General features: G+C 62.0%; 206 protein-coding genes, 4 tRNA genes and 1 riboswitch (2 of these 211 cut by a window edge). Of the genes, 87 read left to right on the top strand and 123 right to left on the bottom strand.

Annotated features, from left to right (window positions below):
* On the top strand, positions 1–812 hold the final stretch of the coding sequence (locus BV071_RS21965; protein WP_035611811.1) for a molybdopterin cofactor-binding domain-containing protein. 1,450 nt of this gene lie to the left of the window's left edge; 812 of the gene's 2,262 nt are visible here — the last part of the coding sequence; its start codon lies off the left edge, out of view; it ends in the stop codon at positions 810–812.
* Between the two features lie 53 nt (positions 813–865).
* Complete coding sequence (locus BV071_RS21960; protein ID WP_035611809.1) at positions 866–1,327, top strand: nuclear transport factor 2 family protein; 462 nt, start codon at positions 866–868, stop codon at positions 1,325–1,327.
* An 881-nt stretch (positions 1,328–2,208) separates the two neighbouring features.
* Here BV071_RS21960 and BV071_RS21955 read toward each other — a convergent pair.
* From BV071_RS21955 to BV071_RS21945, 4 genes are all read right to left on the bottom strand, one after another.
* Entirely contained in the window at positions 2,209–6,228 is a 4,020-nt protein-coding gene (locus BV071_RS21955) for an autotransporter-associated beta strand repeat-containing protein (protein WP_035611807.1), read from the bottom strand.
* 222 nt (positions 6,229–6,450) lie between these two features.
* Positions 6,451–7,920, bottom strand: coding sequence for a discoidin domain-containing protein (locus tag BV071_RS33455; RefSeq protein WP_052573723.1), 1,470 nt, complete (start codon positions 7,918–7,920; stop codon positions 6,451–6,453).
* Between the two features lie 54 nt (positions 7,921–7,974).
* The gene (locus BV071_RS33450) at positions 7,975–8,994 is read right to left on the bottom strand and encodes a hypothetical protein (RefSeq protein WP_052573722.1); all 1,020 of its coding nucleotides are present in this window, start codon (positions 8,992–8,994) and stop codon (positions 7,975–7,977) included.
* Positions 8,995–9,272: 278 nt separating this feature from the next.
* Complete coding sequence (locus tag BV071_RS21945; RefSeq protein ID WP_035611805.1) at positions 9,273–9,704, bottom strand: septal ring lytic transglycosylase RlpA family protein; 432 nt, start codon at positions 9,702–9,704, stop codon at positions 9,273–9,275.
* A gap of 199 nt (positions 9,705–9,903) precedes the next feature.
* Between BV071_RS21945 and BV071_RS21940 the strand changes: the two genes are divergently transcribed.
* Positions 9,904–10,575 carry a hypothetical protein gene (locus BV071_RS21940; protein WP_035611803.1) on the top strand — a complete coding sequence of 224 codons (672 nt, stop codon included), beginning with the start codon at positions 9,904–9,906 and terminating at the stop codon, positions 10,573–10,575.
* A gap of 47 nt (positions 10,576–10,622) precedes the next feature.
* On the top strand, positions 10,623–10,976 hold the full coding sequence (locus tag BV071_RS21935; RefSeq protein ID WP_035611801.1) for a cupin domain-containing protein: 354 nt from the start codon (positions 10,623–10,625) through the stop codon (positions 10,974–10,976).
* A gap of 352 nt (positions 10,977–11,328) precedes the next feature.
* On the opposite strand, the gene BV071_RS21930 is transcribed toward BV071_RS21935, so the two are convergent.
* The 4 genes from BV071_RS21930 to BV071_RS21915 form a co-directional block, all read right to left on the bottom strand.
* Positions 11,329–11,967, bottom strand: a complete 639-nt coding sequence (locus BV071_RS21930) for a hypothetical protein (RefSeq protein WP_265594736.1) — start codon at positions 11,965–11,967, stop codon at positions 11,329–11,331.
* Between the two features lie 415 nt (positions 11,968–12,382).
* Positions 12,383–13,741: a sigma-54 dependent transcriptional regulator gene (locus tag BV071_RS21925; RefSeq protein WP_035611797.1), complete on the bottom strand. Its 1,359-nt coding sequence runs from the start codon at positions 13,739–13,741 to the stop codon at positions 12,383–12,385.
* A 104-nt stretch (positions 13,742–13,845) separates the two neighbouring features.
* Positions 13,846–18,972: a PAS domain S-box protein gene (locus BV071_RS33445; RefSeq protein WP_081886154.1), complete on the bottom strand. Its 5,127-nt coding sequence runs from the start codon at positions 18,970–18,972 to the stop codon at positions 13,846–13,848.
* Positions 18,973–19,024: 52 nt separating this feature from the next.
* Entirely contained in the window at positions 19,025–20,629 is a 1,605-nt protein-coding gene (locus BV071_RS21915) for a hypothetical protein (protein WP_265594735.1), read from the bottom strand.
* A 213-nt stretch (positions 20,630–20,842) separates the two neighbouring features.
* Here BV071_RS21915 and cecR point away from each other — a divergent pair, with 213 nt between their 5' ends.
* The 7 genes from cecR (at position 20,843) to BV071_RS21880 (ending at position 28,985) form a co-directional block, all read left to right on the top strand.
* Positions 20,843–21,532 carry a transcriptional regulator CecR gene (gene cecR, locus BV071_RS21910; RefSeq protein WP_265594734.1) on the top strand — a complete coding sequence of 230 codons (690 nt, stop codon included), beginning with the start codon at positions 20,843–20,845 and terminating at the stop codon, positions 21,530–21,532.
* Complete coding sequence (locus BV071_RS21905; RefSeq protein ID WP_035611792.1) at positions 21,529–22,602, top strand: efflux RND transporter periplasmic adaptor subunit; 1,074 nt, start codon at positions 21,529–21,531, stop codon at positions 22,600–22,602. The genes cecR and BV071_RS21905 overlap by 4 nt, the downstream gene beginning before the upstream one ends.
* A gap of 16 nt (positions 22,603–22,618) precedes the next feature.
* On the top strand, positions 22,619–24,358 hold the full coding sequence (locus tag BV071_RS21900; protein WP_035611790.1) for an ATP-binding cassette domain-containing protein: 1,740 nt from the start codon (positions 22,619–22,621) through the stop codon (positions 24,356–24,358).
* Positions 24,355–25,518, top strand: coding sequence for an ABC transporter permease (locus BV071_RS21895; RefSeq protein WP_052573719.1), 1,164 nt, complete (start codon positions 24,355–24,357; stop codon positions 25,516–25,518). Before BV071_RS21900 ends, BV071_RS21895 begins: the two co-directional genes overlap by 4 nt.
* Positions 25,519–25,521: 3 nt before the next feature.
* Entirely contained in the window at positions 25,522–26,634 is a 1,113-nt protein-coding gene (locus tag BV071_RS21890) for an ABC transporter permease (RefSeq protein ID WP_035611788.1), read from the top strand.
* Positions 26,635–26,739: 105 nt separating this feature from the next.
* Entirely contained in the window at positions 26,740–27,840 is a 1,101-nt protein-coding gene (locus tag BV071_RS21885; RefSeq protein WP_035611786.1) for a hypothetical protein, read from the top strand.
* A gap of 20 nt (positions 27,841–27,860) precedes the next feature.
* Complete coding sequence (locus tag BV071_RS21880; RefSeq protein ID WP_035611784.1) at positions 27,861–28,985, top strand: hypothetical protein; 1,125 nt, start codon at positions 27,861–27,863, stop codon at positions 28,983–28,985.
* 39 nt (positions 28,986–29,024) lie between these two features.
* On the opposite strand, the gene BV071_RS21875 is transcribed toward BV071_RS21880, so the two are convergent.
* The gene (locus tag BV071_RS21875; protein ID WP_035611782.1) at positions 29,025–29,960 is read right to left on the bottom strand and encodes a helix-turn-helix domain-containing protein; all 936 of its coding nucleotides are present in this window, start codon (positions 29,958–29,960) and stop codon (positions 29,025–29,027) included.
* A 152-nt stretch (positions 29,961–30,112) separates the two neighbouring features.
* On the opposite strand from BV071_RS21875, the gene BV071_RS21870 reads away from it, so the two are divergent.
* Both BV071_RS21870 and BV071_RS33440 read left to right on the top strand, forming a co-directional pair.
* Complete coding sequence (locus tag BV071_RS21870) at positions 30,113–31,129, top strand: nuclear transport factor 2 family protein (protein WP_035611780.1); 1,017 nt, start codon at positions 30,113–30,115, stop codon at positions 31,127–31,129.
* Positions 31,130–31,151: 22 nt separating this feature from the next.
* Entirely contained in the window at positions 31,152–33,446 is a 2,295-nt protein-coding gene (locus BV071_RS33440) for a hypothetical protein (RefSeq protein ID WP_052573718.1), read from the top strand.
* 78 nt (positions 33,447–33,524) lie between these two features.
* Here BV071_RS33440 and BV071_RS21855 read toward each other — a convergent pair whose 3' ends face one another.
* Positions 33,525–34,115 carry a YSC84-related protein gene (locus BV071_RS21855; protein WP_035611775.1) on the bottom strand — a complete coding sequence of 197 codons (591 nt, stop codon included), beginning with the start codon at positions 34,113–34,115 and terminating at the stop codon, positions 33,525–33,527.
* A gap of 177 nt (positions 34,116–34,292) precedes the next feature.
* On the opposite strand from BV071_RS21855, the gene BV071_RS21850 reads away from it, so the two are divergent.
* Positions 34,293–35,498: a hypothetical protein gene (locus tag BV071_RS21850; RefSeq protein ID WP_035611773.1), complete on the top strand. Its 1,206-nt coding sequence runs from the start codon at positions 34,293–34,295 to the stop codon at positions 35,496–35,498.
* A 21-nt stretch (positions 35,499–35,519) separates the two neighbouring features.
* Entirely contained in the window at positions 35,520–37,139 is a 1,620-nt protein-coding gene (locus BV071_RS21845) for an alpha/beta fold hydrolase (RefSeq protein WP_265594733.1), read from the top strand.
* 356 nt (positions 37,140–37,495) lie between these two features.
* Here BV071_RS21845 and BV071_RS21840 read toward each other — a convergent pair whose 3' ends face one another.
* From BV071_RS21840 to BV071_RS21825, 3 genes are all read right to left on the bottom strand, one after another.
* Positions 37,496–38,143, bottom strand: a complete 648-nt coding sequence (locus BV071_RS21840) for a terminase small subunit (protein ID WP_265594732.1) — start codon at positions 38,141–38,143, stop codon at positions 37,496–37,498.
* Between the two features lie 1,534 nt (positions 38,144–39,677).
* Positions 39,678–39,977, bottom strand: a complete 300-nt coding sequence (locus BV071_RS34410; protein WP_075090976.1) for a hypothetical protein — start codon at positions 39,975–39,977, stop codon at positions 39,678–39,680.
* An 832-nt stretch (positions 39,978–40,809) separates the two neighbouring features.
* Positions 40,810–41,802, bottom strand: a complete 993-nt coding sequence (locus tag BV071_RS21825) for a hypothetical protein (RefSeq protein WP_265594731.1) — start codon at positions 41,800–41,802, stop codon at positions 40,810–40,812.
* Positions 41,803–42,149: 347 nt separating this feature from the next.
* Here BV071_RS21825 and ppdK point away from each other — a divergent pair, with 347 nt between their 5' ends.
* Positions 42,150–44,996 (top strand): pyruvate, phosphate dikinase, encoded by a 2,847-nt coding sequence (gene ppdK / locus BV071_RS21820; protein WP_035611763.1) that lies wholly within the window; start codon positions 42,150–42,152, stop codon positions 44,994–44,996.
* A gap of 182 nt (positions 44,997–45,178) precedes the next feature.
* Here ppdK and BV071_RS21815 read toward each other — a convergent pair whose 3' ends face one another.
* Complete coding sequence (locus BV071_RS21815; protein ID WP_052573716.1) at positions 45,179–47,332, bottom strand: FUSC family protein; 2,154 nt, start codon at positions 47,330–47,332, stop codon at positions 45,179–45,181.
* Positions 47,333–47,389: 57 nt separating this feature from the next.
* Entirely contained in the window at positions 47,390–48,928 is a 1,539-nt protein-coding gene (locus tag BV071_RS21810) for an arylsulfatase (protein ID WP_081886148.1), read from the bottom strand.
* Between the two features lie 290 nt (positions 48,929–49,218).
* Here BV071_RS21810 and BV071_RS21805 point away from each other — a divergent pair, with 290 nt between their 5' ends.
* Positions 49,219–50,124, top strand: coding sequence for a hypothetical protein (locus tag BV071_RS21805; protein WP_035611759.1), 906 nt, complete (start codon positions 49,219–49,221; stop codon positions 50,122–50,124).
* A 1-nt stretch (position 50,125) separates the two neighbouring features.
* On the opposite strand, the gene BV071_RS21800 is transcribed toward BV071_RS21805, so the two are convergent.
* A complete protein-coding gene (locus tag BV071_RS21800; protein ID WP_035611757.1) occupies positions 50,126–50,842 on the bottom strand; it encodes a hypothetical protein in 717 nt (238 codons plus the stop codon).
* A 404-nt stretch (positions 50,843–51,246) separates the two neighbouring features.
* Here BV071_RS21800 and BV071_RS21795 point away from each other — a divergent pair, with 404 nt between their 5' ends.
* The 4 genes from BV071_RS21795 (at position 51,247) to BV071_RS21780 (ending at position 53,365) form a co-directional block, all read left to right on the top strand.
* On the top strand, positions 51,247–51,822 hold the full coding sequence (locus BV071_RS21795) for an NUDIX hydrolase (RefSeq protein WP_052573715.1): 576 nt from the start codon (positions 51,247–51,249) through the stop codon (positions 51,820–51,822).
* A gap of 312 nt (positions 51,823–52,134) precedes the next feature.
* Positions 52,135–52,455 carry a metalloregulator ArsR/SmtB family transcription factor gene (locus BV071_RS21790; RefSeq protein ID WP_035611755.1) on the top strand — a complete coding sequence of 107 codons (321 nt, stop codon included), beginning with the start codon at positions 52,135–52,137 and terminating at the stop codon, positions 52,453–52,455.
* Positions 52,452–52,904, top strand: a complete 453-nt coding sequence (locus BV071_RS21785; RefSeq protein WP_052573714.1) for an SRPBCC domain-containing protein — start codon at positions 52,452–52,454, stop codon at positions 52,902–52,904. Before BV071_RS21790 ends, BV071_RS21785 begins: the two co-directional genes overlap by 4 nt.
* Positions 52,901–53,365, top strand: coding sequence for an SRPBCC family protein (locus tag BV071_RS21780; RefSeq protein WP_035611753.1), 465 nt, complete (start codon positions 52,901–52,903; stop codon positions 53,363–53,365). Before BV071_RS21785 ends, BV071_RS21780 begins: the two co-directional genes overlap by 4 nt.
* Before the next feature lie 59 nt (positions 53,366–53,424).
* Here BV071_RS21780 and BV071_RS21775 read toward each other — a convergent pair whose 3' ends face one another.
* On the bottom strand, positions 53,425–54,738 hold the full coding sequence (locus BV071_RS21775) for a PcfJ domain-containing protein (RefSeq protein ID WP_035611751.1): 1,314 nt from the start codon (positions 54,736–54,738) through the stop codon (positions 53,425–53,427).
* A gap of 250 nt (positions 54,739–54,988) precedes the next feature.
* Between BV071_RS21775 and BV071_RS21770 the strand changes: the two genes are divergently transcribed.
* Positions 54,989–55,339, top strand: a complete 351-nt coding sequence (locus tag BV071_RS21770; RefSeq protein ID WP_035611912.1) for a ferredoxin — start codon at positions 54,989–54,991, stop codon at positions 55,337–55,339.
* A 287-nt stretch (positions 55,340–55,626) separates the two neighbouring features.
* On the opposite strand, the gene BV071_RS21765 is transcribed toward BV071_RS21770, so the two are convergent.
* From BV071_RS21765 to BV071_RS21745, 5 genes are all read right to left on the bottom strand, one after another.
* Entirely contained in the window at positions 55,627–57,288 is a 1,662-nt protein-coding gene (locus tag BV071_RS21765) for a beta-xylosidase (RefSeq protein ID WP_081886157.1), read from the bottom strand.
* A 76-nt stretch (positions 57,289–57,364) separates the two neighbouring features.
* The gene (locus BV071_RS21760; RefSeq protein ID WP_265594729.1) at positions 57,365–58,342 is read right to left on the bottom strand and encodes a hypothetical protein; all 978 of its coding nucleotides are present in this window, start codon (positions 58,340–58,342) and stop codon (positions 57,365–57,367) included.
* A gap of 79 nt (positions 58,343–58,421) precedes the next feature.
* Positions 58,422–59,870 carry a DUF1501 domain-containing protein gene (locus tag BV071_RS21755; RefSeq protein ID WP_035611745.1) on the bottom strand — a complete coding sequence of 483 codons (1,449 nt, stop codon included), beginning with the start codon at positions 59,868–59,870 and terminating at the stop codon, positions 58,422–58,424.
* 5 nt (positions 59,871–59,875) lie between these two features.
* Positions 59,876–62,998: a DUF1553 domain-containing protein gene (locus tag BV071_RS21750; RefSeq protein ID WP_075090975.1), complete on the bottom strand. Its 3,123-nt coding sequence runs from the start codon at positions 62,996–62,998 to the stop codon at positions 59,876–59,878.
* 69 nt (positions 62,999–63,067) lie between these two features.
* Positions 63,068–63,916 carry an SMP-30/gluconolactonase/LRE family protein gene (locus BV071_RS21745; RefSeq protein WP_035611743.1) on the bottom strand — a complete coding sequence of 283 codons (849 nt, stop codon included), beginning with the start codon at positions 63,914–63,916 and terminating at the stop codon, positions 63,068–63,070.
* A gap of 59 nt (positions 63,917–63,975) precedes the next feature.
* On the opposite strand from BV071_RS21745, the gene BV071_RS21740 reads away from it, so the two are divergent.
* Complete coding sequence (locus BV071_RS21740; protein ID WP_265594728.1) at positions 63,976–64,779, top strand: hypothetical protein; 804 nt, start codon at positions 63,976–63,978, stop codon at positions 64,777–64,779.
* A complete protein-coding gene (locus BV071_RS21735; protein WP_035611739.1) occupies positions 64,779–65,945 on the top strand; it encodes an XRE family transcriptional regulator in 1,167 nt (388 codons plus the stop codon). The genes BV071_RS21740 and BV071_RS21735 overlap by 1 nt, the downstream gene beginning before the upstream one ends.
* 84 nt (positions 65,946–66,029) lie before the next feature.
* Here BV071_RS21735 and BV071_RS21730 read toward each other — a convergent pair whose 3' ends face one another.
* Positions 66,030–67,697, bottom strand: coding sequence for an aspartate aminotransferase family protein (locus BV071_RS21730; RefSeq protein ID WP_035611908.1), 1,668 nt, complete (start codon positions 67,695–67,697; stop codon positions 66,030–66,032).
* Between the two features lie 223 nt (positions 67,698–67,920).
* On the opposite strand from BV071_RS21730, the gene BV071_RS33435 reads away from it, so the two are divergent.
* Together BV071_RS33435 and BV071_RS21720 are read left to right on the top strand one after the other, a co-directional pair.
* Positions 67,921–68,925: an N-acetylmuramoyl-L-alanine amidase gene (locus BV071_RS33435; RefSeq protein WP_052573712.1), complete on the top strand. Its 1,005-nt coding sequence runs from the start codon at positions 67,921–67,923 to the stop codon at positions 68,923–68,925.
* Positions 68,926–68,944: 19 nt separating this feature from the next.
* The gene (locus tag BV071_RS21720) at positions 68,945–69,511 is read left to right on the top strand and encodes a hypothetical protein (protein WP_265594726.1); all 567 of its coding nucleotides are present in this window, start codon (positions 68,945–68,947) and stop codon (positions 69,509–69,511) included.
* 14 nt (positions 69,512–69,525) lie between these two features.
* Here the strand turns inward: BV071_RS21720 and map are convergent, their stop codons facing one another.
* The 28 genes from map to BV071_RS21580 all read right to left on the bottom strand — a co-directional run bounded on the left by map (position 69,526) and on the right by BV071_RS21580 (position 87,739).
* Positions 69,526–70,308 (bottom strand): type I methionyl aminopeptidase, encoded by a 783-nt coding sequence (map, locus tag BV071_RS21715; protein ID WP_035611735.1) that lies wholly within the window; start codon positions 70,306–70,308, stop codon positions 69,526–69,528.
* The gene (locus BV071_RS21710; protein ID WP_075090974.1) at positions 70,292–70,954 is read right to left on the bottom strand and encodes a nucleoside monophosphate kinase; all 663 of its coding nucleotides are present in this window, start codon (positions 70,952–70,954) and stop codon (positions 70,292–70,294) included. Before BV071_RS21710 ends, map begins: the two co-directional genes overlap by 17 nt.
* 30 nt (positions 70,955–70,984) lie before the next feature.
* Positions 70,985–72,478, bottom strand: coding sequence for a preprotein translocase subunit SecY (secY, locus tag BV071_RS21705; RefSeq protein WP_035611733.1), 1,494 nt, complete (start codon positions 72,476–72,478; stop codon positions 70,985–70,987).
* Positions 72,479–72,579: 101 nt separating this feature from the next.
* Positions 72,580–73,023 (bottom strand): 50S ribosomal protein L15, encoded by a 444-nt coding sequence (gene rplO, locus BV071_RS21700; protein ID WP_035611732.1) that lies wholly within the window; start codon positions 73,021–73,023, stop codon positions 72,580–72,582.
* A 44-nt stretch (positions 73,024–73,067) separates the two neighbouring features.
* Positions 73,068–73,763, bottom strand: coding sequence for a 30S ribosomal protein S5 (gene rpsE, locus BV071_RS21695; RefSeq protein ID WP_035611730.1), 696 nt, complete (start codon positions 73,761–73,763; stop codon positions 73,068–73,070).
* 21 nt (positions 73,764–73,784) lie between these two features.
* A complete protein-coding gene (rplR, locus tag BV071_RS21690) occupies positions 73,785–74,141 on the bottom strand; it encodes a 50S ribosomal protein L18 (protein WP_035611728.1) in 357 nt (118 codons plus the stop codon).
* A 20-nt stretch (positions 74,142–74,161) separates the two neighbouring features.
* Positions 74,162–74,701 carry a 50S ribosomal protein L6 gene (rplF, locus tag BV071_RS21685; RefSeq protein WP_035611726.1) on the bottom strand — a complete coding sequence of 180 codons (540 nt, stop codon included), beginning with the start codon at positions 74,699–74,701 and terminating at the stop codon, positions 74,162–74,164.
* A gap of 32 nt (positions 74,702–74,733) precedes the next feature.
* Positions 74,734–75,135, bottom strand: coding sequence for a 30S ribosomal protein S8 (gene rpsH / locus BV071_RS21680; RefSeq protein ID WP_035611724.1), 402 nt, complete (start codon positions 75,133–75,135; stop codon positions 74,734–74,736).
* A gap of 30 nt (positions 75,136–75,165) precedes the next feature.
* A complete protein-coding gene (rplE, locus tag BV071_RS21675; protein ID WP_035611723.1) occupies positions 75,166–75,762 on the bottom strand; it encodes a 50S ribosomal protein L5 in 597 nt (198 codons plus the stop codon).
* Between the two features lie 60 nt (positions 75,763–75,822).
* Complete coding sequence (gene rplX / locus BV071_RS21670) at positions 75,823–76,050, bottom strand: 50S ribosomal protein L24 (protein ID WP_035611721.1); 228 nt, start codon at positions 76,048–76,050, stop codon at positions 75,823–75,825.
* Positions 76,051–76,077: 27 nt separating this feature from the next.
* Positions 76,078–76,443, bottom strand: a complete 366-nt coding sequence (gene rplN / locus BV071_RS21665) for a 50S ribosomal protein L14 (protein WP_035611719.1) — start codon at positions 76,441–76,443, stop codon at positions 76,078–76,080.
* A gap of 87 nt (positions 76,444–76,530) precedes the next feature.
* Complete coding sequence (rpsQ, locus tag BV071_RS21660; protein ID WP_035611717.1) at positions 76,531–76,803, bottom strand: 30S ribosomal protein S17; 273 nt, start codon at positions 76,801–76,803, stop codon at positions 76,531–76,533.
* A gap of 41 nt (positions 76,804–76,844) precedes the next feature.
* Complete coding sequence (gene rpmC, locus BV071_RS21655) at positions 76,845–77,087, bottom strand: 50S ribosomal protein L29 (protein ID WP_052573710.1); 243 nt, start codon at positions 77,085–77,087, stop codon at positions 76,845–76,847.
* A gap of 49 nt (positions 77,088–77,136) precedes the next feature.
* A complete protein-coding gene (gene rplP / locus BV071_RS21650; protein ID WP_035611715.1) occupies positions 77,137–77,556 on the bottom strand; it encodes a 50S ribosomal protein L16 in 420 nt (139 codons plus the stop codon).
* Positions 77,557–77,599: 43 nt separating this feature from the next.
* The gene (gene rpsC / locus BV071_RS21645; RefSeq protein WP_035611713.1) at positions 77,600–78,322 is read right to left on the bottom strand and encodes a 30S ribosomal protein S3; all 723 of its coding nucleotides are present in this window, start codon (positions 78,320–78,322) and stop codon (positions 77,600–77,602) included.
* A gap of 24 nt (positions 78,323–78,346) precedes the next feature.
* Entirely contained in the window at positions 78,347–78,742 is a 396-nt protein-coding gene (gene rplV / locus BV071_RS21640) for a 50S ribosomal protein L22 (protein WP_035611711.1), read from the bottom strand.
* A gap of 39 nt (positions 78,743–78,781) precedes the next feature.
* Positions 78,782–79,501, bottom strand: coding sequence for a hypothetical protein (locus BV071_RS21635; protein ID WP_035611709.1), 720 nt, complete (start codon positions 79,499–79,501; stop codon positions 78,782–78,784).
* A gap of 40 nt (positions 79,502–79,541) precedes the next feature.
* Positions 79,542–79,811 (bottom strand): 30S ribosomal protein S19, encoded by a 270-nt coding sequence (gene rpsS / locus BV071_RS21630; RefSeq protein WP_035611707.1) that lies wholly within the window; start codon positions 79,809–79,811, stop codon positions 79,542–79,544.
* Positions 79,812–79,845: 34 nt separating this feature from the next.
* A complete protein-coding gene (gene rplB, locus BV071_RS21625) occupies positions 79,846–80,688 on the bottom strand; it encodes a 50S ribosomal protein L2 (RefSeq protein ID WP_052573709.1) in 843 nt (280 codons plus the stop codon).
* A 39-nt stretch (positions 80,689–80,727) separates the two neighbouring features.
* On the bottom strand, positions 80,728–81,012 hold the full coding sequence (gene rplW, locus BV071_RS21620) for a 50S ribosomal protein L23 (protein WP_035611706.1): 285 nt from the start codon (positions 81,010–81,012) through the stop codon (positions 80,728–80,730).
* 22 nt (positions 81,013–81,034) lie between these two features.
* The gene (gene rplD, locus BV071_RS21615; RefSeq protein WP_035611704.1) at positions 81,035–81,643 is read right to left on the bottom strand and encodes a 50S ribosomal protein L4; all 609 of its coding nucleotides are present in this window, start codon (positions 81,641–81,643) and stop codon (positions 81,035–81,037) included.
* 52 nt (positions 81,644–81,695) lie between these two features.
* Entirely contained in the window at positions 81,696–82,379 is a 684-nt protein-coding gene (gene rplC, locus BV071_RS21610; protein ID WP_035611702.1) for a 50S ribosomal protein L3, read from the bottom strand.
* 51 nt (positions 82,380–82,430) lie between these two features.
* Complete coding sequence (rpsJ, locus tag BV071_RS21605; protein ID WP_035611700.1) at positions 82,431–82,739, bottom strand: 30S ribosomal protein S10; 309 nt, start codon at positions 82,737–82,739, stop codon at positions 82,431–82,433.
* A gap of 35 nt (positions 82,740–82,774) precedes the next feature.
* Positions 82,775–84,922: an elongation factor G gene (fusA, locus tag BV071_RS21600; protein WP_035611698.1), complete on the bottom strand. Its 2,148-nt coding sequence runs from the start codon at positions 84,920–84,922 to the stop codon at positions 82,775–82,777.
* 34 nt (positions 84,923–84,956) lie between these two features.
* Positions 84,957–85,430, bottom strand: coding sequence for a 30S ribosomal protein S7 (gene rpsG / locus BV071_RS21595; RefSeq protein WP_035611696.1), 474 nt, complete (start codon positions 85,428–85,430; stop codon positions 84,957–84,959).
* A 43-nt stretch (positions 85,431–85,473) separates the two neighbouring features.
* Positions 85,474–85,887, bottom strand: coding sequence for a 30S ribosomal protein S12 (gene rpsL, locus BV071_RS21590; protein WP_035611694.1), 414 nt, complete (start codon positions 85,885–85,887; stop codon positions 85,474–85,476).
* 565 nt (positions 85,888–86,452) lie between these two features.
* Entirely contained in the window at positions 86,453–87,448 is a 996-nt protein-coding gene (locus tag BV071_RS33430) for a DUF937 domain-containing protein (RefSeq protein WP_052573708.1), read from the bottom strand.
* Between the two features lie 216 nt (positions 87,449–87,664).
* Positions 87,665–87,739: transfer RNA gene (locus tag BV071_RS21580), tRNA-Met, on the bottom strand.
* Between the two features lie 174 nt (positions 87,740–87,913).
* Between BV071_RS21580 and BV071_RS21575 the strand changes: the two genes are divergently transcribed.
* The 4 genes from BV071_RS21575 to BV071_RS33425 all read left to right on the top strand — a co-directional run bounded on the left by BV071_RS21575 (position 87,914) and on the right by BV071_RS33425 (position 91,105).
* Positions 87,914–88,375, top strand: a complete 462-nt coding sequence (locus tag BV071_RS21575; RefSeq protein ID WP_052573731.1) for a peroxiredoxin — start codon at positions 87,914–87,916, stop codon at positions 88,373–88,375.
* A 166-nt stretch (positions 88,376–88,541) separates the two neighbouring features.
* Positions 88,542–88,688: a hypothetical protein gene (locus BV071_RS35620; RefSeq protein ID WP_265594725.1), complete on the top strand. Its 147-nt coding sequence runs from the start codon at positions 88,542–88,544 to the stop codon at positions 88,686–88,688.
* Between the two features lie 178 nt (positions 88,689–88,866).
* Entirely contained in the window at positions 88,867–90,231 is a 1,365-nt protein-coding gene (locus BV071_RS21570; protein ID WP_035611690.1) for an MBL fold metallo-hydrolase, read from the top strand.
* 307 nt (positions 90,232–90,538) lie between these two features.
* Complete coding sequence (locus BV071_RS33425) at positions 90,539–91,105, top strand: hypothetical protein (RefSeq protein ID WP_052573707.1); 567 nt, start codon at positions 90,539–90,541, stop codon at positions 91,103–91,105.
* On the opposite strand, the gene uraD is transcribed toward BV071_RS33425, so the two are convergent.
* A complete protein-coding gene (gene uraD / locus BV071_RS21560) occupies positions 91,063–91,578 on the bottom strand; it encodes a 2-oxo-4-hydroxy-4-carboxy-5-ureidoimidazoline decarboxylase (RefSeq protein ID WP_035611688.1) in 516 nt (171 codons plus the stop codon). The genes BV071_RS33425 and uraD overlap by 43 nt on opposite strands.
* A gap of 30 nt (positions 91,579–91,608) precedes the next feature.
* Here uraD and pucL point away from each other — a divergent pair, with 30 nt between their 5' ends.
* Positions 91,609–92,454 (top strand): factor-independent urate hydroxylase, encoded by an 846-nt coding sequence (pucL, locus tag BV071_RS21555; RefSeq protein WP_035611685.1) that lies wholly within the window; start codon positions 91,609–91,611, stop codon positions 92,452–92,454.
* Between the two features lie 85 nt (positions 92,455–92,539).
* A complete protein-coding gene (gene xdhC, locus BV071_RS21550; protein WP_035611683.1) occupies positions 92,540–93,328 on the top strand; it encodes a xanthine dehydrogenase accessory protein XdhC in 789 nt (262 codons plus the stop codon).
* A gap of 608 nt (positions 93,329–93,936) precedes the next feature.
* Here the strand turns inward: xdhC and BV071_RS21540 are convergent.
* Entirely contained in the window at positions 93,937–94,587 is a 651-nt protein-coding gene (locus tag BV071_RS21540; RefSeq protein ID WP_035611679.1) for a DUF4013 domain-containing protein, read from the bottom strand.
* Positions 94,588–94,644: 57 nt separating this feature from the next.
* Here BV071_RS21540 and BV071_RS21535 point away from each other — a divergent pair, with 57 nt between their 5' ends.
* Positions 94,645–95,241, top strand: a complete 597-nt coding sequence (locus BV071_RS21535) for an arsinothricin resistance N-acetyltransferase ArsN1 family B (protein ID WP_035611677.1) — start codon at positions 94,645–94,647, stop codon at positions 95,239–95,241.
* Here the strand turns inward: BV071_RS21535 and BV071_RS21530 are convergent.
* The 10 genes from BV071_RS21530 to BV071_RS21490 all read right to left on the bottom strand — a co-directional run bounded on the left by BV071_RS21530 (position 95,238) and on the right by BV071_RS21490 (position 109,234).
* Positions 95,238–96,077, bottom strand: a complete 840-nt coding sequence (locus tag BV071_RS21530) for a TIGR02452 family protein (protein WP_035611675.1) — start codon at positions 96,075–96,077, stop codon at positions 95,238–95,240. The two genes, BV071_RS21535 and BV071_RS21530, sit on opposite strands and share 4 nt — an antisense overlap.
* 50 nt (positions 96,078–96,127) lie before the next feature.
* Positions 96,128–96,409 (bottom strand): hypothetical protein, encoded by a 282-nt coding sequence (locus BV071_RS21525; RefSeq protein ID WP_035611673.1) that lies wholly within the window; start codon positions 96,407–96,409, stop codon positions 96,128–96,130.
* Positions 96,410–96,418: 9 nt separating this feature from the next.
* Positions 96,419–96,943, bottom strand: a complete 525-nt coding sequence (locus BV071_RS21520; protein ID WP_035611671.1) for a hypothetical protein — start codon at positions 96,941–96,943, stop codon at positions 96,419–96,421.
* A gap of 18 nt (positions 96,944–96,961) precedes the next feature.
* On the bottom strand, positions 96,962–100,660 hold the full coding sequence (gene xdhB, locus BV071_RS33420) for a xanthine dehydrogenase molybdopterin binding subunit (RefSeq protein ID WP_265594724.1): 3,699 nt from the start codon (positions 100,658–100,660) through the stop codon (positions 96,962–96,964).
* 46 nt (positions 100,661–100,706) lie between these two features.
* Positions 100,707–101,939, bottom strand: a complete 1,233-nt coding sequence (locus BV071_RS21510) for a M20 family metallo-hydrolase (protein ID WP_035611669.1) — start codon at positions 101,937–101,939, stop codon at positions 100,707–100,709.
* 117 nt (positions 101,940–102,056) lie between these two features.
* Positions 102,057–102,797, bottom strand: coding sequence for a (S)-ureidoglycine aminohydrolase (gene allE / locus BV071_RS21505; protein ID WP_035611668.1), 741 nt, complete (start codon positions 102,795–102,797; stop codon positions 102,057–102,059).
* A 4-nt stretch (positions 102,798–102,801) separates the two neighbouring features.
* Positions 102,802–104,175: an allantoinase AllB gene (gene allB, locus BV071_RS21500; protein ID WP_035611666.1), complete on the bottom strand. Its 1,374-nt coding sequence runs from the start codon at positions 104,173–104,175 to the stop codon at positions 102,802–102,804.
* 351 nt (positions 104,176–104,526) lie between these two features.
* Positions 104,527–105,918: a M20 family metallo-hydrolase gene (locus BV071_RS21495; protein WP_035611665.1), complete on the bottom strand. Its 1,392-nt coding sequence runs from the start codon at positions 105,916–105,918 to the stop codon at positions 104,527–104,529.
* Positions 105,919–106,028: 110 nt separating this feature from the next.
* The gene (gene uraH / locus BV071_RS34405) at positions 106,029–106,358 is read right to left on the bottom strand and encodes a hydroxyisourate hydrolase (RefSeq protein ID WP_075090973.1); all 330 of its coding nucleotides are present in this window, start codon (positions 106,356–106,358) and stop codon (positions 106,029–106,031) included.
* Positions 106,359–106,498: 140 nt separating this feature from the next.
* On the bottom strand, positions 106,499–109,234 hold the full coding sequence (locus BV071_RS21490) for an NACHT domain-containing protein (protein WP_081886145.1): 2,736 nt from the start codon (positions 109,232–109,234) through the stop codon (positions 106,499–106,501).
* A gap of 158 nt (positions 109,235–109,392) precedes the next feature.
* On the opposite strand from BV071_RS21490, the gene BV071_RS21485 reads away from it, so the two are divergent.
* Positions 109,393–111,225, top strand: a complete 1,833-nt coding sequence (locus BV071_RS21485; protein ID WP_052573704.1) for an Hsp70 family protein — start codon at positions 109,393–109,395, stop codon at positions 111,223–111,225.
* 210 nt (positions 111,226–111,435) lie between these two features.
* Here BV071_RS21485 and BV071_RS21480 read toward each other — a convergent pair whose 3' ends face one another.
* Positions 111,436–111,783, bottom strand: a complete 348-nt coding sequence (locus BV071_RS21480) for a hypothetical protein (protein ID WP_265594723.1) — start codon at positions 111,781–111,783, stop codon at positions 111,436–111,438.
* Positions 111,784–112,177: 394 nt separating this feature from the next.
* Positions 112,178–112,252: transfer RNA gene (locus BV071_RS21475), tRNA-Val, on the bottom strand.
* 236 nt (positions 112,253–112,488) lie between these two features.
* Here BV071_RS21475 and BV071_RS21470 point away from each other — a divergent pair.
* The 5 genes from BV071_RS21470 (at position 112,489) to BV071_RS21450 (ending at position 117,453) form a co-directional block, all read left to right on the top strand.
* A complete protein-coding gene (locus tag BV071_RS21470; protein ID WP_035611659.1) occupies positions 112,489–112,953 on the top strand; it encodes a hypothetical protein in 465 nt (154 codons plus the stop codon).
* Positions 112,954–113,269: 316 nt separating this feature from the next.
* On the top strand, positions 113,270–113,812 hold the full coding sequence (locus tag BV071_RS21465; RefSeq protein ID WP_035611657.1) for a hypothetical protein: 543 nt from the start codon (positions 113,270–113,272) through the stop codon (positions 113,810–113,812).
* A 158-nt stretch (positions 113,813–113,970) separates the two neighbouring features.
* The gene (gene katG / locus BV071_RS21460) at positions 113,971–116,232 is read left to right on the top strand and encodes a catalase/peroxidase HPI (RefSeq protein WP_035611655.1); all 2,262 of its coding nucleotides are present in this window, start codon (positions 113,971–113,973) and stop codon (positions 116,230–116,232) included.
* A 63-nt stretch (positions 116,233–116,295) separates the two neighbouring features.
* Positions 116,296–116,850, top strand: a complete 555-nt coding sequence (locus BV071_RS21455) for a hypothetical protein (protein WP_035611653.1) — start codon at positions 116,296–116,298, stop codon at positions 116,848–116,850.
* Positions 116,851–116,880: 30 nt separating this feature from the next.
* Positions 116,881–117,453 carry a hypothetical protein gene (locus tag BV071_RS21450; protein ID WP_035611651.1) on the top strand — a complete coding sequence of 191 codons (573 nt, stop codon included), beginning with the start codon at positions 116,881–116,883 and terminating at the stop codon, positions 117,451–117,453.
* Positions 117,454–117,544: 91 nt separating this feature from the next.
* Here BV071_RS21450 and BV071_RS21445 read toward each other — a convergent pair whose 3' ends face one another.
* Positions 117,545–119,188, bottom strand: a complete 1,644-nt coding sequence (locus BV071_RS21445) for an MFS transporter (RefSeq protein ID WP_035611649.1) — start codon at positions 119,186–119,188, stop codon at positions 117,545–117,547.
* A 206-nt stretch (positions 119,189–119,394) separates the two neighbouring features.
* Here BV071_RS21445 and BV071_RS21440 point away from each other — a divergent pair, with 206 nt between their 5' ends.
* Together BV071_RS21440 and BV071_RS21435 are read left to right on the top strand one after the other, a co-directional pair.
* Positions 119,395–119,622, top strand: coding sequence for a hypothetical protein (locus tag BV071_RS21440; protein WP_035611647.1), 228 nt, complete (start codon positions 119,395–119,397; stop codon positions 119,620–119,622).
* Positions 119,619–119,921 carry a type II toxin-antitoxin system RelE/ParE family toxin gene (locus BV071_RS21435; protein ID WP_035611645.1) on the top strand — a complete coding sequence of 101 codons (303 nt, stop codon included), beginning with the start codon at positions 119,619–119,621 and terminating at the stop codon, positions 119,919–119,921. The genes BV071_RS21440 and BV071_RS21435 overlap by 4 nt, the downstream gene beginning before the upstream one ends.
* 84 nt (positions 119,922–120,005) lie before the next feature.
* On the opposite strand, the gene ilvC is transcribed toward BV071_RS21435, so the two are convergent.
* Complete coding sequence (gene ilvC, locus BV071_RS21430; protein ID WP_035611643.1) at positions 120,006–121,055, bottom strand: ketol-acid reductoisomerase; 1,050 nt, start codon at positions 121,053–121,055, stop codon at positions 120,006–120,008.
* Between the two features lie 466 nt (positions 121,056–121,521).
* Between ilvC and BV071_RS21425 the strand changes: the two genes are divergently transcribed.
* From BV071_RS21425 to BV071_RS21380, 10 genes are all read left to right on the top strand, one after another.
* Entirely contained in the window at positions 121,522–123,744 is a 2,223-nt protein-coding gene (locus BV071_RS21425; protein WP_265594722.1) for a hypothetical protein, read from the top strand.
* Positions 123,745–123,962: 218 nt separating this feature from the next.
* Complete coding sequence (locus BV071_RS33415) at positions 123,963–124,919, top strand: thioredoxin family protein (protein ID WP_052573703.1); 957 nt, start codon at positions 123,963–123,965, stop codon at positions 124,917–124,919.
* A gap of 206 nt (positions 124,920–125,125) precedes the next feature.
* The gene (locus BV071_RS21415) at positions 125,126–125,740 is read left to right on the top strand and encodes a TetR/AcrR family transcriptional regulator (protein ID WP_035611639.1); all 615 of its coding nucleotides are present in this window, start codon (positions 125,126–125,128) and stop codon (positions 125,738–125,740) included.
* Positions 125,741–126,028: 288 nt separating this feature from the next.
* Complete coding sequence (locus tag BV071_RS21410) at positions 126,029–126,784, top strand: glucose 1-dehydrogenase (protein WP_035611637.1); 756 nt, start codon at positions 126,029–126,031, stop codon at positions 126,782–126,784.
* A gap of 83 nt (positions 126,785–126,867) precedes the next feature.
* A complete protein-coding gene (locus tag BV071_RS21405; protein WP_052573702.1) occupies positions 126,868–128,085 on the top strand; it encodes an efflux RND transporter periplasmic adaptor subunit in 1,218 nt (405 codons plus the stop codon).
* Between the two features lie 107 nt (positions 128,086–128,192).
* On the top strand, positions 128,193–131,357 hold the full coding sequence (locus tag BV071_RS21400) for an efflux RND transporter permease subunit (RefSeq protein ID WP_035611635.1): 3,165 nt from the start codon (positions 128,193–128,195) through the stop codon (positions 131,355–131,357).
* 102 nt (positions 131,358–131,459) lie between these two features.
* Complete coding sequence (locus BV071_RS21395) at positions 131,460–132,839, top strand: efflux transporter outer membrane subunit (RefSeq protein ID WP_035611633.1); 1,380 nt, start codon at positions 131,460–131,462, stop codon at positions 132,837–132,839.
* A gap of 18 nt (positions 132,840–132,857) precedes the next feature.
* On the top strand, positions 132,858–133,304 hold the full coding sequence (locus tag BV071_RS21390; protein WP_035611631.1) for a DUF5069 domain-containing protein: 447 nt from the start codon (positions 132,858–132,860) through the stop codon (positions 133,302–133,304).
* A gap of 155 nt (positions 133,305–133,459) precedes the next feature.
* Entirely contained in the window at positions 133,460–134,590 is a 1,131-nt protein-coding gene (locus BV071_RS21385) for an efflux RND transporter periplasmic adaptor subunit (protein WP_265594721.1), read from the top strand.
* A 3-nt stretch (positions 134,591–134,593) separates the two neighbouring features.
* The gene (locus BV071_RS21380) at positions 134,594–137,746 is read left to right on the top strand and encodes a multidrug efflux RND transporter permease subunit (RefSeq protein WP_035611628.1); all 3,153 of its coding nucleotides are present in this window, start codon (positions 134,594–134,596) and stop codon (positions 137,744–137,746) included.
* A gap of 1 nt (position 137,747) precedes the next feature.
* Here BV071_RS21380 and BV071_RS21375 read toward each other — a convergent pair whose 3' ends face one another.
* Positions 137,748–138,170: an organic hydroperoxide resistance protein gene (locus tag BV071_RS21375; RefSeq protein ID WP_035611886.1), complete on the bottom strand. Its 423-nt coding sequence runs from the start codon at positions 138,168–138,170 to the stop codon at positions 137,748–137,750.
* A 126-nt stretch (positions 138,171–138,296) separates the two neighbouring features.
* On the opposite strand from BV071_RS21375, the gene BV071_RS21370 reads away from it, so the two are divergent.
* From BV071_RS21370 to BV071_RS21330, 9 genes are all read left to right on the top strand, one after another.
* A complete protein-coding gene (locus tag BV071_RS21370; protein WP_035611626.1) occupies positions 138,297–139,256 on the top strand; it encodes a ring-cleaving dioxygenase in 960 nt (319 codons plus the stop codon).
* Between the two features lie 7 nt (positions 139,257–139,263).
* A complete protein-coding gene (locus BV071_RS21365; RefSeq protein ID WP_035611624.1) occupies positions 139,264–139,893 on the top strand; it encodes a dienelactone hydrolase family protein in 630 nt (209 codons plus the stop codon).
* 42 nt (positions 139,894–139,935) lie between these two features.
* Positions 139,936–140,631, top strand: coding sequence for a histidine phosphatase family protein (locus tag BV071_RS21360; RefSeq protein ID WP_035611621.1), 696 nt, complete (start codon positions 139,936–139,938; stop codon positions 140,629–140,631).
* Positions 140,628–141,059: a ribose 5-phosphate isomerase B gene (gene rpiB, locus BV071_RS21355; RefSeq protein ID WP_035611619.1), complete on the top strand. Its 432-nt coding sequence runs from the start codon at positions 140,628–140,630 to the stop codon at positions 141,057–141,059. The genes BV071_RS21360 and rpiB overlap by 4 nt, the downstream gene beginning before the upstream one ends.
* A gap of 4 nt (positions 141,060–141,063) precedes the next feature.
* Positions 141,064–141,510, top strand: a complete 447-nt coding sequence (locus BV071_RS21350; protein ID WP_035611617.1) for a YiiD C-terminal domain-containing protein — start codon at positions 141,064–141,066, stop codon at positions 141,508–141,510.
* Positions 141,511–142,794: a leucine-rich repeat-containing protein kinase family protein gene (locus BV071_RS21345; protein WP_035611615.1), complete on the top strand. Its 1,284-nt coding sequence runs from the start codon at positions 141,511–141,513 to the stop codon at positions 142,792–142,794. It begins immediately after the preceding gene.
* Positions 142,795–142,865: 71 nt separating this feature from the next.
* On the top strand, positions 142,866–143,942 hold the full coding sequence (locus BV071_RS21340) for a sensor histidine kinase (protein WP_052573700.1): 1,077 nt from the start codon (positions 142,866–142,868) through the stop codon (positions 143,940–143,942).
* On the top strand, positions 143,917–144,609 hold the full coding sequence (locus BV071_RS21335; protein ID WP_265594720.1) for a response regulator transcription factor: 693 nt from the start codon (positions 143,917–143,919) through the stop codon (positions 144,607–144,609). The genes BV071_RS21340 and BV071_RS21335 overlap by 26 nt, the downstream gene beginning before the upstream one ends.
* Positions 144,610–144,840: 231 nt before the next feature.
* Positions 144,841–145,284, top strand: coding sequence for a DUF5069 domain-containing protein (locus BV071_RS21330; RefSeq protein ID WP_035611882.1), 444 nt, complete (start codon positions 144,841–144,843; stop codon positions 145,282–145,284).
* A gap of 5 nt (positions 145,285–145,289) precedes the next feature.
* On the opposite strand, the gene BV071_RS21325 is transcribed toward BV071_RS21330, so the two are convergent.
* The 4 genes from BV071_RS21325 to trxA all read right to left on the bottom strand — a co-directional run bounded on the left by BV071_RS21325 (position 145,290) and on the right by trxA (position 148,572).
* Positions 145,290–146,096 (bottom strand): class I SAM-dependent methyltransferase, encoded by an 807-nt coding sequence (locus BV071_RS21325; RefSeq protein WP_035611611.1) that lies wholly within the window; start codon positions 146,094–146,096, stop codon positions 145,290–145,292.
* A gap of 21 nt (positions 146,097–146,117) precedes the next feature.
* On the bottom strand, positions 146,118–147,350 hold the full coding sequence (locus BV071_RS21320; protein ID WP_035611609.1) for an MFS transporter: 1,233 nt from the start codon (positions 147,348–147,350) through the stop codon (positions 146,118–146,120).
* 87 nt (positions 147,351–147,437) lie between these two features.
* On the bottom strand, positions 147,438–148,187 hold the full coding sequence (locus BV071_RS21315; protein ID WP_035611607.1) for an SDR family oxidoreductase: 750 nt from the start codon (positions 148,185–148,187) through the stop codon (positions 147,438–147,440).
* A 67-nt stretch (positions 148,188–148,254) separates the two neighbouring features.
* Positions 148,255–148,572 (bottom strand): thioredoxin, encoded by a 318-nt coding sequence (trxA, locus tag BV071_RS21310; RefSeq protein ID WP_035611605.1) that lies wholly within the window; start codon positions 148,570–148,572, stop codon positions 148,255–148,257.
* Positions 148,573–148,649: 77 nt separating this feature from the next.
* On the opposite strand from trxA, the gene BV071_RS21305 reads away from it, so the two are divergent.
* On the top strand, positions 148,650–149,261 hold the full coding sequence (locus BV071_RS21305; RefSeq protein WP_035611604.1) for a TetR/AcrR family transcriptional regulator: 612 nt from the start codon (positions 148,650–148,652) through the stop codon (positions 149,259–149,261).
* 10 nt (positions 149,262–149,271) lie between these two features.
* Here BV071_RS21305 and BV071_RS21300 read toward each other — a convergent pair whose 3' ends face one another.
* Entirely contained in the window at positions 149,272–149,502 is a 231-nt protein-coding gene (locus tag BV071_RS21300) for a YtxH domain-containing protein (RefSeq protein ID WP_035611601.1), read from the bottom strand.
* 201 nt (positions 149,503–149,703) lie between these two features.
* On the opposite strand from BV071_RS21300, the gene typA reads away from it, so the two are divergent.
* Entirely contained in the window at positions 149,704–151,548 is a 1,845-nt protein-coding gene (gene typA, locus BV071_RS21295) for a translational GTPase TypA (RefSeq protein ID WP_035611599.1), read from the top strand.
* A gap of 203 nt (positions 151,549–151,751) precedes the next feature.
* Positions 151,752–152,015 carry a hypothetical protein gene (locus BV071_RS21290; protein WP_265594719.1) on the top strand — a complete coding sequence of 88 codons (264 nt, stop codon included), beginning with the start codon at positions 151,752–151,754 and terminating at the stop codon, positions 152,013–152,015.
* A gap of 28 nt (positions 152,016–152,043) precedes the next feature.
* Here BV071_RS21290 and BV071_RS21285 read toward each other — a convergent pair whose 3' ends face one another.
* The 3 genes from BV071_RS21285 to BV071_RS21275 all read right to left on the bottom strand — a co-directional run bounded on the left by BV071_RS21285 (position 152,044) and on the right by BV071_RS21275 (position 154,707).
* Complete coding sequence (locus BV071_RS21285) at positions 152,044–152,745, bottom strand: hypothetical protein (protein WP_035611595.1); 702 nt, start codon at positions 152,743–152,745, stop codon at positions 152,044–152,046.
* A gap of 401 nt (positions 152,746–153,146) precedes the next feature.
* A complete protein-coding gene (locus BV071_RS21280) occupies positions 153,147–154,163 on the bottom strand; it encodes a hypothetical protein (RefSeq protein ID WP_035611593.1) in 1,017 nt (338 codons plus the stop codon).
* Positions 154,156–154,707 (bottom strand): RNA polymerase sigma factor, encoded by a 552-nt coding sequence (locus tag BV071_RS21275; RefSeq protein WP_035611591.1) that lies wholly within the window; start codon positions 154,705–154,707, stop codon positions 154,156–154,158. Before BV071_RS21275 ends, BV071_RS21280 begins: the two co-directional genes overlap by 8 nt.
* Positions 154,708–154,788: 81 nt before the next feature.
* Between BV071_RS21275 and BV071_RS21270 the strand changes: the two genes are divergently transcribed.
* A complete protein-coding gene (locus BV071_RS21270; RefSeq protein WP_035611589.1) occupies positions 154,789–155,733 on the top strand; it encodes a PmoA family protein in 945 nt (314 codons plus the stop codon).
* A gap of 52 nt (positions 155,734–155,785) precedes the next feature.
* Positions 155,786–157,216 (top strand): Gfo/Idh/MocA family oxidoreductase, encoded by a 1,431-nt coding sequence (locus tag BV071_RS21265; protein WP_035611587.1) that lies wholly within the window; start codon positions 155,786–155,788, stop codon positions 157,214–157,216.
* 266 nt (positions 157,217–157,482) lie between these two features.
* On the opposite strand, the gene BV071_RS21260 is transcribed toward BV071_RS21265, so the two are convergent.
* From BV071_RS21260 to BV071_RS21245, 4 genes are all read right to left on the bottom strand, one after another.
* The gene (locus BV071_RS21260; RefSeq protein WP_035611585.1) at positions 157,483–158,145 is read right to left on the bottom strand and encodes an HAD family phosphatase; all 663 of its coding nucleotides are present in this window, start codon (positions 158,143–158,145) and stop codon (positions 157,483–157,485) included.
* Between the two features lie 80 nt (positions 158,146–158,225).
* Positions 158,226–158,630 carry a GxxExxY protein gene (locus tag BV071_RS21255; protein WP_052573699.1) on the bottom strand — a complete coding sequence of 135 codons (405 nt, stop codon included), beginning with the start codon at positions 158,628–158,630 and terminating at the stop codon, positions 158,226–158,228.
* Positions 158,631–159,008: 378 nt separating this feature from the next.
* Positions 159,009–159,605, bottom strand: a complete 597-nt coding sequence (locus BV071_RS21250; protein ID WP_035611584.1) for a YdcF family protein — start codon at positions 159,603–159,605, stop codon at positions 159,009–159,011.
* On the bottom strand, positions 159,606–160,334 hold the full coding sequence (locus tag BV071_RS21245; protein ID WP_052573698.1) for a DUF1003 domain-containing protein: 729 nt from the start codon (positions 160,332–160,334) through the stop codon (positions 159,606–159,608).
* Positions 160,335–160,443: 109 nt separating this feature from the next.
* Between BV071_RS21245 and BV071_RS21240 the strand changes: the two genes are divergently transcribed.
* Both BV071_RS21240 and BV071_RS21235 read left to right on the top strand, forming a co-directional pair.
* Positions 160,444–161,763 carry a glutamate--tRNA ligase family protein gene (locus BV071_RS21240; protein WP_035611580.1) on the top strand — a complete coding sequence of 440 codons (1,320 nt, stop codon included), beginning with the start codon at positions 160,444–160,446 and terminating at the stop codon, positions 161,761–161,763.
* 565 nt (positions 161,764–162,328) lie between these two features.
* Positions 162,329–165,562 carry a LamG-like jellyroll fold domain-containing protein gene (locus BV071_RS21235; RefSeq protein ID WP_265594718.1) on the top strand — a complete coding sequence of 1,078 codons (3,234 nt, stop codon included), beginning with the start codon at positions 162,329–162,331 and terminating at the stop codon, positions 165,560–165,562.
* Positions 165,563–165,629: 67 nt separating this feature from the next.
* Here the strand turns inward: BV071_RS21235 and BV071_RS21230 are convergent, their stop codons facing one another.
* Positions 165,630–167,003, bottom strand: coding sequence for a hypothetical protein (locus BV071_RS21230; protein WP_035611578.1), 1,374 nt, complete (start codon positions 167,001–167,003; stop codon positions 165,630–165,632).
* Between the two features lie 157 nt (positions 167,004–167,160).
* On the opposite strand from BV071_RS21230, the gene aroE reads away from it, so the two are divergent.
* A complete protein-coding gene (aroE, locus tag BV071_RS21225) occupies positions 167,161–168,063 on the top strand; it encodes a shikimate dehydrogenase (RefSeq protein ID WP_052573697.1) in 903 nt (300 codons plus the stop codon).
* A gap of 19 nt (positions 168,064–168,082) precedes the next feature.
* Here the strand turns inward: aroE and BV071_RS21220 are convergent, their stop codons facing one another.
* Together BV071_RS21220 and BV071_RS21215 are read right to left on the bottom strand one after the other, a co-directional pair.
* Positions 168,083–169,219, bottom strand: a complete 1,137-nt coding sequence (locus BV071_RS21220) for a hypothetical protein (protein ID WP_265594717.1) — start codon at positions 169,217–169,219, stop codon at positions 168,083–168,085.
* A gap of 9 nt (positions 169,220–169,228) precedes the next feature.
* Entirely contained in the window at positions 169,229–170,356 is a 1,128-nt protein-coding gene (locus BV071_RS21215; RefSeq protein WP_035611576.1) for a hypothetical protein, read from the bottom strand.
* Between the two features lie 129 nt (positions 170,357–170,485).
* Here BV071_RS21215 and BV071_RS21210 point away from each other — a divergent pair, with 129 nt between their 5' ends.
* On the top strand, positions 170,486–171,307 hold the full coding sequence (locus tag BV071_RS21210; protein ID WP_081886142.1) for a TIGR00730 family Rossman fold protein: 822 nt from the start codon (positions 170,486–170,488) through the stop codon (positions 171,305–171,307).
* A gap of 42 nt (positions 171,308–171,349) precedes the next feature.
* A complete protein-coding gene (locus BV071_RS21205; protein ID WP_035611570.1) occupies positions 171,350–171,790 on the top strand; it encodes a hypothetical protein in 441 nt (146 codons plus the stop codon).
* A 7-nt stretch (positions 171,791–171,797) separates the two neighbouring features.
* Here the strand turns inward: BV071_RS21205 and BV071_RS21200 are convergent, their stop codons facing one another.
* Positions 171,798–172,439 (bottom strand): GNAT family N-acetyltransferase, encoded by a 642-nt coding sequence (locus tag BV071_RS21200; protein ID WP_265594716.1) that lies wholly within the window; start codon positions 172,437–172,439, stop codon positions 171,798–171,800.
* Positions 172,440–172,473: 34 nt separating this feature from the next.
* On the opposite strand from BV071_RS21200, the gene BV071_RS21195 reads away from it, so the two are divergent.
* Complete coding sequence (locus tag BV071_RS21195) at positions 172,474–173,217, top strand: copper homeostasis protein CutC (RefSeq protein WP_035611872.1); 744 nt, start codon at positions 172,474–172,476, stop codon at positions 173,215–173,217.
* 3 nt (positions 173,218–173,220) lie between these two features.
* On the opposite strand, the gene BV071_RS21190 is transcribed toward BV071_RS21195, so the two are convergent.
* Genes BV071_RS21190 through BV071_RS21180 form a run of 3 tightly spaced genes read right to left on the bottom strand, consistent with a single transcriptional unit; the run spans position 173,221 to position 174,843 of the window.
* Positions 173,221–173,526 (bottom strand): type II toxin-antitoxin system RelE/ParE family toxin, encoded by a 306-nt coding sequence (locus BV071_RS21190; protein ID WP_035611568.1) that lies wholly within the window; start codon positions 173,524–173,526, stop codon positions 173,221–173,223.
* On the bottom strand, positions 173,519–173,737 hold the full coding sequence (locus BV071_RS36155) for an addiction module protein (protein ID WP_035611566.1): 219 nt from the start codon (positions 173,735–173,737) through the stop codon (positions 173,519–173,521). The genes BV071_RS21190 and BV071_RS36155 overlap by 8 nt, the downstream gene beginning before the upstream one ends.
* A gap of 53 nt (positions 173,738–173,790) precedes the next feature.
* Positions 173,791–174,843: a PA0069 family radical SAM protein gene (locus BV071_RS21180; RefSeq protein WP_265594715.1), complete on the bottom strand. Its 1,053-nt coding sequence runs from the start codon at positions 174,841–174,843 to the stop codon at positions 173,791–173,793.
* 121 nt (positions 174,844–174,964) lie between these two features.
* On the opposite strand from BV071_RS21180, the gene BV071_RS21175 reads away from it, so the two are divergent.
* Both BV071_RS21175 and BV071_RS21170 read left to right on the top strand, forming a co-directional pair.
* Positions 174,965–176,263, top strand: a complete 1,299-nt coding sequence (locus tag BV071_RS21175) for an amino acid permease (protein WP_052573695.1) — start codon at positions 174,965–174,967, stop codon at positions 176,261–176,263.
* Positions 176,260–177,357 (top strand): hypothetical protein, encoded by a 1,098-nt coding sequence (locus tag BV071_RS21170; protein ID WP_035611560.1) that lies wholly within the window; start codon positions 176,260–176,262, stop codon positions 177,355–177,357. Before BV071_RS21175 ends, BV071_RS21170 begins: the two co-directional genes overlap by 4 nt.
* 46 nt (positions 177,358–177,403) lie before the next feature.
* Here BV071_RS21170 and BV071_RS21165 read toward each other — a convergent pair whose 3' ends face one another.
* On the bottom strand, positions 177,404–178,438 hold the full coding sequence (locus BV071_RS21165) for a serine hydrolase domain-containing protein (RefSeq protein WP_035611559.1): 1,035 nt from the start codon (positions 178,436–178,438) through the stop codon (positions 177,404–177,406).
* Between the two features lie 88 nt (positions 178,439–178,526).
* Here BV071_RS21165 and BV071_RS21160 point away from each other — a divergent pair, with 88 nt between their 5' ends.
* Complete coding sequence (locus BV071_RS21160; RefSeq protein WP_265594714.1) at positions 178,527–179,786, top strand: hypothetical protein; 1,260 nt, start codon at positions 178,527–178,529, stop codon at positions 179,784–179,786.
* Positions 179,787–179,847: 61 nt separating this feature from the next.
* On the top strand, positions 179,848–181,458 hold the full coding sequence (locus BV071_RS21155) for an ABC-F family ATP-binding cassette domain-containing protein (RefSeq protein WP_035611549.1): 1,611 nt from the start codon (positions 179,848–179,850) through the stop codon (positions 181,456–181,458).
* A gap of 91 nt (positions 181,459–181,549) precedes the next feature.
* On the opposite strand, the gene BV071_RS21150 is transcribed toward BV071_RS21155, so the two are convergent.
* The 10 genes from BV071_RS21150 to BV071_RS21105 form a co-directional block, all read right to left on the bottom strand.
* On the bottom strand, positions 181,550–181,933 hold the full coding sequence (locus BV071_RS21150; protein ID WP_035611543.1) for a hypothetical protein: 384 nt from the start codon (positions 181,931–181,933) through the stop codon (positions 181,550–181,552).
* Between the two features lie 13 nt (positions 181,934–181,946).
* Positions 181,947–182,249 carry a DUF971 domain-containing protein gene (locus BV071_RS21145; RefSeq protein ID WP_035611541.1) on the bottom strand — a complete coding sequence of 101 codons (303 nt, stop codon included), beginning with the start codon at positions 182,247–182,249 and terminating at the stop codon, positions 181,947–181,949.
* Positions 182,250–182,251: 2 nt separating this feature from the next.
* Positions 182,252–182,932 carry a YggS family pyridoxal phosphate-dependent enzyme gene (locus BV071_RS21140; RefSeq protein ID WP_265594713.1) on the bottom strand — a complete coding sequence of 227 codons (681 nt, stop codon included), beginning with the start codon at positions 182,930–182,932 and terminating at the stop codon, positions 182,252–182,254.
* Positions 182,932–185,175 carry a carboxy terminal-processing peptidase gene (locus BV071_RS21135; RefSeq protein ID WP_035611540.1) on the bottom strand — a complete coding sequence of 748 codons (2,244 nt, stop codon included), beginning with the start codon at positions 185,173–185,175 and terminating at the stop codon, positions 182,932–182,934. Before BV071_RS21135 ends, BV071_RS21140 begins: the two co-directional genes overlap by 1 nt.
* A 164-nt stretch (positions 185,176–185,339) precedes the next feature.
* Positions 185,340–186,083 carry a PDZ domain-containing protein gene (locus tag BV071_RS21130; protein WP_035611539.1) on the bottom strand — a complete coding sequence of 248 codons (744 nt, stop codon included), beginning with the start codon at positions 186,081–186,083 and terminating at the stop codon, positions 185,340–185,342.
* An 8-nt stretch (positions 186,084–186,091) separates the two neighbouring features.
* Positions 186,092–186,655: a polysaccharide biosynthesis/export family protein gene (locus BV071_RS33410; RefSeq protein ID WP_081886140.1), complete on the bottom strand. Its 564-nt coding sequence runs from the start codon at positions 186,653–186,655 to the stop codon at positions 186,092–186,094.
* A gap of 30 nt (positions 186,656–186,685) precedes the next feature.
* Positions 186,686–188,863 (bottom strand): polysaccharide biosynthesis tyrosine autokinase, encoded by a 2,178-nt coding sequence (locus BV071_RS21120; protein WP_035611537.1) that lies wholly within the window; start codon positions 188,861–188,863, stop codon positions 186,686–186,688.
* Between the two features lie 151 nt (positions 188,864–189,014).
* Entirely contained in the window at positions 189,015–190,256 is a 1,242-nt protein-coding gene (locus tag BV071_RS21115; protein WP_035611536.1) for a hypothetical protein, read from the bottom strand.
* A gap of 46 nt (positions 190,257–190,302) precedes the next feature.
* On the bottom strand, positions 190,303–190,899 hold the full coding sequence (locus BV071_RS21110; protein ID WP_265594712.1) for a hypothetical protein: 597 nt from the start codon (positions 190,897–190,899) through the stop codon (positions 190,303–190,305).
* Between the two features lie 38 nt (positions 190,900–190,937).
* Positions 190,938–191,011 (bottom strand) — tRNA-Gly (locus BV071_RS21105).
* 167 nt (positions 191,012–191,178) lie between these two features.
* Here BV071_RS21105 and BV071_RS21100 point away from each other — a divergent pair.
* Positions 191,179–191,252, top strand: a tRNA-Gly gene (locus tag BV071_RS21100).
* 24 nt (positions 191,253–191,276) lie between these two features.
* Here the strand turns inward: BV071_RS21100 and BV071_RS21095 are convergent.
* The 4 genes from BV071_RS21095 to BV071_RS21080 form a co-directional block, all read right to left on the bottom strand.
* Complete coding sequence (locus BV071_RS21095; RefSeq protein ID WP_035611532.1) at positions 191,277–191,834, bottom strand: DNA-3-methyladenine glycosylase; 558 nt, start codon at positions 191,832–191,834, stop codon at positions 191,277–191,279.
* A gap of 3 nt (positions 191,835–191,837) precedes the next feature.
* Positions 191,838–192,593 carry a Nif3-like dinuclear metal center hexameric protein gene (locus tag BV071_RS21090; protein ID WP_035611530.1) on the bottom strand — a complete coding sequence of 252 codons (756 nt, stop codon included), beginning with the start codon at positions 192,591–192,593 and terminating at the stop codon, positions 191,838–191,840.
* A 61-nt stretch (positions 192,594–192,654) separates the two neighbouring features.
* Positions 192,655–193,416 carry an RNA pseudouridine synthase gene (locus tag BV071_RS21085; RefSeq protein WP_052573693.1) on the bottom strand — a complete coding sequence of 254 codons (762 nt, stop codon included), beginning with the start codon at positions 193,414–193,416 and terminating at the stop codon, positions 192,655–192,657.
* Between the two features lie 88 nt (positions 193,417–193,504).
* Entirely contained in the window at positions 193,505–195,739 is a 2,235-nt protein-coding gene (locus BV071_RS21080; protein WP_035611528.1) for an autotransporter-associated beta strand repeat-containing protein, read from the bottom strand.
* A gap of 337 nt (positions 195,740–196,076) precedes the next feature.
* Here BV071_RS21080 and BV071_RS21075 point away from each other — a divergent pair, with 337 nt between their 5' ends.
* The 5 genes from BV071_RS21075 (at position 196,077) to BV071_RS21055 (ending at position 200,134) form a co-directional block, all read left to right on the top strand.
* Positions 196,077–197,390, top strand: coding sequence for a bifunctional UDP-3-O-[3-hydroxymyristoyl] N-acetylglucosamine deacetylase/3-hydroxyacyl-ACP dehydratase (locus BV071_RS21075; RefSeq protein ID WP_035611526.1), 1,314 nt, complete (start codon positions 196,077–196,079; stop codon positions 197,388–197,390).
* Positions 197,391–197,516: 126 nt separating this feature from the next.
* Positions 197,517–197,804 (top strand): DnaJ domain-containing protein, encoded by a 288-nt coding sequence (locus BV071_RS21070; RefSeq protein ID WP_035611524.1) that lies wholly within the window; start codon positions 197,517–197,519, stop codon positions 197,802–197,804.
* Positions 197,801–198,223, top strand: coding sequence for a hypothetical protein (locus tag BV071_RS21065; protein WP_035611522.1), 423 nt, complete (start codon positions 197,801–197,803; stop codon positions 198,221–198,223). The genes BV071_RS21070 and BV071_RS21065 overlap by 4 nt, the downstream gene beginning before the upstream one ends.
* Before the next feature lie 2 nt (positions 198,224–198,225).
* Positions 198,226–198,951, top strand: coding sequence for a hypothetical protein (locus BV071_RS21060; protein WP_035611520.1), 726 nt, complete (start codon positions 198,226–198,228; stop codon positions 198,949–198,951).
* A gap of 70 nt (positions 198,952–199,021) precedes the next feature.
* Positions 199,022–200,134, top strand: a complete 1,113-nt coding sequence (locus BV071_RS21055; RefSeq protein ID WP_265594711.1) for a hypothetical protein — start codon at positions 199,022–199,024, stop codon at positions 200,132–200,134.
* A gap of 4 nt (positions 200,135–200,138) precedes the next feature.
* Here BV071_RS21055 and BV071_RS21050 read toward each other — a convergent pair whose 3' ends face one another.
* The 6 genes from BV071_RS21050 to BV071_RS21020 form a co-directional block, all read right to left on the bottom strand.
* Complete coding sequence (locus BV071_RS21050; RefSeq protein ID WP_035611516.1) at positions 200,139–201,188, bottom strand: hypothetical protein; 1,050 nt, start codon at positions 201,186–201,188, stop codon at positions 200,139–200,141.
* A 52-nt stretch (positions 201,189–201,240) separates the two neighbouring features.
* The gene (locus tag BV071_RS21045; protein WP_035611514.1) at positions 201,241–202,017 is read right to left on the bottom strand and encodes a hypothetical protein; all 777 of its coding nucleotides are present in this window, start codon (positions 202,015–202,017) and stop codon (positions 201,241–201,243) included.
* Between the two features lie 20 nt (positions 202,018–202,037).
* A complete protein-coding gene (locus BV071_RS21040; RefSeq protein ID WP_035611513.1) occupies positions 202,038–202,841 on the bottom strand; it encodes a hypothetical protein in 804 nt (267 codons plus the stop codon).
* Positions 202,842–203,520: 679 nt separating this feature from the next.
* The gene (locus BV071_RS21030; RefSeq protein ID WP_035611511.1) at positions 203,521–204,594 is read right to left on the bottom strand and encodes a hypothetical protein; all 1,074 of its coding nucleotides are present in this window, start codon (positions 204,592–204,594) and stop codon (positions 203,521–203,523) included.
* Positions 204,591–205,379 (bottom strand): hypothetical protein, encoded by a 789-nt coding sequence (locus BV071_RS21025; RefSeq protein WP_035611509.1) that lies wholly within the window; start codon positions 205,377–205,379, stop codon positions 204,591–204,593. The genes BV071_RS21030 and BV071_RS21025 overlap by 4 nt, the downstream gene beginning before the upstream one ends.
* Before the next feature lie 55 nt (positions 205,380–205,434).
* Positions 205,435–206,040: a class I SAM-dependent methyltransferase gene (locus BV071_RS21020; protein ID WP_035611507.1), complete on the bottom strand. Its 606-nt coding sequence runs from the start codon at positions 206,038–206,040 to the stop codon at positions 205,435–205,437.
* A 98-nt stretch (positions 206,041–206,138) separates the two neighbouring features.
* On the opposite strand from BV071_RS21020, the gene BV071_RS21015 reads away from it, so the two are divergent.
* Positions 206,139–207,293, top strand: coding sequence for an aminoglycoside phosphotransferase family protein (locus BV071_RS21015; protein WP_052573692.1), 1,155 nt, complete (start codon positions 206,139–206,141; stop codon positions 207,291–207,293).
* A gap of 74 nt (positions 207,294–207,367) precedes the next feature.
* Here the strand turns inward: BV071_RS21015 and BV071_RS21010 are convergent, their stop codons facing one another.
* From BV071_RS21010 to BV071_RS20975, 7 genes are all read right to left on the bottom strand, one after another.
* On the bottom strand, positions 207,368–207,757 hold the full coding sequence (locus BV071_RS21010) for a hypothetical protein (RefSeq protein WP_035611506.1): 390 nt from the start codon (positions 207,755–207,757) through the stop codon (positions 207,368–207,370).
* A gap of 550 nt (positions 207,758–208,307) precedes the next feature.
* Positions 208,308–209,765 (bottom strand): ATP-binding protein, encoded by a 1,458-nt coding sequence (locus tag BV071_RS21000; protein ID WP_035611499.1) that lies wholly within the window; start codon positions 209,763–209,765, stop codon positions 208,308–208,310.
* Positions 209,762–210,442, bottom strand: a complete 681-nt coding sequence (locus BV071_RS20995; RefSeq protein ID WP_035611497.1) for a response regulator transcription factor — start codon at positions 210,440–210,442, stop codon at positions 209,762–209,764. Before BV071_RS20995 ends, BV071_RS21000 begins: the two co-directional genes overlap by 4 nt.
* 113 nt (positions 210,443–210,555) lie before the next feature.
* Positions 210,556–210,882 (bottom strand): SMR family transporter, encoded by a 327-nt coding sequence (locus BV071_RS20990; RefSeq protein WP_035611495.1) that lies wholly within the window; start codon positions 210,880–210,882, stop codon positions 210,556–210,558.
* 24 nt (positions 210,883–210,906) lie between these two features.
* Positions 210,907–210,973, bottom strand: a riboswitch (guanidine-III (ykkC-III) riboswitch).
* 367 nt (positions 210,974–211,340) lie between these two features.
* On the bottom strand, positions 211,341–211,760 hold the full coding sequence (locus tag BV071_RS36150) for a type II toxin-antitoxin system VapC family toxin (protein WP_035611494.1): 420 nt from the start codon (positions 211,758–211,760) through the stop codon (positions 211,341–211,343).
* Positions 211,760–212,005, bottom strand: coding sequence for a hypothetical protein (locus tag BV071_RS20980; protein WP_035611492.1), 246 nt, complete (start codon positions 212,003–212,005; stop codon positions 211,760–211,762). Before BV071_RS20980 ends, BV071_RS36150 begins: the two co-directional genes overlap by 1 nt.
* A gap of 61 nt (positions 212,006–212,066) precedes the next feature.
* Positions 212,067–213,284, bottom strand: coding sequence for a class I SAM-dependent RNA methyltransferase (locus BV071_RS20975; protein WP_035611490.1), 1,218 nt, complete (start codon positions 213,282–213,284; stop codon positions 212,067–212,069).
* Between the two features lie 75 nt (positions 213,285–213,359).
* Between BV071_RS20975 and BV071_RS20970 the strand changes: the two genes are divergently transcribed.
* Entirely contained in the window at positions 213,360–213,725 is a 366-nt protein-coding gene (locus tag BV071_RS20970; RefSeq protein ID WP_265594710.1) for a hypothetical protein, read from the top strand.
* Here BV071_RS20970 and BV071_RS20965 read toward each other — a convergent pair.
* Positions 213,715–214,023 carry a hypothetical protein gene (locus BV071_RS20965; RefSeq protein ID WP_035611487.1) on the bottom strand — a complete coding sequence of 103 codons (309 nt, stop codon included), beginning with the start codon at positions 214,021–214,023 and terminating at the stop codon, positions 213,715–213,717. The genes BV071_RS20970 and BV071_RS20965 overlap by 11 nt on opposite strands.
* Positions 214,024–214,256: 233 nt before the next feature.
* Here BV071_RS20965 and BV071_RS33405 point away from each other — a divergent pair, with 233 nt between their 5' ends.
* On the top strand, positions 214,257–214,790 hold the full coding sequence (locus tag BV071_RS33405) for a TlpA disulfide reductase family protein (RefSeq protein ID WP_052573691.1): 534 nt from the start codon (positions 214,257–214,259) through the stop codon (positions 214,788–214,790).
* A 77-nt stretch (positions 214,791–214,867) separates the two neighbouring features.
* Here BV071_RS33405 and BV071_RS20955 read toward each other — a convergent pair whose 3' ends face one another.
* A complete protein-coding gene (locus BV071_RS20955; protein WP_265594709.1) occupies positions 214,868–215,971 on the bottom strand; it encodes a Gfo/Idh/MocA family oxidoreductase in 1,104 nt (367 codons plus the stop codon).
* 69 nt (positions 215,972–216,040) lie between these two features.
* Here BV071_RS20955 and BV071_RS20950 point away from each other — a divergent pair, with 69 nt between their 5' ends.
* The 3 genes from BV071_RS20950 (at position 216,041) to BV071_RS35615 (ending at position 217,289) form a co-directional block, all read left to right on the top strand.
* Positions 216,041–216,625 carry a hypothetical protein gene (locus BV071_RS20950; RefSeq protein ID WP_265594708.1) on the top strand — a complete coding sequence of 195 codons (585 nt, stop codon included), beginning with the start codon at positions 216,041–216,043 and terminating at the stop codon, positions 216,623–216,625.
* 166 nt (positions 216,626–216,791) lie between these two features.
* Positions 216,792–217,109 (top strand): DnaJ family domain-containing protein, encoded by a 318-nt coding sequence (locus BV071_RS33400; RefSeq protein ID WP_052573690.1) that lies wholly within the window; start codon positions 216,792–216,794, stop codon positions 217,107–217,109.
* Between the two features lie 36 nt (positions 217,110–217,145).
* Positions 217,146–217,289: a hypothetical protein gene (locus tag BV071_RS35615; protein ID WP_265594707.1), complete on the top strand. Its 144-nt coding sequence runs from the start codon at positions 217,146–217,148 to the stop codon at positions 217,287–217,289.
* Between the two features lie 66 nt (positions 217,290–217,355).
* Here the strand turns inward: BV071_RS35615 and BV071_RS20940 are convergent, their stop codons facing one another.
* The 6 genes from BV071_RS20940 to BV071_RS33395 all read right to left on the bottom strand — a co-directional run.
* Entirely contained in the window at positions 217,356–218,048 is a 693-nt protein-coding gene (locus BV071_RS20940; RefSeq protein WP_035611484.1) for a hypothetical protein, read from the bottom strand.
* Positions 218,005–224,232, bottom strand: a complete 6,228-nt coding sequence (locus BV071_RS20935) for a hypothetical protein (RefSeq protein WP_052573689.1) — start codon at positions 224,230–224,232, stop codon at positions 218,005–218,007. The genes BV071_RS20940 and BV071_RS20935 overlap by 44 nt, the downstream gene beginning before the upstream one ends.
* 290 nt (positions 224,233–224,522) lie before the next feature.
* Entirely contained in the window at positions 224,523–226,685 is a 2,163-nt protein-coding gene (locus tag BV071_RS20930) for a PAS domain-containing protein (RefSeq protein WP_035611483.1), read from the bottom strand.
* Positions 226,686–226,842: 157 nt separating this feature from the next.
* Positions 226,843–227,661 (bottom strand): hypothetical protein, encoded by an 819-nt coding sequence (locus BV071_RS20925; RefSeq protein ID WP_035611481.1) that lies wholly within the window; start codon positions 227,659–227,661, stop codon positions 226,843–226,845.
* Between the two features lie 208 nt (positions 227,662–227,869).
* Positions 227,870–228,619 carry a PEP-CTERM sorting domain-containing protein gene (locus BV071_RS20920; protein ID WP_035611479.1) on the bottom strand — a complete coding sequence of 250 codons (750 nt, stop codon included), beginning with the start codon at positions 228,617–228,619 and terminating at the stop codon, positions 227,870–227,872.
* 138 nt (positions 228,620–228,757) lie between these two features.
* Positions 228,758–229,451, bottom strand: the 3' end of a protein-coding gene (locus BV071_RS33395) for a lamin tail domain-containing protein (RefSeq protein ID WP_265594706.1). It continues 4,109 nt past the right edge of the window; the window shows 694 of its 4,803 coding nt (coding positions 4,110–4,803); the start codon falls outside the window, past its right edge — the gene reads right to left on this strand; the stop codon is at positions 228,758–228,760.

Here is a 229,451-nt window from a genome sequence, read left to right as displayed (position 1 = left end):
GCGGAGAGTCTCTGCAAGCGGGGATTGGCGCCGGTCTTGATGGCGGGCAATTCCCGGCGCGCTTCGTGCCGAACTTCCGAACCGTGCAGAGCTTGCTCGACTGCCGCATTCCGATGGGCCCGTGGCGCTGCCCGGGTAACAATGCCTTCGGCTTTGCCATCCAAGGCTTCATCGACGAACTGGCGAATGCCGCGGGGAAAGACCCCTTGCTGTTCCGCCTCGACCTGCTGAACACGCCGCCGCTTCCCAACGCGGGTGGCGGCCGGGGCGGCGGATTTGGAGGAGGCTTCAGTGCCGAACGGGCGCGCGGCGTCTTACAATTGGCCGCGGAAAAGGCTGGCTGGGGCAAGCGCTTCGAACGCGGGCAGGGTGCTGGCATCGCCTTCCATTTCAGCCACCAAGGTTATGTGGCCTACGTCGCCGAAGTAAGCGTGTCAAAAGCCGGTGCCTTGAAGGTTGACCGGGTGGTCGCCGCGGTGGATGTGGGTCGCCAGATCGTGAACCTCAGCGGCGCGGAAGGCCAGATCGAAGGCTCGATCATCGACGCTCTCAGCGCGGCGAAGTATCAGGAAGTGGTGCTTGAGCGAGGGCGCATGGTGAAGGGCAACTTTGCCGAGTATCCGATGCTTCGGATCAACGAGGCACCGACCAAGATCAAAGTTCACTTTCTGCGCTCGGACAACAGTCCGACCGGACTTGGCGAGCCGGGGATTCCACCGCTCGCTCCGGCGGTTGCAAATGCGGTTTTCGCGGCGATCGGCAAACGGATCCGCGAGTTCCCCTTCAGCAAAACCGATCTCAGCTGGAGCTGAGGTCGGCCCAAAACCCCCAATCGGGCTAACAACCCTCAATCTTGAGAACGTCCATGAAAGCATCCCTAATCGCATTGTTTTTGATCACCATTCCTTTCCACGGAGCTGTCGCTCAAGCAGAAGAATCCAAACCTGCTGCCGCTGCCACCAGCGCTGAAAAGGAAATCATCGAACTCTCGAAGCAGAAATGGGACTGGATGGCCGAAAAGAAGGTGGAGCCCTTGGCCGATCTCTTTCACGAAAAGGCGGTCTTTGTCCACATGGGCGGATCGTGGGGAACCAAGCAAGAACTGGATACGATCAATGGTGGAGGCATCCACTACAAGCACGCGGAGATCCAGGAAACGTCCGTGCAAATCATCGGCGATACCGCGATCCTGTTGAGTAAAATCCGGCTGGATGCTGTCGTGGGAGGCAACGAAGTCACGAACCCGTTCACGGTCACCGAGGTATTCGTGAAGGTAGAAGGCAAGTGGAAGTTGGGCTCCCTTTCGTTCACGAAGATGGGGCGTTAGCGACATCGCCACCACGCGAGCCACCGGCACTGGAAGGTGACGCATGTGTTTTCCGACCCAGCTGGCACAGGTGATCCACTCTCTTTCATTCGCGAGGTCCGGGTGGTGCCGCGCAGCAGTTCGACGGAACTGGGAGGGGACGCCGAGCTAGCGGCATTTTGTTTCTCGCTGCGAGGCTTCTCATCCGGTACGGGAAACATCGTAGAACTCGCAAGACGCCAGCGTGAGCCCGGATCTTGGGAAGACGATAGCCTGGAAGCCGGGGCAAGGTTCAATCCTTGCTAAATGGAAAAAGGGAACGAGGGTGACAGGTGGATGTCAGAAATCGATGGAAGTGAACCACAAGAACGACCAAGCCGGCGGGAGTGCCGGCCCGGCGACTGGGTGGGGGCAGCCCGGGTCACGGATTGGTCCAGGCGTTTGAGCAGGCATCTGTATCTACCGCCAGCAGGCGTTGCAGGTGGCAGGGTCTTGTGGTCATTCGCCCGCGGGGAGCGGCAAGGAGGAACCGTATGGATCCGCCTGGACGCCATGAGCAGATGCCAAGCAGTCGAACCGAGCTGAGGCAACGCTGCGGATGGATTCCCGCTGATCCCGCAAGAGGAGGAGTGTTGTTCTCCGGGTGCTGTTTCTCGTTAGCCGCTCTTGAGCGGGAGTGGAGTATGACCGGATGCCAGTGATCTTGCATCTTTGTGTCAGGAGCCCTCGCATCGGGCGTACAGAGTCCTCCCGCCCGCGAAATGACGCTCGCGGAGCGACAACTCCGTGAAGACGACGGCTTGCAAAAACCCGGATCACAATAAGCGGAAACGGGCCGGGATTTGCATCCCGGCCCATCAACCCATCGCTATGGATTACCCAACAAGACCGACCAAGTTTGTTCAGGGGGCCTCGGCCGCGGTGGCCCGCAGGAAACCCTTCGGGCCACGCGTCGCGGCACCGCCGATCGCACCATTCAGGCGGAAGCTGCGGTAGGACCAGTCGCTGCTGCTAAGGGCGGGCAGTCCGGTGGCACTGGCGGAGATCTCGCTCACCACTTGAGTGAAGGTGGCGAGGTCATTGCTACCGGAGATGGTGTAGAGCACCTTGTCCACGGTGGCGCTCTTGGAGGTGGTGCCGGTGAAGGCAGCACCGGCGCGTACCGGCAGGGTGATGACAAGCGCTTGCTCGCCACCCACGGCTTCGACGCCGGCGCGGAACTTGCCGCTCGCGTTAGCCGAGGCCGGATTGCCGTCGAGCGCGAACTCCTCAAGGTTGCTGAGACCATCGTGATCCGGGTCGTCGTTCTTGCCATCGAGGCCGCCGACGGCGAAGCCACCGATCCAAAGCGTGAAGGGATCGCCCGCCCCGACCTTGATCGAGCCGGTGCCGGTGATACGGCCGTTGGTATTCGCCGCGGTGTAAGTGCCCAAGCCCTGCGAAACGCCATCGATCTGAAAGTCCGCCACGGTATCGACCTGGCCGTGCGGCAGGTTCAGGACGCCGGTCGAAGCGACATTCACGGTGGAAGCATCGTCCAGGGTGGCAGTTCCCAGCACCAGGGTGCCGGCCTGCACATTGGTGATACCGGCGTAGGTGCTAGAAGCGCTAATTGTGAGCGTTCCCGCGCCGGTCTTCACGAAGCCACCGGTGCCGCCGAGTGCGCCGGTGAAGGTGATGTCGAAAGGCGAGCCGGAGCCATCGGAGGCCTTGATCGTGGTGAGCGAGTTCAAGGTCATCGCGACCGCCGAAGTCCATGCCGCCTTGGCACCGAGGGTGCCGCTGCCCAGCTGCACATCGAGCACGCTGGTGCCACCGTTCGGGTTCGCGATAATGCCGCCGGAGCCGACATAGAGTTCACCGCCATTCAAGCGCAGGCGGCTGGTCTCGGTGGAAGCCGCGACCTGCTGGAGGGCGATGCGCTCGACCGTGGCCGTGCCGTTGCGAACCAGGAAGAGCGAGTCACCGGCGAAGCCATTGCCGACGACCACACCATTTACCGTATCGGTCGAGGTGAAGGTGGCGCCATTGATATCGAGGACCGACCAGCGGCCACCGTTGTTCAGGCCGATACTGGTAGCGCCATCGACGGTGAGGCTACCGCCATCGAGCAGAGCCGAGGCGGAGGAATTCACCGCGCTGTTGCTCTGACCGACGGTGAAGGCGCCGGTGATGTGGCCGATGCCACCGCTCATGTGGAAGCCCACCGTGGCGGAGGCCGCGGCGGGTTCATTGCCAAAGACCAGGGCGCTGCGACCGAGGGTCAGCGCAGTGGCATTGAAGGAGCCACCACTTACCGCGATCAGGTGACCTGCGTTCGAGTTGTTGGTCGCCGTCAGTCCGGCATTGAAGTTCACCGTGCCGCCGCTGACGAGCAGACCGGCAGCACCATTGCTAACCGAGGATGCGGCGGAGGCAGTAAGCGTGCCGCCGCTCACCACCAGTTGCGCGCCGCCGACCGCAGAGACATTCGCCGCTGCGCCGCTGACCGAGCTACCGGCGGCGAACTCAAGCACGCCACCGCCCGCGGTGGTGGTGCCGGTGTAGGCTTGGGCCGCGGAAAGCGAGAGGATGCCCGCTCCGGACTTCGTGAGGCCGCCGGTCGCACCGCTGAGCGGAGTGATCGCCCCGGCGTAGCCGAAGTCGTTGCCATTGGTATCGATCAAGGCGTTGTTCGCCCCGCTGATCTGATAGGTACGGACGATGCCGGCCACGGGAGAGCCAAGGCGCAGGCTGCCACCCGAGAAGGTCACCGGACCCGCGACATTGCCGAGGCTGGTCGAGCTGTTGATCGTGACCGAGCCCGCGCCGAGGGTCACGCCACCGTCGAAGGTATTCGTGCCAGCCAGCACGAGGTTGCCGGTCCCGCTCTTGACCAAGGCGGCGCCGGTACCGGCAATGCTGCCATTCAAGGTCAGCGAGGAGGTGCCCGCGACGTCAACAGAGATGTCATCCGCATCAACGCTTACGGGCGCATTGACGATGTGATCGCCCGAAGCATTCGAGAGGATCGAAGCCACCGCACCATTGTCGAAGAGGAGCGTGCCCGGAGTGACCAGCCCGGGATCAATGCTGATCGCGGTGCCAAAGGAGTCATCGAGTGCGAGGGTGCCAACCGTGCGGTTGCCATCAAGTGTGATGGTGAAGGCAAGATCGGTGAAGGCACCGCCGAAGCCGGAGGGACCAGGGCCAATCTTGGCGACCGCGGCGCTGGCATTCGGAGCCGCATTCTTGGTCCAGTTGGCCGCGGCATTCCAGGTACCGCCGCCATCCGTCTTCCAGAAGTTGGTGGGATCCGAGCTGGTGATGGTGAGCCGGATGGCCGTGCCAGTATCGGAGAAGAGATAGGCCTTCGAGCCGTTGCCATTCACCACGCTGAGGGCAGTGGCCGCGGAACCGGAAACGGTGGCACCGGCGGTATTGATCAGCGTGTAGGTGCCATTGGTGTCGAAGCCATTGACGTCCACGGTGGCTCCGGCATTCAGCGTGAGCGTGCCGCCCGCGGAGACGGTGGCGGTGTCATTGCCGCTACCGAACTGCACGGCCAAGGCGCTACCGGAGCCGAGGGTCAGGTTCGCAAAGGTGATATTGCCAATGCCATTGTCGCCCGGGGCGAGGACACCGCCGCTGTTCACGGTGGTAGTGCCGGCCAGACTGCCAGTGCCGGTGAGGGTGCCGCCAAGGTTCACGGCAGTGTTGCCTGCGCCGCTCTTGATCCCGTTCACCTTGAGGGTGCCGAGATTCACCGTGGTGATCCCGGTGTAGGTGAGATTGGTGGCGTTGGTGAGAGTGAGGGTGCCGGTGCCGTTCTTGGTCAGCGCGGCGGTGCCGGTAATGCCGCCGTCATAGGAAGTATCCAGGTTGAGACCGCCGACCGCATAGGTCGGGGTACCTGCGGAACCACCGTTGAGGGTGGCCGTGGCCGAGGCACCGCTGAGCTTGCCGATGTTGATGGTATTACCGTTGGTATTCGTTTGCGGCGAAAGGCCGACGGTGCCGGCAAGGTCCACAATGCTGTTCGTGAAGCCCGCGCCGACCTTGCCACCATTAATGAAAAGGCGGATGGGACCAGTTCCGCCGAAATTGATGGTGCCGGTGAAGGCGGTCATGTCCGCGGAGATGTCATCACGGGTGACGGTGGTGTTGGCGTTGATGTTGAGTGTGCCAGCACCGGTTAGAGTTTCGACGGTGGCGTCGTTGTTACCCCACGCCATGCGGTTGCCCATGTTGATCGTGCCAGATTGGCCGGCGGCAACGACGAGGCTCGAGATGATCGACGTGGTATTTCCCGCGGCCTGGGCGTTGGCGAGGATCGCACCGTTTTCGAAGGTGATGGGGCCTCCGACCACGTTGACGAAGCTGCCGGCGTTGGCATTGGTAGTGCCTCCGGAAAGAACTGCGCCGCCACTGGTCGCCAGTGCGGTATTGAGTTGAAGGGTGCCCGTGCCGGACTTGGTGATGGCGCCAGTGGAGCCGGTGCTAGCTCCCGCGATCGTGAGCGTGCGGCCGCTGGCGACATTCCATGCTTGGGCACTATTCAGAAGCAGAGGGCTGCTGACCGAGAGATTCTGGGTGGCAGCGCTCAGGTTGATGCCGGAAGTTCCGATCGTCAGGGTATTGCCTGCGACGATGCTCACGGCACCCGCCGGATCCACAACCGTGAGACCGAGGACCGAGCGGTCCGCACCAAGGGTGGTGGCCAGATTCGCGGTGGAGCTGGCATTGAAGATGGCGACGTCGGCCGATCCCGGAGAAGCGGAGTTCCAGTTGCCGGCAGTGGTCCAGAGCGCGTCGGCAGCACCGGTCCAAGTCTGGTCGGTCTGGGCCGCACCGGCGACGGCGCAGAAGGCGGCACTGGCGATGAGCGAGGTCCTGCAAAGCGGGATCGAGGAGATGGAGAAAAGGCGACGAGTGGGCTTCATTGTCTTCAAACGGGATTTAGATAGGGTTCTACCCGCGGATGCCGCTTCTCGGGTTGAAGCGTGGCGAAGGTCGCCATCCGAAGGCGGCTCAGTGGTAGCAGCCCGCAAGGAACGTTTCCTATAACCCATTGGGGGGTGCTGAAGCATCACCCGGATGGAGCAATCTAACAGCAGTAGGCATTTGCCCGTGCAGCCCGCGCAACTGGCCGCGCGAGAGATGCATCAAGAGCTCATGTGAAGGAGCTGCAGTTCGTGGATGCTCCAGTAATTGCTCTCCGCGATGGCGGTGCGGCTGATGCGCACGAAGCGGCCCGCGATCACTTCAGGAAAGTGGATCTCGTTGCGGGCGCGGGCACAGCTTGTCTCGACGACGGGAGTCCATGTCTCACCGTCCGTGGAGACTTCGACACGCACTCTGCCCGGAAAGTCACGCGGGGATTTTTCGTGCTCGAGGATCAGCCCGGCGAGCTTCTCAGCCGCGGGGAGTTCGATCCGGATCCATGCGGCGGGGTCCGCTTCGGCACCGGTGCTCCAGCGCGTGGCGGGATCATTGTCGATGGCGAGGGCCACCCTGTCGGCGTTCTTGCTGGCAAGGAGCTTCCAAGCGCTGCGATCGGCGATGACCTGCGGATAGGCCGCGCGCAATTCCGCGATGCTCCATGGCTTGCCGCGATCAAGGCTGGCGGCACGCAGGCGTGCGACTTCCTCCGTGGTGACCGGTGCACCTTTGTTCCCAAAGCTAACACGAACGTAGCTCGCGATATCGGCGATCCATGAATCCGGATTGGCACCCATCGAGATCATCTCGGACTCGTAGGCCTTGCCATCCACCGGACCTGTTAGACCGTGGAGGAGCACGCGCAGCAGCGAGTCCCCTTGCACGGCCGTTAGAGAACCCTTGAGCGGCGGAGCCAAGCGCAGATCCTGGCTGCCGGACAGCGGCGCGCCTTCGCCATCGGAGCCGTGGCAGGCGAAGCAAACCGAGGAAAAGATTTGATGCCCACGCTCGATGCTGGAGCGCTGCTGAGGAGTGAAGTTGCTGGCGGCGAGGCTCGGGGCCTCGGTGAGAAGCTTTTCACCGATCTCGCGAACACCGGAGGAGTTGCTGGTGGCGACGATCTTCCGCGCCTCCTGCTTCCAGTTGGGGAGATTCAGGATCTTGGAAGTCATGACCACCTGGAGGACGACATTGGGATCGCGGTCCGTGGCCAAGGCGTGAATGGCATTAAGCAGTTCGCGATGATCGCCTGGCGTCTTCAGGATCGTTTCGCTGGCGCGGATGGCTTGGACGCGGACTTGCGGCAGCGGATTCTGGAGGCGTTCGAGCGCGAGCTTCTCATCCAGCGCCCCGAGGCCTTCGATCGTCCACAGGGCATGAATGCGGGCGAGTGGATCGGCATGCGAAGTGGCCATCTCGCGTAGCGCCGGCAGCACCGACTTGTCGCCCTTCAAAACCAACAGGCGCTGGGCGGTATCGCGCCACCAGCCGTTCGGGTGGGCGAGGTGCTCGACCCACTGGGCGGGCGTCTCGCCGAGCATGTGGGGTTGCGGTCCCGGCTGGAAATCCTTGTGGACGAGCCGCCAGATGCGGCCGTGGCCGGTGACTTGATCGAGCCCATGCTCGAGGATGCGATCGCGCAGAAAGGCGCCGCGCTTGGTCCAGTTCCGCTCTTGGACGATGCCACGATACATATCCACGATGTAGAGGCAGCCATCCGGTCCGGTGGTCGCATTGATCGGGCGGAATTAGGGATCCGAGCTGCGGATGAACTCCCCTTGCTCACAAGGGTTCGCGACCCTGGTGATGCCATCGTCGACTCTAACAGTCGCACGACGGATCAAGCGGCCGACCGGCTCGGGCAGGAAGACATTGCCCCTCATTTCTTCCGGCAGACGGTCGCCGCGGAAGACGGTCTGGCCGCAGCAGGCGGTGAAGACATTCAGGGCCTTGAACTCCGGAGACTGGAAGCGCACCGGCCCGCCCTGGAAATCCCCGAGCGAGACGAGGGGCCAGATTTTGTTGAAGTCCGGGCTCATCTGGCTGGGGACGTTGATCGCGCCGTAGAGGACCGGCGTCTGGTAGTTCCAGATCCCTTTCTCGCCGCCGGCGTTCGACCACCAGAGCTTGCCATAGTCATCCTGCGCGATGCCCCACTGGCCGCCATTCGCGGCAGTGGTTTCCTCCAGGGGATCGCCGCTGCCATTCCAGCGCAGTCGGTAGCTGTTGTAGGTGGTGTAGATCCAGTTGTCCAAGGCCCAGACGAGACCACTGGGCTGATGCTCCATGTTACCCGCGCGCGGGCCACCCTTGAACCAGAGCTTCGATTCATCGGCGCTGCCATCGCCATTGGCATCGCGATAGAGCGTGAAGTCATTGGAATTGGTAAGGCCGACGAGGACGCGGTCGTCCATCGGCAGCACCATGCGAGGCAGGAGGATCTGATCGAGGAAGACCTCGCTCTTGTCGAAGACGCCATCGCCCTTGCTGCTGGAGTGGCGCGAGATGCGGCTGATCGGATCAAACTCTCCACTGCCGTCGATGTCCTTCATGTAGCTGCGCATCTCCGCGACGTACATGCGGCCATTGCCATCGAAGGTGCAAAGCACCGGTTCCGCGATCTGCGGCTCACTGAGCACAAGCTCCAGCCGGTAGCCATCCGGAAGCTCGATGGCCTTCAACTCGTCCTCGGGCGATAGCGCGGGTGGTGAGGCTGCCGCAAAGGGAGCCACAAGGAGCGGCAGGAGAAAGAGGGCACGCTTCATCATCGAATGCTTGAATTCTCAACGCATCGTCCGATCAGGAGTTAGCAAGCAATCGCTACCCCATGCGGGTGAGCCACCGGAGTCGGTGGCATCGGGGCCCACGGCACAACAACGGTCGTTAGAACGGCAACACCGTTCTGAGAAAAGTCTACCGCCTGCCCTCAAGCTCATGACGGAGCCACCTAACGCCCCCCAAAAAAACAAATCGCCCTCTTCCAGAGGGGCCGGAAGAGGGCGATCTTTTAGGAGGACGACTTGCACCGGGACAATTGATCCGAAGATCAATCCTCCGCGGCTTTCTTCAGCACCTCGACCTTCACCGATACGGTTCCACGGGAGTAGAATCCCAAGCGCTGCGCGACCCCTTCGGTCACATCGATGACACGACCCTTGGTGTAAGGGCCGCGGTCGGTGATGCGGACAATCTCGGACTTGCCATTGGCAAGGTTGGTCACGCGCACATTGGTCCCCAGTGGCAGGGTCTTGTGAGCGGCGGTCGCAGCACCATTGCTGAGACGCTCACCACTCGCGGTGCGTGTCCCGCCATTGCAGCGGGTTCCATACCATGAGGCTTCACCATGCTGGATGGTGGATACTTCCCACTCCGTCTGGCCGCCGCTGAGGCTGCTAGACGCTGTGGCCTGCGTGGTGCAGGATGGTAGCAATAAGGCTCCGGCTATGGCCAGGGCCACGGATCTTTGGGTCCGGGTCATGGTTGATGTCGGTGTTTTCTCCTACGCACGGCGCAGGAACCCGGGGGTTTAGAGACTGGGGATGTTAGGGGCAAGCCCAATCCACAAGTTTCTGTCAAGAGGTATTTGCAGTAAAATCAAGGGTTTCCGGGCATCTATTTAACCATTGTCAAATTTCTATCGCCATTTCGGCCCCGGATTTGCTATTGGGAACGACAGGATGAGCACTTGGATTCCCTCAAGTCGCGACCGTTTCACCCCGGCCGACTTCGCGTTCCTGAGCCATGTCCTGGCGCCCGGGGGTGAGCGGCGCCACCTGTGGACCCTCTGGGAGGACCCGGAGGCCCTCAGGGAGATGTTGGATCTCAAGGAGGTCCTACGCGGGCTTCTCGCTTCCACCGCCGCGCTGAGCGTGTCGCCCGCCTTCTATTTCTATGTGCTGGTGCGGCATTCCTTCCTGGACGTGGGCATCACGGATCCCGGGATGGCCGACTACGTGGCGGGCGTGATGGTCCAGCGGCTGGCCAGCGATACCGGAGATCCGCTGCGCAGCCTGCCCGCCGGCCTGACCCATGCGGCGGACTTCGTGGCGATCTTGGAATCCGCCCATGGCCGGATGCGCTTCCACCTGCAGTTGGAGGCTGGGAACCAATTTCTGGTGCTCACCGGACTCTTTCCGGGATTCCTCAGCCGGCGCTGCCAGCGTCGCGGAGCTCCGGGGGTGGCGTTTTACGAGGACTTCGCCCGCCGGGCGTATCGCGATGCGGCGGACAATCGCAGCGCTCCCCAGGATGCGCCGCGGCGGCTGTTCGGGGATCTCTCGGACGCACTACCGGTGGCAAGGCTCTCGCTGAACAAGCTGGCGGAGGAGTTGGTGTTTCTAGGCGAGTAGCCTTCCGCCTGCTTCCAATTTCTGAGGCAGCCCGCCTAGGATGCGGCATGGAAGTCCGCGCCCTCGATTCCCAAGCCCCCTTCACCACCAAGGACGGCTCGACCATCCGCAGCATCCTCGATCTCTCGAATGCCCCTGTGAAGATGCAGAGCCTGGCGGAGGCGACGATTCCCGCCGGCGGGGCGACCCAGCGGCACTGGCACCAGGACAGCGAGGAGTTCTACTTCCTGCTGGAGGGTTGCGGAATCATGGAGATCAACGGCGTGGAGCGCGAGGTGGGACCAGGCGACGGGATCCTGATCCCGGCCGGGGCTTGGCACCAAATCCGCAGCGAGGGCGGAGTGCGGATGCTTTGCTGCTGCGCACCGCCATACCGGCACGAGGATACCTTCTTCGAGTAGAAGAGGAGAGACTCCCTTGGCGGAGCCGGATGCGGAAAAACCCGGGTTCCAATACAACTCCCGCCGGGGGGACCTCCGAAGAGATCGCACACCCGGCGGGTTGGTTGTATTGGATAGCGGGGTTTCTCAGGCCCCATTTTTTTGTTCTCCCCCCAGAGAACATCATTCTAATGGCATCGCCCGTGCCAATCTGAGCACCTAAATTCCGACCTCTCAGGATCAATCGCTTGCAGGAAGGCTTCGCAAAAATGCGTAATTCAGATTGAATATAAATCCTGCAAGGATTTCAGGGGTCTTGAAAATCATTCAACTGGATTCACCGGTTGGCAGCGAAGGCCAGCCCAACTCTGCCTCAGCGGCCGGCCACAAGAAGGCCGTAGGCGAGGATGTGGACACCCAAGACCAGAAAGGACGCCAAGAGCATTTTCCGGAGGGTCTCCTTGGCCCGTAAATGGGGAGCACCCTTGATCGTCAGGTAATTCAGCCCCAAAAAGAGCAGGTGGACAGTCAGGTAGGCCAGCACGAGTTCCAAACCGAGCGGAACACCGGCGAAGCGGCTGGCGAGACTCCCGCCCAGCATTCCGGACGCAGCGATCAGACCGGTGGAAATACTGACCTCGGGCAGATAAACCCGAATCATCCCGAAAAAGGAATGAACCGCCCAGGGATCACCTTGGCCGACAAAGACATCCGGCGAAAGGGGCACAAAGCGGGGCAACTCCCGGGATCTCGTATCCGGATCGATTTGCCGCGGCGGCAGAAAACCCTCCTCGAAGAAGTCATCTACTTCCAACTCAGGCTCGGGTTCCGGAATCGGCAGTCCCACCAAAGGCATCGGACCACTCAGGGAGTCCCAGTGCGGAACCGCGGAGCGCGGCTTGGCGGCGGCGGCTGAAGCCCGATACCCATTCTCCAACAGCTTCAATCCAGGTGCCGCCAGATTGCGGTCATGCGAAGTGGGCGCGGTGGGGCAGGGACGAAGCCTTTGCATCAGAGATTACGGGGAGTTCTGCACTCCGGGAGGAAAGCCCGGTGGAACACCCCACCCTCCCCGCCGGGGATGGTCGAAAAACCTTCCCCGGCGGATTGGTTGTAAGTGGATGGCGGAGCTTTGTGACTCCTGTTCTCCCCCCAGAGAACAGAAGCCGCTCGGCATCCGCCATGCCAACTATAACGACAGTGCGTGAATTGCTTACGTTCAAGGAAATGTCGGCAATTTAGCAATTTCCCGATCACGTAACTTGGCCATCAATTCTGCAAATTATTCAAGTTCTCCTGAACATCATGCAGGGCCAAAAACGGTCATGTCCGGTTTTACCCCGCGCGCAGCATCGGGTTCGCCGGGCAGTCGGCAAGCGACGCGTCGAACGGCGGAGGATGAGCCTCCACGGGCTCAAGGATGAACCCTACTTCAGGCCGTGGCGTTCCAAGAGATTGTAGACCGAGCGCTCGGAGATGCCGAGGGCGCGGGCGGTCTTGGCCTTGTTTCCCCCGCTGAGCTGGTAGGTCTGGATGAAGGCATCGCGCTCCAGCTCCTGAAGCGTCATCTGGCGGCTCTTGCCGGCAGCGCCAGTCTCGCGATTGGACTCGAGCAGCGGCAGGACCTCCTTTTCCTCCAGCAAGGCATGATCCGTGAAGGCAGTGGCCCTCTCGAGGACATTCTCAAGCTGGCGCACGTTGCCAGGCCAGTCGTAGCCAAGGATTGCGGCACTGGCCCCCGCGGACAAACGCCACTCGTCGCTACCGCGGCGTTTTGCGATGCGGCGCAGGATTTCTTCCGTCAGAGCTGGCAAGTCCTCCCTGCGCTCGCGCAGCGGCGGGATGTGGAGCTCGATGATATTCAGCCGGTAGTAAAGATCCTCGCGGAAGCTGCCAGCTTGCACCCGGGAACGCAGGTCGACATTGGTGGCGGCAATGACGCGGGTGCCCGTCTTGAGCAATTTGTTGCCCCCAACGCGGAAGAACTCGCGGTCCTGTAGGACGTTCAGAAGCTTCGGCTGCAATTCCTGGGGCAAGTCGCCAATCTCATCCAGAAACAGTGTGCCCTTCGAGGCCGCCTCGAAGCGACCGGCGCGCGACGCAGTGGCTCCGGTGAAGGAGCCCTTCTCATGACCGAACAGTTCAGACTCCAGCAGTTCCCGAGGCAGGGCGGGACAACTCACGGTGATGAAATCCTCCGCTGCCCGCGGGCTCATGCGGTGGATCTCGCGCGCGAAGTAAGTCTTGCCGGTGCCGCTTTCGCCGGTGAGCAGGATCGTACTGTCGAGAACGGCAGCCCTTTCCATCCGGCGCAGCAGTTCCTGCACCTTCGGGCTGCTGCTGGTCATTCCCTCGCTTCTGCGACCGAGGGCCGAAGTCTTTTGAGGTGCCGGGGGCTCTTCTTTCCGCGGTTCGCGGCGCAGTTCCCGCAGAAGGTCGAAGAGTCGCTTCAGTTCGAAGGGCTTGGTCAGATAATCCGCCGCACCGGCCCGCAGTGCCTTGACCGCAGTCTCGGCATCGTTGAACCCGGTCAGCATGATGACCGGTAGATCCGGATGCAGCTCGCGCAGCCGCGTAAGCGTGGTGATGCCGTCCATGTCCGGCAAGCCGTGGTCGAGCACCACCGCTTCGGTGGCATGGCTTACTTCATCCAAGGCTTCTTGGCCGCTGCCCGCTGCCTGCGGGCGCCAGCCATGGTCCTTCGCGGCCATGACCAGCAAGCGCTGGATCGTGGCATCGTCATCCACGATCAAAAGGTTCGGGGTGGCGGCGGGGTGGCGGGACATCAGGAGTGAATCAGCACAAGGAAAGGTCAACGGTCTGGATTGGCTGTCCAGTTTGAAGATTCGCGGCGCTGCGCGCGATCGCGTTTATTGAACAGATCCACCTATCAATCGCTTTGTGCCAGAGTGGATTGCAGAGTCGTGAGCAAGATTTCAGCAGTACACGGTTTGGTGATAAAATGTCGGACGCTACGTCCGGCGTCCTTGGCGGCTTTCTCCTGATTGCTGATCCCGCTCGAGGCGATGATCTTCACGGCGGGGTCAAATTCAGTCAGCTCACGAATTGTCGCGAGTCCATCCATGGACGGCATCATCATATCCGTAATCACCGCCGCGATCGAATCGCCCTGTTCGCGATAGATTCTCACTGCCTCAACTCCATCCGCGGCAAGCAGCACCTTGTAACCGAAGGCCACCAAGGTCTGTTCTATGATCCTGCGGATCGAAGCTTCGTCATCCGCCACCAGGATGGTTTCGCCTTGGCCACGGGGCAGATCGGCCTCGTTGATTTCCATGGCATTCAGGCCGACCTCGCCCGATGCCGGCAGCACGATGAGGAAACAGGTGCCCTTGCCCGCGCTGCTGGCGGCGCGGATGAAGCCGCCGTGGCTGCGGACAATCGCCAGCGAGGTGGAAAGCCCCAACCCGGTGCCCTTGCCCGCAGCCTTGGTGGTGAAGAAGGGCTCGAAGATCTTGTCGAGCAAGCTTCGCGGGATCCCGTGGCCGGTGTCCTCCACACGAATCAAGACATGCGGCCCCGGCGTGACCGATGACTCGGTGGCCGCGAAGCGCTCATCCAAGTTGACATTCTCCGCAGTGACGGTGATCTCGCCACCGCCGGGCATGGCATCCCGCGCGTTCACGCACAAGTTGAGCAAGACCTGATGGAGTTGTGTCGGATCGCCCTGCAAGGTCCAGAGCGTGCGCGGCACCTTGCTCTTGAAGGTGATGCTCTTGGGGAAGGTATCGCGCACGATCTTCTCAATATCCTCCACCAGCCGCCGCGCGTGAAGCTCGACACGGCGACCTTCCATGCCGCGGGCGAAGGACAGGACCTGATTGACCATCTCTGCGCCGCGCTTGGCGCTGGTTGCCAAGGTGGACAGGAGTTCCTCACCGCGCTCGCCCCTCACCTCGGAACGCAAGAGCTCGATCGACATGCTGATCGGTGCCAGCACGTTGTTCAAATCGTGTGCGATCCCGCCGGCGAGAGTGCCGATGCTCTCCAGCCGCTGCGCTCTCAAGAACTGCTGCTCCAGCTTCTTGTGCTCGGTGATGTCGGTATTGATCGAAAGGATGCTCGCGGGCTTGTCTTCCCCGGCAGGCAGCAAAGTCCAGCGGGCTTCGATCATCAGTTCGCGGCCCTGACGATCGATCTGATGCAACTCCCCCACCCATTCGCCGGTCGTTAGAACGGCCCGGAAAGCTTCACCGAAGGCGGTGGTATCACGGTACAGCAGATCCTCCACCGAATGGCCCAAGATCTCCTCCTTGGTCCAGCCATAGAGCCGTTCGGCGCTCTTGTTCCAATAGCTGATCCGGTGCTCCGGGTCTTGGACCATGATGGCGTCGCGCGCGCGGTCCAGCAGTGAGGCTTGTTCGCGAATGCGCTCGTCCGCCTGCTGACGGTCCAACTCGGCGGCGGCACGAGCGGCGAAAATTTGCAGTGTCGATTGCACCAGCGAGCCCTCCTCCAAGGCCCGGTTGAACAAGACCACCATGAGGCCGGCGACATTCCCGTCGCGGTCCAATAGGGGGATTCCCGCATAGGCTTCGATGCCCAGCACGACCAGGAAATGATCCTCGGGAAACAAGTCCTGCACCCCGCGGGGGAAGACGCAGACCCGGCCCTCAGTGACGTTCTCACAGGGAGTCCCGACCAGACTATAGGTCAAATTCTCCTCCACCTTGCCGTCCAAGACCCACGACAGCGAGGTCACGGAAAGATCCTCACGGTTGAGACGGCCAATCATGCCACCGTAGCCACCCAAGGCCTCCACCATATTGCAGGTCAGCAGATCGAAGAATTCCGATCCGGTGCCGCTCGATACCGCCTGGGCCACTTTCAGCACCACCTCGCCGGTGCGGCGGCGCTCCTCGCGGGCGCGCAAGGTGCCGATGCCGAAGGCCACGTCATCCGCCAGTTCCTGAAGCAACTTCACCTCGTCGTCCCGGACATCGAAGATCTCGGGCGAGTATAGGCCGAGCATGCCGAAGACCTGTTCGCCATCGCGGAGCGGAAGGCAAATCACGCCGCGATAGCCACGCTGCTGCATCTGGGGCAACCAGGCTATCATCGCTGATTCTTCCTCGATGTTGCGACAGACCACCGCTTCCCCGCCGCGGATCGTGCGCCCCGCGGGACCTTGGCCGGTCGGACAATTTCCATCCCAACTCAGGTGAATCTCGTCCAGATAGCCGTCCACCATGCCGGCGGAAGCCATTGGCTCAATGGAACGGTTGGCATCGCGGCGGGCATAACCGACCCAAGCCATCTGGTAACCACCGGTCTCCACCGCCATGCGGCAGATTTCGTTGAGCAAGTCGCTTTCGTGGTCCGCGCGGGTGACCGCCTCGTTGCAGGCGCTGAGCATCTTGAGCGCGCGGTTCAGTCGTGCGAGGTCGAGTTCGGATTGCTTGCGGGCGCTCAAGTCGCTCATCCCACCGACCATCCGGATACCGCGACCGTGGTCGTCCCGCATCACCATCCCGCGGTCGAGGACGTAGGCATAGGTGCCGTCCGCCTTGCGGAAGCGGTACTCACCGCTCCATTGGTTCTCAGGCCCCTCGATCGTCTTGCGAATGACCTCAAGCACCCGGTCAACATCATCGACATGGATGCGGCTGGTCCATGAACGTGAACTGCGCTCAATCTCCTCGCGGCGGTAGCCGAAGAGCTTCTGGAAGCCCTCATTCCACCAGATCTCGTCCTTGACCAAGTCCCAGTCCCAGACCGCGTCGTTGGTCGCGCCGGCAACGATCTCGAAACGTTGCTGGATCTCGCGCACCGCACTCTCCGCGCGGTGGCGCTCGCCCCCTTCCAGCGCCAAGGAGACGAGATTTGCCACGGAAGCGGCGAAGGTCTTCTCATCTCCCGTCCACAGACGGGGCGGGCCGGTCTGCTCGCTGCACATCACGCCCACGATGTTGCCCGCCACGGTGATCGGCGCATCGAGCATCGAGCTGATACCTAGCGGCCTCAGATAAGTCTCCGAGAAGTCACTGGTGCGGGGGTCGGCATGGGCATCGTCCGCGGCGATCACGTCCAGCTCGTCCAGAGCGCGGATGTAGGCCGGGCAATTCGCCGCCAAAAGCTCCATGCCGGAGCTGTGGCGGTGCTCGTCCATTTCGTAGAGATCCGCGCAGCGCAGCGAGGTGCGAGCTTCATCGTACAACCAGATTCCCACCCGGGCGACGCCCAAGGCTCGGGCATGGGCCTCGGTAATGCGGCGGAAAGCTGCAACCGTATCCTGCATCTGCAAGGGCTGGATGCCAGCCAAGGCGATCAGCGAGTTGCGCTGCCTCACGTAGCGTTCCTCGCGCAAGCGGGCCTCGTCCTCCGTGCGCCTGCGCTCGCTAATGTCCCGCAGAGCCGCCACCAGGTAGGTGATATCGCCACCGGCGTCCTTGACCGGCACGGTATCCACCTCCACCCAGATCTCACGGCCATCCTTGGTGTAATTGACCAGCTCGGCGCGGACCGGCTCACCCTTCTTGACGGCCAGAAGGATGCGGTCCAGCTCGGCAGGCTGGGTTTTCGGCCCGTGCAGGAAGCGCGGTGAGCGGCCCAGCGCCTCCTCCGCGGAATAGCCGGTGCCTTCCGTGAAGGCATCATTCACAAAGAGGATGCGCGGCCCCGGTTCCTCCACCGGGAAAGCCTCGGTGATGATCACCATGTCGGTGATGCGCGCAACGCACTCCGCCAGCAGCTTCACCTGTTCCCGCGACTTCCGCAGTGCGGTGACGTCCCGGAAATAAAGCGCCAGACCCTCGGCGGTCGGCAGCCCGCGAATCTCAAACCAGGCATGGAGCGGCGGGTAGTAGTTCTCGAACTCGACCGGTTGCCCGCTCTCCATGGCGCGGTGCAATTCGCGATCCAAGATGGTGCCGCAGGCTTCAGGGAATTCTTCCCAGATCGTGCCACCAAGCAAGCTGTCCCGCGAGCGCTGGAGCAGGCGCTCGGCCTCCGCATTGAGGTAACTGTAACGCCAGTCGCGGGTCAACAGACAGAAGCCCTCGGTAACGCTTTCCAAGGTGGTGGTCAGACGCTCGGTCAATCGACGTTCCGACTCCTCCGCCTCCCGGCGCGCCGTCAGATCCTGAAGCGCGCCCTGGATCCGCACAATCTTCCCTTCTGCATCGCGTACCGCTTCGCCGATCGCCCGGACCCAAGTCGACTTGCCAGTGGCGGTGAGCAGCGGTAATTCCAGATCGAAGGACGTTCCTTCCGTCGCGCAGCGCTGGAAAGCCTGCTGCACGAGTCCCCGCGACTCCGGCGGATAGTAATCGAAGGCTTCTTGGAAATCCGGCACATAGCCCGGCGGCCGTTCGTGCATGGCGCAGACTTCGGCGGACCAGGTGATGCGGCTCGCCATGAGATCCACGGTCCAGCCTCCCAAACGGGCACTCTGTCCGGCGATCCGCAGCAGCGTCTGATCAACCCGCATCTTCTCCGCCGCGCGACTGCGCTCGATAACGAGGCCGATCAGCTTGGCTGCGGATTCCACCCGCCCGCGTTCCTCATCCCCCGGCGAGCGGTGCTCGCGGTAGTAAATGCCCATGGTGCCGAGCAAATCCCCACTGCCCGAGAAGACCGGGACCGACCAGCAGGCCCGCAGCCCGTGGCGGAGCACCAATTCGCGCGCCGTGACCCAATCGGGATGAGTGGTCACATCCTCGACCACCACCATCCTGCCCAAGGCCGCCGCAGTGCCGCAGGAGCCGATCCCCTCACGGATCGGCAGTTCCGTGGCGGACTGACGGAAACCCGCCGGCAAGCCCGGGGCAGCGGCCAGGGTCAGCCGTGTCCGCTCCGCATCCGCCAAAAAGATCGAACAAAGGGCGCCATCCGACGAGGCCTCGTCGATGCGGCGTGCCACCCGCTCCAGCACTTGCGCGATGGGTTCCCCGCTCAGGATCAAATCAAGCGCCTCCGCCTGGCCAGCCCAGTAGGCCTCCTCCCAGCTTTGTTTGCGTTGTTCCCGGCCCTCCCCCACCATTGTCTCGTTCGTCATGCTGCGGATGATCCTCTTGGGGGGAAGAGGAACTCCGTTTTCTTCCGGACTTTTAATACGGATTGCCCAGACGAGTAACGTTCATTCGTGCGAAACGTTTAGTGGCTGTGGAATCTTGGAGGGTGGCCGTGAAGATCCGGCGCTGGTTCACGCCGCTTCCACCATTCGCAACGAAGGTGTAGGTCGCTCCAGCACTGCTGTTGATCTTGGCCCAATTCACCATATCGGCGGAGGTTTCAATTTCATACCGATAGCGATCATCCACGTTGATCTGGCCGCTATCGCTACTTTCGCTGGAAACGACGCCGTTGGTGGCCGTAGCTTGTCTCATCGTGGGGAACTGCACCTTGAAAGTCCCCGTGCCGGGGCCCGCCGAGAGCAATGCAAAACCGGCCGTGTCGGAGTTGAAGGCATTGTCGAGGAGATCCTTTCGTCCATTCCCGTTGTAGTCGAAGTCGTCCTTGGGAAACGAGATGTAGCCTTCCGTCAAAGTCCTGCGCGAGAGGATGTAAGGCCTGCCGTCAGCGCCGAATTGCAGGCCGAGCACATCGGCGTCGGGGAGCGCGCCTGCCGCAAACTGGACCGGCTGCCCCGAATTGTAGGCGTCGCCGGTCGGGAGTTTTGGCTTCACGTAGTGAATCTCGCGCGCCCGGGCTTCATACCAAGCAATCCGCTGGCGCCCATCCGGGGCCGTCGCCACAGCGATGCTCCTTGGTGCGGGGGGTAAACCGTTTACCGCAGGGATGTTCGCAATGATGGTATCTCCGCTACGCTTCAGGCTGCGCGTCGTCGCCGTGGGGGTAGCCATGGAAAAATAGTAGATCCGATCAGCTAAATTCACCCTCATCACCGTCAGTGGATTGTCGCAGATCACGCCTGGATCCACTTCCTGTTGTGGAAAGGTCGTATGAATGATGAACAAAACGCTGCCGAAGTACTTCGGCGTTGCTTTCAGGAGGCTCACCGAGGTGGTCGTCGCCAAGGTGAAGTAAAGCCGCACGTCGGTGAGGGAAGAAGCAATGATGCCCGTGCCCCGGACTTCGGCGGGAGCCGCGGAATTCAATTGCTGGGCGATGCCCTTCCATTGTCCGGATTCCGTCCGCGCGTAGCAGAGGCGTTCAGGACCATTGGTCACAGGATTCCCGCCATCCCGGACCCATGTGACATGCAGATTGTGGGCGGTGGAGTCATCCACACATGCGCTGATCTTGTCGATGCTGGCGGAAGGAGTTCCATCGATGGTGGTCACCACGGAAGTGCCATTGTCGAATGCGACGCACTTCAGGGTAAAGCTGCTGCCGCTCGCATGAGGAGCAATGTAGTAGCCTGTCTGGGCCCCCGTTCTGACGAAGACTCCATCTTTGTTAATCCCGCCGAGAGGACTGCTTTCGCCCTCCGTCCAAGCGGGAAGCCCCCCTTCGATCGGCCCCCCGGTGATAAAAGCAGTCGGCGTGCTGTTGTTCCCGCTAATGCCTTTGTTGAAGATGCGCAGGGAATTCGCTGCCTCAGGCCAAAAGAACCAGGCGTTCCCCGAGGGCGCGCTCATCACATTGGCGAGCCGCTCATTCTGCCAATCTGCCGGCAAGAGGCTCGCGCCAGACGGCAGGATCCCAAGGAAAAGGAATAGGAATGCGAGGGCTGCTGCCGCCGGTTTCATGGCCCCGGCCATCGCATGCCGGGACCGATGATGCAAGGCCCGGGAGAGGGCATTTTTCTAACAGTGAAGCGGAAAAGCGCCGATTTTGCTACCCCTCCGTTTGATCCGCCGACGCGCGCAGGAGGGTTTCAAAAATCGCCGAATCTGGCTCTCTAGGATGATGAATTACACAATCGTTTGACTTTATTGGACGATTGTACAATTTTCTCCGCCGTGGAGCGGGAGTTGTTTCCAGTCAGCCCGAACAAGGGCGAGCAGGCGCGCCGGAAGCTATTGCTGGCGGCCCTGAAGAAGATTGGCGAGAAGGGCTACGAAAACGCCTCGGTGCGGGAGATCGCCGATGAGGCGGGGCAGAATGTGGCGGCGATCGCCTATTACTTCGGGAACAAGGAGAAGCTCTACGCGGCGGTGCTGGAGGGGATCGGCGGGTATCTCCGCGGCGTCTTCGGGCGGGTGGCGGAGGACTCGCGGGCGAAATTGATCGCCGACCAGCTCGATCCGGAAAGCGCGCGCGAGATCATCAAGCGGATGATGCGGACCCTGCTCGGCGAGCAGCTCGAGGGCAGCGAGTTCGAGAAGATCCGCCTGGTGATGCTGCGCGAGCAAGCGGCACCGAGCGAAAATTTCGAGCTGCTCTATCAGGCGGCGCTCAAGCCGCTGCATGAGCTATTTGCGAAAGCGGTGAGCATCGCGACCGGCGAGGATCCCGCTTCGACCGAAGTGGTATTCCGGACGCATGCGATGTTTGGTCAGGTGCTGGCCTTCACCTTGGCGAGGGCAACGCTCCTGCGCCGCTTGGGTGCCAAGCGGCTGGAGCATTCGCACGTCGAAACGATTGCCGGCGTGCTCGACCAGCACGTGGACCTGATTTGCGGAGGACTGAACGCGACAAGACAATCATGAAAAAGGCGATACCGATCATCCTGCTGGCTGCCATTCTCGGCGGCGGCGGCTGGTACTTTTACAAGAAGCAGCATCCTTCGGAAGATCCACTGGTGCTTCACGGGAACGTGGACATCCGCGGAGTCGACCTTGGCTTCCGTGTCGCCGGACGCATCGCCGAGGTCCTCAAGGACGAGGGCGACACCGTCAAGGCAGGCGAGTTGCTGGCGAGGATCGATGGCGAGCCTTATCAACGCGAGGCAGACCAAGCGCGCGCCGCTCTTGTCCAAGCCAAGGCAGCCTCGGAACAGGCGAAGGCAAAGCTCGGCCAGGCAAAGGCTGATGCCGACCTCAAGCGTGCGGGCTACCGCAAGGAAGAGATCCAGCAGGCAGAGGCGAGTCTATCGGAAGCGAAGGTCACCATGGACAACGCCGAGCGTGCCCACTCCCGCCAAGAGTCGCTGGTAAAGAGCAACGCCGTATCGCGCCAAGCCTACGAAAATGTAGAAGCAGGCTACCGCGAAGCGGAGCAGCGCATGAAGTTGGCACAGGCGAACCTCGACCGGCTGCAAGCGGGATTCCGCAGCGAGGAGATCGCAGCAGCGGAAGCGACCGTGGGCGCAGCCCAAGCAGCAGTGGGCGCCTCGGAGGCGGATGTGGTAAAGGCGGAAGCAGCGGTGAAGACCGTGGAGATCAAGCTGGCAGATACAGAGCTGAAGAGCCCATCGGACGGGGTGGTGATCACCCGGGCTCTGGAGCCGGGCGCGATCGTCCAAGCGGGGCCGACGGTGCTGTCACTCTCGCTGGAGAAGCCGGTGTGGGTGCGGGCCTATGTGCACGAGCCGGAGCTGGGCAAGTTTCCGCCGGGCACCAGGGTGAAGGTCTTCTCGGACAGCGATCCCAAGAAGGGTTTCAGCGGCACCGTCGGCTTCGTTTCACCGAGGGCGGAGTTCACGCCGAAGAGTGTGGAGACGAAGGAGCTGCGGACCTCGCTGGTCTACCGCATGCGGGTCGTGGTGGACGACTCGGATGGCTCGCTGCGGCAAGGCATGCCGGTGCGGGTGACACTGGGCGCGCACACGGACGAGTGATCAGTTTTAGAAGCCGATGCCGGACGCAGCAACAGGCGAGGTGGTGATCCGCTTCGAGGGGGTGACCAAGACCTTCAAGGGCATGGAGTCGCCGGCGCTCGAATCGGTGACGGGTGAGATGCGTACCGGTGTGATCACCGGCCTCGTGGGTCCGGACGGCGCGGGCAAGACCACGCTGCTGCGCTTGATCGCGGGACTGATGGAGCCGGATTCCGGGAAGATCGAAACGCTGGGTTACGATCCGATCGTGAATGCGGGCGCGATCCGCGGCGAGGTCGGCTACATGCCGCAGAAGTTCGGCCTCTACGAGGACCTCACGGTCATGGAAAACCTCACGCTGCAGGCGGACCTCCGGCACGTGACCGGCAAGGAGCGCGAGGAGTCCTTTGAGCGGCTGCTGACCTTCACGGACTTGAAGCGTTTTACCGGGCGCTTCGCGGGTAAGCTCTCGGGCGGCATGAAGCAGAAGCTCGGGCTGGCCTGCGCGCTCCTCGGCAAGCCGAAGCTGCTGCTGCTCGATGAGCCGGGCGTCGGCGTGGATCCGATCTCGCGGCGCGAGCTCTGGGGCATGGTCGAGGACTTGGTGAACCAAGGCATCGGCGTGGTGTGGAGCACGGCCTATCTGGATGAGGCGGAGCTGTGCGGAACCACGGTGGTGCTGAACGAGGGCAAGCTGCTCTTCACCGGCACGCCCCGGGAAATCGCGGAGCCTCTGGTCGGGCGCTGCCTCCAATTGCGGGAGCCCGGTGAGAAGAAACGCCGTTTGCTGACGAAAGCGCTCTCCCGGCCCGAAGTCAGCGATGGCACCATCCAAGGGCATAGCTTGCGGCTGACATTCCGGAAGGGCTGTGAACGCTTCGATCCGAAGGAGATCGGCGCGGCAGACGGCGCGGAGTGGGTGGAGGTCAAGCCGCGCTTCGAGGACGCTTTCATCGATCTGTTAGGCGGCGGCCCCTCAGGCGAGTCGGTCCTGGCGGCGCACACGCACCAGATCGATCAGGACGGCGCGACGGTGATCGAGGCGACGCACCTGACAAAGCAGTTCGGCGACTTCAAGGCCACCGACGACGTCACCTTCCAGGTCACACGCGGAGAGATCTACGGCCTGCTCGGCCCAAATGGCGCCGGTAAATCGACGACCTTCAAGATGATGTGTGGCCTGCTCGTGCCCACCGGCGGCACGGCCAAGGTCGTAGGCTTGGACCTGCGCCACAGTGGCAGCCAAGCGCGGCAGAAGCTTGGCTACATGGCGCAGAAATTCTCGCTCTACGGAAACCTGAGCGTGATGGAGAATCTCGAATTCTTCTCCGGCATCTATGGTCTCACAGGCAAGCGGCAGCGCGAGAAGACCACGGAGATGGCGGAGATCTTCCACCTCAAGCCCTTCCTCAATGCGAAGACGGATTCGCTCTCGCTCGGCTACAAGCAGCGCCTCGCGCTGGCTTGCTCGGTGATGCACGAGCCGGACATTCTCTTCCTGGACGAGCCGACCTCGGGAGTGGACCCGGTGACGCGGCGCGAGTTTTGGACTCACATCAATGGCTTGGTGGAGCGCGGCGTGACTGTAATGGTGACCACCCACTTCATGGACGAAGCGGAGTATTGCGACCGCATCGGCCTGGTCTTCCGCGGGCAACTGATTGCGAATGGCACACCGGATGAACTGAAGGAAAGTGTCGCCACGCAGGAAAATCCGGATCCCACGATGGAAGATGCCTTCATTGAATTGGTGACCGGCAAGGAGGAACCCAAGTGAAAGGCGAACACCGGACTTCGAATGAACGGGCTTCGGTCGGCTTCTCGCTGCGCAGATTGAAGGCGCTGTGCTGGAAGGAGACCCTGCAGATCTTCCGCGATCCGAGCAGCAACCTGATCGCCTTCGTGCTGCCGCTGGTGCTGATCTTTGTCTTCGGCTACGGCATCAATCTGGACACTCCGGTCTTGCGGATCGGTCTTTTGAATGAAGCCAGCGGGACCGAGGCGGATGGCTTTGCCAAGGCCTTGCAGGGCACACCCTCGATGGAGATCCGGCATTACGAGGACCGGAAGTCGCTGGAGACGGACATCACGCACTCTCAGATCCGTGGCTTCGTGATCATTCCGGAGGATTTTTCGAGACTGATGAAGCAGCAGTCGGACACGGCTCCGCTGCAAGTGGTGGCCGACGGTTCGGAGCCGAACACCGCCCAGTTCGTGGGTGCCTACATCAACGGCGTGTGGCAGACTTGGATGATGCAGCGGGCGCAAGACCGCGGCGAGGAGTTGAAACGCGAGTTCAGCTTGGAGGCGCGCTACTGGTACAATCCCTCCGCCAATAGCCGGAACTTCCTGATCCCGGGATCGATCACCGTGATCATGACGGTGATCGGTGCGCTGCTCACCTCGCTGGTGGTGGCGCGCGAGTGGGAGCGCGGCACGATGGAGGCGCTGCTGGCCTCACCGATCACCCGCACGGAGTTCCTGCTGAGCAAGATCATCCCCTACTACATCCTGGGCATGGTCTCGCTGGCGATGTGCGTGGCGGCGGCACGCTTTATCATGGGCGTGCCCTTCCGCGGCGGACCTCCCGCGCTCTTTGTCACCGGCAGCTTCTTTTTACTGAGTGTGTTGGGCATCGGCTTGGCGATCTCGACCGCGACCAAGAATCAATTCAACGCGGCGCAGGCGGCGCTGAATGCCGCCTTCCTGCCGGCCATGATGCTCTCGGGCTTCATCTACGAGATTTCCAGCATGCCGGCCTTTCTGCGTGGCGTCACCCACCTGATCCCCGCGCGCTACTTCGTCTCCTCCATCCAGACGATCTTCCAGGTCGGCAGCCCCTGGAAGGTGCTGATGCCGGACATCCTCTTCCTGATGGGCTCTGCCGCATTCTTCCTGGGCCTGACCGCGAGGCTGACCAAACGCCGCATGGAATAACACATGAACTTCTTCCACCGCATCCGCGCCTTGGTCGTCAAGGAACTCCAATCGGTAGTCGGCAGTCCCTCCAGCCGGACCCTGCTGATCATGCCGGTGATCCTGCAGACCCTGCTTTTTCCAAATGCCGCCACCTTGGAGGTGAAGAATGCCTCGATCGCCATCTACAATCGCGACACTGGTGAGACGGCAAACGAGCTGGTCCAGCGTTTCGCCCAGTGCGATGCCTTCACCGAAGTAATCCCGATCCACTCGCAGGCGGCGCTGGACGATTCAATCGAATCGCAACAAGCCATGCTCGCGGTGAGCATCCCGGAGGATTTCTCCCGCCAAGTGGCCAATGGCGAAACCGGCGCGGTGCAGGTTCTGCTCGACGGACGGCGCTCAAACGGCGCGCAGATCGCGATGAGCTATTTGCAGCAGATCACCGAGAATTTCATGAAGGAGCGTGCCGCGGAGAAAGGCCACGCAATGCCTTCAGAGACTATCACGCGCTACTGGTTCAACCCGAACCTCGACTTCAAGAACTTCCTCCTGCCGAACCTGGTTGCGATCATCACCACCATCGGCGCGCTCATTCTAACGGCCCTGTCAGTGGCACGCGAGCGCGAGCAAGGCACCTTCGACCAGTTGCTGGTCTCGCCCCTGACTCCGGAGATGGTGATGATCGGCAAGGGGGTGCCTGCGATGCTGGTAGCCTTCTTCCAAGCGACGCTGATCCTCTGCGCCGCGGTCTTCATCTACCACGTCCCCTTCCGCGGCAGCCTCTTCCTGCTCTACAGCGGGATGTTCTTCTACTCGCTCTCGCTGGTGGGCGTGGGACTGCTGATCTCATCGGTTTGCAATACCCAGCAGCAGGCCTTCCTCGGCGCCTTCTCCTTCATGATGCCGGCGATGATGCTCTCGGGCTTCGCCTCGCCGGTGGAGAACATGCCGAAGTGGCTGCAGAACCTCACCTGGCCGAATCCGGTCCGGCACTTCGTGGAAATCGTGAAGGAGGTCTTCCTGAAAGACGCCTCCGCGGAGCGGGTGTTTCACCTGATCCTGCCACTGGCCCTGATCAGCGCCTGCACCATCGGCTGCGCCTCGATCATGTTCCGGAAGAAGACGGCGTAGCGGACCCGAATTCTCCGGCGCGATCGCCCGATCGCCATTTTATTTCATTCGGGTGTCACCAAGTTTTCATCGGCGGCGGATCACATCTGTCAGGCCGGACTCCCGATGAAAGCCCTCACCTTCTCCTGCCATTTCCCGCTGGGGAAGCTTGTCACGCTCTTCCTCGCTCTCTTCGTCGCGCCTCCCGTGCTCGCGGCGGAGACCCTGCGCTACGCGGTGGTGTCTTGCGATAATCTCGCCCTGCTCCGCGACGATCTCAGCGATGCCCCGGCCGACTTCTTCGTCGCAGGCCAGAAGCCCGTCGCCAGCGATGGATCTCCACGCAAAGTCCACTTTGTCGGCACCGTTTCCTTGGAAGGCAAACCACAGGTCGAACTCGGCGGGCGCCTGTTTGCTCCGGATCTCGGGGTGAGTGAGCGAGCCCCCTATGTCCACCTCACCGTCAAGAAGCTCACAGGGATATCCCCGCCAGCCTTCACCGTGAATGTCGACCTGATGCTGATGCACCAGCGCTACTCCAGCAAGGCCGGTGCCCGCTACACCGGCAGCTCCCGGGTTCCCGCACGGGCCAACGCCTGGCAGGAAGTGATCAGCTGGAGCGACGGATTCCACTCGATCTGGCAATACTACACGCCCGCGGAAGCCCAGACTCCGACCGAACCTAACACGGACGACAAGATGGTGCCCATCTATCGTCTCGATGTCAGGCTGGGCCAGCTTTCGGATGAAGCACTGGACAAGCTGCCGCGCTACGATCCGGAACACCGCCGCTTGATTGCCGAGTTGGGAAGGTGGCGGGAGAGCTTCTCCACCCACGTGAGTCCCGATGTTCCCTTTCAATTCGCGAACTCCTTCTTCGACCTGAAGAAAATCGCCTCCGACGAGGGCCACGAGATGAGCGGCCTCAACCGGATCACCGGCAGCATCGAGGAGGATCCCTCCCACTTCATCCTGAAGCTGCAATACCAGCCGCCCGCGCCCAGAAAGCAGGATCTCCAGGTCAGGACACTGGGTATCGAGATGGGAACAGACGGATGGTTCTACCAACGGATCGAGAATCCGCCGCGGGCTGAGAATTTCGTGGAAGGCACCTGGTGCGACACCACTTGGGGGGAGAAGTCCCTTGGCGTCCACTGCATGAACGTCGCCGCCTATCGCCTCACCAAGGTGAGCCCTGCACCCGAAGGCAATCCCCCACGGCCCTGATTGGACTCAAGCATGCACCCATGAGACCGACCCTCCACCTTCTCGCCTTCGCGCTTCTCCTCGTCTTGTTTCTCGTCCCCTCCCGAGGCCAGGCCCAGGACACGCTCTGCTACGTCCTGATGACCGTCCCGAAGCTGGAGGCTCCCATCGTCCGCTACGAGATGGCCACCGCGCCGGCCAAATACTTTGCGGACGGAGAGGACTTCTTCACCAGTACCCGCGGTGTGCGTCGCCTCATCTATCTCGGCAAGGCGACCATGAGCGGCAAGGAGCAGGTCGACCTGAAGGGCTACTTGCCACCATCTTTGAGCTACCGTGGTCCTTGGGAAAGGTACGACACCAACATTTCCATCACCACCGCGAGATTGGGCGAGGGCAGCGAGACCACCCTGAGCGTGGATGCCAAGATCCTTCTCCAAGGCAACCAGGTCATCGACCCTCAGCCGGGAATGGCCCATTTCATTCACTATGCCGCCACCAGCCAAGTGCCTCTGCGCCCGAATGCCTGGCAGGAAGTCGCTTATTGGTCGGTGGATCATTACTGCCAGATGCTCTGGCTCTATGCCTTCACGAAAGGCGCTCCGAAAGCAGCGCCCCTCATCGGCAAGGCCCAAGTCGATCCGGAGCTCCCGCCGCTCTATCGGCTTGAAGTGATCATCGGTAGGCTTCCCGAGGATAGCTTTGCCCTCCTTCCTTCAGCGGATGCTGCGAGACGGGCGATACTCGCGGAGTCCAGTGCGGTCCACGCTAACAAATGGACTGCCTTCTCCGTGCACTGCCTGCCCGGGCAACCCTTCGCCAGCCGCACTGCGCTCGGCCTCACCACCAAACGGAAGAAGGACACGGATTACGAAGCCTCCTGCAGCACCACCTTGTCCGGCAGCCTGCAGAGCAAACTCGGCAGCGTCGCCCTCCAGTCCGAATTCCGGACCGCAGCCCCGAAGAAGGAAGACCGGATCACCATCTCCCTCGCCGCCAACCTCGTTCCCGGCGAGTGGCACATCCAGCAGATCGCAGAGCAGCCCGTCATCTACGAATCCGGGCACACGCCCCGCCGCCAATACCAGATGATCGACGGCCAGGAACGGCAGACACCCGTCCGGGCAAATGCCGCGTTCTACCGCGTCGTAGAGGTGACGCGCTGATAGACCTACCCTTCAGCGTCGTCTTCATAAGCTCGATGTCTATTCGTTGCAGAGAGTCTGTGAAGGCAGCTCCCCGAAGAGCGTGACGTAGTCCCGCGAGAAATGCCCGAGATGGTTGAACCCATGCTCGATCGCGATCTGCTTCACCGACTCGCTGCCACGGCGTGCGCCGCGCAGGCGGCTACGGACGCGGTTGAGCCGCAGTTCACGGACAAAGCGGTTGGGCCCCACACCGGTCTGACGTAGGAAACTTGTCTGCAAGGTCCGGGGACAAACATCCGCATGTTGGCAGAGCTCGCGCAGACTCCACGCACGGCCGGGATGTTTCTCCATCAAGGCCAGCGCCGCCGCGACATGGCAGGCCTCGGGGCTGGAGTGAGCAGGCGGACGTGAACCGACCTCAGGCATTGTGAGCAGGACCGCGAGCGTGCGGATCAGCGAGCCGGCGAGGACCCGGCAAGAGTTCTCGCCCTCGACCGTCGCAGTCGTGGCCTCTGAGACTATCGCGCGCAACAAGCGGCGCAGCGGGGCGAGGTATTCCGGAGAGATTCCCAGCACGGCGGTATGCGGCAGGCACTTGGCCAGGCTATCCCCGCTCAATTCCTGGATCGCTTGATCGAGAATGGCAGCCTCGATCATCACCGTGTCCGCTGCGTGATCGGCTGGAGTTTGCCAAAAGGCCGGATCACCCGGCACGATGTAACACAGGGCGCCATTGCCCAGCGTTCGACCGCGAAAGCACGCGCCGCCGTCCGCCATGGCTAGCGCCCGCCAGCCATCCGGCACCTTCGCGTGAATGCGCAGCGCCGGGGAGAAATTGCCGAGGCAGATCCGCAAACCGGGTAGCAGGGCAATGTCACAGACACCGCGGAATTCACCCGGCTCGATCTGGATGCAGTGCATTTCCCATCCGGACCTGGCGGCAAGTTCCGCAAGGCGTCCGCACTCATCGGTCTGGAAGTGAAGCGACTCCATGACTCGCGCTGATACAGGCCCGATCGCATAAACGGATTTGCGCATTTCGGATAGCACAATCGCTAGCCGATACCGACACTTCGATCTAACTCCTTATCCTGCCTCACAAGCCGGATACTCCAATCCCCCTTCACCATCAACTGACCCTGATCATGAGAACACGATCGCTCGCGCGACGGCTCCAGCCACTCGCACTACTTCTCCTTCTCCCCTTCTCCCAGCCCTCCTTCGCCCAGGAAAAGACCCCGGCCAAGGATGCCGGGGCGGCGGCCGCCGCGGCCGACGATGGCCCGTCCGACACCGAGGTCGAATCCCTTGCCAAGTCGGCCGAGCGCTTTGTTGAAAGTTATAACAAGAAGGATGCCGCCGGCGTGGCCGCGCTCTTCCTGCCAAACGCCGAAATGATGACGCGGGATGGCGAGACCGTCCGCGGCCGAGCGGCGATCGAGGCGCGCTACAAGGACCTCTTTGAGGATGACGACGTTCCGCAGGTGGCCTTGGAGGCCTCGTCAGTGCGGCTGGTTGCCCCGGGCGTGGCGATCGAAGACGGCGTGCTCCACTTCACCTATCCGGACGCGAGCGAGCCGGTGAAATCGATCAGCTACTCCGCCACCCAGATCAAGCAGGCGGACGGCGGCTGGCTGATCGCCAGCACGCGCGACCAATTGGAGGTCACGCCGCCCTCGGAGCATCTCAAGCCTCTCGGCGGTCTGACCGGCGATTGGTCCTTTGAGAGCGACGACCTGCGCATGGCACTGTCGATGGATCTCGACGCCAGCGGGAACTTCCTGATCGGCGAAGCGGTGACCACCGACGGCGATGGCGACGTCCAGACCACCAGCATCCGCATCGGCTGGAATCCTGCCTGCTCCTCCATCTTCTGGTGGACCTTCGATAGTGAGGGCGGGAATGCCTCCGGCCAATGGACGCGGGTGGGCAACGAGTGGCTGATCCGCAGCAGCGGCGTGACTGCGGACGCTGAGACCAATTCCGCCACGCAGCGGATGAGCTTCGATGGCGAGGACACCATCGTCTGGAAATCCACAGACCGGGTGATGGCCGGAGAGGCCCAGCCCGACATCGAATTGAAATTCGTGCGCCGCGCGCCGGATCCAGAAAACGGCCCCGTAGCCGCCAAGCCGGAGGCGGAAAGCCCTGAAAAACAATGATCACCTCAACTTCTCCAAGATCATGAAAAACTTCGTACCTGTGATCGTCCCGATCCTGATGTGCTCGATGCTCACCGTCGAACTGGAGGCCCGCGGCGGTGCCGGGGGCGGAGGAGGCGGTGGTGGTGGCCACGGCCTCGGCCATGCCGGCGGCGGTGGCGGAGGTGGTGGTGCCCCCCGCGGCGGTGGGGGAGGAGGAGGAGGAGGTGGCGGTGGCGGCGCTGCCCGCCAAGCGAACCGCAGCCCGATGACCGGCTCCAAGATGAATCGCCCTCAACAGCAACCTCAAGCCCGCCCGGCACCACGACCCGGCGGCGGTGGTGCGGGCGTGCAACGCCCGGGTGGCGGAGGAGGAGGTGGTGGTGGCGGCGGCGCAGCCGTGCGGCCTGGTGCCGGCGGCGGTGGCGTCCAACGTCCCGGCGGCGGTGGCAACAATGTCCGCCCCGGTGGTGGCGGTGGCGGCACTCAACTTCCCGGGGCCGGTGGCAACAACCGCCCGGGAGGCGGCGGCGACAATCGTCCTGGTGGAGGGGGCAATCGCCCCGGAGGTGGCGGCGACAATCGGCCCGGTGGAGGTGGTGGCAACAACATCCTGCCCGGGGGCGGCGGCAACAACCGTCCCGGCGGAGGCGGAGACAATCGTCCCGGAGGTGGCGGCGACAACCGGCCTGGCGGGGGCGGCGGTAACAACATCCTGCCCGGTGGCGGCGGGAATAACCGGCCTGGCGGAGGTGGCGGTAACAACCGTCCGGGGGGCGGCGGTAACAACAACTTCCTTCCCGGTGCCGGTGGCGGCGGAAACGTCCGGCCCATGCCCTTGCCCGACCGGCCCAATACCAGACCGGGCAACGTCAACTACCCGCGTCCCGGCCAGCGGCCGAATTGGAACAGTGGCAACAACAGCGGGAACAATAACAACATCATCCGGCCCGGCGGCGGCAACACGAACATCAACAACCGCCCGGTGATCAACCGGCCGACGGTCAACATCGACAACCGCCACGTCAACAAGGGCAACTGGGGCAACAACTGGGGTAATTGGGGCAACTGGAACCGGCCGGGCCGTGGCAACGTGAACATCGCCGGCAACAACAACAACGTCACGATCAACAACAACTTCCAGAAGAACGTCAACTGGGGCTACAAGCCGAACTACTGGGGCAACCGTCCCTGGTGGAACGCCAACAACTGCCACGGCTGGCACCATGGGAGCTGGAACTACGGTTGGAACAGCGGTTGGTACGGCCACAACAACTACTACCGCCCGCACCCTTACCCGGGCTACGTGGTGGTGGACGACCACCACGACTTCGGCGAGGGCATGGCTTGGGGGCTCGCGGCCTGGGGCCTCGGCAGCCTGATCTACAACACCGGCTACCAGAGCTACCAGAACCCCTACCCCGCCCCGCCGGTCCAGAGTGGCAACACGACGGTCATCAACTATACCGAGCCGCTCTCCGTATCCGCGGGCAAGATGCCGCCGGGCGATGAGGTGGCTGAGCAAAGCGCCGAGGAAAAATCCTCCGTTGCGCTGGATGCGTCGCGGGACGCCTTCAAGCAGGGCGACTACCTGAGCGCCATGAAGTCGGTGGACCAATCCATCGCCGCGATGCCGGGCGACACTGCGATCCACGAGTACCGCGCGCTGATTCTCTTTGCGCTCGGCAAGTATGGTGAAGCCGCCGGCGTGCTCAATCCGGTACTGGCTTCCGGTCCGGGCTGGGACTGGACCACGATGACCGGCCTTTACTCCTCGCAGAGCGTCTACACCGACCAACTGCGGAAACTGGAGGATTACTCGCGCTCCAAGCCCGACGATGCCGCCTCGCACTTCCTGCTCGGATACCACTATCTGGTGTGTGCCCACTTGGATCAGGCCTACGGGGAATTCGATCAGACCGTGAAGTTGCAGCCGGCCGACCGGGTCGCCGCGCAGCTCCGCGACCTGTGCAAGTCCTCGATCTCCCCGGATACCGGCGATACCAGCGCCCCGGTACCGGCGGTGGAGAAAGAAGCGCCAGCCCCGGTTCCAGCGGAGAAACTGCCCGGCACCTGGGTGAATGACCGTGGTGCCGATGGAAAGGTGACGCTGACCCTAGGCGAAGACGGGAAGTTTAGTTGGGTCTTCAACAAGGGCGATCAGAAGAGCGATCTGATCGGCACATTCAGCATCGATGAGAAGGGCCTGCTGGTCTTGGCATCCGATGACTCGCAGATGGTCGGTGAGATCAAGCTGCCGGAGGACAAGAAGCTGAACTTCGTGCTCGCGGGCGGTCCGCAAGGAGATCCGGGGCTGACCTTCGACAAGACGCTCTGAGGCATCCATCAAAGGAGACGGGCTCCCCTGCGGGAGCCCGTCTTATTTCCAATCGTAAAAGGAAACGTGAATATCAGCTCAGGGGCCGGGGTGGATCCTGGTGATCTTGGTACCCTTCAGGCCGAGGCCGCCCATCAGGCCCTTCTGGTCGAAGATGAAGGCGTAGGTTCCCTTGGAAATGTTCTTGGTGGTAAGTTCGGAGGCCACGCCTTTATCCACGACGACGAGGCTCGGGCTGCTGCCAACCGACCATCCCGCTGCTTGATCGAGATTGGCCACCTCCTGCTTGTTCATGAGGAAGAGAGCATAGCCAAACTTCTGGACGCCCGCCTGCAGGCCCCAGGAAGCACCGGCCGTCTGATAGTAGCCGCGGGTTCCGCCATCCGAGCCGAAGAGCGCGCCATTGCCGCCTTCAGCACCGACGACGAAGCCGCCCTTCATGACATGCGGGAAGACGAGGATGCCGGAGGCATGTTTGCCCAAGTGGCGGGCGGAAGGATTGCTCGCATAAAGATCCCTGAGGGCGGCACGGGAGTCCGCGGAGATCTGCTTGCGGCTGGAGTTCGCAGCGTTTGCCTGCGTGACGGGTTCATGTGCGCACTGGCTCAGCAGCGCCCCGGACAGGGCGAGGAGAGCGAAGCGGCCGATGAGGTGGAGTAGTGTTTTCATAGCAACCCCTGACCCTAGAATCGCAATGACCGAAAAGCAAGATGAGGAGTTTTGTAACAACCCGCCAAGCCCTGCAGCCCGCATGGATGGCGGCTCCGCGGGCCCGGCCATTGAACTAAAGTGGTATCTGCCGCTTCCTTAATTCTTGCTACACGATTCCCGTTTCTTCGATTTGGCATGTCCGCGAACCTTCCGATAACATCAGAGAGCGACCTTGGACCCGAAAGCGAAGCCTTGCGCTTCACACTGGTGGAGGGAGATGCATGGACCCGGGCGCAACGTGCCGTGCGGCTCTATCCGCGCAGTGGCAAGGACGGCATTGCACGGCGCACGATCGTCTTCACCCTGCTGGCCTGGCTACCGCTGATGCTCTGGGCGCTGGTGAACAAGCGCGCCTTCGCGGACACGACAAGCGAGCCCCTGATGCGGCATTTGGAAATCCATGTGCGCTTCCTGATCGCGCTGCCGGTGCTGATCTACGGCGAGCGGGTGGCGAAATCGGTAATGAAGCGCCTGTTGCCGCGCTTCATCTCCTCCGGTGTGGTGCCGAGGGAAAAGGTGCCGGCCTTCCGCGAGGTGATCGCCGGCGTCGAGCGCCTACGGGACTCGACCTTGCCGTGGGTGACGATCGGGACGGTGATCCTGGCCAGCATGCTGATCCCGGAGGCAAGCCAGCGCCTGCGTGAACTCGACTGGGCGCGGGAGGGCAATGGCCTGGGCATCGGCGGCTGGTGGTATCTCTGTGTCTCGCGCCCCCTGCTGCAGATCTTCCTGCTTTCTTGGATGTGGCGGATCATCCTGATCACCATCTTTTTCCGGCGGGTCGTGAAGCTCGGGCTGGAGCCGGTGCCGAGCCATCCTGATGGCTTGGGCGGGCTGGGCTTCCTCGAGTTGCTGCCGCGGGCCTTCGTGCCGCTGGTGTTTGCGATGTCCTGCGTGCAGGCGGCCTACGCTGCCCATGATGTGAAGTGGCATGGCACCCGCATCGCCAGCCTGCAATTGCAGGCTGGGATCTTCGGGGTCGTTGCCCTGGCGCTCTGCCTGGTGCCGCTGACGGTTTTCATTCCGCTGCTGAAAAGAGCGCGCCGCAAGGGGCTGGCGGATTACAGCGACTTCACCTGCCACCAGGAGCGGCAGATCCACCGGCGCTGGATCGAAACCAAGAATCCTGCCATAGCTCCGGCGGGCGGGACTCCCGAGCCAAGTGCCGCGGCGCCTTCCACCGCTCTCTACAATGCCGTGAAGGCCATGCGGATCATCCCATGTTCGCGCCGGACGCTCATGGAAGTCGCGGCTCTGGTCGCACTTCCCATCCTCGCGGTCGCGGCCCTTGAGATCCCGGTCGGCGAACTGCTCGGCAAGGTCCTGAAAACGGTTTTCTAAATCATCCTCATGTCCCACACCATGCCCCGAAGAATTCTCTGCACCATCTCGATCCTGCTGTTCGCAGGCTGTGCCGCGCCGGTTTCCTACACCCACACCCACAGCCCCACACCCAAGGGTGACTATGTGGTTTCCCCGCTCTCGGACGCGCTGAGGGAGCTGGAAGCCGGCAAGGCAGACAAGAATCCGATCCTCGCCAGCGGTCACTTCTTCGACTGCGCGCGGCTCGCCGGCGCCAAGGCGCTGGAGGGAGAAACCGGGGCGGTGGCACTCTACAACCACGCCGTAGCCCGCTTGGTGGAAAGCCTGGAACAGGCGAAGTCGCTGCCATGGGACCGGGCGATCACGGTGGGCTCCGGAGAGGGTGCCCGCACGCTGCGCGGGAAGTTGGAACCCGGGGCGCCCCGGGTGGAGCGCCAATACCTCGCCGCCGACAACCTCAGCTTCAAGGGCAAGTATGCCAAGCAGGCCATCCGCCCGGGAGTGGGGGCCTGCCTGGTCGCGCTCTCCCCGGCGAACAAGGATTTCCGGAAGACCTACGATCTCCCGAAGAGTCACGCGGCGCTCACCGCGGTGCTGCGCTTCCAGAACGAGAAGGACGGCACTCTAGAACTGCACGATCCCTTCGAGGAAGAGCGGATTGCCATCGCTGGCCGGAATCCCTCACTGGCTGCGGATTTCGGTGCGCCGGTTTCCATGTCCATCGCCGTGGACCGCCCGGACAAGTTGGGGCTGATCCGCCTGCTCAACCCGCAAAAGTATTCCGACACCGCCCGGCTGATGCGGCTGCAGAAGTACGACAAGAACCGCATCCCAGTGCTCCTCGTCCACGGCTTGCAGGACACGCCGGTGACTTGGGCACCGATGTATCTCGCGCTGATCAATGATCCCGAGATCCGCGAGCGCTACCAGTTCTGGGTCTTCAGCTACCCGAGCGGCTACCCTTATCCCTACTCGGCCTCACTGCTGAGGAAGGAATTGGACGGCATCGACAAGGAATTCCCCGATCACAAGGACATCGTGATCGTGGGGCACAGCATGGGCAGCCTGATCAGCCGCCTGATGGTGACGGATGCGGGCGACAAGCTGTGGCTGAATCTCTTCGGCCATCCCCCTGAGCAAACGAAAGTCAGCGGTCCCAGCCGGCAGCTCTTGGTCGACTCCCTGATCTTCACCCATCGCAAGAATATCCACCGAGCAATCTTCATCTCCGCGCCGCACAAGGGTTCTGGCTATGCCTCGAACTGGATCGGACGCCTCGGCTCGCGGCTGGTGCGAGTCCCGAGCTTCCTGGCCGATGCCCGCGACGCGGTGTCCTCCGTCATGGTGGCAGACAGTGCCTCGATGGTGCTGGAGCGCGCGCCGAACAGCATCGATACCCTCTCACCGAACAACCGCTTCGTGAAGGCGATCAGCGCGATGCCGATCGCGCCGGGGGTGACCTACCACTCGATCATGGGCGATCGCGGCAAGGGCGACACGCCGAACTCCAGTGATGGGGTGGTGCCTTACTGGAGCTCACACCTCGAGGGTGCGGCCTCGGAAAAGATCGTCCCTTCGAACCACAGCGCCCACCAGAATCCGGAGGGGATCGAGGAGGTGCGCCGTATTCTGAAGCTCAACGCGAAGGTGGAGCACTGATATGGGGTCCGATCTGTGGAGGGACTTTGCAGCAAAGGCGGGGGAACCACGGATGGACACGGATTTCCACGGATGAAGATTCAGTGGCGGAGGCTTTTTCTGCCTTTCATCCGTGGTTGGCGGATCCGCTGCGTTTCAGGCGAGGCGGTCAAAGGCGGGGATTTGAACAGGAGAAAGGCATGAGAAAGGCAGGAGGTGGAGGAGTGAGGTGAGAAGCTCACTTCTCCGGCAGTGGAGCCGATATCGTCGGCTGCGGGGACGGCTGGGCGGTTGACGGGGGCCGGCTCCCAAAGCCGCGACATGTCGCAGCACTCGATAGGACGGGTTCGTTTGCGGAAGCGGCCCCCATCGACGGGTCACTGGACGCTCGGCGGGACTGAAGGATGCTGCAGTCCCATGAGAAGGGGCGAGACGATCCTCACTCTCTCGGCAATCTCCCGGATCGTCTCGAGGTCAAAGATCGCGAGGTCTTCCTCGTCGTCGTCCAAGCCTGCCGCGGCCTTGGGGAAGTGTCCGGCCAGCTTCGAGTCCAGGTCGATGGCCCGCAATTTATCGGGCATCTTGATCCGGCGCCACAGGATTACGGTATCCGCTTCGGTTGTGGGGTCGGTTACGGTCTCCGCTGCGTTGTCGTCGCTTGGAGTGCCGCCCGCCTGCGTTGTCGCTGTGGTTCTCTTTTTTGTTTTCTCGTAGAACTCTTGGCAGAGCCGTGAGTCGGGGCCGATGCTGCCGACCGGGGTGTGGACCACCTCGGCGAGGAAGCGGCGCTTCTCGACGATGGTGAGCAGGGTGGTGTCGAGGCTTGCCGCGAGGTTCTGGATCTCTGCGACGCGGGCGGCCACGCGCGGGGTTTTCAGGAGGAGGCAGCCGTTGGCGGTGGCATCGGGTTGCTGTTTGGAGTAGCCGGCTTCGACGTAGGCCTGGGAGGCGGGGAGGCCTTGGGCGACGAGTTGGGCGAACTTTTCCTGTCTGGGGTTGAGGGGCCTTGGCCTTGGCTTTTTCATGTGGTGCATCGCTGGTTTGGTTTGGGGGCACTTCGTGCCTCTCAAGGTGGAAAACTAGCGAGCGCTGGAGACGGGCGACACGGGCGCTTTTTTGAGCGTCTCCGTCAGATCTGCTGGTGGGTTCCGGAACAGCCATTCAACCGCAGATGAACGGGATGCACGTAGATGAAGAAGATTGAGACCGGGATGGATCCGATGGATGGGTTAGGAAAGAGGAATGAAGCGGTGGTCGGCGAGGAAGGTGCCGAAGGTAGAAAATGAGACTCTTGTCTTTATCTTCGTGAGTCCGATTCGGCTGCGGTTGGAATCCATCAGCAAACCTGACGGAGAACCGTTTTTAGGTGAGCGTGGCTGTCGGGTTTTGAGAGATAGTTTGGATGGAGGTGGGCTCCGGAACTTATCGAAGGCCCTGCGGCCGCGATGTTAAAATGCGAGAACCAAGCCCATTCAGATGGAGCGGAGTTTCGGTGAAGCGGCAAAGAGGATGGCGGCTGGCACGAGATTGCCGAAGCGCGATCCGAGGGCGGCGATTTCTCGGATTAGCTCGCCCTTTCAGGGCTCGAAAATCGTCGACGCATGACCTCCCCGGGCGATGCCCGGGCTACGATAGGATGCCCCTTTGTGGCGGGAGAAGGCAGCTAGTTTTGATACGAGGCCGGGTCTTGAATTGGCACGATTTCCCGTGGCTCGCAGGGCAAAGGAGATAGCGTGAGCAAGAGGGCTGGAGGCTCCGCGTTCCCGGGAGGCAGGGTTTGCTTCGGCATCGCTCCCGATCTGGAAACGAGGTTCTCCTGCTGCTTCACGGCAACTGGGTTGCCTGCCGAAAGCGGCAGCAGGCTGCACGCAGTCCAAGGCCGCTACGCGGCGGGATCCACTTGATAAGGAGGCGAGCTTTGGTGGTGGGTTCGCCCGACCGGTGAGGCGAGGCGGGAGACCTCGCGGTCCCAGGAGGCCTGATGCGGGAACGCGGGGTGGTTGGCTCGAGCGGTGAAGCGAGGCGCTGCCACGCTGTCCCGGTGGGGCTGCAAATGCGGTGTGCACGGAAGATGGCGGCAGACGCACAGCTAGGCGAATCCCGGGAACCAATGGAAGCGAAGCTTGGTCCGGGAACCGCGCTGATAATGGGAATCGTTCCGGGGGACCGGCACTTCCTCGCCAGTATTTCCGACGAGGCGTTCAAGGGTGCGGCGGGAGGCGTGGTTGGCAGGGTCGCAGGTCAAGATCCACTCCGGAGCAAGCCGCCGCGCAAAGGGGGCGAGAGCCCGACACGCAGAAAGAGCAAGATGGTGGCCACGGAATCTGCGGCGGATTCCGTAGCCGATGTGGCCGACCACGCTGCGGAGGTGTTCGCTGTCGCCCAACCGCAGATTGAGGTGCCCGACGTCGAGGGAAGCCACCCTGATCCGGAAATGGCAGTAGGGGGCAAGTCCAAGAGCGGTGGGAGCGATCAATCTCACAAATCGGAGCGTGACCCCGGCATCAGTGAGGCAATGGCCGAGCGAGGGAATGGAAGAGCCGGGCGACATGGTTCGGTTCAGACAGAGGAGTTTTCGCAGTGGTCTGCGTCTTCGCCTTTGTAGGGCGGGAGACCCAAATTGTCGCGGAGATCGATTTCAAGATGACCACGGGCATCGTGACCGTCGAGGGGTGCCACGGTACCCGTGAGGATGACGGGCTGGTCTTCCGGAATCTCAACAGCAAGCACGCAGCGGCTGGACGAGCTTTCGATCCATTCAATGCTGACCGGATTACCGGGCGGCCATTCGCTGGCAAAGGCCGCGGCTTGAGCGTGCTGCGGGCCGACGATCGTGCGTGAGTTGAGGACGATCTTCATGGGGATGTCTTCGCACGAGGGATGCCAAGCCGCGCGCTGGCACGCCGGGTGGATGGCGGAGTGAAGCGTAGCAGTTGGGGAGATTAGAGCCGACGCGGGGACTCCGGGCGGGGATGAATGGGCATCCTCTGCCGTGGTGAGTGTGTTCCATCTGCAAATGGCAAGGCCAGGCTTTGCACGATGCGCGAGCTCTTCCCGGGAGCTGCGAGCTTTTACAATGACGGGAGGGCGTGGGTTTGGTTCAGCGTCGCTCCCGATCTGGAAACTAGGTTCTCCTGCTGCTTCACGGCAACAGGGTTGCCTGCCGAAAGCGGTAGCAGGCTGCACTCAGTCCAAGGCCGCTGCGCGGCGGGATCCACTTGCTAGCGGGGCGGGCTTTGGTGGTGGGTTCGCTCGAACGGTGAGGCGAGGCGGTGCCGCGGCGCTCCCGGTGGGGCAGGCACTGTGGTGGGCACGAGGGATGGGGTGGAGGCCCTGTGTCCGGGGAAGCAGGGTTAGCTTCGGCATCGCTCCCGATCTGGAGACGAAGTTCTCCTGCTGCTTCACGGCAACAGGGTTGCCTGCCGAAAGCGGCAGCAGGCTGCACGCAGTCCAAGGCCGCTACGCGGCGGAATTCACTTAACAAGGGGGCGGGCTTTGGTGGTGGGTTCGCTCGGCCGGTGAGGCGAGGCCGGAGACCTCGCGGTCCCAAGGGGCCTGAGGCGGGAGCGCGGGGTGGGAGTGGCAGGTAGCCGCTTCGCGATGGGCAGAAACGCCCGTCCCCGGGGCCGATAGGTCGGCGCCGGGGACGGGTTGAGGGAAGAAGGTCGGGCCTGAGGCCGTCCCGTTGGGCTTACTTGTCCTTCTTGGCCTCGGGGTCGTTTTCCTGCAGCCACTTTTCGCGGGCGGCGAGGTTTTCGCGGAGGTCGCGGATGTTTTCGCGTTCTACCACGGCTTCGCGGTAGAGGGTGAGGGTTTTCCGGACGTCGCTGCCGATGTCGCTGCGGGCTTCGGCGAGAAGGCTCTTCAGGTCGTCGGCCTCATTCTTGGAGGCGGATTCTTCCGGGGTGAGAGCGGGGCGCGAGACCTCGACGAGCTGGGCCTTGCGCTGCTGGAGCATGCCCTCGACGTTGGCGAGTTCTTGCTGGCGGATCTCCTTTTCCGCATCGCTGAGGCCAGCGGCGTTCACCGCGTTCTTGGCGGTATCGCGGCGACCGCTGAGGTCGGCGATGGCCTTTTCAAGGGCTTGCTGGGCTTCGCGGCGGGCCTTTTCGGTCTCCACCTTGTCGCGGCGATTCTGGCGCCAAGCCTCGCTGATGCGGCTGTTTTCGTAGTAGGTACCGTTGTCGTAGTAGGTGTCGCCGTCGTTTTCGTACTTCTGGACGTCGGTGCCGCCGGGCATTGATTTCACCAATTCCACGATGTCGGCGATGCGCTTCTCGGCCAGTTTGTCCATGGCGGCGAGATCGGTGGAGAGGGCTTCTTTCTCTGCGGCGGGATCCTTGGCGAGGCGCGCCAAGGTGTTGCGGCGCTCGGTGCGGTAGATTTCGACGAGGCGCTTGAGCCCGGCGGCGGCCTCGCCCTTCACGTCGGAAATGCGGCGCTTGGAGTCCTGCGAATCCTTCAGGCCAGAGAGCATTTTCACGAGGTCCTCGATCTTCTTGTCGGTCTTGGCCGAGCGGTCGCGGATCTCGCCGGCGACTTCGTCGAGACGCTTCTGGCGGGCATCAATGCGCTGCTTGAGCGTGACCACGGACTCACGGCGGGCGGCAAGATCGACGGTGGCGGACTCTTGGGCAAAGCCGAGGCAGGTCCCCACGAGGAGCAGACAGAGACAGTTTTTCATGGTCTGCCGGTCTATCACCCCGTTCAGGCGGCCGCTATTGCACCAAAGGTTACTATCCTTTGGTTCCGAGAAGATTAGCATCCCGCCGGGATTGCCTTCGCCGCGCTGCAGTTTTGGGTGAGAGCAGCGATCGCGGAGGTCTTTTGAGATCTGGATCGAGATGCGTGATTTGCCGCTGTGATGGCATGTGGGAAACGGTCTCCTGCAACGCGTTCCACAGACGGAACTGGTTCATTGACACAAGCTTCTTGGTCGCTAGCCTCGCGCGTCCGCGCCCGGGGGTACGGCGGCTTTTTCGCCGTCTCCACGCGCCTTTCCCAAGACCAACCCCACTCCAACAACAAGAGATGGCTACCGTGAAGAAGTCCGCCAAGAAGGCGGCCAAGAAAGCGCCCGCTGCCAAGGGCACCAAGTACGTTTACACCTGGGGCAACGGCAAAGCCGATGGCAACGGGTCGATGAAGGCTCTCCTGGGCGGAAAAGGCGCGAACCTCGCGGAAATGACCCGCATCGGTCTGCCAGTGCCTCCGGGATTCACCATCACCACGGAGGTCTGCACCTACTTCTACGGCCACAAGAAGACCTACCCGTCCGTGCTTCAGGCACAGATGGAAGCCGGTGTGAAGAACATGGAGAAGATCATGGGCTGCAAGTTCGGCGATGCGAAGGGCATGCCGCTGCTGGTGGCCGTGCGCTCCGGTGCCCGTGACTCCATGCCGGGCATGATGGACACCATTCTCAACCTGGGCCTCAACGATGAGACCGTGCTGGCCCTCGTCGCCGCCACCCAGAACGAGCGCTTCGCTTGGGACTGCTACCGCCGCTTCGTGCAGATGTACGGCGACGTGGTGCTCGGCGTGCAAAAGACCGAAGGCGAAGACCACGAGCCCTTCGAGGTCGTGATCGAAGAGTTCAAGCACGAGAAGTATGGCAAGGATCTCGTCGATTCCGACCTGACCGCCGAAGACCAGAAGGAACTGGTGAAGCGCTTCAAGGCGCTGGTGAAGGACCGCACCGGCAAGGGCTTCCCTGCCGATCCGTGGGAGCAGCTGCGCGGTGCCGCTGGTGCCGTGTTCGGTTCCTGGATGAACGACCGCGCGATCGTGTATCGCCGCAAGTACAACATCCCGGCCGAGTGGGGCACGGCGGTGAACGTGCAGGCGATGGTCTACGGCAACACCGGTGACACCTCCGGTTCCGGCGTGGCCTTCACCCGTAACCCGGCCAACGGCGTGAACGAATTCTACGGCGAGTTCCTGGTGAACGCCCAGGGCGAAGACGTCGTCGCCGGCGTCCGCACCCCGGAGCCGGTCGCGCTGATGAAGAAGGCGATGCCGAAGCCCTTCGCGGAACTGATGAAGGTGCGCCAGATCCTGGAGAAGCACTTCAAGGACGTGCAGGACGTCGAGTTCACCGTGCAGGAAGGCAAGCTGTTCATGCTGCAGACCCGCAACGGCAAGCGCACGGCTGCTGCCGCGCTGAAGTTCTCCATGGACATGGTGAAGGAAGGCCTGATCGACTGGAAGACCGCGGTGCTCCGCAACCCGGCCGACCAGCTCGACCAACTGCTGGCCCCGATCTTCGACCTCGCCGAGGTGAAGAAGGCCAAGGAACTGGCCAAGGGTCTCCCGGCCGGTCCGGGTGCCGCCTCCGGCAAGATCTACCTCAACGCCGACCGCGCCGCGGCCGCCGCTGAAAAGGGTGAGCGCGTCCTCCTCGTGCGTAACGAGACCTCTCCGGAAGACCTTCGCGGCATGATCGCTGCGGAAGGCATCCTCACCGCCAAGGGCGGTGTGTCTTCCCACGCGGCTCTCGTGGCCCGCCAGATGGGCAAGGTCTGTATCTGTGGTGCCGCCGCCATCGAGATCGACTACGACAAGAAGACCGTGAAGGTGGCCGGTGAAACCTTCAAGGAAGGTGACTACCTCTCCATCGATGGCACCAGCGGCACCGTCTACGGCGGTGAGCTGAAGACCGCTCCTTCGGAAATCATCACCGGCATCGTCGATGGCGACAAGGCCGCGAAGAAGACCGAGAAGTTCAAGAGCTTCCTGAAGCTGATGGAATGGTGCGAGCAGGCGACCAAGATGTCCGTCCGCACGAACGCCGACACCCCGGAGCAGACCCGTATCGCAGTGGCCTTCGGCGCTGTGGGCATCGGCCTGACCCGCACGGAGCACATGTTCTTCGAAGGTGACCGGATCGACGCGATGCGCGAGATGATCCTGGCGACCACGCTGGAAGCCCGCAAGGCCGCCCTGGCCAAGCTGCTTCCTTACCAGCGCGAAGACTTCACCGGCATCTTCAAGACCCTCAAGGGTCTGCCGGCCACGATCCGCCTGCTGGACCCGCCGCTCCACGAATTCCTTCCTCACACGAAGGAGCAGCAGCTCGACCTCTCCAAGAAGATCGGCGTGCCGGTGGAGAAGATCATCCAGCGCGTGCACGACCTGCACGAGTTCAACCCGATGCTGGGTCACCGCGGCTGCCGTCTCGGCATCGCCTACCCGGAAATCACCGAGATGCAGGCCCGCGCCATCTTCGAAGCCGCCGCTGACGTGGCGAAGAAGAAGATCGCCGTGAAGCCTGAGGTGATGATCCCGCTGGTCGGCTTCGGCAAGGAGTTCGAACTCCAGGCCGCAATCGTCCACAGCGTGGCGAAGGAAGTGATGGCCGAGAAGAAGGTCAGCTTCGAATACCAGGTCGGCACGATGATCGAAGTGCCGCGTGGTGCTTTGACCGCCGATGAGATCGCGAAGGGCGCTGAGTTCTTCAGCTTCGGCACGAACGACCTGACCCAGACCGCGCTCGGCATCAGCCGTGACGACATGGGTGCCTTCCTGATGCCGTACATCGAAAGCGAAGTGTTCTCCAAGAACCCCTTCGCCACCCTCGATGCGACCGGCGTGGGCCAACTCATGGAGACCGCCGTCACCAAGGGCCGCAGCACCCGCCCGAACATCAAGCTCGGCATCTGCGGTGAGCACGGTGGTGATCCGGACTCGGTGAAGTTCTGCCACAAGCTGGGCCTGAACTACGTGTCCTGCTCGCCTTACCGCGTGCCGGTCGCCCGCCTCGCCGCTGCCCAGGCCGCAATCGAGGAAGGCAAGAACGCACCTGCCAAGGCTCCGGCCAAGAAGGCTGCGAAAAAGGCCGCAAAGAAGGTTGCCAAGAAGGCCGCGAAGCGGAAGTAATCGCGCGCCTTTCCAGCGGCGGTCATAGCAGAAGCCGCTGAAGAGATTCAAAAGCCGCCCCGGGAGACCGGGGCGGTTTTTTTGCTTGGGGGAATCCGAGCAAAATCTCCGACACGCCTCCGGCGTTAAGAGAGATGCGAGTGAAGCCTGGTGATCACACCGATTCGTGGGCCTTCCAGATCTCAGCGCTCCTGTGTGGCAGCTAGCATCATCGCGCTCATCTCGGTGAGGATGCGCGAGAGTTGGGGGAAGACCCACGGTTCGCGGAAGCGGGAGGGGTCGCGGTGATCGGGATCGATCTGCGGGAGGGAGACGGCTTCCAGTTCTGTTAGAATATTCTCCAACGATTGCGGGGTGGCTGGGCCTTGCAGGGCTTTGAAGCTGGCTGCGCCGAGTGACTGGAGTTCGTCCAAGATCTCGGGGTGGCGGCTATGCTGGTCGTTGAGATGGAGGGTGACGACGGAGAGGGCGTTGGTGACGCGCTGGTTGCCATTGGCGAGCGCGGCGGCGCTTTCGAGGCCGTCGCGGCGGCTGCGGGGATCGGCATTCATGCGGCGCAGGGAGGAGAAGACCTCGCTGTTCGCGGACTCGGCGGCACGGCGAAGCATGAGGAGTGATTCGTCCAAGACGATTCCCTGCTTGAGGCGCTGGAGCACTTCCTTGAGGTAGGCGGCATTGGCCGCGAGTGCCTGAGCCATGATCGCGGGGAAGCGCTGGCGTTCCCAAACCGGCCAGAAGATCCAGGCTGCGGCGAGGGCGAGGAAGCCGCCGGCAAGGGTGCAGCCGAGGCGCTCGGCGGTGACGGCGAGGGTGACGGGCTGGTGAGCTTCTAACAGGAGGACGACATTCAGGGTGATGAAGATCACGGCGATGCCGTAGGCGCGCTTCACCCAATAGGAGAAGGCCGCGATGGTGAGGGCGGCGGCAGAGAGGAGAACCCACAGCGGTGGATGCAGCCAGAGGAGGCTGCTGGCGATGACGCCGCCGGCCACGGTGCCGAGCATGCGCTCCGCGGCGCGCTTGCGGGTCGAGCCGTAGTCGGGCTGGAGGACGACCATCATGGAGAAAGGCAGCCAGTAGCCGTGCGGGATCTGGAGCCACTTGAAGATCACCACGCCGATGGACACCAGGATGGCGATGCGGGCGGTGTAGCGAATGAGCGCGGGATCGACCTTGCGGCTGAGGTTGAGCGATGCGGCGAGAGGTCGCAGGGCGAGCGAGTGGAGGTCGGCGAGTTCCAGCGAGAAGGCCCCGTGCTGGCCGGCACAATCGAGGGTGGCCAGCAGTGCTTCGTGGACGAGCTGAAGCTGCTCACCGAGCTGCCGCAGCATATCGTCCAGCTGACCGGTCACAGCGGCGTCATCGGGATGCGCTTCCAAGCTGGAGCGCAGGACTTCGAGGAGATTCTCCAAGCGCGTGAGCCTGACTTCGAAGGCCGCGAGATGGGAGGGCTGCCGCGAGACGACGGCGAGGGCCACGGTGCGCGAGGTATTCGAGAGTGAGTCGAGCAGCGGTGCAAAGGATGGCACCAAGGGTGAGAAAGTCGGTCGCGCCATCGCGGCTTCCAATGCGGTGTTGAAGGCAATGATGCGGACGGCAAAGCGAGCGGCGGCGAGGTTCAACAGCTCGAGGCGCTGCTGCCAGGAGCCCTTGCGCCTGGCTTCGGGAGCAAGGAGGGCCAGGGTTTGGTTCATGGTAGCGCGGAACTCGGCTTGCTTTGCGGTGATCCGCTCCGCGCGGTCCTTGCCTTCTGGCAGCATGGCATCCAGCAAGGTGGCAAGGGAGAGCCAGCTCTCTGCCACAGTGCGGCGAAGAGGATGCTGCGGGTGGAAGGGCCAGCCGATGACTTGGAGCAGCACTCCGAAAAGGCCCCCGGCGAGGGTACCCAAGGCTGGATGAATCGCACCTGCCTGCGGGACATGCAGCGAGAGGGAGACGAGGAACATCAGGCCGGTGGAGACTGCGAGACCCGGCCCGTAGTCGCTACTCAGGTGACGCCAGAGCCCACCCGCCACGGCCATGGCCAAGGTGCCCGCCAGGGCCAGCGGAAGGCTATAGGCACCCGCGATTCCGAGTGCGGTGGCCGCCGCGAGGATCAGGCTCATGGCCAGCAGTAGCCCGAAGCGCAGTGAGTAGGCGCCACGGACATCGACCAGCGAGATGGTGTGCGCTGCAATGCAGGCGAAGACGGGATCGAAGCGGACGCCGCTGTGCAGCGAGAACAGCAGCGGCAACATGAAGGCCACCACGCCGCGCAGGGCACGGCGCAGATCCGGGCCCAAGGATTCGGGCTCGCGGCTCAGGGGGATGGGATCGGTCGTGCCGCTGGCCGGCATGGCCCTAGACTCCGGGAGATTGGGCCGGGATCAAAGGGGAAATGCTCCCCTCCCCTGCTACTCGGCCAGCAAGGGCAGGAGTTCCTTCACACGCTTGGGGAATTCGATTGGCTTGCCGTCGTTGGTCTGTGGGCTGCCGGGAGTGGTGCGGCCATCGCGGATGGCCTTGGCGAGGGTGCTGGCCATTTCCTTGACGCGATCGAGTTCCTTGTCGGCGAGGTTCTTGGACTCGGCGGGATCGTCCTTGAGGTTGTAGAGTTGGACGGGATAGGCCTCGGCGGCGGCGGGAGAGTCGGGCTTGGGATCAGACCAGCCGCCTGAATCCGGGCAGAGGCAGAGCTTCCAATCGCCCTGGCGGATGGCGAAGGAGCCGTTGATGGAGTGGTGGATGGTGAAGGGGCGGGAGTAGGTGGGCTCGCCCTTGAGGAGGGGCATGAGGGAGAAGCTGTCCTCGGCGGTGTCCGCGGGGATGGAGGAGGCCTTGCCGAGGACGTCGGCTGCGGTGGCGAAGAAGTCGGTGGTGCAGATGGTGGTGGCGCAGGTGCTGGCGGGCTTCACCTGGCCGGGCCAGCGGACGATGAAGGGCGTGCGGTGGCCGCCTTCCCAGATGTCGGCCTTGGTGCCGCGCAGGTCGCCTAGCGGCTTGTGGCCGTGCTTGAGCTGGTCGGCGAGTTTTGCCGCCGGCGCGAAGCCATTGTCCGAGGTGAAGATGAGCAAGGTGTCCTTCGCGATGCCGGCGGCATCAAGTTCGGCGAGGACTTCGCCTACGACCCAATCGGTCTCCATGAGGAAGTCGCCGTAGCTGCCGATGCCGGATTTGCCTTTCCACTGCGCGGTGGGAACGACTGGCGTGTGCGGGCTTGTTAGAGGGAGGTAGAGGAAGAAGGGCTTCTCCTTGTCCGCCGCGGCACTCTTGATGAAGTTGCGGGCCTCAGAGGCGAAGTCGGGGAGGCAGTTTTCGGCTTCGAAGTCCTTGGCCGCGGGGCCGGGGCGCAGCCAGGTCTTGGTGACGGTGGGGATGGCGGTGGGCTTGTCATTGCGCAGGTAGACGAAGGGTGCCATGTCCAGGGAGGCGGAGATGATGAAGCTCTGGTCGAAGCCGAGTGTGAGCGGGCCGCGCTTGACGGGCTGTCTGTAGTCGAGTTTCCAGCCTTCGCCTTCGGTGGGGCCGCTTTCCGCGGTGCGGGCCTTGTCGAGCTTGCCCCAGCGGAGGCCGAGGTGCCACTTGCCGATGATGGCGGTGCGGTAGCCGGCGTCCTTGAGCAGATTGGCGACGGTGGTCCGGCCTTCCTTGATGAGCGGCTCGCCATTGCCGGGCAGCACCGCTTGCTTGAGCGTGGAGCGCCAGTTGTAGCGACCGGTCAAGATGCTGTAGCGGGTGGGCGTGCAGACGGAGGATGAGGTGTGCGAGTCCGTGAAGCGCATGCCTTCGGCTGCCAGGCGGTCGATGTGCGGTGTAGGCACCTTGCCGCCCATGTAGTGGGGGTCGCCGTAGCCCATGTCATCGGCGAGAATGTAGACGATATTCGGGGCGGCGATGCCGGAGGACATCGTCACTGCCAGAACTGTGGCCATGGCTGCGAGGAGAAAGTGCATGGGACGATCTACCCGGATCTCCCGCGCGGTCTCACACAAAAGCGTGGCAGTATCTCCCTGAGCCCGCGGGCCACTGAGCCGATCTTGTCCCGCTAGGAGACGGAATTCCCGGGGTGGTGGAGAAAGGCAGAATTCGAACAGGAGAAAGGCAGGGAGGAGGAAGCCCATGCAGGGTGGATCATCGGGATGGGTTCGTCGCCTTCCATCGAACGAATTCGTCCGCAACAATCACCTCAAACCCGACCAGCGGCCCTTTCCTTTTCCAGGAAGCCGGTGCTAAGGTGCGCGCCATGAATCGGCTGTCCCTGCTGCTCGCCTTGATCGCCCTGCCCTTCGCGGCACGTGCCGACGAATTTTCCGACAAGTTCCAGAAGCTCCGCGAGGCGGGCGACCACGAGGCGATGGTGAAGTTCCTTGCTGAATCGGAGACGGCCCAAGCGGCCAATCCGAACTACTATGCGCTGGCCTCGAACTATTGGTGGCGCTTCGCCGAGCAGCCGAACCTTTCAACCAAGCCCGCGAACAAGGGCGAGCCCTCGATCCGCGATCCGAAGACCGGCGATGAAGTCGGCAGCATCAGCACCAATGCCGATGTCGATCCGAGCCTGCGCAAGAAGGCGCGCGATCTGACGGCGGAGGGCTTCAAGCGCTTCCCACAGCGGCTGGATATCGGCTTCGGCCTGGCACAGGTGCAAGTCAAGACCGGGCAAGAAGCGGCCGCGGTGGAGACCCTGCTGGCGGTTCTCAAGGTCAGCAAGGAGCAGGCCGCGGACTTGAAGTGGAGCGATGACAAGGCGCTGCCGGAGCCAGCGGCCACGATGGTGCCCGAGTCGATCCAAGGCTACAGCGCGCCGCTGCTGGAAGAAGGCAATCCCGAGAGCGAGAAGCTCTGCAAGCAGCTCTGCGAGGCCACCATCGCCGCTTATCCGGAGCACCCGTTTGCCTACAACATCCTCGCGGCGCTGGCCGATGCCAAGGACGACAGTGCCGAGGTGCTGCGCTTGCTGAAGCTGGCGAACTCCAAGGCGCCGAAGGACGCGCTGATCCTGCTGAATCTGGCCGAAGCGCAGCGTGGGGCGAAGCAGGACAAGGAGGCGCTGGCGTCCTACAAGAAGGTGCTGGAGCTGGAGGCGGACGATGAATTGAAGGAAGCGGCGAAGGAAGGGATCAAGGAGCTGGGGGCGGAGAAGAAGTAGCCTAACCGGCCTGCAAGGCGACAATCAGGTCCGCTTGGATGATCTCCGCGTCCGCCTTGCTGCAATTGGCCATGCGGGCGATTTCGGGAACGGTCATGCCACCATGCTTTTTCCGGAAGCCTTGCGTAACCCTCTGCAGGTTGAATTCAGCCGTATAGAGTTCTTCCAGTGATTCCATGCGGCGCGGCGTACGACCGGCACTTCGGGAGCACCAGTCTTCCACGTGACGACGGTGTGCTTCGAGTTGGTCTGCCACCGAAGTCTGCGGCGGCACAAAGAGCCGGCTCTCGTGAGGCGGCGTATCCAGCAGCGAGGACGGCGCAACGATGGTGGTGGTGACACTGGTACCGTCCGAGAAGAAGCTCTGGCACTCCCTAACCTTGGAGAGCCGCCACTGGCCCGTGAAAAGGAGCAAGAGAAGCTTCTGCCAGAGAGGTGGCTTGGTGTGATAAACGGCAATTCCGGCGAGTCCATCCGGCGTCAGGAGCGCCCGGATGAAACAGCGCATCTGGTCGCTCGCGGTCGGGGTGCTGCCAACGAAATGGTAGTCCCCTAACAAGTGACAACCCGCGTCTTCAAAGGCCTGCTGCTGCTCCGCATACCAACGATGGTCTTGCTTGGGATAAAGCTGCTTCCCGTCGCAGGCGGCAGGCCGGTGATCCGCCTGGCCTATCAATTGACGACACTGGGGCAAAATCGCTTTAGCACGGGGATCCATATTATCTTGATATCATGATTAAATTTAACTCGGGGCTTTTTGTAAAGCCTCTTCCCGGTTGTCTGCATTGAGGGCGGATCGCGGGTGAATCATTCGTTAACTTGCCTGAAATAAAATTTACCAGCGCGCTCGGGGACACGTCGATTGTCTCTCTTCAGCGTCGACTCCGGCAATCCAGCTTGCTCCTTCAAGCTCTCATCGAGTTGGCTCAGGGAGATGTATTCGCTCCCGGGCGGAAAAAAGTGGCTCGGCATGGAGGCCGAATCGAGACCCAACTACGGGGAGGCCACCCGCCTTGAGTGCTGGACCACGGGGACTGCCGAGCCAGCCCGGTAACCCTGACAAGCTCCGTCAGTTTCGGGGCGTATCCTTGCCTTTCCGCTCGCTCCCGCCAGCTTCCCGGCATGCATCGCCAGCCGCTGCTTGACCAGCTCGCCGTTTATCGCGGATCCCATCTGTCTGAACTGGAGACCGTTGACCGCTTCATCGCCTTCGTGGAGCGTTGTCCGGATTGCTTCGAGCGATCGCTGTTGGAAGGGCATGTGACGGGCTCGGCGTGGATCGTGGATGACAGCGGCGTGAAGGTGCTGCTGACCCATCACCGCAAGCTGGATTGCTGGCTGCAGCTCGGCGGGCATGCTGACGGCGATCCGGATGTATTGGCGGTGGCGCTGAAGGAGGCACGGGAGGAGTCCGGGCTTGAGGATTTTGAGATGCCGGATTCGCGGATCTTCGACCTGGATATCCACCGGATTCCGGAGCGCAAGGGGGTGCCGGAGCATTGGCACTACGACATCCGCTACGTGCTGCATGCGACGGGAAGTACGGCATATACCGTAAGCGAAGAGTCGCATGATTTGCGCTGGGTGACACTGGATGAATTGCCGGAATTGACGACGGATGAATCGATGCTGCGGATGCTCGAGAAATGGCGGGCGAAAATCGGGGCTCGGTCAGATTTTCCGGTCGCTGCAGAGTAGCCGAGGGACGGGAAGATCTGGCGATTCACAAAACGCCCCCAGCATGAGGCGTCCCGTTGGGACGCGATCCGTGGGGCGGCCATACCCGGCACTTCGTTCCTCGTGCCGGGCTATTATGAGCCGTCCCGTTGGGACGAAGAAGCGGGAGGCATCCCGTTGGGGCGCGATTCATGGGGCGGCCATACCCGGCACTTCGTTCCTCGTGCCGGGCTATTATGAACCGTCCCGTTGGGACGAAGAAGCGGGAGACCCCCGGGCGGTGCAAAATTGCCGATTGACATGCAACCATTTGGTTGCCTATTATCACCCCAGATGGACGAAGTCTTCAAAGCTCTGGCGGACGAAAGCCGGCGGGCCTTGCTGGACCGGCTCCATGCCCGCAACGGACAGACGCTCGGCGAGCTGTGCGACGGGCTCGACATGACGCGCCAGGCGGTGACGAAGCACCTCGGGATCCTCGAGGGGGCGAACCTCGTCGCCACGGTGCGCCGCGGCCGGGAGAAGCTGCATTACCTCAATCCAGTGCCGATCCATGAGATCGGGGTTCGCTGGATCGGGAAATTCGAAGTGCAGCGACTCGACGCCTTAGCCGAATTAAAACGCAACCTCGAACAAGACCATCAAGCACCATGAGCGCCCCGAAACTCGTCTACGTCAGCCAGATCCGCACCACTCCCGCGAAGCTGTGGGAAGCCCTCACCAACAACGAATTCATCCGCCAGTATTGGTTCGGCAGCGAGAACCACTCCACCTGGAAGGAGGGCGATCCGATCGAAGGCCTGAGCGATGAAGGCCAACTCGAATGGAAGGGCACGATCCTGAAGAGCGTGCCGGAAAGCGAAGTCGTCTTCAGCTTCGATCACCTCGCGGAGGAGCCGCCCTCGCGCGTCACCTTCAAGATCGATCCGCAGGCCGCGGGCATGGTGCAGCTCACCATCACCCACGATGAATTCCAGGAAGTCAGCCCGATCCGCGACCGCGTGAAGAACGGTTGGCCGAAGATCGTGGAGGGCATCAAGTCCTTGCTGGAGACCGGCACGGTCACCCAGCAGCCGAGCACCTGCAAAACCGCCACGGCATGAATGCGCCCAAGCTTGTCTATGTCACCCTGATCCGAACCACGCCTGCCAAGCTGTGGCAGGCGCTGACGGATCCGGAGTTCATCCGGCAGTATTGGTTCGGCCACAGCCTCACTTCCACCTGGAAGGAAGGAGAGGTGATTGAAAGCCGCTCGCCGCAGGGTGAACTCGATTGGCAGGGCAGGATCTTGAAGAGCATCCCTGAGCAGGAAGTCGTCTTCACCACCGATCATCGTACCGAGGAGCCGCCCTCCAAGGTGAGCTTCAAGATTGAGCGCCTCGGCACAGGCACCTTCCCCCAGGGTGATGCGGTCCAGCTCACGGTGATCCATGAAGACTTCCCCGAAGTCAGCAAGATCCGCGAGGGCGTTTCCCTCGGCTGGCCCGCGATCCTCAGCAGCCTGAAGTCGCTGCTGGAGACCGGCAAGTCGCTGGAGCTGGGATGGCGCAGCGATGCAGCTTGAAGAGTTCATGGGATGCCGTCTTCACAGGGCTCCGTGTGAAGACGGCCACATGACTCACGCTAGACCGCGACCTTGAGTTGGTTGCGCTCCGCCCAGATACGGATCAGGTTACGCTCGAAGGGATCCGGAGGACGATTCCAGCGACCGCGCACCTGCACCACCCGGCGTGTGGCCGGGTGCACCTCGATCGTGAGACGCGGAATCATTCTGCCAGGCTCCATCTCGAGGGGATACTGGGACAGGCTGAAGACCGCCGAGTTTCCCTTGGAGCAGCGCCGCCAATAGCGCCCGACACAGTGCCGCATGTAAGCCGCCTCTGTCAGGAGACGGACATGCGAGCACTGCTCCGAGATGGTCCAGCGGGAAGGCGTGCCAGCCGGGCTCACGCGGAGGATCTCGAAGGAAGCGACTTCGTCCATGGGTGACCATCTGGCGGTGCCGATGTGGTTCAATTCCGCGCGCAAGCCGGCATGGCGCATGTCCGCATGACGGAAGGGAATGCCGCAAGCGCGCGCGTAATCGTAGATCTTTTTCCAGTGGCGGTGGCAGTGATCCCTGAGCTCGGACAAGGGCAAGTTCAGCAGGATATTCACGTGATTCGTCCGGGATCGGGCGAGCAGTTCGCGGATCAGATCCGAGATCATTCCGAAGTCGCGGGGATCAAAGGCGGGATCCGCGGATACTTTCTCTAACAAACGAGACCACTCTTCCCCGTGGCCGAGGTCCTTCACCATCCGGCTTTGCAGCACCTCTGCCACGAGGTCCGCGCTGGCGCTCCATGAGTGGAGTTGGCCCCAGCGCAGCGCCTGGTGGATATCGAGGTGCTCCGGAGCCTGCATGGCATGGTGCAGGGCCCGGCGGGTGATGGCCTGTGGCATCTTCTCCGCCGTGCGCAGGCTCTTGCCCTTGCCGACGTGCAGGTACCACCTGCGCTCAGGGATGAGGATACAGCCCGGCAAGAGCCAGACCGAATCGAGGAATTGGGGGATCGGCCATTCGGCGAAGAGATGGCGCAAGAGGCCGCGCCACTGGGTCACGGGATCATCGTCCGGTGATGGATGCCAGTCTTCCGGATCGTACAGCCATGAGCGGGAGTATCCGCACAGGCGGACCAGCGCAGGGACAATCTGGTTCTGAAGCGGATGAGGTTCCGAGAACAGGCGGCTACGCTCCGCGATGATCGGAAGCAGGCTCTGGCACCAAGGCCGGAAGAGATCCGCCAGCGGGTTGCTGAGGCGGAAGGTACGGTTGAGGGCCCGGCAAGCACGCCGGAAGTAGGGGTTGCGGATCGCAGACGCGGTCCATGGCTTGCCAGCGATGATGGTGGCGAAGACAGACGCGTCTGAGCCCGCACGAAATGCGCGAGAGGTCATGGAAACACAAGGAGTCGAAATGGCACAAGGCGACCCGACAGCCTGGAAGGAGGCAGCGGATCAGCACTTGGCCCGGCTGCTCAAACAGCAGGCAGGGCCCCGGCCGGTGCCCGCATCAAGCGGCACCGGCAGTCGACTCACGAATGGTAAGAGGCCATCAACATGACGCCCTCACGCCCGCAGAAATCAATCCGATTCCTCACAGGCATTGCTCGACTTGGCGGATCACATCTGGATCGATGCCCCGCGCATGGGCAACGATGCAGAACTGGAAGCCGCCGCACGGGCCGCAGGAGTAGGCCGCGGGGAGAAGCACATCTTCCTCTGCGCGGATGCCAGCAAGCCGAAGTGCTGCGATCCCGCGGTGGGCCTGGTGTCGTGGGAGTTTCTGAAGAAGCGCTTGGGGGAACTGGGGCAAGGCGGGCCGTTGATCTTGAGGACGAAGGCGGATTGCTTGCGCGTGTGCGTGCGCGGGCCCATTGCCGTGGTTTATCCGGATGGGGTGTGGTACCACTCTTGCACGCCGGAGGTGCTAGAGCGGGTGGTGACGGAGCACTTGTTAGAGGGACGAGTGGTGGAGGAGTTCAGGTTGCGGGGGTGAGGCGCGAGCTCCCGGCCTCCCTTCAGGAGGCGTATCTTTCTTCGTGAACGAACCCAGGGTTGCGCGCGCTATCGCTTGCTTACCCTGGGCTGTCTCCTGGCCGCCCCTTCGGGGCTTTTGAGTCGTGAACGAACCCAGGGTTGCGCGCGCTATCGCTTGCTTACCCTGGGCTGTCTCCCGGCCGCCCCTTCGGGGCTTTTGAATCGTGAACGGGCCTAAGGCTGCACGCTATCGCTTGCTTAGCTGGGCTGTCTCCCGGCCGATCCTTCGGGGGCTCTTGAATTTTGTCACTTCCACTCCAGCTCCAGCAGGGTCACGCCTTGGCGCGGGAGGGTGACGAGAGCGAGGGAATGATCCCCTTCTTCCACGTAGCGCGGCTCCTCCTTGATCTCGGCGAGCTTGCAGGCCTCTTCCAGTTGCGCGATCTGGTCGGCGGTGGGTTGCTGGGGTGAGCCCATGGCCTGCCAGGCGGTGAAGGAGTTCGAATGCGTCTCGTCGACGAGGTAGCGCTTGATGGTTGGCAGGCCTTTCGGCGCGCCGACGAGATCGAGGCGGACCTCGGCATCCGGGCCGCGCAGATCGTCATCGTGATAGTGCCAGACCAGCACGGTCATCTTCTTGCCCTTCATCGCCGCGAGCGCGGAGACGTCGGGCTTGCCGCGCACGCCGGAGCGCAGCATATCCGGCAGGGATACCGCGCCATCGCTCTCCACGGGCAAGCGCATGCCTTCCATTTTCGAAAACATCCGGAAGACATTCAGCACCGGCTTGTCGATGCCATTGGTCGCAAGCGAACGGAAGCCGGCGAAGTAGGGCTGATCCTCGAACTCGAAGGCCCAGGTGACCGCGCCTTCGAGATTCACGCCGTGCTTGTCCGCAAGGTCGAGCTTCCGCGGGAAGACGGCCGCAGTGTAGCTGGAGTACATCGTGCCATTGCGGTAGGCAAGGTTCGGACCTTGGCAGGCCGCGCAGCCTTCCGGGTCGGACTCCCCGATCACGATCGGCGTGCTCTTGTATTCCGGGTAGCGCGCGATCACCGAGAAAGCGGCATCGATATCGCGGAGCTGATTCGAGATGCCCATCTGCACCCGGCCATCCACATCCTTCGGCTGGCCCTTGGCGTGGAAGGAAATGAAGTCCGTAGGCGTGCCAGTCTCACCGCTCGCCAGGTTCTTGCCCTTCGAGGTGTGATCCAGGAAGGCCTTCAGGAAATCGCCACCGGCACCGCCCGCAAGATCGGGTCCACCGACCTTGGCCCCGGGGATCGCCCGCCGCACCGCGCGCACCGCGTGGTCGTGCAGCTTGAAGAACTCCTCCCGGCTGCCGCGCCAGTAGCCGATGTTCGGTTCGTTCCAGGTTTCCCAGTACCAGTTCAGCACCTCTTCCTTGCCGTATTTCTCGGCCGAGTGCTTCGCCCATTGATAGACCAGCTCTTCCCACTTCGCCCAGTCCTTCGGGGGATAGGCCCAGCCGGTGTAGATCTCGTCGTACTTCGCCTTGGGCGTCCAGTGGTGACGGTAAGGTTCCGGCTTCACGGACAGTGCCTCCGGCATGAAGCCGATCTGCACGTAGGGCCGCACGCCGCGGGTCAGTCCGGCGTCGAAAATGCGGTCGACGATGGTCCAGTCATAGACCGGGTTGCCTTGGGCATCTTCGGTATAGGCATTGGTCGAGCCCCACTTGAGAGCCGGAGTGCCATCGCCGGTCACCAGCAGGCTGTGCGTGCGGAAGAAAACTTCCTTCGGCTTCATCTCACCGAGATGCCCGAGCAGCTCGCTGCCGTGCTTCATGTAGGTGTAGTTCGGCTCGTCCGCGCCGAAGAAGCGCCAGATCGGCTTGAGTTCGCCAGCCGGCCGCGCGGCGTCGACACGGATGGTGACAGGAAAGGATTCCGCCATGGCGGGCCCGGCCAGGAGGAGCGGCAGAAGCGCGAGGGTTTTGGAACTCATCCCTTCCACCATGATTCGCGGACGGATTTCCCGCTAGTAGGGAATCACGTCGCAATCGTCCTAGCCCGAGGAAGCGTCACGCCGAGGCGTCCTGCATCGGCGGTGGGGCTGGCGGCGGCACATTCGGGGCCGGCGGCTTCACCCAGGCGGGAGCCTTCGGTGTGGCATCCGCATAGATCGCCACCAAGGTCATGCCGATCAGGCCGACGAAGCCGGCGTGCAGCGCAGTCATCGCGGTGGCCATGCCCACCACGAAGGGCGTGAAGACCAGCAAGCCCACCACCATGTAGCTGGGCTTCACCTCGTAGGCATGGACCACCAGACGCAGCCGCGAGCGCGCCAGTGAGAGCCCGAGGGTCACGTAGCAGATTGTGCCCGCAAGCGCGTTGAGATTGAAAAAGAGGCCAGCACCTGAGGTCACCCCGCCAGCTCCGGCGATCGGAATCCCGCAGCCGAGGGCAGCGGAACCGATGAACAGCGCCATCACACCGATCCGCGCCAAGAGGCCCCTGAAGGACGAGGCACCGATCGCCCCCGCGCACATCATTGCGGCAATCCCCACCACACTGGCGGAGCATGCCATCTCGCGGATCACTTCGATCGCGCCGACATTGTAGCGCACGATCACATAGGGCAGCAGCGAGATGAAGGTCAGCAGAGAGAGGCCGAAGAGCGTGATGAACTTGCCGCGCACCACCTTCCAGCGACTCAGCTTGGTCAGCAGCAGCAGCTCGTGGTTGCCCTCGTCCAGCTCCTGCCCCATCAGGACGAGACCGCCCAGCGGCATGATGATCGCGCAGATCACGGTGACCACCTTCCAGAAAGGGCCCGACTCCCACAGCAGGGCCACGTTCAGCATCCCCGTGTATTTCTCATACGGGTAGCCGCCGTCCCCCTGGAACTCGATCAGCAGCGCCACGATGGCGAAAAGGTGGATCCCGATGAAGGGATAGACGAAGCTTCCGCGGCGCATGTTCTGCCGCAGCTCCTTCACCAGCATCGCCCCGAAGCGATCGGGAAGATCATCCTTCACGTTTTCCACGGCTGCCATCATTTGCGCAGCCAGCATCCGGCGCAAGCCGGAAGCGGCGGCGAAGGGCGCGTGAAATTCCGGCGAAATGCGCCCGCTCAGCTCAGGTCAGCAGGGGCTTGACCACGGTCCCGGCCACGTCGGTCAGGCGGAAGTAGCGGCCCTGGAACTTGTAGACCAGCTTCTCGTGCTCGATCCCCATCAGGTGGAGCATTGTGGCGTGCAGGTCGTGCACGTGCACGCCGCCATCCACAATGTTGTAACCGTAGTCGTCGGTGGTGCCGTGGGTGAATCCGGCCTTCACCCCTGCCCCGGCAAGCCAAATGCTGAAGCAGCGCGGGTGATGATCGCGGCCGTAGTTGTTGCCGCTCATTTTCCCCTGGCAGTAGGCGGTGCGGCCGAACTCCCCGCCCCAGACCACCAGGGTGTCCTCCAGCAGGCCGCGGCGCTTGAGGTCCATGACCAGCGCCGCGGAGGCCTGGTCAGTCTGCTTGCACTGGCGGGTGATGCCGCCCACCACGTCACCGTGCTGGTCCCAGCCCTGGTGGAAAAGCTGCACGAAGCGGACGTCGCGCTCGATCAGGCGGCGGGCGAGCAGGCAGTTCGCGGCGTAGGTGCCGGGCGTCCGCGAGTCGGGCCCGTAGAGGTCGAAGGTTTCCGCGGATTCATCCGAGAGATCGGTGGCATCCGGCACGCTGGTCTGCATGCGAAAGGCCATCTCCGCCTGCGCAATGCGGGCATCGATCTCCGGGTCGAGCTCATGCGCAGCCTGGTCGCGGTTGAGCCTGCCCAAGGCGTCCAACATTCCGCGCCGGATGTGCGGCGAGACGCCTTCAGGATTGGTCAGGTAGAGCACTGGCTCCTTGCCCGAGCGGAATTGCACGCCCTGGTGTTCGCTCGGCAGGAAGCCGGAGCCCCACAGGCGGGTGTAGAGCGGCTGGTCGCGGCTGGCGTTCTTGGACACCAGCACGATGAAGGCGGGCAGATTGTCATTGAGGCTGCCCAGACCGTAGGAGGCCCAGGCTCCCATCGATGGGCGCCCCGGGATCTGGTTGCCGGAGCAGAAGAAGGTGATCGCGGGATCGTGGTTGATCGCCTCGGTGTGCATGGTGCGGATCACGCAGAGCTCATCGGCGATTTTCTGGGTGAAGGGCAGCGTGTCGCAGATCTCCATCCCGCTGCGGCCGTGCTTGGAGAAGTCGGCGAAGGAGCCAGCCATCGGCAGGATGCTCTGGTTGCCGCTCATCGTCGACAGGCGCTGATTGCCGATCACCTCTTTCGGCAGCGCCTTGCCATGCCCCTGCCGCAGCAGAGGCTTGTAGTCGAAGGTCTCCAGGTGCGAGGGACCGCCCGCCTGGAAGAGGTAGATGACCCGCTTGACCTTGGCGAAATGATGGGGCGCGCCAAGAATGCCACCCGTCGAAGCCGCGGCGGAGCCGGTGCCTAACAGATTCGACAAGGCCATAGCCCCGAGGCCGAGGCCGGTGCTGCCGAGGAAGTGGCGGCGGGTCAGGCCCATCAATTGATCGTAGCTGGGACGAATCGGCTTCATGGCGCTTAGCGGTTGGTGATGGCGGCGTCCGAGGTGAGCAAGGTGGAGCAAACGATGGCGAGTGCGGCGAGCGAAGGATCTTCCTTGCCGCAGACCTTGGCCGCGGCGGGCAGGTCCTTTTCGTACTCCGCCTTTTGGGAGGCATGGAGTTCGTCGATCGCCTCCCGCTCGGCGGGCCGTGGTGGCCGGCCTGTTAGAATGACGAAGGCGCGCTCGCACTGCTTCGCGGCATCCTCGCCCGGGACATCCTTCACGCAGCGCTCCGCCAGTTTGCGGGCACAGTCGAAGAAGCTCATGTCGTTCAGGAAAATCAGCGGCTGCAGGGGGGTGTTGGTGGTGAGCCGCCGCGCTTGGCAAATCTCGCGACTGCCAGCATCCAGAGTGATCAGCGAGGGCGGCGGCGCGGTGCGCTTGCGGTAGGTGTAGAGGCTGCGGCGATAGAGCCCGTCCCCCTTGTCCGGAGTGTAGTCGCCACCGGAGGCTCCGGCTTCCGACCAGACTCCCGCCGGTTGCCAGGGCTTCGCACTCGGGCCGCCGACCTTCTCCACCAGCAGGCCCGCCGCGAAGAGCGCCTGGTCGCGGATCGCTTCGCCCGACAAGCGGTAGGCCGGGCCGTGCGCCAGCAAACGATTCGCCGGATCGCGCTCGAGTTTTTCCGGGCTGTTAGACGAGGCTTGGCGGAAGGTCGCGCTCGTCACCATGCGCTTGAGCAGCTTCTTCACGTCCCAGCCGGAGGCCACGAAGTCGTGCGACAAGGTATCGAGCAACTCGGGGTGGCTCGGCGCATCGCCCTGCAGGCCGAAGTTCTCCTGGGTCGGCACGATGCCACTGCCGAAGCACATCATCCAGAAGCGGTTCACTGCGACACGGGACACCAGCGGGTTCGCGGGATCGGTCATCCACCGAGCGAGGCCCAGGCGGTTGTGCGGGGCATCGGCGGGGAAAGGCATCACCGCAGTCGGCGGCGAGGGCTGCACTGGCTTCGTCAGATCGGGCGAGGCGTAGTCACCGCGGGTCAGCACGTAGAACTGCTTCGGCACCGGGCTCTCGTGCATCACCATGATCAGCGGGATGTGATCGATGTAGTTGTCGTAGAGGTTCTTCGTCGCGGCCAATACCGCCGCGCGCGCCGCGATCATCTCGGGATCGACGTGCTTGAGGTAGTACTCGCGGATCCCGGCTTTGACGGTAACGTCACCGGCCTTGGCCGCTTGCAAGGCAGCCTCAAGCGGTGAGCCGAAAAGAGAAGCGACCTCCACCGGGACCAGTTCATCACGGAAGACGGATATCTCATCGATCTGTCCTTGGGCGAAGCCGCGGTCATCGCGTGGCCGGGCACCGAGGCGGAAGACATCCTTGGCGATCGGCTTATCGAGTTGGTCGGTGACCACCGCGGTCGTCGCCAGCTTACCATCGAAATACATCTTGAGCCCGGCGGCGCGCGAAGAGCCGTCGTAGGTCACCGTGACCTGCACCCACTTGCCGACCGGGAACGGCTCGCTGGCTTCGATCGATGCCGCGCAGCCCGGCCACAGGTGGATGCAGCTCCAGCGCAGCTTGCCCTTCTCCAAGAGCAACTCGAAGCCCGAGGCATCCGCCGCCTGCGAATACATCTCCGGACCGCTGTGCAGGATCACCGCGCGGTCCTTCACATCCGGGCTGAACACGCGCAGTGAAACCGTGAGCGGATCATGGCGGGTCACGCCGGAAATCCCATCGAGTTGCAGCACGGTATCGCCATCGAACTCCACCGCGTCTCCCGGCACCGGCTTCAAGTGCCCGCCGGACTCCTTGGCCGGCTTGCCATCCGGCACGAGATTCGCGAGCGGGCTGGCGGCATCGAGCGGGTACTGCCCGGCACGCGGCGGCAGGGCGATCGTAGAAGTCGCAGCCAGCCAAGTCTCGAACGCGGCTTCGCGGCTGGCGGGCAACTCGCGGAGCTGTTTCTCCGCAGCCTCAAGCACCGCGCGGCGCTTTGCGATCTCCGGCCCATGTTCCGGCTTCTGCAAGTGCATCGAAGGCTCCGGCGCGCTAGTCGAGATCGAGAAGGGATAGAGCCCGCATTCATCGATCTGCCCGAACATCGACGCCATGCTGTAGTAGTCCTTCTGCGGCAGCGGGTCATACTTGTGATCGTGGCACTTCGCACACTCCAAGGTCAGCCCCAGAAATGCCGTGCCGAAGGTGTGGACGCGGTCCGAGACATTCTCCTGGCGGAACTCGGCCTCGATCGAGCCGCCCTCCTGGGTCTGCCGATGCAGACGGTTGAACATCGTCGCCAGCTTCTGGTCCTGGGTGGCGTCCGGCAGCAGGTCGCCGGCAATCTGCCAAGTCGCGAACTGATCGTAGGAGAGGTTCGAGTTGAAGGCGTTGATCACCCAGTCGCGCCAAGGCCAGACGAAGCACTCCAGATCCGATTGGTAGCCGTAGGTGTCGGCGAAGCGCGAAACATCCAGCCAGTCCTGCGCCAAGCGCTCGCCATAGCGCGGCGAGGCCAGCAAGGCATCCACCTGCTTCTCATAGGCGTCCGGTGAGGTATCCGCGATAAAGGCCTGGATTTGCTCCGGCGAGGGCGGCAGGCCATTCAGCGTGAGCGAAACCCGGCGCAGTAGGGTCGCGCGATCCGCCTCGGGATTCGGGGCCAGCTTCTCGTCCTCGAGCTTCCCGAGGACAAAGCGGTCGATGTCGTCCTTGCACCAGCCGGCATTCTTCACCGCGGGCAGCTCGTGCTGCTTCGGCGTAACGAAAGCCCAATGCGGTTCGTAGACCGCGCCTTGCGCGATCCAGCGGACCAGAATGTCCCGCTCGGCATCCGTCAGCGGCCGGTTGAGCTTGGCCGGCGGCATGATCTGCTCCGGATCGTGCGAACGGATCCGGGCGACCATCGCGCTCGCCTTGAGATCGCCGGGCACGATCGCCCGCGCGCCGCTCTCCAGCTTGGCGCTCGCGCCCTCGGGGGTATCGAGGCGCAGCCCGCCTTCCCTGCCCTTGTTCGCATCCGGCCCGTGGCAACCGAAACAGCGGTCGGAAAGGATCGGCCGGACCTCGAAGGCAAAGGAGACCGGGCGTTCAGCTGCCAAACAGCCGCCGCCGATCAAAAGCGCAGGAATTACCACGAATCGTGACATGATTCTCCCCGTTTTTACCACTCTGAATGAGCGGACATTTCAAGGGAATCACCGATTCACCCAAAGCGGCTACCCTGCAAAGGCATGCGCAGGAATGCCGGAAACCCCGAGGCCCCGAATCACAAAAAGCCGCCCGGCGTCTTCCTCGACCTCGCTCTTGTGGATCCCCGTGGTGACGTAGAGATCCGCCAGATCCGGGCCGCCGAAGGCACAGGCCGTGGTCTCCAAGCAGGGCAGGTCGATCTTCTGCAGCTCCTCCCCGCTCTCCGGGCAGAAGCGCGCCACGCAGGCCCCGTGACAGAAGGCGATCCAGAGCTTGCCCTCGGCGTCGATGGTCATGCCATCCGGCGACCACTCGTAGTGGGCCGTGGAAACCACGCTGCGCAGGTTGGTCAAATGTCCCGCCTCATAGTCGAAGGCGAGGACCTCCTTCCGCGGTGTGTCGATGTAGTAAACCGTGCGGCCATCCGCGCTCCAGATGATGCCGTTCGAGTTTGTCACCGGGCCGAAGACCTCGTGGACCGTGAGGTCCGGGTCCAGGCGGTAGAGCCGCGCATCGCCGGTCTTCTTCACCAGGCTAATCGTGCCGGCGAAGAAGCGGCCGTCCGGTGAGCACTTGCCGTCGTTGAAGCGATTGTCCGGCTTCTTATCCGGCTCCGGATCGGCGATCCGGTGCAGCTTGCCGTCCTCATCGAGGAAGATGAAGCCATTGTCTCCGGCGATCACGAAGCCGCCGGCCTCACGCGGCACTACCGTGCCGACCCGCTCGCCGACTTCCCAAATCTTCTCCTCGCCGGTGGCGGGGTTGAAGCGGATCACCCGGTGGTTCTCGATGTCCACATAGAGGAGGGCATCACTCCACCACAAGGGGCCTTCGCCCCACTTCGCCCGGTAGCTGCCAACGGTTTCGATCGTCACGCCCCGAAGCTAGGAGCGCAGGCCTGCGAGGAAAAGGGAAAGCCGAAGCATGCCCACGCGTGTTGCAAGCTATGGTGTCGTTACCCCGAAGAGCTCAAAAAGAAAAATTCCACGGGTTATTTTATCACGAAGGAAACTCACGCAATATTTTTATCGCCAAACGAATTTCGCCGCGTAGGATGCCTTCCGAAATGATGGAGGACACTAATGCGCCAATATTGGCCAACGACATCGCTCTCCGCTTCCCGGAAGGGTTTTGGGCAGAGTTCGGGCGATTGGCTACCGGAGCCTACTTTAATGCGGACCGGAACACGAGGTTTGACCCAGAGATCGGCACCGCGGACCGCAAATCCGACCGCGGCCACCGGCGGCGTTCCTACATGAACAATGCGATGAGGAAGCTGGAGGAGATCTGGCCCGAGCAAGTGAAGGCACGAGACGTGTGCATGGGGCAGGAGAACGGCTCTAACAATCACGTCGAGGTCGCCGTGGACAAGTACGTCCTCACCCACCACCACCTCACGGGCGTGCGGATTCTTCCCGACGACAGTAAGTATTTGGACCAGAACACCGGGTTGAATGAGGAACTCGAACAACGGGAACTGATCCCCCTGCGCGAATACATGCCACAGCAGGAATTCGAAAAGCCATTCAACCTCTTAGTGCTTCATCGCGAAGATCCTGAAGCGCCGGCCGAGATCGGGGAGGTGGAACTCGTTTTCGCCAAAGGGCGCAAGCGGCTTGCCACATTTCTTCTTAAAGATATTGCTCGGATTCAGGCGCGGCTCGCGGAGCTGAGCCCCGAAGAATTGTGGGACTTCAAGTTCAAGCACGAAGAAGCCAAGCGACGTCACATTGCCTAATGAATCAGGGTCTGGACAACTTCAGCGGCGACAGGCTTGCCCAAGCAATGGAGTTTCGCATGGTCAGCAATGGGCTGCTGGCTGAGCGCCTCAATGTCGCGCCGTCGACCATCACAAAATATCTGAATGGCGACAACAAACCAGTCGCGGAGAATTTTGTTAGACTCTATCAAAGCCTGGGGTTCCCCCCTTCATTTTTTACCACTCCTCCAGTTGTCCCGCACGCGAATGAAGGCGAAAAACTCTGGAGATCCTTGGCAAGCGCCAAAAGGCTAGCTCGCTTGCGGGGTGAGGTGGCGCTCGACTGGCAGTACGAACTGTGGACACATTTCAATAGCATATTTGACCTTCCAAAGTTCGACCTAGGCGATTTTCAAATAAAGAGCGGCGACTACACCTCGATATCGTATCAGAAAATCGAGGATATCGCCATGCAGATTCGGCAGCACTGGGGTGCGGGGCAGCAGCCTTTGAAAAACCTCGTGCGCAGCATGGAGCGATCGGGAATCGTGGTTAACGCGGTCAATCTTATGGCTGAAAAGCTCGACGCCGTTTCCACCATTAGAGAGGGAACCCCTTACGTCTTGCTCAACTCCTTTGAGCACTCAGCGGCAAGGACAAGGTTTGATGCTGCACACGAACTTGGACATATTTTACTTCATTCGGGGGTTGGCGGGCAGGCGCTGAAGAAAGACGGGTTCGCAATTTTGGAAGATCAAGCCCACTATTTCGCCTCGGCACTTCTACTGCCGGCGGAAAGCTTTTTGCGGGATCTTTGGGCACCGACGATGAAATGCTTTGAGGAACTCAAGGCTAAATGGATTGTGTCCATTCAGGCCATGATGCGCCGCGCTTTGGAGCTAAATGCCATCACTGAATCGCAATATAGCTATCTCAATATTGCCATAAGCAGGAAGAACTGGCGGCGAGTTGAACCTCTCGATGATTCCATCAAGGTCGAGTCGCCTAAACTTTTCGCTAAATGTTTGGAGAAGCTGGAAAAGGAAAAGGGCGTCAACCGCTTGGAGACACTAGAGGCGTTGCGCCTCCCCTCGGATGTGGCCGAGCAGATTTTTGCTGTAGAGCGCGGATTCTTTGAATGCGGAGCCGACGAGCGCCAATCCAACGTGTTGGAATTTCTTCCCCGGGCGGCAACTGACAACTGAACGACTCGCGCCCTTCTGCATTGAAGGCAAAAAAAGGTACGGCTTGCGTAGTACTTTCATCTTTCCTCGGTACTCGGATTCACACTATCCGTGCAGCCGCGCCAGGAAGGCATCGATGTGCTCGCGGTCGGTGTAGGGATTCATAAAGACGGCCTTCTCACCTGGCAGAGGTTCCCAGCGGTCGGTGGCGTCGTAGTCGGTGTGCATGGCGAACTCGACCCAGTTGGTGTAGAGGCCGCGCTTGCCGCGGCGCAGGAAGACCTCGCGGTGGTAGGCATTGTTCTGTTGCACGCGGCGGCGGTAGGCGGGATCGGCGGAGAGCGCCTTGTCGCGTTCGAACTCCGCTGCCGGATCGCTTACCCGCGCAGGATCGTAGAGGCGGAAGGCCACCGAGGGCCCGTGGTTCTCCGGCGCGATCACGAAGGCACCCGGCGATATCGCCAGGCGCTGGCGCATGTAGTTCGCGTTCTGCAGGGTATTCGCGATCAGGATCCGGTAGCCGCTCTTGCCGAGATACTGCATGGCCGAGTAAGCGCCGAAGAGGCCCGCCGCGCCGCGCGAACACTCGATCGTGCTCTGCAGGTGGGTCTGCCCCTGGATGTCCTTTTCGAAATAGGAGAAGTTCTCGGGATCGTGCTCCAGCGCCTTCATCGAGTCACGGTGCTTCACCATCACCAGACTGGAGGTATAGGGCACGTAGCCCCACTTCTGGAAATCCACGGTGAAGGAGTCCGCATAGCGCAGTTCGCGAAAGCGCTCCACGGTGCGGAGCAGGCCTTCCAGGGTGATCTCATCAATCTCAAGCGGGTTCGCGGCGAAGTCGTAATCGAGGAAGAAGATCAGCGGCCAGCCGACCGCGGCATCCACATGGATGTGCGGCGGAGTCGTAACCCCGAAGCGCTCGCACAGCCGCAGCGAGAGATCATGCACCGGCTTCACCCGGTCCACGCCGAAGGTGTCCGTGGTGCCCATGGTCAACATGATCGTCGGTACCACACAGCCGAGGCGGAAGCAGGCGGTGAGCTGGCTTTCCAGATCGACGAGGTCGATGTCGTTCGCTTCCGTGAGCTGAATGCGGATCGTCTTCTTGGCCAGATTGACGCCGAGCAGGGAGAGATTCGTGGTATTCGAATAGTGGCCGCCCTGTGAATTGATCATCCGGTAGTCCTGGCCGTATTCGAGCCCGAGCTGCAGGGACTCTGGCATGGTCTTGCGGATCCCGAAGAGGTAGCCGTAGAGGTTACAAAAGGTGCCTCCCTGGGTGAAGATGCCGGTGGCATCCTCCGGATCGTAGCCGACGAGATTCGCGATCTGGCGGATCACGGTTTTCTCAAGCTCATCCGCCATCTCGCAGTACTCGCGGTACACCAGATTCGGATTCGCCAGGATGCCGAGCATCGCGCCGTGGATGGCAGGGTCGCAGGACGCGGTGATCACGTTCTCCACGCTCGCTGGATCTTCCCAGGCCTTGGAGAGAGCGGCGGCGAAGACCAGCCGCTCGTGTGGTGAACCCGGCACGATCCCCTCCTCCGGCATCTGCCGTTCAGCCCGCAGAGCTCCGAGCAAGTCGGTGCCGCCCGGGTAACTGCACAAGCGCTCGGCCGGGGTCACATGCTGGCCGCGTAGCTCGATCACCCGCGCCAGCGAGGGATCGCGGAAGACCGGCCAAAGATCGGGATTGCGGGAGAAGTAGCGCTCGCGCACTAGCTCCAGATGACGGCGGAAGACCGGCGAAGCTGCCACCGGCGGCATGGGAAGGATCGCATTCACGTGGGTTAGCCCCCAGCTTGCCATGGCCGTCTTGACCCGAACCGCCATCCCGGAGCCTCAATCGGGCCAAATGCACGGGCGCCAGCCATCTAACTGGACCCCATTTCGCGGAAATCGGATTTGTCATTCAGGCGTGAACCCGGTAGGGAATATGCCCAATCCACCCGGGATTGATCGACCAATCTTACCCGGGACCCACCCGCCCATGTTGCTTCGCGTCGCCAAATTGCAGCTCATCGTTGCCGTTCTGATCTGGTTCGGGGTGATCGCCCCGGCGGCAGCACAGTGGGATACCAAGACCATCGAGGGCCGCGACTATGTGGCCGTGGATGGCATGAAGAGCTTCTACGGCTTCGACACCGTCGCCAGGTCCGGCAACGACGTGATCCTGGAGAACAAGAAGGTGAAGATGCGCCTGCACGTGGGTGCCCAGGAGTGCCTGATGAACGGCGTGAAATTCGTCTTCAGCTACAAGGTGGAAGAGATCGGCGGCAAGGCATGGGTATCGCGCATCGATCTCTCGAAGCTCATCGATCCGGTGCTGCGCCCGAGCTACATCGACAATGCCGGGAACTTCCGCACGGTGATCCTGGATGCTGGCCACGGCGGCAAGGACCCGGGAGCCACCAATGCCCTGAGCACCGAGGCCACCTACAACCTGCAAGTCGCCGAGCGGGTGCAGAAGCTGCTCGAAAGCCGCGGCTACAAGGTGGTCATGACTCGCGACAGCAACCGCTACCTCACCCTGCAGGAGCGCGTGGACGTGGCGAACAATGTGAAGGACAACGCGATCTTCATCTCGATCCACCACAATTCCGGCGGCAGCGCTGCCCGCGGGATCGAGACCTTTACGCTCTCCCCGATCGGCGTGGCCCACTACGGCCGCGGCCTGAATCAAAGCGACTATCAGGAGCGCGCCGGCAACAGCCACGACTCCGCCAATGTGGCGCTGGCCACTGCCGTGCATGGCTGCATGTCCCGCCGCCTCGGCACCAACACTTTCGACCGTGGTATCAAGCGCGCCCGTTTCAGCGTGCTCACCGGCGTCCAGCATCCCTCGATTCTCGTCGAGTGCGGCTTCATGACGCATCCCTACGAAGCCCGTCTGATCCACACTGAGGCCTACCGCACCGCCGTGGTCAGCGCCATCGGCGAGGCCGTCGAGCGCTACCGCAAGGCAGTCTCGATGAAGCCGGTGACGAAGGAGTAAGGCTCAAAACCTGGACTGCTTGCGGCTTGCCGCAGCCTTCCGCTGGAGGCTTGCCGACAGCGAGATAAGCCAAGGTAACGAGAAATCGTCACCCGCTCGGCAAGCCATCGCGGAGAAAGGCGTTGGCAAGCCTTCGCAGTCCAAGTTCGCGGCTCACAGCCCGACACCCCCCAATCCAAGCCCCATGATACTCGAAGGCATCGTGACCGAGGTTGAGGTCGACAGCTGCTACCTTCTCGTTGAAATCGCAGTCGAAGGGAAACGGTGGCGATTCTCAGCGGGTTTCTCTCCGCAGGATTCCCGATTTCGCGTCGGATGCGAATCGACTGTAGAACTTGCGGTAGATTCGGTGGTCTCGCTTGAGAGACTAGAGCATCCGCCTGATCAGTTAGCTGACATCTGCCAGCACAAAGGCATATCGGTCGAAGCAGTGGGTCGGGTTTCTAAGGTGCTTTCCCAAGATGAGATTGCAGTAGAGATCGCGAAATTTGGAGAGATCGAAGTCAGCTTGGAATACTACTCTGACATCCAGATCAATGAATGGGTCCGATTTAGCGGATGTCTCTCAGCAAAGCTGGACCCATAGCAGCCTCCGACGCCTCACAAGCCCGGCACACCCCGCGGCCGCCAAGTCAGCAGCTCGGGCTCGCCATCGGTCACCAGCACGGTGTGCTCGAAGTGCGAGGAGGGCTTGCCATCGGTAGTGACGACGGTCCAGCCGTCGTCCAAGATCCGGATCGAGGCGGTGCCGGCATTCACCATCGGTTCGATCGCGAGGATCATTCCGGGCTGCAGGATCGGGCTCTTGCCCTGGGGACGGTAGTTCGGCACCTGCGGCTCCTCGTGGAGATCGCGGCCGACGCCGTGGCCGACGAATTCACGCACCACGGTAAAGCCGAGCGGCTTCACATACTCCTCCACCGCGCCGCAAAGATCCGCCAAGCGCTCGCCGGAGCGGGCGTGGTCGATCGCGGCAAAAAGCGATTCTTCCGTGGCGATCAAAAGCCGCCGGGTTTCATCCGGGATGGCACCCACCGCGACAGTGATCGCGTTGTCACCAATCCAGCCGGCCTTAACGATGCCGACGTCCAGCTTCACCACGTCTCCGGGCTGAATCTTGCGCGGACCGCCGATGCCGTGGACGATTTCCTCGTTTACGGAAATGCAGATCTGGCCCTTGAAGCCGCGATAGCCGAGGAAGGCGCTTTTGCAGTCGCTCTCCTTCATCAGCTCCTTTGCGAGCTGGTCGATCTCCAGCGTGGTCTTGCCGGGCTCAACCGCCTTGACCAGATCCATCAGGATCTTGCTGGCCGTCTCCCCCGCCGCACGCATGCGCGTGATCTCGTGGGGAGTCTTGATCTTGATCTTATGCCGCCTGGCCATGGGAAATCAGGGATTTGACTAAATCCAGCAAGCGCTTGGCGACAACCCCGGGGTCCGGGGTGGCGTCGAAGCGGTGGAGGAGCCCGGCCTGCTCGTAACGGAGAACCACCGGCAAGGTGTTCTCCTGATACTCAGCCAGACGCGAGCGGAAATTGGATGGGGTATCGTCAGCGCGCGGCACGGCCACGCCGCCACAATCCGGGCAACGGCCAGCGCCGTTCAAATCCTCGGGGCGCCCGGACCAGCGGCACTCCGGACATTCGAGGCGATTGCTGACACGGATCAGCAGCTCATCCGGAGGCACTTCCAAGGCAATCGCGGCGTCGAGCCGCAGCTCGCGGGCAGCCAGCCAAGCATCCAGGAAGTCCGCTTGGGCGACGCTGCGCGGGAAACCGTCGAGGACCCAGCCGCCCTGCTGGTGCTCCAGCCAATCGGCCATGATCGGCCACATCAGCGAATCCGGCAGGTATTCGCCGCGGGCGAGGATTGGCTCGGCCTGCTTGCCGAGCTCGGTGCCCTCTTCAACTGCAGAACGCAGGAGGGCACCAGTGCCGATGTAGGAAAGGCCCAGCTCTTCCGCCAATCGCCGCCCCTGTGTTCCCTTGCCCGATGCGGGCGGTCCGAGAAGCACAAGACGCGGCGACATAATAGCGAAGGCCGGGCGATCCGGAGGCGGTTACTTGGCGACCCAAGCCGCCGCAGCCACCACCACGATCAGGCCGATCACCGCCCAGAGATACACCAGTGCGGTGCTGGAGGCGGCATTCCCGGTCTGGGCGAGGCGGTCGTAGCGACCCTTGATCTTACCCTTGCGCAGGAAGCCATCGTAGTGGCGCTGGAGCAGGTGGGTCTCCACCTGGCGCATTACATCGAGGACCACACCCACAAGGATCAGCAAGCTGGTGCCGCCGAAGAACTGAATGATCATCGAGCCCGGTGGCAATTTGACCAAGTGGCTCACGGTGGCCGGCAGGATGAAGATCAGGGTCAGGAAGATGGCACCCGCAAAGGTCAGGCGGGTCATCGTGAAGTCGAGGAAGTCAGCGGTCGGCTTGCCAGGACGGACGCCCGGGATGTAGCCGCCGTTGCGCTTCAGGTCTTCCGAGATCTGGGACGGCTGGAACATGGTGGCCACCCAGAAGTAGGAGAAGAAGAAGATGAAGATCGCACCGAGGACGTAATACCAGGTGCCGCCGGGGTTGAGCTGGGTCTGCAGCTTGACCGCCCACGGAGCGCCCTTGGCGAACCAGGTGATCATCATGGTCGGCAGCGACAGGATCGCCGTGGCGAAGATGATCGGCATCACGCCCGCGTAGTTGACCTTGAGCGGCAGATACTGGGTCTGGCCGCCGAATTGCTTCCGGCCGACGACACGTTTCGCATACTGCACCGCAATCCGGCGCTGGGCCTGGGTAATGGCGATAGTGCCAGCGATCACCAGAATCAGCATGGCGATCATGATCACCAGCATGATCGATTTGAAGGTGTCCGCATTGTCGCCGGTCACGAAGAACTTCCAAGTCTGCACCAGCGCACCCGGCAGGGCCGAGATGATGTTCACGCTGATGATGATGGAGGTGCCGTTACCGATGCCGCGTTCCGTCATCTGGTCACCGATCCACATCAGGAGCAGGGTGCCAGCCACCACGGTGATGACCGTAGTCGCATACCAGATCATGTCCGGACTCGGGACCAGAGTCCCGAAGGTCTTTTCATCGTCGATCCCCTTCATGTAGAAGAGCATCTCAGGATTAGCGAGCGCGCGGGCGGCGAAGTATCCCTGCACCACCGCGATCGCGATGGTGATGTAGCGGGTGTACTGGGTGATCTTCTGGCGGCCGTTGTCCTCACGGGCAAGACGCGCAAGCTTCGGCACCACCGCCGTCATGAGCTGCACCATGATCGATGCCGAGATATACGGCATGATCCCGAGGGCGAAGATACCCGCGTGCTGGAGGCCACCACCCGCGAAGATGGTAAGCATCGCACCGAAGGCATTTCCGCCATCCTGCTTGGAGGCGTGGTCCATCCACTTCTCGATAACCCCGGCATCAACACCCGGCAGGGTGATGTGCACGCCGAGACGCACGATAATGATCATGGCGAGGGTGAACAGAATCCTGTCACGGAGTTCCGGCACCTTCCAAGTGTTCGCGAAAGCGGAGATCATGAGAAAACGGAGTGCAAAAAGCGACGGGTTTGTAAACACGGAGAGGAAGCGTGCAAGCGCTTCCTCACCGGAGAACCGTCATTTGGCGTTGGAACAAGACATCAGGCTTGGACGCTGCCGCCGGCCTTTTCGACCTTTTCCTTGGCGGAGGCGCTGAAGGTGCCCACGGCGAAGGTCAGCTTCTTGCTGATTTCGCCCTGGCCGAGCACCTTGATCACTTCGCAATCGCGGTTGATGAGGCCCGCCTTGCGCAGGGACTCTTCGGTGACGGTGTCGCCATCATTGAAGGCCTTGTCGATCTGGGCGAGGTTCACCACTTCAACCTTGGTCTTGAAGTTGATGTTGTTGAAGCCGCGCTTGGGCAAGCGACGGTGAAGGGGCATCTGGCCACCTTCGAAACCGACGCGGGTGCCGCTGCCGGAGCGAGCCTTCTGGCCCTTGTTGCCCTTACAGGAGGTCTTGCCGTGGCCGGAGCTTTCGCCGCAGCCGAGGCGCTTGACCCGGTGCTTGGCACCCTTGTTCGGCGCGAGTGTGTGAAGTTTCATATTCGACGTTCGATGTTGGACGTTCGATGTTCAGTAAGCGGGCCTCAGATCGCCTTTTCCTTCTTCTTGCCGCGGGATCCGAGGATCTGGTCGCGGGTGCGAAGCAGGGAAAGAGCCTTGAGAGTGGCCTTGACCACGTTGGAGTGATTGGAGGAACCCATGGACTTCGCGAGGATGTCGCGGATGCCCACAGCTTCACAGACGGCACGGACGCCACCACCGGCGATAATGCCCGTTCCCGGCGATGCCGGCTTGAGGAGCACCTTGCCCCCGCCGAACTCAGCGTAGATTTCGTGGGGAATGGTTCCATCCACGATGTTCATCTTCTTGAGCGACTTCTTGGCGGACTCGCCGCCCTTCTTGATGGCGTCAGCCACTTCGTTGGCCTTGCCGAAGCCGAGGCCGACCTTGTTGGCTTCCTTTTCACCGGCCACAACAAGCGCGGAGAAGCTGAAGCGACGGCCGCCCTTGACGACCTTGGCGCAGCGATTGATGAAGACCACCTTCTCGGTGAGCTGAGGACCGTCGGGATCCTGCTGCTGGCGGTCATCGCGGCGCGGACCGCGGGGACCGCGGTTCTGGCCACCGAAGCCACCACCGGGGCCGCGGTTTTGGCCACCGTAGCCGCCGCGCTGGCCGTAGCCACCGCCGCCGCCTTGGTTATAGCCGCCGCCACCTTGGTTCTGCTGCGGGCCCTGCGGCTGCTGCGGAGCGGGAGTATTCGAATCTGGGGATACCATGTCGATTGCGCTGGAGAGCGATTAGAATTGGAGACCGGCTTCGCGGGCGGCGTCGGCCAGCGCCTTGATCTTGCCGTGGTAGAGGTGACCGCCGCGGTCGAAGACGACGGCGCTGACATTGGCTGCCTTGGCACGCTCGGCAACGAGCGCTCCCACCTTGGCGGCGGATTCGATGTTCGAAGCGGCCTTCTCGATGCTCTTGTCGAGGGTCGAGGCGGAAGCGACGGTACGGCCGGCGGCGTCGTCGATGATCTGGGCGTAAACGTGCTGATTGGAGTAGTGCACGGCCAGGCGCGGACGCTCGGACGTTCCGGCGACCTTCTTGCGGATGCGCGCGTGAATGCGGCGGCGTCCTTCCTTGCGATTGATCTTGCTCATGTTCGGGAAAGGGTTGCGGATTACTTGCCGACGCTCTTGCCTTCTTTGCGGCGAACGTGCTCGCCGACATAACGGACGCCCTTGCCCTTGTAAGGCTCCGGCGGGTAGTAGCCGCGGACGTCGGCAGCGAACTGGCCGACGAGCTGCTTGTCGATACCTTCCACCTTGATCTTGGTGTTTTCGTTCACGGTGACGGTGATGCCGGCCGGGATCGGGTGAAGGATCGGGTGGGACTTGCCCAAGGACAGGTCGAGATCCGCACCCTTGACGGCGGCACGGAGACCGACGCCCTGGATTTCGAGGTCCTTGACGAAGCCTTGGGAGACTCCGGTGATCATGTTATTGACCAGGCTGCGGACGGTGCCGTGCAGCGCACGCTGGGTGCGGGCCTCGCTGGCGCGGCCAACGACGACTTTGCTTTCTTCCGCCTGGATGCTGATGCCGGTGGGAAGCGCGAGATCGAGCTTACCCTTCGGGCCTTCGACGACGACCTTGCCGCCATCGACCTTCACGCTGACCTTGGAGGGCAGGGAAATCGGTTTGAGACCAACTCGTGACATGGTGTATTGTTCCTTTCTCGGGTTGGGGTTGCTTACCAGACGTGGCCGATGATTTCGCCACCGAGCGAGCTGCGCTTGGCGGTGGCACCGGTCATCACGCCCTTGGAGGTCGAGACGATGGCGATGCCGAGGCCGTTGAGCACGCGGGGCATGTCGTTGGCGCCGGCGTAAACGCGGCGGCCCGGCTTGGAGATGCGCTTCAGGTCGGTGAGCACAGGGCGGCCATCGACGTAGCGGGCCTTGACCTTGAGCTGCGGGTGCCCGCCTTCAGGAGTCACGACTTCGTAGCCCCAGATGTAGCCTTCTTCCTGGAGGATCTTGGCGATGTCCGCCTTGATACGGGAATAAGGAGCCAGGAACTGCTCGTTGCCCGCGCGGGCGCAGTTCTTGAAGCGGGTAAGGAAGTCGGAAATTGGATCAGTGAGAACGGCCATGATGGTGGTTCTTTAGGGGTGTCAGCGGTTTCAGGCTTCCGTGGTTGCGGCTGCGGCGGGAGCGGCTTCTTCGGCCTTCTTGATGTCGCGGAAGGGCAATCCCAGCTCGGTGAGCAGGGCACGGCCTTCGTCATCGGTCTTGGCCGAGGTGACGAAGATGAGGTCGAAACCGATGGTACGCTTGATCTGGTCGAGCTCGATCTCGGGGAAGATGGACTGGTCCGGGAAACCCACGGCGTAGTTGCCCTTGCCGTCGAAGTTCTTCGGCGAAATCCCGCGGAAGTCGCGGATGTTCGGCGCGGTCACATTGATGAAGCGATGCAGGAATTCCCACATGCGCGGGCCGCGGAGCGTCACGCGGGCGCCGAGCGGCTCACCTTCGCGGAGCTTGAAGTTTGCCACGGCCTTCTTCGAGAAGGTGATCGACGGCTTCTGGCCGGTGATCTTGCCGATTTCAGCAACGGCATCGTCCACGGCGACCTTGCGGTCCGGGGCCTTGCCCATGCAGGAGGTCACGACGATCTTTTCGAGACGCGGGACCTGGTGTGGATTGCCGTAGCCGAGCTTCTGCGTGAGAGCCGGCACGACCTTCTCCTTGTAGTGCTTCTGGAGTACTGGGGTGCTCATTTTGTTTTAGCGGGTCAGCGCTTTGGTTGATGCGCTTAAGCGCGGGCGGGGGCCGAAGCCTCAGCCCAGTTTCTTGACATTCGAGATGTGGACGGGACCGTCGGACTCGATCAGACCCCCATCGGGGTTCTTCTCGGACTTGCGGGTCGACTTGACCATGACGCGGGCGCCTTCGACGACGACCTTGCCCTTGGCGGCATCCACGGACAAGACAGTGCCGGTCTTGCCCTTGGCCTTACCGGCGATGACCTTGACCTGATCGCCTTTCTTAACGTGAGTCTTCTTCATTTTTTGAAGGGGCGTTGGGAAGATCGATCAGAGCACCTCGGGAGCGAGGGAGACGATCTTCATGAATTGCTTTTCGCGGAGTTCGCGGGCGACAGGTCCGAAGATGCGGGTGCCCTTCGGGTTGTTGTCCTTGTCGATGATGACGATGGCGTTGCCATCGAAGCGGAGGACCGACCCATCAGCGCGGCGGATCGGGAAAGCGGTGCGGACAACCACGGCCTTGACCACGGAACCCTTCTTGACGGAAGCGGTCGGGATCGAGTCGCGGATGTGAGCGGTGATGATGTCACCGATCTGGGCGGTGCGGGAGCGCTTGCCGAGGACACCGATCATCTTGGCGGAGCGGGCACCGGTATTGTCGGCGACCTGAACGAGAGATTCCATCTGGATCATGGCGGGAAAAGGCGTGTGGGATAGTAGGATCGGGCGGCGGTAAGGACGAGCGGCTGAGGGCGCGTCCCGGGGGCCAGGCGGTAAGGATCAGTGCGAGAGCACCTTTTCGAGCGACCAGCGCTTGAGCTTGGAGAGCGGGCGGGTCTCGACGATGCGGACCTTGTCACCGATCTGGGCTTCACCCTTCTCGTCGTGCACGTAGTACTTCTTGGAGCGCTTGACGATCTTGTTGAACTTCGGGTGGGGCACCCGGGCGACGTGCTCGACCACGAGGGTCTTGCTCATCTTGTTGGAGGTCACGACGCCGACGCGGGTCTTGCGGACGTGTGCGGCGGTTTCCTGGTTGGGCTGCTCGCTCATGGAAATGGATTCGCTGGTGGTTGCTGCTGGTGCGGGACGACTCAAGCCTTCGCCGCCTTGTTGCGGTGCTCGCTGAGCGCGGTTTGGACGCGGGCAGCCTCACGGCGTACCGTGCGGATGCGGGCGGGATTCTCAAGCGTGCCGGTGGCCTTCTGAAGACGGAGGTTGAAGCCTTCTTCCTTGAGGTCGCGGAGCTTGGTCTCGAGCTCCTTCACGGAGAGCTCTTTGGTGTCCTTCGCCTTGGAGGACTTGGTTTTGGCGGGAGCCTTGGTCTTGCTGGCCATGACAGTGGAAATTACTAATTTTTAGGCACTAACGACTAAACAGCGATGTTTAGGCGTGCGGGTTACGGGCGACGAAGCGGGTCGGGAGACCAAGCTTGTAAGAAGCGAGGCGCATGGCCTCCTTGGCTTGGGATTCCGGCACGCCGGCGACTTCGAACAGCATGTTGCCGGGACGAATCACGGCCACCCAGGCTTCAACGGCGCCCTTGCCCTTACCCATACGGGTTTCCGGCGGACGGGCGGTGATCGACTTGTGCGGGAAGATCCGGATCCAGACCTTTCCTTTACGCTTGAGGAAGCGGTTGATCGCGATACGGCAGGCTTCGATCTGGCGGTTGGTCATCCAGCCGCGGTCGAGCGCCTGGAGTCCGAAGTCACCGAAGGCGACGGTGGTTCCGCGCTGCGCGTTACCGGCCCGGCTGCCGCGGTGCGACTTCCGGAACTTCGTGCGTTTGGGCATCAAGGGCATGGCTCAGTCCTCCTTGGGAAAATGGTTAAAATGAAAAGTGATCTTATTGGTTACCACGTGGCGGGCGCGGGCCACCAGGGCCGCGGTTGTCGCGACGGTCGCGGCGGTCACCGCCACGCTCAGGGCGCGGGGAGGAGCCGTCGTCTTCCTTCTTGTTGACCCAGCACTTGATGCCGATGATGCCGTAAACGGTGCGAGCTTCGGCGAAGCCGTAGTCAAGCGGGACGCGCAGGGTCTGCAACGGCACCTTGCCCTCGCGATACCACTCGGAGCGGGCGATGTCCGCACCACCGAGGCGGCCGGCGCAACGGATCCGGATGCCGTCGGCACCGAAGTCCATGGCGGTCTGCACGGCGCGCTTCATGGCGCGGCGGAAAGAGATACGGCGCTCAAGCTGGACGGCGACTTGCTCGCAGATCAGCTGGGCATCGAGCTCCGGCTTACGGATTTCGACGATGTCGATCTTGACCTGGGCACCCTTGCAGATGTCGGAGAGTTCCTTGGTCATGCGCTCGATTTCCGAACCCTTGCGGCCGATGATCAGGCCCGGGCGGGAGGTGTGGAGCGTGACGCGGACGCTGTTCCAAGCGCGCTCGATGACGACGCGGGCCAAGGCAGCGAACTGCAGGCGCTGGCGCATGTAGCCACGGATCCGGAGATCTTCGTGGAGCTTCTCGGCGTAATCCTTGCCGGCGGCGAACCACTTGGAGCGCCAGTCTTTGGAGACGGCGAGGCGGAAACCGATGGGGTTGACTTTCTGGCCCATGATAAAGTGCGGTGAGAGTGTGGATCAGGCCTGCTTGCCGGCAGCCTTCTTGGAGACGTTGATTCGCTTCGGCTTCGCTTCGCCTTCCGGGGCTTCGGCGAGGGTGATGTAAATGTGGCTGGTGCGCTTCAAGATGCCGCCCGCCGAGCCCTTGGCACGGGGCGAGAAGCGCTTGAGCACCGGACCTGCCCCGATGGTGGCTTCCTTGATGACCAAGGATTCCGCGCTGAGGGAGAAGTTGTTCTCCGCATCCGCGATGGCAGCCTTGAGCGTCTTGTTGATGTGGAAGGCCGCCTTCTTCGGGGTGAAGGTGAGAATGTCGAGCGCGCTCGACACGGGAAGGCCCTGGATCTCGCGGGCGACGTCGCGCGCCTTCTTCGGGGACAGGCGGACGTATTTGGTGGTGCTCTTGACTTCCATGGATCGGATCGGTGAAAGGTTGAAAAAGGGTCGGTCGGCTTAGCGGCCGGGCTGGGTCATGAGAATGGCTGTTTCGCCGAGGCGGACCGGTTCGGCTCCCGGGTCGAGTTGCTCGACAAAGGCACCGCATACGTTGCGGCGGACGTCGGCCACGATGGCGGTGCCGAATGGCTGATCCCCGCGGACGAGTTGATATGTGGTGCCGATGCGGGCTCCTTGGGCTTCGCCGACGTTCAGAACGAGGAGTCCGCTATCGGCGTCCACGTTCATGACTTTGGCGTTGCTTGCGGAACCTGCCGCCGCGGGGGCGGGCTTCTGCACCGTTCCCAGCAGGGAGTCAAGCTCCCTGATGGCTGTTTCGACACGCAGGCGGGAGTCGGGGTCCGCGGCCACCGCCTTGCGGAGGTAGTCGGTGATCACATCCCGGAGCCGGGAAGCGGCCCCTTCGAGGCCGGAAACCCGGCTGGTCAGGATCTGCTGCTCGGCAACCGCCTGGACCAGGCGCTCGTCGCCTCCGTCCAGCAGGTTGCGGCCGAGCGCTTCCATCCGCAGCTTGACGCGGTCAAGCTGCTCGCGGGCGTCTTTCTCGGCTTGGTTCGCCTCGGCCAAGCTCTTTTCGAGAGTCTGGTTGCGCTGGCGCAGCGCTTCGACCGTGGATTCCAGCTCGGCCACCGTGTTCCCCTGCGCGGCACAGGTCCACGTCCCCCCGCACAGTCCGGAGACCGTGGCGGCGAGGGCGATGACAGTGCGGATGCGCATGGGAGCGAAACGGCGGTGCTTGCGGGAAGCGGGCGATTAATTACTTCTTGCCGATACCACCGTGCTGGCGGAACAGGCGGGTCGGGGCGAATTCACCGAGCTTGTGGCCGACCATGTTTTCGGTGACGTACACCGGGACGAAGGTCTTGCCATTGTGCACGGCGAAGTTCAGGCCGACGAAGTCGGGAGTCACCATGGAGGCGCGGCTCCAGGTCTTGATCGGCTTCTTGTCGTTCGCCGCGATGGCGACGTCGATCTTGGCCAGAAGCTTCTGGTCGATGTAAGGACCCTTCTTGAGCGAGCGGGGCATAGGTTCGGTAAGTTAAAAGGTTGGCTTAGCGGGCTTAGCGCTTCTTGGAGTGGCGGCTCTCGACGATGAAGGTGCTGGTGACCTTCTTCGGCTTGCGGGTCTTCTGACCCTTCGCGTGACCCCAAGGGCTGGTCAGGTGCTGGCGACCACCACCGGACTTCGACTTACCCTCACCACCACCGTTCGGGTGGTCGACGGGGTTCATGCACATGCCGCGGACGGTCGGGCGGACGCCCTGCCAGCGGGTGCGGCCAGCCTTGCCGGACACTTCGTTCATGTGATCGCGGTTGCCCACGGTGCCGATCGTGCAGAAGCAGGCTTCGTTGAAGCGGCGGATTTCACCGGAAGGCATCTTGACCAGCGCCCAGCCGCCTTCGCGGTTGGAGAGCACGGCCTGCTGACCGGCCGAGCGGGCGACCTTGCCGCCATTGCCCGGGAGCAGCTCGATGTTGTGGATCGCAGTGCCGAGCGGAACGCTCTTGAGCGGCATTGCGTTACCGACCTTCGGGGCGACCTTTTCGCCGGAAACCACGGTGGCTCCGACTTCCAGGCCAGCCGGGGCCAAGATGTAGCTCTTCACGCCGTCCTTGTATTGGATCAGCGCGATGCGGCAGGTGCGGTTCGGATCGTATTCGATCCCGACCACGGTCGCCGGCACATCGGCCTTGCCGCGCTTGAAGTCAATCAGGCGGTAGTGGCGCTTGTGACCGCCACCGATGTGACGGGTGGTGATCCGGCCGGTGTTGTTACGGCCGCCGCTCCGCTTGAGCGGGGTAAGAAGGCTCTTCTCCGGCTTGTGCTTGGTGATTTCGTCGAAGGACGGAAGCACCTTGTAGCGTTCGGACGGGGTATTCGGTGTGAACTCCTTGAGAGGCATGGCTCTGGTGAGGTTGGTTCGGGGTTAGCCGGTGGAAAATCAGATGAGATCGAGGGATTCGCCCTCCTTGAGGCGGACGATGGCCTTCTTCCAGTGGTTGGTGCGACCTGCGTCGGCACGGCGCTTGCGGCGCTCCTTGCCGGCGTAGTTGGCAGTGCGGACGTCGGCGACCTTCTTGTTCAGGAGAGTTTCGACGGCACGCTTGATATCGAGCTTGTTGGCGTTGCGATCCACCTCGAGGACGACCTCATTATTGGTCTCCTGGAGCATGGTGGCCTTCTCGCTGAGGCGGACGTTCTTGATGACTTGATAGATGTCTTTCATGGCGCGGTTCAGCGATAAGGGATCAGGCGGTGCGCTTGGCGAGGGTCTCGAGGGCGTCTTCGACCACGAGCACGGAATTGGCGTGGAGCAGTTCCTCGACGTTCACGCTTTCGACGGTGACGAGCTGGGCCCACTGCACGTTGCGGGCAGCGAGGTAGGTCTGGTCGTCGAAGCTCTTGGCAACGATCAGGACCTTCTTGGCCTCGACCTCGGCGGTCACGGCGGCAATGAAGGACTTGGTCTTGCCATCGGCGATGGAGAAGGAAGGCAGGGTCTTGATCGACTCCCCGCGGACGAGGTCACCGAGGACGCGGCGCAAGGCGAGCTTGCGAACGTTCTTCGGCACGTGCTTCGAGTAATCGCGCGGACGCGGACCGAAGACGACGCCACCACCCACGAAGATCGGGGCGCGCTTGTCGCCGTGACGGGCGTTACCGGTGCCCTTCTGCTTGTAGATCTTCTTGTTGTTACCGCGGACTTCGCCACGGGTCTTGGTGCAGGCGGAACCGGTGCGGCGGTTGGCGCGGTAGGCGGTCACGAGATCGTGAACGGCCTGGGAACCGCGGTCAGCTTCGACGAGCTGGATGTTCGCGCTCTGGGCGGCGTCGGCGGTGAAAGTTTTCGCGGGCATGACTAGGGATGCGTTTTGAAATTAGGAGCGGGCTTGCGCTTTCAGGCTGACCTTACTTGCCCTTCTTGGTGGTGGTTTCCACGCGCGGTGTGTAGATCGGGTTGGCGATCTTCTTCTTGGCGGCGCGGATGGTGAGGTAGCTGCCCTTGGCGCCGGGAACGGCACCGGAGATCAGGATCACACCGTCCTCGGGGCGCACGGCCACGACCTTCAAATTCTGCGTGGTGCGCGGCACATCACCCATGTGTCCGGGCATCTTCTGGTTCTTCCAGACGCGGCCGGGAGTAGAGCGGCAACCGATAGCACCAGTCCGGCGGTGCATCATCGATCCGTGGGTCATCTTGAGACCACCGAAGCCGTGGCGCTTCACAGCACCCTGGAAGCCGCGGCCCTTGGTGGTGCCGATGACGTCCACCCACTGATCCACCACGAAGGTGTCCAGACCGGTGTGGGTCTCCGGAGCTGCCTGGTCAGCCGGGAAGCGGAATTCCTTCACCAGATACTTGGCGCCGGAGCCGTGCTTCTTGAAGTGGCCGAGCGAAGGCTTGTCCGCGCGGAATTCCTTCTTGTCGTCGTAGCCGACTTGGACAGCGGAGTAACCGTCCTTTTCGACGGTCTTGACCTGCAGGCAGGTGTTACCGCTCACCTCGATGACGGTGACGGGGATCATGGCCTGGCTCTTCTCATCGAAGAGGCGGGTCATACCGAGCTTTTTGCCGAGAAGTCCGAGAGACATGGTGGGCAGGAAATTAAATTTGAGATTGGAAATCTGAGATCCTCAGGCGGCTCAGATGCGGATGGCGATGTCGACACCGGCGGGCAGGTTGAGCTTCTTGAGCTCATCGACGGTGCGGGCGGTGGGATCGACGATGTCGAGCACGCGCTTGTGGGTGCGGATCTCGAACTGTTCGGCGGACTTCTTGTTCACGTGCACGGAGCGGTTCACGGAGAACTTTTCAATGCGGGTCGGAAGCGGGATCGGGCCGGCCACCTTGGCACCGGTGCGCTTGGCGGTCTCGACAATCTCCGCAGCGGAGCGGTCGATGGCGCGGTGATCGAAAGCGCGCAGGCGGATGCGGATCTTCTGGTTTTCCATGGCGGTGGATTAGGTTAGAGATGTTGGGTAAGTCTTTAGTGGCCGCGATCGCTGACGATCTGCGTGAGGATGTTGTTCGGCACTTGCTCGAAGTGCGACGGAGTCATCGAGTAGGATGCGCGGCCGGAGGAAATGGTGCGGACGTCGGTGGAATAACCGAACATCTCCTTGAGCGGGACATTCGCGCGGATGACCGCGAGCTTGCCCTTGCTCTCCATGTTCTGGATCTGGCCGCGGCGGCGGTTCAGGTCGCCCATCACGTCGCCCTGGTAGTCGTCCGGAGTGGAGACTTCCACGGCCATGATCGGCTCGAGGAGGATGGACTTGGCCTTCTTGAAGGCGTCCTTCATGGCGAAGATGGCCGCCATGGTGAAGGCGTTCTCGTTCGAGTCCACTTCGTGGAAGGAGCCACCAAGCACGTCCACGTGCACATCGATCACCGGATAGCCGGCGACGATGCCATTGGTCATGGATTCGCGCACGCCCTTGAAGACGGCGTTGTGGAAGTCCTTCGGGATTTCCCCACCGACAATCTTATTCTCGATGGTCAGGCCCTTGCCCTTCTCGTTCGGGCGGACCTGGAGACGGACGTGGCCGTATTGGCCGCGACCGCCGGATTGCTTGACCAGCTTGCCTTCGCCCGACGCCTCGCCGGTGATGGTTTCGCGGTAAGCGATTTGCGGGGCACCGGTATTCGCCTCGACTTTGAACTCGCGGCGGAGGCGGTCGACGATGATCTCCAAGTGGAGTTCGCCCATGCCCGAAATGATCGTCTGACCGGTTTCTTCGTCGGTCTTGACCTGGAAAGTGGGGTCCTCTTCCGACAGGCGGCCCAAGGCAAGGGCCAGCTTTTCTTGGTCGGCTTTGGTCTTTGGCTCAACCGCCTGGGAAATGACGGGATCCGGGAAAGTGGGAGGTTCGAGAACGACGTCGTAGCCTTCTTTGGCCAGGGTGTCACCGGTGGTGACGTTTTTGATCCCTACCATCGCGGCGATGTCGCCGGCGTAACAGGCATCGATGTCTTTATGCTCGTCAGCCTGGATCTGGATCAAGCGGCCGACTCGCTCGGAGCGGCGGGTGCGCGGGTTGTAGACCGTGTCGCCCTTCTTGATGACGCCGGAGTAGACGCGGAAGAAGACGAGCTTGCCGACGAATTTGTCCGCCCAGAGCTTGAAGGCGAGCGAGCAGAACTTCTCGTTGTCGCTGGTGTGGACCTCGATCTTGTGCTCCTCGTCGTCCGGGTCCATGCCGGTGGCAGCCGGGATATCCAGCGGGCTCGGCAGGTAGTCGATGACGGCGTCGATCAGGTATTGGACACCCTTGTTCTTGAAGGCGGAACCGCCGGCGACGGGCACTAGCTTGTTCGCGATGGTGGCGCGGCGGATGCCTTGCTTGAGCTCTTCCTTGGAGATCGGCTCTTCCATCAGGAACTTCTCGCCGATCTGCTCATCCACATCGGCCACGGCACTCACCAGTTCGGTGTATGCCTCTTCAGCGATTAGCTTCTGGTCGGCGCTGAGTTCGCGGACCTCGTAGGTCGAGCCGAACTTGTCGTCGTCGTTGAAGTGGACTTCCTTCTGGTTCACCACGTCGATCTGGCCTGTGAGGTAATCCTCGGCACCGATCGGGATCAGCACGCGCACGGCATTCGCGCCGAGCTTGTCTTTCACCTCGTGGACCACGTTGGCGAAGTTCGCGCCGATGCGGTCCATCTTGTTGACGAACACGATCCGCGGCACGTTGTACTTCGTCGCCTGGCGCCAGACCGTTTCGGTCTGGGGCTGCACCCCGGCGACAGCGTCGAAGACGACGATCGCTCCATCGAGCACGCGCAGTGAGCGCTCGACCTCGGCCGTGAAGTCCACGTGGCCGGGGGTATCGATGATGTTGATGCGCTGCTCCTCTTTCGGGAAGAGCTTGGTCACGCCCTCCTCCTCGCGCTGGAACCACTTGGTGGTCACAGCGGCGGAGGTGATCGTGATGCCGCGCTCCCGCTCTTGCTCCATCCAGTCGGTCGTGGCGGCACCATCGTGCACCTCGCCGATTTTGTGGATCACACCCGTGTAGAACAGGATGCGCTCCGTGAGCGTGGTCTTCCCGGCGTCGATGTGCGCCGCAATCCCAATGTTCCGCGTCCGCTCAAGCGGATACGGTCGATCAGGACTGTTGGGATTGGAAGACATGGCGGGATGGGGAATGAAGTCCCCTTTGAACGATTTACCAGCGGAAGTGGGCGAAGGCGCGGTTGGCCTGGGCCATCTTGTGCACGTCGTCGCGCTTGCGGACGGACGAGCCTTGGTTGTTGGCGGCGTCCTTCAGCTCGTTGGCCAGAGCCACGTGCATCGGAGTGCCTTTGCGACCGCGGGCATAACCGACGATCCAGCGCAGGGCGAGGGACTCGGAACGATCCGGGTTAACTTCAAGCGGCACCTGGTAAGTGGCACCACCGACACGGCGGCTCTTCACTTCCACGCGCGGCTTGGCGTTCTCGATCGCGCGGGTGACGACTTCAAGAGGGTCAACGGTATCGACGCCTTCGCTCGCCTTATCGATGGCGGCGTAGACGATGCGTTCCGCGAGGGACCGCTTGCCATCCTGCATCACCTTGGAAATCAGGTGACCCACGAGGGAGCTGTCGTAGCGGGAGTCCCGGCGGTCGGGCTTGTGGAAAGTGCGCTTGCGGCGTGACATTGGTCGAAATGGATTAGAGTGAGGCTAAGCTAAGCGGCGCGGCTTACTTCTTCTTGCCACCCTTGGCAGGAGCAGCGGCCTGGCCCGGCTTCGGACGCTTGGCACCGTACTTCGAACGGCTCTGGCGACGCTTGTCGACGCCGAGGGTATCGAGCGAACCACGGACGATGTGGTAGCGCACACCCGGAAGGTCTTTCACACGACCGCCGCGGACGAGCACGATGGAGTGCTCCTGGAGGTTGTGGCCTTCACCACCGATGTAGGCGATGACTTCGTAACCGTTGGTAAGGCGGACCTTCGCCACTTTCCGGAGAGCCGAGTTCGGCTTCTTCGGCGTGCGGGTCATGACCTGAAGGCAGACGCCGCGGCGTTGCGGGCAATTGGTCATCGCCGGAGACTTCGACTTCTCGGTCGGAGTCTGCCGTCCTTTACGGACGAGCTGATTGATGGTCGGCATTGGATTCCTGCGTGGTTCGGTTTTCGCTCAAGGGCAGTACCGGGCAGGAAGCGAGCGATAAATCCCTCGCAGGAGCCTGTTATCCGGAGCTGCACCCGATAGTGTTTGGAGAATGAAGCCGCCCGCGTGGCTGTATGTTGAATGCCGGTAGCGGGTGGCGATGTGGGGCGGCGAATCTAGGCATCGCGACCATGCTGGCAAGACCTATTTCGAGAAAAATTTTACTCCGGATTTTGCTTAAGTAAGCTGAATTTTTAAAGAGTTCCAGTGTTCTCGAATTTACACAAGACTTTGATAATGAACCGAATTTCGGTTAATCCCGTCGCGAAGCTTTTCGAAGTCGCCCTCCCCTGAGGAGCTCGAGGCCCGTGGCCGATCGATTCGGAAGACGGCGAAAGCGTGAATTATTGGCAGGAGATCCGGCGCGAAGGGTCGATCCCTGAAATCACCACTTTCGACTCCCAGAAGGTGGAATGCGGGATCTTGGGGAGCCGCGCCACCTACAATTCTTCAAATCACACGGGTGGCGGGGGAAATCCACCCGTGTGAAGCTGCATGGCAAAGCTCAGGCCAGCGCTGCGGCGACCCGCTCCATGGCCACCTTTTCCTTATCGCTCACCTTCCGCCCGCCGAAGCCAAGGAAGCCGCCTTCCTTGCTGGCTTCAGCCACATTACGGGCGACGTCATTAACCAAGCGGCGGAAGGTTTCCACCTCCCCGGGGGCCTTCGACTTCACCACCGCGGTGCCGGCGCGGATGGTTTCCACCAGGCGCTCCTCGGCTTCGACCTCCCGTTTCAGCTCCGCTACTTCCTCGGAAGTCAGGCCGCCGCCGAAGACGGTCCCCAGCAGGGAGATCGGGGCCACGTCCTTGAGCAGCTCGACGCTGACCTTGTGGGCGGCATTCATTTCGTCCATCGAGCCCTTGATGCCGGAGGGCGAGGCCTTGGCCACCAGGCAGTAAGCAGCCATCGGCGCGATGTGGACTTCTTCGAGCTCATGCGGGGTGAAGCGCGAGCGGAGCGCCTCCGCCCCGTCGCCCACCGCCATGGCCTCGCGGGCGAATCCGGCGACCTCGGCATTGGCGGGGTCCTTGTGGAACTCGTCACTGCCTTGCTGGAGCATCTTGGCGAAGCCGCCCGCATCCATGCCTTGCTCCTTGGCGGCTTTGCCCAAGTGCTGGCTGACCATGGGGGCGATCAGCCCGGCCAAGGGTGCCAGGTCGAAGCCGAGCTTCTTGCCCAGCGCCGAGATCATCGAATTCGCGCCGCCACCGAACATCGACTGCATCTTGTCGGCTGCCGTTTGATCGGGGATCTCGCCCTTGAAGGCGGACATCATCGAGGACAGCAGTCCCGGGTCTTCCTTTTGTGGCAGGCCTTGGAAGGCCGCCGCAGCCCCCTCGGGGGTGGAGGCTTTGCGCGCCATGCTTCCGACGGCCAGGGCACTGAGGATCTTCACTGCCTTGTCGACCAACCCGGCATCAATGCCGAGGAACTTCGCCAGCTTGCCGGCGACCTCCGGTGTGACGAGCGCACCGAGCGATTTCACGAGTGAGTCCATGATAAGTAGGATCTGATTCGCGGTTGATGGATTGCCCGCACCGGCCCCACGCAGGGCCTCTTTTACGAGCGTCGGCGGCGATATCGCGGAGCGGAAGCAAAGTCCATTCAATCCGCATCCCTCCCTCGGGATTACGATCGGCCAGTTTCCACTCGCAGCGGCGCGGAAAATCTCCGCCCTCAAACCTCGGCCTCAGGCCCTCCTCCGGAAAACATTTGGTAGCAGAGGGCGGATTTGAACCGCCGACCAAAGGCTTATGAGTCCTCTGCTCTACCCCTGAGCTACTCTGCCGTTACCAAATTGTTCGGTCCACCCTTGCGGGCGGGGCGAAGGCAGTAGCGCCCGCTGGCCCGTCTGTCCATTGAAAAATCGTCCGCTTGCACCCACGTTTTCCGGTGCCACCCTCCAGCCACCATGCACTCCTACCTCCGCCCTGTCGCTGCCATCATTCTCTCTACCACTGCCATGTCTGCATCTGCCGCCCCCCTCGAAGCCGGAGCCGCCCTCCCCGCCATCACGGCGAAGGATCAGGACGGCAAGGAAGTGAAGCTCGCCGAAGCCGGCGCCAAGGGCTACACACTCGTCTATTTCTACCCGAAGGCCGATACCCCCGGCTGCACCAAGCAGGCCTGCTCGCTCCGCGATTCCTACGCCCAGCTCACCGACAAGAAGGTGACCGTCTTCGGCGTGAGCGTGGACGGCGCGGCGGACCAGAAGGCCTTCAAGGAGAAGTACAAGCTGCCTTTCACCCTGCTCGCCGATCCTGACACCAAGGTCCTCGATGCCTTCGGCGTCCCGCACGACAGCGGCAAAGCCAAGCGCCAGGCCTTCCTCTTCAAGGACGGCAAGCTCGTCTGGAAGGACCTCGAAGCCTCCACCGACCAGCAGGCGGCCGATGTACTGAAGGAGCTGGAGAAGGAGGGCTAAGCAGGGCGCCCGCCATCAGCTTGGGCTTCATCGTGCCCGCGGATCGCCCGCTATACCACCTTGTCGATGAAAGGAGGTCGCGCCCTAGCCCACCACGCCGCGATCTCCCAGCCGCGGTTGCTGCTGATCGGCTACCCCGATGGAAAGGGCAAGCCCCCCTGCCAGGGTGCCGTGTGCCTTCCGCCACGTCGCGGCGGACCACACGCCCAACCGCGCCGAATGGCAGGCCGCCGCGGAGAAATCTGCATGGCCGGAGTGGATGAAGCCGGTCGTCGGGAGCGACACGCCGCGGGCGAAGAAGGAGGGGGAGTAGCCGCCGCGGGTCCTTTGCCACTTCGACCTTCGATGTTGGGCGATCGATGTTCGAGGTTTGCCCAATTGCTTTCCTCCGCGCGACCACGGCTCTTCACCCCCCGCGAATTCGGCATTCGACATTTCCCTCCCCTCCCCCATGGTCGGCCGGGCTACACGTTTGTATCTCTAATTTGCACATGGTTTTCCGCAGTCTCTGCCGCCACGCCGAAATCGGCGCCAATTCCTACCTCCTTGATACCGGCAAGGCTCGGATCGTCCTCGATGCCGGACTCCACCCGAAGCACGACGGCCTGGAAGGCATTCCGCGCTACGACCTGCTGGAGGAAGCCTCGGTGGACTCGGTGGTGGTGACCCACGCGCACCTCGACCACATCGGCTCGCTGCCGGTGCTGCTGAACCGCCAGCCGCAAGCGAAGGCCTTCTTCTCCCCGGCCGCGGCGGAGCTGGCCACGGCGATGCTCCACAACTCGGTGAACGTGATGCAGTCCAAGCGGGTCGAGCTAGGGATCGCCGAATACCCGCTCTTCACCCACCGCGACATCGACGAGCTGGAGCGGAACTTCGAGACCCGCGGGATCGAGCGACCCTTCGATCTCGATGACGCCGGCCATGTCCGCGCGACCTTCCACGATGCTGGCCACGTGCTCGGTTCCACCGGCATCACCATGCAGTGCAATGGCCAGCGGGTGATGTACACCGGGGACGTGAATTTCGAGGACTCCACCCTGATCAAGGGCGCGGTCTTCCCGGAGGAGCATGTGGATGCCCTGATCATCGAGACCACCCGCGGCGACAGCCAGCGGCGGCCGGACTACACCCGGCAGAATGAGGAGCAGCGCCTCGGCGAGGCGATCGCCCGCACCTTGGAACGCCGCGGCAGCGTGCTGATCCCGGTCTTCGCGATGGGCAAGACCCAGGAGATCCTGACGATGCTCCACCGCTTCAAGAAGCGCGGCCTGGTCCCGCGGAAGACCCCGATCTTCATCGGCGGCCTGAGCACCAAGATGACGGTGATCTACGACAAATTCGCCAAAGGCCGCACCCGCCGCAGCGACGACAGCTTCCACATCCTGGAAGACATGGACCTCGAGGCTGGCACGCGGAAGCGCAAGGGCCCGATCCCCCTGCAGCAGGGCGCGATCTACTGCCTCTCCAGCGGCATGATGAGCGAGAACACGGTCTCGAACCAATTCGCCCAAGCCGGCTTCCTGGAGAATCCGAAGAACTCGATTCACTTCGTAGGCTACGCGGATCCGGACTCACCCGCCGGCCACATCCGCGTGGGCAAGGAGGGAGACAAGGTCATCCTCGATCCCACGCGCCCACCCGTCGCGCGCAAGTGCGAGATGGAGATCTTCGACTTCAGCGGCCACGCCACCCGCGAATCGCTGCTGGAATACATCCTGAAGGTGAAGCCGAAAAAGGCCTTCCTGGTCCACGGCGACCCGAAGGCAAGCGCGTGGTTCGTGGCCCAGCTCAAGGAGAAGCTGCCGGGGACCGAGGCGATCGTCCCGGAGCCCGGGAAGGACTACGTCATTTAAGCCAAGGAACCCTCCCCAGCTTAGCGCGGCCGCGGGATGCGCGACCGCCTGCCCTCGGCCAGATCCTTTTTGCCCTGCTGGGCTACGCGGGATTCAGCGGGAGTGGTAGCCGGTTCCTGCTGACCAAGATGGGCGGCAGAGGATCGGCTGCGGGGAGGGGTATCCAAGTCACCAAACCAGGCGAGGCAAATACGGCGTTTCATAAGGGGGAGGGACAGTAACTGTAAGGGTATACCCCTACAGCGGGAGAATCAAGTACGCGATTGCGGAGGATTGGGAATCCCGGAGAATCCATCTGTTTCCCCGCATGTTGACCCGCGAAATCATCTTGGAAACCGAAAGGAAGATGACCGAGCTGCATCGCCGGGTGCATGACACCCACGCGTCGCGGCACCGGGAAAATACCGGCTTCAAGGATTGGAGAATCGCCTGCCAGGAGTGGCACGCCTACCAGCCAGCCACCGCCGTGCTCTGGCTACCGGAATTCCACCAGCGGCTCCGCGTCGGTGACCCGGAGGCCATGGAAGAAGCCATCCTCTTCCTGGAGCTGGACCCGTGGTTCTTCGGCTCCGGCTACCTGAAGGAACGCCTGATCCGCATCCTGAAGTCCGCACCCCTCGGTGAACGCGAATGCGTCCGCCTGCGAAATGTCGTCTGGAATGTGGCGAGGGGCCGCAACCGCCGCGAGTTCCGGAACTTCTGCGCCTTGGGAGCGAGAGTCTCCTCACCGGACTTCGTGGCGCGCCTGGAGCTGGTCAGCGATGAGGAAAACCTCAGCTCCCGCGGCAAGCTGCACCGCTTGCGGGACCACCTCCGCCACCACGCTGCGGACTACTCTCCCACCAGATCCTTCAAGCGCAGCCGCGCGATTTGATGGATCTGGCGCAGCGCCTCCACGATCTCCCCGGGCAGGCCATTCGCCAAGCGGCTCTCGAAGGCCGCCAGGATGCCCGGCTTGTCGGTGAGCCGGACACAGATCACGAAGGGGAAGCCGAAGCGCTCCTTGTAGCGCTCGTTCAGGCCACTGAAGTGCTCGTATTCGCCGTCGGAAAGGCAGTCGAGACCGAGCCCCGACTGCTCTCGGGTGGAGGATTCGCTCAGGGCTCCGGCGCGGGCCAGCTTCCCGGCCAGGTCCGGGTGGGCGCGGATCAGGGCCAGCTTCGCCTCATCGGTCGCGGTCTCCACGGCCATGCGCATGGCGGAGTTCAGCGCCGCGGTGTCTTGGAACGGCGCTTGCTGATAGATCGCCGCGGGCACCCAGGCCGAGTGCTCATAGATGCCGCCGAGATGGGCGACGAATTCCTCTTTCTCCATCGCATTCAACGCCCCGATCGATAACCTTTCCATCGATCGCAAATCTTCCAACAGTCCTTCCCCGTGGCAACGCTCGAATCCAACCGTTACGGCAAGTTCCGGGTGCGGGTGATGAAAGTCATCCGGCACGATGCCACCCACCACGATGTCTGCGAGCTGGAGGCCGATGTCCTGCTGCAGGGCGATCTGGCCGGCTCCTACCTGAGCGATGACAACCTCTCGATCGTGCCGACGGACACGGTGAAGAACACGGTCCACTTCCTGGCCCACGATCATCTGGAGACCTGCCGGACCAGTTTCGCTAGGGTGATCGGCGAGCACTTTCTGGGGAATTATCCGCATCTAACCGGCGTGGAGGTCGAGCTGCGCGAACGGCGCTGGGCGCGGATGGAGATCGTCGGCGAGTCGCATCCACATGCCTTCGTGCATGCCGCGAATGGTGAGTGGTATTCGCGCGGATACTTCACCCGCGGCCAGGCTCCGGTGCTATCCTCCGGGATCCGCGGGCATCTGGTGATGAAGACCACCGGCTCGGGCTTCGAAAATTATAACGTCTGCGAGCTGACCACCCTGCCGCCGACGAATGACCGGGTCTTCGCCACGCGCATGAACGCGGAGTGGACTTTCGCGGACCTAACAGCGGACTTCTGCGCTGCGGATGCCGCGGTGCTGGCGGTGGCGCATACCATCTTCGCCACGACCTACAGCCCATCGGTGCAGCGGACTTTGTATGAGATCGGCGAGCAGGCCCTGGCTTCCGTGCCATCGATCTCGCGGATCGAACTCAAGATGCCAAACGTGCACTTCCTCAACCTTGATCTCAGCAAGCTGGGCCGCCCGGGACAGAAGACAGTGCTCTTGCCGACCGATGAACCCCACGGCGAGATCGAAGCCATCATCACCCGATAGGGCATAACCCAATGCCTGCCCCCTTCTTCAAAACACTTCGATTGATGATTGAAAGATTGATGATTGGTGATTCTGCCTTTCTCCCATGACCCCTTGGCAAGAAATCCTCCGCTGCCAGGAAACGGGAGTGGATCTCATCCTGGTCACCGTCGCCGCAGCGCGCGGCAGCGTCCCCGCTGATGCCGGCGCGAAGATCCTCGTGACCCGCGAGGGCTTGCTCTCCGGCACCGTCGGCGGCGGCAGGATTGAAGCCAAGGCCATCGATGAAGCGCTCTTACTACTAGATTCACCGGAGATCACCCGCCTCCACCGCTGGAATCTCCAGCAGGACATCGGCATGACTTGTGGCGGCGAGATGACCCTGCTCTTTGAGCGCATCGCCGCGAAGCCGCCTTGGCACATCGTCGTCTTCGGCGCGGGCCACATCGTTCAGGCCCTTGTCCCGGTCCTCACTCCCCTCTCCTGTCAGCTCGAGGTCATCGACATCCGCAAGGAGTGGCTCGACCGCCTTCCCTCCGCCCGCAATCTCCAGCTCCATCACCTCGATAGCTTCGAGGCCGGCACCGCCCTGCTCACCGAGCGCTCTTTCGTCCTCTCGATCACCAAGGGCCACGGCACGGATGTCCCCGTGCTGAAGGAAGTCCTCACCCACTTCCCCGCGATTCCTTTCGTGGGTGTGATCGGCAGTGCCTCCAAGCGCGCCGCCCTGCTCCGCGATCTCCGCGCCGCGGGAATCGCGGAAGCCTCGTTAGACCGAATCACCTGCCCCCTCGGCCTGCCGATCGGCGACAACGATCCGCACGAGATCGCGATCAGCATTGCGGCGCAACTCTTGGAGAGAAGATCGGCAGGCCCCGCAAGAAACTCGCCGTAGCCCTTTCATGGAAGCCACTCCGCCACCCATCCCGGCCATCAAACCGCTGCGCCGGTCGGCGACATTCTGGATGGGCCTCATCACTCTCTCCTTCCTGCTCTGGATCTGGGGTGATTCCTTTATCCATGCGACTCGAATCTCGGTGGGACGAACACCACCGAAAGAACCCTTCCATGCTTTCATCAATCCCGGCCGATTGTACGTCGAGTGGAATGAGGGTCCTTGGCTAGCACCGACACCACCCCCAGGAAAACGGCTCGCGGTCGAGCGGACCCGCCAAACTGGAATGGGCTATGACCTGTGGCTGCCCGATTTCTACGCTTGGAGCGATGGCCAGCGCTTCTTCCACTCTCCAGGCACAGCGTGGACGCCGGGCTCTCCTATCCCACCGGGGACCCCTTCCGCTCCCATCCGGATGTACCGCGTCAACCTTGCACTCTGGATGCCGCCCGCAGCTTTCCTGCTCATCTGGAGCCCCATCCTCATGCTTGGAAGATGGCGGCAACGGAGGATCATGGCGAAGCTCACCTGTATTCCACAGCACAGCTCGGCGGGTTGACGAAACGGAGTTCCAAATGTTCGTCGGCTCGTGGGTTATCCCAAATCCGCTACCGGGAATCCTCCGCCATTTCCCGGCGCAGCCCGAACTTTTCCGAAAATACCGTCGCGAAGGAGAAGCCCGCCACTTGCCAAAACCACACGCTGCTCACCAAGAATCCGAAGCCTCCCACCAGCAGCCCGAGGAAGGAACAAGCCAGCGCCGCCAATGCGATCCCCCAAGCCTTCCAATAGGCCCGGCCGCCTTGGAACACCCGCCGCATCGCGCGGAAGGGATCGAAGACCTCCCGGGGATCCAGCGTGAAGCAGTAGTGCGTTATGTATCCCGGCACCGCGATAGTCGCCACGATCCACAGCACCGCCGCCAATACATGCAGCCAGACCGAGCCGAAGTGCCAAGCCAGCGCCTCGCAGACCAGCGCCGGCAAGTGATACTCCAGCATGCCGAGGAAGGTGATCGCGCCGTGCTTGAGCAGGGTCCTGTAGTTCGTCCACGCCGGCCATGCTTCCAGGCCGTGCTGCATGCGATGGGTCATCGCGATCCGGTGTCCCATATTCAGCAACCAGCCGATGAAGGGCACCAGGAGCCAGGCCGATCCCTGCAACACCTCAGCCTGCGACAACTTCGACTGCAAGGGAAAGCGGAAGGCCGTCCGCAGCCCCAGTGGAGTGGAGAGATTGATCGGTCCGGCGGCGGGCATTCCAATGCCCTTCCTAGCAGATCTCGCGGATCTTGCCACGCAAGGTATGAAGAAAGCATGCCTCTGATCCGGGAAGCCACCTTGGCCGATGCCGCGCCGATCCAAGCGATCTACGCCGCCATCGTCCGCGACACCGTGATCTCCTTCGAGATCGATCCGCCTACCGTCGGCCAGATGGAGGACCGGATGCAGGCCATCCAACAGCGCTTCCCCTGGCTCGTCTGCGAGATCGACGACGAAGTCGCCGGCTACGTCTACGCCTCAGCCCATCATGAGCGAGCGGCCTACCAATGGTCGGTGAATGTCTCGGTTTACATTCACCCGGACTATCACCGGCGCGGCATCGGCCGGGCGCTCTACACCTCGCTCTTCGCCCTGCTGCGCTTGCAAGGCATCTACAATGCCTACGCCGGCATCACCCTGCCGAATCCCGGCAGCGTCGGCATCCACGAGTCCATGGGCTTCGAGCCCGTAGGCATTTACAAACAGGTCGGCTACAAGTTCGGCGCTTGGCACGATGTGGGGTGGTGGTCGCTGGCCCTGCGACCTCTCGATCCCGAGCCCGCCGCCCCCTTTCTCGCTCCCTCGCTCAGAGACAGCGCGGAGTGGCAAGCCGCCATGGCTTCGTGCACTCCCCTGGCCCGTCAATGCTAGGCAAAGGCCCGCTCGAAGGCCTTGAAGGTCTCCATCTCCGCAGAGCGATCCAATACCGAAAACCGAACCCGCTTGAAGCGGCCGCGCCACACATCGTCGTTTAGCCAATCCCGGAACACCCCTGCCACCATCGCCGGATCATTCCGGAACACACCACAGCCCCAGGCCCCCAAGACCAAGCTGTCGCAATTCATCGCCGCAGCCAAGGCGAGCACATACTCGGATCGTCTCCGGAAGGTCTCCGGGATCAGAGGCAAGTCCTCCGGCCGGCTGTCAACAGCGGCACCCGCATTGGGGGCTGGGCTGGTGATGAAATCGACGAGGCGGGGCTCTTCAAGCAACTGCCCCTCATCGTCCCGGATCACCGGACATCCGGGCGATGCAATCATCGAGTCCGAATACAGCAGGGATGGCGAAGCACGGTGCTTCTCATAGAAGTCCCATGCCTTGAACTGCGAAGCATGCAGCGCCGAGCTCCTCGCTAGCGATTCTTCCTGGGCCTCGCTGCCATTGAGAAATCCTCCACCCGGATTCTTGGCAGAAGCGAAGTTCAACACCGCAATCCGCCCGCAGCCCTCACTGGCCAGCCGGAAGATCCCCGAAAGAGTGGTCTCATTCACCACTTCGATCTGCATCTCTCGGGACTCTTTCGCTTGTGCCAAGATTGTCTTCCGAAGTTCCTCCAGGTCCTCCGGGGAATAGAGGCGGGTTTCACGCAGGCAAGCGGACACCGCATCCTTGATATTCACCTGCTTGCCCTTCGCCGACTGATAGAGCCCTCGATCGACAATCCCGACCGTCTCCTTCGCGATCCCCATCCTTGCCGAGCGCTTCATTCCAGCTTGCTCTACAAAGACCAAGTGGCATTGGGAAGCCTTACCCTCACTCAACACCTCCGCCCGCGCCGCAGCTTGCCGGGAGTCCTGAAAGTCTCATCCAGGATCCGCCGGTAGTATTCCTGCGTGGAGAGCCGCTTGAGATAGGCCTGGCAGAAGACTTTCCATTGCTTCCGCCGCTTCGGACTGGGCATCGCGTCCCCGAAAGGAATCACCTCGCAGCGCTTGCCGCATAAGGGACAATCGAAGTCGATGTGCTGGCGGGGACGCCGGTACGACATCTTGCAGGGAATGCAGACGCAGGTGTACTTGGCTGGATTCTGGAAAAACATCTCTCTTCCTCAAGGATTGCCACCTTGGTTTTGCGCCAATTCATCGGCGAACCATCTTCTTCTCTTCTCCCCGATTTCCGCCGGGAGCTGGTTCGCCTCACTGCGCGCACGGAACCAATCGTCCAGCTTCATCGCGAAGCGAAGGGCTTCGTTCTCTGCCTCCACCCTGCTCCTCTTCGTGCCGTGGTTCTCCCATTTGACCATCGTCGCCACGCGCGCCGGATCAATGTCCACCACGACCCAGATCGCCCGATTGCCCGACTCCTTCCTCACGAACCACCCGCGCTTAGTATTCGCGCCCACGACGCCAGCCCTTGAATCCATTTCGGAGGGTGAACCTGCGGCCTTGAAGCCAAGCCCCTCAAGGTGAAGCGACAGATCGGACGCCACCTTCGAAAGGTCCGCACGATTCAGCGTGTGGAAGTCCGGCCCTGCAAAGGTTGTCGATGCGTAGCTGAGTTGGGTCCTCCACGCCAATAGCCCGATGACCACAATGCCCAAAACGACAAGCAGGGATTTGATTGGAGGTCGCATGGCTCTTGGATCGGATGTTCAGGCGAGACCAGCGTTCGATTTCCGCTGGTCCACACTCGCCTTTACTCCCTCTCCCGTCGCCGGAGAAGCCAAATCAAAATCCCCGCCACCGCCAAACGCCGCCACCGCATCGCGGATCGCCTCCCTAACGGAAATCGCCAGCATGAGAGGCGGCTCACCAACGGCCTTGCTACCGTGGATGGTCTTCTGCTGCGTCGCGTTCTTCAGCAGCGTGACCCGCAGGTCTTCCGGCGCATCACTGATTGCCGGGATGGCGTAGGTGCTCGCGCTGTGGGTCAACAGCACACCCTTGTCATTCCACTTCAGTTCCTCCCGCGTGAGCCAACCCATTCCCTGCACAAAGCCACCCTCAATCTGGCCGCGATCCACCGAAGGATTCAGTGAATCACCGACATCGTGCAGGATATCCACACGCTTCACCCGGCTCATGCCGGTGAAGCCATCGATCTCCACCTCGCTGACCGCTGCCCCGCAGGCATAGTAGAAGAAGGGCCTTCCTTTACCGACGTTCCAATCCCACTTCAGGTCCGGCGTGGCATAGAAGCCGGCGGCGGAAAGCTGCACGCGGCGCTGGTAGGCCAGCATCGTGAGATCCGGGAAAGCAATCGAGCCACCCGGACCATGCGCGGAGCCATCGTGAAAGCTAATCTCCTCCGGCCTGCACCCGATCTTCTCCGCAGCCAGTGGCGCGAGGCGCTCGCGGATTTGTCGGCAGGCATCGGCCACGGCCATGCCATTGAGGTCCGATCCGGAGCTGGCCGCTGTGGCGGAGGTGTTTGGCACCTTGTCGGTGCGCGTGTGCATCAGGCGGATGCTCTTTGCGGGAAGGCCGAGCTCGCGCATCGCCACGCCGAGGATCTTGGTGTGCAAGCCCTGGCCCATCTCGGTGCCGCCGTGGTTCACTTGCACGGAGCCATCCGCATAGACCAGCACCAGCGCCCCGGCCTGATTGTAGTAGGTGAGCGTAAAGCTGATCCCGAATTTCACCGGCGTGATCGCCAGCCCGCGCTTGCGGTGGGGATGCGCGGCATTCCAAGCATCAATGGCTGTGCGGCGCTTCGCGAACTCCGATGTCAGCAGTAGTTCATCCCAGATCTGGCCCACCCGGTTGTCGCCGATCTCCGCACCGTAGTGCGTCGTGTTCGTCTCGCCGCTACCGTGATAGAAATTCCGCCGCCGCACCTCTTCCGCTGGTAAGCCGAGCTTGAGCGCGATTCGCCCTACGATCTCCTCGATCACTAGCATCCCCTGTGGCCCGCCGAAGCCGCGGAATGCGGTTTGCGAAGTCACATTCGTCTTCGCCACCCGGCCCTCGAAGTGGACGTTCGGGATGTAGTAAGCGTTATCGAGGTGGAAGAGCGCGCGATCCGTAACCGGCAGAGAGAGATCCAGTGACCAGCCGCCATCCGACCACAGGAAAACCTCCGCGGCCTGCAGCATCCCCTGCTCATCGTAGCCCACCTTGTAGCGCGCCAGGAAAGGATGCCGCTTGCCGGTGCTGACCATGTCCTCATCGCGATCCAGCTGCCAGCGCACCGGCTTCCCGGTCTTCAGCGCTGCCACCGAACACAGCGCGGCGATCGCATTGCCCTGCGTTTCCTTCCCGCCGAAGCCTCCCCCCATCCGCGGCGATTCCACCACCACCTTGTGTCGCGGCACACCCAGAGCCTCCGCCACGATGGTCTGGATCTCGGAAGGATGCTGCGTTGAACTCGCCACATACATGCCGCCCTCGCCATCCGCCTCTGCCCATGCGGCATGCGTCTCCAGATAGAAGTGCTCTTGGCCGCCGAAGGAGAAGGCCCCCTCTAACAAATGCGGCGAGCCAGCCAAACCCGCCTTCACATCCCCGCGAGCCAACACATGCGGATCCGTGTGGAAAGACCCCGCCTCTAGCGCCGCCTCCACCCCCAGAATCGGGGGCAGCTCCTCGATCTCCACCGTCATCAAGCCCGCCGCAATCCGGCAAGCCCCCAGCGAATCCCCCACCACGAAGGCAATCGCCTGCCCATGGAAGAGGATCTCATGCTCTGCGAGCAAAGGTTCATCATGCCGCGAAGGCCCGCTGTTGTTCGCGCCAGGAAGATCTTCCGCAATCAGCACCAAGCTCACGCCTGGCATATTCCTCGCCGCGGAAACATCCAGCTTCTTCAAGACACCCCGCGCCACCTTCGAACGCACTGTCCACACCTCCAGCATCGGCCGTGAAAGCGCCGTATCGTGCACATAGCGGGCTGAGCCGGTCACATGCCCGCGCGCGCTTTCATGCGCGATCCCTGTGCCGCCATCGAATTGCTCGTGCAGCACTAGAGCTTCTGCCTCATCGCCCGCAATGAACTTCTCGAACAAGCCCCGCATCACCGCACGACGGTAGGCAGAACTGCTCCGCACATCATCCAAGGGCGTGAAAGCCTCGTCCAAGCTGGCGATCTCGTCGTTCATCGCAAGCGGCCGCCCGATCAACGCCGCTTCCGCTTTCTTCGCCCGCATCGGCCTATCCGCCACTCCGCCGAATGCCAAGCGCGCTTCCGTGACGACCCCCGCCTCATCCGTCAGCACCCGGAATCCCGCCGCCACGATCGAGATGTCCATCTCCCGCCGCTTCGAGACCTTGTAGAAGGCCAGCCTGCCCTTCGGCTTCCGCGGAATCCGGATCGCGCGAATCAACTCATCCGGACCTAACAGGGTCTTGCGATAGGAGACGAAAAACTCATCCAGCGGCACCTCGCGCTCACCCTCCGCCGAGACCAGCAGCAGCGTCGCATCCAGCGCCATCAGGATCGGCGCGCTATCACCGATCGGTGATGCCGTAGCCAAGTTCCCGCCCAAAGTCGCACGATGCCGGATCTGCCGCGAGGCAAAGCAGCGGAACATCTCGTCCAGCGCCGGATACTCCCCTGCCAAGGCATCTTGAATATCCGTCAGCCGCGCCGCGCCGCCGATCTCCCACGCGTCCTCATGGCACCGGATCGCAGACAACTCGCCCACGCCATCTAGCGAGATCAGCACGCCCGGCCGCCACTGCTGCTTGTTGATCCACACCGCGATCTCCGTGGCACCCGCAATGAAACTGGCCTTCGGATGCTGCCGTTTGAAGGCCAGCGCATCGGCAATCGTCGTCGGCCTCAAAAACATCCCCTCGCCCACCGCGCTCGAAACCGGGGCCTCCAACAGCGCACCCGGAGCCATCCACGCCTCCCACTCGGCGCGCGTTTCCTTTTCCGCCAGCGCCTTCGCCATCGCCTCGCGGATCGGCCGATAGCCGGTGCAGCGACAGAGATTCCCGCAAAGCTGATCCGCGATCGCCGCATCATCCGGCGGCGTTGGCTGGTGCCAAGCCTCGGTCATCGAGGCAATGAAACCCGGCGTGCAATACCCGCACTGTGAACCCTGGCAAGCCACCATCGCCGCCTGCACCGGATGCAGCTTCTCCTCTTGCCCGATCCCCTCCACCGTGCGGATCTCCCGCCCCGCAAAAGCCTGCACCAGCGCCAGGCAGGAATTCACCGAGCGCAGCTTGCCGTCCTTCTCAACTAACAACACCGAACAGGCCCCGCAGTCGCCCTCATTGCAACCGCACTTCGTCCCCGTCAGCCCCTGACGACGCAGGAAATCCAGCACCGTCTCATGCAGCGGCACCGCGCCGACCTCATAGGCCTTGCCATTGACTCGCAGGATGGACGGATTCCCGGACACGCTCCGCATTCTAGCAGCCCGCAGGCCGGAATCCCACGCGTTTGTTTCACTTCACGCTCAACTCCCGCAAGCACCCCGCCAGCACCGCCACCCCCTTCGCGATCGCTTCCGGAGAGCTATACTCATCCGGCCGGTGGCTGTAGCCCTTGTAGCAGGGAATGAAGATCATCACCGTAGGGCACACCCGCGCCATGAAGAGCGAGTCATGGTAGGCCCGGCTGATCATCCGCTGCTGCGTGCAGCCCGCCGCCTTCGCCTGAGCCTCCACCAGTGCCACCAGCGATGGATCGCACTTTGCCGGCGGATCCTGATTGATTACCTGCCAATCGATCTTAATCCCGCGCCGCCGGCAGATCGCATGCGTGTTGTCGCCGATCCGAGCCAGCGCCCTGTCTCGTGTCTCCTTGTCGGTATCGCGGAAATCCACCTCCATCTTCACATCACAGGGGATGCTGTTGATCGCACCTGGCTTCACCTCCACCAGACCGGTCGTGCCCACCGTATCCGGGCTGCCGCTTTCCAGCGCCGCCTTCTCCACCAGCAGCGCGATCTCCGCCGCAGCGAGGAAAGCATCCTTCCGCTCCGGCATCAGCACCGCACCCGCATGACCGCCCTGCCCCTTCAAAAGCAAGCGGAAGGCCGATGGTGCCGCGATCTTCTCCACCACCCCGATATCGATCCCCGCCTCTTCTAACAGCGGCCCCTGCTCGATGTGCAATTCGACGAAGGCCCGGTAGGCCCCGGTCGAAAGCTTCACCGCGCCCAGATTCCCCCGGCATCCCGCCGCCTCGCGCAGTTCATCCAGCGAGCGCCCCTCGCTGTCCCGCAGCGCCTGTGCTTGCTCGGGCGAGGTCGTGCCCGCCATCAAGCGGCTCCCCAGACAGCCGATCCCAAAACGCGTCGGCTCCTCCGAGGTAAACATGATCAACTCGATGCTCCGCTTCGGCACATGCCCCGCCTCCTTCAGAGCTCGCATCGCCTCCAGCCCGCCCAGCACACCCACCACGCCATCATACTTCCCCGCATTCGGGATCGCGTCCGTGTGCGACCCCGTCGCCACCGCCGGCAGGCAAGGCTCACTGCCCTCCCAGCGGATGAACATATTCCCCACCGGATCCTGCCGCACCTGAAAACCCGCCTCCTTCGCCAGCACCGTCAACCACTCCCGCGCGCTCAGATCCTCCGGCGAAAAAATCACCCGCGTCACCGCCGGTGCCGGATGCGCGGAAATCGCCGCAAGCTCATCGATCTCGCGGTCAAGGCGGCTCACCATCTTCATGCTCCCTCAGGCTGGCAAATCTCATGCCACCTGCAAAGCCCCTTCAAAATTCCCTCAATCCGCGCAGCGCACTCCGCTTGATGATTGGAACATTGGTGATTGATGATTTTTGCCCGCTTAGGGCAAACGGTGCACATCCTTGTAGTAAAGATAGCTCGCCGGCTCCTCCCCCATCGCCACGAACCACTGCGGGCAATACGGCGCCATCCAGATCGCATCCCCCGCCTGCACCGGGTAATACTTGTCGTCCAGGCGATACACCCCTTGGCCAGACAACATCAGCAAGCCGTGCTCCATGATGTGGGTCTCCACGAAGGGCAGCGTCGCGCCCGGCTGATAAGTGAAGATGTTCATCGCCATGTCGTAGCGCACATCCAGCGGCAGCAGCGTCTGCAGCCGCGCCTTCTCATTCCCCATGAAGGGCTCCGCCGGCACATCGGAAATGTGGCCATTCACCGCCGGTGGCGCTTCCAGATTGTCCACCGGCTCATAGATCTTGCGGAAGAGCGTCAGCCGCGTGCCCTCGCTGCCATGCAGCGCCATCACGTTCTCACTGGGCACGAAGGCGAAGCCGCCATCCGCCAAAGTCACATCGCCATCATCCCACACCACCCGGCAATCGCCCTCCTCCACATACAGCGCGTGCTCAAACTCGCTCGCCGGGAAAATCGCCATCCCGCCGCCCTCACCATAGGTGAGCAGCATCTGGCTGATCTCCGCGCCGATCGCCGGTGACAGCATCACATACGCCGTCACCCCCTCCCAACCCGGAAAAGTGCTCGGCACATGGCCATCGGGAGCGATCAAGGCGTGGCGGAGCGCGACATTCGTGCGGGTGTGGCCGAAGAGCGGAGTCATGAAATCAATCGGGCGGTGAATCGGGTGTCAGGAAGCGTCCATGCGTGGCGGGCGAGACGGGATTCCCCCGCAGCCAGGTGGCCTCCACCCGCCATGCGCAGCGCATCCCCACATAGGGCGATATCGGATGCCGCGCCAGCAAGTCCTTTGTCTCGATCAGGAACTCCTCCGGCGCCAGCAGGCAGAAGTCCGCATCCATCCCCTCCGCGATCCGCCCCTTGCGCGAGTCCAAGCGGAAGCGCTGCGCCGGATTCCCCGCAAACACCTCCGCCAGCCGCTGCCAACCCACCCCATTCGTCATTCGATCTTCGCCATTCGGCATTCCTCCTCCCACGGCCCGCTCCAGCACCAGCGGAAAACCATGCTGCGCCCCGGCGATCCCACCCCACATCGCGAAAACATCATCCCCATCCTTCAGCTCCGGCGGCGAGGGCGAGTGATCCGAGCCGATCGTATCGATCTCGCCCGCCGCCAGCTTCCGCCACAGGCCCTCCACCGTCCCGGGCGCCCGCAGCGGCGGCGCGCACTTCGCCGCTGGCCCGATCCGCTCCGCCGCCCAAGTGTCCAGCAGCAGATAGTGCGGGCAAGTCTCCGCGGTCACATTGATCCCCTCGCGCTTCGCCGCATGGATCAGCTCGATCCCCTCTGGCGCACTCACATGCACCACGTGCAGCGCACAGCCGGTATCCTTCGCACAACCCAGCGCCATCTCGATCGCCGCGATCTCTGCCGCCACCGGCCGCGAGGCCAGCCAATCCGCCATCGTCCCCGGCTTCGGCGGCGGGAATTCCCGCTGGTGTGCCAGGATCACCGCCGGGCTCTCCGCATGCACCGCCACCGGCAGATTGAACTCCGCCGCGACGTGCATGCCCTTGCGCAAGGTAGCCTCATTCGCCGCGGAAAACTCATCGATCCCGCTCGGGCACATGAAGGCCTTGAAGCTCGCCACCCCGGTCCGCGACAGGTCCGCGATGTTCCCCAGCGACTCCGGCGTCAGCCCGCCCCAGATCGCGAAGTCCAGCCGGCTGTTCGCCTCCCCCGCCCGCCGCTTCGCGGAAAAGCTCCCGATATCCAGCACCGGCGGATGCGAGTTCAGCGGCATGTCGATGAACATCGTCCCGCCCCCCGCCGCCAGCGCCGCCGACCCCGTCGCAAAGCCCTCCCACTCCGTCCGCCCCGGCTCATTGAAGTGCACATGCGCATCAACCAAGCCCGGGAACATCACCTTCCCCCCAGCATCCACCTCCACCCCTGCCGATCCTTTCAAGTCCACCCCCAGCGCCGCAAAACATCCTCCCGAAATCCCCACATCCAGCACCCGGATGCCCTCAGGCGTGACCACGGACGCACGGCGGATGATCGTGTCAAAATCGCTCATAATGGGGGAAAGCCAGAATCACTAATCCTCAATCCTCCAATCATCAATCAGTCTGTGATTCGGAGAAAGGATGAAACTCCGGGAGCACCAAGAATGCCGCCCCACCAACTGCCTTTCACCGGGTCGGGACGAAATTTGATCTCAACCTCGAAAAGCACGAAAGGCAGCGAGATCTAACAGCCGAAGCAACCGTGAAATCCACAGAGATCCCAACTCCCCTGCCTTTCAAATTTCGCGCCTTTTCGCGTTATTTCGCGGTTAAAAACCCAAGCCCGAAGCAGTCCCATCCGCCCGCCGAACCTACCTCCCCTGCCTTTCCTGAAAACTGAACACTGAAAACTAGCAAACTCCTCACCCCACACTCTTGAGAAAATCCACCAACCCCCTCAGCGCCACCGCCACATCCCCCGGGCTCGCATACTCATCCGGATGATGGCTCAGCCCCGCCTTGCAGCGCACGAACATCATCGCGATCGGCATCGCCCGCGACATCATTACCCCGTCGTGCCCCGCCCCGCTCGGCAATAGATGCCTTCTCCCCGTCAACGGCTCCACCGCATCCAGCAGCCGCTCCGTCAGCGCCGGATCACAGGGCACCGCCGCATTCGCCTGCACCACCTTCGCGAATGCCTCCAGCCCCCGCGCCGCCGCGATGTCGCCGAACTGCCCCAGCAGCAACTCCAACAAGCGCTCCCGCTCCGCATCCTCCGGATGCCGGAAATCCAGGCTGAACCTCACCTCCCCCGGGATCGCATTCGTCGCCCCTGGCGATGCCGTCAGCTTCCCCACCGTCGCCATCAGTCCCGCCTCCACATTCGCCGGCTCCTTCGCCAGCCGCTCCACCGCCAGCACGCACTCCGCCGCTCCCGCCAGCGCATCCTTGCGCAGATGCATCGGCGTCGTCCCCGCATGATCCGTCTGCCCCCGCAGCGTCACCATCAGCCGGCTCTGCCCGCTGATCCCCGAGACCACGCACACCGGCTCCCCCAGATCCTCCAACACCCGGCCCTGCTCGATGTGCACCTCCACATAGCCCCGGCACTCCCCCGGCCGATACAGGAACTCCGCCACCTCTCCCCGCCAAGCTCCCAACCGGTGCGCTTCCACGGCCACGCCCTCACTGGCCTCCGCCTCCTCATCCATCCGCCACTGTTCCCCCTCCCGCAATCTCCCCAGCCGCGCCTCCGCCAAGGCATCCCTTAGCGAAATCCCCTCCGCATCCCGCAGCTCCAGAATCTCCTCCTCCAGCGGCCCCACACAGGCCCGGCTCCCCAGATAGGTCGCATGGAACCTCACCCCCTCCTCATCCGAAAACCCCAGCACATGCACCGGAAATGCCAGCGGCCCCGTCACCTCCAGCGCCGCAATCGCAATCAACACCCCCAGCGCCCCGTCATACTTCCCCGCATCGATCACCGTATCAATATGCGAACCCAACACCAGCGGCCTCGCATCGCCATTCGCCAAGCGGGATTCGTCCGGCGCCTCTTCCGCTTCTGCCTTTCCACCGATCACCGACCACTGATCACCCGGCACACCTGCCAACACCCCTCGCACACTCCCCCCCGCATCATGGCTAACAGCCATCCCCGCCCCCGCCATCCACCATCCCACCAACTTCGCCGCCTCCTGATTCGCCCGGGAGAGAAAGGTCCGCGTCAGCGCCCCCGGCGTATCCGTCACCTCCCCCAGCGCCTCGATCCGCTCCAGCAAACTCCCCAGCGCCTCTTCCAAAGACTTCATCCCCACCACCTAACACCCCGGCCGATCAGGATGCACCCTCAATCCACGCCTCTGCCACGGACTCTTCCGCCTTTCCTCCGATCACCGATCACTCGGCACTCTGCCTTTCCTCAACTCCCGCGGTAGGTCGAATAGGCATAAGGCGAAACCAAGAGCGGCACATGGTAGTTCTTCCCATTTTCCACTTCGAACCAGATGGGGACAACATCCAAAAACGGGCATTGCACCCCTGTTTTGGAGAAGTAATCACGCACTTTAAATCGAAGTTCGTAGGCTCCAGGAATAAACTCGCCCCCCTCAAGCAAAGGCGCATCACACCTCCCATCAGTATTGGTCGCAACCTCAACCAATATCTCTCCCTTTCTACGCAATTCCAACCACAGCCCGGCGGCTGGGGTTCCACGGACTGAATCCAGAACATGTGTCGTAAGCTTTCCCATTTCTCGAAGATATTTTAACAAGAGGACACCACAAAATCAAGACGATAAGACGGACGAGCAAACTTCACTCACCAACCTACAACCCTAAACCTACCAATAAATGGCCAGCTTGTCGCGACCATCGAATCTAAAAAAATCAATCACCTCCCAACAAGCACGCAACGCTTATCTTGCAACCGTTTTAGTTCGCTTTTAATACTATCAACCAGAGATTCCATCTCGAGATTTTCGTTAACCTCGGAATTCTCTTCACTTAGCCATGTCAAGCAATGTTCAAAAATATCCGTCCAAAGGTCCTCTTCCTTAATTTCTTCATCTGGATCCGGCATAATCCACTTATCACTAAGAACCAACGCCTCATCGCTCCAAGGAATCCGAAGAAATTCTAAACACAAATTGCCGAACATTTGGAAATCCCCCTTTTTGCTTCCCAATGCATTTTCAGCCCTAAGCAAGCAAGCTGACGAAATCCACAAAACGCTCGTTCCATCGTTCTCCTCCCAAATATCCTCCCATTCCCGGAGCAATCGATCAGGGGATCCTCCTGAATAATCCTTTAAAATTCTGAGAGCAGCTTGAGATTTTTTGAGCCATAGAGGCCACCGCTGAAAATTTGCGCGATAAACCCCAAGGTCGCAATTCTCAGCCCAAGGAAGTGCCGCATGAATAAGAACACTATAAAGAGCTCTGCATTTTATTTCCTCAATTTGATCCAAATTCATACCAATCCTATGAACCAATCCAGATATAGCTATTTCGGAGTCAATCCCATTCAGAGAAACATGCTTGACAGGGGCCACAGGGATTTTCATCCACCTAGCCTCGCTCATTTTGCATTCATTAAAGCTCCATCCATAGTATTGCCGTGATCCGGCCTTCTCAAGCGAATCTTGACCAGAATTGCCCCAAAAATACACTACTTTCTCGAATACCCCGCGAACCCACTCTATCTTGAATCGGTCCATTTGATCCCAAAGAAGGCCAATGACCAAACCTGCTGACTGTTCGATACTGATTCCTCCTATAAAGGTCTGGACATCTGAAGTTGGCGCTGAGCCACCCCAGAAAAAGAGGACATTAAGCCATCGATCACTCGCCAACTCTTGATTGAGTTTAAGCCGATCCAACTTGACACCCCCATAGCTCAAATTCCCATCAATTATCGCTTGGGCAACCAAATATTCACCAATACTTTTGTGGGTGAAACTATAAGAACCAGGCCCCACAATCAAACCACTTCTTTCTCGAAGGCTGTCGAGAGCCAAATGAGCTTGCCCATCGTATCCAAATTCATAGAGAGCGTTTTTTACCACTTCTAACGTCTTTCCTTCATCGAATTCGTCCCTTTTCTCGATATGTAAAGCTATTGCAAGCGCAGTGAGAACTCGCTTTTTCTGTTCACGATCAAGACCTGACACATCTGCGTTAATTTGCTGCTTATCATCCCATATTCCCAGCATTCCATCTATATAACGACCATATAGTTTCGAGCGGCCTTTGGGAAGCTCTCCGTCGTTATGATGAACCATCAAGAGAGTCGCCAGCATTAAGGGATTGCTAGTGAGGGGAGAAATATGAGGATCCCTACGTAGTGTAGAGAACAGGGCAGATGCATCGACCTCGCGGTCAGCACCTTCCTTAACCGAAGTATAATTATACCATTTCTTGATGTAGTCGACGACCCTTGGTGGATCAAACGGCTCAATCGCCCATGCTATCCACGAGCGGCGGAAATTAGTTAAATGATCTGTATTGAGCGGTCTGGATGTAATCACAGTCGGGCCACATGAATTGTAGTCAGTCATCTCGATGATCTGCTCGGCAACATCATTTCGAGAATCTGGGGCTATCTCATCAAAACCGTCAAATATAAGCCCAATTTTTCCACGACTAACCCATTCGGAAACTAGTTCCGCTTCAATCTCTTGCGCCATATTGGGGCCAATCAATTCGCGAACCAAGTCAACAATTAATGGAAGCGAAGTGTCGGCATAGGCTCTCAATTTAACATATAAAACTAAAATTTCACTTTTCCTAATAGTTTGAATCTGCAGCCACCTGCTCCAGGTGCTTTTCCCAGATCCAGGCCCCCCTCTAACGATGCTCCTTGATTTTTGTTCTACAAAGTAGTCTAAATGGTTTTCTATTGTCTCTGCGGAGCGCTCTCCACTCCGAGTTCGTTTCGACTCTTTAGTAGGTTTTTCTGTTGTAATATTAGGAAGAACAAACATTTCTTCCTTTGCTTGTTTGAGCACAACATCTCCATATAGTCCGGTAACTTCCACGTTTAGAAGAACTCTCTTTAGTGACTGTCTCAAGACCCGAGCAAAGAGTTCATCTGAAATAGTTTGTGGCCGCTGTTGGATTTGCTGAATATTTGAAACCACAAACCCGACCTGCTCAGTTAGACTGTCAAACCGCCGAAGGACTTCCTTGAATTCCATTTTTTCAAGCTGCTCCACAATTACAGAAGTCCTGAAAAGTATGGTAGCAACAAGAGGGAAAATGGTTCGATATATCGACTCAAGTTTATTTTCGACAATCGCTTCCGGAAACGCCGAGTTGCTTCTAAGATGCTCAAACAGCTTCTCTCCATCTAGTGATTGATCGATTAACAATTGAGGATTTTCGGCGAAAGGCAGCAACTCGAAAACACACTCGCTTGCAATAATTTGGCGATGAGCAAAGTCTATGCCTTCGCTGTGAAAGAATCCTGATAACGAATCCCAAGTCTCAGCGATTGATGATTCAAGAGCTTGCTCCAGTCGAAATTGGTGAACAACAGAAAGATTTTTAAACTTTTCAAGTCCGAATTTTGCTATTGGCTTTCCCAATGCTGTAACGGTCTTCAGGATAGCCATTGAAGTTTCACTCATTTTAGACCTGTGTTATTTGTTATGATGGAGCGCTTCATTGGCATAGAGGCCTGACTACCGGTGATCTAGCCGTAAATCAACCTTTCTTTGCAACACCCTCGCGGATCTATCCTTACATGCTTCTTTGAATAGCAGAGGCGATTGTTGACGCATAGAGCATGCAGGATGATTTTGCAGAGGTGACCCACGACCTCATTCTCGGCATCGACCTTGGCACCACCAATTCCGCCGTGGGGGCCGTCGAATCCGGCTTCCCGATCCTCCTCGCGGATGAAGACGGCAAGCGGATCACGCCGAGCGCGGTGTGGTTCGGAAACGGTGGCAGCATGGGCACCGCGGTCGAAGTCGGCCGCAAGGCCCTGCGCCGCCGCAGTGCCGACCCCGGCCGCGTCGTCACCAGCGTGAAGCGCTTGATGGGCCGCCGCTTCGGGGAGGAGCGCGAGTTCTGCGTGCCGATGGAGCGAGCCGCCGATGGCAGCGGCGGGCTGCGGGTTCTGGGCCTGAGTCCTGAGGAAGTCAGCGCGGAGATCCTCAAGGAACTCAAGCGGATCGCCGAGATGCGCCTGGAGCGCGAGGCCACCAAGGCGGTGATCACCGTGCCCGCCTATTTCAACGACGCCCAGCGCGCCGCGACCAAGCGCGCCGGGGAACTCGCCGGCTTGGAGGTCGTGCGCATCCTCAGCGAACCCACCGCCGCGGCGCTTGCCTACGGGCTCGACAAGCTGGGCGAGAAGTCGCGCGTGGCGGTCTATGACCTCGGCGGCGGGACCTTCGACCTCTCGGTGCTGGAGATGCAGGACGGCGTCTTCCAGGTGCTCGCCACCCGCGGCGATACCCGGCTCGGCGGCGATGACCTGGACGCCGCGCTGGCTCGCAGCATCTGCGCCCGCGAGGGCATCGACTTCGACACGCTCGAGCCCGCCGCCCGCGTCCGCCTCGCCGAGGAAGCCGAGCGCATGAAGTGCCGCCTCTCCGAGACCGAGCAGGAAGCCTTCCGCGCGCCCTTCTACGATGGATCCCGTAGTTTGGAAACCATCGTCAGCCGCGCCGACTTCGAGGCGCGGATCAAGCCGTTCATCGAGCGCAGCATCACCTGCTGCCGCCAAGCCCTCGCCGATGCCGGGGTGAAGCCGGAGGACCTGCAAGCCGTCATCCTCGTCGGCGGCAGCACCCGCATCCCCGCCGTGCGCCGCGCCGTCGCCGAGTTCTTCGGCCGCGAGCCCGACCTCTCCCAGCACCCCGACGAAGCCGTCGCCCTCGGCGCCACCATCCAGGCCGGCGTCCTCGGCGGCACCCTGCGCCAGATGGTCCTGTTAGACGTCACCCCGCTCAGCCTCGGCATCGAGACCTTCGGCGGTCTGATGAACATCCTGATCCCGCGCAACACCACCATCCCCTGCAAGGCCGGCGAGATGTTCACCAATGCCGCCGCCGGCCAGAGCTCCATGCGCCTGCGCGTGCTCCAGGGCGAGCGCGAGATGGCCCGCGACAATTGGGAGCTCGGCAACTTCGAAGTCCCCTTCGAGCCCGCGCCCAAGGGCCAGGCCCGCGTCGGCGTCCAATTCCGCATCGACGAAAACGGCATCCTCGAAGTCCTCGCCCGTGACGTGACCACCGGCAAGGACACGGTCGTCGAGATCCGCAGCGCTGCCGTCGATGTCGATGACGAAGCCGTCGGCAAGATGGTCGGCGAGTCCGTGGACTTCGCCTTCGAGGACATGGCCGAGCGCATCTTCACCGAGGCCAAGCTCAAGGCCGAGGAACTCCTCCCCGCCGTCGAAATGGCCCTGGCCAGCAGTGGTGATCTTGTCGGAGAAGCCGAGCGCACCGAGATCGAATCCGCCGCCACCGCCGTCCGCCAAGCCCTCGCCGAAGGCCTCCCCAATCCCCTCAAAGCCGCCGTCCAACGCCTCGACGCCGCCACCGAAGCCCTCGCCGCCGCCCTCGTCGAACGCGCCATGGAAGAAGCGATGCTCAAACGCTTGGGATAAAGCAGCGGCCTATGGAGTGCGGTGGCACGACACCGCTTTCGCTGCGGGTTGGTGACGATGCGCTAGACGGCCGCGGATTGGCGGTGGGCACACTCTCCGGCAAGTGCTTCGGTCGCGCTGCCGGAAAGGGCCACAACTGGAAGAATCCAAGCGCTTCCACAGCCAAAGCGGTGTCGTGCCACCGCACTCCACAAGACGCGCGAAGCGCCATCACGCCTGCCCCCGCGAATCCAAAGCCGCCACCGGAAAAATCGCCACCACCCCGCAATCGCAGCGATAGGAAGTCCGCACACAAGCGGACGGCACCACCAGCATCCGCTCCTGCCCCGCCCTATCGAAATCCAACTCCGGCCCACACCCTCCCGACATCGCCGCGCCCACCTTCGACAGAACCCGCCCGACCGAAACCATCACCACCTCGGCCAACTCATCCGGCAACTCGGCCACGCCATCACCCTGTCGCACGGAGACCACCCCATTCTTCATCGCCAGCCCACAACGCGGACAGGAGTAAACAGGCTCCGGCCGCGGCGACTGATGCTGGCGCGTGTGAGGCAATCCAACGGATTCCATACCTCTACGCCCCTATCCCTTTCCTTGCCCCGCACCTACTACAAAACACCGCGCTTCTTCCCCTCCAATCAAGCCACAGCCCGGATGTCCTCCCTGCCTTTCATCCGTGCAAATCCGTGTTCATCCGTGGTTCCCCCGCTTCCACAAAGATCGCCCCAACCACACAAGCGTCCCAACCACACAAGCGTCCCAACCACACAAGCGTCCCAACCACACAAGCGTCCCAACCACACAAGCGTCCCAACCACACAAGCGTCCCAACCACACAAGCGTCCCAACCACATCCCCCGTGCCCCCAAAGGCTTGCCCACCTCTCCCCAAACACTTCGTTTGATGATTGGAAGATTGATGATGGTTTATTCTGCCTTTAACCAACAGGTGGTACACGAGGACGGGATCGAACCGCCGACCATCCCGGTGTAAGCGGGACGCTCTACCGCTGAGCTACTCGTGCATTCACTTTCCTGCGGACGCGCGAAGCTTCCCCCAAAGAACCCGCCCCCGGCAAGCCCGGATTCATCCGCCAATGCGACAGCGGTAAGGAGCAGCGACCTTATTGTCGCTGGCACCGGTCCGGCGCACAGGGACAGGACCCACAGGGACAGGAATGTCCCTGCTCCTTATTGCTCCGCCGCCATCACCCAGAGCGAGCTTGCGGCCCGCCAAAACCGGTGTTTCTCTCCCCCGCCCATGCACCTCCGCTTCACCGAAGAAGAACTCGCGACCCTCGTCGAGATGGTCAGCCTCTCCGCTGAGGTCGCCTCGTGGAACGAGCGCCCCGGCTCCGAGGAAGGCGTGGCCGCCTATGAAGCCTTGGAAGAGAAGGTCTTGGAAAAGGCCAAGCACTCCGGCCACGGCGACCACATCGGCTTCGACGAAGAAAAGCAGCGCCACCACCTGACCCCGGAATATCAGGACGGCTCCTTCTACCAGCAGTGCTACGATGAATTCCGCAACGAGGTCTTCTGGGAAGAACTCGTGATCCGCTTGGCCGACCGCGACCTCGCCAAAGCCGTGGGCATCGAATCCTGGACCAAGATGAGCGAGGAGCAGCGCCGCGCCCAGACCCAGGATCTGGAGAAGCGCTACTGGGAGGAGTTTTCCAAGAACGGCATCGACCGCGTCGCGGTGATCTTTCCGCCCGGCGAAGGCTGAAGGCAAAGACAACACCTGTAGCGTCGGTCTATGCCCGTCGCACTTCCGCGGCCACAAGCCGCATCGTGAGGGTCCCGCCGCTCCTTCAAAGAACGGCAACGCCGTTCCCTATTAAAGCCCAGGGTTGGCCGCCGCGCCCTTCGCAGCCCGCAGAGCGAAGAAGGGCGCGGCGGCCTACCCAGGGTAAGCCCGGAAAACCTATTCAACCCTGAAGGGGTTGCAGCGGTCCCCGTATCATCTTGCGCGTTTCCCACTCTTCAGAACAGACTGGTCTAAAAATTAGTGCTTAGTCGTTAGTAATTCGCCTTTTGATCCGATGAGCCCCGACCTCGAAGCGATCCTCAAGCGCTACTTCTGGTGGGTGCCGCGGCGGCCGGCTTTCTACTTCTCCGCCATCTGGGTCGGCACCCAGATCGCCGCCTATGCGCTGGCCGTGGGCATCTATCTCTCCGGCGCGAAGCCCGATGAGATCGTCCACCTGATCCTCACCAGCCCGGCGCTGCTATGGAGCGATTGGCTCTGCCCGAATGGCTGCATCCTCGTCCTCGCCGCAATCCGCTTCGCCCGGCTCGAGCAACTCAGCTTCCACGGCTGGGCGATCTTCACCGGCCTCCAGGCTCTCTGCGCGATGGCCCACGGCATCTTCGAGGTCAAGGGGCCGAAGGCCGTCGCCATCACCTGGGGCGTGTGGGTCTTCCTGATGGTCGCCATGGCCTACGGCACCTGGTTCTTCCTCCAGTGGCACCGCAACCGCTGGGCCACTGAGATCGCCATGCTCAAGGCCGCGAATGCTTCCCGCGCCGCCCGCTTGCACAGCGGTGCCAGCGAGGAGGACGAAGAAGACCACCGCGCCCCATAAGCCGCGGGATATGGGATCAGCGCCCCGGAGCACCCCGATGGCAAGCAACGCTGGGCGAGCTTCGGCTCTTGCCCCGGCCACGGGAGCTGCTTGGATACATAGGCTGCCCGGATCCCTTCGGGCTCGTGATTTTTCCCACCCCGAATCCATATCTTCCTATGAGCGAAGCCAGCAAATGCCCCTTCTCAGGCAAGCAACACCACCCGATCGCCGGCGGCGGCACCTCCAACCGCGACTGGTGGCCGAACCAGCTCCGCCTGGACCTGCTCAACCAGCACTCCAACAAGTCCGACCCGATGGGCGCGGACTTCGACTACGCGGCTGAGTTCAAGTCGCTCGACTTCGCGGGCCTGAAGAAGGACCTCGCGGCTCTGATGACCGACTCGCAGGACTGGTGGCCGGCGGACTTCGGCCACTACGGCGGGCTCTTCATCCGCATGGCATGGCACAGCGCCGGCACCTATCGCACCGGCGATGGCCGTGGCGGCGGAGGCCGCGGGCAGCAGCGCTTCGCACCTTTGAACAGTTGGCCGGACAACGTCAGCCTCGACAAGGCCCGCCGCCTCCTCTGGCCGATCAAGCAGAAGTACGGCCGCAAGATTTCCTGGGCCGACCTGATGATCCTGGCCGGCAATGTGGCCTTGGAAACGATGGGCTTCAAAACCTTCGGCTTCGGCGGCGGTCGTGAGGACACCTGGGAACCTGACCAGGATGTCTACTGGGGCCGCGAGACCACCTGGCTGGGCGGCGACATCCGCTACGCCCAAGGCTCCCCCGGCGTGGACAAGGACGGCGGGGTGCTGGTCTCCGACGACACCGCGGATGGTAAGATCCACACCCGCAACCTGGAGAACCCGCTGGCCGCGGTGCAGATGGGCCTCATCTATGTGAATCCGGAAGGCCCGGACGGCAACCCGGACCCGCTGCTGGCAGCGAAGGACATCCGCGACACCTTCGGCCGGATGGCGATGAACGATGAGGAAACCGTCGCGCTGATCGCCGGCGGCCACACCTTCGGCAAGACCCACGGCGCAGGCCCGGCCGACAACGTCGGACCCGAGGCTGAGGCCGCGCCACTGGAGGCCCAGGGCTTCGGCTGGAATAACAGCTACGGCAGCGGCAAGGGCGGCGACACCATCACCAGCGGCCTGGAAGTCACCTGGACGACCACCCCGACCCAATGGGGCATCGGCTTCTTCAAAAGCCTCTTCGGCTACGAATGGGAGCTCACCAAGAGCCCCGCAGGCGCCCAGCAATGGCGGCCGAAAGACGGCGCTGGCGAAGGCACCGTGCCCCACGCCCACGACCCGACCAAGAAGATCGCCCCAGCAATGCTGACCACCGACCTGGCCCTGCGCATGGATCCCGGCTTCGAGAAGATCTCGCGCCGCTTCATGGAGAATCCGGACGAGTTCGCCGACGCCTTCGCCCGCGCCTGGTTCAAGCTCACCCACCGCGACATGGGACCGAAGGCCCGCTACCTGGGCCCGGAAGTCCCCGCAGAAGACCTGATCTGGCAAGACCCCGTACCTGCGGCCGACCACCCGCCGATCGATGCCGCGCACATCGCCTCGCTGAAAGCGAAGATCCTCGCCTCCGGCCTTTCCATCTCCGCCCTCGTCTCCACCGCCTGGGCCTCAGCCTCAACCTTCCGCGGTTCCGACAAGCGCGGCGGTGCCAATGGCGCCCGCATCCGCCTCGCCCCCCAGAAGGAATGGGAAGCCAACCAACCGGCCCGCCTGGCCAAGGTCCTCGAAACCCTGGAAGCCATCCAGCGCGACTTCCAGGACGCCAGCGGCAAGAAGGTCTCCCTGGCAGACCTCATCGTCCTGGCCGGCACCGCCGCCATCGAACAGGCCGCAAAAAACGCCGGCCACGAGGTAAGCGTCCCATTCTCACCGGGCCGTACCGACGCCTCCCAAGCCCAGACCGACGCCGAATCCTTCGCCGTCCTGGAACCGATCGCCGATGGCTTCCGCAACTACCTCAAGGGCCGCTACGCAATCCCCGCGGAGGCCCTCCTGGTCGACAAAGCCCAGCTCCTCACCCTCACCGCCCCGGAGCTCACCGTCCTCGTCGGCGGCCTGCGGGTGCTCAACGCAAACTCCGGCCAGACGCCCCATGGCGTCTTCACCAAGCGCCCGGAAACGCTCACGAACGACTTCTTCGTGAACCTCCTCGACATGGGCACGGAGTGGAAGCCGGTGTCGGCGGATGCCGAACTCTTCGAAGGCCACGACCGCAAGACCGGCGACTTCAAATGGAGCGCCACCCGGGTGGATCTGGTCTTCGGCTCGAACTCCGTCCTCCGCGCCCTGGCAGAAGTCTACGCCAGCGCCGACTCGGAAAAGAAGTTCGTGCAGGACTTCATCGCCGCATGGACCAAGGTGATGAACCTGGACCGCTTCGACCTCGCATGATGTCTATGCCGTCCATGCTGTCTCCTTGCCTTTTCCCGCCCTTGGCGACAAGATAGCCATACTATGAAATCCGGCTTCCTCGATCTCCTCATCGGCACCACCGCCTGGGTCGTCGGCAAGACCGCCCTCTTCGGCTTGGCTACCATCCTCGGCCTCCTGACCGGCGGCGCCGGTCTCTGGGCAGGCACCGCGCTGGGCAGCGGCAACTTCGGCTTTCGCGCCGGCGATCTCCCGATCTTCGGCTATCTCACCGTCGTCGGTGCGGTCCTGCCCCAGTTTCTGCTCATGCTCATCGCCGGCTACCGCTACGTCCGCTCGGAGGAAGCCGGAGCCCGGGAGTGGCTGCAGCTCGTGGCCCTGCAAGCCGCCCTGCTTCTGATCTGCTTCGCGCTCGCCCTGCCGGAAGGCCTCCTGCCGCAGATCGTGGCATGGATCGTCACTGGTGCTCTCTTCGCCGGCCAAGTGAAGATCGCGGCGCGCTACAGCAGCTTTCAACTCGACCGCGGCGTGGACGCGCTCGAAAAGCTGAAAGCCGATAACGCCCGTCGCCGGTTGGAGCTGAACCTGAAATACGGCACCGTCAGCAGCGGCGCGGACGAGCTCGGAATCTTCGAGTAAAAAGTCCCCGGCCAGCGGATCCATCCCCCGATGAAATTCGGCTCCGAGATCGACTTCGGCGATATCTTTGCCAGCGGCTTGCTGTCTCTCGTCTTGGCAGTGTTCGTTCTTTTCGCCGCTCTCTGGCTTGGCGTCACCATTGGCGAGGGCGCCTTGGCCGCTGGAGATCTCGCCGAGGACGGCAAAATCGATCGCGACTGGTTGCTGCACTTCTTCAGTGATACCCGCAGCGCGATCCTCACTTGGTGCCTGCCGGGGACCTTGGGCATGGCGGCCACCCTCTTCAAATTCGGCCGCCTGGATGGCGGCGGCTCGATCCGTTGGGGAATCATCACCAGCCTGATCTCCCTGCTGTGGGTCGCCGCTTGGGTGAGCAAGCTCGACAACAGCTGGCAGGCCGCCACCGCTGCATGGGGCACCTGCATCACCCTGCTCGCCATGAGCTTCACCGGCCTCTGGTTCCTCCGCCATTGGCAGATGAACCGCTGGGCCGTCGAAATCGCCATGCTCCAGGCAGAGAACGCCGCACGCCGCATCGAACTCGAAGAAGAATTCGGAACCGTCAGCAGTGCGGGAAGCGACGAGGTTCTTCCCGGGAAGTAAGGAGCACGGCGCCGGCCTCCCCCTGCGGGCACAAAAAAGCGGCGCACCCGGATGGATGCGCCGCTTGGATTAAGAAGGATCAATCGTTACTTCAGAACTCGGCGGGGCCATTGAGGCCGCCAGCCGCTTGCTCAGGAGTGATCTTGAGCGGTTTGTAGCCGCCGATCGTCTTGAAGTAGAGCAGCAGCAGCACGTAGATCACTGCCATCGTCATCGGGATGAAGGAGTCAGCCTTCAGGGTCATGCGGTCACCCACGATGCTGGCATCCGCCAGAGCCTTCTGCTCCGGGGTCTTGTTCTCAGCCTTCTGGGCTGCGGCAAGCTTGGTGCCATCCAGGCCCTGGACCTTTTCGAGGAACATGAAGCCTGCGGCCTTGTCGCTCTTGTTCGCTTCGTAGACCGCCACATTGGTCTCCTTGAGGTGATCCACGGTGAAGCGGTCCTTGGCGTAGCCGAGGCCCGGGCCACCGAGCACGCCGGCGGACATCATGCCAATGCCACCCATGATCGACATGGCAACGGCGCCGGTGCGCGGGAAGCGGTCACCGACGATGGCCAGCATGGTCGGCCAGAAGAAGGTCTTGCCGAGGGCATACACCGCCAGCGCCATCAGGGCGCCGGGGAAGGTGATGATCCCGCTGACGAGGTTCAGGCCGATTGCGGCGAGAATCGCGCAGACCACCAGCATCGCGACCGGGGAAATCTTGAGCTTGCTCTCGATGAAGTGGGCGCAGAAGCGCAGCAAGAACATCAGCAGCGAGGTGAAGACGAAGAGCTGGTTGCCCTGCTTCGGAGTGAGGATGTTGCCGGTGATATTTTGAATCCAACCGTCGGTGCCCAGCTCGACCGCGCCAACCAAGGCGTGGGTGATGAAGAGGATGAAGAGCAGGATCGAACCGATGGCAAAGCCGGTTTTGCCGGCAACAGCAAGCCAGAGCACCAGCGCCACACCCCATGAAATGTAACCCCAAGTCGGGCTGACGAAGAATTCGCTGTGGGTAAACAGGGAGAGGACGGGACCAAGCTGGCTCTTGAAGAAGAGCCCGATGATCGCGCAGGCGACGAGGGCGCCGAGCATGCCGACTTCTTTCATCATGTCGCCAAGGTCGAGGCCCTTGGCTGCGGCCTCCGACTTCGGGAAGCTCTGACCCATGAAAGCGATTCCGTAGAGAACCGTGGGTACCAAGAAGAGGCCGAGCTGCATCTTCCAGTTGCTGCCTTCACCACCCATGGTCCAACCGATCACACCACCGAGAACCAAGCCCGCCGGCCATGCGGCGTGGAGGATGTTCAGATAGTGGGTGCGGTTGTTGGGGAAGAGTGTCGCCACCAGCGGATTCGCCACCGCTTCCAGGGTGCCGTTGGCCAGAGCGAAGACGAAGGTGCCCGAGTAGAGCAGCATGTAAGCGGTATCCTGCGGCTGACCCTTGTGGGCAGCGAAGGTGATCAAGGCCGAAAGGATGTGGAACACGAAGGCCGCGCACACCAACTTGCCGTAGCCGATCTTATCGACGACCACGCCGCCGATGATGATGCCGAAGCAGAAACCGGTCAGACCGGCACCGCCCAAGTCACCCAGCTGGGCACCGGTAAAGCCGAATTCGGCGGCCCAATTCGCGAGGATACCACCTCGCACACCGAAGCCGATACCGGTGGCGAGAATGGCGAGGAAGCCGGCCCATAGGAGCCGCTTGGCATTATGCGCGACCGGTTGATCGCTTAGTGTGGTGGTCATGGATTTCTTTCTTGGGAAGTGACGGGTGGTCTAACGGGCTTTCCGGACCGTGGCAAGCATCCGGAATGGCAGCAAGAAACGGTTTTCCCGGCCCTTTCCTTTCGCTGGAGTGTCGCAATCGTCCTCCTCTTGACACGAAAGGACCGATGCCACCGACCCACCGGGAAAGTGCTGGAAGATCCCGCTGCGGCGGGTAGGATTCCCACATGGCCGTCTCGGCAAAAGTCGCCCGCATCCTAGGAGAGGTGGAAACCTTGAACGCCGCCGAGCGCGAGGAACTGATGCGCGTGCTCGACGACGTCGAGATCGCGGGCCACCCGGCATGGTCCGCGGAACTCCGGAACCGCGCCCGTGAGATTGATGAAGGCACGGTGACCATGGTCTCCGCCTCCGAGTTCTCCCGGCAACTGGATGAAGAATTGGCCTCTTCATGACCTACAGCCTTCACCCGGAAGCCGCACAGGAAACCCGGGAAGCCATCGCTTGGTCCAAGCGGGAGGACCGAGTTCTCGCGCTGCGCTTCCGGCGGGAAATCGATGCCGCCTTGCAAAAGATCTGCTCGAATCCCCTGCTTTACCGCTGCTTCGACGGTGAATTCCGCCGCTGCCGGACTGCCGGTTTTCCCTATGCGCTTGTCTTCCGGATTCGCGCTGAGCTTGAGGTCATCGCCGTGATGCACCAACACCGCGAACCGGGCTATTGGAAGGATCGCGACCCTTCGCGGCCGACTTGATCGGTGCCAACGAAAAAGGCCCGGTTCCGCAGGGAAACCGGGCCTTTTGGAAAGCAAACCGGGCCTTCTCAGCCCGGTCTGAAATTACTTGGACGAGGAGACGTAGCTCGCTTGGGTCGCACCCTTCTTGAGCTTCTTCTGCTTGATCCAGCTCATGGTCGAGCGGAGCTTCTCACCGGTCTTCTCGATCTGGTGAGCGGCCTCGGCCTTGCGGATCGCGTTGAACTTCTTGTAGCCGCCGGTGGTGGCTTCAGCGATCCACTCCTTGGCGAACTTGCCGGATTCGATCTCCTTGAGTTGCTTCTTCATCCGCTTCTTCACGCCAGCGTCGATGATCTTCGGGCCAACGGAGACGTCGCCCCACTCGGCGGTCTCGGAGATCGAGAAGCGCATGCCGGCGATACCGGCTTCGTTCATCAGGTCGACGATCAGCTTCAGCTCGTGGAGGCACTCGAAGTAGGCCATTTCCGGCTGGTAACCGGCTTCCACCAGCGTTTCGAAGCCGGCCTTCACGAGGGCGGAAGCGCCGCCGCAAAGGACGCACTGCTCGCCGAAGAGGTCGGTCACGGTTTCTTCGCGGAAGTTGGTTTCAAAGACACCGGCACGGGTGCAACCCACGCCACGCGCCCAGGCGAGCGCGATGTCCTTGGCCTTGCCGTCGGAATCGTTGTGCACGGCGATCAGGCCGGGAACACCCTTGCCATCGACGAACTGGCTGCGAACCGTGTGGCCCGGGCCCTTCGGCGCGACCATGATCACGTTCACATCCTTCGGAGCTTCGATGGTCTTGAAGTGGACCGCGAAGCCGTGGGAGAAGAGCAGAGTCTTGCCCTTGGTCAGGTTGGCGGCGATGTCCTTCTTGTAGACCGAGGCGATCTTGGTGTCTGGCACCGCGACGAAAATCACATCGGCAGCCTTCACCGCTTCCGCGGTGTCCATAACCTGGAAGCCGAGCTTCTTGGCGACTTCACGGGACTTCGACTTCGGGTAGAGGCCGATAACGACCTTCAGGCCGCTGTCCTTGAGGTTGAGGGCGTGGGCGTGGCCCTGGGAACCGAAGCCGATCACGGCCAGGGTCTTCTTTTTGAGCGGCGCGAGCGACGCGTCCTTGTTCGTGTAGATCTTCGCGGCCATGGCGATGATTGGTTGTCTGCTGTGGTGTTTGCCGGAGCCTCCTGGCCGCGGCGGGCGGACAAGCTGGACGCTTGATAACGAAGGGTCAAGCGCACGATTTGGCCAAGACGCATCCCGAAGCCCGGAGCCAATCGGCGATTCACGGTGGAAACCCTCCCTTTTCGTGGCCGGATGCTGTCACAAAATCAATGCAACTTTATGCAACATTGATCTTGCCACTGCGGTAGCGATTGGTGAGCTTCGGGACGCAGGGTCGTGAATTCGAACCCATGTCCCACTCCCGGGACGCCCGCCCCTGCCCTCTCCGCGCGTGGAATTGCCGTCCCGTGCGGCCGCCCCGAACCCTACCCACAGAACCCAAGAAACCGACGTGAACCCCGTCCAACATCCTCGCAAAATCCAAGCGGCCCGGCGCATTCCCGGGACTTCGCCCTTGGCCCGGCTGTGCACATTGATGCTCGCCTCCGTGGCCACACTCGCACAGCCGCTTGGCGCGGCGATGCTGAAGCTCGACTTCATCAAGGTCAGCGAGGGCTACACCAGCGGCTGGGTGCCGTTGGGAGCCGTCAACCTGGGTGACAGCTCACCGAGCGTGACCAATGCCGGCGGCACAGGCTACAACTTCAGCTTCACCCACGTCGGTTCCTACGACAACCAGAACTCCGCCCAGTCGCTGACGCGCACCGGCTTCTACAATATCAACCGGCTCGGGCAGAATCACGACTTCACGCTCTCCGGCTTGCTGCCCGGGCAAACCGTGAAGCTCTATGCCTGCGCGGCCTGGGACGGCAACGGAGCGGGCGGATATGTGCTCTTCGGCGACAATGCGCCTACGGGAGTGCAGGCCCAAACCATTGGCAATCCGGGCACGGCTCCGGCCTTGGAGAATTTGACCTACATCGGCATGGCGACCGCGGATGGCACCGGCACAGTCACTGGCGCGCTGCACGGGCGAAATGGCGTTGGCACCGACTCGGAAGGCCAAGTGGGGGCATTTTTGTTTCTACCCACGCAGACCATCACCGCCAGCGCGGGTGCGCATGGCTCGATCAGTCCAGCTGGTCCCACCGGCGTCACCGCCGGGGAGAACAAGGCCTTCACCATCACCGCAGATAGCGGCTATCATGTGAGCGACGTGCTGGTGGATGGGGCCTCCGTGGGTGCGGTCGGCATCTACAACTTCAACGCCGTCAATGCAGACCACACGATCAGCGCCAGCTTCGCGCCGAACACGGTCCTCTATACGATCAACGCCAGCGCCGGAGCGAATGGCAGCATTACTCCCAGCGGTGCGGTGAGCGCGAACGTAGGCGTGAACCTGCCCTTCAGCATCCTGCCGGATCCAGGCTACAAGATTGCCAATGTCCTGGTGGACGGCGTCTCGGTGGGTCCGGTGAGCGACTACAGCTTCACCAGTGTCGCCGCCAATCACACCATCAGTGCGAGCTTCGCGGTCAAGACCTACACCATCGAGACGACGGTGGGAGCGCACGGCAGCGTCAGTCCCACGGGCACGACTACCGTGAACCACGGTGATTTGGCGGACTTCACCATCACGCCGGACGAGGGCTACTACGTGGCGGAGGTGCTGGTGGACGGCGTCTCGGTTGGCGCGAACAACTTCTACACCTTCGCCGATGTGGTGGCGAATCACACGCTGCAAGTGAGCTTCGATAACCGCACGCGGCTCTACTTGGACTTCACCATCAACGAGAACACGCCCACCGAGGGCTGGACCAAGGTGGCTGCGAACTACGTGGCGCAAACAGCGCTCGCCACGGCCACCAACATCAACGGCCTGGGCTACAACTTCAGTTTCAGCAACGTGGGTGCCTACGACAACAACCAGTTCACCGAGCCACTGACCCGCTCCGGCTTCTTCACCTTCCAGAATCTGACCAACCCTCATGACTTCACGCTCACCGGCCTGAATGCGGGCCAGACGGTGAAGCTCTACGCCACCGCAACCTGGGACGGCAACGCGGCGGGCGGCTACATCCTCTACGGGGACAATGTCCCGAATGGCGTGAAGGCACAGACCGTGGGCACTCCGGGCCTGCACCCGGTGGTGGCGAACATGACGCTGATCGGCACCGCCGTTTCGGACAGCACCGGCACGGTGAGTGGCAGCCTGCATGGCCGCAATGGCGTCAACAACGGCGTGGAAGGACAGGTCGGCGGCTTCCTCTTCATTCTTGAAGCCGGTGGCACGCCAGCGGCCAATCCCTTCGCCAACTGGGCCAGCTCACCGCCGAACAACCTGACGGGTGCGGATGCCCAGCCCGGATCCGATCCGGATTTCGACGGCGTGAGCAACCTGCTGGAGTTCGCGCTGAATGGCAGCCCGATCAGTGGCACCTCGATGGGGCGCTCCAACTCCGGCCTCAACACCGTGGCGGCGCAGCCGGGAGTGCTGACCTACACGATTGCCGCGCGCGGAGCCGCGAGCTTTGCGGCGGATGGCAACCGGATGAAGTCCGCCCCGGTAGACGGAATCACGTACACGGTGGAGGCCTCGACCGCGCTTGGGACTTGGGGAGACACGGCTGTGACGGAAGTGACGGGCGCGGATGCCACGACGATCCAGTCCGGGCTGCCGGCACCGGATGCGGGATGGGTCTACAAGACCTTCCGCACACCGGGCGTGGCCACCAATGCCAAGGCGTTCATCCGGGTGAAGGTGGACTGAGAGCCACCATCAGCCTGGGGATTTATTTCGCTCCGTCACCTTTGGGTGGCGGAGCGTTTTTGTTTTTCTGCGTTTTCTTCAGAGCTGGAATCCCAACAACGCCAAGGATACCGCCGAATCGCTCGGAATGTATTCGGGACAGAGTAAACCCGGCCTGCTTGGATGACGTGTCCCGGCACGGTTCCTTCTAGCAGCCGCTCCGTTCATCCATCCAAATCATGAAATTCCAGTTCTCCTTCCTCGCGGCGGCAGCCGTGGCACTAGTCAGCACGGCCGCCGCGGCCGACAGTGCATGGACCAGCGACTTTGAGGCCGCGCGCAAGCAGGCGGCGGCGGAGCACAAGGATCTGCTGATCGACTTCACCGGTTCCGACTGGTGCGTCTGGTGCATCAAGCTGCGCAAGGAGGTCTTCGAACAAGCGCCATTCGAGGCGGGCGTGAAGGACAAGTTCGTGTTGGTCGAACTGGACTACCCGAAGGACAAGACCCGGGTCACGGAAGCCGTGGCAGCGCAGAATGCGGTACTTCTGAAGCGCTATCCGATCAAGGGCTATCCGACGGTCCTCTTGTGCGATCCGGAAGGAAAGCCCTTTGCGGCGACAGGCTATCAGCCAGGCGGCCCGGAGAAATACCTGAGCCAGCTCGATGAGCTGTTAGGGAAAAAGGCGGCGCGGGACAAGGCCTTGGCCGCAGCCGGAGAGAAGCAAGGGGCGGAGAAGGCGCAGGCACTGATCGCAGCGCTGGAAGGCCTCGGGCTGGATGAGGCGATGCTGACGGCGAACTACGCGGACACCGCGGCGGCGATCAAGCAGGCGGATCCGGAGGATACCACGGGCTACGCCAAGAAGGAGAAGTCGGAAAAGGCGTTCGCGGACTTCATGGCGAAGCTGGGGGAAGCACGCGGCAAGGGTGATCTGGATGCGGCGATGAAGGTGGTGGAGGAAACCCTGGCAGCAGGAGTGCTGCAGGGGGAATACCGGCAGCAAGTGTATGGTCACCAGGCGGGCACCTTGGCTTCGTCCGGAAAGAAGGACGAGGCGATCGAAGTGCTGAAGAAGGCGGTGGCTGAGTCGCCGGATGGTCCGCGAACCAAGGAGCTGGCGGAATTCATTACGATTTTGGAGAGAGAGAAGGCGGGGTTACCTCCGGTGAAGAAGGAGGAAGCGGGGAAGTAAGTTCTGAGCGATTGCCGATCCTGGTCTTCTATCACAGGAGACGGATCTGCTGAGTGACCAAACCCAAGCCGGCGCTGGCGCCGTCTTGGGTTTTCTCGTTTCACCCTTTCGGCTCTCAATATTCGCAAAGAGGCTGGGAGGGCCTTCACCTCTTTTCTGAAAATTTCCTCTTGTAGTTGACCAAACGGTCAACTATCTATTCCGGCGTGGGACGCAAAAGTGACGCCAAGCAACGACTGCTCGATGCTGCTCTCGATCTGATCTGGGAGAACAGCTACGGGGTCGTGACGATTGACGCGATTTGCGAGAAGGCCGGCGTGAAGAAGGGTAGCTTCTACTACTTCTTCGAATCGAAGGCCGAGCTGGCGGTGGCCGCCTTGGAAGAGGAGTGGCAGGCGGAAATGAAGCCGAAGTTCGACACGATCTTCTCCGCCTCGAATCCGCCGCTGGAGCGCATCCGGCTGATGTTCAAGTCTTCCCACGATTGCCAGCAGGAGATGCTGGAGCAGCAGGGCAAGGTCCTCGGATGCCCTTGTGCCTCAATGGGCTCCGAAGTCTGCACGCAGAATGAGCCGATTCGCGACAAGGTGAAAGAAACCCAGTGCCGGATCGTCCGCTATCTGGAATCCGCGATCCGCGACGGGCAAGCCGACGGCTCGATCCCCGGGGGCGATCCGGTGATCAAGGCGAAGTCCCTCTACGCTCTTCACGAAGGCAGCATGACCCAAGCCCGGATCCAAAACGACTTGGAGCCCCTGCGGATCCTCCCTGATGCGGCGATGGACATGCTCGGCGTGGCTCATACCGCCAAGGCGACCTGAGGCGCCTTTTTTTGATCTCATTGTTTACCATCTAGTCAACTACAACCTCCTCAGTTTCAGACGTGAACACGCAGCCCAACTCCCCTGTCACAGCGACCGCGGGCCTCCTAAAAGTCCTACGCCGGATTTCGTCACCACGGCAGATTCTTTCGTTGCTGCGAAGGATGACGCCAGGCGGGGGGCCCGCCTACCACTGGTCCGGCACCATGTAAGTTAGTCCGCATTTTTTTGGTCCAAAACTTTACTATTCAGTCAACTACACTCCCAAACCTCCTAATCAAAACTACCATGAGCACGCAGAAACTCGCAGGAAAGGTCGCCGTCGTCACCGGAGCTTCCAAGGGCATCGGAGCATCGATCGCAAAGCACCTGGCAGCCGAAGGGGCTGCCGTGGTGGTCAACTATTCATCCAGCAAAGCCGGTGCCGACAAGGTTGTGGCGGAGATCACCGGTTCGGGCGGCAAGGCCGTGGCGGTTCAGGCAGATCTCTCAAAGCCGGAAGAAGTGACCAAGCTCTTCACCGAGACGAAGAAAGCCTATGGCAAGGTCGACGTCCTGGTGAATAACGCCGGTATCTATGAGATGCGGCCTCTGGAACAGGTGGATGCCGACCATTTCCACCGCCAGTTCGATCTCAATGTCCTCGGACTGATTCTTGCCTCCAAGGAAGCTCTTCCGCTGTTTCCCTCGGAAGGTGGCAGCGTGATCAATATCAGTTCCGTGGTCTCGACCGCCCGCTTTCCCGGAAGCGTGGCCTATAGCGCTACCAAAGGTGCCGTGGACGCTGTCACCCGAGTCCTTTCCGCCGAACTCGGTTCGCGGAAAATCCGCGTCAACACGATCAACCCCGGCATGGTCGAAACCGAAGGATTCCACACCGCTGGCATCGGCGGCAGCGAGATGCAGACCGCTGTCGAAGCCCAGACACCGCTGGGTAGAATCGGACAGCCTCAAGATATTGCCGGGGCGGCTGTCTTTCTGGCCTCCAGCGATTCGTCGTGGATCACAGGAGAGACCTTTGTGATCTCGGGCGGCATGCGTTGAGGCTGCCCCTTGGATCCGGGGGCTTCCACCGAGGAAGCCCCCCTCTTTTGAGCTAAATCTTTACCATTCAGTCAACTACCTCCATGAACGCGCCAGACGAAGATCAACCACAGTTGCCCGAGGCACCGGAAACTTCCACCTCGCGCTTCCACACCCGCCTCTTGCTGATGCTGTTTGGCATCGGAGTCGCGGTGACGGGCTTCCACTACGTGCCCAAGGCCTTGGCGGCTGAAGCCCCGGCCGGTCCGGCGGGCCCGATGCCGCTGCCCCAAGTGACGGTGGCCGAGGTCGAACAGCAGACGGTGACCGATCATCGCGAACTCCTTGGCCGGGTGGACGCCCGGGAAACGGTCGAGGTCCGGCCAAGGGTTTCGGGACACATCGATGAGGTCCGCCTGCAAGCCGGCCAAATCGTCGAGAAGGGCGACGTGCTCTTCCAGATCGACCCGCGCTGGTATCAGGCGCAAGCCGACCTGTCCGCCGCAGCGGTCGAGCGAGCCAAGGTGCGCGTGAACATTGCCGAGAGCGAGGCGCGCCGCACCTCGAGCCTGGTCTCCGCCAAGGCGGTCTCGATCGAGGAATCGGAGACGCGCAACTCGCGCCTCGCCGAAGCCCGCACCGAGCTGCAATCCGCAGAAGCCGCGCTGGAGACCGCGAAGCTCGACCTTGAGCACACCGTGGTGCGCTCGCCGATCCGCGGCAAGGTGAGCCGCGCGCTGGTCACTGCGGGCAATCTCGTCTCCGGCAATCCTGGCGGTGCAACCCTGCTGACCACCGTGGTCTCCACCGGCGACGTGTATGTCTACGCGGATGCCGATGAGAACACCGCGATCACCTTCGACCGCTTGCGTCGCGAAGGCCACCTGGCGGTGCAGGATGGCAAGATCCGCGTGGAGATGCAGGTGGGCGATGAAGACGGCTTCCCGCACCAAGGCTACATCGAGTCCACCGACAACCGGGTGGACGCGGCGACCGGCACCTTGGTGTATCGGATGGTCTTCGCGAATCCGGATGAGGCGTTGGTGCCCGGGCTCTTCGCACGGGTGAGGCTGCCGGTGAGTTCTCCCGCCCCGACCCTGATGGTCAGCGAGCGCGCGATCGGCACCAACCAGAGCCAGAAGTTCGTGCTGACCGTGGCACCGGACAACACCGTGAGCTACCGCAGCGTGAAGCTGGGTCCCGTACTGAATGGCAAGCGGGTGATCCGCGAAGGCATTCACAGCGGGGACCGGGTGATCGTGAACGGACTGCAACGGGTGACCGCCGGGATGATCGTGGATCCTGCAGTGGCCGTGAACTGAGCCGCACGGCTACTAGACCTACCGTAATTTAACCCGGGCCGGAGCCTTTGCTCCGGCCTGCAGGGGCAGTTTGCGCCCTTGCTTGAAGTGACTTGCCAGTCCCTCCTATGAATTTCTCCGACTTCTTCATTAAACGCCCGATTTTCGCGGGCGTGCTATCGATCGTTATTTTCCTCATCGGCGCCATCTCGCTGTGGCGTCTGCCGGTCAGCGAGTATCCCGAAGTCATCCCGCCCACGGTGGTGGTGCGGGCCGTCTACCCCGGTGCGAACCCGAAGACGATTGCCGAGACGGTGTCCACACCTCTCGAGCAAGCGATCAACGGCGTGGAGAACTCGATCTACATGTTCTCCCAGGCGACCAGCGACGGGGTAATGACCCTGACGGTCACCTTCAAGCTGGGCACCGACCCGGACATGGCGCAGGTGCAGGTGCAGAACCGGGTGTCGCAAGCCCTTCCAAAGCTGCCGGAGGAAGTCCGGCGCGCCGGGGTGACCACGATCAAGAGCTCGCCGGACCTGACGATGGTGGTCCACCTGCTCTCGCCGGACGGCCGTTACGACGACATCTTCGTGCGCAACTACGCGACCCTGCAGGTGCGTGATGTGCTGACCCGCTTGCCCGGCGTGGGCCAGGTGCAGCTCTTCGGCTCGGGCGACTATGCAATGCGGATCTGGTTGGATCCGAACAAGGTGGCAGCCCGCGGCATGACCGCAGGCGATGTGGTCAATGCGATACGAGAGCAAAACGTCCAGGTGGCCGCGGGGGCGATAGGACAGCAACCGAATCCCCAGGCGACGGATACCGAACTGCTGATCAATACCAAGGGGCGTCTGGTAACGGAGGAAGAGTTCGGCGAAATCGTACTGAAGATCGGCGCACACGGTGAACGCACGCTCTTGCGCGATGTGGCGCGGATCGAACTCGGCGCTTCCGAATACGCGTTGCGCTCGTTGCTGAGCAACAAGACCGCAGTGGCGATCCCGATCTTCCAGTTGCCCGGCTCGAACTCGATCGCGCTGTCGAACTCGGTGCGCGAGAAGATGGAAGAGCTGAAGAAGGACTTCCCGGACGGCCTGGACTACAAGATCGCCTACGACCCGACGGTCTTCGTGCGGCACTCGATCAGTGCTGTGGTCCACACTTTGCTGGAGGCGATCGCGCTGGTGGTGCTGGTGGTGATCTTGTTCCTCCAGACTTGGCGAGCCTCGATCATTCCGCTCGCGGCGGTGCCGGTGTCGCTGGTGGGCACCTTCGCGGTGATGAGCATGCTCGGCTTCTCGATCAACGCGCTCTCGCTCTTCGGCCTGGTGCTGGCAATCGGCATCGTGGTGGACGATGCGATCGTGGTGGTGGAGAACGTGGAGCGGAACATTGCGCTGGGCCACTCACCCTTTGAGGCAACCAAGATCGCGATGCGAGAGGTGACCGGACCAATTGTGGCTACGGCGCTGGTGCTATCCGCGGTGTTCATTCCCACGGCCTTCATCAGCGGCTTGAGCGGGCAGTTCTACAAGCAGTTTGCGATCACCATCGCGATCTCGACGGTGATCTCCGCCTTCAACTCGCTCACCCTCTCCCCTGCCCTGAGCGCTCTGCTGCTGAAGGATCACCACGCACCCAAGGACGGCCTCACCAAGGTGATGGACAAGGCCTTCGGCTGGATCTTCCGGCCCTTCAACCGCTTCTTCGAGTGGTCTTCCAACAAATACGCCAATGGTGTGAAGCGCGTGGTGCGCAAGGGCGCGATTGCCCTGCTGCTCTACGGCGGCCTGGTGGCGCTGACGCTGAGCATCTTCAAGAAGGTGCCCTCGGGCTTCGTTCCAGAACAGGACAAGCAATACCTCGTGGCCTTCGCACAGCTGCCGGAAGGCGCCTCGCTGGAGCGCACGGATGAAGTGGTGCGCAAGATGGGCGAGATCATGCTCAAGCATCCCGGCGTGGCGGACTCCATCGCCTTCCCCGGTCTCTCGATCAATGGCTTCACCAACAGCCCGAACGCGGGCATTGCCTTTGTGGGCCTGAAGTCCTTCGAAGAACGCGAAGGCAAGCATATGTCCGGCAAGGAAGTCGCGGCACAATTGCAGGCGGAATTCAACAAGATCCAGGGTGCCTTTGTGGCGATCTTCCCGCCGCCGCCGGTGAACGGCCTGGGCACCACGGGTGGCTTCAAGCTCTACCTGGAAGACCGTGCCGGCCTTGGCTACGATGAGCTCTTCAATGCGACACAGGCCCTGACCGCAAAAGCGAACCAGAACCCCGGACTGTCGCGGGTCTTCTCCGGCTTCACGGTGAACACACCGCAGCTTGAAGCGAACATCGACCGCGCGAAGGCGAAGCAGCAGGGCATTCCCCTGAGCAATATCTTCGAGGCGATGCAGGTGAACCTCGGTTCTCTGTATGTGAACGACTTCAACCGCTTCGGCCGGACCTACCAAGTGGTGGCGCAAGCCGACTCCGAATTCCGGACCGATGCCGATGACATCGCGAAGCTGAAGACCCGCAACGAGAAGGGGCAGATGGTGCCGCTGGGCTCCGTGCTGACGGTGAAGGAAACCTACGGCCCCGAGCGGGCGATGCGCTACAACGGCTATCCCGCGGCGGAGATCAATGGCGGTCCTGGTCCCGGCTTCAGCTCCGGCCAGGCCGAGGCGCTGATCGAACAATTGGCGAAGACCGAGCTGCCAAAGGGCGTGGCGATGGAGTGGACCGACCTGACCTATCAGCGGATCATCGCAGGGAATACCGGCCTGCTGATCTTCCCGCTAAGCATCCTGCTGGTGTTCTTGGTACTAGCCGCACAGTATGAGAGCTTCCGCCTGCCCTTCGCAGTGCTGCTGATCGTGCCGATGGCGCTACTCTCCGCGATGGTCGGGGTGTGGATGACGGACGGCGACAACAACATCTTCACCCAGATCGGCTTGATCGTGCTGATCGGCCTGGCGGCGAAGAACGCGATTCTGATCGTGGAGTTCGCGGTGAAGCTGCGGGAGGAAGGCAAGGGCATCATCGAGTCCGCGGTGGAAGCCGCACGCCTGCGCCTGCGCCCGATCCTGATGACCTCGATCGCCTTCATCGCGGGTGTGTATCCGCTGGTGGCGGCGAGCGGTGCCGGTGCCGAGATGCGCCACGCGATGGGTATCGCGGTGTTCTCCGGGATGATCGGGGTGACGATCTTCGGTCTCTTCCTGACACCGATCTTCTACGTGATCCTGCAGAAAATCGGCACAAAGCCACAAGCCCAGCCCGTGCCGGTCACGATTCACGAGTGAGCTTCGTCTTTTGGGAGAAAATCGCCCCGGAAACACCAAGACGATCTCCAACAACATCAACCCTGCCGGAACGGCGCAGCAGTTCCGCTACTTGAATCTCAGATGAAAACTTCACGTTTGATCCTCCTCTCCGCAGCCCTCTTCACCTCCTGCTCCTTTGAGCCCGCGCTCGATAAGCCGGGTGTGGAAGTGGTGCCGGTTAGTTTCTCCGGCAATGGCCAGGGCTCGGCCTCGGCCACGCTGAACTGGCAGTCCTTCTTCACCGACCCACGCTTGAAAAAGCTGGTGGGCATGGCGCTGGAGAACAACCGCGACCTCCATATCGCGGCACTGAATGTCGAACAGGCGCGCGCGCAGTATGGCATTTCCCGTAGTGCACTATTTCCGTCCGTAGATTTGTCCGCCACGGGCTCACGACGGCGGACACCGGGCTCGACCGTCTCCGGGGGGACGGCGGTCGAGACCCGGAACTACGAGGTCTCCGTGGGCGTGGCCTCCTATGAGCTCGATATCTTCGGGCGGGTGCGCAGCCTGAACCATGCGGCACTGGAGAGCTACTTCGCCAGTGATGCGGCGCGAGTTGGGGTGCAGATCTCGCTGGTGGCCGAGGTGGCGGGACAATACTTCCGCGAGCGGGCCTTGTTAGAGCAGATCGACCTCTCCGAGCAGACCCTGAAGTCGGTAAGCCAGACTTACGACCTGATGAAAACCCGCCTCGATGCAGGCGACGTGTCGGAACTCGATTCGCGCTCGGTGGAAGTGCAGGTGCAGACGGCCAAGGCCAATCTCGCGGCCTATCGCCAGCAACTCTCCGAGACCCACAATGCACTGGCATTCCTGATCGGCGGCGCGCTGCCCGGTAACTTGCCGACCGGCCGCAGCTTGGAGAAGGGTGTGGTGGCAGAGTTGAAAGCCGGCGTGCCATCCGAGCTACTGACCCGCCGCCCGGACATCTTGGAGGCCGAGCATCAACTCAAGGCTGCGAATGCGAACATCGGCGCGGCCCGGGCCGCCTTCTTCCCGCGAATCACACTCACCGGCGGTGCTGGCACTACGAGCCGCAGCCTCAGCGATCTGTTCCAGAATGGTTCCAGCGCATGGTCCTTTGCGCCACAGATCAGCGTGCCGATCTTCGACGGGGGCTTCAACAAGGCGAACCTCGATGTCGCGCAGGTGCGCAAGCAGATCGAAGTGGCGCGCTATGAGCGGACGATCCAGAATGCCTTCCGCGAAATCTCGGACGGCTTGGCGGCTCGCAGCGGACTGGAAGAACGGATCAGCGCGTATGAGGGTCTGGTGGAAGCGCAGCAACGGCGCTTCGACCTCGCGAATCAGCGTTACACCCAAGGGGTGGACAGCTACTTCGAGGTGCTCGATGCCCACCAGCAGCTCTACTCCTCGCGGCAGATCCTGATCTTGCTGCGCCTAAACCGCCTGACCAATACCGTGGGCCTCTACAAGGCGCTCGGCGGCGGTTGGTAAGCTTTCTTATAGAATACCATGAGCAACACCGACCTGACCGTCCGTCCACCCCGGAGCGTACGCACCCGCCTGGGCCGCTACGTGATCCTGCCACGCTTGCTCGACAAGTGCCGCGCCACCATCGCGGGCAAGAACGGCGAGTATCACTACGCCTGCCCGATCGACCAATACTTCTTCAAGTTCGTCGGCATCGATGCCGATGCACTGAAGGCGGAAGTCGCGACCGGCAAGGGCGATGGCGAGATCCTGGAGTGGATCGAGGCCAATGCCAAGACACCCCGCGAGCAATGGGAGATCGTCCAGTGGAGCGCATTCCACGATAGCCGCAGCATCGACAGCGATGCGGAAACCATGGCTTGGTATGCCGAGTCCGTGGGCAAGCTCAGCAAGACCCGCGAGGACATCCGCACCTTGGCCGATTTCCTCGACCTTGACGACTACGTCACCTTCGGCGGCAAAGCTTGACCTTAAACCAAAGGGGCGCGGACCAGATGGCCGCGCCCCGCTTTTGGTATCTCTTTCCGAAACCGCCTTCCGATAGAAATCGACAAATCGACCTAACTCGGCTTGCATCCCAGATCGATGGGATGAAGAGGCCAAGTCCAGCTTCCGTTCTGTTCGTGGCCGCGACGCTTCTCGCGTCGTCGTCCTGCCGCAGGGATGCGCCCAAGCCGCCGCCTCCACCGCCGCCCGCGGTCATTGTCGATGAGGTGACGCAGCGGGACGTGGACATGTACGTCGAGAATGTCGCCCGGACGGAGGCAGATGCGACGGTGGACATCACCGCGAGAGTGAAGGGCTTCCTGACCAAGGCTCCCTTCAAGGAGGGCAGCCTGGTCAAGAAGGGCGAATTGCTATTCGAGATCGATCCCCAGCCCTTCGCCGCGGCGGAGAAACAGGCCGAAGCGACATTGGCCAAGGCCCAGGCAACGCGCGACCGCAAGGTCGCCGATGTCGCGAGGCTCGAGCCACTTGCCAGGGACAAGGCGGTTTCCCAACAGAACCTGGACGATGCCGTGGCCAACGCACGGGTCGCCGAGGCGGATTTGCTTGCCGCGCAAGCGGCCTTGGACCTCGCGAAGCTGGACCTTGGCTACACCGAGATGCGCGCACCCTTCGACGGCATGATCGGCGGACGCGAGATCGACGTCGGGAACTACGTGGGCAGCACCTCCAACGACACGCTGCTCGCCACGATCTCAACCGTGGATCCAATGCGGGTGGTCTTTCACGTCGCAGAGGCGAATTACCTGCGCTTCCAGAAGCGCTTCATGGGCGACCGGGAAGCTGCGGACCGCCATGGCGAGGAGATGGAATTCGAACTCATCCTCAGCGACAAGACCACTTACGAACACAAGGGCAAGCTGGCCTTCGCCGACCGCGCACTGGACGCCAAGGCTGGCACCATCAAGATCGTGGTGAGCTTCCCGAATCCCGGCCAGCTGCTGCGGCCCGGCCAGTTCGGGCGGGTACGGCTGACTCCTGAAACGAAAAAGGACGCCATCCTGGTCCCGCAGAAGGCGGTGGTGAATTTCCAGAGCGCCCAGGCGGTGATGGTGGTGGGTCCTGACAACAAGACCGAGCTGCGCCCGATCGAGACCGATGGCAATTTCGAGGACCGCTTCATCGCGACCAAGGGTCTGAAGAAGGGGGAACGGGTGATCATCGAGGGCCTGCAGAAAGCCCGGCCGGGAATGATGGTAAGCCCCGTCCCGAAGCCCGCCACGGAAATCGCGCCCGCCGCCCGTTGAGCCATGGCCCAGTTCTTCATCCAGCGCCGGGTCTTCGCGATCGTGCTTTCGATCCTGATCCTGCTGGTCGGCTACCTAGGCCTGAAGACGCTGCCGATCGCGCAGTACCCCAGCATGGTACCGCCCACCGTGCAGGTGAGTGCCGTCTACACCGGTGCGAGTTCGTCGGTGGTGGAGGAGACGGTGGCCACGCCGTTGGAGCAGGAAATCAACGGCGCCGAGGACATGCTCTACATGACCAGCGGCAGCACCAGCGACGGCCAGTGCACCATCAAAGTCACCTTCAAGGTCGGCAAGAACATCGATGACGCCGCGGTGGACGTGCAGAACCGGGTGGCCCGCGCCCAGCCGAAACTGCCTGCCGAGGTGGTCAAGAACGGCATCACGGTCACCAAGCAATCGCCGGACATGCTGCTGGTGCTGGCGCTCAGTTCGCCGGACGGCACCTACGACGACCTGTTCCTGAACAACTACGCCTTCCTCAACCTGCAGCCGGAGTTCGCGCGCGTGCCGGGGGTCGGTTCGGTCAGCATCTTCACGCAGAAAGACTATGCAATGCGGGTATGGCTGGAGCCGGACAAGCTCGCGAAGTTGGGGCTGACCGCCGCTGACGTGAACAAGGCCTTGGCGGAACAAAACGTGCAGGCCGCCGCCGGGCAAATCGGCGCTCCGCCCGCGGACGATGGCGTGGAGTTCCAGTTCTCCGTGAACGTGAAGGGCCGGCTGGTCCATCCGGAGGAGTTCGGCGAGATCGTCATCACCACGCAATCGGATGGCACCGTGGTGCGGCTTCGCGACGTGGCCCGCACCGAACTGGGCGGGAAGGATTACGGCAGCTTCGGCCGCATCAATCATGCGCCTGCCGCATTGATGGGCATCTATCAGCTCCCCGCGGCAAACGCGCTTGAAACCGCGGAGGCCTGCAAGAAGCGCTTGGAAGACCTGAAGCAGGCCTTCCCGCCGGGCATCGAGGCGGAGTTCAGCTTCGACTCGACCCGCTTCGTCACCGCCTCGATCGAAGAAGTGATCCACACCTTGGCGGAGGCCATCGCACTGGTGCTGGTGGTGGTTTTCCTCTTCCTCGGCAACTGGCGGGCAACCCTGATCCCGATGCTCGCGGTGCCGGTTTCGCTGCTCGGCACTTTTGCGATCTTCGGCCCGCTGGGCTTCACGATCAATACCCTCACCCTCTTCGCGTTGGTGCTGGCGATCGGCATCGTGGTGGACGATGCGATCGTGGTGGTGGAGGCGGTGGAGCATCACATCGAGAAGGGACTGGCACCATTGGAGGCGACCAAGAAGGCGATGGACGAAGTCTCCGGTCCCGTGGTGGCCATCGCCCTGGTGCTGTGCTCGGTCTTCGTCCCGGTGTCCTTCATGGGCGGCATTACGGGCAAGATGTACCAGCAGTTCGCGATTACCCTCTCGGTCTCGGTGATTCTCTCGGCCATCGTCGCGCTATCCCTCACACCGGCACTCTGCGTGATGATGCTGCGGCCGCGGAAGGAATCGAAGGGACCGATCGCGCGATTCCTGGGACTCTTCAATCGCACCTTCGACAAGATCACCCACGGCTACACCGGAGCCTGCCGCTGGCTGATGCGCTACGGCGTGATCGCGCTGCTTCTTCTCGCGGGCATTTACACCGGCGTCATCGGCTTGTTGAAGCAGTTGCCAACTTCTTTCCTGCCGGATGAAGACCTCGGTTATCTCTTCGTGGTGGTAACCCTGCCGGACGGGGCCTCCCAACAACGGACCGACCGCGTGCTGCGCAAGGTGGAGGCCATCCTCGACAAGACTCCCGGCGTCAGCGACGTGAGCACCATCGGCAGCCTGAACCTGCTCAGCGGCGCGCGCAGTTCGAACTCCGGCGTCTGCATCGTGCTGCTCAAGGACTGGAAGGAGCGCAAGGATCCCCAAGCGCAGATCGCGCACATCGTCCCGATGGTCTACGCCGCGGTGAGCCAGATCCCGGAGGCGATGGTCATTCCCGCTCCCCCACCACCGATCTCCGGCTTGGGCAATGCCGGTGGTGCGCAGTTCGAGTTGCAGGACCGCCGGGGAGGCTCGCCGGATCAGCTTCAGGACGTCTCGAACCAGATGCTCGCCGCAGCCAGCAAGCGGCCGGAGATCGCCCGTGCCTATTCCTTCTACAGCAATCGCGTGCCGCAACTCCGCGTCGATCTGGATCGTGACAAGATCAAGACCATGGGCATCCCGATGGATGGGGTCTTCAACGCGCTGCAAACCAATCTCGGCGGGCTTTATGTCAATGACCTCACCCTCTTCGGCCGCAGCTTCCAGGTGAAGGTCCAGGCCGAGTCGCGCTACCGCATGAAGCCCGAAGACATCGGCAGCATCTACACCCGCAGCAGTGACGGGACGATGGTGCCCTTCAACACCTTCGCCACGGTGGAGAATACCACCGGCGCCGACCTGCTCTCCCATTTCAACATCTACCGGACTTCCGAGATCACGGCGAATGCCGCGCCCGGCGCGAGCTCGGGCCAGGTCATCGCCGCGATGGAGCAGGTAGCGAAGGAGGTGCTTCCCGATGGATACGGCTACGAATGGACCGGCACTGCACGACAGGAAAAGGAGGCTGGCGGCAAGCAAGGCGTGATCCTCGCCATGGCGCTGCTGTTCGTCTTCTTGGTACTAGCCGCGCAGTACGAAAGCTGGGCAGTGCCCTTCGCGGTGCTCTTCGGCCTTCCGATCGGCGTCTTCGGTGCCTTCCTCGGCGCTTATCTCCGGCATCTGACGAATGACGTCTACGTGCAGATCGGCCTGGTGATGTTGGTCGGCCTGGCGGCGAAGAATGCGATCTTGATCGTGGAATTCGCCAAGCAACGACGCGAGCAAGGCATGGAGATCCGCGAGGCAGCGCTGGAAGGCGCGCGCCTGCGCCTGCGCCCGATCGTAATGACCTCGCTGGCCTTCATCCTCGGCGTGGTGCCGCTGGTGCTTTCCAGCGGTGCGGGAGCAGCCAGCCGCCAGAGCTTGGGCACAGCCGTCTGCTTTGGCATGGCGGCCGCCACCTTGATCGGGGTCTTCTTCATCCCCTGGCTCTACGTCGTGGTCCAGACGCTGGCAGAAAAAGTCGGCGGGAAGCCGCAGATACAGCCCCCGCCGGAAGAAGGTGCCAGCACTCACTGAATCACACCACGGTGCGGGTCACCGGGATGTTGTTGCGCGTGGCATTCGAGTAAGGACAGACGATGTGCCCCTTTTCCACCAGGTCCTTCACCTTCTCGATGTCCAGGCCGGGAACGTGGATGATGAGTTCCACTTCGAGGCCGAAGCCGCCGCCGTCATCACGCGCGCCGATCCCAACCTTGGCGGTCACCGTGGCGTCGGCGGGAATGTGGATCTTCTCCTTGCCGGCGGCGAACTTGATCGCTCCGAGGAAGCAAGCCGAGTAGCCGGTGGCGAAGAGCTGCTCCGGATTGGTGCCTTCGCCGCCGGGGCCGCCGAGCTCCTTGGGCACGGAGAGATTCACGTCGACCTTGCCGTCTTCCGTCTTGGAGTGGCCTTCGCGGCCGCCGGTGGCGGTCGCCTGAGTGGTGTAGAGGACTTTCATGGCGCTCCGGATGTAGCGCCGATTTGCCGCCGTGCAAGTGGCGAGCTTGTCTCCATGCACTGCGCGCATGCTCAGTCTATCAAGCTGGCATTTCCCGGATCGCGGATCTTGGTCTAGTCTCGCGCCATGAACGACACCACCGCGGCAATCACCGGCATCCACCACATCACCGCCATCGCCAGCGATCCGCAGCAGAATATCGATTTCTACGCCGGATTGCTTGGCCTGCGCCAGGTCAAGAAAACCGTCAACTTCGACGACCCCTCCGCCTATCACCTCTACTACGGCGACGAGCAGGGCACGCCGGGCAGCATCGTCACCTTTTTCTATTGGCCCGGTCACGATGCCCGCGGCCGCGTGGGCAGCGGGCAGACCACCGCGCTGGTCTTCTCCGCCCCGCCCACCTCGCTCGAGTGGTGGCAGCAACGCCTCGAACGCCATGATGTGAAGGTTGAGCGCAAGTCGCGCTTCGGCGAGGAGGTCCTGTCCTTTGCCGATCCCGATGCGATTCCGGTCGAGATCGTCGCCGTCGCGGAGGACAACCGCAACCCGTGGACCGGAGCCGGCATCCCCGCCGAGCACGCCCTCCGCGGCTTGCACAGCGCCGAGCTGACCGTCGCCCACGCCGCCCACACGGAGGCCCTGCTTTCGAATGAGATGCAGTTCCGCCTGGTGAAGCGCGAAGGCAACCGTGCCCGCTTCGAAGCCGGCAGCGGCGGCTCCGGCCGCTATGCCGACGTCATCGAGGATAGCACCGGCAAGCGCGGCAGCGGCGGCTCCGGCACCATCCACCACATCGCCTGGAGCGTGCCCGACGATGCGACGGAATTGGCCAAACAAACCGAACTCCAAGACTCAGGCTATCAGGTCTCGCCGGTCATGGACCGCGACTACTTCCACTCGATCTACTACCGTGAGCGCGGCGGCATCCTGTTCGAGATCGCCACCGCCACACCCGGCTTCGCCGTGGACGAGCCCGCCGAATCGCTGGGTGCCGCCCTGAAGCTGCCGAAGCAATTCGAAGCGCATCGTGCCCGCATCGAAGAACTCCTGCCTCCCGTCCAGCCCGCCAAATCCTTCACCTGATCTCTTGATGAAACTCCACGATCCCGCCAAGACCCTCCGTCTCGGCAAGCAGCCCGCGGAAGCAAAAGCCGCACTGATCCTGCTCCACGGCCGAGGGGCCAGTGCCGATGACATCGCGGGCCTCGCCGAATACCTGCCTGCCCGCGACCTCGCCATCCTCGCGCCTGCCGCCACCCAGAACACCTGGTATCCCCAGCGCTTCTTCGTCCCGCTCGCGGAGAACGAGCCATGGCTCTCCAGCGCCCTCGATTTGGTGGAAAGCCATGTCGCCGAGCTCCACAGCGCCGGCATCCCCTACGAAAAGATCGGCATCGCCGGCTTCTCGCAGGGCGGCTGCCTCGCGCTCGAATACGCCTCGCGCCATCCGCGCCGGTATGGACTCGTCGCCGGCCTCAGCAGCGCCCTCATCGGGCCGCCGGGACTGAGCCGCCAGCCCGCCGATCTGAGCGGAGTCCCGGTGCTCGTCGCCTGTGCCACGCAGGATGCCCACATCCCGCTGCCATTGGTCGAGGAGAGCATCGGCACCCTGCGCGGTTTCGGCGCGGAAGTGACCCGCCAGATCTTCCCCGGCTACGACCATACGGTCTTCCCGGAGGAAATCGAATGGCTCTCCGCCCGCATGGCCGCATGGGCGTGACCGCGATTGCCATGGCGGGCGGGAAATGCGTTGGTAGCGGCGATGTCGATTACGCGCATTTTCCTGATCCGCCATGGCGCCACCGTGCTCACCGCGGAGGATCGCTTCGCCGGCTCAACCGACGTGGAACTCTCCGATGAAGGACGCCGCCAGGTGGGTCGCCTCGCCGAGCGTCTGAGCCTGATTCCGGTGGATGCGGTCTACGCCTCACCGCTCGGCCGGACCCAAGAGACGGCGCGGATTCTCGCCGCGCCCCACAAGATGGACATCCAGCTCCGCGATGGCCTGAAGGAGATCTCGCACGGCCATTGGGAACAGCTCACCCGCAAGGAGGTGGAGGAGGCCTACCCCGAAGAAGCCGCGGCATGGGACCGCGATCCCTATACCTTTGCCCCCTCCGGCGGTGAAAGCGGACTGGCGGTCACGGCCCGCGCCTTGCCAGCTTTGCTTGAGATCGTAAGCCGCCACGAAGGCAAGCCGGTGATCGTGGTCTCGCACAAGGCGACGATCCGCCTGCTGCTGAGCTCGCTGTTAGGTTTCGATCCGCGGCGCTACCGCGACAATCTCGACCAGGATCCCGCGGCGCTGAATATCGTCGACTTCAAGGACCCGGTACGGGCGCGCCTGATGCTCTTCAACGACAGCTCCCACTACTCTGAATCCGGCATGGCTATCCCTGACATCGCCGGGGCCTGCCTTTCCAAGTGGTGGAGCCACGAATCCCACTCATCTTTATGAAAATCGCCATCGGTTCCGATCACGCGGGTTTCCGTTACAAGCAGGAGATCATCGCGCACCTGCAGGCCCAGGGGCATGAGGTGCAGGACTTCGGCACGCACTCGACGGAGTCCGTGGACTACCCGGTTTTCATCCGCCCGGTGGCGGAGGCTGTCGCGGCCGGCCAATACGAGCGCGGCATCGTGCTCGGCGGTTCCGGCAATGGCGAGGCAATGGCGGCCAACCGTGTGCGCGGCGCACGTTGCGGGCTGTGCTGGAATGCGGAGTCGGCGCGGCTGACGCGGATGCACAACGATGCGAATGTCCTCTCGATCGGCGAACGAATGATGGATCTTCCCACTGCGCTGGAAATCGTGGATATTTTCATCGCGACCGCGTTTGAGGGCGGGCGTCACATCTCGCGGATCCGGCAACTCGATGAGTATTGATCGCATGAAGCCGCACCTTCTCCCCGAGGACATCGAGAACTTCCTGTACGGGAAGATCCCGTTGACCAAGGCGATGGAAATGCGCGTGGAGTACTACGAGGACGACAAGCTGGTGATCACCGCGCCGCTGTCGGTGAACCACAACCACCTCGGCACCGCCTTCGGTGGCAGCCTCGCCGCCATCGCCACGCTGGCCGGCTATGCCTTGCTGTGGCTCGAGCTGGGCGATAAGGAAGCTCACATCGTGATCCGCAGCTCGAAGGTTTCCTACGACCGCCCGGTGCGCGGCGAGATCCGCGCGATCTGCCTGCGGCCCTCAGAGGCCACCTTGGCGCGCTTCCGGAAGAACTATGAACGTAGTGGCAAGGGCCGCATCAAACTCGGGGTGACGATCGAGGAGGAAGGGAATGTCTGCGTGGACTTCGAGGGCATCTATGTGGCGATTCGTTAGATGACTGACACCCTCTCACTGCTGCGCACCGGGAAGCTGGCCGGTGCCACCCGCCTCGATCTTGCCTGTGGCCTGACGGAGTTTCCGCGTGAGATCTTCGACTTGGCGGAGAGCCTTGAGGTGCTGAATCTCACCGACAACCGCCTCAGCTCGCTGCCGGGAGACCTTCACCGCTTGTCCAAGCTGAAGATCCTCTTCTGCTCTTCCAATGAGTTCCGCGAGCTACCGGCCGTCATCGGCCAATGTCCGGCTCTGGAGATGGTCGCCTTCAAATCGAACGCCATCGCGAAGGTTCCGGAGGAAGCCTTCGCCCCGCAGCTCCGTTGGCTGATCCTCACCGACAACCAGATCCCGGAGTTGCCCGCTTCAATCGGGCGCTGCCACCGGCTGCAGAAGCTGATGCTGGCAGGCAACCGCCTTTCCGCCTTGCCTGCCGAAATGGCGAACTGCCATGCCCTCGAACTCTTGCGGCTTTCCGCAAACCGCTTCGGGTCACTGCCCCCTTGGCTCTTCAGTCTGCCGCGGCTCGCGTGGCTGGCCATCAGCGGCAATCCCATGTCCCCCTCTCCGGACCATGCTGACCCTATCGGCAAGATCGGATGGAATGAACTCCAGATCCACGAGGTGCTCGGCGAAGGAGCCTCGGGAACCATCCACCGCGCGACATGGGGCGAACGCCTCGTAGCGGTGAAAATTTTCAAGGGTGCCATGACCAGCGATGGCCTCCCTGCCGACGAAATGGCGGCCTGCCTGGCGGCCGGTTCTCATCCCCACCTGATCCCAATCGTCGGCAAGATCGCGAACCATCCGCAGGCGGCAGAAGGGCTGGTGATGGAATTCATCCCCGACGGCTTCTCCAGCCTCGCTGCCGCCCCGAGCTGGGAAAGCTGCACCCGCGATGTCTATGATCCGGACACGCGCTTTGGCTGCGATGCGCTGCTAGGCATCGCAGGGAGCATGGCAAAGGTCGGCAGCCATCTGCACGCGGGCGGGATTTTGCATGGGGATCTCTATGCTCACAACATGCTCGCGAATGCCGCTGGTGAATGTTATCTGGGCGACTTCGGGGCGGCGTCCTTCCATCCACCGGGAGTTCCAGCGGCAGCGCTGGAACGACTCGAAGTACGCGCCTTCGGCTGCCTGTTGGAAGAACTCGTGGACCGTTGCGAGGACGCCCCTCCGGCGCTTCGCGAACTCAGGGACCGCTGCCTGTCGGCCCGCGTGGCAGAGCGGCCGCCTTTCGCAGAGATCACTAGGGTCTTGGAAGATATCGTCAGACCCTGAACGGGTTGTTACGCCGTTCCGGTTTGCCTTGGGGGGCAAAATCGGCTGTAGTCCGTCGCGTTCACCCCACGATGGCCCAATTCCCCGCCTCCCTAAAGCCGACGTGGACCCTTCCGTCCACGCCGTGGAAGGTCAGCGTGATTGGGATCGCGATGATCGTGGCGATCGGAATTGTCGACGGGCTGATCGAGCCGCAGTTGAGCAGCGCCTTCTTCTATCTGCTGCCGGTGATCTATGTCGGCAGGCACGCCGGCTGGTGGACGAGCTTGGGCTGCGCCGTGCTGGCCTGCGTGGTTTCCTTGAATGCCGACCTGCTCACCCAGCGGACGCAGGTCTTCAGCTATCTGCCTTTTTCGAATGCCTCCCTGCGGATGGGCGTGCTGCTGATCGTGCTGCGCCTGGTGCGTTCCTTGCGGGACTTGAATGACTCGCTCGAAGCCCGCGTCCGCGACCGCACCTCGCGCTTGCAGGCGGAGGTCAAAGAGCGCCTGAAGCTCGAGAGCCGCATCCTGGAAGCCCGTGAATCCGAGCAAGAACGGATCGGCCAAGACCTTCACGATGGTCTCTGCCAGCACCTGGTGGCCACGGCCTTCTCCGCCAGCCTGCTGCAGCACAAGCTGGAGGCCAAGCACGTGCAGGAAGCCGGCGAAGCTGCGAAAATCGTCGAGCTGCTCGATGATTCAATCACCCAGGCCCGCGATCTTTCGAAGGGCCTCTACCCGGTTCCCCTGGAGAAAGACGGGCTGGAAACCGCGCTGCAATCCTTGGCCGATGGCACCACCAAGCGCACCGGCATCAAGTGCACCCTTGATGTCCCGGACCGTCCCGTGGACCTAGAGAAGAATATCACCATCCACATTTACCGGATTGCCCAGGAAGCCATCAACAATGCGGTGAAGCACTCCGGCGCGGAGCGGATCTTGATCGAATTCGAAGCCGCGGACGACCGCTTCGATCTCAAGGTGAGCGACGACGGCAAGGGGCTACCCGCCAATCCACCACCGGCCCCAGCGGAGGGAGGAATGGGTTTGCACATCATGGATTATCGTGCGAGGGCCATCGGCGCGAAGCTGGAAGTGGCCGAAGCCAAAAATGGCGGAACCAGCGTCCGCTGCTATTCAAATGGAGACATATCTGCCGATGAATGAGACCACCACAACCCAGAATGCCGTGCGGATCGTGATCGTCGACGACCATCCGATGGTTCGCGAACGCTTGGCCGAAATCATCAACCGCGAAGCGGACATGCAGGTCTGCGGTGAAGCGGAAGACCGCCCGAATGCGCTCGAAGTAATCGGCCGCGAACAGCCGGATCTCGCAATCGTCGACCTGACCCTGAAGCGCTCCAACGGGCTCGACCTGATCAAGGACCTGCGGGCGATGCACCCGGAACTGCGGATCCTGGTGGTCTCCATGCAGGAGGAGAATCTCTACGCGGAGCGCGTGATCCGCGCCGGCGCCCACGGCTACATCACCAAGCAGGAAGCCACCCGCAAGATCCTCGAGTCGATCCGCATGGTGCTTTCCGGCAAGGTTTACCTCAGCGATGCCCTCTCCGCCGACATCCTCTCGCGGATGGTTGGCAAGTCGAAGGCTCCCGGCAGTTCCTTCGAGCTGCTGACCGACCGCGAATTGCAGGTCTTCGACCTCGTGGGCCAAGGCTTCGGCACCCGCCAGATCGCGGAGCAACTCGGCTTGGACGTGAAAACGGTCGAAACCTACCGGGCGCGGATCAAGGACAAGCTGGAACTCAAGGACGCCTCCGAGTTGCTGCGCAAGGCAATCGCCTGGAAATTGGATCATCCGACGGCCTGAAAGCCACTTGTAGTGGATTGCACTACGCGGCACTCAGGGAATCCCGGTAGAAACAATCCACGCCCCGCCCGATGGACCGGGAGCCCGGATTCGGGCACTGTCTCGCCACGCATCGGCGGTTCTGTTCTTGCATTCGGCCCGGGGGGGACACGAGGAAGGCAGACCCCCGATGCAGTTTCTTTTTAGGGATGCCGCTTTACGGCAAGGGTGGCTGGATCAAGGTTCATGGCCATGCCAGCCACCCTGATTCCCGGCCTTCGCAGCCCCTATGAAACTGTGGGCGGGATCGTCCATTTCGGCCGCATGCTGGATAAAATCCGCCTGAATGTAGCGGGCCAGTTGCCGGGTCCTTGGGCCGAAGTGATGGGCATTGTCGGCGGCTTCGATTCCCGCTGCTGCCACTTCCTCGGAATTCACTACTCCGACTTGAAGACGGAGGTCCTCAAAGGGGGCGACGACGAGCAGATCCTGGCTTGGGCCACGGCTCACGGCCGCCGGCCGGATGAGGAGGACATCGAGGTGTGGAATGGCTTCATGAGGAAACTGGGCTGGCGCGATGCCGTCGCCCAGCGGGTGCGCTTCCGCCTTGAGGAGTCCGGCTTCCCGCCGGATGCGGCGGAGACGATGTTCGACTTCATCGATATGGATGAGGGGCGGCCGAAGCGGGCCGTCTAAGGCACCTAGACAACGCCAACTCGCACTCGGGAGCACCACAACCATGGACGCTTCCCGGGCATCAGCCGCAACGCCAGCTCGCGGAAGGCGGTGATGCCGATCTCGTCTTCGCTGATGCCGGCTTTGAGAAGGGTCTGGACACTGCCTTGGCTGAACATGAGGCCAGTCAGCCGCTCGGCATCGCCTGCGTCCTCATGATGCAGGAGGATTTCGCGGGTCCAGCGGAAGGCCCCGCTGGCGCGCATGCGCTCAAGGTGGCCGGATTTCTCCGAGAACTTCAGGTCGAGGGAGAGGTTCAGCTCACGCTCGGCGCGGCGGACCCGCTGGTCACACTCGTGGTAGGCCGCATCCACTTCCCAGATCCCGGTGACCGGCGGCCAGTCGTAGTCGCAGGCGGCGAAGATCCCGCCGCGGCGCAGGATCCGACCCACCTCGGCAAAGGTGGAGGGAGGATCCATCCAGTGCAGCGATTGGGCGCAGGTGACGATGTCCGCGCTGGCGGCCGGCAGGCCGGTGGCGTGGGAAAAGCCGCGCGCATAGAAGATCCCCTCCCCGCCCTTGGCCTGGGCCTCCGTCCGCATTGCCGCGGTGGGCTCGATTCCGACAATGCGCGCCACCTTGCCGGCCCAGTAGCGAGTCGAAAGGCCTGTGCCACAGCCCAGATCGACCACGGTGCCACCCGACTCAATCTCGGCGAGATCGATCAGGAGCGGCGCGAGCCGTTCCGGCGGAGTCGGCCGGAAGCGGTCATACTGGTCCGCGAAGCCGGTGAAGCGCTCGATGTTGGTGGCGAAGCTTTCCTCGTCCGGCATGCCGGGATCATCGCCGCATCTTCAACGGCCGCAACCACCGGCATCCGGGCAAGGCGCGGAATCCAAGTCCGCGACCGGCTGCGATTGCTGGCGAGAGGCCCACATCAGGATCAGAGCTGCGGCGATGCTGAGGCCGATCACTCCGGCTGCGGCCCAGCCGACGAATGGCAGCCCGAAGGCATCGATCACCCGACCGCCGGCAAGGGCCCCGAGGCCGATGCCCATGTTCGCACCGGAGATATTCAGCGAGGCTCCGAGCGCCGGATTCGCAGAAGCGGCCTTCATGACCCGCACGTGGGCGGCGGTGAAGAGTGCGGCTTGGCCGATGCCCCAGACCGCCAGAACGGCGGCCAAGGCGGGCTTGGACTGCACCACCGCCACCACCGAGGCCATCGCCAGCGCAATCGGTAGGCAGAAGGCGATTGAAGCCCCCAAAGGACTGCGGTCCACCAGCTTGCCGCCCAGCCAATTGCCGAGCAGACCCACGGCACCGAAGCCCATCAAAATCCAGCCGACTTCCGTGCCGCTGTAGCCGCCGAGGCGCTCCAAGATGTCCGCCAGATAGGTGTAGGCCGTGAACATGCCCGCGAAGACCAGCAGCGAGAGCAGGACGTGCCCGGCCACGATTTTATCCCTCAGGATGCCGAGTTGCTCCAGCACCGGCGCGGGTTTCTCCAGCTTCTTCGCGACCGGCGGCATGCAGAAGAAGAGCAGGGCCGCCTTCGCAAAGGCCAAGGCAGCGAGCGCCCCAAAGGCCACGCGCCAACCGAAGGCATCCGCAACAAGGGTGCCGATCGGAATTCCGAAAATCGTGGCCGCCACCACCCCGAAGGAGACCATGGAGATCGCCTTCCCGGCCCGCTCGGGACCGGTGATGTTCACGGCGGTCTCGCTGGCCAGCGACCAGAACACCGGCAGCATGAGCGCAGGGATGAAGCGGGCGAAAGCCATCACCCCGAAATTCGAGGCCGTGCCCGCGAGCACATTCGACAGCGCGAAGAGCAGCAAGGTGGCCACGAAGAGGCGCTTGCGGTCGAAACGCGACATGAAGGCCACCAGCGGCGGTCCCGTGACCGCCACCGTGAAGGCGAAGAGGGTCACCAGCAGGCCTGCTGTGGGAATGTCTACCCGCAGATCCCGGGCCATCGCCGGCAACAGGCCCACGATGATGAATTCGGTGGTCAGCACCGTGAAGCCGGCGGCAGAGAGGAGAACGATCGGAAGGATCGATCTTCCGGGCAAAGAGCTGCTCATGGTGACAGGGAAGGCAGCTGGCGGGCCGCCGGGCCGGGAATCTGGGCCGGACCGGCGACTTGTCCACGGCGAATCCGCCGCAGCGCTTCAGACGTCGAAGCCGCCGTCGATTTTAAGGTTCGCTCCGGTCACGTAGCTACCCTCCGGACCGACGAGATAAGATACCAAACCGGCGATTTCCTCACCCGAGCCGTAACGGCCGAGCGCCATCAGGCCACGCAGGGTGTCGGCAAAAGGGCCGGTGGCGGGGTTCAGATCGGTATCGACCGGGCCGGGCTGGATGTTGTTCACGGTGATGCCACGCGGACCTAGATCGCGGGCCATCGCCCGGTTCATGCCCGCGACAGCGCCCTTCGACATCGAGTAGGCGCTCAGTCCGGGGAAGGGCGCGGAGTCGCTGTTCACGCTGCCGATGTGGATGATCCGCCCGCCTTGCGGCAGGTAATTGGCTGCTTCCTGGCTGGCTACGAAGAGGGCCTTCACATTGATGGCAAAGGTCTTGTCGAAGTCCGCTTCACTGAGATCCGCGAGCGGCGCCATGATCGCGACGCCAGCGTTGTTCACCAGAATGTCCAAGCCGCCCAGTTCCGTGGCAGCGCGAGCGACGGCGGCGCGGACTGCCACGGCATCGGCGGCGTCGGCTTGGATCGCGATGGCCTTGCCACCCGCAGCTTCAATCGACTTCACCACTTCCTGAGCTTTCTCCGGCGAGGCGCTGTAGGTGATGGCGACAGCGGCACCATCCGCAGCGAGGCGGCGGGCAATGGCGGCACCGATGCCGCGGGAGGCTCCGGTAACGAGGGCGGCTTTTCCGGCGAGTGTGGAGGTATTGCTCATGCGTTGTGGTATTGGTGGCGGGATCGCCCCTGTGACAGGTCACGCGAGCGATCCCGACCAAGAGTGATCACGCTGCGGCCAGGGCCGCCTCGATCACTTGCTTGTCCTGCAGGCCGCGCATCACTTTCACCGGCTGGCCGTCCTTGAAGACAATCAGGGTCGGGATGGCCTTGACCCCGAGGCTGACGGCGAGTTCACGAGCGGCTCCGACGTCCACTTTCGCGATCAAGGCCCGGCCCTGCCACTCGGTGGCGATCTCCTCCACCACCGGGGCGATCATCTTGCAGGGACCGCACCAGTCGCCCCAGAAGTCGACGAGCACGGGCTGATCCGTGCCGCGGATGGTGGAATCAAAGGTTTCCGCAGTGAGTTCGAGCACATTCATAGAATAGTTCTGTAACGAAAGGTATAGATGTATCAACTGGACAGCCCGGGGTCAAGCGAGGTTTTTTACCGCTAGGTATGAAATCCTCCGAATCCGCTCCCAGTCTCGGCCGCCCGCGCGGCTTTGATGCAGATGCGGCCTTGGACAAGGCGCTCCGGGTATTCTGGGAAAAGGGCTACGAAGGTGCCTCAATGGCAGACCTGACCGCCGCCATGGGGATCAACCGGCCCAGCCTCTACGCGGCCTTCGGCAACAAGGAGGCCTTGTTCCGCAAGGCATTGGAGCGCTATGCAGCCGGCCCGGCGTCCTATGTGGCGGGGGCCCTCGCGATGCCGAGTGCCCGGGAAATGGCCAAGGCGCTCCTGGACGGTGCCGTGGAGGTTCTGGGGAATCCCGGCCATCCCGGCGGCTGCCTCTCCATCCAAGGCGCGTTGGTCTGCGGGGATGAGGCGAGGGCCATCCGGGAGGAACTGACGGCGATGCGCGCGGGCACCCAAGTCGCGATCCGCGAACGACTTGAGCAGGCAAAGAAGGCCGGGGACCTTGCCCCAACCACGGATACGGCCGCGCTGGCCGGCTACTTGGCCACCGTGATCCACGGGATGGCGGTGCAGTCGGCTGGCGGGGCCGCAGCAGCAGAGCTGCAAGCAGTGGCCGATCTGGCACTGCGGGTTTGGCCAGTCGATTGATTCCTAATACTCAGCGGGTCGCGTCCTTCACATCCTCCTTGATCTCCTTCGCCGCGTCCTTGACGTCCCTACCCACATCCTTGGCGTCGTCCTTAATGTCCTCGGCTGCATCTTTGATCTTTTCGTTCGGACGGCGATCGAGGGCGTCGTCGACTTTTTCTTTCACGTTCGGGGTCTCGTGTTTTTCGCATGCAGGCAGAATGGCGAAGGTCGCGGCGGCAAAGAGGTAGTGGAGTTTCATCGGTTTTAAGCGGACCACCGGTTGTTAGGGCGGCCAAGATTCCAGTCGCCTCGCAAAAAGAGCACGTCAATCCGCAGAATTCCGGGGCCGCAGAAGTCCTTGTAACGGGAACGTCGCGTGCTTCCCCCTTGCCAAGCGCGGAAAAAGGGTCCATAGGCCCGCGCCGCTTTCCCCGGGAGCCCGTACGTACTCGACGCCGCCATGTCCCTTAAGATCCGAAATCTCGCCATTATCGCCCACGTTGACCATGGGAAAACCACCCTCGTCGACCAGCTCCTGCAAGCCGGCGGGACCTATCGTGACAACCAAGCGCAGCAAGAGCGCGCCATGGACTCGATGGACCTTGAAAAGGAAAAGGGCATCACCATCAAGGCCAAGAACACCTCCATTCACTGGGAAGGCTACACGATCAACATCGTGGACACCCCGGGCCACGCCGACTTCGGTGCCGAGGTGGAGCGCGTGATGAAGATGGTGGACGGCGTGCTGCTCGTGGTGGACGCCTCCGGCGGCCCGCAGGCCCAGACCCGCTTCGTACTGCGCAAGGCGATGCAGGAAGGCCTCAAGCCGATCGTGGTGGTCAACAAGATCGACCGTCCGCTGGCGACCCCGCTGAAGGTTCACGACCAAGTCCTCGAACTGCTTCTCGACCTCGACGCCGATGAAGAGCAGTTCAACGCTCCTTTCTGCTACGGCTCCGCCCGTGACGGCTACTTCATGGATCACCCGGATGACGAGCGGAAGGACTGCGTGCCGCTGCTCAAGAAGATCATCGAGCATATCCCCGCTCCGAAGGCCGATCCGGAAGCTCCTTTCCTGATGCTCGTTTCGAACATCGAGTGGGACGACTACGTCGGCCGTGTTGCCGTCGGCAAGGTTCTCGGCGGCAGCGTGAAGAAGGGCGATACCATCTGGCTGCTCCGCGAGGATGGCACCAAGACCCAGTCGAAGGTGATGAAGACCTTCAGCTACTCTGGTCTCGCCACCACCGACTCCGAAGGCTGTAGCGCCGGTGGGATCGTGGGCATCGCCGCAGGTATTGAGAACGTCAACATTGGCGAAACCATCGCCGGATCTTCCGACCAAGCGCCGCTGCCCTTCGTGGCGATCGACCCGCCGACGGTGTCGATGCAGTTCTCGATCAACGACGGCCCGCTGGCAGGCAAGGAAGGCAAGCACGTGACCTCCCGAGCGATCCGCGAGCGCCTGATGCGCGAGCTGAAGACGAACATTTCGATCACGGTCGAGGACACCGACACCTCCGGCGTCTTCAACGTCTCCGCCCGCGGTGCGATGCAGATCGCGGTGCTGGTGGAGCAGATGCGCCGCGAAGGCTTTGAAGTCCTCGTCTCCCGCCCGGTGGTGATCTACCGCCGCGATGATCACGGCAAGCTGCTGGAACCCTTCGAAACGCTCTACGTGGAAGCCCCGGGCGACTACACCCAGGGCATCCTGAAGATCCTCATGAACCGCAAGGGCATGATGGAGCACATGGACACCGAGGCCAGCGGCCGCGTGTTCATCCAGGCGCACATCCCGACCCGCGGCCTGATCGGCTTCGAGACCGAATTGGTCAACCTGACCTCCGGTCACGGCATCATGAGCCACCTCTTCAAGGAGTACGCGCCACACGCCGGCGACATCCAGAACCGCACGACTGGCACGCTGGTCTCGATGGATTCCGGGACCGCCACTCCCTACTCGCTGCAAATGCTGGAAGAGCGCGGCATCCTTTTCGCCGCACCCGGCGATGCCGTTTACGAAGGCATGCTGGTCGGTGAAAACCCGCGCGTCGGCGACCTGCCGGTGAATCCGGTGAAGGAGAAGCACTTGGACAACATGCGCTCCTCCGGCAAGGACAAGACCTCCAAGCTGACCCCTGCGATCCGCTTCTCCCTCGAGCGCGCCATCGAATACATCGATGCCGACGAGCTCGTCGAAGCGACGCCGCAGAACATCCGCCTGCGCAAGCGCATCCTGGACGCGAACGCCCGCAAGCGTGCCGCCAAGGGCCCGAACGTCGAAGACCGCAGCAACCGCGGTTAAGGCAGCACAGTCTTCCCCACCCCCTCCTCCGCCTTCCCCGTGCGGGCCGCCCTTCTGGAAAGGGGCGGCCCGTTACTATTTTCGGGTTGCATGAATTTGCAGGAGTGGCCGCGATGACAGCGACGCAGGCGCGATCATGGAGCGACTCTCCCACGGTGGCTCAGAGGATCGACGAGTTCTTATCTTTCCACCATGCTGAACTCGTGAGAACCGCGATCGACATTCCCGAGCCGCTCTACCGGCGGGCGAAGGCAAAAGCCGCAGAGCAGGGCACCACTTTGCGAGAGGTGATTTTGGCGGCCTTGGAAAGCGACCTTGGATGCTGGGCTGCGCTGGGCCGCTCAAAGGGCGAGCCTCACTCTGATATCGACGAGCTGGGCATACCGCGCCTTCGGCGCGCAAAGGACGACAGGACTGTTGTCACCGAGGAATTCCTCAACAACTTGCGCGAACAAGAAGGGATTTGAGGCAGTTCGCTCGCGGCTCCTACTTTCCTTACTTTGCCCGCTCCCCATAGGCCTCTCCTGCGGGACGGTCGGTCACTTCGAACTTACTCAATTGCAAGATCCAAACCTTGCTTGGCCAGCTGTCGGTCGCGTCCTGAGCTTTTTCCGTAGGATAGAGACCGACGCGAGTGAACTCGTCTGAGTCGAGCGCACAGGTCATGCTGTCCATGACCACAGCGGACTGGATTTTGGTGGTCCGGTTGAGCAGCGTCATATTGGCCTGATGGGAAAATGCGAAGGTGATGGTGCGTTCGGGATTCTTCACTTCCGTCACGACTTTCGGGGCACCCCAATTCTCACCTTCCTTTGCAAATTCAAGGTGAACCGTGTCTCCGGCATACAGGGTCAAGGTTCCCTCCGGGGATAAGTAAAAGCCCTTGGGAACGGGCATCTTCTTGCTGCTGCCGTCTTCGAGTGCGAGTTCCACCTCCCGCGCGGGGCGCATGTTCGGCCTCTCCTTCTCAAGCCAAGCCAGTACGAATTTCCGATCATCCTCGGAAAGCCTCGCGAGCGGAAGGGTGAACTCCTTGCCGTCGTTGCTCCTTTTGAGGGTCACATCGGCCGCGGTGGCGGTGATGATCTCGGCCAGCAATTCCTTGCCATCCGAGCTGGTGAACTTGCGCTCAGCGCCGTGGCAAGGGTTGGAGAGGGTGCCTGCGAGGAAGAGGGTGGATAAAATCGAGAGTTTCATTGGGTTGATCTCCAATAGCCCATCTTGCCGAGTTCGGGAAGATGCGGCGTGAGAAATGTTCACGCGCCCGGGTGCGGGTGAGTCGTAGCGCTCTGCGATCCCTTCGGGATCGGTATTCCTTGGCGCGGCGTACCGGGGATGTCGCTGCGCTAAATCCCCGGCTACTGCAGCTGCGATCCCTTCGGGATCGGGAGAGTTTGGAAGACCAAGGTGATGACAGCGTTTCCCGTGGCTTCCGCGTTCTCACGAACGCGCCTACGATATGAGGAGGAGTGAGGCGAGGATCTCACGATGCGGCTTGTGGCCGCCGAAGTTCGACGGTCATAGACGCGCCGCTACATGATGAAAGGCGGGGATCCCTTCGGGATGGTGGGAACACGAGACCCGGATCGCGAAGCCGATCACTTCTCCGTCTTCTCCACCGGGGCGGAGACGAAGAAGCTCTCCAAGCGCTTGGCATCGAAGTTCTCGCCGCCCATGAGGACGAAGACCCAGTCCTCATCTTCCCAGCGGGCGACGGACCACTTGCCATGCATGCGAATGTCGGGCTCGCCTTCGCCCTTTTTGGGCACGTGGCACTGCACGTCGCAGCGCTTGAAGGCGACAAGCCGGACTTCATCGCCCTTTTGCTCGAAGCAGACGAGGGCTCCGGTCTTGCCGGCGATCTCCAGCTTGCGGCAGCCGACGCCCGGTGCGCGCTTGAGGCCCGGCGGCAGGCAGGCATTCGGGCAGGGCAGGTCCGCGCCCTTCAGGTGTTCGAAGAGCTTGTGATGATCCTCATTCCGTAGATCGAGGGTGTAGCCCGGGTTCTCGAAAACCTTGATGGCCCCGTCTTCCACGCTGTTGATGCTGATCGGGACGAGAGCGCTACCCGGGTCCTCCTCTTCCTTAGGAGGCAAGGTAAGCTTGGTGTTACCGCCTTCCGCAGGAAGATTGACGACCAATTTGGTCTGTTTTGAAGAATTACCCGCCGGAGAGAAAACCAGCACCGCTACCGTGATGGCGGCAGCCGCCGCAGCCCCGATCGGCAGGATGAGCTTCCAAGGCATGCGGCGGGTCTTCCTCTCCGCTGCGGTGCGATCCATTGCGGCGAGAATCTCGGCGCGCAGGTTCTGCGGCGGGCGGATCGAGGCCATCGCCCCCATGATCGAGTGGTCGAAGCGGTCCGGCACGGCCGAGGCATCGCCCCGCTCGGCGGCCAGGCCGGCAAGGATCTCCTCCCGCAGCGAGAGCGGGATGGTCACCGCGTTGAGGGCATTCGCAAAGCCGGCATCGCTGGAGCGCTCGTGGGCCAGCCAGTCGCCGAGCTCGCGGTCCTTCGCGGCCCAGGCGAGGGCCTCGGCAAAGTCGGGGTTCTCCGCATCCGCGCCATCAGGGCGGAAGCAACGGAGGATGAAGCGGGCTTCTTCCTTATCCATGGCTGGCTTTTAGGGCCTCCGGTTGAAGTTGCAGGATGTTCTTGGGTGCACTCGACGGTTCCGCGGTCATGCGGCGGCGAAGCATCTCCTTGGCCCGCGAGATACGGGACATGACGGTTCCGATCGGCACGTCGAGGATTTCGGCGATTTCCTTGTAGCTGTGTTGCTGGAGGTAGAAGAGCGCGAGGGGGGAACGGAAAGTTTCGTCGAGCTCGCCGAGGAGTTCGAGGGCCCGCTGGCCATCCATCGTGCGCTCGGTGTCGTCATCCTCCGCACAAATCCGGCCGGCGACGGCCTCGGTCAGCTCCTCGTCGGAGTAGCGTTTCGACTTCCGGGCGTGGGCGAGGAACTCGCGGTGGAGAGTGGTGAAAAGCCAGGTCTTGGCCTTGTCCCGCTCCTTGAGCTGGTGGCCCTTCTGCGCCCAGATGCAGAAGGTCTGCTGGACCAGATCGGCGGCGGTGTCCGCACTCTTGGACAGCGACATCCCGAAGCGGTAGAGCGCTTCGTAGTGCGTATCGACGAGTGTTTCGAATTCCGAGGTCACTTGGTCTTGGGAGCCCTACTCAAAAGAGTTATTCCGCAATTTTCCATCGCTCAAGCGGCGTAGTGTGTCCAGTTTGCACCGATGAAAGCCCTTTTTGCCGCGCTGATTTTAGCCTGCCCCGCCGCTTTTGCAGCGGGGGAATTTACGATTTCACAGGACAAGGGCACCATCACGGTGAAGCTGGATGGGAAGCTCTACACCGAGTACCGCACGGACTCGCGGGTCCCCTACCTCTACCCGCTGCTTTCGTCCTCCGGCGCGGTGCTATCGCGGCACTGGCCGATGGAAAATGGCTTCGGCGAGGAGCAGGACCACCCGCACCACCGCTCGCTGTGGCTGAGCCACGGATCGGTGAACGGGGCCGATTTCTGGGCCTGGACGACCAAGGAGAGTGACCCGAAGATTGAGCACCGCGGGGTAAAAACCGCCGGGCCGAACCTTTTCGCGGTGAATCTGGCGTGGACCGCCTCGGGCAAGACCCTGCTGAACGAGGAGCGCAGCTTCGTCTTCAAGCAGTTTGACCCGGACACGACCTCGATCACGGTGACTTCCAAGCTCACCGCGGCGGATGAGGATGTGACCTTCGGCGATACCAAGGAGGGCATGTTCGCGGTCCGCGTCGACCGGACCCTGCGAATGACCGCACCGAAGGGCAAGGACCCGGCGGGGGCGAAGGGCCACATCGCGGACTCCGAGGATCGCAAGGACGGCGACGTCTGGGGCAAGAAGGCCAAATGGGTCGCCTTCAGCGGACCGGATGAAAAGGGCGAGCCGGCGGTGGTCGCGATGTTCGATCACCCCTCAAACTTCCGCTACCCGACCACTTGGCATGCACGGGACTACGGGCTGATGGCGGCGAACCCCTTCGGCATCCACGATTTCGAGGGCAAGAAGGACGAGCCGCACCTCGGTGACCATGTTCTCAAGAAAGGCGAGACGCTGACTTTCCGTTATGAAGTAATCCTCCACCACGGCACGATGGATTCCGCGAAACTGGCGGAGCGCTGGGCGGAGTTTTCCAAGTAAGCAAACCCGCATTCGCCTCAGTTTTTCGACTCAGCCTTAGCTTCCTCTTCCGATGAAACGCCGCCTCTTCCTCAGCTCTTCCGCCCTCGCCGGGACATGGTCCCTGCTTTCCCCACACGCGCTCGCACAGGGTGCCAATTCCGAGCTGCGGGTCGCGGTGATCGGCCTGAACGGCCGCGGCGGCGCGCACCTCGATGGGATCGTGAAGTCGAAGGGCGCCCGCCTCGTCGCGATCTGCGACTGCGACTCGAAGGTGCTGGCCAAGAACAAGGAGAAGCTGGAGAAGGACGGCTTGAAGGTGGAAGCCTTCGCCGACTACCGAAAGCTGTGTGAATCCAAGGAGATCGACGCGGTCACGATCGCGACGCCGAATCACACGCACGCGCTGATCGCCATCACCGCGGCGGCCAACGGCAAGCACGTGTATGTGGAGAAGCCGGTGTCCCACAATGTATGGGAAGGCCGGATGATGGCGAATGCGCAGGCGAAGTACAAGGTGATCATCCAGCACGGCTTCCAGCGGCGCTCGGAGACCGCCTGGGCGGATGCCTTCGAGTGGCTGGGCAAGGGCGAACTCGGCAAGATCAAGCTGGCGCGGGGCTTCTGCTACAAGCCGCGGCCATCCATCGGCAAGGTCTCCGGGCCGGTGCAGCCGCCTTCCGAGGTGGACTACGATCTCTGGTGCGGACCGCGCGAGATGGCGGAGGTGAAGCGCAAGCAGTTCCACTATGACTGGCACTGGCAGTTCCCGTATGGCAACGGTGACTTGGGCAACCAGGGACCGCACCAGCTCGATGTCTGCCGCTGGGCACTGGGCGATCCGATGACCCTGCCGCCGGTGGTGCAGTCCTGTGGCGACCGCTACGTGCACGACGATGACGGCGAATGGGCAAACACGCAGGTGGTCGTCCTCGGTTACGATCCCGCGCCGATCATCTTCGAAGTACGAGGCCTGCCGAAGAAGGATGTGGACTACAAGGCCGGCATGGACACCTACAAGGGCCAGTCGGTCGGGAACGTGATCGAATACGAGGGCGGCTGGCTCGCCGGCGGTCACTCGGCCGGTTGCGTGGCCTACGACAAGGATGGCAAGGAGCTGAAGAAGTTCGAAGGGGGTAAGTCCCACTTCCAGAACTGGGTGGACTCGATCCACGCCGGAAAGCAGGAGCACATGCTCAGCGTCGAGAATGCGCACGTGTCCTCGGCACTGGCGCACATCGGGAATATCTCCTGGCGCTTGGGAGAGAAGACTGCGCCGGACAAGGTGCGCGAGGCTTTCCAGGACCCACGGGCGGCCGAGGCGGTGGAGCGCATGGAGGCACACCTCACGGCCAATGGCGTCGATTTGGAGAAGAAGGGCATGCACCTTGGACCGGTGCTGACGCGTGACGGCATGAAGGAGAGCTTCACCGGCGCCTCGGCAGAGAAGGCGAATGCGATGCTGAAGGAGAGCTACCGGAAGGGATTTGAGATCGTGGTGTAGTCACTCCGCACTCAGGAGTCTCAAAGGAGCGACCGGGAGAGAGCCCAGGATTTTCCCGGAAGACACATCGCCCCCGAAATTGGGGGCCGGGAGCTTAGCGGCTCCAGATGGTCTTCTCATCCGCGACCTCCTCGCTCCCCTACAGGGAGCCAATCTTGTTAGACACTGAACCCGGGGTTGCGCGCTGCGCGCTTACCCCGGGCTATCTCCCGGCCGCCCCTTTGGGGCTTTTGAAAAAGGGCCTAGCGGCTGCGCCTCGGCACGAACTACCACAAACCTCGTAGCCAAGCCACGCTGACCTCCTCAAGGGAGTTCACGATACGATCCGGATTCTCGGGAGCGAGAGCTTCGGCGGGATGAGATGTCGTGACGCCGACGGCTTTCATGCCGCCGGCCTTTGCGGCGCGGAGGCCGACTTGGGCGTCCTCGATGACAACACAGGAGGCGGGATCGGCACCGAGCTTGGCAGCGGCTTTGAGGAAGACCTCGGGATCCGGCTTGCCGCGCATGACGTCTTCTGAAGCGGCAATATCCTGGAAGTATCCGGCGAGGCCGGTGAGTTCGAGAACGCACTCGACATTCGGCCGCGGGGTGGAGGTGCCAATTGCGCAGGGAATTCCGTTGGCCTTGAGATCTTCCAATAAGGCCACCACACCCGGCAGCGGCTCGATGCCCTCGGCTCGCAGAATTTCGCGGTAGAGGCCTTCCTTGCGGTCCCCGAGTTGTTGAATGCGCTCCTTGTCACCCTCCTCCGCCCAGCCGAGGAAGGGCAGGATGCTTTCGTTCCGTTGGCCGAAGGTGGAGTGGAAGGTTTCGTGGCTCAGCTCGTGACCGAGCTCCGCGGCCAGGGCGAACCAGGAACGGCCGTGGGCTTCGTGAGAATCGATCACCACGCCGTCGAAGTCGAAGAGCACTGCGGAAAGAGGCATGGCGGAGTTTCGTTTCGAGCGGCGGCGATGGCAAGCCGGTGGTGGTGGCGGAAAGTTTCTCTCCAATGGTACCGGCGTTCTTAAACCAGCGACACAGACGGGTCTTCAGGCTCGGACTTCTGGTTGCCCACTACCCGCTTCCACCGCAAGTGTGAGTCTTTAAAGCTGACAAGGAGGGCGACTGAGAAACCTGTGATCGTCAAATATCCAAGCATCTGCGCTACATGCGTATCGTTGAAGGCAGCGACGACCTTAGGGTCCACAATGACCTTTCCATCCACCAGCAGATCGGGGACCAACTTCCCGATGTATTGCCCACGATAGTGGACTGGAAACTCTCGTTGCTGATCCACCACATGCCCTCGATTCCGAAGTTCAATGACCAAAGCATTCTCGTAGAGCTTTTCGTCCAAACCTGGACGCAAAGCGTTCAGCACTTCAATCGAGGCACCGATGATGCTCTTTGTAATCTCCTCGTGGAGCATGGGGAGATTTGAACCACGGATAACACGGATGTCGCGGATATTTGATTCCCCTCAGCCATGCCGTCTGTGTCATTCGCGGCCACCTTCTTCGCTGCGACAACCCGGAAGTGGACACCGCGCCAAAGGGACCGCGATCCCTTTGCTTCGAGAGATTCGAACCACGGATAACACGGATTTCACGGATATTTGATTCCCCTCAGCCATGCCGTCTGTGTCATTCGTGGCCACCTTCTTCGCTGCGACAACCCGGAAGTGGACACCGCGCCAAAGGGACCACGATCCACTTGCTTCGAGAGATTCGAACCACGGATAACACTGATTTCACGGATATTGAATTCTCTTAATCCGCGACATCCGTGTTATCCGTGGTTGAAATCATTATTTCCCGATCACCCGGTAGAGCCCGGAGAAGAGGACCTCGCGCGCGAGGAAGGGGGCTTTGCTGATCCACGAGCGGTAGCGGCTGGTCGGCGTGCCGGAGGCGACGGCGTGGAGCTGGAGGTCCTTGGCCATCATCATCGCGCGGCTGAGATGGTAGGGATCGGAGACGATCACGGCGTTGCTCCAAGAGTTCTCCTGCATCACACGCTTAGCCTCGATGAGGTTCTCGTGGGTGGTGTGCGAGCGGTCCTCGATGCGGATGCGGTCCTGCGGCACGCCAAGTTCTGTTAGATAGCGCAGCGCGCACTCGGATTCCGCGTGTGCAGTCGGAGTGGCCCTGCCACCGGTGAGAAGCAGCGTTCCTACCCTTCCCTGCCGGTAAAGTTCCAGGGCATGTTCCAGACGCCCTTCGAACACGGGCGAGGGCTCGTCATTCACGAGAGCCGCACCGAGCACGATCGCGCAATCATAATGGCCCGCCGTCACCAGCGGCGCGTAGCTGGCGATACGCCAAGCACTGATGCCGGCCAGCACAGCAGCCGCCAGGATCAGCACGGAAAGCCAGCGCCACCATCGTCGCACACTCCGCTTCATTCACGGCGAATTGGGATCTTCCCTGGCCTCGCCCTTCTTTGGCTGGTCAAGGATCCGCTGGAGCAGCTCGGTCTGGTACTGCTGGATCTCCATCAAGCGCTCCGAATGGCTGAGCAGGAGGTGGTCGATTTTCTCGTGCAAGTGGCGGATCTCGAGTTCCGCCTTCAGATTGATCTGGTAGTCCTGCATCGCCTCCTTGCGGTCGTGTTCCTGTTGGCGGTTCTGGCTCATCATGATGATCGGCGCCTGAAGCGCGGCGATACAGGAGAGCAGGAGGTTGAGCAGGATGAATGGATAGGGATCGACCGCCTTGCCGCCGAAGAGTTGGAGAGCATTGAGGAGGATCCAAATGACCAGGAAGCCGCCGAAAATAATGATGAAGGTCCAGCTCCCGCCAAAACTGGCGATCCGATCCGAAAGACGCTCGCCGAAGGTCGCCTTGCGGTCCTCTTCTTCCTCGGTCTCGGGACGTTCGGAGAGCAGCTCGCGGTCGCGGAAACTGTCGATCACCTCGCGCTCGAGGTCGGTAATCTCGCCGATCTCGTTCTGGAGCGCATCCTCGATGTAGGCAGAGCGGAGCTGGTCGAGGGCCTCCCGGCCGATCTCCGCATCCTCCGCCAACTCCGGATGGCGGCGGCGGATGAAGGTCTTGAGGAGAGGGCGGACGGCGTCGAGAGGCACCAAGTCGCGGTCGTCGCACTCCTTGCCGGTGATGGCGCACCTGTTCATGGGTGCGATCCTGAGGCCCGGCTTCGCCCGGTCAAGGCCGGGGCTCCGGGCAAGATTGGCGCGTCTCTGCCCTTGGCGAGCGGCCCGGCACCCCTACACTGCGCCTCCCATGTCCGTTCCCGTCCGCACGCGCTTTGCCCCCTCGCCCACCGGCTACCTCCATGTCGGCGGCGCACGCACCGCCCTGTTCAGCTACCTTTTCGCCCGCAAGCACGGCGGCGCCTTCGTGCTGCGCGTGGAGGACACCGACGAGGCCCGCAACACCCAGGAGGCCCGCGAGGCGATCTTCTCCGGCATGAACTGGCTCGGCCTCGATTGGGACGAGGGCGAGGGCAAGGGCGGCGACTACGGCCCCTACAACCAGAGCGAGCGCCTGGCGATCTACGACAAGTGGTTCGAGGTGCTGCGCGAGAAGGGCCGCGTCTACGAGGACGGCGGCGCCTGGCGCTTCCGTTTTGAGCGCAAGCCAGTGGTGATGAATGACCTCGTCTGCGGCGAGGTCACGATCGACTATCGCGATGAGTCGAATACTCCCGACATGGTGATCCGCCGCTCGGACGGCTCCTATGTCTTCCATTTCGTGAACGTGGTGGATGATCTGGAGATGAAGATCAGCCACGTGATCCGCGGCGAAGATCACCTGATGAACACGCCCAAGCACTTGCAGCTTTTCGAGGCGCTGGGTGCTCCCGCGCCGCTGTATGCGCATATTCCGCTGATCCAGAATCCTAACGGCTCGAAGATGTCCAAGCGCGATGTCGGGGCTGCGGTGGGCGACTATCCGCGCCAAGGCTTCGTTGGTCCCGCGGTGATCAACTTCCTGGCATTGCTGGGATGGTCGCCCAAGTCGGATGAGGAGATCTTCACGATGGACGAGCTGATCCAGCGTTTCTCGCTGGAAGCGGTGAATCGCGCGCCAGCCCGCTTCGATGCAGAGAAGTGCGCCTGGGTCAACCAGCAGCACCTGCTGAGGATGGATGCCGCCGGCTTCGCGGAAGCAGCCAAGCCATTCGTGGTGGAGGCCGGCTTGCCGACTGGTGATGGCTACGCTGCCGTCGCGGGCTTGGTGCGGGAGAAGGTGCGGCTCCTCTCGGAAGTGCCTGCTGCGATCGGCTTCTTGCTGCAGGACCAGTTCGACTTTGAGCCGGAAGCCTTGGAAAAGGTGCGTGGCAATGCCACCGCCAAGGATCTGCTTGCGGCGCTGGCCGCCGATTTCGCCAAGCTCGGCGATTGGTCGGCAGACACCGCCAAGCACCAGATCGGCGAGACCGCGAAGGCCGCAGGAGCCAAGCCAGGGCAACTCATGTTCCCGGTGCGAGTCGCGCTGAGCGGCAAGTCCGGCGGGCCCGATCTCGGCGACATCCTCGGCCTGCTGGGCCGCGAGCGCTGCGCCAAGCGACTGGAAGATTTGGTGGCCAAGCTGGCCTAATCCAACCGGCTGCGGCTGGCTTTCTGAAAAAGGCCGGGGAGCATCTCCCCGGCCTATTTTGTGCCTATCCGGCACATGTTTGGCCCGAATATTGCATTCTGAGGGCGGCAACCGAGCAGACGGACTGCGCTTTGACAGCGGATGTCAGAAAAAAGTTATCTACAAATCTGTCGCTTCGTTCACAGGCCACACCGGTTTAGTCGGATGACGGAAAAAGTTCAAAGCCCCGCGCGGGAGGAGCAATCCAGAAAGAGGCTCCGATTGCATCATGTTGCAGGATTGCATTTGAACTTCAATGCATAAGACCACCCCGCCCAACTCGCTTCAAACGCAAGGGGACCTGCAGAAAGACTCCTAACAAGTCGATGGTGTCCCCAAAAAGGTGACAACAGGAGTGCACGGATTTCTGTTAGCCAAGTTGTCGGACACCTCGCGGATTGCGGCAACATCATACCAAGCCGCCCTCGCTTCGTTTTCAGCCTCCTTGACTTGTGGGCCTTATCGGGCTCGTTTGTTCGAACCACGGCTTCTCTGCCGTGGGAACCCAAGACCCCGGATAAACCCCGTGAACAAGACCCAAGAATGGCGGAGCTATCGCCTGCTCCGCGGGACCACTGTGTCCTTATGTATGGCGTGGGCCAGCGCACACGCAGGCCTCGTGGCAGACTGGACCGCTGACACCTATGTCGACGGCCAGAACTGGACCTCGAATACTGGAAGTATCGTAGCAACCCCCTCCGGCTCGCCGATTGCGACGCCCAACGCCTTCAACACCCACAAGGGTGTTGATCTCGATGGGGGCAGCTACTTCACCGTGGCGGCGGCAAACAACCCGATCGCCAATGCCTCCGCCATTACCTTGGTGGCGGTATTCCAGCCGCTCAACACCGGCGCGACCGGCGACTACTGGTGGCAGACCAGCGGCCTGATCGGCATGGAGCAAGGTGGCTCCACCAACGACTGGGGCCTGGGCTGGAACGGCGACCGCGTGAACGCCGGCGTCGGAGCTCCGGATACCACGGTGTTCTCGAAGCCGATGCCCTATCCGCAGCCGATCGTGGCGATGTATACTCTGAGCAATGGAGTGCAACGCCTCTACGTGAACGGCACGCTGGTCGACACCGACTACTTCGTGAACCCCAGCGCGCTCAATCCCGGCAAGTTCGCCTTGGGAGCCATGACCGAGAACGGCAACACGCCCTTCAGCGGCAAGATCGCGGAACTGCGGCTCTACAACTCGGACGAAAGCGCGAACGCCACGACCATCTACTCGTCGCTGCGCGGCAGCTACTTCGCCGACCTGAACGTGGCCCCGGCGAAGTTCACCACCACCGGTGGCACGATCGTGGTGGAGGATACGCCCGGCTCGACTGCCGCTACCTCCGGCACCCTTGAGTTGCTGGTGAACGGCGAGGGCGTCCCCGCCATCGACCTCACCCGCAACAAGGTGGGCACCACCACGACCATCACCTTCAACAAGGTGCTGACCCGGGGGACGGAATACACCTTCGACCTGACCCTCGCCCGCCAAGGCGGCACCGACCAACTCATCTTCGGCCGGGCGCGGACAGCGCGCCTGCCCGCCAGCATTCCGGGGCAAGCCGGTAGCGTCGGCACTTGGGGTATCAGCGAAACGGTGACGCCAGCCGATGGCGCTCCGGGCAACATCGCCGACGTCTTGGCCCTGATCACAGGGGCGACCCCACCCGCACCGGTCAACGGCACTGCGCCGGTTTTCAACCACAAGGACCCGGACACCAACGACAAGTTCGGGTCCGGGAACTTCAACAACGACTTCCCGATTCTCACCAACACCGCGGCAGCGGACAATTGGGCAGTGGTTGGCAAGACCCAGGTTTCGATCCCAGCCCCGGGCATCTACACCTTCTCGGTCCACGGCGATGATGGCTTCGCAATGCGCGTAACTGGCGCGGGCGGCGGCCGCTTCATCGCCACCGGGGGCGATGCCCAATACGACCTCGGCGATGGCCAGACCATGTTCCGCGACGGTGGCACGGGCGACTCGAACTCGCGCGGTACCTACCAGTTCGACGCGGCGGGCACCTACGACATCACCTACCTCGGCTGGGATGGCGGCGGCGGCGGCTACTATGAAGTGGCTTGGGCACCGGGCGGCTTCGGCATGGACCGTGACACGAATACTTGGAGCCTTGTCGGCAATCCGGGCGATCCGAGTGTTCCTGCCTTCCAAGAGCGCTTCGTGACCACCCTTCCCGGCCCGCTGTCCACCGGTCCTGGCTTTGGCATGCGGTCCTATCGCAACGCCGGCGGCATCGGCAGCCTGAATGATGCGAACAACTTCCTGGCCAACACCACCCGCACCCCTGCGGATCCGGATGGTCTGACCGCGGAAGCACAGGTCCCCTACATCAACCATCGCGACCCGAACGACGGTGGCGGCGGCAGCATCCCCGGTGACCTGCCCTTCCCCGGCAACACCGAGCAGGCGGACGACAACGTGGTCACCACCGCAAAGGGCCGCCTGAACATCACCACCGCCGGCCCCTATACTTTCTGGGCCCAAGGTGACGACGGCTTCATGCTGCGTCTCAGAAAAGTTGGCGGCGGAGCGCCCCCGAACTGGCGCCGTGCCACCAACCCTGAAAATGGCGGCGACGGCAAGTTCGAGGCCTCGAACCCCGACGAGCTCTTCTTCAACGGGGGCACCGGCAACTCGAATACCCGTGGCATCATCGACCTCGCGGTCGGTGCCTACGACATCGAGTATATCCACTTCGAAGGTGGTGGTGGCTTCTGGAACGAGCTGACTGGCGCAGCGGGCGAATGGCCTCACGGCCTGAACCCGCCGGGCGGTTTCCAACTGGTGGGCTTTGTCCCGCCGGCTGCTACTGTTGTGCTTCCTGGCATCGCCGATCCCGGTTGGACCGTGGAGAGCAGCGAGGTGAAGATCGTGAACAACAACATCGCCGGTGCCGAGCAGCGGCTGGAGGACACGCTCGCCAACCCGAACGCCCCGGCGAACAAGATCAGCACTTGGGACAAGCTGGACTTCTTCGATCCACAGGATGGCACCCAGGGAACCTTCCCCGGGACGAATCCTTGGCCCCTGAACACGGACCAAGCGGAGAATGACTTCACGATCCGCGCCAAGGGCATCGTCAACATCACCGAGGCTGGTAACTACCAGTTCGGCTTCCAGGGTGATGACGGCGGCTACCTGTATATCTACGGCGTCGGCGCAAATGCCGATCCGGTGATCAGCTCGATCGTCTCGACCAACCACCCGGGCGTCGCGGCCATCGGCCAAGCCCCGAATAGCACGGTCAACAATGCGATCCGCGTCGACACCGGCACCGGCAACAGCCGCACGGTGGTGAGCGTCCCGCTGAATGTTGGACAGTATCGGATCCAGACTCTGGTCTTCGAGATCGGCGGCGGCTTCTTCTGGGAAGTCTTCGGCGCGAAGGCTCCGGTCGATCCGAGCTTCGTCCTGCCACTGCTGGTCAAGGGCCCGGGTAGCACGGTGAACGTCGCTTCCGGCCTGGCAACCATCGCGCAAACCAGCACCAAGCCTCCGGGTTTCGCGGTCACCAATGTGGTCGTTTCCAAGGGACCGCCGACCACTGCTCAGCTGACCTTCGGCTCGCAGAGCGGATCGACCTACCGGGTTGAAGCCTCAACCATCCTCAGCGGATGGATCACTGTGGTCCCGAGTGTGCCGGCGACGGGCAACAGCACCACGGTCAACGTGAACCTCGCCAGCTTCCCGACTCTGAACGGGCAGCCCAAGGTGTTCTTCCGGATCCAGACCAACTGACGAGACAAGCATCATCAGCCTCAAAGCCGTCGCCGGTTCATCCGGCGGCGGCTTTTTCTATACTGAGCTATCGCCGTTCGGCCGGAAGGCGATCCCACCGCCTGAGCTCGGCCAGGGCACGACTCGCTGCGGGGTCCGCACCTGCCGCCGCTGCTAACCAAGCGACGTTGATCTCCTTCTCATAAAGCCACAATTGCACGAGAAGTTTCCTGACCGCCGGATCTCCGTGTGCCCATGCTTTCGACCATGCCGCACAACCCGATTCAGAGGTCAGATCATAGCCGGCTGAGAGCTCAGGCTTGAAGCGTTTCCACCACGCGCGCCACGAATCCAGGTCGTCGGCAGGAATGTCTGCGCCGGTCATCTCCTTCAAAGCATGGAGCGCCCTTACGGACAAAAGGCGATCACTGGAGCTGGCTCGATCAAGGAGAGCGGGAACGAACTTTGGATGAGCGTAGTAGATCATCCGATTGAAGAGCGCTCCCTCTTCATTCATCTTATCCGCGCCTTTGATCTCGGTAGCCAGCCGTGAGAGAGGCGGGATGACGGCGGAATTCAAGGATCCTCCAGACTCGGGTTCCAAGCCACCCAGCACATCAAACAACTGAGGTTCTGATCCCTCCACGAAAGGGAGCAGGGCCTCGATTGCCCTCGCGGAGTCGAGCCGAACGAGGGCCCAGATAGCGGCATATCTGACTTCGCTCCCATGAGCGCGTCCCAAAAAGGGTGAAATCGCATCGAAGGATTCCGGAGCCAAGGGGATCAATCTCGCCAGATCGATCAGCACACGCTGGCTCTTTCCTGCGGAGGACCTCTTCAAGCAATCGAGAATCTCCGCGTGATCTTCCAACGATGGATCCTTCAGACCAACCGCCAAACTGTTCAGGTGGTACCCCGCTCCCTCGCTCCAAACCCGCTGATGCTTCGCGTCGGGATCATGCTTCAGTGCGAATTCGATTATCTTCGCGGTCCTGGTGGCAGATCGGGGCAAGGCGAGCAGCCCCTCGCGCTCTTCCCTCGCTATTCTTGCCAAGCGGAGATCCTCCATGAATTGCTGCCGCGTTATCCCCAAGTTCCCGATCACCATCGATCCACGGTGACTCCAAGCCATGCCGTCCTTGAATCCCACAAGACCATTCCCATTGGGCACGGAGGCAGGTTTCCCGCTCTTATCGATTTTGAGAAACGCGACCACATCCACCCGAAATCCTGCAGGTGCTTGCGCCCGAAGTTCACGAAGGATGATGGACTCCTTCGATATCTGTACCCTGTCCCCGACCTTTACCGGCCCCGCGACTACTTCTGAAACAGACAGAAGCCCGTCTTCATCCACACTCCCCACGAGAATCTGTTCAGCCTCTCCCACGCTGGAGTCCAGGTCAAAGGCTGGTGGCGGACTCAGGGCCACCGCGGTCGCAACGGATGCGACGATGACCGCCAAATGGCAAAGAATCCTGCGCGGCAAGCTTGTCATTCGCTGAGTATACTCGCCCCTTCAACGGACCGCAGCAGGACTTTCTTGGGCTACGATGTGACCTCCCGCGGATTGACGCCCCCGCGGCCTACCCGCCATGCTCCCCGGGCTTCACCTCCGCTGCATGTCCGGCCCGCTCCATACCCTCGACGATCTTTCCTCCCGCGAACGCCTGGATGCCGGGCACGACAAGCCGGCAAGGCTGGCGGTGATCGGCTACCCGGTGGCGCATTCGCTCTCGCCGCGCATGCACCAGCCAGCCTTGGATGAGGCGGGAATCGAGGCACGCTACATCAAGGTGGAGGTCGAGCCCGATCAAGTGGCACGGGCCTTCGCGCGGATGGCGGAGCTGGGCTTCATCGGCTGCAACATCACAGTCCCACACAAGTTCGAGGCACTCGCCGCCTGCGATGAGGTGGATCCGGGAGCCCGCCAGATGGGCGCGGTGAATACCGTGGTCTTCCGCGATGGCAAAATCACCGGTTACAATACCGATGGCTACGGCTTCGAGGAAGCGGTGCGCGAAACGCTCGGCGTCACTCTGCCCGGAGCCCGCGTCCTCATCGCGGGAGCCGGCGGCGGTGCTGGTGGTGCCATCGCCACCCACTGCGCAGCCCGCGGCGTGGCCAAGCTGGTCCTGCTGAACCGCAGCTTAGACAAGATCCAGGAACTCGCCAGCCGCTTGCACCGCTATCATGGCGAAGTGGAGATCGTCACCGCGGGGCTCGACGACCCTCAGGTGGAGCATCTCGCCGCCAGTTCGGATCTGCTGGTGAACACTTCATCGCTGGGCTTGAAGGCGGAGGATCCGTCGCCGCTTGCTCCAGAATGCTTCAGCAGCCGCCATGCGGTCTATGATACGATCTACCGTCCTGGCACGGCCTTCCAGGAGGCCGCCAAGGCCGCCGGAGCTCGGGTCGGCACCGGGCAGGCGATGCTGCTGCACCAAGGGGTGAAAGCCTTCCAGATCTGGTTTCCTGGCAGCGATCCCGTAGCGGCAATGCGGCGCGGTCTGGCCGGCACCTGAGACAAACAGACCGATCTGCTTACTTGCCCTCCTCCGCCTTGATCGGAGTGAAGGGCAGCTCCAGCCAGTGGGGTGCCAGCAGCTCGGTGATCTCAAACTTCCGCTCTTCTCCTTCGCCGCCGCTGCGCTTCAGCTTCACGTGCAGGCGGATCATGTCCGGGGGATCGTGGACGAAGGCCTTGCTGCGGAAGGCGCCCTGATTCTGGGCACGAGCGGCAAAGGCTTCTTCAATCGCGCGGCCCAGCGGCGTCGCACGGGTCACGCGGATTTCCGGCGAGGGCAGGGTGGCCTCCCCGGGTCGGCTCTCGCGGGGAATGGTCAGAACCAGTCCAATGCTCTCCGCGCTGCGTCCGGCAGCACCGATCCGTTCCCGGGCCAAAACGCGAAAGGTTCCTTCTCCATCGCCGGCCCCCGTAAGGAAGAGCCCCCAAGGTTCGGAGCAGGAGCGTACGAATGCATCCCAGTCCAGCTTCCAATCACCGTTCTCCTCGAAGAACACTGCCTCAAGGATCTTGCCGTTTTTCCTGGTCCACAAGGTTTCAATCCCGGGGCCCACCGGCGTGTGGATGACGTTCCTCATCGCAAGCTCCAGATCCTGGCTTTGGTCCAGGTCCGGGTTCTCCTGGTAGTAGCGCAGCAGCCGCGACACCGTGTCTTTGGACCGCAGGACATGTAGCGAGCGGGCAGCCGCATCTGTCGTCTCAAGGAACTCCGTCCAGTGTTTGGCCGCTGCCATGCCATGATCCTCCAGCAGACGCACGTCCTCATCGGGAAGTGCTGCGTTCTGATCGACGAAGTTACCCGGTGGCGTCGGCGGCACATCCGGCCAGATTCGCTTCAAGAAGAAGGTGCCGACCCCGAGAACGACCAGCCAGCCCACCACAAAATACATCAGGTAGTGGGCCTTCTTCTTGGCCTGGCGGCTCTGCTGGCGTGACTGCCGGGGCCGGTCACGACCATGGTGAGAATCCCCTTTACGGACCTTGCGCCGCACCCGCACCAGCTCTGGTTCCTGTTCTGGGGCTCCGGTTTCGCCCCCGGTGACGGGATCATGCCCACAGGACGGACAGTCGCCACGGCGCGCGGGATCTGCTGCCGCCTTGAAAAGGGCTCCGCAACGACTGCAGTGGAACCAAGCTCCCGGAAGATTGCTCACGGCCTCTTGCTAGGGAGTGACCCAACCTTTGTGAAGTACCTCTGTGATCAGGAACACGTTCACACCCGGAGCATGGGGACCCGTGACCTTCAAGATAAGCGGGACCGACTTGGCGGCCGACAAAATGCGGGAGTTCTCATCCAGATCTTTCCTCAAAAATTCGGCCTCGGGGGAACTCTTGGGGACGAAGGCCCAGACGAAGTCTTCGCCGGTAAGATCCGTGAGCTGATAGGAATAGTAGTCAGCCTCGGGATAGTCCGGCGTGAAGAGTTTCGCCGGGCTTACCTTGACGCGCACCAAGGAATCCTTCGCCTTGGAACCGGCATGGAGCTGCGCGACGGTGAAATCGCCCTCCCCGCAGGTGGCCTCCCAGTCCACCTTCAATTCACTACCTTCGCGCACAATCTTGACCTCGAAGGGTTCAAAATTGCCCTTCTTGCCGACCAAGGTCAGGGACTCCCACGCGGGGTTATCCTCGATGAAATTCGAAACCTTCGTGCCGTATGCCAAAAATTCATCCGAACCCCAAGGCCGCCAATTCGCCAGCACTTGGTCATGCACCCGGTCAGCATGTCTGATCAGCGGAAGAACCTCATCGGCCGACTTCGCGGCCGCGTAGCGCTTCAAAAGCTCCACCGCCTGCGGGAAAAGCGATTCGAAATTGTTCAGCCAATAGGCGCGCTCCTCAGCGCGCGGATCCAGCTTGGCCTGGATCTCCACCGGTGCCACCTGAGGGGATGCAGATTGGGCATTCCGGCCCTTGAGTTGGGCAACCACTGCCACTGCAACAAGGGCACAAGTGCCGATGCCCATGCCCACCGTCCAGCGCGTGATATTGCGGCGCTTTGCCTGGCTGCGCGAAACCCGCGGTTCGGCCGGGCCGACTTCACTCATGTCGCGCGCCTGCACTGGATCCATCATGTCCCCCGCTTCCAGACGGTGGACCGGGCCCTCATCCTCGGGCTCGTCGCGGACCAACTTGCGGGCGGTACCGCCACCAATGCGCAGGCCGATCTCAAGATTGCGGACCTCGCGCTCCCCGGCGGGAGACGCAGCGCCCCCTCCGATCACGCGGACCTTCAAGCCTCCGTGCCCGTCCTCGCCATCCTGTGCCTCGATCCGTTTCTGCGGAAGCATGCCTTGGCGCGGAAGCTGGCATCGAAATTTCCGGGCCGCAAGCTTTCGGAACCCCGATCTGCCGCAACCCTGAATCCGCCCCGATTCCCCGTGGCGCGGTCCCCGATGCCGTGTTAGACAAAGTTGACCATGACTCCGCCCGATTGCCCGAATCTGCCACAACCCACTGAGGAGCATCACATCAGCGAGGCAGAGATCCGCGAGGAAGAGCGCTTCGAGCTGGAAAATCCAGATCGCGGCTTCCTCGCCGGGCCGCGATCCCGTCTCCACGACATGAGCACGATTTTCCGTGTCGGGTTGGATTTCCTGCACGCCTTCCGGACCCTGCACTTCGTGGGCCCGGCAGTGACAGTCTTCGGCTCAGCGCGGATCCAGCCGGGAACCGCCTATTATGAGATGGCGCGGGAAGTCGGTGCGGCAATCGCCAAGCTCGGTTTCACCACCATTACCGGCGGCGGACCGGGGATCATGGAAGCAGCCAACCGTGGGGCGCACGAGGCTGGCGGGCGCTCGATCGGGGTGAACATCGAGCTGCCCTTCGAGCAGCACCTGAACCCCTATGTGGACCGCTCGGTCACGATGCGTTACTTCTTCACCCGCAAGACTATACTGATCAAATACTCATACGCCTTCGTGGTCCTGCCGGGCGGTGCCGGCACGCTCGACGAGACCTTCGAGACCATGACCCTGATCCAGACCGGGAAAATCCGGAATTTCCCGATCATCCTGATGGGCAAGGACTACTGGCAGCCGCTGATGGACTTCATCTATCACATGGCGGAAGCCGGGATGATCAGCCCCGCCGACCCGGACCTGATTTTCTTCACCGACGACGTGGCGGACGCCATGGCCCACCTCCAACGGCACGCCGTCCGGCAATTCGGCCTGCGCCGCCACAAGCTGCCGACTCCAAAACCGGTGCTCGGGGAGAAGGGTGTGGAGGCGTCCTAGAGCGGACTGGGAAGATCCAAGCGGAAATGTTAGCAGGTCCTCATGTCAAAGCTGGAGGACTTCAGGGACTTCGCCTCCCTGCTGATGCACTGCTTCACGCTCAAGGCCGATGGCCGGCAAGCGGAAGCAGAGATACTGATGTCGGATTTCGTCACCGAGGCGGAGCGTCGCAACCAAGAAGATCCCATGTGGACCGCCTGGCATCTTCACCAAGCCATGGGATTCAGGATCCACTTCAGTGAAGATGAAGTGGCGGCGCGGCTGAAATACCTGAAGTTCAGCGAGGCGATCCATCGCTACTATGCCAACTCGATCGCCGAGACGCATGGCCATCTCGCAACCCGCTATTTCGAGAGCGGCAATCCTAGGCCGGGACACAAGCACGCTAAGGCCGCCCTCCGCTTCGCCTCAATCGTCAACTTTCTCTCACCTACAGTCGTCAAAGCGGCATCTCTCTCGAACGCGGCGCGCAACGAGAGATGATCCGCCCTCACAGGAAGGCAGGTGCCAGCTCTGCCAGGCGCTCGGCTAGGTCCGCGCCGGCCGCCGTCTCAGGGATCGCGGCGAGATCCCGCAACTGCCAGCGGAAGACGGCATTGTAGCCATCCCATGCCCCGGTCGCACCGCTATCGCTCATCCAGCGCAGCGCAGCTCTGTTCTCCGGCATGGTATAGCCTGTGAAGGTCGCGATCCCATGCCGATAGGCTACCAGCCAGAGCAGGGCCAAAAGCAGCGTGCCTACCCCGCGGCCTTGGTCAGCGTCCAAGACACTGACGGAAAACTCCGCATCCGAGGGCTCGCTCTTGGAACGCCAGAAGCTAGCCGCCCCAAGTCCAGGAAAGCCCTCGCGGGTCGGGTCGAACACCGTCCAGATCGCGTGGTCGGGGAGCTGCTGTGCCAGCAGCCGGTTGAGCATCGCATCGCCGATGACTTCGCCATCCCGCACCCAGAAGCGCTGGTAGCGGGCTTCCGGAGAAAGCTGGCGGTAGCCTGCGGCCACATAAGCGCGGTCGTCCGGTGTCAGCGGCCGGGCTACCACGGGCGTGCCATCGCGCAGGTGAAGTTCCAGCCGCTCGGGAATCATCTCCTCCATGCATGGCTCCGGGAAGCTGGAGGCGGAAGCGAATTTCATCGTCCGCCCCCGCGAGGCCTCACAAGCTCCGCGCATGATCTTGGAAATCTGCGTGGACTCGCTGGATTCGGTGGCCGCTTGCACGGAAGGCGGTGCCGACCGTATCGAACTCTGCGCGTCACTCACTGAAGGCGGGCTCACCCCGAGCGCGGGCTTTCTGGTGCAGGCGCGGGCGATGTTTCCCGGCGACATCGCGATGATGATCCGGCCGCGCGGCGGCGACTTCGTCTATCGACCGGAGGAGATCGCCGCGATGTGCGCAGATATTGAACTGGCCCGCGACCTCGGCGCGGACGCGGTGGTCTTCGGCTGCCTGCTGCCGGACGGCTCGATCGATTTTCCGGCCGTGGAGACTTTGCTAGAAGTCTGCGGCGAAACGCCCGCGGTCTTCCACCGCGCCTTCGATGTCTGCAAGGACTTGCCGGAAGCTCTGGAGATCTTGGCGGACCTCGGCTTCGAGCGGATCCTCACCAGCGGCGGAGCTCCCTCGGTGCCCGAGGGTCTTGGCACCATCAGCGCACTCCTCACCCAAGCGGCCGGGCGGATCGGCATCCTGCCGGGTGGCGGGATCAAGGCTGCCCAGATCGCGGAGATCGTGGCGGAGACGGGAGTCGACCAAGTGCATCTCTCCGCCCGCAGCCTGCTGGAGAGCCCGATGCAATTCCGCAAGCCGGAGATCCCGATGGGAGCTGCGACGGTGGCGGGAGAATATGAGCGCAGGATCGCGGATGCTGTACTGGTGGCGAAAGCGAAGCAGACTCTCCGCGGGAACCCTTGAGATCTAGTCGCCACCCAACCGGTCTTCCAACCTTCCGGGGCTTTGGGCAAAGTGGAAGACATACTGGACTGTCACGGTGTCGTCATCGTGTTCGAAATAGACCGCATAGGGAAAGCGACGCACGAGGATGCGCCTTGAGTCGTCGAATCGCTTGGGAAACTGGAGGGGATTCTTCGCGATCTTCGCAAAGGCCGCTTCCACACAGCGAAGGAACTCGTCGCCCAAACCAGCATCCCTCCCTTCATACCACCAATAGGCGGTGGAGAGGTCGGTTTCCGCTTCGGGCAGAACGATGATCTGCCTAGCCACGCTGGCCTCGAATTCGGGCTTTGGCCGTCTCCCATGAAACGGCAGCAGAAGGATCCGCCTCGTGGCGCCTCTTCCGTTCCCGGATCTCCTCAATAACCGCAGGGCTATCGGGCAAGGCTTGTTGATCCTCGGCGATTGTGTCCCAGAGGTCCTCCACCAATTGAATCCGCTCCGGAATGGAAAGGGTTCTCAATTCAGCGAGCAATGGCATGTTTGGAGTTTAGGTCTACTAGCTTTCATTTCCAAGAGGCATTTCCAAGCTCATCAAAACAACTCCCCTTGCCCGCCCGGCAATACCTTCCGGAAAGCCGCGACGCTCAACTCCGGTGCCCGCGTGGCTAGCCCCAGCCGCCGGCAGCTCGCATGGAAGAGTGCGCGCAATTGCCCTGAGGGTTCGCCTTGTCCGCGCATGCGCTCGCCGGGCGTGCTGTTGTTCAATCTTCCGCCGTGTGAGTCCCGGATGCGCCCGAGGACCTTCTCCTTCCGCTCCGGGAAATATTTGTCGAGCCACGAGGAGAACACCGGTGCCACTGCGCCCGGCAGCCGGACGGTCGTGTAGAAGGAGAAGCTAGCTCCCGCTTCTTTCGCTGCTGCCAAGATTGCCGGGAGCTCGCTGTCGTTGAGGGCAGGGATCATCGGTGCGGCGCTCACCCCCACGGGAATGCCATGATCCGCCAAGGCACGGATGGCATCCAATCGCGCCCGTGGGGAGGAGGCTCGAGGCTCAAGGATGCGCGCCAACTTCGGATCGAGAGAAGTTACCGAAATGAACACGCAAGCCGCACGATGCTTGGCGAGCTCCCCTAGGTGATCCACATCCCGCGCCACCAGCGCATTCTTGGTGATCAGCCCCACCGGCTGGCGGAAGCGCGCCATCACTTCCAGGCAGCCGCGGGTGATCTCCAGCTTGCGCTCGACCGGTTGATAGCAATCGGTCACGCCGCTCATCGCGATCATCGCCGGCTTGTAGGAGGGCTTCGCCAAGGCCTTTTCCAAGAGCTGCGGAGCCTCCGTCTTCACAATGATCTTCGACTCGAAATCGACTCCCGCGGAGTAGCCAAGATACTCGTGATAGGTGCGGGCGTAGCAGTAAGCGCAGCCGTGCTCGCAACCGCGATAGGGGTTCACGCTGTATTCAAACCTGAGGTCCTCCGAGTCGTTTGAGTTGAGCACCGTCTGGCTGTCGTCGCGCAGGAAGGTGGTGCGCAGCGGTCGCGGGTCATCATCCAGCCACGCGTCCTCGTCCGTCTCGCAATGGAGAAGGTCGAAGCGGTTCGCGGGGTTCAATTGCGCCCCCCGGCCACGAAGCGGGTCCATGGCGGGGATCATCCCCCCAGCCCGCCAAGGCGGCAACGGAAAATTGTTCACATGAACACTAATTCATGCATTTGGAATTTCAGGATTTGCGGGAGCGGGAATTTCGCGGATGTGTTAGACCGTGTCGAATCAGCCATCGCAGGCCGGAGTGTTCGCCGCCACCGCGCTGGTGGTGGCCAGCATGATCGGCGTGGGGGTCTTCACCTCCCTGGGCTTTCAACTCGTGGACCTCAATTCCGCGCCGCAGATCCTCTTTCTCTGGGCGCTCGGTGGACTGCTCGCCCTCTGCGGCGCATTTTGTTACGCGGAGGTGGCGACCCTGCTGCCCAAGTCCGGCGGCGAGTATCATTTCCTCAGGAGCATCTATCACCCGAGCCTCGGCTTCATGGCCGGCATGCTTTCGGCCTTCGCCGGCTTCGCCGCCCCCACAGCGATCACCGCGCTGGCATTCGGAGAATACCTGCACAGCGCGGAGCCCTGGATCCGGGTCGATCTGGCCGCCGCGGCGGTGATCCTGGTAGGATCCGCGGCGCACTCGGTGAGTACGCGGACCAGTGCGCGAGTGCAGGTCGTAGCCACCGGGCTCAAGCTCATCCTGATCGTCACTTTCATCGCCACGGCGTGGATGCTGCCCGGTGAAGGCGACATCCGCTGGCAACTCGACTGGAAGCAGGATTCCGCCGCTGTGGTCACTGCGGCCTTCGCGGTCTCACTGCTCTACGTGACTTATGCCTATACCGGCTGGAATGCTGCGGTCTACGGCTTGGAGGACTGGGTCGATCCCCAGCACACGGTGCGCAAGGCTCTGCTCTGGGGCACTCTCTTGGTGGGCGTGCTCTACGTCGGCCTGAATGCCTCCTTCCTGCGCGCTGCCCCGGTGGCGGCACTGCGCGGCCAGGAAGCTGTGGGCCACATCGCCGCAGTTTCCTTGTTCGGGGAGCAGGCAGCACGCGGAGTCTCCGCCCTGTTCGCCATCGGTCTTTTTGCCTCTGCCAGCGCCCTGCTATGGGCGGGACCGAGGGTCCTTGGAGCGATGGGCAAGAACATGGGCTCGCTGTCCTTCTTCGCCCCGCGCCGCGACGTTCCGCACCTTGCGCTGCTATTCCAGACCTCGGTGGCGCTGGTCCTGGTCTTCGGCAGCGGGCTGCGGAAATTGATGGAGGCCACGCAGATCGGGCTGACTCTCTCCACCTCTCTGGTAGTGGCCGGTTGCATGATCCTGCGCTACCGCTCACCCGAGTTGCCGCGGCCGGTGAAGGTGCCACTCTATCCGCTTCCTCCCTTGCTTTTCCTGGCGATGGCGGGATTCGTGATCGTGTATTCTGCCAAGAAACATCCCGACACCACTCTCACTGGCGCAGGGGTTGCCCTGTTCTTCGCCCTGATCTGGTTCCCTCTCAAACTCCTTCGAAGAAAATGAAACGACTCGTCCTGCTGCCCGTCCTCTTGCTCGCCGCCTGTGGTCCCTCGAAGCCGCCGCGCGGACAGACGCTGACTGCCGAGCCCGTGCGCGAAGAATTCACACCCGTGGATGGACAGGCGACCGCCGATGACATCGCGCGCTTCCTCGCTGGGCGTCCAGTCCGCCACGGTGCGGCGCTCTCGCAGATGCAGCAGACCGGGAACTACCGGAGTCATGCCGAGGAGATGGCCACAAAGTGGCGGGTCTTCGCCTCGAAGCGGACGGCACGGCAGCGCGAGTGGTCGAACAGCACCATGGCCCCGATCATCGGCAATCCACGGACCCTGCTCTATCCCTTCGGCGGGCCGGACCTGCTCTACGCTACAGCGCTCTTTCCGCAGGCATCGAACTACGTGCTGCTCGGCTTGGAACCACCGGGCGGCCTGCCCAACCTGGACAATGCCGATCCCGACGCGGTGATGAGCTCACTGGGCCGCCTGAACACAGCCATGGATGCCCAGCTCAAGACCGGTTACTTCATCACCAAGGACATGAAGAATGACCTCTCCGGCGGCCCGCTGCCGGGAGTGACGCCGATCCTGCTGGCAAGCCTGTCGCTGATGGATGCCACGGTGGAGAACGTGCAAGGGGTCAATGCGGCGGGCCGCTCCGCCGTCGAGATCCAGTTCCGCCTGCCGGGTGGCGGCTCACGCCGTGCGACCTACGTGGCCGGGGATGTCTCGAACGGCGGCTTCAACAGCTCCTACCGCGGCTGGCTTTCCTCCTACAGCGGTTGTGTCGGCTACTTCAAGGCAGCCTCCTACCTGATGCACGACTCGGGCTTCTCCGGGATCCGCGACTGGATGCTCTCGAACTGCCACGCCGTGGTTCAGGACGACTCGGGCATCCCCTACCGCTACTACGATTCCAGTAAGTGGGACATCCACCTCTTCGGCAACTACGACGCCCCGATCGAACTCTTCGCCAAGCACAGCCAAGCCGACCTGCGCGCGGCCTACAACGCGATCGGCGGGGGGCCCGCTTTATCCTTCGGCTCCGGCTATGCCATGCGCCCGGGGGATGCGAACCTGATGATCGCGGTGAGGAAGTGATGGCCGCCCTCAAAGAAGGGCATGGTCGATGACGGTTTCCTGGCGCTCACGAGAGCGTCCCCAAAAAAGGCCCGTCCTTCCAAGCCGAGGAGCGGCCCAATCTCGCCACCACCCGATTCTCGCCGGGCCAAATGAAGACCCGCTTTCCCGAAGAGCCTACCAGCGCCACCATGCTCGCCGGCTGGCGTAGCGACATGCAGGCACCGGCCCAAAAGCCTCCACCCCGCGGCGGATCGAGCACGTCCTCGATCTCCACGGGATAGGCGCCCGCCTTGCGAGCATTGGCATTCCGCCAAATCCCACCACCGAAAATCGGATTCGCTGCCGAGGTGCGGGTCATCCGCGCGAAGATTTCCGGATCGAATCCGTCCGTGCTTTCCCCGCTCAAGAGCTTGCCCAAGGTCCGGCCGAGTCGCCCGAGTTCCTCCACGCTCATCTCCGCGCCGGTGGAGAGGAAGAAACGGCCCTTCTTGTCCGAGCGCCAATTCGGACTGCTCAGGCCGACCGGTCGCATCACCGCGCGGTGCAGGAATTTCTCCAAGGTCTCACCACGCGAGCTCAGCTTCCGCTGCAACAGCTCCCCCAGCACTTCCCAACAGGCCGGCCCGTAGCGGAAGAGCGAGCCCGGCTCGTCCACCACGGAGAGGAGCAGAGCATTGCGCCCCTTGTCTGCGGGATTGCGATAGAGTGACGCCACCCCTGCCTCCAACCCGGCGGTCTGCTGGAGCAGCATCAGCACAGTGATCCGCGACTTCCGCGCATCGCCCCGCCACTCCGGGATCGTGGCGGAGACCCGCTCACTGTCGGAAAGCCAGCCCTCGCCCGCAGCCTTGGTCGCGGCCAGCGCGCCCAGCACCTTGGTTAGACTGAGCGAAGGCCCGCGCTCATGGGTCTGCCAAGAGACCAATTCGCGATGCCCGTGCCACGCCGCCCAGCCCTTGGCCCCATTTCCTTTGGCGATGGCATCGGCACGCCTGAGTTCCGCGGACGACCAGCCGCCCGCGCCCGAACTGCTGCCCGAAGTCGCGCAGCCCCCGCAGGCCGCTACCAAGGAGTAGAGAAAACGCCGCCGGTCCATCATCGCCGTTGACCTCTACAACCGCAACTTCCCTCAGGAAAGCCACAACTCATGAGTTGTCGACGGGGTTGAAATTTGCAACATGCACGCGATGAAATCTCCCCTTCTCCGCGGATTGACCGTATCCCTCTTCGCCGCAGCATCGCTGGCGGCCTCCGCCGAGGAGGCCCGCACTTGGACCGACATCAAGGGTCGCAAGCTGGACGGGGTCTTTCTGCGCCAGGATGAGACCACCGTCTGGGTGAAGCGCGGCGACGGCAGGGAGATCGCCATCGCCAAGAAAACTCTCAGTCCCGACGACCTCAAGCACTTGGAAACCGCGGTGCCCGCGCCCGACGCTAGCCCCAGCCCGAGTCCCGCTCCTGCCACCGGCGCTAGCTCAGCGGTAGCGTCGGGCCGCTTCGCCACGGTGAAGCTCGATCCGACCTCCTTCAAGCCGCGGGAGGGCGGTTTCAAGATCGGCACGATGACCTATGCCTCCAATCTGGAGACGGAGCATTTCCTGATCGGCGGCTTTGAAAAGACCCGGCCGGCGGTCGTGGCAGCCTATGCCGACGCGCTGGAGCGGCTGTGGATCGATGTCGCCGCCGATCTGCCCGAGCTGGCGGAGGCCTTCAAGGGCCGGAGAATGCCCATTATTCTGGCCGACGGGGAGAAGGAGGCCACCGCCTTCGCGGGCTGGCACGAAAAGCACGCCGAGGACAGCCGTGAGGTGAGTTCCGAATACCGGCTCACCACCTCGTCAATTGCAACCTTTTCGCTGGATTCGGCCTTCGCGAAGGAAAACGGCTTTGCCACCAGCGGCCGGCTCTTCCGCCTCGATTCCAAGAATGCGCAGTCCAGCCGCCGCACTTGGCCGGAGCGCATCCACTTCGTGGCCAGCGACTTGTTCGGCCAGATGACCGGCAAGGCCGACGAAAATGAGGACTTCAACCTGAGCATGGTCCGGCTCTCCTTCGCCTACCATCGCGAGGAACTCTGCTGCGGCCGGATCGAGTCGGAGGTGACTTTCGGTGGCGGAACCGAGGTGGAGGGCTTCAAGAACGGCCGGAACTGGGCCGGAGCGACCAAAAAGCTGCTCAAAGGAGGTGCCACGCCGGATATCAAGGGCTTCCTGCAGGCCAGTGCCGCCAAGGCCGAACCCCGGGATCTGGGCTTCGGCCTGGGCCTGATGCACATGATCCAAGCCGATCCGGCCAAGCGCTCCGGCTTCAACAAGCTGATCGCCGAGACCCGGAAGGACGACAAGTGCCCGACGGACGAGGCATTCTCCAAGGCCCTCGGATTCGACTCCCCTGCGGCCATGAATACCGCGTGGAAGGACTACATGGTCAGCGACGCCTTCCAATAGACCGTAAATCCCGCCTGTTCCTTGCGCTTGCTCCGGAGGGGCGGCTCGCCTACATCGCCGCGTGCTCACGATCCACAAGCTGACCAAGACGCTCGGCGGCCGAACCCTGTTCCGCGACGCGGAAATGACCATCAACTGGGGCGAACGTATCGCTTTGGTCGGTCCGAACGGTGCCGGCAAGTCGACGCTCTTCCGCATGATTCTCGCCCAAGAGGATCCGGATGGCGGCACGATCGAGCGCGACGACTACGCCATCACCGGCTATCTGGCGCAGGAATCCGGCGACCCGGGCGACGAGACGGTGCTGGAGATCGCAATGGGCATCACCCCGGAGATGGTCGGCTACCTGCGGGCCATGCGCGAGCACGAGGCCAAAGGCACCACCGGGGATCCGGAATACGCCCACGCACAGGACCAGTTCAACCACCTGAACGGCTACCAACTGGAGCCGAAGGCAAAGAAGATTTTGGCCGGTCTCGGCTACAAGGAAGCGGACTTCCACCGCACCGCCCGCGAGTTTTCCGGTGGCTGGATCATGCGCGCCTACTTGGCCCGACTGCTGGTGATGGAGCCCGACCTGCTGATGCTGGACGAGCCGACCAACCACCTCGACCTGCTCTCGCTGCTGTGGTTCCAGCGCTACCTGATGAACTACCCCGGCGCGATCCTGATGATCTCGCACGACCGCGACTTCATGGACGCGATCGTCGAGAACGTCGTGGAGATCGACCCCGACATGCAGGAGCTGGTTTCCTACACCGGCAACTACTCCAGCTACCTCGAACAACGCGAGGCCCGCTACGAGCAGAAGGTCCAAGCCTACCGCAACCAGAACAAGGAGATCGAAGGCCACCAGGAGTTCATCGACCGCTTCCGCCAGGTGGGCTCGAAGGCGGCGCAGGTGCAGTCGCGGATCAAGTTCCTCGAGAAGATGGAACGGATCGAGAAGCCGCGAGCTCCGCGCAAGCCCTTCAAGTTCGCCTTCCCTCAACCACCGCGCTCGAACCAGAAGGTGATCGAGCTGCAGAAGGTCGGGCAGGCTTACGGTGAGAAGCAAATCTACAAGGACCTCGATCTCACCATTGAACGTGGCGACAAGATCGTGCTGGTCGGCCCGAACGGTGCCGGTAAGTCCACGCTGCTGAAGATCTTGGCCGGCACCCTGCCGATCAATGCGGGCAAGCGCGACGTCGGCTACGCCACCAAGTTCGGCTACTACTCCCAGCACCGCTCGGAGACCCTCAATGAGGAAAACACCGTGCTTGAGGAGGTGCTGGCCAGCTGCACCACCTTGCGCGAAGAAGATGCCCGCGCGATTCTCGGCTCCTTCCTCTTCCGCCGCACCGATGTGGAGAAGCGCTGCGGCGTACTCTCCGGGGGTGAGAAGTCGCGCCTCAACCTCGTAAAGTTCCTCGTCGATCCGCCGAACCTGCTACTGATGGACGAGCCGACGACGCACTTGGACATCCTCTCGATCGATTCGCTGGTGAACGCGCTCAAGGCTTATGAAGGCACGCTGGTCTTCATCTCCCACGACGTGCACTTCATCCGCAACCTCGCGGAGACGACGCTGCACATCAACAACGGCGCCGTGACACGCTACACCGGCGGCTACGACTACTTCCTGGAGAAGAGCGGGCTGAATGACGACCGTGGCGCCGTGACGGCGTGAGCAGCCTAGTGATGCAGGCGCGTTCGTGAGAACGCGGAAGCTACCGGTGCGGTGTGTCGTCCAGCAAGGAGACGCGCCGCTCCCACGCTCCTCAGGGCCACCCTGTCTTCAACTGCACGAAGGTCAGGATGACGAGGAACAAGGACAGCAAGGTCCCGCTGCCAAAGATCAACCACCGCCCGCGGCCGAGGGGCTCGCCCTTGCGGAAGATTCCGCGCAAATAGAGCTCTGCCAAGGGGCCTAGCATGAAGCAGAGGTTCGCGCCAACCGCGACGAGAGTGCCCGAGATGATGGCGCCGATCAGCGTCGTATTCGTCTCACTGACTGCGGCAACGATCACCAGAATCCCCGGAATCGCCAGCAGCGCGTTGTAGAGCAGCCGCAGGCGCTCCCAAGCGATCACGATTTCCCGCAGGGCGGGCTTCTGGTCCTCCGCGGGAGCCGCGGCGGCAAGGGGTGGAGTGTACGGATTCACGGCATTTCCGACATCACGGCAGCAACGCAAGTCGCCGCAGGTAGTCGAAAGTATAAATGCCGGTCGAGTGTCCGTCCGCCCAAAAAAGTTGCAGGGCGTAACCGCCCACCGCCTCGTAGCGCAGTAGTTCATAGCCCCGCGCGCCAATTTTCTGAACCGGCCGGAGGACCCGCCCCAAGGCATCCGGCTCGCCTTGGCAGGCAGCGCAGGGGCAGGCGCGGCGCAGCATCTCCAGCGGCAGGTAGATCTCCTCGTCATCGCCGAAGCGCAAGGCGAGTTCCGATCCGATCACGGCGGCGTGTTCCAAGCGGGTCATCGTTATACGGGGTAAGATCGGTTGCCGAAAAGTGCGGAGCCCACCCGGACGATCGTGGAGCCCTCCGCAATCGCCTGCTCAAAGTCGCCGCTCATGCCCATGCTCAGGCCGGGCAGTGACAGCCCGGACGCCGCTTGCAGCCGGTCGCGCAACTCCCGGGTGGCAGCGAACCAGCGCCGGGCATCGTCCTCTGGCGGAATCGACATCAGGCCGAGGATCTCGACGTGAGCCAAGCCCGGGAGCTGTTCGGCCGCGGCCAGCAATTCAGCGGGGGTGAAGCCACCTTTGCTTTCCTCGCCAGCGACATTGACCTCCAGGTAAATCTTGGGGCGCTTGCCCTCCTCTCCCGCGACGCGATCGAGGTATTCGGCAAGGCGCAGCGAGTCCACGCTGTGGATGCAGGCAAAATCAGCCAGCACCTTGCGGACCTTGTTGCGCTGGAGGCCACCAATGAAGTGCCACTCCAGATCACGGGGAAGTGCTGCGATCTTCGGCGCGGCCTCCTGCTGGCGGCTTTCACCAAAGAGCCGCTGGCCAGCCTCCCGGGCCTCGGCAACTGCCGAGGCCGGAAAGGTTTTAGAAACGGCAAGCAACTCCACTCCGGCCGCCGCGCGCCCCGCCGCCATGCAGGCGGCGGTGATGCGCTCGCGCAGGCCGGCGAGACGTTCGGCTAAAGACACCATCAACGGTTGAAGGTCCCGGCAACGCGGGCCTTGTTCGTGGTCTCCACCAGATCGCCGAGGATCTTGAGGCCTTCCCGCTTGTGTGGATCCAGCGCGCTCGGCCATGACGGGGTGTCATCGAGCTCCGCCGTCTCATCCTTGGCCTTCTTCATGTAGCCTTGGTTCTCGGCAGTGGGGTCGAACTTCACGATATCGCCACCCTTCTCGACGTCGTCGAGGGTGAGCTTGTAGAAGGTCATGTCAGCCTGGTCCTTCTTCTGGATCCCGGCAAAGCGCTCGCGGCGCTCATTGTTGCGCTGCTGCTGCTGGGCTTCGATTTCCTCCAGCTCCTTCTTGCGGTCGGCGAGATTGAGCGAAATCTTGTTTTCGCGGATGCGGGCCTTGGCCTTGGTCACGTCCTCGATGACGTAAGAGAAGTCCTTCGAATCGGCAACGCGCTTGGCGCTCAGCTCCTTCAGACGCGGCAAGAACAGATCGGCTTCCTTGAGCGGATTGAAGTCCGGCGCGCGGCGGGTCATGTCATGCTGCAGCGCGTGGTCAAGGAAGGCCTCACCGACCTCAAGCGCATCGGTCAGGCTGGGTAGAACCACGTCCGGGATCACGCCCATATTCTGGGTCGAGGAGCCGGAGGGACGGTAGAACTTCTGGATGGTCACCTTCAGGGTGCCGGCCTTGTTGCGAACCCGGAAAAGCGGCAACATGCGACCGATATCCATCGGCTGCTGCACGGTGCCCTTACCGAAGGTCGAAGACTCGCCGACGATCACGGCGCGGTGCGCGTCCTGCAGGGCACCGGCGAGGATCTCGCTCGCGGAGGCGCTGCTCTTGTCGGTGAGCACCACCATCGGGCCATCATAGATCGGAGCCTGCTTATCGGACTCCTTCACCTGAACCTCGCCGAAGATGCTCTTCACCTGCACCACCGGGCCGCGCTGGGAGAAGAAGCCGGTCATGCGCCGGACTTCCTCAAGCGCGCCACCGCCGTTGTTGCGGATGTCGAAGAGCAGGCCGTCGATCTTCTCGGCCTTCAGGCGCTCGAGCAGACGCTCGATGTCCACCGAGCAGCGGACCTTGCCTTCATCGAAGTCGGCGTAGAAGGAAGGCAGCGTGATGATGCCGAGGCGGGTCGCTTCGCCACCGTTCTCGCCCTTCATGTCGATGATCTCCGCGCTCGCCTGCTCATCCTTCAGGGCGACCTTGGCGCGGACGATGTTGATCAGGGTGGTTTCACCCGGAGCACCGCCAGCCGGCTCGACCTTCAGGCGGACCGGGCTGTCTTCCTGGCCGCGGATCAGATCGACCACCTTGTCGATCTTCATGAACATGATGTCCACCATCTCACGCGGACCATCACCATCGGGATCGACGGCGACGACGCGGTCGTTGAGCTTGAGAGTGCCTTGCTTGTCGGCAGGGCCGCCGAGGACGATGCCCATGATCTTGGTCGCACCGTCTTCCTCACCCTGCAGCAGAGCGCCGATACCAACGAGCTCGTTGCGCATGCCATCGCGGAAGCGATCCATCTCGCGGGTGCTCATGTAGTCGGTATGGGGGTCGAAGGACCGGGCGACGGCGCTGAGGAACATGGCAGCCATGTCCTCGTCATCCACATCCTTCACCACGCTGTGGAGGAAGCGCTCGTAGCGGAGCGAAATCTTCTCCTTGGGATCCTTGTCGTTCTTGAGCGGATTCTCCTTACCCTGCTTGGCGGCCATCTGGGCCACCATGTCGCGGCGCAGTGTCTCGGAGAGCACGGCCTCCTTGATCTGCTGGTTCCACACCGCCATGGCCTCAGCCTCGTTCTTCGGCCAGGGGGCATCCTTGCGGCTGCGCTGGATCGACTCGCTCTTGGTGAAATCGAAGTCGCCTGCGGCAAGCACCCGCTTGGCTTCTGCCACACGAGCTTCCACGCGCTTCTTGAAGGTGCCGTAAATGTCCGCAGCGGCGGCCATGCTCTGCTTCTGCACCAGCATCTGGGCCAGCTCCTGGCCGTACTGGCGGTTGAAGCGGTCGATGTCTTCCTGGGTGAAATAGACCTTCCCCGAATCCAGATCCCGGACGAAATCGTCCAGGAAGCGTTGGCTCATGTCACTGAACTTCAGCTGGGCGAAATGGCTGTTCTGAAGCATGATCGCCATTTGCTTACCCACTTCATCGAAGTCCGCTTGCTGGGCGCAGGCGGTAAGGGTCGAAGCCGTGAGACCAACCGCCAATGCGGCGCTGCGGATGCGTGAGAATTTCATGGATCAGTTAAAAAACCGGGGCGTCAACAATTTGGCTAACGTCGCATGCCGGGTGGAATTGTCGATTTTTTAAACCGGACAGAGCCCGGAAGTGAATAGGGAGTTATACCCGGGCGGACTTCCCGCGGACTCCGCGCCGGAGACCCTCTCAATCCCAGACCCGGCTAGGGACCCTTTTGGGCCGCGCGTTTGTTCTCCAGCCAGCCCCTGAAGACGTCCTCCCGGGCTTTCTCCTCCCCCACGGCGGGGTCGGGCGGAGGCACAAAGGCGCCATTGGCAAAGAGCAGCCGCGGTGCCGCCTCCGGCATCCCGAGCGGCCGCACGCCCAGCTCGATCGTGGCCTCGCTCAGCTCGCCATTCCGCAAAATTTCAAGTTTCACCTTATCGCCTGGCTTGAGCTTCCGGACCGCGCCCGAAAACGCTTCCGGGGCACCAGCACCACTCCAACGAAGGCCTGCGAGAGAAACGATGACATCCCCGGTTTTCAGGCCGGCATGCTCGGCCGGACTGTCCGCGACCACATCCGCGACCTGGACGCCTGTGCGCGGCAGGTTGTCCCCCGGGATTGCCACATTCAACTCCAGCATCCGGATTCCCACGTAGCCCTCGCCGTGGTTTTTCTGATGGTCCGCGATTACCAGCTCGCGCAGCGACTCCCGCAGGCGCAGGCGCACCTCGGGATCGGTCGCCTTCTCCAACTCGCCGAAAATCAAGTCCATGGCGCGGATCGGCTCGCTGCGGGCCCACTCCATGAGCTTGCCCTGGGCCTCCTCCCGCTCGCGGAAATTCTCGCTGGCCAGCAGCTTCACCGAGTCCTGCCACTTGGCCGCTTGGCAAAACGCAGTCGCCGGGATCACCCAAACGGCGATCCCGGCAACCAGGAAACGGAAGCAGCGGCGTGCTTGCATGAAGAGGCTTACTGCCCCAGCCAGTTCTTCTGGGGCACTTCGATCGTATCGCCCGGCTCGACCTGAATATTCATGAACTTGGTGTTCTTCAGGTCGTATTCCTTGCGCTGGCCATTACGGACCAACGCGACGCGGCCCATGGCACCGAATTCAGTGGCTCCGCGTGCCGCTTGGACCGCATTGTAGAGCGTCAAGCCACGGATGTATTCCACCGGGCCGGGGTTCCGGACCTGGCCACCGACGGTGACCATCAGTTGGTTCAGTTTTTCATCGCTGGAGGCGAGAACCTGAATCGACGGATGGGTGTAGATATCCGCCGATTTGTAGGCGCTCTCAATGTTCTGGGCCAGAGACTGAGGGCTGAGACCAGCAGCCCGCACTGTACCGATCAAAGGCATGCGGATGGTACCATCTTCGGAGACCGGATAGGTGTTATTCACCATGGTCTGCTCGGTGCTGGGAACCCCACCGATCCGGATTTCGATCGCCTGACCGGCGCGAATCGCCACTTGGGCCGAGAGGCCTTGAACCAGCCCGACGATACAGGCCAAAAGGACTAGAAGTCGCTTCATAGGAACAGTTTCTTCAGATGTTTTTGAGTGTCAATACAGGTCTTGCTTGTCGTCGGCCTGCTTGGAAGGACGCGACTGCGTGCGCGGCTGCGGCGGCGTGGCCGCAGCAGACTGGCCACCGGCGGACGGGATCGCCTGGGATTCAGCCGGTGCGTAGTAGGTGTAATAGCTGGTGTAGTACTGGTACTGGCTGTCGCTGCGGACATCGACGTTGTTCAGCACCACGCCGATGACGTGGCCGCCGACGTTTTCGACCGCCTGCTTCACGCGCATGAGCATGTTGCGCGGCAGCTTGCGGTGCTGCACCACGATCATGGTCAGGTCCACTTCGCTCGCCAGCACCGAGGCATCGCTCACGCCGAGGATCGGCGGGGAGTCCACCAGCACGAGGTCGAAGCGCTGCTTCACATCCTGGATCAGCTCCGACATGCGGCGCGAGTTCAAGATCCCCGCGGCGTCCGCCGGCAGGATGCCGGATGGCATGAAGTAGAGGTTGTCCACCGGGGTCTGCAGGATCACGTCTTCCAGCATCAGCTCGGTGGTCAGGTAGTTGGTCAGACCGACCGAGTTGTTGATGTCGAAGAAGGTGTGAAGGCGCGGACGACGCAAGTCGGCGTCGATCATCAGGGTGGTGTAACCACCTTGGGCGCAGATATAGGCAAGATTGACCAAGGTGGTGGACTTACCTTCACCGGCACCACCGGAAACCACGGTAATCGCATTGTCCTCGGGGTTCTTGCGGTTGAACTCGATGTTCGTGCGGAGAATCCGGTAGGCCTCGGCGTCGGGGCTCATGCCGCTCTGCTTGTAGAGCACGCCCACATCCTTCGGGATCACGGCGAGCACCGGCACTTGCAGGTAGCGCTCCACATCTTCAAGCGTCTTCACGGAGGTATCGAGATACTCCAGGAAGAAGGCCACACCGACCCCGAAGATCAGGCCGACGACCCCGCCGAGCGCGAGGTTCAGGGTCACGTTCGGGCTCACCGGCACCTGCGACAGGGACGGGTCCTCGTGCATGATGATCGGCTCCTCGAGGACCTTGATGTTCATCTGGTCGGAGATCTGCTTGAGCTTGAGTTGCTCGAGCAGGCGCTGCTGGGTCTCGAAGTCGTTCTTGGCGTCGAGATAGGCTTGGGTTCCCAAACCGTCCTTGACCGCCTCTTCCTTCTTGGTGGTCATGCGGGCCTGGAAGCGGTCCAACTGCTCCTTGGACAAGGCGAGCTTGGCCTTGAGAGTTTCGCGGAGATTTGCCGCGGCCTCGGCGAGGTCGCTCTCCATGCCGGCCAAGACCTTCGCTTGGGAAACCATCGTGGGATGGCGCATCCCCAGGCCACTGCTCTGCATGCCTTCGAACTCGCGCCTCGCCGCCTGATACTGCGGCATCAGGTTCTTGATGATGTTGTCCGGCAAGTCCATGCCGGCGGCAAAGGTGACGAGTTCCTTCCCGTCGTATTTCAGGAGAGTTTCGATCTGGCTCTCGAGCTGGATCTTCTCTTGCTCGAGCTTGGCGAAGTTGCGGGCCGCATCGGTAGCATCTTCCTCGGCGCCGAATCCACCCAGCGATCCCCTATCCTTTTCATAGATGAAACCACCCGTCCGGATTAGAGAAGAGAGAGTCTTCCGCCTGTCTTCCACCAGGTCTTCCTGGGCGAGCACGGCCTTCGCCAGCTGGTCCAAGGCTTGGTTCGCGCTGTCCAACTGAATGTTGGTCCGGCGCGCACGGTAGGCTTCCGAAACCGCCTTGGCAATGTGCTGGGCGTCCTCCGCATTGCTGTAGCGCACGCGGATCTCGATCAGAGAGGTGCCGCGGATGTTCTGCGCGTCCACGATGCTATGCAGCGTACGGCGCACGGCCTCGGGATCGGTATTCCAACGATTGACCAGATCGAGGTTCTCAATCGCGGTATCGAGCGTCTTCTGGGCCCGGATGACTTCGAACTCGGTGGCAAAGAAGGTCGGACCCATGTCGACCATCTGCTGGCGGCCTGTGTCCAGGCCCGGGATGCCGATGCCGCCCAAGCCCTTCGGCTTCACCTGGACGACGGCCTTGCTCTCGTACTTCTTCGGCATCACGTAGGTGATGACGAGGGCGGTCATGAACACTAGCAGGAAGGTCAGCAAGATCACGCCGTAGCGGTTCTTGACGACCTGCCAATAATCAATGGCATGGAGGTTAGCCTCCGACTGGTTGGACGGTTGATTCATTGGTAGCGTTTGCTGGATGTCTTATTGTCACGGATCGCTCCCCGTTCAAACGAAAACTCCCGCAATGGTAGACCATTGCGGGAGTTTGCCGTTTGGAAACGAAAGAGCTTACTAAAAGGTATTGACCGATAGGAAGTCGTTCTGAATCAGATCAGAACTCGGCGCGGACACCGACACTCACGCGGTTCCGGTCGTAGCTGCGGCTAGGCAGATCGGAGTTGGAATCGGTAAAGTTGTAGGAGAAGTCGCCGAACAGGTTCTGGGTGAACTTCACGGACAGACCAACGTAGGCGTTGACCAGATCCTCGCTCGGGGAACCGGCGTAAGGAAGCGGAGTGCCTGCGAGACGACCATCTTCGTAGTCGGTCATGATGTAGTCCACACCACCGAAGACCGAGAGCATCTGGGACACTTCGTATTCGCCGGACACACCGATACGGAGGGTCTTGCGGGTGTCGAACTCGGTGAGCGCGACCGGGAAGCCAGCAGCGACAACCGTGTCGTAGTCCTCAACGCCGTAGCGCAGGAAGGACTTGATCATGAACTGCTCGTTCACGCGGGTGTTGAACATCAACTCGGCATACGGATCCGTGGAGTCTTCGCTGCCGGGACCGTCCACTTCGCGGAACTGAGCACCCACGCGGGCGATCATGATCGTGTTCGGCGAGAAGCGGTGCTCACCACCGACCAAGAGGTAGTGGTTGGTCGAGTCGGACGCGAGGTCGTTACCGCTGGTCTCAGAGTAGCGGTAGTCCGCCGTCAGAACCGTCTGCGGGGTCAGCTGGTAGCGGAACTGATTGTAGACCGTCCAAGTGAAGCGGTCCGAGTTCGGCACGCTCGAATCGTAATCGAGGCCGTTCAGCTGGAAACCGGTGTAGGTCGCCAAGCGCTCGGTCCAGCGGTAACCAACGGAGTTGTCGGTCTGCCAGTAGAGATACTCACCCACTTGGCGGCTGGTGGCGTAGCCGTAGGAGTAGTCGGGCTCCAGCTCGTAAGAGATGAAGTTGCGGCTCGAGAAGCGCAGGCGCTCGCTCACGCGGTGGGTGAAGTTCACACCGGCGCGGGCTTGGCCGTAGAGGTCTTCCGAACCGAGAGCCTCGGGCTCGTCGAAGTAGTAGATCGCACCAACCCGGGCATACACGTCCCAAGTCGTCTGCGGGGTGATCGACACAAAGGAAAGACCCACGTAAGGATTGGCGCTGATGGTTTCGTCATCGGCACCCGGTCCCACCGCAGTGGGGTTCACGTTGTCGTCGTAAGTGAAGGAAACCCCGGCCGTCCACTTGAGCGGCATGCTTTCCTGAGCCTCGTCGGAGACGTGGTACAGGTCAGCTTGAGCGGCGGCACCAAAGGCAGAGGCCACTGCGAGAGTGGAAAGGAAACTGCGTTTCATGAGGAATTTGAAAATATTCAGGGAATGCTAGGCGTGGCAGCAAGACTCAGTCCTGAGGATTGACCTCTGGATCGATGTTGGTGTCAACCGGCGGCACGATGATCGGAGGCACGATGATCGGAGGAATCACCGGCGGCAGGCCCGGTGGAAGCATCGGCGGGCCACCCGGGGTCGGGCCGACCGGGCCTTGACCCGGGAAGTCGAGCGGGTTCCAAGCGGGCTTCACGGCCACGTCGGAAACCTTGCCACCCTTCGAGCTGTAACCGCTCTCACCCTTGTTAGGATCGAGGCGGCTCATCACTGCTTGCACAGCGGAAAGGGAATCCGGTGCCACGGCGACGGCACACTGGGAAATCAAGCGCATCTTGTCCGGAGCAACCGAAGCGGCGGTCTCGACGATCTTGGCGACCATCTTGGTGTCGGCCTTGGACGACTCGATGGCGGCCTTCACGACCTCGCACGAGCAATTCGGATTCGCGGCGACCTCCTTTTCAACGATCTGGAGAACTTCAGCAGGCTGGGCAGTAACCGCGTGCTTCACCGAAACGGCAAGCTTGAGGCAGTCTGCTTGGTCAGCCAAGGAAACGGCAGGGAGCATGCCCAGCGCAGTGACTGCCAGCGCAACTCGGAATGTGGTTTTCATGTTGTGAATCAGATCGGGAATATTGGGGTCCAGGCGAATGGAGCGGGTAGTGGGAATCGAACCCACATAGCTAGCTTGGAAGGCTAGAGCTTTACCACTAAGCTATACCCGCGAACTTGTGGCGAAGCTAACAGCCCAGCCGAAATGCCCGCAAGCTCTTTTTTGCGTGATTTCCCGGCCTTCCGAAGGACCTACGTGATCGCGCAGGGCTTGATTTCAGATGGATTTGGGTTGCCAGCGCAATCCCGGGCAGATAGGCCGCAGGGGCACGCCGGACAGGCGGGTGTAGTTCAATGGTAGAACGGCAGCTTCCCAAGCTGCATACGAGGGTTCGATTCCCTTCACCCGCTCCAGCGCAGCCCTCCCATCCCTCCCGCTCAGCGACTGACATGCGGATTCCCCGCTTCGTGGAATCGCCAAGGCAGCTCCGTGGCCCGGGAGATCCCGATCCGCACGCCCTCCACGACAGCCCCGGTCTCACCGCGCGAAATCCCGGTTTCCACGCGGCCGAGGAAACTCGTACCGTGCACCGAACCATCGATGCCGAGCGCTTGGGTTAGTTTGCCCGGGCCGCTGCACAGATTGCGCGGGGCGCCCCCGCCGCGGCGTTCCAGCATTTGTTCAAGGCCGTCCAATGGCTCGAGGGCACGGAACAGGACAAAGCCCGCCATGTCCGGCCCCTTCACCAACACGTTGAAGAGCCAGTGGACGCCGTAGTTCAGGTAAACATAGGCAGTACCGACCGGATGCTCCGCCACGAAGCGCCGGCTGCTAGGCCGGAAGAAAGTATGGGCAGCCTCGTCGCCCTCGGCGGTATAGGCCTCCGTCTCGACGATCCGCCCGGAGCAGCCATGCCAGCGGAAGACCGCGCCTATCAGGTCGCGGGCGCAGACCACCGGATGACGTTTGAAGAACTCGGGACCGATTTCCTCCATGGCTCAGAGCCCGGTGGGGTGATCGATGAAGGACCATGGGATCCCGTGGTCGCCCGCCAGACGGGCCGCCAGGGCCTTCACCCCGAAAGTCTCCGTGGCGTAGTGCCCCGCGTATAACAGGTTGATGCCGAGCTCCTCCGCCAAGGGATAGCTCCAGTGCGGTCCCTCCCCGGTGATGAATGTATCAACTCCTGCCGCCGTGCAGCTTGCGACCTCCGCCCCAGCCCCGCCGGTCACGAGACCTATCTTGCGCAGCCTCTCCGGACCTCCCGGGCAGAGATGCACGGGGCCGCCTACGGCTGACGCCAGCTTCTCCACCAAGGTCTCGCGCGAAATCTCCACCTCAGCTAGCAGGCCGAGCTGCAGACCCTTCCAATCGAAAAATGTCCCGCTCTTGGTCAGGCCCAGTGCCTTCAAGAGCAGGGCGTTGTTCCCCATCTGCGGATGGACGTCCAAGGGCAGGTGCGACGAATAAATGGCCAGCCCCGCGTCCATCGCAGCCTTGATCTTGCGATAGAAGGCCCGCGTCAGCGGCTGCGCCCCCTGCCAGAACATCCCGTGGTGGACCAGCAGCAGATCGGCTCCTGCGGCGACCGCCTTTTCCACCACCGGCAGCGAGGCATCCACCGCTGCGGCGATGCGCGTGACCGCGCCGCCATTCTCCAATTGCAGGCCATTGACCGCCCCGGAGTAGTCCGGGATCTCCGCCGTGCGGAGTTCGGCATCGAGGAAGGTAACGATTTCGTGGAGGGAGGGCATGGGCGCAGGGTATCTCAAATTTCAGATCTGAAAGCGGGTCCAAGATCTCAAATTTGAAAATTCAGATTTGAGATTCAGAGGCGGCAGGAGCTTCGGGGCTCAAGAACTCCGCAAGATCCGCCGGCAGCGGTGAGGACCATTCCCGCATCTCCCCTCCCCACGCAAGCGCCAGCCGGCAGGCATGCAGCGCATGGCGCGGCAGCATCAAGCGCGCCGCCGATTCAGCCGAGAGCCTGCCCTCGAATTGCTCCAGGTACGGCGTCCCGTCGGTCCCGTAGATCTTATCCCCCACGAGCGGATACCCGGCGTGCTCCAGATGCACGCGGATCTGGTGCATCCGCCCGGTTTCCGGAAAACAGCGGACCGAGGCAAAGCGGCCGCGCTCATTTTCGAACCGGCCCTCTACCCGGAAGCCCGTCACGCAATCCCGCCCTGCGGGATCCACCGCTTGCCGCAGCCAGATCGCCCCGCCACCGCGAATGATCGAGGCCTCGATCATCAGCTCCTCCCACGCCGGCCAGCCATGGACCAGGGCCAGATACTCCTTCTTCACCTGCCGCTCCTGGAATTGCAGGGAAAAGTGCCGGGCTGCTGCCGCATTCTTCGCCACCAGTACCAGCCCGCTGGTCTCGCGGTCCAGCCGGGTGATGATCGAGAGCCGCGCGCCATTCGCCCGCTCGTAAATCAGTAGCTCCTCCAAGCCGCCCAGCAAGGTCGCCTCGACCTTGCCATTCGCCGGATGCACCGCGAGCGGTGCGGGCTTCTCCACGACAATCCAGTCCTCCGACTCATCGATCACCTTGAAGTCGCACTCCGCCCGCACGGCTCAAGCTTCACTCGCGGGAGGACCGCGCGCAAACCAGAACGGCTTTCCGGCCGCCCTTGGGGGCGACCGGAAAAGCGCGTGTGGATCAAGGCAGCTGGGTGATCTTGAGGCGGGCAAACTCCCGCGCTTGGCCAGTGGGCAGGTTGTAGGAGATATCGGGCGTGTTGTCGCTGGGGCCTTCGGTCACCATCGTGGACCACGGATCGGCGATTCCGAGGTCCCTGGATTCCTCGATCTCGAAAACCACATCGTTGTTGGCGATCGCATCCGCACCCTTGGTGAAGGTGATGACGCCCCCAGCAAAAGTCCCGGGCGACTGGCTGGAAACGGTCGGGTTCAGTCCCAGCGCGTATTCGACAAAATTGGTCAGCCCGTCGTGGTCGAAGTCGCCGGAAGCGGATTCACCGCTGATCCCGTTGGCCGTTGCCCAAGTGGAGTAGCTTCCCGTGGGCACGCTGCCCACCGTGAGCGTGCCGGCACCGGTGATCTGGGGAATCCCGATGACCGGCGCCGGCGACCCGATTGCCCCGTAAACACCATTCGCCAGCGGTGGATTGGCGCCGATTACAAGGCTGGCCACCGTGTCGGTGCCGGCGAAAGCGAGCTGAAGCGTGGCCCCGGTTTCGGCGATCGTCACAGTGGAGGCCTCGTTGTTAGAATTGATAGACCCAAGGACGAGGGTGCCCGCGTTCACCACGGTATTGCCGGCATAAGAGTCCGCGCCGGAGAGGGTCAGGATGCCCGCGCCGGTTTTGATGATTCCGCCCGCGCCGGAAAGGATGCCGCTGAGGGAAATGTCGAAGGGGAGGTCCGCGGCGTTGGCAGCCTTGAAGGTGACATTTCCATTCGTCGTCCCGAGCGTCATGTTCAGGCTGGAGCTCCAGCTGGCATTGGCGCCCACGGTGCCACCTGACAGGTTGATATCGGCAGGTCGAGCGGAGTTGCGATTGACGATGCCGCCCGCGCCATTGGTGGGAACGGCGTGGGTGAGCTTCACGGTGCCGCCGATGTAAAGCGTGCCGCCGGTCATGTTCAGGGCACCACTGCCATTGGTGGCATTCACGTCGTGGTTGTTGCCGCCGTTGAAACGGATTTCCTCGATCGTGGTCGTTCCGCCGCTGAGATTGAGGGTGCCGCTCGCCCCTGCGGTGCTTCCATCGGAGTTGATCACCAGAACGCCGCCGGCGATGCCAGCGTTCGACACGTTGAAGGTGCCGCTTTCGACATTCATAATGCCAACGCCATTGCCGCGGCCGATTTGCACTTCCGTGTCGTTGCCTCCACCCGCCCTTGTCGCATTGATGGTGCCGCCATTGAGTACGAACTTGCCGATGTTCGCGTTGCTGTTGCGACCGATGCTGATTTGGCCGAAGGCGTTGAGAACGGCGGTCCCGCTGATTTCCGCGTAAGCCGTACGCTCGTTGGCCACCTGGAAGCTGCCACCGCTGGTGATGGTGCCGCCGGAGAATTTGAAGCCGCCGGTGTCCGTGGTTTGGTCACCGATGTTGAACGTATTCCCCGAACCGGCCGTGGTGAAGGTGCCACCGGTCACCGCCAGGGTGCTGACTTGGGCCACGAAGGCCGAGGATCCCGACACGGAGCCATTGAAGGTGCCATTCACCGCGCCGGGGATGCTGCCACCGCTGAGTGTGAGGGTCTTGCCCTCGGCTTGGAACTGGAGGTTCTTCCACGAAAGCGCGCTGCTGATGGCGGTATCCGCCCGGACCCTCAGGGCGCCGGTGCTGCCATTCCGGGCGGAGACCGTGAGGCCACCGCCGGTGAGGGTGTAGGTGCCGGAGTCGGCCTCATTCAGTTCGAGGCTGTCCACCGACTGATTGCCCGAGACCGTGATGGTCCCCGCCGGATTCAAGAAGCTGCCGATCAGGGCGTCGTTATTGAAGGAGAAGTGAACCACGCTCCCGATCGCGAGCGTGTTGGTGGAAGCCGTGCTCAAGGTGACGACGTTGCCGGTGATATCGGTGATCGTGGTGCCGCCCACGAAGCGGTCGGAGGAAAGCACTTGGCCGACGGCGAGGCCTGTCGTGTCCACGACGGTGATCGTGGTCACTCCCGTCGCCAGCGCCACGCTGAGCGTGGTCTGAGCGGAGGTGGGGAACAGGACATCGAAGCCGTCGGCGGCCCAATTTGCGGTCGTATTGTCCCAAGGGCCCGCGCCGTCGCTGCCCAAGGCGCTCAGGAGCGGATCCCAGACCAGCATGGCTGCCGACGCCGGGAGGCCGGGAATCAGGAAAGTAAGCGAGGCAGCGAGGAGGAGGGCACCACGGCGGGCAGGAGGAGTTTGATTCAGAAGGAGTTTCATGGGTTCGACGAGAGATGCGGAAAAATGACACATCCCAAGGGCACTATTGGCCGATTGCCGTGATCGCTCCCAGTCCCCAAAGCGGGGACAAAACGGTGTAGTTATTGCGTTTGAGGCGCATTTGTCAGACAGACAAACGGGAGCCTCGGACCTCCCTCCTGCGGGAAAACAGCACTCTGGGTGCTCGCCCGGCCGGAGATCTTGAGTGGGAGTGCGTCCCTGCTTCCCCGGACAGGGCGCAAGCGGCCGCCCGGCGGGGAAAAGACGCTGGGAGAGAGCCCTTTAGCGACGATTTGCCCTTGCCAAGCCGCTACCTGCTACCCGCTACTTCCCGCCCATGTCCGCCGACGCGCAGCACACCCTTGCCACCGCCGCCACCCTTGAAGGCACCTCCCTGCACACGGGAAGCAAGGTCACCCTGACCCTCAAGCCCGCCCCGGCGGATCACGGCTTCAAGTTCCGCCGCGTCGACCTGCCGGATCAGCCCTTCATTGATGCGGATGCCGACAAGGTGAAGACCGTCGAGCGCGCCACCACCCTCGCCGAGGGTTCCGTGAAGGTGCACACCGTCGAGCACGTGCTCTCCGCCCTCACCGGCATGGGCGTCGACAACGCGATCATCGAGATGGACGCCAACGAGCCGCCGATCGGTGACGGATCCGCTCGGCCCTTCGTGGAGCTGATCAAGAAGGCCGGCATCGCCGCGCAGGATGCCCCGCGCAAAACCTGGGAAATCCGCGAGCCGATCCACCAAGAGAGCGGTGATGGCACCCTGATCACCATCGTTCCCAGCAAGACTTTTCGCGTTTCCGTCACCAATGTCGGTCCCGATGGCCGCTTCACCCAGTACTTCTCCGCGGAGATCACCCCGGAGACCTACGAGAAGGAAATCGCCCCGGCCCGCACCTTCGTCTACTACGAGGACGTGAAGCCCTTGCTCGACAAGGGCCTGATCAAGGGCGGCTCGCTCGAGAGCGCGATCGTGATTCGCGGCGAGCAAGTGATGACCAAGGAGCCGCTGCGCTTCACCAATGAATTCGCCCGCCACAAGGCGCTCGACGTGATCGGCGACCTGATCCTGAGCGGCAAGCGGATCCTCGGCCACGTCATCGCGGTGAAGCCGGGCCACGGCCCGAACTCGAAATTGGCCGCCACCCTCAAGCGCGAATACAACCGCGTTCGCTCGCTGGCCGCACCCTTCCAGCTTCCCACCGGCGAGACCGTCCTGGACATCAACGACGTCCTCAAGATCCTGCCGCACCGCTACCCCTTCCTGATGGTGGACCGCATCATCGACATGGTCGGCGATTCGAAGTGCACCGGCGTGAAGAACGTCACGATCAACGAGCCCTTCTTCATCGGCCACTTCCCCGGCCACCCGATCATGCCGGGCGTGCTGCAGCTCGAAGCGATGGCGCAGGTCTCCAGCGTGCTCATGCTCCGCAAGCCGGAGAACGCCGGCAAGATCGGCTACTTCATGAGCGCGGACAGCGTGAAGTGGCGCCGCCCCGTCCTGCCGGGCGACACGCTCTACATCGAGGCCGAGGTCATCAAGATCCGCGGCAGCATCGGCCAGACCAAGTGCCGCTGCCTCGTGAACGGCGAGGTGGCTTCCGAGGCCGAGCTGAAGTTCGCGCTGGTGCAGCAGTAAGCCAGGATCCTCCCCGCTCAGACGGGTGGTTTCGCGGCACTTCTTTCTCGCTTGCCTTGCGCCGCGCACCCATCACGGGCTAGCTCTTGACCGGCCGGCAATCGAGCCGAGCCTCTCCCCGACCCCATGCCCAACATTGATCCTTACAAAATTCTCAAGTTGGCGGCAACCGCGGCCGACCGCGAGATCAAGGAGTCTTACCGAAGCCTTGCCCGCGTTCACCACCCGGACGTAGGAGGAGATGCCGAGGAGTTCAAAAACATCCAGGAGGCCTATGCCCTGATCGGCGACCCGGTAAAACGCGCGGTCTATGACCTTGAGCGGCGCCGCAGCGGGGTCAATGACGCGCGGAAGGAAGCGATCGACCTGACCAGAGACTACCTGCAATCGATCCCGGCACGACGACCATCATGAATTACGAGGAAATCAATCTGAGCGCGACGGAACTCGTCGACTCCTTTGCATCGATGGAGGCGGATACCAAATGGGATCAATTCCTCAAGCTGCAGAACGAACTGGCCAAGACTCCCGTCGCGGACTTCCTGGCGACACCGGAATACATCTTCGTCATCTTCGCCGGCCATGTGCAATTCAACGACTCGTCCTTCGTCAGGAAGCTGCGGGGATCGATCGAATGGCCCCAAGAGAACCTTGAAGAACACCTGACGGCGATGACCGAAAAGAAGGTCGCGTCGATCTCCGCGTCCAAGATTCCAGTATGGAAGGAAATCAAGGAAAAGCACCCTTCCCATGCGGCAATGGCGATCTTCATCGCTCATTCTCTTGCCAACAATCCGCGGACGAAAACTTTCCTCACCAATCTCAAGAAGTAACCATGCAGGACGAACAAGCTGACTACAAACTCCTCATCCTGGACCGGATCAAGGATCCGAGCCGCGCGAATGAGGTGATGGAGCTGATCGCCAACAACCAGGGCGACCATGCCTTGTCCGCGGTGATCGCCGACATGGAAACCGTGGATGTCGCCCGTCTCTTCAGCGAGGCCTTCGACTACACCAAGCCGAATCAGGCAGCCGCCTTGATCGATCCGGCAATCGCCGAGGACTGCATGCTTGCGATCCTGGCGCGGCGGAGCTTGAGCCGCATCTTGGAAAACCCCAGAGGCCCGGCACAGGATCTCAGCGATTTCCTTACCTCGGTGATCCTCACCCGACCCGTGGAGAAACAGGCCGCGTTCACGAATCTCATCGATGACCACATCGAGGTGGTAGCCGCCTGCATCATGTGCGAAATCAGCTACCATGGCGCCGAACTGAGCAGAATCATCTCCGATGGCGAAGTCGGCACCGTGGCGGAGATCGCGAAGAACCTGAACCTGACGGGACAGCTTCTCCGCACCGTCAACGGAGCGATGGGGAAGAGCATCGTTGATGGCGGCTCGGACGATGATTCCGACGAAGAGGAAACGTCCTTCGACAGCGCTTCCGAGGAACGTCGCGCGAAGTTCGTGAAGGTGACGCTCTCAAAGCTCCACAAGCAAGCGACCAAGAAGTTCGGCGCGGAAGCGACCACCAACATGGAAGAGTTCATGGACATGTGATCCGGCCGATATGGAACATCTCGCCATCTCTTCCGACTGGCTTCCCATCGACCGATGGATTGCTGAAGCCATGGATCAATCCCTGCCGACCGCGCCGATCGAGAGCGACTTGGTGGACTGCGCCCTCTTCTGGAGCACCAAGCACTCCCTGAAGGGTTCCTCTTCCCGCGACTCGCTCGCCAAATCGCTGGAAGCAGTGCGGATCCTGGTCAGCCTGGGGATCGAATCCCCGAGCGCGGAATTGAGAAGCCGCAAGGCGGGAGAAGTGAGAATCCGGGACTTCTTCAAGGTGCCATTCACCAAGCTGAAGGAGAGCAAGAGCCCGACCCGGATCGACATGATTCTGGGGATCGATTCCAGTAGCCCCGAATTGCGGGCTTACTGGAGTTCCGAGAAAAGTTCCCTCATCGAGGGCAGGCTCTACGCCAAGATCCGGGACAACTACGAGAAGGCATTGGCATCGGCGAGCCACAAGGCGCAGATGCTCTCGCTGCTGAAGCGGCTGATCAAGCTCACGGGCATTCCGCTGCAGTTGGGTGAGGTCCAGGAGTCGGCTGAGTTCCTCGATATCGCATCCTTCATCCGAACGATCCTGGCCCTGAAGCTGAACCGCATCCAGCGGCCGAGCAAGCTGCGGAAAGTTTCCGCGCTCGCGACCGATTCCGCCTTCAAGGGCTTCGAGCCGCTCACCAAGAGCGAGCTGAAAACCGTCTTCGGTAACGCCGCCCTGACGCCGAAGAAGGCGGCCGATATGAATCGCGAGCAAGCCGAGATCTTCGAGAAGCTCGCGGTGACAAGCGCCGAGATCGACGAGATCGGGCTCCGCAGCGGCGAAGCGTGGACGGACTACATTGCCCGGATCAAGTCCATCTGCTTGGAAGATGCCAAGGATCGCTCCTCAAGCGATCCGCTCCTCGCCTTCGAAGGCTACTTCGTCTGCGATCCGGAGATCCTAGTGAATGAAGCGGAAACCGATGATGAAATCCTGGAGACGCTCCAGAGCATCTTCATTGAGGTGGACATCGAATACAACAGCGCGCAATTGACCAAGCAGAGCGGCATGGACAAGGCCGCCTTGGAGAAACTCCTCAAGCAGGGCGAGAAGCTCAACTACCTGGCCTCCCGGAAGGAGGGCAGCAAGAAGTTCTACTCCCTGCTGAACGCCGAGCCGCCGGAAAGGTAGCTCCCTACTCCCACTTCTCCATCGCCGAGGAGTCGCCTACCCAAGCTCCAAAGTACGGCCACTCCGCGTCCTTCCGCCAGAGGAAGACGAAGAAGGGAGCATCGTAGAGGAGCTGACGCGGAACTGTCTCCGGTTCGCCCCCGAAGGGGTCTTCCGCGCTGGTCTTCGCCTGCACCTTCGCGCCGCGCTCGTACAGCGAGAACTTCACCACCTGCTCCGCGCGGCTGATGCGTGCGGGCACGCGGTTGGGGTGGGTGCGGGTGGAATCCAGCCGGTCTTTGAACTCAACGGTAGAATCGAACTTCACGTAGGGAATCCGCAGATCATCGCCGGAGTGGAGCCAAGCGTCGTCCTCCTTGAAGGTGATCTTCTTCTTTTCCCACTCTTGCCGCCAGGTGCGCAAGGAGTGGCATGCCTCGCTAAAACCCACCGCGCCGGCGGGGCGGTAGAGCAGAACCGTCTCGTCCTTGTCGCTGCACAGAATCTCGACTGCATGCGACTTCTCTGCGGGAAGATAAGCTAGAACTCTCACAGGGAAGCCCCCGCCCCCCTTCCCCCGCACGCCAAAGAAGTGGACCTTCTGCTTCCCGGCCTTTGCTGCAAATTCCATGGGCTCCTTTAGGGCCCGGGGGAAAGGCCGGCTAAAACTCAGCTCCCGCTCCAGCAAGCCGAAGAATGCGCCCGCTCGGGGATTCTCCTGCTGCAGGTGAAAGGCATCCTCTTTCTCCCCGGTGAGTTTGCGGGCCTCGCGATTTACCTGCGCCAGGAACTGCGGGGTCGCGGTGCCGGCCCAAGTCTTCCACCCCTTCGCTGGCATCACCTTCGTCGCGTCCCACTCGAAGCGATTGAGCTTCTCGATCAACTCATTCGGCGGCTCTACCTTCACCGGCTTCCCACCGTAGAAGCTGTTGAGCCGATCCCAGGTGGCTTGGAAGAGGGGCGTCCAGACAACGGTTTGAGTGGAATCGAATTTCTCTTCTGGATGGGCCACGACGGCGATCTCCGCCGCAAGCGGCGTTGCCAGGCCGACAAGGATCAGAAGGGGCCGCATCATGGACTCGCTTCTAGCGGGTCTGCGAAGCGCGCGCCACCATTTCTCCATCATCTCAAGGGACGACGTCCGCTTTCACGAAGACCATGACCTTGCGGGACAGATCGGGAAGCCCGGCCTTGTCCTTCGGCGACAGCGCAGCGGTGAAGAGGATCGAACCCGCACGCAGGGTCACGGCGCTGTGGAACTTCATCGTGTAGATCTCCGGCATCTGGATCTTCGCGATGTTGCCCAACTGATCCTTCACATCGAGGAAGACGGAATTGCCGGTATGCCAGGTGAGTTCGGGATCGATCCTCATATCGATGACATTGCCGTCCACCGAAAGCGTCGGCTCGATCTCCAAGGAGCTGCCGATGTTGCGGGTCTCAAACGAAGTCGGGGTGAAGGGCGTAGCGCTCGGCTCGGGCGGCGGAGCCTGACCACCGAGGCCACCTCCTTGTGGCTGCCCCGACATCTCTCCCGGCTGATACTCGGTGGGGAAAATGAATTCCTGTGCAGACCCGGAGCTCAGCTTCTCCCCGCTGCGGCCGGTGACGACTTGGGTTTCGAGGATCTTCGCCGTGCCGGCCTTCACGAGCTTCTGCACCTGCTCGCGCAATTCGCGGCTCTTGGCCGGGGAATGGCTGATCAGCAACTCGCTCAAGTTCTCGTGTGGCAGCTCGATGAATTCGACCTGCACTTGCACCAGCATGTTGACCGCGGCATCGACCTCCGGGCCATCGTGATCGTGAGCATCGCCCTCCACCTGTTTCGCATCCCCCACCGGGGTCTCATGCGCGGTGATCGGGGAGACTACCAGAATCCAAAACAAGAAAGCGGGGACTTTCATCAGCGTAAGCGGAGATCGTTTCATCGCACCGAGAGGACATCGCATTTCACGAACATCATGACCTTGCGCTCCATATCGGCGTGGCCCTCCTGATCCTTGGGCGAGAGTACCGCGGCAAGCGAGTAGGCACCGTCTTTCATCGTCAGGGCAGTGGTGGCGCGGAGCGAGTAGAACTCCGGCTCCTCGATCTTGAGCTCGTTCCCCAATACATCCTTGCGCTCTTGCCAGATGGTGTTGCCGGTGTGCCAGACGAGATTGGGAGCGAAGCGCAGATCGATCAGCTTGCCGGTGGCGTCGGTGGTGGGCTCGATCTCCAAAGTCGACCCCACGTTTCTGGACTCAAAAGCACTGGGATTGTGGGGCGTCACCAAGCCGGCGAGTGCCTTGGCGATTTCGGGATTCACCTCCCCCACCTTCTCGGGGAGCGTCAGATTGTTGGGAATCTCCGCGGGCTCGTACTCCTTGGGGTAGATCAATTCCTGGATGGACTCCACCGAGCATTTTTCCCCGCTGCGCCCGGTCACGATTTGCGTTTCGAGGATCTTGGCTTTGCCGGTCTTGACCATCTCCTGGATTTCCTGGCGCAGGGGCGTGGCATCGGCGCTGCCTTTCGGGCGCATGAACAGCAGACCGGTGAGAGCCTCGTGGGAGACTTCGATCATTTCGACCTGCACCTGGACGACCTTGGGACCTTCCGCAGCGGGACCGGCGGGATCTTTGGCCGCTTCCGCTGGTTGCGGCGGCTTGTCGTCGGATGCTGGTGGGACTTCCTGAGCGGAGAGGACAGGAAGCATCAAGGCACAAAAGAGCAGGGGGAGACGCATGGGATAGTATTGCTCGGGTGAGAGCCTTTGAACGGACGAGATAGATCGTTTATTCAACAATGCCCAGACTCCCCGATGTCAACAACCCGGAAAACACCGCCACACGCTTGGCGCTCAAGGGCTCACGCTCTTGGCAGCTCCTGCCTTCCGGCACCGCCAACACACAAGCCCGCCCCACGGGATCAAGTAGAGCCCCAGCAGCAGCCAGTGTGGCAGGATCAGTTGATCCTGCTCCGAGGTCGTCGTGATGACGAAGCTGCCGGAAGAATCCGGCCCGATCACATGATGACGATGCTGGGGCCATATCCCGATGCCGGGGAAAGCCTCCTCCCGCTTTGGAACGAGCGGTTCTCTTGAGCCATAGTGATGGGGCGCAGAGCTCGCCGACTCCCGGCTGAACGCCACGAGAAGATACCCGTCCAAGTGAGCGCCGTAGGCGAACCAGTAGCTCCGGCCGTATGAAAACCTCGTCTCGTAGCGAGACGAATCCGCCCAGGCCCAGACCAAGAAAATCAATCCGGGCAGCCCCAACCAAAGGGCCTTCGTGCGAAACCAACGGCGAGGCATGCCCCCTCCTAACGCCAGCCGCAGGCAAAGATGTCAGATCATTCCGCCGGCGCTCCCGCGGAAAACACCGCCAGGCGCCGGTCCACCGCCTCCCGGTTTCACCGCAGCCCCCTCACTCCCACTTCTTCATCGCCGAGGCATCCCCGATCCAAGCACCGAAGTACGGCCACTCCGCGCCCTCCTTCCACAGGAATACAAAGAAGGGGGCATCGTAGGCGAAGATCCGCGGAAAGCTCTTGGGCTCTTCACTGCCACCACCAAGGGGCCCGGCGACGATCTCGACCTTCACCCGCACGCGGGCACCCTTCTCGTGCAATTCAAACTCGGCCTTCTGCCGAGCCATCGCGATCCTCCATGGAACCGGATTTTCGCGATAGTAGCGCGCGGAAGAAAGTTCCTTTCTAAAGTCCCTTTCCGCCACCAGATCGAGGTAGGGCACCTTGATCTCGTCATTCAGATGGAGATGGGGATCCTTGTAGCTGAGCGATGAGCCCGGGCCCGGCTCCCACTGCTTCATCCAAGTCCGAAGCCAAGTGCAAGCCGTGGCAAAATCCTGCACCGCGGGCGGGCGATAGAGGACCACGCTATCCTTCCCTCCGCTGCAGGGCAGTTGCAGGGCATGGCACTTTTCACCGGGCCGGTAGGCCAGAACCCGGATCATGCTGAAGTCCTCGCTCGCTTCGCCCTTCACGCCGAAGAAATGCACCGGCGTGGCAGCATCGCCCGCCTTGAACTCCATGCCGCTTCCCTGCGAACGGAACAGCGCCTTCTCAAAGCTGACCTCGCGCTTGAGCAGGCCCAAAACCAAGACCCAGCCCGGCGGCATGTCTTGGAGAGTGAAAGCGTCGGCCTTCTCGCCCGTCATTACCGCGGCTTCGCGATTGGCCTGGGCCACGAACTCTTGCGTGGCAAGCCCCGACCAGACTTTCCATCCGCTGTCCGGCATCGTCTTGGTCGCATCCCATGAGAACGCATCGAGCTTCGCGATCAGTTGGTTCGGCGGCTCGATTTTCACCGGCTTGCCGCCGTGCAATTCATTCAGCGCGTCCCACGAGGCCTGGAACAAGGGACTCCACACCACGGTCTTTCCCGCGGCGAACTTCTGGTCGGGATGAGCCACGGCATCAGTCTCCGCAAGCGCGGGAAGGACCGACACCAAGGCAAGGATGAGGAGGATGGCTTTCATCGTACGGAGAGGCTATCGGCTTTCACGAACAAGAGCACCTTGCGGCTAGTGTCGGTCCGCCCCTTGTCGTCCTTCGGCGAGAAGATCCCCGCCAAGGCGTGCACCCCATCGCGCAAGGTCAACGCGCTGGAGCTGCGGATGGTGTAGATCTCGGGCATCTCGACCTTGATGAGGTTGCCGCGTTCGTCCTTGGTCTCCTGCCATACCGTCCTGCCCGTCAGCCACGTGAGATCGGGAGCGAAACGCAGGTCGATGATCCGGTTGGAGTCGCCCAAGGTCGGCTCGACCTCAAGGGTGGAACCGAGGTTGCGGGTCTCGAAGGACGTGGGGGTAATCCGCGCTTTGTATTCGCTCGATACTTCGACCAGCTTGCCGCCCTGCTTCTCGTTTTTGGTGGTGCTGGTCTCGAGGAATTCGGTCGGGAAGATGAACTCGGAGATCGATTCCACCGTGGCCTTCTCGCCGCTGCGCGCGGCGATCATCTGGGTCTCGAGGACCTTGGCCGTGCCGGCTCTCACCAGCTTTTGCAGCTCCAGGCGCATCTCCGTGGCCGCCGCGGTCTTGAGCGGATGAGCCAGCAGAAGCTCGGTAAGGAGTTCGTGGGGCATTTCGATCCACTCGACCTGCACGTGGACCATCTGATGCGACTCCTGGTCGGGATCGAAGGGGTCCTCGCCGCCGCCTTCCACCACTTCCGGAGGCTTGTCTTCGAAGGGCGGCGGCACGTCCTGGGCGAGGAGCGCCGGGAAGGACAGCGCGAGGAGCAAAAGGGGGATGGAACGCATAAAGGCGCTTCTAACCAATCGGCGCCCACGAGGCGAGGGATTTGCCGACAACGTGCTACGTCGGCCCGAACACCGCCAGGCGCCGGTCCACCGCCTTCTTTGGCGCGTCCGGCAAGGGCCGGGCGTGGGGGTGGTGCAGGTCGGCCAGCTTGCGGGCGCCGCACTGGCCCAAGCAGGCCATCGCCAGCTCGTGCTCGCGGTCGAAGTAGGAGGTGATCACCAGCAGCCCGCCCTCCTTCAGGGAGCCAAGGGCATTCCGAAACAGCACCAGCCAAGTGTCCGGGTCGTGCCAGTAGTTTTGGTGGCGGATGAAGACGAGGTTGAAGGGCGGGAGCTGCTGCATCCGGTCCGTGCGCGAGGCATCCCCGGCACGGAATTCGAGCTGCCAGCCGGGCGGGGCGGTCGGCAGCCAGCGGGCCTTCGCCTCGGCGATCTCCGGCGGGCGGAGGTCGATCCCGAGATAGAACAATTCCCGCGCCAGCGGGGCGGCGGCGGCGAGCAGAACCCCGGTCTCGTCCGCCCGGCCGCAGGCCAGATTCAGGATCGCCGGGGCCGGTGGCGGGCTCCAAGCGGCAGCACGCAGCCCCAGGCCCAGCAATTCCCGGAGCCGGGCGACGTCCTCCGCGATGCCGGGGTAGGTAAACGGGATGGCAGCTTGCAACGCGGGGAGTGAGTTCCGAGCGCGGACGGATTTCAAGTTTGTCTTCCCCGCCGGCCGCTGTTAACTCCCTCGCTTTCCGCCCCGAATCCTGAGCCTTCATGGTCCCCGCTACCTCGCCCGTCCGCCAAGTCGATGCCAGCCAGCAGGCCTCCATCGCCCATATCGCCAATCAATTCGCGATCGAGGGTGACTTCGTCCAAGGCGAGGAGATCGAGAGCGGGCACATCAACTCGACCTTCCGGGTCACCTTTGAGTCCGCCAGCGGCCAGCGGCAGCGCTACATCCTGCAGCGGATCAACGAGAAGGTTTTCAAGGACCCGGTGGCAGTGATGCGCAATGTCGAGTGCGTGACCCGCCACATCAACTGGAAGGTCCTGCGGGTGAAGAAGGATCTCGGTGGCCAGACCCTGAACCTCTACCCGGGCCGCGGCGGCCGCTCTTGGGTCATCGGGCCGAATGGCGGCGTCTGGCGCTGCTACAATTCGATCGAGGGCTGTGTGACCTACGACATCATCGAAAACACCCGCCAAGCCTACCAAGCGGCGCGAGCCTTCGGCTCCTTCCAGGATCTGGTCAGCGACTTGCCCGCCAGCGAGATCGAGGAAACCATTCCGGACTTTCACCACACGCGGAAGCGCTTCGAGCGCCTGATGCGGATGGCCGATGCCGATCCGCACGGCCGGGCCGGATCGGTGGGCGAGGAACTCGAGTTCGTCCGCCGCCGTGAGAAGGACGTCGATGTCGTGCTCGACCTGCTGGCCCATCACCACATCCCGCGCCGGATCACCCACAACGACACCAAGATCAACAACGTGATGATCGATGGTGATTCCGACGAGGCGGTCTGCGTGATCGACCTCGACACGGTGATGCCGGGCGCATCGCTCTATGACTTCGGCGATCTCATCCGCACCGCCACCAGCCCCGCCGCGGAAGACGAGCAGGACCTCTCCAAGGTAGTCATGCAGATGCCCATGTTCGAGGCCCTGGTTGATGGCTACCTCGACGCCGCCGGCGACTTCCTGAACGATGCCGAGGCCGAACACCTCGCCTTCAGCGGCAAGCTGATCACGATGGAAACCGGGATCCGCTTCCTGACCGACTTCATCGAAGGCGACGTCTACTTCAAGACCCACCGCGACGGCCACAACCTCGACCGCTGTCGGACCCAGCTCAAGCTGGTCGCGGAGATCGAGCGGCAGCAGGAGACGATGGAGAAATTCGTGAAGAAGGTGCGGAAGGGGAAGCGGTAGCAGCCAACTCCTTCTTCCCTGAGTGTTCCCTGCCTGTTAGCCCCGCGAGGCTGAGTTTGGCTCGCGACACCGGCTCACGGCACCTTCTCAGGCCAGCCGCCGTTCACATACACTTTCAGGTCGGTCAGAGCCTCAGCTCCACACTCCCGGCACTGGAGCTGGATCACGCCACCCTTACCGGTGGAATAACTTCCCACCGGCTTGCCACAGTGAGGACAAGCCAAGCCTTGGAGATAACGGCGGACCTTCAGGATCAGCGAGACCACCCATGCCATGACGGCGAGCACGGGAAGCACCTGCAAGCGCTGCCAACCCAGCAAGCTCAAGAGCGCCCAGGCAGCGATCAAGAATGCGACGGCGGCCAAGGATCCCATGATCCACCTGCGGCTCCACATGCTGCCGAACCTCGCGACAAAATCATCCGCACAACGCACCAGCGGCAGCGTGGTTTCCGGCGTAGTCATAGGCAGCGTTCTAGCAGGGGCCGCGAAGGCCGCCATGGGAAAGCCGGGTGCTTTTTCTCTAGCAGCGCCTGCCCCGTGCTGCGCGGTCTTTTCATCACCGCACCTTCACCGGCCAGCCCCCGCCCGCACGGATCCTCAAATCGGTCCGGGAAGGAAGACAACACTGCTCGCAGTGCAGATGGATCACCCCACCGCTGCCTCTGGAATGGAAGCCCACTGCCTTCCCACAGTGTGGGCAAGCCAAGCCGTTGAAATAGCAATAGGCTCTTACGCGGCCTAAGACTATCCAAGCCACGCCAGCCATCAGCGGGACCATCGGAAGCCACTTCCACCCCAGCGAGCCCAAGAAGCTCGAGGCAAAAAACATGCCGACAAAAAAGGCGGCGTGCACGATCGGACTGCCGCTCCACACACCACCGAACTTGCCGAAAAAATCGTCAGCACAGCGGACCACTGGTTGTGAGACATGCGCCAGCCTCATTCACCCCTAAACCTAACAAGCAGCCCCGCCCCCGCTACGGGAAACGCGACGCGAATTTGGAACCAAGCTTCAGGCCACCCCTACTCCATGCCCGGCGCTAGGTATGGTGAGGATGAACTCGATCTGCCCTTCGCGCTGCTCGGCCCGCAAGGTCCCGCCCATGGCCAGTGCCGCTTCCAGGCTCAGGGTGAGTCCGATCCCGAGATGTGCGCCGGCATCATGCCGCGAGGACTCGCGCCGGAACAAGGGCTCGAACAAGCGCGAGGTATCCATCTCATCCATGTCCGCCGCATTCGCCACCGCGATCTCCACGTCGGTCGCCACTCGCCGAATCCGGATCGAAATCGCGGAAGGCGGGATGGCATAGGCAATGGCGTTGTCGAAGAGGTTGTTGAAGATGATCCGCAGCAAGGCGCGATCCGCCATGATCATTACCGGCCCTGTCCCGGCCTCGTCGGCAAGCGTCAGTTTCCTTACCTGCGCCTTGCCGGCAAAGATCTGCCAGCACTCCCGCCAGAGCTTGGCCGCATCCACCGCTTCGATCGCCGGGGGAGCCGAACTCTGCCCGATGCGGGCCAGCGCCGAAAGCCGCGTGACCAACTCGCCGAGCTCGATGGCCGACTTCTGGCAAGCAGCCAGATGCGCCGCGTAGGCCCTGGCCTCCCGCGATTGCGAAAGCGCAAGATCCGTCGTCGCCCGCAGGCCAGCGATCGGCGTGCGCAGCTCGTGCGCCGCATGGCGGATGAAGTCGCGCTCGCGCTGCCGGATCGCTGCCACGCGCGCAAGAAGCAGATTGAAGTGCTCGGCCAGGCTCCCGAGTTCCGCGGGCAGAGCTTCAGGAAGATCCAAGGGCTCATCAAGCTGGTGCGAGGCTCGGTCCTTCACACCCATCGCCAGTTCATGGATCGGCCGTAGCGACGCGCGGATTGCCCGATCGACCAAGAGGAAGCCGAGGCCGAGCGTCAGCAGGCTCCCGCAAGCCAAGATCAAGCGCAGGCGCTCCAAGGCGTGGTGCACCGGCTCCTCATCGCGTGCGACTACCAAGGTCTGAAGAAGTGTGGCAGGATCGACCACCCGGCCGCGCTCCTTCATTGCTTCCATTTCGGCAGGCAAGACGAAGGGCTGGATCTGCAAGCCCACGGCCCGCGCTCGCCTGCCGTCGGACAGGCGGATCTTGTGCAGCGAAGGCTCCCCCCTTGCGCCATGAAACTGCGGCAGATCATGACTACCCAAGGCTGGCGAACGAGTGGTGGTGTGCTGGGTTTCATCCCAAAACTGGAACAGAGCTCCCTCCACCAGTGCGCTATTTGTCCCCAGACCTTCCTGCCATTCGTAGGTGATCTTATAGTCCTCCAGCTCGACCTGATTCGAGAGGATGGCCGCGGTCTGCCGGACCGAGTCGTCCAGCTCACCGTAGAGGCTCTTCTCCACCAGCAGGTAAATCGCCACCGACAAGAGGCATAGCAAGACCCCCACCCCCAAACCGCAGCGGATCAACAGCGAACGGCGGATGGAAGGGCCCTTCATGCCGGTGATGGCGCGTTCAGCACATAGCCATGGCCGCGGCGGGTCTGGATCAAATCAGGCAGATCCCCCGCGTTGAGCTTCTTGCGCAAGTAGCTCACGTAGACGTCCACCGTATTGCTGGTGCCGCCGGTGCCATCCTCGAAGACGTGCTCCCAGATGTCCGTGCGCGGGACCACCTCGCCCGAGCGATAGGCGAGATACTCCAGCAGCCGGTACTCCAGGGCGGTAAGTTCGATCGCACGATCGCCGCGAGCCACGGTCCGGCGCATGGGATCCACAATCAGGTCCGCGATGCGGATGTGCGGGCTCTTCTTCACGTAGCTGCGCCGCAGCAAGGCCCGCACCCGCGCTAGGGCTTCCGCCAACGGGAAAGGCTTCACGAGATAGTCGTCCGCCCCGGCATCCAGCGCTTCCAGGCGGTCCTCCAAGCCATCGCGCGCGCTGATCACCAGGATGTGCACTGGATTCTCCTGTGCCCGCAGCCGACGCAGCACGGACATCCCGTCCATGCCCGGCAGCATCAGGTCGAGCAGCACCACATCATACTCGCCGCTCTCTGCGGCCCACAGCCCTTCCTCGCCGTCCTTCTGGCTGTCCACCAGATAGCCGGCTTCGCCTAGGAATTGGCACAGCCCCTCGCGGAGGGCGGCATGATCTTCGATCACAAGCAGGCGCATGACTTCGTGGAATCAGGAAAGACTGACTCCACGCAATCAGGCAGGCACGGTCCTCTGCAACCGTCGAATTTTAATACTTTTTCTCATCCCCTGCTAATGCTGGGGCTGCTCCTCTAGTGAGCAGGGGAGCTCAGCTTCAGGCCGATGATCGCCACCACCAGCAGGCCGAGAAACAGAGCCCGCGCCGGCGTGAGCGTTTCGCCCATCGCTGTCACGGAGACTAGCGCAGCACCCGCGACGCCGATGCCCACCCACACCGCGTAAGCCGTGCCGATCGGCAGGTTTTTCACCGCCATGGCAAGCAGCCACAAGCTGGTGACCAAGGCCGCCCCCACGAAGACGGAGGGCCAGAGACGGGTGAAGCCGTGGGTGGATTTCAATCCGAGGGCCCAGCACACTTCGAGCAGGCCGGCGAAAATGACAAGGATCCAGGAATTCATGATGGCACCGTGAATTGGGGTTCAGGTGCGTCGTCTTTTCCTTAACCGGGTACGGCGCGTCTCGTCCGGGCGGCGGGACCAAAGCCCCGCTGAAGGCGGTGGTCAAGCGGAGATACGTTCAGGCGACTACGGCGTACTACGTGCCGCACCGCGCAAGATGCATGTGTTGCGGGGCAGCGTGCATCGGTCCGGATACCGCTGGAATCGACCAGGCTTCACAAGGCATTGAAAGGAGAGGATCGGGTCTAACATCCGCAGTGGCACAGCCTCAGCTAGGAGGCGCGCCACATGATCAGTTCCCGCCTCGCCGCCCTGCTTTCGCTTCTCAAGCGCCGCAAGTCTTCCCCGCCCCCGCGCCGATTCCATCGCGTGAGGATTTTCAATTGCTGAGCAGCACAAGATCCACCTCGCAACCAGCACCTGCGGTGGTCTGCCACGGGTTCCGCTTCTCATAAAGTTCAAGACCCGGGCGGAACAATCAACGGGACCTTCGGGAAGTAGGTGCGATAGCGTGGCACGTCGCGAGTTAGTAATGTGTAACCCTCGGATTCCGCATGCGCCCCAATGTAAAAATCCGGCAAAGGGGCACTTTTTGTGCCGCCTTGGGAGCGGTATTTCCGAAATGCCGCTGCGGCGATTGCTGAAGCTTCAAAGGGAAGGCCCTGCCGGGTGAAGAGCGAGGGCAACAGCCATCGGTCCAAGGAGGGCCAATCGAAATTGAATAGCGGTGCCAGTTCGGCACAGATGATCGGATTCACGATCACTGGTCCGGACTTCCTCGCGAGATCCAACTGCCCCGAAGACCATGTAAGCCAGACGGGATCTGCGGTGAGCACATCCATCAGGACGTTCGAATCGACGAGAATCCCGTTCGGCATCAGTCCTCCCCCCGGCTCTCGCGCATCAATTCATCGGTGGTGAAGCGCCCTTTGGCCACGCCGACACTTGCCGCTAGCCATTCTTTGAACTCGTCCACTTGGCCAGACGACTCTGGTGAAGCAGTCGCCTTGAGAAAGGGGGTCGATTCATCGAAATCGAGCACCATGCCCGCCTGTAGGTGCAGCTTCGCCCGGATCTTCTCAGGGATTGATTCGATGAATCCGGACGTAACCACCGCTTTCACGATGGGAATCCTATTTCCTTATTGGTCTCAGGACAAGTTTCGAGAAAACTTAGCCTGAAGACTACCTCACCAGCGTCATCACACACTCCAGGTGCCGTGTGTGAGGGAAGAGGTCAAAGGGCTGGACCTTCTCCAGCTTGAAGCCGCCTTCCTTCAGGATCGCCAGATCACGCACTTGGGTCGCCGGGTCACAGGACACATACACCACCCGCGCCGGTGCGAAGGCGATGAGCTGCGCCAGGAACTCCGGCGAGCAGCCCTTGCGCGGCGGGTCGATCAGCACTGCCGTCTCTGCGGCGGGGAACTGGATGTCCGCGAAGATCGCCTCCGCGGACGCGGCCATGAAGGTCGCGTTCGTGATCCCATTCGTCTCGGCATTCCGCCGCGCCCAATCCGCTGCGGATTCATTCACCTCCACGCCGGCCACTTGCTCGAAGTGCTTCGCCAGAGTCAGCGCGAAGAGGCCGGAGCCGCAGTAGGCATCCACCAGGAAGCGCTCGCCACCAGCCCGCGCCTCTGCCCCCGCATGACCGGTGAAGGCCGGCAGGATGTAGGGATTGTTCTGGAAGAAATCCCCCGCCAGGAAGTCGAAGGACAGCTCGCCGACGTGCTCGGTCACCACTGCGTTCGGATTCGTCTCCACCCGGCCCTCGGTCGCGCGCAGCAGCAGCGTCGCCCCCTTCTTGTAAGTCTTCACCCGCTGGCGGATCGATTCCCGCTCGCGCGGCAGCGCCGCATTGATCTCCGCCATCGCGATCGGGCATTGCGGCACATCGATGATCCCGCTGCGCCGGCCGATCGGCAGGAAGCCGATACCCTCGATCACGCCATCGCGCGGCCGGTCGAAGTGCGGCGTGATCTTGGAGCGGTAGTTCCACACCTGCGGCGAGGGAATGCAGGGCTCCACCGGGAACTCGATCCCCGCCATGTGCTGGAGCAGCTCCCCTACCTGCCGCGTCTTCCACGCCAGTTGGGACTCGTAGGTGAAATGCTGGTACTGGCAGCCACCGCAGGCGCCGAAGAGCGGGCAACCCGGCTTGGTCCGGTCCGGAGACTCCTCCAGCACCTCGATCAAATCCGCGTTCGAGCAATTCTTGTCGTTCCGGAAGACCCGCGCCTTCACCAGCTCCCCCGGCAGGCAAAAGGGCACGAAGACCACCCAGCCATCGATCCGGCCGAGGCCGATCCCCAGATTGCTCAGGGCGTCGATCCGCAGCTCGATCTCCTGGTGGTAGGCGAAGGGATGCGGGTGGAATTTTTTGGGCGGGCGCGGCTGCATGCGGGAAAGGAAACACCGGGTTAGGCCCCAGCGCGGAGCTTGCCAAGCGGCAATCCCGGCGGCATCTTGGGAGTGATGAAAGCGGTGATCTTCCTGCTGCTCGCCGGCGCGCTCCAGGCCACGGAAATCGAGGGCACCGTCTGGTACAACTCGGAGGGCAAGGTCGCGGTCGTCGACGGTCCTGCGACGGAGAAAAGAGCTCCCCATACTTGGCAACCCCAGTGGTTTGCCCGGGAGGCACGCCGGGATAAGGCCCTGCGCGGGGAATTCCGCCACCGCAGCAGCCGCCGCACCTATGGCGACGGCTACGATGACTACGGGTATGGCTGGGGCTATTCCTATGCCCCCTACTTTTCTACCGGCATCGGCTACCGCTGTGCGCCGCGGCCCTGCGTCTCCTACGCCAGCCCCAGTGCGGGTCTGCGGGTGATTATTCGTTAGCCGGCTTCGGCGCGGGCACCACTACGCCCGTTCCCCGGTCAGCGGTCGTCTGGACCGGTGCGGTCGCTTGGAACTCCTTCTTGTCCGGGAGCGTTCTGTCCACCGGCGGCAGCACCATTCCGCCCTTTTGATTCACCCGCACCACCGGTGCCGGGGTCGTCGCATCCGCCACTGCCGTGGGTTTTTTGCCGGTCGATTTGATCCCCGGTTCCTCGATGATGTCCGCGGTTGTGGCTTTATACTCCTTGGCACAGGAGGCGAACAGGCAGGTCAGTGCGAGGGTGAAAATAAGACGCATGACGGGTTTTCTACGGGACGGGCGGGGACCTTGGAGAAGGTGGAACGGCTTGGCAATCTAGAACATTGCGCTGTTCCACAGCCCCGGAAACCCACCAATCGACCCCGAAAAACGCGGACTTCGGATATATTGCATGATTTTACAGATTTTCTGGCCTCCCGGGGCAAAAAAGTTAAAGAAGTCCACTCATCCGATCCGATAGCCACGGGTCAATCCCTGAGAACAGATCACTTATGAAACTGATTCCCTCCATTCTTGCAGCGCTTCTCGCGCTCGCCGTTCCCGCCATGTCTGCGGACAAGAAAGACAAGGACAAGGGCAAGGAAGAAGCCGCCGTGCCGGATGTTACGATCGATGCGATCAGCTTCAAAGGTGAAGTGGTCAACGGCGTCGCCTTCGACAAGGCGTCCATGAAGGGCAAGGTCGTCGTGGTCGAAGACTGGGGGGTCAACTGTGGCCCTTGCATCGCCTTCCTGCCTGAAATGGCCAAGTTCGCGAAGAGCAACGAGAAGAAGGGCGTCGTGGTCGTCGGCATCGAATGCCAAGGCGGCACCAACGAGCAGATCATGAAGTTGCTCAAGCCGGCCCGCGTCGCCTACCCGGTCTTTGCTGGCGGCAACAGCGGTGCCTCCACCGGAACCATCCCGCACGCCTGCGTGTATGGTGCCGATGGCAAGCTCCTCTGGCACGGCAACCCCACGGACGACAAGTTCGAGCGCACCGTCAAGGATGCCCTCAAGGCCGTGAAGGCCGTCGCCTCGAACTAAGCTGAGCAGAGCTTGGATTTTTTCAGCGCCGTCCTCGCAAGGGGACGGCGCTTTATTTTTTCCACCGGGCCGCCCTCTCAGTAGTCAAACTTCCCGAACTCCACCGTCTTGCCGCTCTCCGCGGCCTCCATGATCCCGCGGATCACCTGAATATCCCGCCGCCCCATCTCCCCGGGCACCTTACTCGGCTTGCCGCTCAGGATCGCCTCCACCTGTCCCTCGATCTGGAGCTGCTGCTGGAAGACCGGCTTGAAGTCCATCGCCCCAGTCGGCGTGAAGCCCTTCTGCCCGCTGTAGCCGTAGGCCGGATCGATCCGGATCTCGCCCTTCTCGGTCTCCACCTTCACGTGGTTGCCGTTCTGGCCGTAACTGGCCAGCGCCTTGGCCTTCCGGCCGCCGGAGAATTCCAGCTCCCACTCCCAGTGTTCCGGCACCTGGCTGAATTCCTTCTCTCGCTCGGTCCAGCTCTTCGCGGTCACCTTCAGCGGGTGCTCCTGGGCGGAATACAGCATCGCCTGCACACAGTACACGCCCAGGTCGTAGAGCGCTCCCGCGATCCCCAGCTCCTTGTTCACCCGCCAGGCATTGTGTCTGGTGAAGTCGTTCATGCGCCCCGCATCCACCACATCGATCGCCTTCCAGTCGCCGAACTCCTTGGTCTTGATCGCCTCCATCAGCCGCAGGTGGAAGGGGTCCCAGTGCAGGCGGTAGCCGATCTGTAGCATCTTCTTCTGGTCCGCCGCAGCCTTGATCATCCGGGCGCAATCCTCCGGCGTCGGGGCCATCGGCTTCTCACAGATCACATGCTTGCCGGCCTCCAGCGCGCGGATCGTGTATTCCGGGTGCAGCGCGGTCGGCGTGACCACGTAGATGATGTCCACGTCCTTGTTATCCGCGATCTTCTCCAGGTTCTTGTAATCGTAGACCCCGCTGTCAGGGATTTCATATTCCTGCTGCCACTTCGGGACCTTGTCGGGCGAGCCGGTGATGATCGCGGCCAGCCGGGCATTGCTGGTTTTCTTGAGCGCAGGACCGAGTTGTTTGGTCGCGTAGTCGCCCAAGCCCAGCAGCGCGACCCCGAGTTTCTTCTGCCCGGCCTCCTGGGCGCGGAGCTTGAGGAAGGGCGCGGCAGTGGCAGCGGCACCGAGGCATAGGGCATGACGGCGGGAAAAGGTCTTCATGGTCATGCAAGCAAACGGAAAGCCGCAGGAATCGCAAACGGAACTTCGCTCTGGCGGACTTATCAGGGCATGTCAGCTTGGACGCCGATGGACGTGACTCTTCGTGGCTTGGGATTGGTTGCGGTGGCCGGGCTGCTCTCGCAGTGCGGTCTCAGCGGTGCGGGGGGCAAGGAATCCTACACCGGCATCGCACCCGGGATCTCGGCTCCCGATGCCATCAGCTACCTCGGCCAGACCTATACCGTGGGCTACTCCGCCGCGAACAAGAACGGCGTGGTCGTTGAATACTATCCAGCGGGCGAAAGCCCCAAGCAGTGGAGACAGATGCTTGCCCTGCGCCGGATCGATGGGCCAAGCACTCCCCAGCAGCAGGCGGCCAGTATGGCCGCTGCGATGAGAAACAGCGGCTCGGGCACGGAAACTTCCACCAACGGCGCGACCCACGAAATCGACTTCACCGTCACGAAGGCCGGAGGGCCCGAGTTCAATCTCTATCGCTACGATCCCAGTGGGACCGCCGTGAGATCCGTCCAGTATGCCGCCGTCGTTCCCAAGGAAAACTTGGCCCTCGGCCCCGGCGCCATGCGCGCCCTCGCGGCAAAGCATCGCAAGGCAGTGATGCAGACCGCCTTTCCCGAAGTGAACAGGCAGTAGGCAGATCGCAGGGATAGGCCCAGAAGGAAGCCATGTCGCTGGTCTCTGCTGTTGGTGAATCCGAGAATGCCTTGGACCTCCACGGCAGCAGCGTTGCCTGCTCGATCCACACTCGATCGCTCAATCTCCAATCGCCTCGTTTCCTTCCTCAGGCTAGGCTCCCCTCATGTCCCTCTTCTCCCACATCGGCGAGGCGATGATCGAGGACGCCATCGCTTCCGGCGAACTCCAGCCGCCACCACCGGGCACCAAGCTCGACCTCGAGTCCTATTTTCAAACCCCGGAAGCATGGCGCTCCGCCCATGCTATGCTTAAAGGCCACGGCTTCGTCCCGCCGGAAGTCGAACAGCTCAAGCGCATCGCCGATCTCGAAGCAAAGCGCGACGCCTGCACCGATCCCACCGCACGCCAGCGCCTCCAGCGTGAGGTTGAAGAGATCCGCACCAGCTTCCGCCTCGCGATGGAGCGGGTCCGCGGGATCTAGTTCCCGACCTCGGCCGGGCACAGTCCAAAGCTCCTGATGAGCCTGATTTTGACGCAGGCCAGCGATCTGAGATTCCCTTGGAATCCCTACCGACGAGGCGATGCGAATCTCCTCTCGATGATTCCGAAGTTCCCCTTCAATAATCCGAAGCTGTCGAAGGGCAAGTCGCTCAAGCTATAGAACTTGAACAACCCCGCGCCGCAATCGGCAGATCCTAATTCCGAAAGGTCGTTTGCATAACAAGACTTATTTGGGTGCCTTCTTCAATGATTTGAGATCTGCTAAAAAGCCACGCCTCAGCTTTCTGCAGATTTCAGCAAATGAGTCCAACCGTTCTATTCGGCGAGTCAAAAGCATGGCTCTTTCCGCCCTCGGATCCTTCACAGTCGATGCATCAATATTGAGCAAGCGCCCAATTATATGGAGATCAGCAATACCCTTTTCCGGAATCGCTTCCTGTAGTAAACGTTTCGTCCCTTCAGACGCGGCCATTTCTGCGGCTTCCTCTAGGACTGCTTCGATTAGAATTCTCGCGGTTGCATCGATTACTTCGACAGCCTCAGCGACGTCGAGCACTTCCGGATCTTCCTCATCACTCGGAGTGACCTGCGAACGCAATCGCCGACGATAGAAAAATGGCCTAGGATCGTCCGGATTCAACCGGGTCAGCGCTTCAAAGATCGGTTCAAACCTTTCGAACGGTCTTCGTCCAGAAGGCCAATCACCCCGAGCCTGCCAAAGTGCCAACACCGTCTTAAAGCATTTCTCTTCTGCTTCGGCCCTTTCGACGCCATTCACGGTCTCCGCAAGTGTCATCTGTTCGGCGAGGTAATGAGCCATCCATCGAGTCAGGACAGTTGCCCGCTCCTCTTGTTCAAGAAGCACTACAAGCTCTTTACCCAATCTGATGGCTTTGGCGGGCGTCTCTGAGTTCTCCATTGGCGGAAAGGACGAAAATTTTATGGGATGCCGGGAGGTAGCCGATGTCATCAGACGACGAGCCACGATAGCGATGGATCGAGCGATTGATCTCGACACTGAAAATGAGATGCTTGCCGAGCAAAGAGCACAAGCGGCAAAGTTCTGAGGCAGCTCCGGAGATTCGCTCTCCCTCGCGATACGCTCTATCACTCTCCTCAGCGTCCTTTTCACTCCAAAGCTCGCTGACGAACAAGACCTCGCCGTCCGAAGCCCGACACCAAGTCCGCCTTTCGTAGTCAGATTCGACTCCCAACATCGCTGCAAACGAGGCACCTATCTCATAAGGAGGGTATTCAAGCTCGCACGCGTAGGGGTCGAATCCGTCCAAGCGCTTGTCATTCCCCCGCGCCCGATGAATCCAGCCAGTCAGCTCAAATGGGTAACTCTGAAGATCCTTGTCCGTATCCCCATAGCTGGGCAGTCTGTACTGAAAAGGGTTCTCATGGTGTCTCAGGGAGTCTGCCAAAGCTTGCGAGGTCTCCGGTGTAACCAGTGCGCTTGAGACTCGAATGCTTTCAATCCGCTCGTGGGAACATTCCGTCCAGCTACCGGCCAAACTGAGCCAGCCTGGCTGCGGGCTTTGATGGAGCAGCACATCCAGAAAATCGTCGGCACCCAAACTCCATCGCCATTCTCGATCTGAGAGGCCCTTGGTCCATGCCCGACGCTTAAGCGGCGAAGGATCTCTTCGGTCCACCAACCATCGCCCATCGGAGCGAGTCAGGGAGTGCCTGCTCAACCACTCTTCCCAGTTGCTTTCGCTTTCGTCATCGTCTCTACCGCGAATAACCGGCATCGCTCCAAGAAGTCGGGATGCCACCGACAGGAAACTGTGATATGAATAATAGAACCAATAGTCGTCGTTCCGAGGGTAACTCGAGTGGCTGTGGTCAGTTCCACGCTCATAGTAGTCCCGCGACTCCCAGAGGGCCGCTCGAGGGTCCGGCCGATAATCCTCACCGCTCGCAACCCGAAGATATTGGACGGCAGCTTCTTCAGCGAGTTCGATTACCTCTTGAGGCGGCACTCCAAAAACATGCCCAAGGTAGTTGAACCAATAAGCATCGAAATCGATTCCGAAATTCACGTTGAGACCCTTCTTTATCTCGCCTCGAACGTGCCAAGGAGTGCTTTCGCTCGCCGAATAATTCTCCCCCTGTTTCAAGGGAAATGGACTGTTTCCAACTTTCCTCAAGGCTCGAGTCGTTTCGACGGAGAATGCACCCGGCTGGGCCCCTTCAATCGCCAATGCGATGTCCGCCGCCGTCTTCTGAATCAGAATATGCGGCATTCCCGTCAACGCCAGTGACGCGAAAATACTGGCGTGCCGATACAATCGCAGTGGCACATCACAGGTTGTGCGAGCCAGTGCAATGAGAAAATATAACCGCGCGTGAAGTTGATAAAATGGAAAACGATGGCTTCCGAATGCGCCAACGGAGTTCCGTTGCAACCAGCCGATCAACGCATCAACCTCGGCCTCGCAACCAGCCTCTACAAGACGGCGGACGCAATGCACAGCCTCCCATCGAGTGGAAGAGAGGGGAGAGGCCAAAGCAGACCAAATGAACCCAGCCACGGCATCGCTAGTTGCTTGGGGCGGACGTAGCCACTCATCCCAAGGCCCGTCGCCAAAGTCATTGTCAATGTGCAACTCGAATCGACTCAACCCGTAGTCGAGAAGTCCCCCGCTCTCAGTTGGGGTCAGATCCGCAGCAACATTGGCAACAAATCCAAAGAAGGTTCGCGCATCCACCAGATCAAACGATTCGGCAAGGCCGCGAACGATGCCGGCCTTAATGTACCGCAGGTCGGACTCGTCAACTCTGCCCCAGTTCGTCCAATATTCCAAGGTGCCAGCTTCTGTGAGAGTCGCTGCATGCCGCTTTCCAAGCGACCGCATGAACTCCGGCCACCTTGCTTTAACCGCTGCCTTTTTCAGCCACTGTCCCCGAATGGGTATCAGCAAGTTGCCCGCATCGTATGAATCAATGGATTCCGCCAAAGGAACGAACTTCAAAAACTCGATCTCCCGGTCGGAAGGAACGCGCCGCACCAGTTCGCCCCAGAAATCTTCAAGCATGAACGGTGGATCCCCACTCCGATACCGAGCCTCGGCAAGTGCAATTCCTTCAGAATTCAAGACGTCGACGCCATTGAAAATCTCGTCCCAATCCGACGCTTGCAGCTGTTCACGATGCGAATGTGGGGGACCTGCCTCCGCCGAAGTAGCGATCAACTCGGAAGCAGCCTTGTAACTCGCCAGCAAAGATAGAAGCTTTCCTGGCTTCAACGCAAATTCCTCCGCAACTGCTGACAACCTCTGCAGGCTCTCACTACCTCCACCCGCCAGTTCGACATCTCGGATTGTGGCATCCAGGATGTACTGTTGATTCAGATGATCCGCCTCACGGCGAATACATCTCGTCGCAAACTCTGAGTCCGCATTGCAAGCGAGGAAGCCCGAAAGGCACCAGCCTGTTAGGGCCGTTATTTCACCTGCATTCACCGCTTCGGTGGCGAGGCCACTCATCGATCGAGCAAACCATCCCACCTCTCTGTCGCGCCATCGACTCAACGCCGCGAAAGCACTTGGAGCGTGCAAGCAGACGCCAACCCGGAAAACGTCGCTCCGACTCCAGTATTTTTCACGTGCAACCGACGCACCGACAATCTCCGCGCATTTAAAAAACCGGTAGGCCGTTTGTTCCGAAGATCTTCCTCCATCAGCCACTCGCCGAGCAACCGCCACTATAGCCTCCCAGCGAGGAATCATCTCATCACCGAACCTTGATACCGCATCGATGGCATGAATAAAATAGGTTGAGGCATCCGAAGCGCTAACGGCGACGACCGCCCTTGCCAACCGGATGTAAGAGTCGGCCCGCTCCTCCGGAGATTCTATCGCCATGGGCTCAACTGCGGCGACGCAGGACTGCTCCAATGCGGACCTTAGGGGGGCTAGATGCGCTGAGCGACATGCCACGCGCAGAGCGTCAAGGCGTCCGTTGAGCAAAAACTTCTGCGCGGCTCGATCCAAAACATTCTTCGTGAAGTGCCGCATCTCTTCCTCAGTTGCATTCCCCTTTAAAGCCAGAACGCTGAACCATACCGGGGAAATCTCATAAGGAAGCCGATCATGAGCCCGATAGCGCCCGCGGCGCGCCGACTTGGACGCTTCCCTGACTCCTTCCAGATCAATAGCGTCGGCCGCGGTATCGCGGGCAATGAGCCTAGCGCGCAGGTAGTACCACGGGAGCAAACCGCCTATCACCTGAATCAAGTTCTCCTCCTCGCTCGAACTCAAGAGCCGCACACGTGACTCATCATCCTTCTTCGGCAGTAGACTTCTCGGAGCCGGTTCGGCAGCACAAGCCAAGGCAGCACGAAGTGCAATTCCTCGCAGAAATCTAGATCGAGGTTGTTCGTGATAGTCGCCTCCAATCGTAGAATCCGCCGTGGTCTCCGTATAGCAATCAAGAACCGCCAAGATTTTTGGCGTCGAGAGTTTGTGGAATGCGCCCGCTTCACAGAAGGATACGATGGCGTCTGTGATTGTGTTGTCGAGGAAGAGCCCCCGCGCCCTTTTTATGCCTCGGCGGGCCAATAGGGCGAGAGTAGGCTTCAAGCTATTCTTGGGCGGAAACCTCGCGACGGCTTCCAGTTCGTCCGCAACCGCGAGGATCAAATAGGCGCTTTTGCGCCCTTCCAGGGCTAGCTTCTCAATTTCGTCAAACCGAGCCGCATCAATAAGACGACGAACGATTAATCTTCCAAGGCGGAGAATCACTTCCGGTGGCCTCCATCTGAACAGGAAGTGAACCAAACCTTCGGCCTCCAACAGATTAAAATAGGCCCAAGCCATCTCCGCGAGGTCGGCATCTTGTAGCCTTTCCCGGAACATGTCGCGCTTATCCCGTTTTGATCGCTCTTCAAAAAATATCGTCAGCCACTTCTCAGAGGCGCGAAGGTAGCCACGAGCCTCTCCTTTGAAATCTTCAACCGAGGAAAGAAGGGAGGCTGAATAGACGTTGGCCGATCCTTGCCAACCCCCGCTAAGCAACTGCCGGTAAGCCAACTCCTGAACGCGAGTTGGATCTAGCAGAGGGGCAACCATTTCCAAATTTTGGCGCAGTAGAAGTAGCTGCCTTTGGTCGCCGGCGACTTCCTCGCCAGCGCGGAACGCCAATTGCGCAGCATCGGCGATTCGATCTAGTCTCAGCGCGGCCCTGAACGCGAATTGAAGTCGATAGACACGGATGTTTCTTGCATCGATTGGGTCATGATCCGGCAAAAACTCATCGGATAGAGCCAACTCAATGAGGCGAGCGTAGTCCCCAGATCTAAGCAGCAGTTGCGGCAGGGCCTTGGCCACGTAGGGGAAATCCTTCGCCAGCGGGGCAAGTAACTCAACGTACTTTTTGACTTGGTTGGAATCACCAGCAAATTGTTCGCGAAACCATGTTTCTGTTGGCTCGTCGCGGAACATCACCGAACTGTCCGAATGCCAGAGGGGATGCCCGAGATCGCTGACAAAACTTAGGATAGTCGGCTCTTCCACTTGCGCCGCCTTGGCAAGAACGGCTGTCGGAATAAATGGAGGCAGGTTCGCCAGCCCTGAGCATATCGCGTCTACCTGGATCGACACTTCAGCGATACTGCGATCCTTGATCCCCGCCACGGCTGACTGGAGTTGTCCGCTGATTTGGGCGGCAACTGTAGTTACAGAGGGACCGAGGCTTGCCAAGATCTCTTCAATTGTCTGACGCCCACTCCTTAGTCCGTTGGCTTGCACGCGCGGATTTCCTCCAGTCAGGCGGTGAAACTCCCTAACGTCGTCATCTGATGCTTCAGGGAAGACGCTCCGCAGATGTGCCGCAGTTTCCTTCTCGCTGAATGGCTCAAGGGGTAGCTGAATTACTGAGCTCTTAGGTTTGAGCATGTGGCTGCGCTCCGTTCGGCACAGAGCCACCAACCGACACCCTTCCGGCAGTTGCTCACGAAGCAGCCCATTGGCGAAACATTTATCGCTGTTTTCCTGCGCCGCCATTTCGGCGTTATCGGCGGCGTCAATCAGAATCACCAGTAGCGCTGTCGGCTCGATCTCTCTCAGCGCTTGAACAGCCTCTTTTAACCGGGAAAAAAAGGAACGGAAGAGTGCGTCTGCCAACGTCCCGGGATGCATCACGAGCATGCGGCAGTAACCGGACGCGGCAAGTTCGTTGGCTATCTGGACCAAAGCATCACAGGCGCGATGGCGAGGCTCGCTGGGATTCCGATACTTACCGGATCCAAAGCAGTCGTAGACCAATCCCAACGATCCTTTTGGAAGACCTTCTGCAATCTGGCGAGCAACAACAGACTTGCCGACGCCTCCTGCTGCGTGGATGATCACCGGCGACGTAGACCTCATGACATGATTCACCAAGTCGTCATGTTGCTCGCGTTGGATGATGTGCGGAAGGATCTCGAATTCACGGGGAGCAGGAAAAAGGTCCCGGTCAGACGTCACACCGAGGCGCTGCAGGACATCCTCCCGAAGTATCTCGCCTTTCCTTCTGCCTTTTACAGGATGTGGTAGCGCTCGTTCGGAAACCAAATTAACGATTTTGTCCGCGTCTTCACTCTCCACGAATCCAGCCAAGTACTCAGCCAACTCACCATGCAGTTGTTGATGCTGCACGACATAATCACCCTCACCATCAGCGACGACTAAGGAAGTGATAAATGACTGGAGTTGATCGCCCTGAAGACCAGTTGCCGCTTCAAGTTGTCGCCGTTGAGCGATGGGTATGGTTCCACCTTCCGAAATAGCATGAAGTGCCTTGCTAAGCTTAGGCGCGAGATTTCGATTGGTTACAAAACTGAAGCCGATCGAGTCGATTGCTGCTAAGGAATCGCTCTGGGTGTGATGTTCCAAGAGGCGCGCAGAAAAAGCACCGAGGGTCTCCCCTAAATCTCTGAGCCCGATCGATTTTCTCTTTCTTACTGTGCTGTGCTTCAATTGGACATAGTGCACGCTCGTCTTTCCATCAGCAGACTCGGAGTACTCGGCCAAGTCGATCGCGCATTCCCCTGCCAAATCTGGTTCAAGCGATGCTTCGATGGTAATCGAAGAGACGGGGCAGCGTGGATCGATCATTCGAAGGCACCTTCGCGCGGCCCAGCGATAGTGAAAGGCATCTCCCGCACGGGAGTATCTTACAAGATCACTTGGGTTCGCGCCGGAATCGGAGCGGATCGACATGTCGCTGGCTTCCACGGGTTTTTTACGGGCGGGCATCTAGCAATCGGCGAAAGAGAAGTTATGGCATTCTGAAAAAATCCGAAAGGAAGAATTCTCCGCCGCCAGATCCTAGAGTCAATCAAAGCTCATTTTCGCTATCTTTCTGCCGTCACCGTGTCTTCGTCCGCCCTTATCACAATACCTGTTCAAGCCTTCAAAGTAATCGAAGCCCGCACCCCGCCTGCCGGCAAGTTCTCCAGCTCCAAGGTTCCGTTGTGCAGTTCGACGATCTTGCGGCATACCGCCAAGCCCAGGCCTGTCCCCGTTCCCGTCGGCTTGGTGGTGAAGAAGGGATCGAAGAGCTTGGACATGATCGCCTCGTCGATGCCGGTGCCGGTGTCGTCCACCTCGATTTTTACGATGCGATCACCCTCCCGCAGGTGACCCGCGGTGCGTAATCCTTCATCGCGCCTTACGCCGCTCAGGATCTGACTGTAGGCGCGCAATGTCAGGGTGCCGCCAGCGGGCATCGCGTGCATCGCATTGATCATGAGATTGACCAGCACCTGCTCCAGCTTGGTCGAGTCCACGCTCACCGGCGGGAGTTCGTGCTCGATGTCCTTGATCAGCTTCACCCGCCCTTGGCGCAGAGGATACTCCACCAAGGCAATCGCATCCGTGATCACCTCGGTGATGTCCTTGGGTTCCACCGAGAGCTGCCGCGCGGAGGAATAGTCCACGAGGCCCTTCACGATCTTCTTCGCACGGTCGATGCCCCGCTTCATCCGCTCGATGGTCTCCAAGCCCTGCGCATCGTCCGCCGGGACCCTTCGCGCCAGCAACTCGATGCCCATGCCGATCATCGCCAGCGGGTTCTTCACCTCGTGCGCCACGCCAGCCGCAAGTCGCCCCACCGACTCCATCTTCTCCGCCTGGATCAGTTGTTCCTGCGCGGCGCGGAGATCCTCGTTGGCATGGATCAAGTCGTCGTTGAGCCGGTGCATCGATTGCTCGGCCGCCTTGCGGTCGGTGATGTCGGTGGAGATCGTACCGATCGCCTTCAGCTCGCCGCGCAAGTCAAGCAGCGGGAACTTCACCGAGACATAGGTCCGCGGCTCATTGTCCACGTACAATTCCTCATCCATCTGCAGAGCCTCACCGCGCTCAGCGACCAAGAGGTCGTGCTTGCGGAACTTGTCCGCCGCCGCCTTGTCCCCCATGAGCTGGTGATCGGTGAAGCCGAGCACATCCTTGCGCTCCAGCGCAAAGAGAGCCTCGAAGCCGCGGTTCACCATCAGGTAGCGGCCCTTGAGGTCCTTCATCGAGATTACCGCCGGACTATTGTCGATCATCTCCTGCATCCGCTGCTCGGCTTGGATCGCCTTCTCCTGCGCGCGACGCTGCTCGGTCACATCGCGGTCCATGCCGATGATCCCCCACGGCTTCCCATCGGCATCGCGGAGCAGCACCTTGGTGGTCACGAAGTAGTGGAGGTCGCCCTTGCGCAATTCGAGCTGCCATTCGCGGTTGAGCACCGGATCTCCCGTCGCGATCATCCGCAGGTCCTCCTCCTTGCCGGTGCGCACCACCATTTCCGGGAAGTAGTCGCCCGGCGTCTTGCCGATCATCTCCTCCGGCGATTTCGCGCCCACCCACTCCGCCATCGCCTTGTTCACCGTCAGATAGTGGCGCTCCAGGTCGCGGGCGAAAATCTTGTCCGGAAAGCCGTCGATCAGCGAGCGCAGCATGTTGCGTTCACGCTCCAGATCGTGCTGCGCCTGCACCAGGGTGCTCACGTCACTCGACATCCCGAAGGTGCCGATGATGTGGCCCTCATGGTCGCGGAAGGGCATCTTGTTGGTCAGCACCCAACCGGTTTTACCATTGGGAAAGTTCTCCCGCTCGATCAGGCCATCGATCGGGATGCCGGTCTTCACGATCTTCATCTCATCCGCCCGGGCCTGGTCGGCGTGCTCCTTTCCGAAAAGGTCGTGATCGGTTTTGCCCACCAGGTCTTCCGGATGGCCCCGTCCCACGTAAGTGGCCATACTCTGGTTCACCCGCAGGAAGCGCGACTCGCGGTCCTTGAAGTAAATATTGGCCGGCACGTTCGCCATCAGCATCTCGAAGTAGTGCTCCAGCTTGCGATGCGACTCCCGTCCCTCGCGGAGTTGCTTCTCCAAATCGCGGTTGATCTCCACCAAGCGCGTCACGCTGCTGCCACCGCCACTACCACCCATCCGGCCTCTCCCACCTGCCAGATAGCCTCCCGCCACCAGCACCGCTGCCCCCACCCCGATCCTCACCCCGCGGTCCGAGGGCACGTTCATCAGCACCACCGTCCCGCCAAAGATCACAAGCGCAGCCACGCCTGACAAAACACCCGCTGGCGAAGGGATTTTCACCGCCTCTATCAGATCACCTTCCGGTCATCCTGTAAATGACCCTTTGAAAGGAACGAACCACCAAGTCGCAAAGTCTGCAAAGGTCTTGAAACTTGGCGCGCTAGGCGGTGCCTCTAATTCTTCAGCACAGCCTCACCATGTCCTTCACGAACTGCCCCCAGAGGAACAGCAGGCCGCGGAAGGAGTATTCGAAGTGCCCGTCGCCGGTCTCGCGGATGATCCCAGCTTCCAGGTTGTGCCGGATCTGGGTCTTCATCTCCGTTTCAATCGACTCCTCGATCTCATCCGGGTCCGGCATCCGCAGGTTGTCCGGCTCCACGTTCAGGCGCCGCAGAAAGTCCTGGTGGTCCTTGAGGATGTGGTGGAAGCAGTTCCGCTCACAGGGGACATGGTTCCAGCGCATGTTAGCCGGGCACTTGAGGGTCGGCGAGAACGGGAAATTCGTGGTCCGCAGGATCCGGCCGTCCGCATCGCGGGAGGTCACCGAGATGAAGGCGAAGGCGACATCCCCTTGCTCGCAGAGGCAGACCGCGCTGACCGCCCGCTCCTCCGGGTGCCAGAACAAGCGGAAGAACTGCTTCATCCCGCCCCACTCCCAGCCGCAGTCATCCACATGCTCGAAGCCAGCTTCTTCCATCGCCGCGGCGGCTTCCACCGCGTTCGGGAAGAAGGAGGGATCCGGCACTTCTTTCTGCCGCAGCCGGTTCTCCAGTGGCAGACGCATCCGCCGGATCCGGGTCAGCAGCTCGACCCAAGGCAGGAAGAACCATACCGCCACGCCGGCAATCCCCCACCACAGGCAGGCGGTCAGGTAATACAGCGACAAGAAGCTCGCCGTCAGGAAAACCACCGCGCCCGCCTTGCGGACCATTGCCTTACGCGCCGACCGAAGGCCGATGGCGAGGACGAAAAGTCCGATGACGATAAGGCATTTTTGCATGGATCTCCGGGAGGGCGGAAACCAAACGCCCCAAGCCCCTTCGTCAAGGACGACCTTGCGGAGGCGAGTGATTGCCGACCTCGAACTTCTCCGCGTGAATGTGACGGCTGTCCAGAGAATCGTTTCCGAGCCCGAAGGCGGGCCTGAAAAGCCCGGTTCCTACCGCGGAACCGGGCCTTTTAACGGGAAAAAGGCTTGGAAGGCGCCCTCAGCGGCGACGGCGCAGAAGGCCGGTCAGACCCAAGGCCGCCAGCGTAAAGGCAGACGGCTCCGGGACCACGAAGGCCGCAAAACTCTGGCGGGACGCACCGCCGCTCCACTCGTTCGGCGCGCCGAAGGTGCTAGTGCTTCCATCGTTGTACTGGGACGTGAGCGTGATCAAGGGTGAGGGATCAGCCTCCAGCTTGAAGATCTCCGTGGCACTCACCCCACTGCCAGCGTAGCCGACCTGTCCCTCCCCGGACGGACCGAAGACCAACGTCGAAAAGGAATCTAAAATCGCGACCTGGGAGTTCTTCTCGTCCATCGGGAAGCTCCCGTCGTAGCCGACCGCAGAGGTATTCACGTAGGTCGAGTCGCCTACGTAGATGTTCGTGTGCGCCCAGCCGGCGGTCGCGAAATTGTCGACGATGTTGATCCCCGTATCCAATCCACCCGCCGCGGTATTGTCCTCGTGGAAGGTCAGGATCGTGCCCGCCTGCACCGCACTCCAGTAGCTGGCGTTTGAAAGGGTGAAGAAGCCGGTGTTGGTGGTGCCGTTGTTGTCGACCCGGAAGGACCAGCCGCGCATGTCCACGGTGGATCCGGCAGTGCCATTGCCAACCACGACGACCTCAAACCAATCGCCCGGCATGGAAGCGCCACCAGCGTTGATTTCGTTGACGATAACCGAGGCCGCGGGGGCCACGGACGGAAGGGCGCAGCAGAGCGCCACAAGCAGCAGGGGGTGGGTATTCATGAGCAGAGCCGGCAAAAGGCCGGGAGTCACATTCCAAAGCGACGCCCCGGCAACGGCCCGTGACTATTTCGTAAAAAAGAACGGTCCCCGCGGTTGCCCGCGGAGACCGTCTGCCATGGAGCCCAAGGGCGGAGAAACTCAGGGCTGGGTCACATCGAAGCGGAAGAACTTCGCGCCACTGGTATTGATCGTCACGCGGTAGGCCAGGAAGCGGGCGTCGTTGACGATCGGGCCGTTGCCGGCATTCGAGCGTCCGTCGCCTTGGCTGACCACATTTCCGCTGCCGTCGAGCATCATGACGTTCGAGGACTGGAAGTCGTTGTCATTGGCCACGAAGAGGAAGAAGTCATCGGGCGCAGGAGTGGAAAGGTCCGGCACCAGGGCCATGCCCTCGATCTTCTCGTTGACCGTGTTGGAGTCAGGAGTGGTGTTGTTGGTATTGAAGCCGAACTTCGCCAAGTCTCCCGGAGCGAGCATGTTGATCACTTCCGTGGAAGCCGCGGGAACAATGGCAGGGTTCAGCACGCCAGCCGGGCTGATGGCAGCATTCGGCCCGTCGTAGAGGCCCAGGATGTTCGTGGCCGAGCGGAGGCTCACCAGTTGCACCGACTTCAGCACCGTGGGCGCGGGTGGGTTGCCGGTGTTCAGGCCGGTGCCGAGGCCGTTGCCATCGCGCGGCAGCATCAGGAAGATTCCTTCGCCCAGGGCGACGATCTCCGACTGGGCCGCGGTCCGATCGGCTTCCGGGCCGTCGCCGTTTGAATCCCAACGCGGCAGCTTCACGACGTATTCCCCGACCAGCACGGGATGGTCCCGGTCGAACTCGATGTCA

Source organism: Haloferula sp. BvORR071 (assembly GCF_000739615.1).
Lineage (GTDB): Bacteria > Verrucomicrobiota > Verrucomicrobiia > Verrucomicrobiales > Akkermansiaceae > Haloferula.
Note: the sequence above shows the minus strand (reverse complement) of the source record. Positions and strands in the feature narration are given on the sequence as shown.

What these genes read in the sequence shown, in the direction of transcription:
- BV071_RS21960 (WP_035611809.1), top strand. Translation starts at nt 866, where the DNA reads ATGAAAGCATCCCTAATCGCATTGTTTTTGATCACCATTCCTTTCCAC.
- BV071_RS21955 (WP_035611807.1), bottom strand. Translation starts at nt 6,228, where the DNA reads ATGAAGCCCACTCGTCGCCTTTTCTCCATCTCCTCGATCCCGCTTTGC.
- BV071_RS33455 (WP_052573723.1), bottom strand. Translation starts at nt 7,920, where the DNA reads ATGTATCGTGGCATCGTCCAAGAGCGGAACTGGACCAAGCGCGGCGCC.
- BV071_RS33450 (WP_052573722.1), bottom strand. Translation starts at nt 8,994, where the DNA reads ATGATGAAGCGTGCCCTCTTTCTCCTGCCGCTCCTTGTGGCTCCCTTT.
- BV071_RS21945 (WP_035611805.1), bottom strand. Translation starts at nt 9,704, where the DNA reads ATGACCCGGACCCAAAGATCCGTGGCCCTGGCCATAGCCGGAGCCTTA.
- BV071_RS21940 (WP_035611803.1), top strand. Translation starts at nt 9,904, where the DNA reads ATGAGCACTTGGATTCCCTCAAGTCGCGACCGTTTCACCCCGGCCGAC.
- BV071_RS21935 (WP_035611801.1), top strand. Translation starts at nt 10,623, where the DNA reads ATGGAAGTCCGCGCCCTCGATTCCCAAGCCCCCTTCACCACCAAGGAC.
- BV071_RS21930 (WP_265594736.1), bottom strand. Translation starts at nt 11,967, where the DNA reads ATGCAAAGGCTTCGTCCCTGCCCCACCGCGCCCACTTCGCATGACCGC.
- BV071_RS21925 (WP_035611797.1), bottom strand. Translation starts at nt 13,741, where the DNA reads ATGTCCCGCCACCCCGCCGCCACCCCGAACCTTTTGATCGTGGATGAC.
- BV071_RS33445 (WP_081886154.1), bottom strand. Translation starts at nt 18,972, where the DNA reads ATGACGAACGAGACAATGGTGGGGGAGGGCCGGGAACAACGCAAACAA.
- BV071_RS21915 (WP_265594735.1), bottom strand. Translation starts at nt 20,629, where the DNA reads ATGAAACCGGCGGCAGCAGCCCTCGCATTCCTATTCCTTTTCCTTGGG.
- BV071_RS21905 (WP_035611792.1), top strand. Translation starts at nt 21,529, where the DNA reads ATGAAAAAGGCGATACCGATCATCCTGCTGGCTGCCATTCTCGGCGGC.
- BV071_RS21900 (WP_035611790.1), top strand. Translation starts at nt 22,619, where the DNA reads ATGCCGGACGCAGCAACAGGCGAGGTGGTGATCCGCTTCGAGGGGGTG.
- BV071_RS21890 (WP_035611788.1), top strand. Translation starts at nt 25,522, where the DNA reads ATGAACTTCTTCCACCGCATCCGCGCCTTGGTCGTCAAGGAACTCCAA.
- BV071_RS21885 (WP_035611786.1), top strand. Translation starts at nt 26,740, where the DNA reads ATGAAAGCCCTCACCTTCTCCTGCCATTTCCCGCTGGGGAAGCTTGTC.
- BV071_RS21880 (WP_035611784.1), top strand. Translation starts at nt 27,861, where the DNA reads ATGAGACCGACCCTCCACCTTCTCGCCTTCGCGCTTCTCCTCGTCTTG.
- BV071_RS21875 (WP_035611782.1), bottom strand. Translation starts at nt 29,960, where the DNA reads ATGGAGTCGCTTCACTTCCAGACCGATGAGTGCGGACGCCTTGCGGAA.
- BV071_RS21870 (WP_035611780.1), top strand. Translation starts at nt 30,113, where the DNA reads ATGAGAACACGATCGCTCGCGCGACGGCTCCAGCCACTCGCACTACTT.
- BV071_RS33440 (WP_052573718.1), top strand. Translation starts at nt 31,152, where the DNA reads ATGAAAAACTTCGTACCTGTGATCGTCCCGATCCTGATGTGCTCGATG.
- BV071_RS21855 (WP_035611775.1), bottom strand. Translation starts at nt 34,115, where the DNA reads ATGAAAACACTACTCCACCTCATCGGCCGCTTCGCTCTCCTCGCCCTG.
- BV071_RS21850 (WP_035611773.1), top strand. Translation starts at nt 34,293, where the DNA reads ATGTCCGCGAACCTTCCGATAACATCAGAGAGCGACCTTGGACCCGAA.
- BV071_RS21845 (WP_265594733.1), top strand. Translation starts at nt 35,520, where the DNA reads ATGCCCCGAAGAATTCTCTGCACCATCTCGATCCTGCTGTTCGCAGGC.
- BV071_RS21840 (WP_265594732.1), bottom strand. Translation starts at nt 38,143, where the DNA reads ATGAAAAAGCCAAGGCCAAGGCCCCTCAACCCCAGACAGGAAAAGTTC.
- BV071_RS34410 (WP_075090976.1), bottom strand. Translation starts at nt 39,977, where the DNA reads ATGAAGATCGTCCTCAACTCACGCACGATCGTCGGCCCGCAGCACGCT.
- BV071_RS21825 (WP_265594731.1), bottom strand. Translation starts at nt 41,802, where the DNA reads ATGAAAAACTGTCTCTGTCTGCTCCTCGTGGGGACCTGCCTCGGCTTT.
- ppdK (WP_035611763.1), top strand. Translation starts at nt 42,150, where the DNA reads ATGGCTACCGTGAAGAAGTCCGCCAAGAAGGCGGCCAAGAAAGCGCCC.
- BV071_RS21815 (WP_052573716.1), bottom strand. Translation starts at nt 47,332, where the DNA reads ATGCCGGCCAGCGGCACGACCGATCCCATCCCCCTGAGCCGCGAGCCC.
- BV071_RS21810 (WP_081886148.1), bottom strand. Translation starts at nt 48,928, where the DNA reads ATGCACTTTCTCCTCGCAGCCATGGCCACAGTTCTGGCAGTGACGATG.
- BV071_RS21805 (WP_035611759.1), top strand. Translation starts at nt 49,219, where the DNA reads ATGAATCGGCTGTCCCTGCTGCTCGCCTTGATCGCCCTGCCCTTCGCG.
- BV071_RS21800 (WP_035611757.1), bottom strand. Translation starts at nt 50,842, where the DNA reads ATGGATCCCCGTGCTAAAGCGATTTTGCCCCAGTGTCGTCAATTGATA.
- BV071_RS21795 (WP_052573715.1), top strand. Translation starts at nt 51,247, where the DNA reads ATGCATCGCCAGCCGCTGCTTGACCAGCTCGCCGTTTATCGCGGATCC.
- BV071_RS21790 (WP_035611755.1), top strand. Translation starts at nt 52,135, where the DNA reads ATGGACGAAGTCTTCAAAGCTCTGGCGGACGAAAGCCGGCGGGCCTTG.
- BV071_RS21785 (WP_052573714.1), top strand. Translation starts at nt 52,452, where the DNA reads ATGAGCGCCCCGAAACTCGTCTACGTCAGCCAGATCCGCACCACTCCC.
- BV071_RS21780 (WP_035611753.1), top strand. Translation starts at nt 52,901, where the DNA reads ATGAATGCGCCCAAGCTTGTCTATGTCACCCTGATCCGAACCACGCCT.
- BV071_RS21775 (WP_035611751.1), bottom strand. Translation starts at nt 54,738, where the DNA reads ATGACCTCTCGCGCATTTCGTGCGGGCTCAGACGCGTCTGTCTTCGCC.
- BV071_RS21770 (WP_035611912.1), top strand. Translation starts at nt 54,989, where the DNA reads ATGGGCAACGATGCAGAACTGGAAGCCGCCGCACGGGCCGCAGGAGTA.
- BV071_RS21765 (WP_081886157.1), bottom strand. Translation starts at nt 57,288, where the DNA reads ATGAGTTCCAAAACCCTCGCGCTTCTGCCGCTCCTCCTGGCCGGGCCC.
- BV071_RS21760 (WP_265594729.1), bottom strand. Translation starts at nt 58,342, where the DNA reads ATGATGGCAGCCGTGGAAAACGTGAAGGATGATCTTCCCGATCGCTTC.
- BV071_RS21755 (WP_035611745.1), bottom strand. Translation starts at nt 59,870, where the DNA reads ATGAAGCCGATTCGTCCCAGCTACGATCAATTGATGGGCCTGACCCGC.
- BV071_RS21750 (WP_075090975.1), bottom strand. Translation starts at nt 62,998, where the DNA reads ATGTCACGATTCGTGGTAATTCCTGCGCTTTTGATCGGCGGCGGCTGT.
- BV071_RS21735 (WP_035611739.1), top strand. Translation starts at nt 64,779, where the DNA reads ATGAATCAGGGTCTGGACAACTTCAGCGGCGACAGGCTTGCCCAAGCA.
- BV071_RS21730 (WP_035611908.1), bottom strand. Translation starts at nt 67,697, where the DNA reads ATGCCGCCGGTGGCAGCTTCGCCGGTCTTCCGCCGTCATCTGGAGCTA.
- BV071_RS33435 (WP_052573712.1), top strand. Translation starts at nt 67,921, where the DNA reads ATGTTGCTTCGCGTCGCCAAATTGCAGCTCATCGTTGCCGTTCTGATC.
- map (WP_035611735.1), bottom strand. Translation starts at nt 70,308, where the DNA reads ATGGCCAGGCGGCATAAGATCAAGATCAAGACTCCCCACGAGATCACG.
- BV071_RS21710 (WP_075090974.1), bottom strand. Translation starts at nt 70,954, where the DNA reads ATGTCGCCGCGTCTTGTGCTTCTCGGACCGCCCGCATCGGGCAAGGGA.
- secY (WP_035611733.1), bottom strand. Translation starts at nt 72,478, where the DNA reads ATGATCTCCGCTTTCGCGAACACTTGGAAGGTGCCGGAACTCCGTGAC.
- rplO (WP_035611732.1), bottom strand. Translation starts at nt 73,023, where the DNA reads ATGAAACTTCACACACTCGCGCCGAACAAGGGTGCCAAGCACCGGGTC.
- rpsE (WP_035611730.1), bottom strand. Translation starts at nt 73,763, where the DNA reads ATGGTATCCCCAGATTCGAATACTCCCGCTCCGCAGCAGCCGCAGGGC.
- rplR (WP_035611728.1), bottom strand. Translation starts at nt 74,141, where the DNA reads ATGAGCAAGATCAATCGCAAGGAAGGACGCCGCCGCATTCACGCGCGC.
- rplF (WP_035611726.1), bottom strand. Translation starts at nt 74,701, where the DNA reads ATGTCACGAGTTGGTCTCAAACCGATTTCCCTGCCCTCCAAGGTCAGC.
- rpsH (WP_035611724.1), bottom strand. Translation starts at nt 75,135, where the DNA reads ATGGCCGTTCTCACTGATCCAATTTCCGACTTCCTTACCCGCTTCAAG.
- rplE (WP_035611723.1), bottom strand. Translation starts at nt 75,762, where the DNA reads ATGAGCACCCCAGTACTCCAGAAGCACTACAAGGAGAAGGTCGTGCCG.
- rplX (WP_035611721.1), bottom strand. Translation starts at nt 76,050, where the DNA reads ATGAAGAAGACTCACGTTAAGAAAGGCGATCAGGTCAAGGTCATCGCC.
- rplN (WP_035611719.1), bottom strand. Translation starts at nt 76,443, where the DNA reads ATGATCCAGATGGAATCTCTCGTTCAGGTCGCCGACAATACCGGTGCC.
- rpsQ (WP_035611717.1), bottom strand. Translation starts at nt 76,803, where the DNA reads ATGAGCGAGCAGCCCAACCAGGAAACCGCCGCACACGTCCGCAAGACC.
- rpmC (WP_052573710.1), bottom strand. Translation starts at nt 77,087, where the DNA reads ATGGCCAGCAAGACCAAGGCTCCCGCCAAAACCAAGTCCTCCAAGGCG.
- rplP (WP_035611715.1), bottom strand. Translation starts at nt 77,556, where the DNA reads ATGCCCTTGATGCCCAAACGCACGAAGTTCCGGAAGTCGCACCGCGGC.
- rpsC (WP_035611713.1), bottom strand. Translation starts at nt 78,322, where the DNA reads ATGGGCCAGAAAGTCAACCCCATCGGTTTCCGCCTCGCCGTCTCCAAA.
- rplV (WP_035611711.1), bottom strand. Translation starts at nt 78,742, where the DNA reads ATGGAAGTCAAGAGCACCACCAAATACGTCCGCCTGTCCCCGAAGAAG.
- BV071_RS21635 (WP_035611709.1), bottom strand. Translation starts at nt 79,501, where the DNA reads ATGCGCATCCGCACTGTCATCGCCCTCGCCGCCACGGTCTCCGGACTG.
- rpsS (WP_035611707.1), bottom strand. Translation starts at nt 79,811, where the DNA reads ATGCCCCGCTCGCTCAAGAAGGGTCCTTACATCGACCAGAAGCTTCTG.
- rplB (WP_052573709.1), bottom strand. Translation starts at nt 80,688, where the DNA reads ATGCCTCTCAAGGAGTTCACACCGAATACCCCGTCCGAACGCTACAAG.
- rplW (WP_035611706.1), bottom strand. Translation starts at nt 81,012, where the DNA reads ATGAAAGACATCTATCAAGTCATCAAGAACGTCCGCCTCAGCGAGAAG.
- rplD (WP_035611704.1), bottom strand. Translation starts at nt 81,643, where the DNA reads ATGCCCGCGAAAACTTTCACCGCCGACGCCGCCCAGAGCGCGAACATC.
- rplC (WP_035611702.1), bottom strand. Translation starts at nt 82,379, where the DNA reads ATGTCTCTCGGACTTCTCGGCAAAAAGCTCGGTATGACCCGCCTCTTC.
- rpsJ (WP_035611700.1), bottom strand. Translation starts at nt 82,739, where the DNA reads ATGGAAAACCAGAAGATCCGCATCCGCCTGCGCGCTTTCGATCACCGC.
- fusA (WP_035611698.1), bottom strand. Translation starts at nt 84,922, where the DNA reads ATGTCTTCCAATCCCAACAGTCCTGATCGACCGTATCCGCTTGAGCGG.
- rpsG (WP_035611696.1), bottom strand. Translation starts at nt 85,430, where the DNA reads ATGTCACGCCGCAAGCGCACTTTCCACAAGCCCGACCGCCGGGACTCC.
- rpsL (WP_035611694.1), bottom strand. Translation starts at nt 85,887, where the DNA reads ATGCCGACCATCAATCAGCTCGTCCGTAAAGGACGGCAGACTCCGACC.
- BV071_RS33430 (WP_052573708.1), bottom strand. Translation starts at nt 87,448, where the DNA reads ATGGACTCACTCGTGAAATCGCTCGGTGCGCTCGTCACACCGGAGGTC.
- BV071_RS21575 (WP_052573731.1), top strand. Translation starts at nt 87,914, where the DNA reads ATGTCTGCATCTGCCGCCCCCCTCGAAGCCGGAGCCGCCCTCCCCGCC.
- BV071_RS21570 (WP_035611690.1), top strand. Translation starts at nt 88,867, where the DNA reads ATGGTTTTCCGCAGTCTCTGCCGCCACGCCGAAATCGGCGCCAATTCC.
- BV071_RS33425 (WP_052573707.1), top strand. Translation starts at nt 90,539, where the DNA reads ATGTTGACCCGCGAAATCATCTTGGAAACCGAAAGGAAGATGACCGAG.
- uraD (WP_035611688.1), bottom strand. Translation starts at nt 91,578, where the DNA reads ATGGAAAGGTTATCGATCGGGGCGTTGAATGCGATGGAGAAAGAGGAA.
- xdhC (WP_035611683.1), top strand. Translation starts at nt 92,540, where the DNA reads ATGACCCCTTGGCAAGAAATCCTCCGCTGCCAGGAAACGGGAGTGGAT.
- BV071_RS21540 (WP_035611679.1), bottom strand. Translation starts at nt 94,587, where the DNA reads ATGCCCGCCGCCGGACCGATCAATCTCTCCACTCCACTGGGGCTGCGG.
- BV071_RS21535 (WP_035611677.1), top strand. Translation starts at nt 94,645, where the DNA reads ATGCCTCTGATCCGGGAAGCCACCTTGGCCGATGCCGCGCCGATCCAA.
- BV071_RS21530 (WP_035611675.1), bottom strand. Translation starts at nt 96,077, where the DNA reads ATGAAGCGCTCGGCAAGGATGGGGATCGCGAAGGAGACGGTCGGGATT.
- BV071_RS21525 (WP_035611673.1), bottom strand. Translation starts at nt 96,409, where the DNA reads ATGTTTTTCCAGAATCCAGCCAAGTACACCTGCGTCTGCATTCCCTGC.
- BV071_RS21520 (WP_035611671.1), bottom strand. Translation starts at nt 96,943, where the DNA reads ATGCGACCTCCAATCAAATCCCTGCTTGTCGTTTTGGGCATTGTGGTC.
- BV071_RS21510 (WP_035611669.1), bottom strand. Translation starts at nt 101,939, where the DNA reads ATGAAGATGGTGAGCCGCCTTGACCGCGAGATCGATGAGCTTGCGGCG.
- allE (WP_035611668.1), bottom strand. Translation starts at nt 102,797, where the DNA reads ATGACTCCGCTCTTCGGCCACACCCGCACGAATGTCGCGCTCCGCCAC.
- allB (WP_035611666.1), bottom strand. Translation starts at nt 104,175, where the DNA reads ATGAGCGATTTTGACACGATCATCCGCCGTGCGTCCGTGGTCACGCCT.
- BV071_RS21495 (WP_035611665.1), bottom strand. Translation starts at nt 105,918, where the DNA reads ATGAAGTCTTTGGAAGAGGCGCTGGGGAGTTTGCTGGAGCGGATCGAG.
- uraH (WP_075090973.1), bottom strand. Translation starts at nt 106,358, where the DNA reads ATGGGAAAGCTTACGACACATGTTCTGGATTCAGTCCGTGGAACCCCA.
- BV071_RS21490 (WP_081886145.1), bottom strand. Translation starts at nt 109,234, where the DNA reads ATGAGTGAAACTTCAATGGCTATCCTGAAGACCGTTACAGCATTGGGA.
- BV071_RS21485 (WP_052573704.1), top strand. Translation starts at nt 109,393, where the DNA reads ATGCAGGATGATTTTGCAGAGGTGACCCACGACCTCATTCTCGGCATC.
- BV071_RS21470 (WP_035611659.1), top strand. Translation starts at nt 112,489, where the DNA reads ATGCACCTCCGCTTCACCGAAGAAGAACTCGCGACCCTCGTCGAGATG.
- BV071_RS21465 (WP_035611657.1), top strand. Translation starts at nt 113,270, where the DNA reads ATGAGCCCCGACCTCGAAGCGATCCTCAAGCGCTACTTCTGGTGGGTG.
- katG (WP_035611655.1), top strand. Translation starts at nt 113,971, where the DNA reads ATGAGCGAAGCCAGCAAATGCCCCTTCTCAGGCAAGCAACACCACCCG.
- BV071_RS21455 (WP_035611653.1), top strand. Translation starts at nt 116,296, where the DNA reads ATGAAATCCGGCTTCCTCGATCTCCTCATCGGCACCACCGCCTGGGTC.
- BV071_RS21450 (WP_035611651.1), top strand. Translation starts at nt 116,881, where the DNA reads ATGAAATTCGGCTCCGAGATCGACTTCGGCGATATCTTTGCCAGCGGC.
- BV071_RS21445 (WP_035611649.1), bottom strand. Translation starts at nt 119,188, where the DNA reads ATGACCACCACACTAAGCGATCAACCGGTCGCGCATAATGCCAAGCGG.
- BV071_RS21440 (WP_035611647.1), top strand. Translation starts at nt 119,395, where the DNA reads ATGGCCGTCTCGGCAAAAGTCGCCCGCATCCTAGGAGAGGTGGAAACC.
- BV071_RS21435 (WP_035611645.1), top strand. Translation starts at nt 119,619, where the DNA reads ATGACCTACAGCCTTCACCCGGAAGCCGCACAGGAAACCCGGGAAGCC.
- ilvC (WP_035611643.1), bottom strand. Translation starts at nt 121,055, where the DNA reads ATGGCCGCGAAGATCTACACGAACAAGGACGCGTCGCTCGCGCCGCTC.
- BV071_RS33415 (WP_052573703.1), top strand. Translation starts at nt 123,963, where the DNA reads ATGAAATTCCAGTTCTCCTTCCTCGCGGCGGCAGCCGTGGCACTAGTC.
- BV071_RS21410 (WP_035611637.1), top strand. Translation starts at nt 126,029, where the DNA reads ATGAGCACGCAGAAACTCGCAGGAAAGGTCGCCGTCGTCACCGGAGCT.
- BV071_RS21405 (WP_052573702.1), top strand. Translation starts at nt 126,868, where the DNA reads ATGAACGCGCCAGACGAAGATCAACCACAGTTGCCCGAGGCACCGGAA.
- BV071_RS21400 (WP_035611635.1), top strand. Translation starts at nt 128,193, where the DNA reads ATGAATTTCTCCGACTTCTTCATTAAACGCCCGATTTTCGCGGGCGTG.
- BV071_RS21395 (WP_035611633.1), top strand. Translation starts at nt 131,460, where the DNA reads ATGAAAACTTCACGTTTGATCCTCCTCTCCGCAGCCCTCTTCACCTCC.
- BV071_RS21390 (WP_035611631.1), top strand. Translation starts at nt 132,858, where the DNA reads ATGAGCAACACCGACCTGACCGTCCGTCCACCCCGGAGCGTACGCACC.
- BV071_RS21380 (WP_035611628.1), top strand. Translation starts at nt 134,594, where the DNA reads ATGGCCCAGTTCTTCATCCAGCGCCGGGTCTTCGCGATCGTGCTTTCG.
- BV071_RS21375 (WP_035611886.1), bottom strand. Translation starts at nt 138,170, where the DNA reads ATGAAAGTCCTCTACACCACTCAGGCGACCGCCACCGGCGGCCGCGAA.
- BV071_RS21370 (WP_035611626.1), top strand. Translation starts at nt 138,297, where the DNA reads ATGAACGACACCACCGCGGCAATCACCGGCATCCACCACATCACCGCC.
- BV071_RS21365 (WP_035611624.1), top strand. Translation starts at nt 139,264, where the DNA reads ATGAAACTCCACGATCCCGCCAAGACCCTCCGTCTCGGCAAGCAGCCC.
- BV071_RS21360 (WP_035611621.1), top strand. Translation starts at nt 139,936, where the DNA reads ATGTCGATTACGCGCATTTTCCTGATCCGCCATGGCGCCACCGTGCTC.
- rpiB (WP_035611619.1), top strand. Translation starts at nt 140,628, where the DNA reads ATGAAAATCGCCATCGGTTCCGATCACGCGGGTTTCCGTTACAAGCAG.
- BV071_RS21350 (WP_035611617.1), top strand. Translation starts at nt 141,064, where the DNA reads ATGAAGCCGCACCTTCTCCCCGAGGACATCGAGAACTTCCTGTACGGG.
- BV071_RS21345 (WP_035611615.1), top strand. Translation starts at nt 141,511, where the DNA reads ATGACTGACACCCTCTCACTGCTGCGCACCGGGAAGCTGGCCGGTGCC.
- BV071_RS21340 (WP_052573700.1), top strand. Translation starts at nt 142,866, where the DNA reads ATGGCCCAATTCCCCGCCTCCCTAAAGCCGACGTGGACCCTTCCGTCC.
- BV071_RS21335 (WP_265594720.1), top strand. Translation starts at nt 143,917, where the DNA reads ATGGAGACATATCTGCCGATGAATGAGACCACCACAACCCAGAATGCC.
- BV071_RS21330 (WP_035611882.1), top strand. Translation starts at nt 144,841, where the DNA reads ATGCCAGCCACCCTGATTCCCGGCCTTCGCAGCCCCTATGAAACTGTG.
- BV071_RS21325 (WP_035611611.1), bottom strand. Translation starts at nt 146,096, where the DNA reads ATGCCGGACGAGGAAAGCTTCGCCACCAACATCGAGCGCTTCACCGGC.
- BV071_RS21320 (WP_035611609.1), bottom strand. Translation starts at nt 147,350, where the DNA reads ATGAGCAGCTCTTTGCCCGGAAGATCGATCCTTCCGATCGTTCTCCTC.
- BV071_RS21315 (WP_035611607.1), bottom strand. Translation starts at nt 148,187, where the DNA reads ATGAGCAATACCTCCACACTCGCCGGAAAAGCCGCCCTCGTTACCGGA.
- trxA (WP_035611605.1), bottom strand. Translation starts at nt 148,572, where the DNA reads ATGAATGTGCTCGAACTCACTGCGGAAACCTTTGATTCCACCATCCGC.
- BV071_RS21305 (WP_035611604.1), top strand. Translation starts at nt 148,650, where the DNA reads ATGAAATCCTCCGAATCCGCTCCCAGTCTCGGCCGCCCGCGCGGCTTT.
- BV071_RS21300 (WP_035611601.1), bottom strand. Translation starts at nt 149,502, where the DNA reads ATGAAACTCCACTACCTCTTTGCCGCCGCGACCTTCGCCATTCTGCCT.
- typA (WP_035611599.1), top strand. Translation starts at nt 149,704, where the DNA reads ATGTCCCTTAAGATCCGAAATCTCGCCATTATCGCCCACGTTGACCAT.
- BV071_RS21285 (WP_035611595.1), bottom strand. Translation starts at nt 152,745, where the DNA reads ATGAAACTCTCGATTTTATCCACCCTCTTCCTCGCAGGCACCCTCTCC.
- BV071_RS21280 (WP_035611593.1), bottom strand. Translation starts at nt 154,163, where the DNA reads ATGGATAAGGAAGAAGCCCGCTTCATCCTCCGTTGCTTCCGCCCTGAT.
- BV071_RS21270 (WP_035611589.1), top strand. Translation starts at nt 154,789, where the DNA reads ATGAAAGCCCTTTTTGCCGCGCTGATTTTAGCCTGCCCCGCCGCTTTT.
- BV071_RS21265 (WP_035611587.1), top strand. Translation starts at nt 155,786, where the DNA reads ATGAAACGCCGCCTCTTCCTCAGCTCTTCCGCCCTCGCCGGGACATGG.
- BV071_RS21260 (WP_035611585.1), bottom strand. Translation starts at nt 158,145, where the DNA reads ATGCCTCTTTCCGCAGTGCTCTTCGACTTCGACGGCGTGGTGATCGAT.
- BV071_RS21255 (WP_052573699.1), bottom strand. Translation starts at nt 158,630, where the DNA reads ATGCTCCACGAGGAGATTACAAAGAGCATCATCGGTGCCTCGATTGAA.
- BV071_RS21250 (WP_035611584.1), bottom strand. Translation starts at nt 159,605, where the DNA reads ATGAAGCGGAGTGTGCGACGATGGTGGCGCTGGCTTTCCGTGCTGATC.
- BV071_RS21245 (WP_052573698.1), bottom strand. Translation starts at nt 160,334, where the DNA reads ATGAACAGGTGCGCCATCACCGGCAAGGAGTGCGACGACCGCGACTTG.
- BV071_RS21240 (WP_035611580.1), top strand. Translation starts at nt 160,444, where the DNA reads ATGTCCGTTCCCGTCCGCACGCGCTTTGCCCCCTCGCCCACCGGCTAC.
- aroE (WP_052573697.1), top strand. Translation starts at nt 167,161, where the DNA reads ATGTCCGGCCCGCTCCATACCCTCGACGATCTTTCCTCCCGCGAACGC.
- BV071_RS21215 (WP_035611576.1), bottom strand. Translation starts at nt 170,356, where the DNA reads ATGCTTCCGCAGAAACGGATCGAGGCACAGGATGGCGAGGACGGGCAC.
- BV071_RS21210 (WP_081886142.1), top strand. Translation starts at nt 170,486, where the DNA reads ATGACTCCGCCCGATTGCCCGAATCTGCCACAACCCACTGAGGAGCAT.
- BV071_RS21205 (WP_035611570.1), top strand. Translation starts at nt 171,350, where the DNA reads ATGTCAAAGCTGGAGGACTTCAGGGACTTCGCCTCCCTGCTGATGCAC.
- BV071_RS21200 (WP_265594716.1), bottom strand. Translation starts at nt 172,439, where the DNA reads ATGAAATTCGCTTCCGCCTCCAGCTTCCCGGAGCCATGCATGGAGGAG.
- BV071_RS21195 (WP_035611872.1), top strand. Translation starts at nt 172,474, where the DNA reads ATGATCTTGGAAATCTGCGTGGACTCGCTGGATTCGGTGGCCGCTTGC.
- BV071_RS36155 (WP_035611566.1), bottom strand. Translation starts at nt 173,737, where the DNA reads ATGCCATTGCTCGCTGAATTGAGAACCCTTTCCATTCCGGAGCGGATT.
- BV071_RS21180 (WP_265594715.1), bottom strand. Translation starts at nt 174,843, where the DNA reads ATGGACCCGCTTCGTGGCCGGGGGGCGCAATTGAACCCCGCGAACCGC.
- BV071_RS21170 (WP_035611560.1), top strand. Translation starts at nt 176,260, where the DNA reads ATGAAACGACTCGTCCTGCTGCCCGTCCTCTTGCTCGCCGCCTGTGGT.
- BV071_RS21165 (WP_035611559.1), bottom strand. Translation starts at nt 178,438, where the DNA reads ATGATGGACCGGCGGCGTTTTCTCTACTCCTTGGTAGCGGCCTGCGGG.
- BV071_RS21160 (WP_265594714.1), top strand. Translation starts at nt 178,527, where the DNA reads ATGAAATCTCCCCTTCTCCGCGGATTGACCGTATCCCTCTTCGCCGCA.
- BV071_RS21145 (WP_035611541.1), bottom strand. Translation starts at nt 182,249, where the DNA reads ATGACCCGCTTGGAACACGCCGCCGTGATCGGATCGGAACTCGCCTTG.
- BV071_RS21140 (WP_265594713.1), bottom strand. Translation starts at nt 182,932, where the DNA reads ATGGTGTCTTTAGCCGAACGTCTCGCCGGCCTGCGCGAGCGCATCACC.
- BV071_RS21135 (WP_035611540.1), bottom strand. Translation starts at nt 185,175, where the DNA reads ATGAAATTCTCACGCATCCGCAGCGCCGCATTGGCGGTTGGTCTCACG.
- BV071_RS21130 (WP_035611539.1), bottom strand. Translation starts at nt 186,083, where the DNA reads ATGCAAGCACGCCGCTGCTTCCGTTTCCTGGTTGCCGGGATCGCCGTT.
- BV071_RS33410 (WP_081886140.1), bottom strand. Translation starts at nt 186,655, where the DNA reads ATGAAGCGACTTCTAGTCCTTTTGGCCTGTATCGTCGGGCTGGTTCAA.
- BV071_RS21120 (WP_035611537.1), bottom strand. Translation starts at nt 188,863, where the DNA reads ATGAATCAACCGTCCAACCAGTCGGAGGCTAACCTCCATGCCATTGAT.
- BV071_RS21115 (WP_035611536.1), bottom strand. Translation starts at nt 190,256, where the DNA reads ATGAAACGCAGTTTCCTTTCCACTCTCGCAGTGGCCTCTGCCTTTGGT.
- BV071_RS21110 (WP_265594712.1), bottom strand. Translation starts at nt 190,899, where the DNA reads ATGAAAACCACATTCCGAGTTGCGCTGGCAGTCACTGCGCTGGGCATG.
- BV071_RS21095 (WP_035611532.1), bottom strand. Translation starts at nt 191,834, where the DNA reads ATGGAGGAAATCGGTCCCGAGTTCTTCAAACGTCATCCGGTGGTCTGC.
- BV071_RS21090 (WP_035611530.1), bottom strand. Translation starts at nt 192,593, where the DNA reads ATGCCCTCCCTCCACGAAATCGTTACCTTCCTCGATGCCGAACTCCGC.
- BV071_RS21080 (WP_035611528.1), bottom strand. Translation starts at nt 195,739, where the DNA reads ATGAAACTCCTTCTGAATCAAACTCCTCCTGCCCGCCGTGGTGCCCTC.
- BV071_RS21075 (WP_035611526.1), top strand. Translation starts at nt 196,077, where the DNA reads ATGTCCGCCGACGCGCAGCACACCCTTGCCACCGCCGCCACCCTTGAA.
- BV071_RS21070 (WP_035611524.1), top strand. Translation starts at nt 197,517, where the DNA reads ATGCCCAACATTGATCCTTACAAAATTCTCAAGTTGGCGGCAACCGCG.
- BV071_RS21065 (WP_035611522.1), top strand. Translation starts at nt 197,801, where the DNA reads ATGAATTACGAGGAAATCAATCTGAGCGCGACGGAACTCGTCGACTCC.
- BV071_RS21060 (WP_035611520.1), top strand. Translation starts at nt 198,226, where the DNA reads ATGCAGGACGAACAAGCTGACTACAAACTCCTCATCCTGGACCGGATC.
- BV071_RS21055 (WP_265594711.1), top strand. Translation starts at nt 199,022, where the DNA reads ATGGATCAATCCCTGCCGACCGCGCCGATCGAGAGCGACTTGGTGGAC.
- BV071_RS21050 (WP_035611516.1), bottom strand. Translation starts at nt 201,188, where the DNA reads ATGATGCGGCCCCTTCTGATCCTTGTCGGCCTGGCAACGCCGCTTGCG.
- BV071_RS21045 (WP_035611514.1), bottom strand. Translation starts at nt 202,017, where the DNA reads ATGAAAGTCCCCGCTTTCTTGTTTTGGATTCTGGTAGTCTCCCCGATC.
- BV071_RS21040 (WP_035611513.1), bottom strand. Translation starts at nt 202,841, where the DNA reads ATGCGTCTCCCCCTGCTCTTTTGTGCCTTGATGCTTCCTGTCCTCTCC.
- BV071_RS21030 (WP_035611511.1), bottom strand. Translation starts at nt 204,594, where the DNA reads ATGAAAGCCATCCTCCTCATCCTTGCCTTGGTGTCGGTCCTTCCCGCG.
- BV071_RS21025 (WP_035611509.1), bottom strand. Translation starts at nt 205,379, where the DNA reads ATGCGTTCCATCCCCCTTTTGCTCCTCGCGCTGTCCTTCCCGGCGCTC.
- BV071_RS21015 (WP_052573692.1), top strand. Translation starts at nt 206,139, where the DNA reads ATGGTCCCCGCTACCTCGCCCGTCCGCCAAGTCGATGCCAGCCAGCAG.
- BV071_RS21010 (WP_035611506.1), bottom strand. Translation starts at nt 207,757, where the DNA reads ATGACTACGCCGGAAACCACGCTGCCGCTGGTGCGTTGTGCGGATGAT.
- BV071_RS21000 (WP_035611499.1), bottom strand. Translation starts at nt 209,765, where the DNA reads ATGAAGGGCCCTTCCATCCGCCGTTCGCTGTTGATCCGCTGCGGTTTG.
- BV071_RS20995 (WP_035611497.1), bottom strand. Translation starts at nt 210,442, where the DNA reads ATGCGCCTGCTTGTGATCGAAGATCATGCCGCCCTCCGCGAGGGGCTG.
- BV071_RS20990 (WP_035611495.1), bottom strand. Translation starts at nt 210,882, where the DNA reads ATGAATTCCTGGATCCTTGTCATTTTCGCCGGCCTGCTCGAAGTGTGC.
- BV071_RS36150 (WP_035611494.1), bottom strand. Translation starts at nt 211,760, where the DNA reads ATGCCGAACGGGATTCTCGTCGATTCGAACGTCCTGATGGATGTGCTC.
- BV071_RS20975 (WP_035611490.1), bottom strand. Translation starts at nt 213,284, where the DNA reads ATGCAGCCGCGCCCGCCCAAAAAATTCCACCCGCATCCCTTCGCCTAC.
- BV071_RS20970 (WP_265594710.1), top strand. Translation starts at nt 213,360, where the DNA reads ATGAAAGCGGTGATCTTCCTGCTGCTCGCCGGCGCGCTCCAGGCCACG.
- BV071_RS20965 (WP_035611487.1), bottom strand. Translation starts at nt 214,023, where the DNA reads ATGCGTCTTATTTTCACCCTCGCACTGACCTGCCTGTTCGCCTCCTGT.
- BV071_RS33405 (WP_052573691.1), top strand. Translation starts at nt 214,257, where the DNA reads ATGAAACTGATTCCCTCCATTCTTGCAGCGCTTCTCGCGCTCGCCGTT.
- BV071_RS20955 (WP_265594709.1), bottom strand. Translation starts at nt 215,971, where the DNA reads ATGAAGACCTTTTCCCGCCGTCATGCCCTATGCCTCGGTGCCGCTGCC.
- BV071_RS20950 (WP_265594708.1), top strand. Translation starts at nt 216,041, where the DNA reads ATGTCAGCTTGGACGCCGATGGACGTGACTCTTCGTGGCTTGGGATTG.
- BV071_RS33400 (WP_052573690.1), top strand. Translation starts at nt 216,792, where the DNA reads ATGTCCCTCTTCTCCCACATCGGCGAGGCGATGATCGAGGACGCCATC.
- BV071_RS35615 (WP_265594707.1), top strand. Translation starts at nt 217,146, where the DNA reads ATGAGCCTGATTTTGACGCAGGCCAGCGATCTGAGATTCCCTTGGAAT.
- BV071_RS20940 (WP_035611484.1), bottom strand. Translation starts at nt 218,048, where the DNA reads ATGGAGAACTCAGAGACGCCCGCCAAAGCCATCAGATTGGGTAAAGAG.
- BV071_RS20935 (WP_052573689.1), bottom strand. Translation starts at nt 224,232, where the DNA reads ATGATCGATCCACGCTGCCCCGTCTCTTCGATTACCATCGAAGCATCG.
- BV071_RS20925 (WP_035611481.1), bottom strand. Translation starts at nt 227,661, where the DNA reads ATGCAAAAATGCCTTATCGTCATCGGACTTTTCGTCCTCGCCATCGGC.
- BV071_RS20920 (WP_035611479.1), bottom strand. Translation starts at nt 228,619, where the DNA reads ATGAATACCCACCCCCTGCTGCTTGTGGCGCTCTGCTGCGCCCTTCCG.